The sequence below is a fragment of the Nonomuraea sp. NPDC049646 genome, from assembly GCF_044465525.1.
Classification (GTDB): Bacteria; Actinomycetota; Actinomycetes; order Streptosporangiales; family Streptosporangiaceae; genus Nonomuraea.
Map to the genome: position 1 here is coordinate 165954 of NZ_JBITLU010000002.1, position 222546 is coordinate 388499.

The window sequence follows — 222546 nt, forward strand, 5'->3', positions numbered from 1 at the left end:
CCTGCCCCTGCTCGTCCTGCGGTGCGTGGCCTGCCCGTCCGGACGGGCCACCGTCGGTGACGGCCGGTTCCGCGTCAACGCCAACGGCAAGCTGCTCGACGTCTGGCTCCTGGTCAACTGCGTGGCCTGCGACCGGACCGGCAAGCTCACCGTCCACCACCGGGTTCCGGTCCGCTCGCTGGACGCGGGCCTGCTGGCCGGGTACTCGGGCGACTCGCCGTCCCTCGTGGCGCGGGCCCTGCTCGACCCGGCGACCGCCCGCCGGAACCGGTACGCCCTCGACTGGGACGGGTGCTGGGAGCTCGACGCGCCGCCCGTCCCCGAGAGTCCGTGGCCCGTCCGGATCAGGGTCGCCTTCGACGACCCCGTCCCGCTGCGTCCCGAACGGCTGATCGGCCTCGGGCTGGGCGTCGGCCGGGCCGAGGTCGCCCGCCGCATCAAGATCGACATCCCACCGAATCGGAGGACGAGACAGGACTTCTCCTTTCTGCTGATGTAGGCCGGGACTGCCGGCCCGGCGATGTAGGCCGGGACTGCCGGCCCGGCGATGTAGGCCGGGGCTGCCGGCCCGGCGGGCGGTCGTCCGCCCGCCGGGAGCGCGACAGCAGGCGCCCGGCGAGGGCCGCGGCGAGGCCGGCCAGCCCGGCGGCCGCGAAGCCACCTCCTGGCAGCGCGGCGTCGATCGCCAGCCCGGCGATCGGCGCTCCGAGCGCGAACCCCGCGCTCGCCGCCGACGCCTGCAGGCCCGTGGCCTCGCCCCTCACGCCAGGAGGCGCCAGCCGGCTCACCGCGTCGGCCACCGTGGACAGTGTCGGCGCGGTGAGCAGTCCCGCGCCGACGACGGCCAGGCACAACCAGCGCCAGTCGTGGGCCACCCCGGCGGGGACCGTCAGCAGCCCGAGCAGCCCGAGCAGCAGCCACGTCGGCATCGCCCGCCGCAGCGTGCCGTGGACCAGGCCGCCGGCGACGGACGTCACGCCGAACACGGCCACGACCACGGCGGCCCAGGACACCTGGCCCGCCTCCTTGAGCGTGGCCACGATCGCCAGGTCGATGCCGCTGAGCAGCGCCGTGGCGCCGAACCCCATCACCAGCATGGCGACCATGCGGCGGTCCAGCCATTCGCGGCGCGGCGGACGTACGGGCGAGCCGGTCTCCACCTCGCCCGCGGCCCGCAGCGGCGGATCGAGCAGGGCGACGCCGATCCCGCCGGCCGCGATCACCGCCCCGAGCCCCCACGCCACGGCCTGGGGGGACAGCTCCGCCGCGCAGAGGATCACCACCGCCGGCCCCACCATGTACGCCAGCTCGCCCTGCACCGACTCCAGCGCGAACGCGGCCCGCCGCTGCCCCGGCGTCGTCATCGCGGCGATGGCCTGCCGCGTCACCGCCTGGACCGGCACCATCAGCAGCCCCGCCGCGAAGGAGGCGACCACCAGCACCGCGTACGGCAGGACGGGCATGCTCGCCCAGAACACCGCCTGCGCCGCGACGGTGATCGTGAGCACGGCGCGCAGCCCCCGCCGGTCCGTCATGCGGCCCAGCAGCGGCCCACCCAGCGCAACCCCGGCGGTCAGGGCGGCCGCGACGCCGCCCGCCGCCACGTAGCCCAGGTCCAGGCCCAGCACGACGTACATGGTCAGCGCGGTCACGTCGGCGGTGATCGCGGCACGGGCCGGCAGCGAGACGCCCAGCAGCGCCGCCATCCCCCGCACGGCGAGAACCTGTCGGTATCCGGTCACACCGGCGACGCTAGGTCGTCCCGGAAGGCCATAGGAAGACGTTGTTTCGTTGGACCCGGCATAATGGATGCTTATGGCCAGGGACCTGGAGACGGCGTTGCTGCGGTCGTTCGTCACGGCTGTGCGCGCGGGCAGCATCAGCCGCGCCGCGACCGCGCTCGGGCACACCCAGCCCGCGCTCAGCCAGCAGTTGCGCAAGCTGGAGAGCGCGGTCGGCCGCCCGCTGCTCCACCGGTCGCCGTCCGGGGTGTCGCTGACGCGGGCGGGGGAGGAGCTGCTGCCCTACGCCGAGCGCATCCTGTCGCTGTCCGCCCAGGCGCTCACCGCGGCCGGGCGCGCGCTCACCGGCCGCTGCGGCGTCGGGCTGCTGGAGGACCTGGCCGCGGCGCAGCTCCCGCAGGCCCTCGCCGACCTGGCCCGGCTGCACCCCGGCGCGACGCTGGAAGTTCTGAGCCTCTCCGGCGTCACGATCCGGGAGGCCTACCACGCGGGCCGCGTGCAGCTCGTCCTCGACGAGGCGGCCGACCTTCCCGCGGCGCCGCGCTGGACCGTGCGGCGTCCGCTGGTGTGGGCGGTAGGCCACGGCGTCGATCAGGCCGCCGATCCGCTGCCGGTGGTGCTGTTCACCGGGACGTGCGCGTGGCGCACGTCGGTGGTGGAGACGCTCGACCGCACCGGCCGGCGGTGGCGGCCGGTGTTCGAGAGCAACAGCCTGGCCGGCGTGCTGGCGGCGCTGCGGGCCGGGCTCGGGGTCGCCGCGCTCATGCCCGGCAACCTCGAACCGGACATGGCCCGCCACGACCCGGACGCCCTGCCCGCCCTGCCCGACGTCGAGCTCGGCCTGGCCCGGCACCCGCAGACCGAGGGCGACGCGCTGATCGACGCCGTGGAGACCGCGCTGCGCCGCATGGTCTGAGCGCCGGGCGTGGAGACCGCGCGGCGGCGCGTGGCCTGAGCGCCGGGCGTGGAGACCGCGCGGCGGCGCGTGATCTCGGCGGCGCCGGGCTCAGAGCACGAGGGCGATCTTGCCGTTCAGCCGGCCGCGCCGGAAGTGCTCGTGGGCCGCCCGTACGTCCCGCAGGCCGTACTGGGCCTCGACCCGGGCCCTGACCTGGCCCGCGTCGACGGCCTTGGCCAGCTCGGCGAGGCCGGGGCCGTCCTCGCGCACCTGGTTGACGGTGGTGCGGACCGATCGATGAGCCAGGTCGGGCACCGGCCCGGCCTGGGTGGCGACGGAGGCGTAGCGGCCTCCGTCGGCCACGGCCTCGACGGCGAAGGCCCCGAAGGTGTCGAAGACGGCGTCGTAGGCCCCCGCCGGAAGGTCGGCCGGGTCGGTCGTGACCCGTTCGGCCCCCAGCTCCGTGGCCGCCTCGACCTGCGCCGGCCTGGAGACCAGCGCGTCCACCCGGGCGCCGCGCGCCCGCGCGAGCTGGACGGCCAGCCCGCCCACCGCGCCGGCCGCGCCCGCCACCAGCAGCCGCTCGCCCGCCCGGACGTTCAGCCAGTCGAGCGTCTGCAGGGCGGTGAGCCCCGGCAACGGCAGCGTCGCCGCCTCGACCAGGCTGACCGCCGACGGCGCGACGGCCAGCGAACCGGCCGGCATGGCCACGAGGTCGGCCCACGTCCCCCGGCCCGTGCCGAGCTGGTGGGACATGCCGAAGACCCGCTCGCCCACGGGCAGCGCATCGTCCCGGCTGTCCACGACGATGCCCGCAAGCTCCCATCCCAGGGTCGCCGGCAGGGGTGGGCTGCCCGCTCCGATGGCCCCTTCGCGGGTCTTGTCGTCAACCGGGTTCAGGGCGGAGGCGACGACCCTGACCAGCACCTCGCCGTCCAGGGCCCGGGGCGGCGGCGCCTCGGCGACCGTCAGGACGTCCGGGCCGCCGAAGCGGGTGATCCGCACAGCACGCATGTTCAACTCCTCGATATCTGTGGAAAAGCAAAAGGTCACCGGTCGAGCAGCCCCAGGGCCGGGAGCGCTGCGGCCAGCCGCGGATCGGCCTCGGCGGCCTCCTCCAGGGCGGTCCTCAGCGTCGCCTCGTAGGTGACGTTCGCCTCGGCGTAGCGGGCCCGGCCCGCGTCGGTGATGACGGTGTAGACCCCGCGCTTGTCGTCCGGGCACAGGTCCCGGTACGTGAGGTCCGCCGTGTTCAGCCGGGTCACCAGCCGGGTCACGGAGCTCTGGTTGAGCCCGATCTTGTCGGCCAGCTCCTGCATGCGCAGCTCCCCGGCGTCCGAGGTGGCGAGATGGCCGAGCGCCCGGTACTCCGACAGGCCGATGCCGTGCCGCCGCTGGAGAGCGGTGGCCAGGGCGTTCTCCACGCGGGCGTGCAGCAGCAGGACGTCGTTCCAGGAGCTGGACACCGCCGAGGGCGCGGGGGCCGGGTGCGGAGTGGATGCCGTCGGAGCCATGGAAGCCTCCTCCTTCTCTGAGGACCCGGTTTCTCGGACGCGGGATTGACAAAAGCATACATGCACATGCAAGCTTCTCTCTGTCGCACCAACCGCTTGCACGTACATGCAAATAAAGAAGGGTCCTGAGATGGCCTGGATCTACCTGCTCATCGCCGCCGTCTTCGAAGTCGTCTTCGCCCTGGCCACCAACGCCACCGAAGGCTTCACCCAGCTGTGGCCGTCCCTGCTGACCGCCGCCGCCGCGGCCGGCGGGATCTTCTTCCTGAGCCTGGCGCTGAAGACCCTGGACGTCGGCGTCGGCTACACCGTCTGGACGGGCATCGGCTCGGTCGGCACCGTGCTGCTCGGGTCGGTGATCTTCGGGGAGGAGCTGACCGTCTGGAAGGGGCTGGCCTTCGTGCTGATCATCGGCGGTGTGCTGGGGCTCAAGCTCGCCGACCGCCTGTCCGCCGCCAAGCCCGCAGCCACTGAGCCCGCCACCACCAAGCCCGCCGCAGTCTGACCATCCGCCCACCACTGCCCAAGGAACGTCATCATGGCCTGGATCTACCTCTCCATCGCGATCGTCTTCGAGATCGGCTTCGCGCTCGGCACCAACGCCACCCAGGGCTTCACCCGGCTGTGGCCCTCCGTCTTCACCCTGCTGTCGGCCGCCGGCGGCATCTTCACCCTGAGCCTGGCGCTGAAGACCCTGGACGTCGGCGTCGGCTACACCATCTGGACCGGCATCGGCTCGATCGGCACGGTCGTCCTCGGCGCGCTGATCTACAAGGAGAAGATCACCCCGGCCAAGCTCGCCTCGTTCGCCGCGATCATCGGCGGCGTGGTGCTCCTCAAGATCGCCGCAGGCGTCTGACCGGCGGCGCGGGCGGCCCGGGTGCCGCCGGCGGGACGGGCGGCCCCTGGCCGCGCAGCCGGTCCATCTGCCGCCACTCGGGCCGCAGTCCCGTCAGGCTCGTGGTGAGGGCGTAGACCGCGCCGCCGGCGAGCAGCACCGGCGTCAGCCCCGCGACCGCCACCAGCGCCCCGGCCGCCAGCCCGCCGAGCGGGATGCCGGCCCAGGCGAGGGAGTCCTTCAGCGCGTTGACCCGGCCCAGCAGGCTCCGGGGCACCCGCTCGTAGGAGATCGCCCCGAGGATCGGGTTGAGGAACCCGCCGGCGAACCCGCCCGCCGCGAACACCGCCACGATCGCCCACAACGGCGGATCCGCCGCCAGGACGAGGAACCGGGTCGGCCCGGCGAGCAGGAACGCCACGAAGAAGACGGGCCTGCGCCGCATCCGGTGCGCCACGGCGGCCGCGACCAGGCTGCCGCCGACCGCCGTCAACCCCATGACGCTGCTGTTCAGGCCGACCACGGCGGCGCCGTGACCGGACTCCCTGGCCCACACGAACACCAGCACCTGGCCGAAGGCCGCGTCGAGCAGGTTCGTGACGCCGACCATGACGACCACGGACAGCAGCAGCGGCTCGCCGCGCAGGAACGCGAAGCCCTGGCCGAACCGCCGCCAGTACCCCTCCTTCGCCTCCTGTCCCTCCTCCGCCGGGGCGCGGCGCCCCATGCCGCGCGGCAGCGCCCATGTCACGATCACCGAGCCGAGCGCGAAGCAGGTGACGCTGATGCCGAGGCTGGCCAATGGCCCGAGCAGCGCCACCACCGCCCCGCCCGCCGCGGGCCCCACCGTCTGGGCCAGCCGCTCGGTCACGCCCATCAGCCCGGTGGCGCGCTCCAGCGGCACCCGTCCGCGCTCGGCCGCCTCGGGAATCATGATCTCCTTGGCCAGGTCGCCCGGACCGCGGGCCGCGCCGACCACCGCGACGAGGGCGATCAGCGCGCCCAGCGGCAGCAGGTCCAGGGCGTGCAGGAGGACGACCGTCCCGGCCGCCGCGGCGCTCACCACGTCCCCGATCCAGGAGATCCGGCGCGGCCCGGCCCGGTCGGCCAGCGGCCCGGCCAGCGCCTTGACCAGCACGTACGGGGCCATCTCGGCGAACGCCACCATCCCGGTCCGCGCCGGGCTCCCGGTCGTCGTCAGGACGAACCAGGGCAACGCGATGGCCGACACCCGCGTCGCGGTCAGCGACACCGTCATGGCCGCGAGCAGCCCGGCCATCGGTCGTAACGACTCGCGCGACGTCATGACGTGATCTCGGGCTCTTCGGGCGTTTCGGGTGGCTCGGGCAGGAGCTGGGTGATCAGCGAGACCCGTGCGGCCCCTTCGGGCGCGGGCCGGCCGGGCAGGTCGTGGCGGTAGCGGTCGACGACCTCCGCCAGCTCCTGGCGCAGCCGAAGCCCCTCCTCCGGGGTGATCCGCAGTGTGACGGAGCTGAGGTCGAGCACCCGCCGCCACTCCGCGGGCATGGTCGGCAGCTCGTTCAGCGTCCGCTGGGTGCGCAGGCCGTACAGGGCGGCGATGGACTGCATGTAGGCCAGCACCGCCTCGGGCTCCCGCTCCGACAGCTCGTCGTCGGTGAGCCGGGTGACGTGGTGGACCGAGCGCCACCAGCGTTCGCGGGCGTTGCCGCGCTCGGTGTCCTCCGCGACGAATCCGGCGTCGCCGAGCCTGCGCAGGTGGTAGCTGGCGGTGCCCGAGTTCACCCCCAGGCGTTCGGCCAGGCGGGTGGCGGTGGACGGGCCGTGCTTGCGCAGCAGGTCGACGAGTTGCACCCGTACCGGGTGGGCCAGCGCCCGCAGGCCCTTGGCGTCGAGGACGACCACGCTCTCGGAGGGTTCGGTCATACCTCGCAGCCTAGATTGCAAACAGTTCTTCGCAAAGACTTCTTCGCGAAGAACTGTTTGCAATCAGGAATCACGGGAGGGTGCCCACTCCGATCCGGCAGGCGGGTCGGCGATCCGGCGCCTGATCGCCCGGGACGCCTCCCGCCCGTCCGCGATCAGACTTGCCACTCCGCGCACGACACCACGTCGAACCCCCGGCTGGGGAAGACGGCGTCCACGAAGAAGTCGTGCAGCGCCGGGTCGCCGTCGCCGCAGCCGTCGCCGAGCACCGTCACCTGGTAGCCGCGGTCGGCCGCGTCGTAGCAGGTCGCGGCCACCATCGCGCTGGTGGCGACCCCCGCGACCGCCACGGTGGTGACGCCCCGCGCGCGGAGCACGAGGTCGAGATCGGTGCCGGCGAACGCGCTGGCGCGGCGCTTCAGCACGACGACGTCCTCGTCGGCGACCGGCAGGGCGAGCTCGGTTCCGGCTGAGCCCTCGTGGAAGGCGTCGCCGGCCTCGAAGAACGACTTCATCAGCGCGCTGCCGGGCGGCACGTCGGCCCCGTTGGGCCGGAAGGCGAAGTGCACGAACACCACCAGGACGCCGGCCGCCCGCGCCCGGGGCAGCAGTTCGGTGAGCGGCGGCACGACCTTCTGGGCGAACGGGTAACCGCCCGTGATGCCCCGCTGGAGGTCGCCGATGATGAGTGCAGTGGTCACGACATGCTCCGTCCAGTGTTTCCGGCGGGCACGACGGCCCGCGCCCCCTCCGGCCAAACTGGGATCACAGTAGGCAAGAGTTGAGATATCAGCAACCCGAGCGCGCGCGGCGACCGTCGTCCCGGCGCGGTGGCCTCCGCATGCCGTTGTTCCTCCTGGCCCACGTGGCTCACGTCTCCATCGCCTTGCCCGACACCGTGGGCGGCATCCTCGCTCGGCGTGGCGGGGATGCCGCTCGTCGCCGTTCCCGGGCCCGGCGAGCCGGCCTCGGCGCGCGGGGGTCAGTTGCCCCAGACCTGGACGGGGCGCAGGTAGGCGGTGTCGTACACCTGGTCGGCGCCGCCGGGCCCGCCGCTGGTGTTCGGCCCGTACGGGTCGTTGACGACCCACCTGCCGTCATCGGTGTAGCCCTTGATGAGGACGATGTGCCCGGCGGAGGTCATCTGGCCGGACACGGCGACGAGGTTGCCGATGTCGATCTGGTGCCGGACGAAGTCCGGGTTCCAGCCGCTCTGCTGGGTCCAGCCGGTGTGCCGGTTCATGTATCCGAACATGTCCGCCCAGACCGCACCGTACTGCGGGTCGTAGATCGCGCCGTGCGCGCCCTTCCACGCGCCGTTGCCGGAGTAGTCGGGCGCGGTCCAGGAGAACGTCGAGCCGTTGTAGTCGTACTGGTCGGTCACGTAGAGGCCGTAGGGCGAGTAGTGGCGGCCGCCGTAGTTCACCCACAGGCCCCACTCGCCGAGCTGGTACCCGGCCAGCGTCATGACGGCGGTGGTCGGGCCGCACGAGCCGCGCCCGTCGAACTCGTCCCGCGTGTCGTAGATCTGGTTGATGTGCACGGCGCGGTTCGTCCGGCCGCCGGCCAGCGAGCGGGACGCGCCGTCCAGGCTCGCCGCCGCGAGCGGCTGCGCCGCGCCGCGCGCCACCGCGTCCGCCCCGACGGCACGCTCCCCGAGCCGGGCCGAGGCCAGCCGCACCCGGTCGCCGTCGAACCCGTCGATCCCGAACTCCGACGTCACCCCGCTGACCACCCGTACGGGCGCGCCGCCCGACACCCGGGCCACGAAGGTGCCCGACTCCTCGCGCGTACGGGCGGCCGTCGCCGCCGGGTCGGCCGCGGCCTGCGTCTGGGACGTGCACGGCTGGGCGGCGTAGGCGATCCGGTCGCCGTCCGCGCTCCACACCGCCTCGCGGTAGGCCGTCCCGGAGCTCGCTCCGTAGGTGGCCACGGTCCGGCCGTCGAGGTCGGCGAGCCCGAGTTCGGAACGTCCCGAGCACAGGTACGGCCCGGACCGCCGGATGAAGCTGACGAGCTGACGGTCCCCGTTCACCAGGCGGAAGTCGGCGTACACCTGGCCGTGGGCGGCATCGCCGGCGATGAGCAGCGTCACCGAGCCGTCGGCCAGCGCGACGCGCAGCAGGCCAGCCGCGTACCGCCGGTCGTCGCGGGCGTCGGGGTAGGCGGCCACGAAGGCCGCGCTCGCGTCCCGCGACAGGCCCACGACCTCGACGCGGGCGCCGGGGATCGCGGCGATCCGGCGTCCGGGCGCCTCGGGGGAGCCCGCGTACAGGTCGGCGCCGGCCTGCCCGGCGACCGTGTAGGCGAGGCGGGTGCCGGCCGGGGAGAAGGCGGCGGAGACTACCTTGCCGCGGACGAGGGTACGGGCACGGCCGGTGCCGGTGTCGTAGGTCATCAGGCGGCTGCCGCGGGAGCCGTCGTGGTCGGGGATGACGGCGACGTGTCCGGGGCCTGCGGCGGTCACGACGCCGTCCGACTTCTCCGGTTGCGTGAGGTGGATGCGCGGCCGGCCGCCGATCAGCACGTCGAACCCGTCACCGGTCCGTAAGGTGCTGACACTCTGATCGGTGGCGTCGGCGGCGTGCGCTGTGGCGGCGCCGGTCAGCGCCGTCACCGCGGTCAGCGCGGTGACGGCGGCCGCCAGGAGTGATTTCCGGCATTTCCTGAACTTGAGTGACATGACCGTCCTTCGGTAGATCGCGGAATTCGCTCCCAAAGCGTGAACCGCGGCCCCGGCGAAGGCACGTCGTCAAAATGTCTGACCGTGATCAGTGGTCGTGGGTGGTTTGGGGGACATGGCCGGTGTGGCGGAAACACCTGGCATGCGCGGACGGCGTCCGGGGCTCATCCTGCGATCGTGAGGGGCAGGCCGGACAGCAGGCGGTCGCGCAGGACGTCGCCGCGGACGCCGATCTCGGGCAGGTCGTCGGGGCCGGGGTCGCCGCTGATCAGCAGTTCGGGCACGAGGAGGCGGCTGAGCGGGACGTCGGGCGACGGGTCGGCCAGGGCGCCGACGGCGTCGTCGTCGGACAGGTCGAGCCAGGCCGGCGTGAGGACCCGGCCGTGCAGGGTGCCGGTGACCAGGTCGGGGCAGAACTCCCGCCAGAAGATCGAGACGGTGGTGCGCAGGTCGCCATGGATCATCACCAGCTTGTCGGTCATGTCGCCGACGAACGTCTCGGCCGTCACGTGGCCGCGCACGACCAGCTTGGCGTCACCGGCCAGGTAGACGTTGCGCGCCCGCAGGTCGCCCAGGACGATCAGCGCGGCGCAGCCGTCGTCCACGTCGGTGACGTTGCCGTCGACGGTCAGGTCGCCGTCCACGATGTAGCCGGTCGCGGCGTCGGGGGCGTCCTCGTGCCACGGCGTGCGGTCGTGCTCGTCGAGGGGGAGTTCGCCGGTCACCGTGGCGGGGCCGGGCACGAGGATGTACTCCTCCTCGTACAGGTTCTCGTACGTCTCCTTCGGCAGGCCGCGCCGCTCGAACAGGTCAACCGCATCGTCCCAGGCGAGGTAAGTCGATCGCATGCGCGTGACCCTGGCAATCGGGCCGGGCGGCATCCGCCCGGCACGGGCCTTTCGCTGGCCGGGATCAGGCGTCACTGTGAGGAGGTGTACGTCACCGTGCAGTTGCCCATCGTGGACCTGCGGCCGCTGCTGCCGGCCGACCCCCGGCGGCGCGAGCCGCCGCGCTGGCCGCGGCCCGACCGCGCCTTCCCGAGCCGGTCTCCGGAGCACCACCGCTCCGACCACGTGCGCGGCGTGGGCGCCGTACGGCCGCGGCTGCGCGGCGGGGTGGCCCCCTGGATCTCCGAGTCCTACTACGTCGACGTCGGCAACCTCGTCCGGCTCACCCGGCAGCGGCACGAGGAGGGGTTCCACCGCTCGGTGACGGTGACGCCGGTGCTGCGCAACTTCTACGCCGACCGGGTCGTGAACCGGCTGGAGGTGGGCTTCCGGCGCCGCCTGCTCGACCCGAACCGGATCTGGGACGGCGCGGAGAACGTCGTGCGGCTGGCCATGTCGGCGACCACCTGGCTGCGCGGCGAACGCGCGGCCCACTCGCCGTTGGTGGCCTTCGGACCACGGTTCGCGCGGCACCTGCTGGAATGCACGTCCGCGGTGGCCGACCCGGAGGACTGGTGGGTGCGCGCGGGCGCGCCGTCCGTCGTCGTGGAGGACTACCACTGGCGCTACAAGGCCGTCCATCACGCGTGGGTGCGCGAGGCCGGGCTGCGGGTGTCGATGTGGAAGGTGATCCCCGCCCACGATCAGGACAGGCCGGACGAGGAGCTGCGGCGGATGCGCGTGCTGCTGTCCCGGCTGCACGCCGAGTACGCGGCCGTCGAGCAGGTGCTGGCGCTGTGCGAGGACGGCCGGCTGGACGTGCGACGGCCGGAGGTCGAGCGGTACCTGATGCGCGCGCTCGACCTGCTGCTGCGCCCCTCGCGGTACGGGTTCGCCGCCGCCGAGATGCTGGCGCAGATGCTCGCCCGCACCCAGGAAATCTACGCCGACACCGTGCAGACCCTCGACCACCTGGCCGGCTCGTCGGGGAACGCGGTCATCGCCGCCCGGGTCGAACAGCTCCGCGTCCTGATGGCCGCCGCCGGGTCCGAACGGCCCTTCCACTACTCGCCGGAGGTCAACGTGACCACGTTCAACCGCAGCACCTTCACCAACAGCGCGATCAGCACCGGCAGCGGGGACGCCACGGTGCACAACGCCTCCGGCGACGGCGCGGCCGAGCTGCGGGCGCTGGTGGAGGAGCTGCTCGACGCCGTCCACGTGCTCCGCGACGAGCTGCCCGAGGAGCGGGCGGCGGCGGCCGAGGACGCGGCCGACGGCGTGCGGCGCGAGCTGGACAGGACGCCGGACCAGCGCAGCGAGGGCGGCCTCAAGGCCCGGCTGAAGACGATCTTCGAGATCGCCTCGGACGCGGGCGCGGCGGGCAGCGCCCTGGCCGGCGTGGTCACCGCCATCCAGGTCATCCTCGGCGTGACATGAGACGACCGGGGCGTCCGCGGCGTGGCGTGCGGCGGCCTCCGGGGGACGTAACCCCCGGAGGGTGACGCTTCGCCCGGAACGACGCGCGATCCGGGCAGGCTGTGACGCCTGAAGAGGACCTACACACAGTCGAGGCCGTGACTCCCAGGTGGCCTACGGCCCCGGGGCGGCCTGCCCTCGAGTCTAGTGACCGAAGCCGGGACCGGCCAGGCCGCGTCCGACACCGCGCACGCGGGGCTCGTACGATGTCCGGGTGCGGTCAGTTGCGCCGGTTCGCGGTCATGTGCCCGGATGGGAGATCACTGTCCCGTCGCGGCCCGTCGGTTTGCCCGGGGTCGTCATGGCCGGGTTCAGCGACCGGGCCAACGAGTTCCGCGACCTCGCCCTCGTCCCGCACCCGTCGGTCACCCTGCTCTTCGACCTCGGCGACGAGCCGTTCGTCATCGAGGACGGCCACGGCTCCCGGCAGCTCGGACGCGTCGTCGCCGGGCTCGCGCCCCGGCAGGTGCGGGGGAGCGGCCTGGCCCGCCGGATGGAGTGCCTGCAGATCCGGTTGTCGCCGATGGCGGCGCACGCCGTCCTGGGCGCGTCCGCCGAGCTGAGCGGCACGGTGGTCGCGCTCGACGACCTCTGGGGGCGCGAGGCCGAACGCGTCCAGGAGCGGCTGCGGGCCGCCCGGACGTGGGAGGACCGGTTCGCGATCGCGCGCGACGCGCTGGCCAGGCGGTCCGACCAGGGCCGGGTCGCCGATCCGGAGGTCGCCTTCTCGTGGCGGCGGATGGCGGCCACCGGCGGGCGGGTGCCCGTCGAGCGGCTCGCCGCCGAGGCGGGCTGGAGCCGCAAGCGCCTGTGGGCCCGGTTCCGGGCACAGGTCGGCCTCACGCCGAAGCGGGTCGCCCGGCTCATCCGCTTCGACCAGGCGGCCCACCGGCTGGCCGCCGGTGAGCGGGCCGCCCTGGTGGCCGTCGAGAGCGGTTACGCCGACCAGTCGCACCTGCACAGGGACGTCATGACCTTCGCGGGGGTGACGCCGGCCGCGGTCGCGCTCTCGCCGTTCCTCGCGGTGGACGACGTCGCCTGGCCGTCCGGGCCTCCCCGCGACCTCGCCTGACGGCTCACCCCCGGCCCCCGGCCGACCAGGCGGAGCGCGGCGCCCGCCGGGCCGAGGACGTGACGGCCGGGGCCCTCGACCGGTTCCGCTCGCTGTCGCTGTGGCGGGGGCGTTCGTGCTCTTCCTCTACGGCAGGCGCGGGTGAGGCGTCGGCTCCTCGTGGACGACTTTGGTGATCTCGTGGGCGGCTTTGGTGATCTCGTGCACCGCGACCGGCCGCCCGTGGCTCGGGACCACCGTCTCGAACGCGAACCGCAGGCCGAGCTTGTCCATCACCCGGCGGGACCGCTGGTTGTCCACGTGCCGGATGCTGACGATCCGGTCGAGGCCGCACTCGGCGAACCCGAACCGCAGCAGCCGTCCGGCCGCCTCGGTGGCGTAGCCGTGGCCCCAATGCTCGCGTCCGAGCCGCCAGCCGATCTCCACGGCGGGCAGGATCTCGGGGAGGAACGCGGGCACCGCCAGGGCGACCCAGCCGGCCGTCAGCCCGGTCTCGCGCACCACGACGGAGAGCAGCCCGTGCCCGCTCTCCTGCCAGTCCCGCCGGGCGCGCGCGACCCACGCCGCCGTGCGTTCCCGGTCCGGCGGCAGGACGGAACCGTCGCCGATGTACCGCATGACCTCGGGATCGGCGTTCATGGCGGTGAAGGGGTCGAGGTCGTCGTCGTCCGGTTGACGCAGCAGCAGCCGGTCGGTCGTCATGGGGATCACCAGGTGATGATGCCAGAACCAGGCGCGGACGGTCCCGCGGCGCAGAGCCCCCCACGTCACGACCGCCGCGTACACGCCCAGGACGGCGAGCCCCGCCGCCGGGGTCAGCCGCAGCAGCCAGCCGGCGACGGCGTCGGGCAGCAGCGTGGACGCCGTCAGGCCGTACGGCAACGCGACCAGCACGAGCGCGACGAGACGATCCGGGCGACCGGCTGAGCCACGCCCGCGAGAGCCTACGGCTCCTCGGCGTCGGCGAGGGTCTTGTGGACGACGCCGATGGAGACGTCGGCGACCGTGAAAACCGCTGTCCGATCACCGAAGCCCGGTGATAGACATCCGGCGTGGAAATGCATCTTGAGTTCCCTGACCTGCTCCGACTGATCGATGAGCGGTCGGCCGCCTTCCGCGCCACGGTCGCCGCCGCGCCCGGTCTCGACGCACAGGTGCCGACCTGTCCCGGGTGGGCGCTGTTCGATCTGGTGGAGCACCTGGGCGGGGGAGACCGTTTCTGGGCCGCCATCGTCGGCGCGGGGCCTGCCGAGGCTCCCCCGGCCGAGGCCGTCGCCGCGCGCGCCGCGCTGGAAGCGCCGCGGGAGCGCGAGGCACTGTTGGCCTGGCTGGAGGAGTCGACGCGACTGCTGCTGAACGCCCTGCGGGAGGCGGGCCCGGACGCCGGCTGCTGGGCCTGGTGGAGTGCCCTGCAGACGCCGCGGACCTCCGGCGGAGTCGCCCGGCACCGGGTCCAGGAGAGCGCGGTGCACACCTACGACGCCCAGCTCGCCGCGGGCGCGCCGCAGCCGCTGCCGGCCGAGGTCGCCCTCGACGGTGTCGAGGAGTTCCTGTTCACCTGCGTCGCGACGCCCAGCGCCTGGCCGCACAAGCCCACGGCCTTCGACTTCCACACCGCCGAGGGCCGCTCCTGGCGCCTCACGGTCGACGGCGACGGCGCACGCTCCACCCGCGTCCCCGCCCCCGGCGAGGCCCCGGACGCAGCCGGCGTCTCCGTCCACGGCACGGCCGGCGAGTTGGTCCTCTACCTGTACGACCGCATCCAGGCCGCCTCCTTGCGCGTCGACGGAGACGCAGGGCTGCTCGACCTGCTGCGCGCCTGGGAACCGGAGGAGTAGGCCCGCCGCTCGGGTCCCTGCCACCAGGGCAGGGAGACGGGATCGCCCCGTCCCCCTCTCATATGCCTGCCCTTCTGGACGAGTCCTGCGGTGGGCCGCGGGGTTCAGCTGGGCTCGGGTTCCACCGGGAGCCAGAGTTCGGCGTCGGCTTCGGTCTTGTCCGGTGACAGGTGGGTGCGCAGGATCTCGGGGCCGGTGCGGGTGCGGTACGGGTTCGACGGGAACCACTCGGTGAACACGTCCCGCCACAGCTCCTGGATGGCCTGTGGCACCGGCCCGGAGGTGGTGAAGACCGCCCACGTACCGGCGGGGACGGCCAACGTGGTCGTGCCCTCCGGAGCGGCCGCGGAGGTGATCACGCCATGGTGGTAGCCGAGTTCGGTGCCCTCGGCGCGGCTGGGGTCCATGTCGTCGCAGACCGCGACGACGCCGTGCGGCTCCTGGTCCGACAGCTTCTCCAGGCGCTCCAGAGTTCGCGCGTCGATCCCACGGACGAAGTCCATGATCGCCTGGTTAGGGCCGGTGTGCACCAGCGGTACCCGGGTCCTGAAGCCGACGACGGTGAAGGCCGCCCTGTCCACGACGCGGTACCGCATACTGCTCCTCCCCTCGATGACGAGGCGGAAGGCCATCCGGGACTGCGAGTTGAGCGCGGCGCCGGTATGCCGGGCCTCGCCCGGTCCGATGCCGTGCATGGCACGGAACGCCCGCGCGAACGCCTCACCGGAGCTGTAGCCGTAGCGCACCGCGATCTCCAGCAGCGTTTCACGCCCCGCGAGTACTTCGGCGCCCGCGAGGGTGAGCCGGCGGCGCCGGACGTACTCCGACAGCGGCATGCCGGCCAGCGCGGAGAACATCCGGCGCAGGTGGTGTTCGGAGGTGGCCGCGATGCGTGCCAGCTCCGCCACGTCGAGGGCCTGGTCGAGGTGGCGCTCGATGTGCTCCATGGCCTGGTTCAGCCGGTCCAGCATGCCTGGCCTCCGTCCTCATCCCTCTTCACGGCCGTCTCGCCGACGATAGTCGTGAAGCAGGTCTACCCGGCGCTGCTGTCGGCGCCGTCCCCGTCCCACCCGGGGGTGTCCCGTCCCAGGCCCCGGCGGATCGCGATCTCCACGGGCGAGTACGCGCCGTCCGCCCGCTCCAGTTCGTACGGCGCGGCCGGCATCAGCGGCGGCTGGGCCATGAAGCGCGGCCGCACCCCGTGGTGCGGTTGCGCGGCGTGCACCAGGAACGGATGGCACAGGAAGACGTCGCCGGGGGATCCGGTGGCGAGGGCCAGTGGCCGGTGGTCGGACGCCGCCACGAGATCGGGCGCGAGGGCCAGCCCGCTCGCCCCCTCCTCTCCGTACTTCTCCAGCACCTTCGGCACGTCGAGGTGTGAGCCGACCCGGATCCGCGTCGGGGCGTCCTCCTCGCCGACCTCGCTGAACAGGAACAGCATCAACAGCGCCCGGCCCTGGGAGCGCAGATTGGTGAAGTACCAGCTCTCGCCCTCCGGAAGGTAGCTCCCCTCGATGTGCCAGCCCGCGTCGTCCGGCTCGTCCGCGTGGGGGAAGCGCAGCGGGAACGTGCCCAGCGAGTAGCGCGGCTCCCAGCGGCCCGCGCCGACGAGCAGGTCGTAGGCGTGGTGCAGGAACGGGGAGTTGGGCGCGGCGGCGAACGGGCCCTGCGCCATGCCGCCCACCCAGTGCACGGGCTGCGTCCAGGTCGACGGGTCGTCCGGGTCGCAGCCCGTCTCCCGCCACAGCAGCCGCGCGCAGTCCGCGGCCACCCGCGGCGCGACGGCTCCCGCCAGCTTCACGAAGCCGTCGCGGAGGAAACGGGATACCAAGGTCGTGTCGTCCATGTCCCCATCCTGCGATGACAGCGGCCCCGGTCGCCCGACATTTTCCGTACCGCCTTTGTCGGGTGTGGGGCTCGGGGTCGGCTGGAGGTCGAGGCGCCCGCGACGTCCAGGCGAGAGCGCCACCCCGGCGGTTCTTCAGGAGGTGCGGGGGCGGCGCACGGCGAGGGCGACGAGCGGGCCGATGGCGAGCAGGAGCGCGAGGGCGGCGTAACCGTAGGTGAGCGAGGCCAGGGTGGCGACGCCGGCCACGAGCAGCGGGCCGCCGGCGTCGCCCAGCTCCCGGCCGAGTTCGGCGGCGCCCATGGTCTGGCCCATGCGTTCGGCCGGGGTGCGGGCGGCGAGGGCGGCGAAGCCGAGCGGGGTGATGAGCCCCGTCCCGGCCCCGATCAGCACGGCGGCCGACAGGATGCCGGCCAGGCCGGGCAGCATGGCGCAGGCCAGCCCGGCCGCGGTGACCAGCAGCCCGCCCAGCAGGCCGGTACGGGTCGACAGACGCTCTTCGTCGAGGGCCCGCCCGGCCCTGGGCTGGACCACCGCCGCGCACGCCGCCAGGACGGACACCGCCGCGCCGGTCGCGACCGTGCCCAGCTCGGCGGCCCGTCCGGACACGGGCAGGAAGCCCACGCCGACCGACAGCGCCGCGGTGGCCCCGGCCAGCGCGGCCGTCGGCGCGAGGAAGGCCGGATCGGCCAGGCGCCGCGCCAGGTCGAGCACCGTCTGGCGGACCTTGGGCAGCGGCGGCACCGCGGGCACGGCCAGCGCGGCCCACACGGCGACCGCCGCGCCCAGCACGGTCAGGACGGCGAACAGCAGCCGCAGGCCGCCGGCCCACACCAGCACGCCGCCCAGCAGCGGGCCCAGGGTGTAGCCGATCGACTTCCAGAAGCCGTAGCCGCCGAAGGCCCGGCCGAGCTTGGCGGAAGGGTTGAGCCTGGCCACCAGCGCCGAGGCCGACGGTGAGAACGCCGAGGCCGCCGCCCCCTGGCCCAGGCGGGCGGCCCACAACCAGCCGGGGCTGTCGGCGACGACGTACAGGCCGGAGGCGACCGCGAACGCCACCAGCCCGCCCACCAGCACCGGACGGGCGCCTACGCGGTCGGCGAGGCTGCCGAACAGCGGCTTGAGCAGCACTTCGGCGCCGTCGTACAGGGCCAGCAGGCCGCCGAGGACGAGCAGCGAGGTGACCGCGTCCGCGGAGAACCCGCCGAGGTTGGCGGCGATGCCGTGCGCGCCGAACGCGGTGGTGAACCCGGCCGCGTACAACGGCCACATCCGCCGGCCCGCCGTGGCGGGCGCCGCAGCGGCGGGCCCGGAAGGTGGCACCGGAGGCGGTCCGGAAGGGGGCCCGGAGGGCGGCGTGGGGGGCGTCACGTCGGTGGGCGGTCGAGTTTGGTGGCCACGGCGTCGAGGACCCACTCCAGGCCGGTCGCGAAGGACTCCTCCGCGGTCACCTCCGTGCCGTCGTGCACGAACTTGGCCAGCGTGGGGTAGCGGCCCGTGGCCAGCATCCGGCTCACGTGCGGGCCGTAGGCGCGCTGCCAGTCGAGCTTGGACAGGCCCGTGGCGCGCTCGGCCCGCAGCTGCGCGATCTCGCGCCTGATCGCGCCGGTCATGTACGCGCCGACGGTCCGCACGGCGTGCATGACGGTGTCGAGGTCGGCGAGGCCGTCGAGGGCGGCCAGCGTGCGTTCGGTCACGGCGAGGGCGTTCGGGCCCAGGCTCGGACGGCCGCCGAGCAGATCGGCCAGCCATTCGTGACGGAGGGCGGCCTGCCTGGTGCGGACCGCGTGGCCGCGCAGCGCCTCCCGCCAGTCGCCGGGCCGCCCGTCGGGCAGGATCTCGGCGTGGACCTCGTCCACCATGAGGTCGAACAGCTCCTCCTTGGTGGAGATGTAGCCGTACAGCCGCATCGGGCCGACGTCGAGCCGGGCGGCGACCTTGCGCAACGACACCGCCTCCAGCCCGCCCTCGTCGGCCAGCGCGACGGCGGCGGCGACGATCCGCTGCCGGTCGAGCGGCGCGGGGCGGGTCGGCGGCTCCGGACGGTCCCAGACGGTCATGGATACATCGTACTGTTGCGATACAGCGTCTTGTCGCAATACAGTGTATCGACATGAGACATCGTATCGCCGTAGTGGGAGGCGGTCCCGCGGGCCTCACCTTCGCCCGCGTCCTGCACCGCCGCGGCCACCCCGTCACCGTCTTCGAACGCGATGCCGGGCCCGGCGCCCGTCCTCCGGGCGGCACGATCGACCTGCACGAAGGGATGGGCCAGCGCGCGCTGGACATGGCGGGGCTGCTGGCGGAGTTCCGGGCGCTGTCGCGTCCCGAGGGGCAGGCCATGCGCATCCTGGCCCCGGACGGGACCGTGCTGCGCGACTGGCGGCCCCGCCCGGACGACCGGGCCAATCCGGAGATCGACCGCGGGCAGCTCCGCGACCTGCTGCTCGGCCCCCTGGACGTCCGGTGGGGGCACGGCGTGGCGGAGGTGAGGCCCGGAACGCGGGACGGCGCGCTGCTCCGCTTCGCCGACGGGCTGCAGGAGGCGTTCGACCTCGTGGTCGGCGCGGACGGGGCCTGGTCCCGGGTCCGCCCGGCGCTCTCCGCCGCGACGCCGCAGTACACCGGCGTCACCGCGGTCGAGACCTCGCTCGACGACGTCGACACCCGCCACCCCGACCTCGCCCGGCTGATCGGCGACGGTTCGATGGCCGTCTACGGCGTGAACCGCGCCCTGGTCGCCCAGCGCAACAGCGGCGGCCACGTCAAGGTGTACGCCCAGTTCCGCGCGCCGCTGGACCGGCGCGCGGACACCGAAGGGGACACGGGCCCGGACGGCGTCGAGGCCGTGCGGGGCCGCCTGCTGGCGCTGTTCGAGGGGTGGGCCGACCCCCTGCTCGACCTCCTGCGCCGCGGCACCGCCTTCGCCGACCGCCCCCTTTACGTCCTGCCCGTCTCCCACACCTGGGACCACGTCCCCGGGGTGACGCTCCTGGGGGACGCCGCCCACCTGATGCCGCCCTTGGGAGTGGGCGCGAACCTGGCGATGCTGGAGGGCGCCGAGCTCGCCGAGTCCCTGGCCGCCGATCCCGGCGATCCGGACGGGGTCGTCCGCGCCTTCGAGGAGCGGATGTGGGAACGGGCCGGCAGGTGGGCGAAGATGACGGCGGACGGCCTGGAACGTCTCGTCGGCCCGGATCCCGCCACGGCCCTGGCCCTCTTCGACGAGGTCCAGCCGTCCTGACGGGTGGCTAGCCGACCGGCTCTCCCGCGCCGGTCCGCGGAAGCCGGTCGTACGGAACGGCGTGCCGGGTCCGGCCGCGGACGCCGGTAGTGGTCGTCGCGGTGAACAGCGAGTTGAGCAGCGCCTCCTCCACCGCGTCCATGACCGCGGTGAACACCGGGTTCAGGCCGGCGTCGGGCAGGCGCGGGAGCTGCGGCGACGCGGTGCTGAAGGCAATGGCGTAGTCTCCGCTCCCATTGGAGTAGGACGCCCCGACGCGGCCCATCGCGAAGATCGCCCGGCGGGCCAGGCGGGCGAGCTGACGCGCGTCGAGCGGCGCGTCGGTGGCCACCACGATCATGCAGGAGTTCCCCATGGGCTCCTCACCGTCGGCCCCCGGGACCAGCTCCTCGACCGGCATCGGGACGCCGCCCACGGTCAGCACGCCGCCGAAGTTCGCCTGGACGAGCGCCCCGACCGTCACCGCGGTTCCCTCGGCCACCGGCCGCCGGGACGAGGTGCCGATGCCCGCCTTGTAGCCCAGCGCCGTCGTCCCGGTGCCCGCTCCCACGCACCCTTCGGCGGGCAGCCCGCCGGACGCGCCCTCCAGCGCGTCGAGCACGTGCCGTTCGGTGATCGGGCGGCGCCGGATGTCGGACAGGAAGCCGTCGTTGGTCTCGCCCACGACCGGGTTGAAGGAGATCCCGTCGGGGCTGCGGTCCATCAGGTAGGTGAGCAGCGCGTCCGCCGCCCGGAACGCCGACAGCGTGGCGGTCAGCACGACGGGCGACTCCAGCACGCCGAGTTCGTCGATCTGGGTGGAGCCGACCAGCTTCCCGTAGCCGTTGCCGGCGTACACGGCCGCGGGCAGCGCCCGCCCTTCGGCGGCGAGCTGGCGGGGGACGATGGCGGTGACCCCGGTGTGCAGGTCGGCGCCGTCGTCGAGGGTGGTGTGGCCGACCAGGACGCCTTCGACGTCGGTGATCGCGTTCAACGGCCCGGTCGGCAGTGCGCCGACGACGACGCCCAGTTCGCGCGCCCGCGCGCGTCCCCTCGTGGCTGCGGTGAGGTGATTGTCCATAATGTTCCTATTGTCGGGGCTCTGCTCCGCCGACGCGTGCCCCAGTCAACCGATACGCTCGGAGCCCTTCGCGGGAGCCCCGCCCGGAGGGCCACCCGCCCGCACGGCACCGGAAGGGGGCGCGACAGGCAGATGACGGCCGGCCGGTGCACGCACGACCTCGAATTCCACGACGACGTCGTGATCAAGCGGTACGCCTCCTGGGAGCGGGGAGAACCGCGCCGGGAATGGCAGGCGCTCACCCTGCTCGCCGAACACGCTCCCGGCCTCGGACCTGTCCCCGTACGGGCCGCGCTCGACGGCCGTCCGCCGGTGATCGTGATGAGCCGGCTGCCCGGCCGCGTGCTGCGCGGTGAGCAGGCCACCGGCGAGCAGATCCAGGCGGTGGCCGCCGCCGTCAACCGGCTGCACCGGCTTCCGCGCCGGGTGGTGGAAACGTTCGGCCCCGCCCCCTGGGGGCCCGCGGCGGCCGTGGCCAAGGCTCGGTTCTTGGCCGGCAGGCGGCCCGAGCTCGGCGACGACCCCGTGGTGCGGGAGGCGTACCGCGCCGGCGTCGCCTGGCTGGACTCCGCCGCGCCCGACGGGCTCGCCGCCGATCCCCGTCCGCCCGTTCTCGGCATGGCCGACGGCAACCGCGCGAACTACTTGTGGGACGAGCACGACCGCCGCGTCCGGCTCGTCGACTGGGAGGACTCCGGCCGCAACGACCGCGCCTTCGAGCTGGGCGAGCTGTGCGAGCACATCTCCCGCCTGGACGGCGATCTGGACGCGCGGCGACTGCTGGCCCTGGTCGACCTCACCCCGGAGGAGGCCCGGCGCGTGCGGGACTTCCGTCTCCTGATCGCGCTGGGCTGGTTCCTCCAGCTCGGCCCCGGCGGCCCGGCGGCGCCGCACAACCCGCCGGGGGCGCTGGCGGTCCAGGCCGCGCGGGTGCTGCGGCTGCTCGGGCAGCACTCGCCCGGGTGATGCCCGTCAGAGCAGGGTGCCGCCCGAGGCGTCCAGCCAGTGGCCGGTCACCCAGCGGCTGTCGTCGCCGGCCAGGAAGGCCACCGCGCCGGCCACGTCCGCGGGGGTGCCCACGCGGCCCATCGGTGACAACGACGACAACCAGGTCAGCGCCTCCCCGACGAGCCTGCCCTCGTGCATGTCGGTGTCGATGACGCCGGGCGCCACGGTGTTGACGGTGATCCCGCGCGGCCCGAGCTGCTTGGCCAGCGTCGAGGTGAGCACGTCGAGCGCGCTCTTGGACATGGCGTAGCTGATCGCCGTCGGCATCGCCGAGCCGCGGGTCAGCATCGTGGAGATGTTGACGATCCGGCCGCCGTCGCGCAGCCGGGGGAGTGCGAGCTGGGTGACGAAGAACGGGGCGGTGGCGTTGACCGCGAAGAGCCGTTCGAACTGCTGCCTGGTGACGTGCTCGATGCCGGGCTCGTCGTTCAGGATGCCGGCGTTGTTGACCAGGATGTCCAGCCCGTCGGCGCGGGCGTCGAAGGCGGCCCACAGGCGTTCGGCGTCACCGGGCGCGCCCAGCTCGGCCCGCAGGGCGAACGCCTGCCCGCCCGCCGCCTCGACCGCGGCGACGGTCTCCGCGGCGGCCCGGTCGTTGCCGCCGTAGTGGACGGCGACGCGCGCGCCGTCCGCGGCCAGGCGCTGGGCGATGGCCCGGCCGATCCCTCTGCTCGCGCCGGTGACGAGCGCGGTCTTGCCATGGAGGTTGCTCATGATGTGTTCCTGTCGATCGGGGATGAGTCACCCGAAAGCCGCGGGCGGGCGGGCGTGCCGCTCGACGCCCGCAGGGCGATCAAGGGGACTGGAGGAAGTCCAGGGTGGCCAGCTCGTTCACCGTCGTCTGGAGCTGGTCGATGCGGGCGCGGCCGATCCGGACGAGCTCCTCGCCCGCGGCGACCCACTGGCCGAGGTCGCGGGAGAGGGGCGGGATGCCGGAGAGGATGTCGGCGCTCTCCTTGAGGGTGATGCCGACCCGCTGCGCGGCGAGGGCGAGCTTGATCCGGCAGACCGCGTCGACGGTGAAGCGGCGGGCGTTGCCGCTGTTGCGGTGGCCGGTGATCACGCCGTAGCGCTCGTAGAAGCGGACGGCGTTGGGGGTCACCCCGGCGGCCCTGGCCACCTGCCCGACCGTGAGCGAGTCCTGGATCGTCTCGGAGCCGGGACGGCCGGTGACGGTCATGGCGCGCCCACCGTCCTCTCAGCCGACCCCCGCCGGCCTGGCATCGCCGAGGGCCGGGCCGGTGAGCGCAATCGTACGACGAGGGCCAGCGCCATCACGACCAGGGCCGCCGCCTGGGTCAGCCGCAGGGCGTCGGTGACGGTGACCGCCTGGGCCGCCCTGTCCGCCGCGTCGAGGGCGGCCAGGGCCGCGAGCGACGCGCCGCCGGTCATCGCGGCGGTCAGCGCCGTGAACAGCGCGCCCACCGCCGCGGTGCCCATGCCGTTGGCGACCGTGCTCACCAGCGACAACAGCGCGGAACCCGAGGCCAGGTCGGGGCCATGGAGATTGCGGCTGGAACCGGACATCGTCGGCATCATGATCGCGCCGGTGCCCGCTCCCTGGAGCAGCGCGAACAGCCCGAGCACCGGGTAGGGGGTGTCCGGCGCGAGGACGATCACCTGGACCGCGCCGGCCGCGATCACGAGTCCGAGCCCGGCGCCGACGACCCGCCGGGGGCCGAGCCGTTCCAGCAGCCGGGCCGCGACCTGGAGGCTGAGGCCCATGCCGACCGCGCCGGGGACCATCAGCGCCGCCGTGACCGAGGCGCTGTCGAGCCGCACCGTCTGGACGTAGGTGGGCATCAGCAAGGCCGAGCCGAAGTAGGGGGCGGCGTACAGGGCGAGCACCGCGGCGCCCCGGCCGAACGTCGGATCGCCGAGCAGCCGGATCCGCAGCAGCGGCTCCGGACGCCTCAGCGCCCGGACGCAGAAGGCCGCGACCAGCGCCGCGCCGGCGGCCACCGCTGCGATCCGCGTCCAGGCCGGGCTGTCCTGGGCGCTGATGCCGTACGCCACGGCGACGATGCCGGGCACCAGCGACACCGCCCCCGCCAGGTCCAGCCGGACCCGCGGGCCGCGCGCCGGGTCGGCCGGCAGCCAGGCCGGCGCGCCCGCGGCGGTCAGCAGCGCCAGCGGCACGGTGATGTAGAACAGCGCGCGCCAGGAGCCGGAGTCCAGGAGCGCCGCGCCGAGCAGCGGGCCCAGGATCGGCCCGACCAGCATCGGCACCCCGGTGACCGCCGTCATCCGGCTGCGGCGTTCGGGCGCGACCGCGCCGAACCCGATCGCCATCCCCAGCGGCGCGAGCAGGCCGCCGCTGAGGCCCTGCGCCGCCCGCGCGGCGATCAGCCCGTCCAGGCCGCCGGCCGCGCCGGCGGCGGCGGAGGCGACCGCGAAGCCGGCCAGCGCCGCCAGGTACACGCGCCGGGCGCCCCAGCGCGCGGCGAGCCCGGCGGCCAGCGGCATCGTCGCCACCATCCCGAGCGCGTACGCGGTGACGACCCATTGCACGGAGCTCAGCGACGCGCCGAACGCCGCCATCAGCGAAGGCAGCGCCACCACGACGATCGTGGCGTCCAGCACCGCGAGCAGCCCGCCGGCCATCAGGACGACCGCGGCGCGCAGCTCCGGCCCGGTCAGCCTGCTCACCGCCGGCCGGCCAGATCCGTCACGCGGACGGAACGCAGGGCCCGCGCCCACGTGCGCAGCTCGCCCATCGTCGTGTGCAGCGCCTGCGTCGTGCCCGGCGGGGGGACGAAGCGGCCGTCGGCGTCCAGGTGCTCCCACGCCATCGGGATCAGCACCGATTCGCGGACCGTGGCGGCCCGCAGTTCGGGGAAGACCATGCGCAACTGCGCCACGGCCCTGATCCCGCCGGACGCGCCGTACCCGACGAACGCGACCGGCTTGTACGCCCACTCGGTGAAGTGCCAGTCGATCGCGTTCTTCACGGCGGCGGGGAAACTGTGGTTGTACTCCGGGACGAGGAACACGAACCCGTCGGCCCCGGCGAGCGCGTCGCCGATCGGGGACGCGGCCCCTCCGCCGGGCTGCAGCTCGTCCATCGGCAGCGAGACCGCGGCCAGGTCGATCATGTCGAGGTCGAGCCAGTCGATCGTGCTCAGCTCGCGCTCCAGCCAGGCGGCGAGCGGGTCGGCCATTCTGGGCCTGCGCACGCTTCCGATCACCACGGCGATCCGGAGGCGGCTGTCGGCGTTGATTTCCGTCATGGCACCGACGCTAGGAGTTCGCCTATGGGCGAACTCAAGCCGCCGGATCCGGGGCCGCGCCGGGCGTCTGACGGGCGCTGACCGGCGACCGGGACGCCGCCGAGGACCTCGTCCAGTCGGCCCTGGCGAAGACGGCCGCGGTCGGGGCCGCCCTCCACCCGGCCGCGGGCTCCTGGGCTGTGTTTCGTGCTCACCGACCCGAACCGCGGCACCCTGGGCTTCGCCACGACCGGCAAAAAGTACGCCGCACTGACCGCACGCGCCCGGGTCAGCGTGAGCAGCCGCCGCCGGGAGTGACCGAGGTCCGGACGCCCCCGCCCGCCTCGGTCGCCTCGACGTGGAAGCAGGCCCGGAACAGGCCGCCGCCGAAGGACTCGCGCACGGTGGTGATGGTCTCGATCTCGACCGTGATGGACGGCCGCCGGCTCGTGACGTGCGACACGCGCATCTCGTACTCGTTGCCGAGCTCACGAACCTGCTGGTCCGTCGGCCATCGGCGGGTGAGCAGGGTTCGCAGGTCGTCCGCGAAGCCGTCGGCCAGCCGCCGGGTCTCCTTCTCGGCCTGCGCCGTCGTCTCCTCGTGCTGCCACCGGTAGATCAGGGGCCACCCGAAGGACACCAGGACCCCGCCGCCCGCCACGACCATGCCGCAGACGATGACGACCAGGACGACTCGTCTCAAGAGGACGGCACCTCACCTCCCTGGCGTGTCCGCGCGGCGGGCGTGCCGGTTCCGGCCGGGACGCCCGCGGGCCCGTTCGTTCAGTGTGCGTCGCCGGGGGCCTCGGCGCGCATCAGCAGGTGGCCGCGGCGGAACCGTTCGTCCTCCAGCGGCTCGCGCAGCATCCGGCCCACCTCGGCGAACCCCTCCTTGCGGGCCAGGCCGGCCAGTTCGTCGATCGGCCACCGGTAGGCCGGCGTGACCTTGTGGTCGAACTCCGTGACCGGCCCGCCCTCGGACTCGAAGAAGCCGACCAGGAAGTGGCCGCCGGGGGCCAGCACGCGGCGGAACTCGGCCAGGTACGACGGCAGTTCCGCAGGCGGCACGTGGATCATGGAATACCAGGAGATCAGGCCGCCCAGCTCGCCGTCGGCCACGTCGAGGGCGTCCATCGAGCCGAGCTCGAAACGCAGGCCGGGATAGTCCCTGCGGGCGATGTCGAGCAGCGCGGGGGACAGGTCGACGCCGAACGCGTCGAGGCCGAGGTCACGCAGGTGGGCCGTCATGTACCCGGGGCCGCATCCGGCCTCGACCACGGGCCGGGGCCCGTCGGCCCGTACGAGTTCGGCGAACGCCGCGATCAGCGCGCGGTCCAGCGGCAGGCGGTCGAGCGAGTCGCGGGCGAGGTCGGCGTACAGGTCGGCGACGGCGTCGTAGGCGCGCGCGGTCGCCGTGAGGTAGGAGGAGTCGGCCATGGCGGACGACTGTAGCCCATCGGGCGGGGCGCCGCCGCGCGTTCCGGCGTATGCTGTGAACAAAAATCCAAACTGTTCATACGGATACAGTAGGCCGGCGCGGCCACGGAAGGGATCCCCCATGCTGAACGACCTGCCGCACCTGTCGGCCGGCGAAGGGCCGCCCCTGATCGTCCTGATCCACACCCCGCGGGCGGCCAACCCGACGGGCATGACGCGCTGGTCCACGATGCGGCTGGTACGGCCGTTCACCCGGGACTTCACCGTCCACGTCGTCAACCGCCCGCCGGGGTTGCCGCCCACCACGACGATGGCCGACCTCGCCGCGATCTTCGCCCAGGCGATCAGGGCCACGTTCGACGGCCCGGTCAACGTGCTGGCCCTGTCCACCGGCGGCTCCATCGCCCTGCAACTGGCCGCCGACCACCCCGGCCTGGTCGACCGGCTCGTCCTGGCGGGCACGGCCTGCACCCTCGGCCCGGCCGGCCGGCGGGCCCAGCGCGGCTACGTCGAACGGGCCCGCCGGGGCAGGCGGCCGAGCCCCGCGCTGGCCGAGATCGTCACCGCGTCGGCCTTCGGCCGCGTCCTGCTCAGGGCCCTGCTGTGGCTGTCGGACGGCGGGCGCGCCGACCACGCCGACGCCGTCACCGTGCTCAACGCCGAGGACGGCTTCGACCTGCGCGGCCGGCTGCACGAGATAAAGGCGGCCACCCTGCTGATCCAGGGCGGTGACGACCTGGTCTACCCGCTGGACCTGGCCCGGCAGACGGTCGAGGGCATCCCCGACGCGCAGCTCGTCGTCTACCCCGGCCGCAGCCACAGCGGCACCTTCACCGACCGGAGATTCGCCCCCGACGCCCTCGCCTTCCTGACGGACGGCTGAGGGCACGCCCCTCAGCGGCCGCCCGGCCGCACCGGCGCCCGCAGCAGGGCGACGACGCCGAGCACCACGTGCAGGACCCCGGCCACCGCCGCGGCCACGTGCAACCCGGCGACGAACGCCGTCCCGGCCTGCGCGGCCGCCGCCGGCACGAGGTCGGGCAGCTGGAGGGTCTCGTCCAGGGTGGGGGCCAGGTCCGGCCCCCGGAGCCGGAAGACCAGGGCGGCGAGCGAGCCGAGCAGCGCGATCCCGAGGGCGTTGCCGATCTCGTTGCTGGTCTCGGCCAGCGCCCCCGCCGCCCCGGCCCGTTCCGGCGGGACGGCCCCGACCGCGGTGTCGGCGACGACGCTGAACGAGATGCCGTACCCGACGCCCGCCACGACCGTGGACGCGACGTACCAGCCGGCACCGCCCGTGACGGCCGTCGGGAGCAGGAGCAGCAGCCCCGCCGCGACGGAGAAGTGGCAGACGGCGAGCGCCGCCCGCCGGCCGACGCGGTCCGCCACGAAGGGCGTGACGACGCAGGTGACGGTGAGCACCACCGCGCCGGGCAGCGCGAGCAGCGCCGCGTCCAGCACCGGCAGGCCGAGGACGGACTGGAGGTAGACGCCCGACAGGTACGCCGTCGCCGACCACGCCGCCAGCGGCAGCAGCCCGGTGACGATCGCCACGGCGAACACCCGGTCGCGGAACAGCGAGAAGTCGATCAGCGGCTGCGCGAGCCCGCGCTGCCTGCGGACGAACCACGCCAGCAGCCCCGCCCCGGCCGCGCCCGCGACGACCGGGACGGCCGACAGCCCCTCGGCGGCGGCGTGCTTGAGCGCGTAGATCGCGAGCAGCAGCCCGGCCGCGGACGTCACGACGCTGGGCACGTCCACGCGCCCGGCGCGGGTCGCCCGCACCTCCCGCAGCAGGATCGGCGCGAAGACCAGGAACAGGGCGAGGACCGGCAGGTTGACCAGGAACACCGACCCCCACCAGAACCGTTCCAGCAGCACGCCGCCCACGATCGGCCCGGCGGCGAACCCGGCCGCGAACGCCGCGGCGAACACGCCGATGGCCTGCGCCCGGCGCCGCGGGTCGGCGAACAGCTCGCTCAGCACGGCCAGCGCCGACGGCAGCAGGGTCGCGCCCGCCACGCCCATCAGCGCGCGGGCCGCGATCAGCAGCTCGGCGCTGGGCGCGAACGCCGCCGCCGTGGAGCCGGCGCCGAAGACGGCGGCGCCGGTCATGAGCAGCCGCAGCCGCCCGTACCGGTCGCCGAGGTTGCCGAACGCGATCAGCAGGGAGCCGACGGCGAAGCCGTAGACGTCGAGGATCCACAGGGCCTGGCCCGCGGTGGGCGTGAGGGCCTGGCTGATCCTGGGCATCGCCAGGAACAGGATCGAGCCGTCCATGGAGACCAGCAGGACGGGCCCGAGGATCACCAGGAGGCCGAGCCAGGCCCGCAGGCCCGGGGGAGTGCGCGTGTGCTGTCGATGCATGGCGCCGACACTCGGGCAGGACGCGCCCGGCAACCATCCCCCTGGCGTGGGTGCACCCAGCAGGTGTACCCACGCGGCCCGCCGGTCGGCCTAGGCTCGGTGGCGTGGAGAGTCTCGGAGCGTTTCTCAAGAGCCGTCGCGATCGGGTCACGCCCGCCGCGATCGGGCTGCGCACGTACGGGACGGCCCGCCGGGTCCCGGGGCTGCGGCGCGAGGAGCTGGCGCAGCTCGCGGGGGTGAGCTCCGGGTACTACACGCGTCTGGAGCAGGGGCAGGCGGATACCGCCTCGGAGCAGGTGCTCGACGCTCTGGCGCGGGTGCTGCGGCTCGACCGGATCGAGACCGTCCACCTGCACAATCTCGCCCGGCAACCGGCCCGTTCCCGGCTGTCCCGGCCGCCCGTGGAGGAGCCGCATCCGCGGGTGCTCGCGCTGCTGGAGTCGCTGAAGGACACGACGCCGGCGGTCGTGCTCGGCCGGCGTGGGGACGTGCTCGCGTGGAACCGTACGGGGCATGCGCTGATGGGGGAGCATCTGCCGTTCGAGGCGCCGTGGGATCCGGCGGACCGCCCGTCCGTCCCGAGGACGTTCTTCCTGGATCCGCTCTTCCGCGACCTGCACCGCAACTGGGACGAGCTGGCCCGCATCCACGTGGCCTACCTGCGGCTCACCGCGGGCCGCTTCCCCTCCGACGCCCGCCTGGCGGAGCTGATCGGGGAGCTGACGATGCACAGCGCGGAGTTCGCGGCGTTGTGGGCGGTGGGCGAGGTCGCCGACTGCACGGTGGGCACGATGCGCCTGCGGCATCCCACGGTCGGCGCGGTCAGCGTCGACTACCAGGTCTGGCTCCAGCCCGACAGCCCCGACCACCGGGTCGAGATCTACACCCCGTCCGACCCGTCCTCCGCCGACGCCCTTCGCATCCTGACCCACCAGACCGGCCGGACGTCCTGAGACGTCCGGCCCTCGGGGGCCCGCCGGTCGCAGAGCTGTGGGGCCTTGGCAGCTGCTGCGGCGCGCGTCGCGCCCGGCGGGCACCCCGGCGGGTACCCGGGTTACGCGGGGGTCAGACGGTGCCGTTGAAGCGGCTGTAGTACGCGCCCACCTCGTTGCGGTGGACGTCGTCGTTGTACGTGGCGTCCTCGTCGAACTTCGGCGAGTCCTTGATCTCCTGCTTGGTCCGCGCGAGGTGGACCTTGCGCTCCTGCGGGTCGATCCGCGTGACGGTGCCGGCCGGCAGGACGACCTTCTTGCCGAAGATCCACGGACCGGTGTCGACCACCAGGTAGCTGTCGCCGACGGTGTGGCTCGCCTCGTCCACCGAGCCGATCGAGCCGTCGGTGGCCTCGACGTCGAAGCCGACCACGTCGAGAGTCTTGTCGCCGTAGACGTCGGAACCGTAGCTCCACATGTCCTGAGACAAGGGGTTTCCTCCTGATGATCTAGAGAACGTTGCCCCCCCACTCTTCCCGGGTCAGCCGCGCCAAACATCGGGCCGCGGTCACTTTGCCGCGCGGGCGGCGTACGCGGCGAGGCCGTCGGCCATGCCCTGCATGAAACGGGTCAGATACCACCGCCACAAACCACCCGACAGCGGCATCTTCGGCTCGAAGGCGGCCGACCAGGTGATGTCGGTGCCGCCGCCGTCGGCCGGCGCGAGCTCGACCGTCCCGCGGTAGGAGCGGAACGGGCCGCCCAGGTTGTCGTAGACGAACCGCCGGTCGGGGACGAGCTCGACGATGCGCTCGCGCGAGACGTTGCGCCCGGTGCGGAAGACCCTGGTGTCGCCCGCCTGCTGCCGGGCCGCCGGATCGCCGCCCTCGACGTCGGCGGAGTCGATCGGCGACCACGACGGCCAGGTGGCGGCGTGCGCGAGCGCCGCGAAGACGGCCTCGGGGGCGGCCTGCGAGCGGGCGGTCACGGCGAAGGTGTACGGCATGAGCCCCAACGTAGGCACCGGCCCCGCCCGCGGGCCATGCGCACGATTGCCGCTGATCGGTCAGTTCTTGCGGTACGCCGACGGCCGCACGCCGGTCTGCCGCAGGAAGGCCGACGACAACGAGCCCGCCCCGGCGAACCCGCACCGCGCGGCGATCTGCTCGACGCTGAGCGAGGTGGACGACAGCAGCCGCCGCGCCTCCTCGATGCGCAGCCCGGTGAGGAACCGGTGGGGCGTCTGCCCGGTGCCCTCCCGGAACACCCGGACGAAGTGGTACACGCTCAGATGCACCTCGGCCGCGATGGCGGCCAGCGTCAGCGGCTCGGCCAGGCGCTCGGTCATGATGGCGACACCCGCCCGGACGGCCGCGTGCTCGGGGCCGGGCAGGCGCTCGGCCCCGCCCTGGGTCAGCAGGTGCGTCACGAGGAAGGCGGCGGCGGACTCGGCGTACAGGTCGCCGGCCGCCGCGCGGCCCGGCAGCGCGCGCAGGAGCTGCTCGACGACCGGGTCGCCGGCCGCCAGGGCCGCGGCCGTCGCCTCGAAGTCGGGCTCGCGACCGCCCAGCGCGCCGGCGGCCCGCCGGACGGCCGCCGCCGGCACGTGCACCTGGACGGTGCTCAGCCCCGCCCCCGCCCGGTAGCTGATCGACCCGGCGCGGCCCGGGACCATGAGCTCCAGGTGGCCCGGGACCCAGCGCCGCCGGACCGGCCTGCCGCCCGCGTGCATCCGCAGGTCGGCGTGCCCCGCCACGCAGAGCACGAGATGCAGGTCGGACACGGCGGGCAGGGCGAGGTGCTCGGCCTCGGGCGCGTGCCGGAAGCCCTGCACCAGCAGCGACCGCCAGCCGGCGTCGTCCCAGCTGTTGTACGTGTGCCGCACGTACGCCGAGGTGTCGAGGCCGGCGTAGGGCGCCAGGTCGAAGTCGGGCGAGTCGAACATCGTCCCGAGCCTAACCGGGTCACTGCGGCGGGGCCTCGGCGAGCGAGAGGCTGTTGCCGTCCGGGTCGAGGACGTCCACGTGACGCACGCCGTTGCCGTACGTCTCCACGGGCCCGTGCTCGATGCCGTGCCCGGCCAGCCTGGCCAGGATGTCGTCGAGGCCGGACACGCCGAACGTGATCATGGTGCCGCCGATGCGGGCGGCCCGCATGTGCCGGTCGTCGATGACGACCCACGCGTTCTCGCCGACCTGCCACAGGTGCTCCTCGCCGACGACCTCGTCCGCCGGGCGGCCGAAGAACACCTCGTACCACTTCTGCGCCGCCGCCCGGTCGCGTACGCACACCACGCTGTACAGATCCACGCGGACCACTCCTTCCTGTCGTTCCCTGATGAGGACTGCGCCGGTGGGGCGAACTCATCGGCTGACAGCGGGATGTGTGCGGTTTGTGAGCGGGGGGCCGGAGGGTGGGGGCGTTGGTGTCACCCGATGGAGGAGGAACCGGTTCATGTACCCCTGTGATGTCCCGTCCCGGCGGGCGGTGCGGCCACGGCGGCGGCCACGATGGCGGCCACGGTGGCTGTCGCGGTGGCTGCGCGCGCTCACGGCGGCCGTGCCAGCCGTGGGCCTGGCCGTGGTCGCGGTGCACCCGGCCGCCGCCACGGCCCGGCAGGCCCCGGACGGGACGCCCGCCCTGCTGCGGCGCCTGGCGCGGGAGGTGGTGGCGGCCGGGGCGCCCGGCGTGCTCGTCCGGGTCGACGACGGCCGCGGCCGGCCCGTCGAGATCGCCGAGCAGGCCGCCTGGACCAGACGCGACCACGTGCTCAAGACGGGCGACGAGTTCCGCATGGGGTCCAACACCAAGACCATGGTCGCCGTGCTGGTGCTGCAACTCGTCGCCGAGGGCAGGCTCGCCCTGACCGACCCGGTGGACAAGTGGCTGCCCGGCCAGGTGCCCGGCGGCGGCGCGATCACGCTGCGCATGCTGCTGAACCACACCAGCGGCCTGTACGACTACACCGACGACCCCGCCATCCGGCCCTCCCTGCTCGGCAAGGACCGGCGGCGGTGGACCCCGGCGAAACTGCTGGCCCTGGGGGTGAGGCACGCTCCGCTGTTCGCGCCCGGCGCCAGGTGGTCCTACAGCAACACCGGCTACGCCGCCGTCGGCGCGGTCCTGGAGCGGGTCACAGGGACGAGCCTGACCGCCCTGGTCAGGGACCGGATCGCCCGGCCGCTCGGCCTCGGCCACACCTACTACGCCACCGGGCCCTCCTGGCGCGGCTCGTACGCCCGCGGCTACGAGCCGGACGCCGCCCACCAGCCGCCCGCGGTGCCGGCCGCGTTCCGGCGGCTCGCCGGGCCGCGCCACGACGGGCATGTGGACGTCTCCGGCCACGACCCGGGCTGGGGCGGCCCGGCCGGGGCGGTGGTGTCCAGCACCCGCGACTGGGCCCGCTTCCACGCCGCGCTCATGTCCGGCAGGCTGCTGCCCGCCGCCCAGCTCGCCGAGCTGCGCACCACCGTCCCGATGGACCCGCGGCGACCGGACGGGCCGGGCTACGGGCTGGGCATCCAGACCGCCGCCCATCCGTGCGGCACGTTCTGGGGCCACGACGGCGGCATGCCGGGCTACCTGACCACCAACCTCACCGACCGGACCGGCGGCCGCACGGCCACCGTCCTCATCGCGGCGGAGTACTGGGCCGAGTTCGAGGCCGACCCGAAGCTCGCCAAGGCCGTCCAGGCACTGCAAACGGCGGTGACCTGCACGATGTTCAGCAAGCCCGTGCCGGTCACCGGCTGAGCGGCGCTGGTTGGGCGGCGCTAGTTGGGCGGCGCGGTTATGGTCGCCGTCACCAGGTTCTCGGCCTCTGCTCGTGACATCGCCGCGCCGCCCGCATGGGCGGCGGCGAACCCCGCGGCGCCCAGGGCGGCCTCGGCCCGCCGGGGGAGCCGGCGCAGGTCGGCGTCGCCGGGGCCGGTCCAGCCGCCCAGCACGGTGGCGGCCCCGAGCAGCCGCCCGGCCCGTTCCGGCCGGTCCCGGCCGAGCTCGATCGCGGCGGCCACCACCGCGGTCGCGGCCGCGACCGGCGTGTGCCAGGTCAGCGTCAGGCGCACCGCCGGATGGTCGAGCCGGCGGGCCGCCTGGCAAGGGAACCCTTCGGCGAGGTCCGCCCGCGCCAGTACGCCCAGCAGCAGCGCGGTCAGCGGCGGCGTGGTCGAGCGGTCGGGAGGGGCGCAGGCCAGCCCGGCCAAGGCGTGCTCGCGGGCCGCCGCCGCCCGCCCGGCGGCCAGCTCCAGCCGGGCCAGGCCCAGGCGCGCCTGGGTGCTCGACTCGGCCGACCCGCTCCGCCCGGCCCGATCGAGCAGGCCGGTCAGGTCCCGGCGGCCGCCGTCCACGTCGCCGGACTCGGCCCGGTGCAGCGCGGCGGCCACCTCGTTCTCCATGGTGTGCTCGGGCATGCCGAGCTCGCGGAAGCATCGGGTGGCGCGCTCGGCCAGGACGGGCGCGGCGGCCCCTTCGCCCGACCGGACCAGCGCCGAGCCGAGGGCGCTCAGCGTCATGCCCTGGCCCCACCGCTCGCCGAGCCGCTCGAAGCCGGCCAGCGCGCGGGCCAGGGTGTCCTTGGCCTCGGCGAGGTGGCCGGCGTTCATGGCCAGCACGCCGCCGACCAGCAGCGCCAGCGACCGGCTCCACGGATCCGTCCCCTCGGCCGGTACGGCGTGGTCGCCCTTCGCGGCAATCCCGACCGCCAACCGGGCCATCTCGGCGATGGGATGCGTGCCTGGGACGAGCTGTGCCAGAGCCGTCCTGATCCGGTCGAACGCGGCGTCGGTCTCCTCCGGCCCGGCGGCCTCGACGGTGGCGATCGCGTGGGCGGCGGCGACCAGCGCGCGGGATCGCGGGTCGGCCGGGCCGTCGGCCCGGAGCACGCGTCCGAGCAGGTCCAGCGACTCCGGCGGGAAGTCCCGCAGGAACCAGTACCAGCTCAGCGCGACGCCGAACCGGACGGCCCGCCCGGCGTCACCGGACTCGACCGTCCAGCGGATCGCGGCCGACAGGTCGTCCCGTTCCGCCGACAGGCGGGCCAGCGGGCGGAGCTGGTCCGACGTACGCAGGTGGGGGTCGGCGGCCTCGGCCAGCCGCAGGAAGAACCGGGCGTGCCGGTCGCGCGTCGCGGCGACCTCGGCGCGTTCGGCCAGCCGCGCGAGGCCGTACTCGCGGATGGTCTCCAGCAGGCGGTAGCGGGGTTCGGCCGGGTCGGCGGAGTCCACCAGGTGCAGCAACGACTTGTCGACCAACGCCGCCAGCAACTCCGGCACATCATCCGAACCGCCGACGTCCACCACGCTGTCCGAGCCGGCGATCATCGCCACGGCGTCCGCGCCGCCGATGGCCGCTGCGGTGTCCTCGGTGAAGCTGCCGCGCACGACCGACAGGCGTTCCAGCAGGGAGCGTTCGCGGGGGTCGAGCAGGTCCCAGCTCCAGGCGACGGCGGCGGCCAGGGTGCGGTGGCGCGGCAGCGCCGTCCGGTTGCCGGCGGTGAGCAGGCGGAACCGGTCGTCCAGCCGGGCCGCGACCGCCTCGACCGGCAGGGCGCGCAGCCGGGCGGCGGCCAGCTCGATGGCCAGCGGCAGGCCGTCGAGGCGGCGGCAGATCTCGACGGTCGCCGCCAGCGCGCCGCCCTCCAGGACGAAGCCGGGCCGTACGGCGGCGGCCCGGTCGTGGAACAGCCGGACCGCCGCGACGGACCGGGCCGCCTCCGGCGTCGCGCCCGGTTCCGGCAGGTCCAGCGGAGGCACCGGGTGCAGGGTCTCGCCGTCGATGCGCAGAGGTTCGCGGCTGGTGGCCAGCACGCGCAGCCGCGGGCAGCGGCCGAGCAGCGTCCCGCACAGCGTGGCGGCGGCCTCGATCACGTGCTCGCAGTTGTCCAGCACGAGGACCAGGTCGTCGTCCGCGAGGAGCTCGACCAGGCCGTCCGGCTCGGCCCGCGCGGGTGCGCCTTCCTTGCGCGTCCGGAGCAGGTCGAGCAGCACCCGCGGGACGTCGTCGGGCCCGACCGCGGCCAGCGGCACGAACCACACCCCGCCGGACGGCGTGAGCCGCCGGCCGACCGCCCCGGCCAGCCGGGTCTTGCCCGCCCCGCCGGGGCCGACCAGGGTGACCAGCCTGGCCCGGCCGAGCAGGCCGGTCACCCGGCGCACGTCCTCGTCGCGGCCCACGAAGCTGGTGAGCGGGACGTCGAGATTGCCGCGCGCCCGATTCAACGGCAACGCTCCGGACCACCCCGCCAACACCCCGGACTGCCCCGAGGCCCCGGAGGCCCCTGGCTGCCCCGATGACCCGGAGGGTTCGGAGGGCCCGGACTGCGCCGACGGTCTCGACGGTCGGCGGGGGCCGGGAAGGTCGCCGCGCAGGACCGCCAGGTGGGCTTGCTGGAGGTGCGGTCCCGGGTCGCTGCCGAAGTCGTCGGCGAGCCGGTCGCGGATGCGCTGGTAGGCGGCCAGCGCCTCGGCCCCGCGGCCGTCGCGGGCGAGCGCCCGGATGAGCTGGGCGTGCAGGCGCTCGCGCAGCGGGTGGGCGGCGGCCAGCGATTCCAGCTCGGCGACCAGGCCGAGATCCGCGCCCGATCTCAGGCCGACGACTCCCGCCAAGTCGTCGCCCAACGTCAGGCCGTCGCCCAACGTCAGGCCGTCGCCCAACGTCAGGTCCTCGCCCAGTGTCAGGCCAGCGACCCGCGTCAGGTCGGCGGCCAGGGTCAGGTCGGTCTCGACGCGGTCTTCCAGGGCGGCCAGACGGGCGCGTTCGAGCCGGTCGGCCTCGGCGGCGGCGAACGGCGCCGCCCGCACATCCGCCAGGGCCGGTCCGCGCCACAGCCCCAGGGCCTCCCGCAGGACGGCGGACGCCTCGGCGGGCCGGTCCCGAGCGACCGCCCGCCCCTGCCTGACCAGCCGCTCGAACCGCACGGCGTCCACGGCGTCCGGCTCGACGGCCAGCCGGTACCCGGCGGGGCCGGACGTGAGCAGCCCGGGATGCCCGAGGACGCGCCGGAGCCGGGACACCAGCGACTGCAGCGCGTGCACGGGGGCCTGCGGCGGCGCGTCGTCCCACAACGCCTCGGCCAGGGTCTCGGGCCGGACGGCCCGCCCGGCGTCCAGGGCGAGCCTGGCCAGCAGCGCCCGCAGCCGCGCGCCGCCGACCTGGGCCGGGCCGCCCGCGGTGGCAAGCGTGAGCGGCCCGAGGACGCCCACGCGCAGCTGTCCGCCGTCGCCGTCCGGCCTGGTCGAGTCCGCCATGGCCAGGAGTCTGGCACGCGGCGGCGGGTGGTGCCGCCCTTGACGAAGCGGACCGCAGTCCGATACGTTGCCGGACGTATTCGGACCACAGTCCATTTGGAGATCGAGATGCTCAAGAAAGTGATCACGGCCGGCTCGCTGGCTCTGATGGTGCTCGGCGCCCCTGGCGCGTACGCCGACTCGGGCCCCGGCAAGGTCGTCCACCACTCGCACAAGGAGGCCGGGTCCCCCTGCGAGGGGCTGAAGGGCTGCACGTTCGTACAGCTGAAGGGCGACCCGAAGACCGGCCCCTCGGAGGCCATGTTCACCCTCAAGGCCGGCACGCCCTTCTCCCCGCACTGGCACACCAGCCCCGAGCACGTCGTCGGCGTCTCCGGCGTGATGCTGTGGAACGTCAAGGGCCACAAGACCTACCGGATCGGCGCGGGCGACTACCTGTACTACCCGTCGAAGGCCGAGCACTGGGGCAAGTGCGCAGCGGGCGCCGACTGCGTCTACTACGTGTACGACTCCAAGCCCTACGACTTCCACCCCGCCGGCCGCTGAGCGGGCGTCGCCCCTCGGGCGCGGAAGGTGCGCCGGTAGGCGTCCGGCGGCACGCCGACCGTGCGGTTGAAGTGCCGGCGCAGCGTGGCCGCGGTGCCCATGCCGGTGGCCTCGGCGATGGCGTCCACGCCGTCGTCGGTGGTCTCCAGGAGCTCCTGGGCGCGGCGGATGCGCTGGGTCAGCAGCCACTGCAACGGGGTGGTGCCGGTCATGGACCTGAAGTGGCGGCCGAGGTGGCGCGAGCTCATGTTGGCCCGGCGGGCCAGGTCCTCCACCGTCAGAGGCTGGTCCAGGTGCCGGCCCGCCCAGGCGAGCAGGTCGCTGAGCGGATGCCCGTGCGGCTCGGGGACGGGGGTGGCCACGAACTGGGCCTGGCCGCCGGGCCGGTGCGGCGCCACGACCAGGCGGCGCGCGATCGCGTTGGCGACCGCCGAGCCGTGGTCGCGGCGGACCAGGTGCAGGCACAGGTCCAGGGCGGCGGCCTTGCCCGCGGCGGTGAGCACGCTGCCCTCGTCCACGTAGAGCACGTCGGGGTCGACCTGGATCCGGGGATGGCGGGCGGCCAGCGTGTCGGTGTGGGCCCAGTGGGTGGTGGCCCGCCGCCCGTCCAGCAGGCCGGCCGCGGCCAGGACGAACGCGCCCGTGCACAGCGAGGCGACCCGCGCGCCCGCCTCGTGCGCCGCGCGCACGGCCGCGACCAGGTCGGCCGGCGGCTCGACGTCCACCTCGGCCCAGCCGGGGACGATCACCGTGTCGGCCCGGACGATCCGGTCGAGCCCGGCGTCGGGTTCGAGCAGGAACCGCCCGTCGGCCCGTACGGGGCCGGCTCCGCAGATGACCGGCTCGTACCAGTGGTCGACGGGGGCGGGCGGGGGCGAGCTGAACAGCTCGTAGGCCAGGGCCAGCTCGAAGTGCAGGATCCCGTCGGCGACGGCTACCGCGACTGTGGTCACGTCCGGAATTGTACGCATCATGTCGTTCCGGACGCTCGTGCGGCGAGGCGATGGGCCGCCAGGATGTCCGCATGACGCATGCAGAGCTGACGAAGAACAAGGTGGCGGTCTACGGCGCTTACGGGCACACGGGCCGTTTCGTGGTGGCGGAGCTGGTGCGGCGCGGGCTGGTGCCCGTCCTGGCGGGCCGCGACGGCGAGGCGCTGAAGGCGCTGGCCGAGGAGTACCCCGGGCTGGAGGTCAGGCAGGCGTCGGTGGACGATCCGGCGGCGCTCGACCGCGCCCTGGACGGCGTGGCCGCGGTGATCAACTGCGCCGGGCCCTTCGCCGCCACGGCCGCCCCCGTGATCGAGGCGGCCCTGCGCGCCGGCGTCCCGTACGTGGACGTCGCGGCCGAGATCGAGGCCAACGTGGACACCTTCGAGCTGTTCGCCGAGCGCGCCCGGGAGGCGGGGGCGGTGATCGTCCCGGCGATGGCCTTCTTCGGCGGGCTCGGCGACCTGCTGGTCACGGCGGCGATGGACGACTGGACCGGCGCCGACCAGGCGCACGTGGCCTACGGGCTGGACAGCTGGCACCCCACGACCGGCACCCGGGCGGCGGGCAAGGTCTCCAGGGAGCGGCGTGACGGCCGGCGCGTCCGCCACGCCGGAGGCCGGCTGGAGTACCGCGACGACCGCGCGCCGGCCGAGAAGTGGTCCTTCCCCGAGCCGACCGGGACGCGCGACGTCATCGCGGAGTTCTCGATGGCCGACATCGTGACCGTCCCGAGCCACCTGGACATCCCCGAGGTGCGCAACTACATGACGGTCGAGGCGGCCACGGACGTGGTGAACCCCGACACCCCGGCCCCGGTCGCGGCCGACGAGCACGGACGGTCGGCGCAGCCGTTCGTCGTGGACGTGGTCGTGCGCTCGGGCGACCGGGAACGCCGGGCGGTGGCCCGCGGCCGGGACATCTACGCCGTCAGCGCGCCGCTCGCGGTGGAGGCCGTCGAGCGCATCCTCACCGGCCGGACCAGGGCCGCCGGGGTGGCCTCGGCGGGGCGCATCTTCGACGCGCCCGGCTTCCTGCGGGCGCTGTCGCCCCACATCGTGGTCGAGCTCGGCACCGCGGCCCAGCACTGAGGCGCGGGCGCTCACCCAGGACGTCCTGGGCGGCCCCGAGGTGAGCCGGCGCGGCCGATGCCCGGCCCGACCGAGGTGCTGGTCAAGGTGGGCGTCGACCCGACCGACCGGATCCGCTGAGCCACGGGCCTGATCCCGGGACGCCCGCCGTTCGTGCTCGGGCGCGGTGGCGGCGGCCGGCCTGGGGACGAGGTGCCGCAGGCCCCGGGCCTGGGCTGCCAGGTGGCGTGCGCGCCGTTGCCGTGGGTACCTGAAACGGTGACCGCAAGATCGTCGTGACGGTGTGAGCGGGGTTCAGCCCGGCAGCACCGACAGTTCGCAGGCGTAGGAGTCGGCCGGCGCGTTCAGCGCCCACACGACCATCGCGGCCAGCGATTCCGGCCGGATGCACGCCTGCGGGTCGTACGGGCGGCCGAAGGCGGCCCTGACCTCGCCCAGCAGGTCGGTCGCCGTGGCCGCGGGGTAGACCGTGGTGACCCGGACCCCGTGGACGGCCTCCTCCTCGCGCAGCGAGTCGGCCAGTTCGCGCAGCGCCGCCTTGCTGGCCACGAACGCCGACCAGCGCGGGACGCCGGTCAGCCCGGGGGAGGCGTTCACGAAGATCACATGGCCCTTGGCGTTCCGCAACCCGGGCAGCGCGAGCCGGACGAGCTCGGCGGCGGAGGCCACGTTCACCGCCATCGTCCGCCGCCACGTGTCGGGGCCGGCCTCGGCGACGGCCTCCACGGGCGAGATGCCGGCGCAGTGCACCACCGCGCGGATCTCCGTCAGCTCGGCGGTCAGCTCCTCCATGGCGGGGGCCAGCGACGCGGGATCGGCCAGGTCGGCCTCGACGCCGCGGACGTCCAGCCGCCCGACGTCGCGTCCGACGGCGATCACCCGGTGCCCGGCCTGGCCGAGCGCGGCGGCCAGCGCCCTTCCGATTCCTCCGGTGGCCCCGGTCAGCAGCACGTTCCCCATGGCGGCCGATCATCCCGGCCGGACGAGCAGGACGCAACGGCCTTTGCGTCCGTCCGCGCACATCCATCGGGAACGGTTCGATTTCACCTCTGGTGCACCAAGCGTATTCAGCGTACGTTACTCAGCACTCAGTATTCAGAGTGTGACATGTTACAGATCCAAGAGGTCACCGTGAAGATCCACACAATCGCCGCCGGGCTGCTGGCCACCGGACTTCTCGCCGCCGGATGCGCCACCGGTGGAACCGGCGCGGCCAAGGGGCCCGCTCCCTCGATCGCCGCGTCCACCCCCGCGGAGTTGTCCGGCGAGGTCAAGGTGTGGTCGTTCGACGTGGGTGCGACCGCCCTGAAGCGTCTGGCGCCCGAGTTCACCAAGCTGCACCCCAAGGTGAAGATCGACGTGACGGACGTCGGCTACGACAACATCTACGAGAAGGTCACGGTCGGCATGCAGTCGGGCACCGGCCTGCCCGACGTCGTGCACCTTGAGGACGAGCGGGTCCCCGGCTACGCCAAGAACTTCCCCAACGGGCTGGCCGACCTCGGCCCGGTCGCCGGCAAGCTGAAGGCCGACTTCGACCCGGCCAAGTGGCAGACGGCCTCCGGCGAGGGCGGCAAGCTGTTCGCGCTGCCGTGGGACTCCGCGCCCGTCGGCCTGTTCTACCGGCGCGACTACTTCGAGCAGGCCGGGATCAAGGCCGAGGACATCCAGACCTGGGACGACCTGATCAAGGCCGGCGAGACGCTGAAGGCCAAGACCGGCAAGAAGCTCATGGTCTCCGACCTGGGCAACAGCGAGCCGTTGTTCACCACCTTGTTGCAGCAGCAGAAGCAGGGCAGGTTCGTGGACGGCAAGGTGGCGGTCAACACCCCGGCCGCCGTCAAGGCGCTGACCCTGATCAAGACGATGAACGACAAGGGCCTGCTCCAGAACGAGCAGGGCTGGGACGGCCGGGTCACCGCGACCAAGGAGGGCAAGGCGGCCGTCGCGCCCACCGCCGTCTGGTGGACGGGCACGCTGGTGTCGGAGATGCCGGAGCTCAAGGGCAAGTTCGGCGTGATCCCGCTGCCCGCGTTCGAGCCGGGCGGGGTGCGCACCTCGGCCAACGGCGGGTCCATGCTGGCGGTCACCGGCCAGACGAAGAACCAGCAGGCGGCGTGGGCGTTCGTCGAGTTCGTCACGGCGAACAAGGACAGCCAGCTGTCGATGATGAAGCAGGAGTCGCTCTTCCCGGCCTACCTGCCCGCGCTGGCCGACCCGTACTTCTCCGAGCCGGTCGAGTACTTCGACGGGCAGCCGGTCAACAAGATCTTCGCCGACCAGGTGCGCGCCATCCCGGCCGTGGAGTCCACCGACGACGACGCCGAGGCCAGCGAGCTGCTGAAGAAGCTGCTGCAGCGTGCGGTGGTGGGCGGCAAGGACCCCAAGGCCGTGCTGGACGAGGCGGCCGAGCAGATCGCGTCCGCCACCAAGCGGGAGATCGGATGACCGTTCGGCGCCGCCTGGTCCCCTGGATCTTCGCTGGGCCCGCCGCCGCGCTGCTGGCGCTCTTCTTCGCCTACCCGCTGGGGGCCAGCCTCTGGCAGAGCCTCCAGCGGACCGAGGACGGCCTGACCGAATGGGCCGGCCTGGAGAACTACCAGCGCCTCCTGCACGACGACAGGTTCCTGCAGTCCCTGGTCAACGTGGGGCTGATCCTGGTCGTGCAGGTCCCGATCATGATCGGGCTGGCGCTGGCGCTGGCGTACGTGCTCAACCAGTCGTGGCTGCGGTTCCGCGCCACGCTCCGGATCGCGTACTTCCTGCCCGCCGTGACGACGCTGGTCGCCTACGCGGTGGTCTTCCGGGTGCTGCTGCGCACCGACGGCGGCATGGTCAACCAGCTCCTCGGCGCCGAGATCGCCTGGCTGGACGACCCGGCCTGGGCGCGGGTGGCGCTGATCGCGTCCATCACCTGGCGGTGGACGGGCTACAACATGATCATCCTGCTGGCGGGCCTCCAGGCGATCGGCAAGGAGCAGTACGAGGCCGCCTCGATCGACGGGGCCGGGCCGCTGCGCTCCTTCGTCAGCGTGATCGTGCCGCAGCTCAAGCCGGTGATCCTGTTCTGCTCGATCACCTCCACGATCGGCACCCTCCAGCTCTTCGACGAGAACAAGCTGCTCACCGACGGCGGCCCCGACGACGCCACCACCTCGCCGATCCTGCTGCTCTACCAGGTCGGCTTCAAGCAGTTCGACTTCGGTTACGCCGCGGCGATGGCCTGGGTGGTGGTGCTGCTCATCGGGGTGCTCTCCTACGCCCAGTTCAAGTGGTTCGGGAAGGAGAAGTCATGAAACGCCTGCTGCTCTGGCTGCTCATGGCGGCCGGCGCGGTGGTCAGCGTCGCGCCGTTCTACTGGATGTTCGTCGCCTCCACGCACGACACGTCCGAGCTGTTCCGCAGCCCGCCCCCGTTCCTGCCCGGCGACGACCTGCTGGACAACCTGAGGTCGCTGGAGGAGACGATCGGCTTCTCCCGCGTGGTGCTCAACAGCCTCGGCACGGCCCTCGTCTACACCGCGCTGTCCGTGCTGGTCAGCGCCATGGGCGGGTACGGCCTGGCCAAGTACCGCTTCCGCGGGCGCGGCCTGCTGCTCGCGGTGATCCTGGCGACGATGATGATCCCGTTCCAGGTGCTGCTGGTGCCGCTGTTCCAGATGATGGCCAGCATCGGCTGGGTCGACTCCTACGAGTCGATCGTCATCCCGTTCCTGGCCAACTCGTTCGGCATCTTCCTCATGCGCCAGGCCTTCCTCGACTTCCCCGACCAGCTCATCGAGAGCGGACGCCTGGACGGGGCCGGAGACCTGCGGATCTTCTACCGGATCGTGCTGCCCGTGGTCCGGCCGCAGCTCGGCGCGCTGGTCATCTTCACGTTCATGAGCCAGTGGAACTCCTTCATCTGGCCCCTGCTCATGCTCACCAGCGAGGAGAAGTACGTGCTGCCGGTCGCGCTCAGCCACCTCACCGGGCTGACCCGCGTCGACTACTCGGGCCTGATGCTGGGCGCGCTGCTGGCCACGCTGCCGCTGATGCTCATCTTCTTCGTCTTCCAGAAGCAGTTCGTCTCCGGGCTGCTCGGCGGAGCGGTGAAGGGGTGAGTCCGCGGTCCGCCGGAGCGCCTCGACTCCGGCGGGCCCGTCCGCCTCGAACGACCTCGTATGACGTAACTCACCCTCCTCGACGTCACATCCCGGCCGCCGAACCCGTCTTGAAGGCGAAGGCGAAACGAGGAGGGTCCGATGCGCTCATCGGTGCGGAAACGTCAGTCGTCGGGGCTCGGTCATTGGTCGTTCATGTTCGCCGAGGTGGCGATCTGGTCCTTCGCCGTCCTGGTGGTGACCGGGCTGTTCCTCATGGTGTTCTTCGACCCGGACATGTCCCCGGTGCTCTACCAGGGCGTGTACACGCCGCTGAGCGGCATCCCGGTCAGCAGGGCGTTCGACTCGGCCATGCGGCTGAGCCTGGAGGTGCGCGGCGGGCTCTTCGTCCGGCAGGTGCACCACTGGTCGGCGCTGGTGTTCGTGGCGGCGGTCGCGCTGCAGTTGCTGCGCATGTTCGTGACCGGCGCGTTCCGGCGGCCGCGCGTGCCGCAGTGGCTGATCTGGGTGACGCTGCTGCCGCTCGGCATGGCCGCGGGGGAGACCGGCAACATCCTGCCCGACGACATGCTCTCCGGCGGCAGCCTGTGGCTGATCCAGTCGGTGCTGCTGTCGATCCCGGTCGTGGGGTCGTACGGCGCGCAGCTGCTCTTCGGCGCCGGGTTCCCCGGCGACAGCGTCATCCCTGCCATGTACTGGACGCACGTGCTGGTGATCCCGGCGGCCATGGTCGCGCTGCTCGCCGCCCGTGAATGGCTGGTGCGGCGGCACGGGCACTCGCGGTTCGCCGCGCCGCTTCCGGCGCGGGCGGGCGCGCGCCCGCTGATGGCGGGCACCACGATCGGGGTCCTGGTCATCCTGGGCCTGGCCTTCCAGATCGCCCCCATCTGGCTGTACGGCCCGGCCGGGCCCGGCCAGATCTCGGCCGGCTCGGTGCCCGACTGGTACATGGGCTTCCTCGACGGCGCGCTGCGGATCATGCCGGGCTGGGAGCTGACGATCGGCGGGTACACGCTCAGCCTCGCGGTCCTGGTGCCCACGCTGGTGGTTCCCGGGCTGTTCTGCACCGTGCTGGCCGGCTACCCGCTCGGCGAGCGCCTCGTCCTGCGGCGTTCCGGCCGGCGCGACGCGCTCGGCCGGCCCAAGAGCAGGAGCCGCCTGGCCGCCGAGGCGACCGGCCCGGCCGTGCTGGACCGGCCGCGCGAGGCGCCCGTGCGGACCGCCGTCGCCGCCGCCGGGGTGGCCTTCTACGGGCTGCTGTGGGCCGCCGCGGCCAACGACCAGCTCGCCCACCAGTTCCACCTCTCGGTGGAGGACGTGACGATCTTCTTCAGGTACGCCGTCCTCCTCGGCCCGATCGTCGCCTTCTGGCTGACCCACCGGCTCTGCCTCGGCCTGCGCCTCCAGGACCGGCACGACCTGGAGCACGGGCCGGAGAGCGGCGTGATCGTCCGGAGCGCGCAGGGCGGCTTCCACGAACGCCCGATGCCCGTGGCGCCCGAACGGCAGCACGCGGTCACCGGGCCGCGCGACTGACCGCTTGACCTTGACACTGTGACAAGGTCTTCACTGGTCGCCGAGGAGGTGGTCACGATGACCAGGCAGGAACAGGACCCGGACCCGACCGGCGCCGCCGGAGGGCTGGCGGCCGGCGACCCGTCCGTACGGCTGCGGGCGGCCCTGGCGGTGGGCACGACGCCAGACCCGCGCCTCGTCGGCGCGCTCGTCGAGCGGTGCGCGGTCGAGCCGGAGTTCCACGTGCGGGACATGCTCACCTGGGCGCTCACCCGCCACCCGGCGGAGCTGACGGTCCCCAGGCTGCTCGGCGAGCTGCGTTCGGAACGCGCGCAGGCACGCAGCCAGGCGCTGCACACGCTGTCCAAGATCGGCGACCGGCGGGCGTGGCCGGCGATCACCCGTGAGCTGCTGACCGACGCCGACGACGAGGTGGCCCGGAGCGCCTGGCGGACCGCGGTGCTGCTGGCACCCGACGACGAGAGGCCCGGCCTCGCCGAAGTATTGTCGACACAGCTCGGACGCGGCCCGCGGGAGACCCGGCTGAGCCTCAGCCGGGCGCTGGTCGCGCTCGGCGAGGTGATCGAGCCGGTGCTGCGGGCCGCGATGACCGACCCGGATCCCGGCGTGCGCGTGCACGCCGGGGCCACGGAACGGCTGCTGCGCGACCCGGAGGCCGGATTCGAGTTCGCGATCGAGGAGGCGAAGCGCGTCGTGGCCCTCGGCGCCGGCGGCCAGGGAGGATGATGGGCTGTGCTGATCGGCGACGTCGCGCGACGGTCCGGGGTGAGCGCCCGCATGCTGCGCCACTACGACGCGCTCGGGCTGGTGCGCCCGACCGGCCGCAGCCACGCCGGCTATCGGGAGTACTCCGCCGAGGACATCCGGCGGATCTTCCACATCGAGAGCCTGCGGTCGCTGGGCCTGTCGCTGCGTGACGTCGGCCGGGCGCTCGACGATCCCGGCTTCACGCCGTCCGGGCTCGTCGAGGACCTCATCAGGCGCACCAGGGAACGCATCGCGGCCGAGACGGAGCTGCTCACGCGACTGCGCCGGATCGACGCCGCCGACCCCGCCGGCTGGGACGACGTGCTCCAGGTCGTCTCCCTCCTGCAGGCGCTCGGGTCGAAGAACGCCGCCCGGCGCCAGAGCGCGGCCCTGTCCTCCGTCGCCGAGGTCCCGGTGGAGGCGCTGGTCGAGGCGGCACTGAGCGAGAGCGACCCGAACGTCGCCGGAGCCCTGCGATGGGCTCTGGCGCAGTCGGGCGAGGGCGCCGCCGTGCTGCTGGCGCAGGGCCTGCACGCACCGGCGGCCGAGGTGCGCAAGCGCGCGGTCCAGTCGATCGCCGAGCTCCCGGACGCCGAGGCGACCGCCCTCCTCCGGGACGCCCTGACCGGCCCCGACGCCGTGGTCCGCCGCTACGCGGCCCTGGCGCTCGGGGCCCGCGGAGTGGACGACGCCGTCCCCACGCTCATCGACATGGTCGTCGAGGGCACGAACGACGTCGACGCGGCCGACGCCCTGAGCACGCTGGCGGGCCGCCCCGGCGCGGCGGACCCGATCGCCGCCGGGCTCGTGGACCGCCTCGCCCGGCCCGGCGCCGAGCCGTCCGCGCGCCGGCGGCTGACGCAGGCGCTCGCCGACATCCCGGGAGCCGCCGCGTCACGCGCCCTCGCCGACCTGGCGCAGGACGACGACCGCGCCGTCGCGCTCACCGCGACCTACATCCTGGGGCTGCGCGACACGCGATGACCGCTCGCCCCCGAGCCCGGGACGCCCGGGACGCCCGGGGAGCGCGTCACCCGGCCGGCGTCCGGCGCTGCGCCGCCGCGGCGGCCTGGCCGACCCCCTGCCTGATGCGGCTCTCCACCCGCGCGACCGCGCCCGCGCCGGCCGCCATGCTGGCCCCGGTGACCTGGGCCTGGCCGGTGACGAAGATGCCGTTGTTCAGGATGGTCGTCTGGCGGTCGCGCAGGTCGCTCACGTCGACGTTGTGCTCCTCCAGGAAGTCGGCGACGGCGTCCATGATGCGCTGCTCGGCGGCCTTGACGTACATCTCCTTGTCGAGCTGCTGGAAGTAGCGGTGGTAGAGGTGGTCGGTGGCGTGCTCGCGGGGGTTGTAGGCGGCGCCGTAGTTGAAGGTGTGGCCGCGGATGGCCTTGATGCTCGCCTTCTGCTGCCGCCTGCGCCTTCCCGGCTCCGAGAGCGCGGCCAGGGTGTTGGGCAGCGCCAGCACCAGCCCCGCGGCGGTGCGCCGCAGCGCCGACAGCGCGATGCGGGCCATCCGCTCCGAGGGCGCGCAGTTGACCAGGCGGTCGACCTCGCGGTAGGACTCCCGCAGCGGCGGCAGCAGCGAGTAGCCGGCCTCGGTGAACATCATGCCCTTCTCGGCGAGCAGCACGAACCGCAGGAAGATCGAGATCACCACCTCGCCCTCCCAGCCGGTCACGCTCACCGTGAGGTAGGGGCGGGCCCGCGTGCGCGGGTTGTCGCGCAGCTGGTGGATGAACCTCTCGCTCACCGTCGGGACGGGCGGCAGGAGGGCGTCGGGCAGCACGGCGGCCTGGAGCTCGGGGTCGGTCTCGTAGCGCAGGTCGAGGCCGTTGACGAAGAGCTTGTCACCGACGGTGAGACCGGGCAGGCCGAGGGCGGCGATCTCGGCGGCCACCCGGTCGTAGAGCTCGCCGACGGCGAAGGGCACGACCGTCTCGCCGGGCCGGGCCTTGGCGACGTTCATGGTGAACGACCAGTTGTTGATCCGGCTGCCGTAGCCGACGAAGGGGGAGTAGTCGGCGAACACCGTGACGTTCCCGGCGCCGCGGTCGGCGATGTCCACCAGATGGTCGCGCAGCGCGGGCGAGCTGGGCAGCGGCGCCTCGGCCGGGTCGAAGGAGTCGCGGGTCAGCCGGGTCAGGATGACCGTCTCGTAGGCGTCGTAGAGCTCGGCGAAGACGACGAGCCAGGCCAGGAAGATCGGGAGCAGGACGAGCGAGCTGGACAGCAGGGCCAGGGTGGCCACGGCGAGCACGGCCAGCACGGCGTCGCGCACATGCTGGCGTCTTCGGGCCATCAGGCCGTACTTGAGCATCGTGGCCAGGTCGACGCCGGGGGACTGGGCGACGGCGCGGAAGCGGTCATGAAGAATCGAGCGAATGGTGGAATTACGCACTTTTGCGTCGAGCATCATTGCTATGCAGAGATATCGCGTGACTTCCGTCGCGGCCGGGCGATCGCCCTGGAAATGGCGGCCACAATTAGCGCAGACCAGCGAATCGGGCAGGTTGGGGCTGTCGCAGTGACCGCAGTTCATCAGCTCAGTCCTCTGTTTGGGGCTTCGTGGAGCCTGGCGTCACCCCGACTTTAACCAGCGCGCGTCCGGCGTCGCCACGCGAAAAGAATTCGCCCGGCGGACATTATTCGCTAAATGCAATGAAAAACTGCGCAGCATCTTCCTGGCGACGGCCGCGCGGTTCCGGCGACCTGCTGGGCTGCTCGGCCGGCGCCGTCGAGAGCCAGGCGCACCGCGCGCCGGCCCGCTGACCTCAGATCTCCCTGAGGAAGACGATCGCGTCCGCCTGGTGGACGGTGGCCGGGTCGAGGGCCAGGTACGTGTGGTCCGCCGGGACGCGGGCCGCCGGCCCGTCGTCGAGCGCCCCGGCCAGGCGGCGGGGGTCGACGACGGCGCGGGCGCCGGACACGTCCGACAACATCCCTTCGAGGGTGCCGGGGGCCGGGACGTCGGCGCCGCGGGAGCCGAAGGCCGAGGCGGCGAAGGCGTACCGGTCGCCGAGGCACGCGGCGAGCACGGCCCCCGCGCTCCACCACCGCAGCTCCTCGCCCGCGAACCACCACCGGCTCTCGTCGCGCTGCAGGTGGCGGTTGTGGGCGAAGACGAGGGTGGGGCCCCGGCGGTCCTCGCGCCGGACGATCGCGTCGAGGTTGCCGGCCATCATCGCGTCGCGCAGGCTCATCAGCGTGCCGAGCCGGCGCGGCGAGGGGTCGGCCATGCCGGCGTGGTAGCGCAGCAGCCCGACGGCGGCGCGGGCGTGCAGGCCGGCGCGCCACCGGTCGTCGCCGGACGTGACGGCCGCCAGGTGCGGGGCGTGCGCGGTGAGCAGCACGCCGAGGTCGTCGGCGATCAGGCGCAGCTCCACGGCCTCCGGCGCGCGGCCGATCGAGCGGGCCGGGTCCGTGAGGGCGGCCGGGTCGGTCCAGCGCTCGTCGGGGCCGAGCAGCGCGTCGAGCCGTTCGCGGGTCAGGGGCAGGTCGAGGTGGGGGGCCAGGTAGTCGTACAGGGCGGTCAGGGCGGGGCGCGGGGCGGCCGGGCCGGTGATCTCCACCGGGGCGTCGAAGCCGTCGAAGCGCAGCCGGTCGCCCGGCGCGGACCGCTCGTTGCGGGCCCGCATCCAGCGCAGCAGCTCGCGGTTGGCGGGCGAGGCGCCGAACCCGTGGCTGAAGCCGCGGCTCATCGCCTCGTCGAGGGTGACGTCGCCGCCGGTGACGTACGCGTCGGCGGTCAGGCCGGCCAGGCAGTCGCTCTCGACGGCGATCGACCGGTAGCCCTCGTGCTCGACGAGGTGACGGAAGAGCTCGTTGCGCAGCTCCAGGAAGGCTTCGACGCCGTGCGTGGGCTCGCCCAGGCCGAGCACGCGCACGCCGGGGGGCAGCAGCGCGGCGAGGGCGCCGCCGGTGAACGCCTGGACGGCGTCCCGGATCGAGGTCGTCATGCCTTCAACCGTATCGTTGAACTTCTGGTGTAAGCTTTCGGCCGATTCCCCGGCGGGCAGGAGGGCGTGCCTTCAACATGCGGCCCATCGATCTGGCGCGCGCGCACGGCCTGTCCACGCAGGCGGTGCGCAACTACGAGGAGGCGGAGATCCTGCCGCCGTCCGAGCGTTCCGCGCACGGCTACCGCGTCTACACCCCGCGCCACGCGGCGGCGCTGCGGACGTTCCTGGCGCTGGTCCCGGCCCACGGGCACGCGACCGCGACCGCGATCATGCGGGCCGTGAACGGCGGCGGCGTCGCGGCGGCGCTGCGCCTGATCGACGACGGTCACGCCCAGCTCGCCGAGGACCGCGGCACGCTGGAGGCCGTCGAACGCGCGCTGCGCGACCTGGCGCCGCCGCGTGAGGCGGAGCCGGGCGTGACGTTCATCGGCCCGCTGGCCCGCCGGCTGCGCATCAAGCCGGCGACGTTGCGCAAGTGGGAGCGGGCCGGGCTGACCGTGCCCCGGCGCGACCCGCGTACCGGCTACCGGGTCTACACCGCCGCCGACGTGCGCGACGTGCTGCTGGCCCACCAGCTCCGGCGCGGCGGCTACGGGCTGGAGCAGATCCGGCAGGTGCTGGACCAGGTGCGCGCGGCCGGCGGCATGGAACCCCTGCAGGCGACGCTGCGCGACTGGCACGACCGGCTCACGGTCAGGGGCCTGGCCATGCTCGCCGCCGCCGGCGCGCTGGACGCCTACCTGCGCGGGGGGAACTTTGCGACGGGAGAGGGCATCTAACACGCCGTGGAAGCGTCGAACGCCGGAGAACCGCAGCGCATAGGGCAGTACTGGCTGGCCGGACGGCTCGGGTCCGGGGGCCAGGGGGTGGTGTACGACGCCTACGACCCCGAGGGCCGCCGAGTCGCGCTCAAGGTCCTGCACATGGCCGACAGCCCGGGGAGCCGCGAGCGGTTCGCCAAGGAGGCGGCCGCGGCCGGGCGGGTGGCGTCGTTCTGCACGGCGCGGGTGCTCGACTGCGACCTGTCGGGCAGCAGGCCGTACATCGTCAGCGAGTACGTGCCGGGCCCCAGCCTGCGCCGGGCGGTCGAGCAGGGGCGCCGGTTCGCCGGGGACGACCTGCACCGGCTGGCCACGGCCATCGCCACCGCCCTGACCGCCGTGCACGACGCGGGCGTGATCCACCGGGATCTGAAGCCGGACAACGTGCTGCTCGGCACCGACGGCCCGCGCGTGATCGACTTCGGTGTCGCGCGTACCGTGGACATGTCGCTGACCAGGACCGGCGAGGTGGCCGGCACGCCCACGTACATGGCCCCCGAGGTGTTCACCGGGCAGCGGGCGGGCGCGCCCGCCGACGTGTTCGCCTGGGGCGCGATCATCGTGTTCGCCGCCACGGGCCAGGACCCGTTCCGCGCCGACAACCTCGGCGGGGTCATGCACCGGGTGTTGTCGGCCCAGCCCGACCTGAGCGGGCTGCCGCCCCGGCTGGCCTCGCTGGTGTCGGCCGCGCTGGAGAAGGACCCGGCGGCCCGTCCCACCGCCCGCGACCTGCTGCTCGCGCTGGTCAGCGGCAACAGCGCCGACACCCGCGGGCTGCTGACGGCGGGCAGCCGCGCCGCCAGGGGCGTGCACGTGCCCGAGCAGGCCGACCCGGCCCTCGGCACGATCGCCGAGGACGCCTACGGCGCGCTCGCGCCCGAGGAGCGCGAGCTGGCCGCCGAGGTGTTCCTGCGCCTGGTGACGGTCACCGAGGACGGGCACGAGGCCGTGCGCTGGGCGTCGAAGGAGGACCTGCTCGCCGGACGCTCCGAGCGGGAGACACGCGCGATCGAGCACATCCTCCAGGTGTTCTCCTACCTGGTGACGCAGAAGGACGAGGCGGTGGCGCTGTCTCGTCCCGCGCTGCTGCGCGCCTGGCCGCGGCTGCGCGTCTGGGTGGACGGCGACCGCGACGGGCTCGCCGTGCTCGGCCAGCTCAGCGACGCCGCCCGCCAGTGGGCCGGCAACGGCCGCAAGGACGGCGACCTGCTCCAGGGCAGCCGCCTCGATCAGGCGCTGACCTGGGCCGCCACCGGCCGCCGGCACATCACGCTGACCCCGCTCGAACGCGACTTCCTGGCCGCGGGCACCGGCCTGGCCAGACGGCGGGTGCGCCGCCGGCGGCTGACCACGGCCGCGCTGGCCGGGCTGCTGGTGGTGGCGCTGGCGGCGGGCGGCCTCGCCGTGCTGCGCGGCAGGCAGGTGACCGAGCAGAGCCTCCTGGCGGGCCGGCAGCGCGACCAGGCGGTCGGGCGGCAGGCCGCCGCCGAGGCCGACCGGCTGCGGACGAGCGACCCGGTCACGGCGATGCTGCTCAGCGTGGCGGGCTGGCGGCTGGCCCCCGCCCCCGGCACCCGGCGCAGCCTGACGACCTCGCTGACGATGCCGGAGAGCGCCGTCTTCCGCGACCCCGGCGCCAAGGGCGTCTCGGCGTCGGCGTCGGCGGCCGGCGGGCGCGTGCGGGCCATCGCCGGCGAGGACGGCGTGCGGGTCTACGACGTGCCCTCCGGCCGGCAGACCGCGTTCTGGCGGTGGCCGCGCGGCCTGGAAGCGCTGCCCACGGCGGCGGCGCTCAGCCCGAGCGGGCGCACGCTGGTCGTGGTCAGCAGGGACACGGCCTACGCCTGGGACGCCAGGACGGGCGCCAAGCTGCGCGAGCACCGCATCGGCGAGGGCGGCGTGAGCGTCGCCTTCGACGGCAACGAGAACCTGGCCGCGGTGATGCGCGACAGCTCCCTGGAGCTCCTGTGGGACACCAGGACCGGCGCCGCCTACACCCCGAAGCTGGAGGCGGGCCTCGCTCCGGCGATCGCGCCCTCCGGCGCCTACATCGCGGGCGTCGGGCCCAACCAGGGCGGGCTCAAGGTGATCCGCCTGCCCGATCTCACCGTGGACACCCGCCTGCCGAAGGCGTGCGGGCCGGTGGTGGCGTTCACGCCGGACAGCAGGCGGCTGCTGTGCGCCAACGGCGACATCGCGGCCTTCGACCTGGCCACCGCCAGGAAGGTGCCCGACACCGACCGGCCGTTCTGGCAGGAGTCGGCCCTGGACGACACGCTGGCCGGACGGCTGCGGCTCAGCCCCGACGGCCGCCGCCTGCTGGCCGTCGAGGGCCGTACCCTGCACCTGCTCGACGCGGACGACGGCGACGAGCTGGCCCTCTACCGGGCCGAGGGCGAGCCCGAGGACGTCTGGCTGGAGGCCGACGGACACACCGTCCGGTACGTGCTCGACAACTCGACCGTCACCGCCGACCTGACCTCCCGCCTGCCCTCCACCCGGCTGCCGCAGGGCTACCAGCTGGACGCCTTCAGCCAGGACGGCCGCCTGGCCGCCGCCACCAAGGACTCGGGGCCGGTCCGCGTGTGGGACGGCGCCCGGCTCGGCGTCCCCATGGCCGGCAGCGCGGGCGTCACCGGACAGCTGTTCGACCCGGCGGGCGCCCGGCTGTCCGCCGAGGGCCCGGACTCCTCGGCCGGCCTTTGGGACGTCGCCACCGGCCGCCGGTTGTGGCGCCACGCCGTGCCGCGCACGCAGTTCGTGCTGTCGAAGGCGTTCACCCCCGACGGCCGCCGCCTGGTGCTGTCGCTCAAGGAGCTGAGCCAGCGGGACGCCCGCAACGAGCTGGTCGTCCTCGACGCCGGCACCGGTCGGACGCTCGCCCGGCACCCCCTGGCCACGGCCACCGAGACCATCGTGTCCACCCGCGACGGCACGGCGGTGGTGACCGCCACCGGCAAGGTCTACGACCTGCGCACCGGCAAGGCCGTCGGCCCCGGCTTCAACCGGTCGGGCCTGGCGATCGCGCTCAGCCCCACCGCGCAGGTGCTCGCCCTCGGCTCGGCGACGGTCGAGCTGTGGGACGTCGCCACCGGCCGCGAACTGCCGCCCGCGCTGCGCGTGGCCGCCCGGGCGCAGGTCGAGACCGTGCTGTTCAGCCACGACGGCTCGCTGCTCGCGCTGATCGGCAGGTCCATCGGGGAGACGTTCGACGACGTGTACACCGTCCAGGTGTGGGACGTCGGCTCGCGGGAGCGGATCGGCTCCTTCCCCATCGGCATCCTCGACCGGCTGGCCTTCAGCGCCGACGACCAGACCCTGTACGTCTCGGGCAACACCTCGGGGACGACCATCCGGATCCCGGTGGGCGCCGAGTCCGTGGCCCGGCTGGTGTGCGAGCGCGCGGGCCGCACGATGAGCCCGCAGGAGTGGCGGCGGTACCTGAAGGACGTGCCCTACCGGGACGTCTGCCCGGACGCGCGGCGCGGACGGTCGTGACGCGCGCCGGCCGTCAGAGCGCGGGCAGGATCCGCTCGCCGGCCGGCACGCCGCCGCGCAGTCCGTCCGGGGCGGTGACCCGGGGCGGCACGCGCAGCGTCAGCATGGCGACGTCGTCGTCGTTGTCCTCGGGCCGGACGCGCTCCAGCAGCATGTCGCCGAGCGCGTTCAGCGGGCGGTGGGTGTGGGAGGCGGCGTACCGGCTCAGGCGGGCCAGCCCCTCGTCCAGGGAATGCCCCGGGGACTCGATCAGCCCGTCGGTGTAGAGCACGAGCGTGGACTCCGGCGGCAGCTCCACGACGGCGTCCGAGCGCTCCCCGCGGATGCCGGTGCCCAGCAGCAGCCCCTGGCCCTCCTCCAGGAAGCGGGTACGGCCGTCGCGCTCCACCAGCAGCGGCGGCGGATGGCCCGCGTTGCTCCAGCACAGCAGCCAGCGGCCGTCGTCGGTGTGCTCCAGCCGGGCCAGGACGACGGTGGCCATGGTGGCCTGGGCCATGCGCACCACCGCGCGGTCGAGCCGGTCGAGGATGGCGCTGGGCTGGTCCTGCTCGGCGCCGGCGTAGGCGCGCAGCATGTTGCAGACCTGGGCCATCCCGGCGGCGGCCTCCAGGTCGTGGCCGACCACGTCGCCGATCACCAGGGCGGTGGCGCCGTCGGGCATGGTGAAGGCGTCGTACCAGTCGCCGCCGACCTGCGAGGCGCGGGGGGCGGGCACGTAGAGGGCGCTCATCTCCAGGCCGGGCACCGAGGGCAGGCGCGGCAGCAGGTGACGCTGCATGGTCTCGGCGACCCGGCGCTGCCGCTCGTACAGGCGGGCGTTGTCCAGGGCGAGGCCGGCGCGCCGGGCGATGTCCTCCACCAGCAGCAGGTCGGCGGTGGTGAACGCGCCGGGCCGCTCGGCGCGGCCGAGCGTCAGCGCCCCGACCACGTCGCGCACGCCGCGGATGGGCGCGATGCCCGCCGAGTGCATGCCGGTCCTGCGGAACAGCTCCTGCTGGAAGACGGCGATGCCGGAGTCGGGGGCGCCCTGGTAGGTCTGCGGCCCGGCCAGCGTCGCGGTGACCCCGCGCAACGCCCGCGACAGCGGCATCGGCGACTCCTCGGGGACCGCGGGCATCGGCCCCTCCAGGTCCTCGTGGTGCACCAGGACGCCGTCCTCGTGGTGGACGACGGCGGCGCGGGTGACGCCGCCGTGCTCGGTGAGCAGGTCCACCACCACCCAGTCGGCGAGCAGCGGCACCACCAGGCGGACGAGCTGGCGCAGCGTCTCGTCCACGTCGAGGCTGGCGGTGAGCGTCGTGGTGGTCTCCGCCAGCAGGGCCAGCCGGTCGAGCTCGGACATGGACGTCTCGTGCTCCGGCTCCGGGATCTGCGCGCCGGGCTCCTCGGCGTCGTGGAAGAGCACCAGCGCCCCGGTCCTGCCGTCGGCCAGCAGGCAGGGCGTGACCAGCCAGGAGGCCGGCAGCAGGGAGCCGTCGCCGCGCGCCAGCCATTCCCGCTCGCCCTGGGAGGTGCCGCCGGTGATGAGCGGGCGTCGCATCGCGCACCGGCTGCGCGGCAGCGTCTCGCCGCGCGGGCCGCGGTGGAGCAGGTCGTGGGCGTCGCCGCCGAGCAGTTCGGCGGCGGGACGGCGGAGCAGCGCCTCGGTGCGCGGGGCGACCTCGACGATCCGGCCCCGGTCGTCCACGACGTACCCGCCCGCGTGGGTCAGGTCGCGCAGCCCGCGGGGACGTCCGTCCTGCGGGCGGTGCGGCCCGGCGTCGTGGTCGGGCACGTTCATGGCGTCGGCTCCTCTCGTCCTCACCTCCTACCCGCCGGCCCGTCCGTCACCAGGAAGCCTGCGGTCCTGACAGTATGGCCGAGCTTATGAGGATGTATTCAGTCGCCGAGGATCCGGGTGCGGTCGCCGGCCCCGTCGGAGAGGAACGCCGCCAGAGCTCCTCCCTCCTCGCCGACGGCGGCGCGCTCGGCCGGGGAGAGGCCGCGCAGCGGCGTGACGAGGACGGTGTCGTCCTCGACGGTCCAGGTGGCCGAGACGCGGCCGTCCACCAGGACGGTCCGGGCGCCGGCGACCGACAGGCCGCGGTGTTCGCGGTCGATGATCCGGCCGCGGTCGTCGTAGCCGAGGATCGCGTTGTCGAACGCCGGCAGGAAGCGCACGGGAGCGGGCGTGCCGGGGTCCGGGCGCGGCGCGCCGGGCAGGTCCAGCAGCTCGCGGCCGCGCTCGTCCCGGAAGGCGACCAGTTCGTCGCGTGCCGCCGCCACGGCCTTGGGCAGGCCCGCCAGGCCGGACCAGGCCCGCAGGTCGGCCGTGGCGGCGGGGCCGTACGCCGCCAGGTAACGCCGTACGAGGGCCTGCCCCACGGGGTCGGAGCCGTCGGCGGACGGCGGGTCCACCTCCCGCCCCAGCCAGGACGACAGCGGCAGGTTGCGCACGCCCGCCCGCGTCCGCCACAGCCCGCGCGGCGGGAGCTGCGCCATCGGGACCAGCGCGGCGACCAGCATCTCGCCCAGCGCCCGCGGCCCCGGCCCGGGCCAGCGACCGGCCACCGCCCGCGCGAGCTGCGACATCGAGCGCGGCTCGCCGTCGGCCAGCACCGCCCGTCCGGCCGCCGCGAGCTCGTCGAGGTCCACCCCGGCCAGCTCGCGGCGGTAGACGCCGAGCACCCGCTGGCGCAGCATCGCGTCGTGCCGGGACCGCCAGGCCAGGACGTCGGCGGCGGTGACCAGGTGGACGGTTCGCCGCATCAGGTGGGTCCGCACCACGTCCCGGCCGGTCAGCAGGGCCGACAGCGCGGCCGGGTCGAAGGCGCGCAGCCGTGACCAGAGCCCGGTGAAGGGCTCCTGCGGCTCCTGCGCCTGCAGGCCGCACAGGTGCGCGACGGCGTCGAGGACCGGCAGGCCGGCGCGGTCGAGCAGCAACTGGCGGGCGAGCGTGGCCCGGTTGAGCGCCCTGGTGCTCAGAACGGTCATCTTCTCTTCCGGTGTTCGGGACGCGCCGTGACGGTCATCTCGTCTTTCCGGGTTCAGGACGCGCCGTGCTCGACGATCCAGGTCACCCCGAAGCGGTCGCGCACCATGCCGTGCAGCGGCACCCACTGCGCGGGCCCGAGCGGCCGGACGACGGTCGCGCCCGCGCCCAGCCCCTCCCAGTACTCCGTGGCCTCCTCGGCCGTGCCCGCCCCGAGCGAGACGAAGAACGCGTTCTCGCCCTGGTCCCAGGGCAGGTGGGCGGGCACGTCGTAGGCCATCACGCGGAAGCCGCCGGGCGCGGCCACCTGGCCCCACATCACCCGGTCGGCGTCGGCGGGGTCCTGGACGTTCCCGGCGTCCGCGTAGGTCACGGTGGTGACGTCCCCGCCGAACACCGAGCGGTAGAACGCGAGGGCAGCGGCGGCCTCGCCCCGGAAGTTCAGATGGATGACGACATTGGCAGACATGGCAGGCTCCTCGCCGGTTCGGTTCATGGTCACCGGGAGCCGTGCGGCTCCCGGTTGCGGTGCCCATGCTGGCGGAGGAAGCGGTCAGGTTGTGGCCTCTTCTTGCGGCACCATGGGAGACATGCAGAAGACCTCGGCACGCCTGCTGGCCCTGCTGTCGCTGCTCCAGATGCGCCGCGACTGGCCGGGGGCGCTGCTCGCCGAGCGGCTGGAGGTCAGCCCGCGCACCGTGCGCCGCGACGTCGACCGGCTGCGCGACCTCGGCTACCCCATCGCGGCGATCAAGGGCCCCGACGGGGGCTACCGGCTCGACGCGGGCAGCGAGCTGCCGCCGTTGCTGTTCGACGACGAGCAGGCCGTCGCCCTGGCGATCGCGCTCCAGATCGCCGCCACCGCCGGGGCGGGCATCGAGGAGGCCGCGGCGCGGGCGCTCACCACCGTCCGCCAGGTCATGCCCGCACGGCTGCGCCACCGGATCGACACCCTCCAGGTGACCGCCGTCGAGCGGGCGGGCGCACGGCCCGAGCCGCAGGTCGCCGGAGGGGTGCTCGTCGCGCTCAGCGCCGCCGTCCATGCCCGTGAGGTGTTGCGCTTCGACTACCCGGCGGAGGCGGACGGCGGCGGCGGCCTCCCGCCGCCCCGGCGGGTCGAGCCCCACCACCTCGTCACCTGGGGCGGGCGCTGGTATCTGGTCGCGTGGGACCTCGACCGCGCGGACTGGCGCACCTTCCGCGCCGACCGCGTCCGGCCGCGCACGCCCACCGGGCCGCGCTTCACCCCGCGCGAGCTGCCCGGCGGCGGGGTGGCCGCCTTCGTCACCGCGCGCTTCCGCGGCTCGGACGAAGCGGGCGACTGGCCCTGCCGCGGCGAGGTGATCCTCGCGCTGCCCGCGACGGTCGTGTCCCGTTACGTCCGGGACGGGCTCGTCGAGGAGGCGGGGCCGGACCGCTGCCGGGTCGTCATGGGGTCGTGGTCGTGGCTGGGGCTGGCGGCCGCGCTCGGCAGGTTCGACGCCGACATCGAGGTCGTCGGCCCCGCCGAGCTCAAGGACGCCTTCGCCCGGCTGGCCCGCCGCTACACCGCCGCCGCCTCCTGACGGGGCTCACTTCTCCGGGAGGCGGGCGACGTCGGAGACCGGGCCGAGATGGGCGAGCTTGTCCGGGTTGACCACCGAGTGGATCGACTGGATCACGCCGTCGGCGACGTCCAGCTCGACCACGCCCGCCACGCGTCCCCCGGCGTCGTACATGACCGCGCCGGGACGGCCGTTGACCCAGGCCGTCCGTACCGTGACGCCGAGCGCGCGGACCCGGCGCAGCCCCGCGACCAGCATCTTGACCACGCGGGGCGCCCCGGCCGCCGGTCTGGCCATCGCCTGGGCCTTGCCGCCGCCGTCCCCGTGCAGGACCACGTCGGGCGCGAGCATGCCGAGCAGCGCGTCCAGGTCGCCGCCGGAGGCCGCGTCGAAGAACCTGCGGGCCAGCTCCTCGCCCGCCGCCCGCCGCGCCTGGGTCGGCGCGTGGGCCGGCGCGCTGTCCCGGGACGGCCGGCCTGCGGCGATGCGCTGCCTGGCGCGGGTGAGGATCTGCCGGCAGTTCACCTCGGTCCTGCCGGTGATCCGGGCGACGTCCTGGTAGCCGTACCCGAAGACCTCGCGCAGCATCAGCACCGCCCGTTCCACCGGCGACAGGGACTCCAGCAGCACGAGGAACGCCATCGACAACGAGTCGGCCAGCTCGGCGTGCTCGGCCGGCCCCGGCTCGCCGGGCTGCGCCACGACCGGCTCGGGCAGCCATTCGCCCACGTACGTCTCCCGTCGCACCCGCGCCGAGCGCAGGTGGTCGATGCCCAGCCGCGTCACGGCGGTCGTCAGGTACGCCTTCGGCTCGCTGATCACGGTGCCCGCGTTGCGCGCCCTGGTCAGGCCGAGGAACGCGTCCTGCACGATGTCCTCGGCGTCGCCCACGGAACCGGTCATCCCGTAGGCGATGGAGAACAGCAGCGGCCGGTAACCGGTCACGTCCGCCTGCGGCAGGGGATCGGTCTCGTCGGCTGCTGTGCCGCGGCTCATCTGCTCGGCCTTCCCGTCCGGCGGTGCTTGCGTACGACGCCCAGCAGGGTAGCCGGACGGGCGGGTCGGGTGGCGCACGGAGGTCACCACGCGATCGGGCCGAGGCGGTCGACGAAGACGCCGGTGGGGCCGTCGGGGCCGAGGGTCGCGAGCCGGACGATCGAGTCCGTGCCCTCGGTGACCGTCAGCAGGCCGGTGTGGCGGTTCATGTCGGTGGCGGCGAACTTGTGGTTGGCGGTCTCGCCGGGGGTGGCGACGTTGAACTTGATGTGCGGGAGCGCGTGGGCGTACCGAACGGTGATCATGTTCAGGGCCGCCTTGGAGGAGCTGTAGGCGAGCTCGTGCATCTTCGAGACGGGCTGGTCGGGGTCGGTGATGACGGCGAAGGAGCCGCCGCCGCTGGACACCATCACCACCCGCGGGTGCTCGGCGGCCTGGAGCAGCGGCAGGAAGGCGTGGGTGACCCTGACCGGGCCGTAGACGTTGGTGTCGTAGACCGCGTGGATCTCCCCGGCGGTGGCGTCCGCGGGCGGGACGGCGTTCCCCGGCGCGCCGGCGTTGTTGACCAGCACGTCCAGGTGGTCGGTGTGCTCGCGGACGAGCCGCGCGGCCTTGTCCACCGACGCGTCGGAGGTCACGTCCAGGGGGATCATGATCACGTCGATGCCGTCCTCGGCCAGCCGGGCGGCGGCCGCCTGACCGCGGGCCTCGTCGCGGGAGCCGAGGAAGATCGTCCAGCCGAGCGCGCCGAGACGGCGGGCGGCTTCGAGGCCGAGCCCCTTGTTGGCTCCGGTGATCAGCGCGGTGGTGCGTTCCGTGTTCGTCATGCGCTCTGAGACGGAACCCCCTACGCGTCTGTGACACTTTGTGAGCGACGTCACAACGGGCCGGTCCATCCGCCTGGTGGGCGGCGGTCGCGCTTGGGCGAAGGCGTCACCGGCCTGGAAGCGGAGTCAGGTCCAGGATCATGTCGAACGACTGTGCGCCGTCACTCCCGGTGAAGGAGCCGACCAGCCGGAAGCCGTGCTTGTCGTAGTAGCGAAGGGCGCGTGGGTTGTCGGCGAGAACGCCGCCGAACAGGATGACTCTCGTCTTGCCGAACTGCCGGGCGACGTCCGCGACGAGCGGGAAGATCTGCGTTCCCACCCCTCTCCCTTGGTGGTCGTCGGACAGGGTCAGCCCGAAGCGGCAGTCCGTCGCCGCCAGGGGGATGCCGGCCTTCTGGTAGCGGGCGATGTCCGCCGGGTGGAGGTCGAGGCTGAATTCGACGAGTCCGACGATCCTGCCGGACAGCACGTCCTCAAGCACCAGCCTGAGCTTGTCGTAGCGCGCGATCGCGTCACACAGCTTCCTGGCGGCCTTGAGGTCGTGCCCGTCGAAGGTGCTCAGTCGCCTCGTTGCGGCCGACAGCCCGTCCAGGAAGGCTGCAAGACCCTCCGCGTCGGCGTGCGTGAGCGGTCGGAAGACGACGTCCGAACCGTCCTTCAGGTTCAGGCGACGCGTCAGGACGAGCGGGTCTTCGGCGACCGCAGCGAGAGTGAGCACTTCGGCAATCCTTCCCCGCAGACTGTGGCGGCCCGAGCCTACTGGGGGTGGACGTGCCAGAAGATCGCCCGCTCAGCCCAGGACGGCACGTCGACCCCTCGAAGATCGTCCCCCCGCCCGGAGCGCGCAGACCGGGCCGAGGAGGCGGAGGGCGCGAGGGGCGTCGGAGCTGGTCAGGCGGCCAGGCCGAGGGCGTGGGCCACGTCGGAGGTGGCCGCGGAGGTCTCGGTGGCGGTGTAGCCGCCGCGCAGCGAGGCGTCCTGGTCCTTCAGGCCGTTGCCGCTGAGGGTGATCACGATGCGCTGACCCGGCGGCAGGTTGCCCCTGGCGTGCTGGTCGAGCAGGCCGGCGATCCCGGCGGCCGACGCGGGCTCGGCGAAGACGCCGTCGCGCCGGGCGACCAGCTCGTACGCCTCGAAGATCTGCGCGTCGGTCACCGCGGCGATCAGCCCGCCGGACCGGTCGCGGGCGTCGAGGGCGCCGTCCCAGGTGGCCGGGCTGCCGATGCGGATCGCGCTCGCCGCGGTCTCGGGCTCGGCGACGGGCGCGCCGTGGACGAGCGGCGCCGCCCCGGCCGCCTGGAAGCCCCACATGCGCGGCGACCGCGTGGACAGGCCCTCCTGCTGGTAGACGCGGTAGCCGCCCCAGGTGGCGGTGATGTTGCCGCCGTTGCCGACCGGCAGGCAGTGGATGTCGGGCGCGTCGCCGAGCGCGTCGACGATCTCGTACGCGACCGTGCGCTGCCCGGCCAGCCGCAGCTCGTTGCCGACGGAGTTGACCAGCGCGATCGGGTGGTGGTCGGCGAGCTCGCGGGCCACGCGCAGGCAGTCGTCGAACGTGCCGTCGATCTCGACGACGCGTGCCCCGTAACGGACCGCCTGGCCCAGCTTGGCGAGCGCGACCCGGCCCCTCGGCACGAGCACGGCGGCCGTCAGCCCGGCGCGCGCGGCGTAGGCGGCGGCCGAGGCGCTGGTGTTGCCGGTGGAGGCGCACACGGCCAGCTCGGCCCCGGCCTCGGCGGCCCTGCTGATCGCCACGGTCATCCCGCGGTCCTTGAACGATCCCGTCGGGTTGGCGCCCTCGACCTTCAGCCAGACCTCGCAGCCGGTCAGCGCCGACAGGTGCGCCGAGCGCAGCAGCGGCGTGTTGCCCTCGTTGAGCGAGACGGAGGGGGTGCCGGGGGTGACCGGCAGCCAGCGCCGGTAGCCGCTGTCGATCAGTCCGTTCCAGGTACTCATACCGGCGACCGTAACATTCGTTTCGCCAATCACGCCAACAGGGGAGTGATGTAACATTCGTCAGCATGGATGAGGATCCGGTCGCGAGCCGGCTCGGCGCGGTCTACCCCGATCTGCCGCCCGGTGAGCGGGCCGTCGTTCGGGTGCTGCTCGACGACTACCCCTTCGCCGCGCTCGGCTCGCTGCGCGCGCTCGCCGAGCGGGCCGGGGTCAGCCCGCCGACCGCCTCCCGCCTGTTCGACCGGCTCGGGTACGCGGGGTTCGCCGGGTTCCAGGCCGCCGTGCGCGACGGGGCCCGCGACCGGTCGCGCCTGCGCGAGTTCGTCGCCAGGTCCCCCGGCGCGCAGCGGGCCGCCGAAGACCTGCGCGCCGGGCTGGACAGCACCCTCGACGCCGTCACCGAGCCCCTGCTCGACGCCGTCGGCGACCTGCTGGCGGGCGCCGCGTCGGTGTGGGCGCTCGGCGGGCCGATCAGCGAGCTGGCCGCCGAATACCTGATCAGGCAGCTCGCCGGGCTGCGTCCGGGGGCGCACCGGGTGCCCGACTCGGCGTCCGCGCGCGCCCGTACGCTGCTCGACCTCGGCGCTTCGGCGGCCGTGGTGGCCTACGACTTCCGGCGCTATTCCCCCGCCACGGCCCGCTTCGCCGAGGCCGCGTGCGCGCGCGGCGCGCGGCTCGCGCTGGTCACCGACGCCTGGGAGTCGCCGCTCGCGGCGCGGGCGGAGGTGCTGATCAGGCTGCCGCGCGAGGCCGCCGGGCCGATCGCGCCGCTGGCGCACCAGATCGCCGTCACCGAGCTGCTGCTGGTCGCCGCGGCCGCCCGCCTCGACCCCGCCGGACGCCTGGCCGACCTCGACGCCCTCACCGAGACGTTGTAGCCGCCTGGAGAGGCGGTGCCCTGCCGCAAAACTTCCAGTTGCTAGAAATTTCCAGCGAGAGTAGCTTTGCTCACATGCAGGAGTCGCGGCGGGAGCGGAAGAAGCGGGAGACCCGGCAGCACATCGTCTCGGCGGCCCTCGCCCTGTTCGAGGAGCAGGGCTACGAGCAGACCACAGTGACGCAGATCGCCGCGGCGGCCGACGTCGATCCCAAGACGTTCTTCAACTACTTCCGCACCAAGGACGAAGTGCTCTTCGTCGACATGGAACGGGACTTCGACGTGCTGGTCGGAGCCATCGCGGACCGCCACCCGGAGGAGGGCCCCGGCGAGGTGCTGGCCAGGGCGGTCGAGCGGTACGCCGCCCACCGCCGGCCCAAGATCCCCGCCAAGGAGGCCGCGGAGCTGTCCGGCGTCACCCGGCTGGCCCTGACCACGCCGGCGCTCCAGGCCAAGGGGCTCTACCTGATGCTCGACCTCCAGCAGCGCGTCGCGGCCGAGCTGCTGAAGGCGTTCCCCGGCCTCGACCCGATCACCGCGGCCGCGATGGTCGGGGCCCTGATGGGCGCCATCCAGCAGGCGGGGCTGGCCAGCGTCCAGCTCGGCCGGTCCCAGGAGGAGCTGTGGGAGGCCGCGCGGCACGGCGTCGAGATCGCCATGCGCGGCCTGCGCTCGGTGCCGCCGCCCGTCCCGAACCTTTGACGCATCACCGCAGACAGGAGCGACGATCATGGGGGACAGCGTCCGGCGGCTCGCCCGCGACATGCGGCGCGCCGTACGGGAAGGCCCGGAGGCGATCGCGCGGCGGCGACGGGCCCGCCTGGCCGAGCTGGTGGCCCACGCCCGCGCGCACTCGCCCTTCTACCGCGAGCTCTACCGCGACCTGCCGGACGGGGCCGACGACCCGGAGCTGCTCCCGGTCACCGACAAGAAGACGCTGATGGCCCGCTTCGACGACTGGGGCACCGACCGTGAGGTGACCCGCGAGCGGGTCGAGGCGTTCGTGGCCGATCCCGATCTCGTGGGCCACCGGTTCCTCGGCCGCTACCTCGTCACCACGACCACCGGCACCAGCGGGCAACGCGGCCTGTTCGTGCAGGACGACCGGTGCCTGGCCGTGCACACCGCCACCGGGTTGCGCACCGGAGCCGGGCTGTCGGCCCGCGACGTCCTGCGCACCCTGGCCCGCGCCGGCCGCACCGCCATCGTGACGGCGCCCCGGGGCCACTTCGCCACCCTCGCCGGGCCGGCGCGGGCCGCCCTGGAACGGCCGTGGCTCCGCCGGTTGATGCGGGTCATCCCGACCGACCAGCCGATGGAGAAGATGGTCGACGAGCTCAACCGGTTCGATCCGGCCAGCGTCGCCGGTTTCGTCGGGCTGCTCACGTTGCTGGCGGGAGAGCAGGAGGCCGGCCGGTTGCGCATCCGCCCGGCGCTCGTCATCCCCGGCGGCGAGACGCTGAGCCCGCAGACCAGGGAACGCCTGGCCGCCGCGTTCGGGGCGAAGGTCCGCGCCGCCTACGCGTGCGGCGAGTGCGGCTTCCTCACCGCCGGCTGCCGGGAGGGCTGGTACCACGTCAACAGCGACTGGGTCGTCCTGGAGCCGGTGGACGCCGATCATCGGCCGGTGCCCCCGGGGCGGCTCTCGCACACCGTCCTGATCAGCAATCTCGCCAACCGGGTGCAGCCGATCCTGCGCTACGACCTTGGTGACAGCGTCCTGGTCCGCCCCGACCCGTGCCCGTGCGGCAACCCGCTCCCGGCCGTCCAGGTCCAGGGGCGCGCGGCCGACCTGCTCACCTTTCCCGCCGAGCGCGGCGAACGCGTCGAGATCTCGCCCATGTCCTTCAGCACCGCGCTTGCCGTTCCCGGCATGGAGCAGTTCCAGCTCGTCCAGACCGCGCCCACCGTCCTGCGGGTACGCCTGCGGGCCGCGGGCGGCGCCGACGCGGACCGCGTCTGGGAGGCCGCCCGCGACCGGACCCTCCACCTGCTGACCGAGCACAAAGCCGGTCACGTGACGATCGAGCGCGCCGAGGAGCCGCCGGAGCAGTCGGCCGGCGGCAAGTACCGCAAGATCATTGCGCTGCCGCACCCCTGACGAGCTCCGGCCTCCGCCCGTCTTCGCCCTTCGAGCCGCAGCGGCGGGTCGATCTTGGTGCAATTGCACCGCCGGCGGCCCCGACTTCATGTTCCTGCACGAAGCACTCGCAGGTGACGTGATGGAGGGTTGCTGGAACGTTGATCTACCTCCGGAGGCCTGTGAATGAGACTTGCCGAAGGCACGTCCACCTTGGCGCCCGCGCACATACGTAAAACGGCTGCCGTCACCGTCGGCCTGCTCATGGGCGTCTGGGTGATCGACTACGTCGATCGGGTGATGATGGCCGTCGCGTTGCCGTTCATCGGCGAGGAGTTCGCGCTCACCAAGACCGAGCAAGGCTGGCTGATCACCGCCTTCTCCCTGGTCTACCTGCTGTGCCAGGTGCCGGGTGGCATCCTCGCCGACAAGTTCGGCGCCCGCCGCCAGCTCATGGTCTCCCTGCTGCTCTGGTCGGTCTTCACCGCCCTCACCGGCGTCGCCTGGGGTCTGGCGTCCCTCCTCGTCATCCGTGCTCTCTTCGGCGTCGGTCAGGGCCTCTTTCCCGGCGCGTCCTTCAAGGCCGTCGCGGAACGCACCACCCCTGCCGTCCGCGCCACCGCCGCCGGGGCCATGCTCGCCTCCAACCAGCTCGGCGCCGGCGTCGCCCCGCTCATCGTCGCGCCGCTCATCCTCGCCCTCGGCTGGCGCCACACCTTCTGGGTCACCGCCGCCGCCGGCGTCGTCATCGGCGTCCTGCTCTGGAAGCTGCTGCCCAAGGCGCTGCCCGCCCACCTCAACGGCTCCGACGTCGTTCAGGAGAAGGGGACCAGCCTCGGCACTGTCATGCGCTCGCCGTCGGTCTGGAAGTTCGCCGCCCTCTTCTGCACCACCAACATGCTCGGCTACGGCCTGATCACCTGGGTGCCCAGCTACCTGCTGGAGGAGCGCGGCATCTCCCTCATCAACACCGGTGTCATGTCCGCCATCCCCGGCCTGGTCTCGTGCGCGACCGCCTTCCTCGGCGGCTGGCTGTTCGACCGCTTCTTCCACGACAGGGCCCGGCTCTACGTCATTCCCCTGCTCCTGGTCACCGCCGTGCTCCTGGTGCTCATGCTGATGGCCGACTCCGCCGTCGGGTTCACCGTCTACCAGACCCTCGCCATGGGCGTGGCGGGCCTTTCCACGATGGGCATCCTCGGCATGCCCGTGCGCGCCCTGCCGCCCGCCTTCATCGGATCCGGCATGGGCGTCGTCAACGTCGGCGGCCAGATCGCCGGCGTCCTCGCGCCCGTCCTCATGGGCTTCCTGGTCGACAAGTTCTCCTACACCGCGGCCTTCGGCCTGCTCATCGCCACAACCGTCCTCGGCGCGCTGATCGCGTTGATCGTGCCCCAGCGCCCTGAGCAGTTCAGCCTCGGAACGAAGGAGCTCGCGTGACGACATACGATCTGGTCCTCACCCGCGGCCGGGTCATCGACCCCGAGACCGGCCTGGACGCCGTACGCGACGTCGGCGTCAACGGCGGGGTCATCCAGGCCGTCTCCGACCAGCCGCTCGACGGCGTCACCACCGTCGACGCGACCGGCCTGGTCGTCAGTCCCGGCTTCATCGACCTGCACAGCCACAGCACGGACGTCGCCGGCCACCGCCTCCAGGCGCTCGACGGCGTCACCACCGTCCTGGAACTCGAAGCCGGCGCCTACCCGGTCGCCGCCGCCTACCGCAGGGCCGAGACCGAGGGCAGGCCCCTCAACTACGGCTTCGCCACCTCCTGGGCCGTGGCCCGCATGTCCGTCCTCCTCGGCCTTGACACCAGCGGCGACCTGAGCGACGACTTCCTCGCCAACATCGGCCGCGAGGAATGGCAGCGCGCCGCTCCGCGACATGTCGTCGACCGGATCGTCGGCATGCTGGAGCGCGACCTCGGCGACGGCGCGCTCGGCATCGGCATCCTCGTCGGCTACGCGCCCCGGGTCGATCCCTCGGAATACCTCGCCGTCGCCGCCCTCGCCGCCCGCGCCGGGCTGCCCACCTACACCCACGCCCGCGAACTTGTCGAGATGGATCCCACCACCCCCGTCGACGGCGCCGAGGAGGTCGTCCGCGCCGCCGCCGAGACCGGCGCGCACATGCACTACTGCCACGTCAACAGCACCTCCATCCGCCATGTCGACCGCGTGCTCGGCCTGGTGGAGAAGGTTCGCGCCGAAGGCTCGCGCGTCACCACCGAGGCTTATCCCTACGGCGCGGGCATGACGGGCGTCGGCGCGGCCTTCCTCGCCCCTGAGCTCCTTCACCGGCGCGGGCTGACCCCGCACTCCATCGGCCTGCTCGGCGCCGAGGGCCGCATCCCCGACGCCGACACCCTGCGTCGAATCCGCGAGAGCGAACCCGGCTCGGCGGCTTTCGTCCACCTGCTCGACGAGGATGACCCCGCCCAGTTCGACTACATCCAGCGGGCCCTCGCCTTCACCGACGCCGCCGTCGCCACCGACGCCGTCCCCCTCCTGTGGCGCTCGGGGGCGCCCGACCCGTTGTCCTGGCCGCTCGGGCGCGACGCCGTCACCCACCCCCGTACGGCCGGCACCTACGGCCGCACGCTGCGCAGGCTCGTCCGGGAGAACGGTGTCCTGTCGCTGCCCGAGGCCGTGCGCCGGTGCACGCTCGTCCCCGCCGACGTGGTGGGCTCGGGCGTCCCGGCGATGCGGCGCAAGGGCCGCGTCCAGGTGGGCTGCGACGCCGACCTGACCGTTTTCGCCCCCGAGACCGTCAGCGACCGTGCCACCTACACCGAGACGGTCAGGCATTCCTCCGGGTTCGTGCACGTCCTTGTGGGCGGCCGGTTCGTGGTCCGCGACGAGCAGCTACTGCCGACCGCGCTGCCCGGGCGCGCTGTCAGGGCCTGACGCCCTGGTCGGGGCGGGCCGCCCTGGCGGCCTGCTCGATCCTCGCGCAGTAGGCTGCGCGGGCTTCCTCGTCGATCTGCCCCTCGTGCTCGACGCGCAACCCGGTCCGGCCGTCGAGTCCTTCGCGCAGGATGTCGGCGTGCCCGGCATGCCGGGAGGACTCGACGAGGACGTGGACCATGATGGCGAACAGGTTCGTGTGCCAGGCCGGCGTCGACTCCGGCCACCACGGCACGCGGCCGGGGGCGTCGAGGGGCAGCTCGTTGATCGTCGCGTCCGAGTGTTCCCAGGCGCGCCGGTAGAACCCGATGATCTGTTCGCGGGTCTCGTCCTCGGTCGCCCACAGATCGCTGCCGTCGGAGTCCTGCCACCGGGGCAGGGGTTCTGGGAACGGGCGGTCGAAGACCTCGCCGAAGTACCTGGCCTCGGCGGTGGCCAGGTGTTTGACCAGGCCGAGGAGGTTGGTCCCGGTCGCTGTCAGCGGTCGGCGGGCGTCGTACTCGGACAAGCCGTCGAGCTTCCAGAGCAGCGCCTTGCGGTCCCGCCGCAGCCTCTCGTGCAGGTTGTCTTTCGCGAATCCATCGATCATGGGTCACGATCCTGTCAAACCGCGCGGACCTCCTTGGCATCGCCGGGCTTGCCGCGGTGGTCGGGTCAGAGAGTCGCGGTCACGGGACGGCGTCCGCCGAGGTGGGCGGGAACGGAGGTGAGCGCCGCCACCACGAGCGCGGTTGCCGGCACGAGGACGATCAGCTGCCAGGACGGGGGAAGCGAGACCTTGTCGCCGTCGCCGCCGGTGATCGCGTTGATCGCGGCGAACAGCAGGAACCCGCCCGGGAAGACCCCCAGGACGGCGCCCAGGAGCGCGGGCAGGACCTGCGCCGTGGCCAGGGCGGCGGTCACCGCCCGGGGGGTCGCGCCGAGGGCGCGGGCCAGCGCCGACGCATGCCGGTTGTCGACCACCGTCGCCCAGGTGATGACGACGGCGTTCACCGCCGCCAGGCAGAGCAGGACGACCGTCCAGACGAGCAGCACGTGCCGCAGCACCGCCACCTGCGCTTCGGTGTATGCGCCGGCGGCTGGCTGGTCGCCGAGGAAGGCGTTGAGCACCAGCAGGACGTACAGGCCGCTGACCGTGACCGCGACGCTTGCCACGCCGAGCACGACCCGTCGCGGCCGGCGGGCGGCGACCCGCAGAGCGAGCAGCAGCGGAACGGGCAGCCACGTCGAGAGACCGATCAGCCACCCGGTACGGCGGGGCGGGCGTGCCGCGTCGGCCAGCGCACCGACGGTGCTGGAGCGGGCCGCGCGCCAGGCCGGCACGGCGGTCGCCACGACCGCGACGCCGAGTGCCACGGCGGTCACCAGAGCGATCGTGGACCAGGTCAACGACGCGACCCCCGCGCTGCCGACGAGACCGGCGCCGGACTCGGTGAGCAGCGGAGCGGTCAGCGCTCCGATCGTCAGCCCGGCCGTGGCCGCGACGACGGCCACCAGGAGGTACTCCGCGAGGAGCACCGCAGCGACCAGGCCCGGCGTGCCGCCGACCGCCTTGAGCAACCCGATACGCCGGGTCTGATCGGCCATCCGCCCGTGGACCAGCACCGAAAGGCTGGCCACCGCGAGCAGGCCGAGCAGCCAGGCGCCGATCAGCAGCAGGATCTGCGAGTCCCGGGCCAGGTCGGTGGCGTCGGCGAGAATGCTCTCCCAGGTCTGCATGGTCATGGCGCCGCCGGCCCGGTCGACGAACGCCTGCGCTTCGTCCGGGTCGGCCAGCTTCAGGTTCATCACGTAGGACAGGGAGCCCCGGTCCGGGGCGAGGCTCCGCGCATCCGCCCGGGTGAGCCAGACCAGCCCGGGATTGTGCAGCAACCCCGCCGGCAGGTCCCGGTCGTCGGGGACGGCGCCGTTGACGCAGCCGGCCGAGACGATGCAGGACGCTCCGGGATAGGGCGGCATGGCGGCGGTGACCGCGACGCCGACGACCCTGAACGACCTACCACCCAGGGTGACCGGGTCGCTGACGCCCACACCGAGCGAGTCGGCGAAGGCGGCTTCGAGCACCACGCCGCCGTCGCTGACCCAACTGCCCCGGGTCACCTCGGGCTGATCGACCGCCGCGGCGGCGGCGTCGCGCCCCATGGCCTGGACGTCCGACGTCCGGCCGGACGCCTTGAGCGTCCCCGCGATGACGGGGTACGGTCCGCTGTGCTCGGTGACGCCGGAGGCGGCGGCCAGTTCGCCGAGCTCCGCGAGGTCGCCGGCCTGGCCGGCGGCGGCGACCACCACGTCAGGTCCGTCGGTCGCCGACCGGGTGCTCCGGTACGGGTCGGCGGCCGCGTCGCGCAGGACGAGCCCGAGCGTCAGCGTCGTGGTGGCGGCCAGGACGGCGAGCAGCAGCAGCGCGGCCTCGGTGCGGCGACGCCGGAGGTCTCGCAGGGCCAGGCGGACCACGAGGACGATGTGGCTCATGGCGGTCAGTCCTCCGCCCCGGTGAGCGCGCCGAGCTGCCCGGTGGCGCCGCCGGTCGACCTGGTCTCGTCCACGAGCGCGCCGTCGCGCATCGAGAACGTCCGGTCCGCGGTGGCCGCGATCCGCGCGTCGTGGGTGACGATGACCAGCGTCTGCCCGGACTCGCGCAGGTCGTGGAAGAGCTGGAGGACGTCCGAGGTGGCGGCGCTGTCCAGGTTTCCGGTCGGTTCGTCGGCGAGGACGACCAACGGCTCGTTGCTCAGCGCCCGGGCGACCGCGACCCGCTGCCGCTGGCCGCCGGAGAGCGCGGAGGGCAGGAACCGCGCCCGGCCGGCGAGCCCGAGCTGATCCAGTAGCTCCTCCGCGCGCCGCCGTGCGAGCCGCGGCGAGCGTCCGGCCAGCAGCGCCGCCAGCTCGACGTTCTCCACGGCGGTGAGCTCCTCCATCAGGTGGAAGGACTGGAAGACGTAGCTGACGTCGGTCCGGCGCATCCTGGCCAGGGCCTTCTCGCTGATGTTGTCGATGCGCCGGTCGTTCAGCCGCACCTCGCCGGCCGAGGGCCGATCCAGCCCGCCGAGCAGGTGCAGCAGTGTGGACTTTCCGCAGCCGCTCGGTCCCGTGATCGCCACCGTCTCTCCTGCGCCTACGTCGAGGTCGACGCCGTTGACGGCGCGTACCAGTCCGTCCCCTTTGCCGTGCTCCTTCCGCAGCCCGCGGGCGCTCAGTACGGGCGTGCCGACAGCAATGCTCACGATCCACTCCTTCGATAGATCCAGCGGATCTGGCCAGGCCGCTGCGGCGAGGGCGTCAAAGAAGCGCCAGCGCCCTGACCACACCCGGGTCGCGCCCGGTGGCCAGGTCGAGCGCGGTCATGGGGGCGTAGTGGTCGACCGGCACACCGATCGTGTCGATGGTTTCGCGGGCGGGGCCGAGGTGCCTGACCTTGGGCAGCAGCAGCAGGCTGCCGTCATTGAGCAGGTAGCTTCCGGCGGGGCCGGAGACGGCACCCGCGGTGCGGGTCCCGATGAGGGTGCCCAGTCTGTTGTCCTTGACGGCCGCGCTGAAGTCCTCGCAGGCCGAGGCGCATCCCCGGTCGGTGAGAACGAGCAGGCGCGAGCCGAGCAGCGTGACGGTGTCGTCGGTCCGGTTGGGCAGGCAGTCGCCCTTGAGCGGGCAGAAGTAGCTGGTGACCTTGCCGTGTGCGAACGCGCCGAGCAGCCGCGTCACCTCGCGGGGCGACCCGCCGCCGTTGCCGCGCAGGTCGAGCACCACCGCCTTCGGTCTGCCCTTCAGCGCGGCGATGACCTGGTCGGCGGCGCCTTCGAAGAATCCGGGCAGCCGGACGTGGACGGCGCCGCCGGGAAGCGTCCTCGATGTCACCGCCGGAGGCTGCCTCGTGATGGGCCCCTCCTTGAGCTCGACGGTGCGGGTCCGTCCCGTCGTGGGGCGCTTGAGCGTGAGCTTCACCGGATTGGTGGCGAAGGCCGCGACGATGCTCTGGTTCACGGTGTTCCCGACGAACGCGGGCACGCCGTTGGCCTTGACGATGATGTCTCCGGGCTTGATGCCGGTCCTGGCGGCGGGGCTGCCGGGCAGGACGCTGGTGATGAACAACGGCGGCTTGGCCGCCGGGTCGAGTTGCCGGCCCTGCCGGGCTGATATGCCCACGATGCCCGTTCCGGTGGGCCCGCCTTCCGGCTCGGGAGCCGGCCTGACCGCGCGGGCGTGGTTGTCGTGCAGTCCGGCGACCATCGCGGTGATCGCGGCGCGCAGCGCGGAGACGTCACCGGCGCCGAGGACTCCGGCGAAGGCGGCCCAGTCGACGTCTCGGTTGCCGGTCAGCTCGGGCAGGCGGAGGTCGGCCCGATCGGCGTCGCGGCGCATCAGGTCCTGGGTGTAGGCGGCGAAGGCGCTCTTCAGCAATGCCTTCGGATCCATGGCCGGACCGCTGTAGTAGTTGTCCAGCACGCAGAAGTACGCCTGCCGGAGCGTGTTCACCGAGGTCGGCGGCGCCGATTCCGGAGGTGGCGCGGTGGCGGCGGTGCAGCGCTCGTCCGAGGTGGTGGCGGGCGAGGACGCGGGTGCGGACATGGAGCAGGCCGCGGCCAGGACGGCCGTGCAGAGGGCTCTGATCATGGCCGCCAGCGTGACCTCGAGCGGGTTACACGGCAGTGAACGGATCCGTTAACGCCATTGAAACCCCGGTTCGAGTAGGAATGTCGGGTGCGGATTCTGGTGGCCGAAGACGAACGCGACCTGGCCGATCTCGTGGCGGTGGGGTTGCGCCGCCATGCCATGGCCGTCGACGTGGTGTACGACGGGGCCGCCGCGGTGGAGCGGCTGGCGGTGCACGACTACGACGTTCTCGTCCTGGACCGGGACCTGCCTGAGATCCACGGCGACCTCGTGTGCGGTGAGCTGGTGGCGCGCGGGAGCCGCACCCGGATCCTGATGCTGACGGCGGCGGCGTCGGTGCCGGAGCGAGTCGCGGGTCTCGGCATGGGGGCCGATGACTACCTGCCCAAACCTTTCGACTACACCGAGCTGGTCGCACGCGTGCAGGCGCTGGGGCGGCGCAGCCAGTCGCAGGTCCCACCGGTGCTGACGCGGCACGGGATCGTGCTCGACAGGCACCGGCTGCAGGCCTCGCGGGACGGGCGGCACCTGCACCTGTCACTCAAGGAGTTCGCCGTCCTGGAGGTGCTGATGAGGGCGGACGGCGCGGTCGTGAGCTCCGAACGGGTGCTCGAAGAGGCCTGGGACGAGAACGCCGATCCGTTCACCACGGTGGTGCGGGTCCTGGTCAGCCGCCTGCGGGCCAAGCTGGGGGACCCGCCGTGCATCCGGACCGTCCCCGGCGCGGGATACCTGCTGTGACGACGATCCGGGTCCGGCTCACGCTGATCTACTCCGGACTGTTCCTGCTCACCTCGGTTGTGCTGCTGGTCACGGTCAACCTCCTGCTGCGCCGGACGCTGGACGCGCGGATCGGCCGGCTGTCCGGCGCAGCGGCGGCGCCGCCGCGGGGCGTGCCGAACGAACGGCTGCCGCAACTGCCGGAACTGGTGAACAACGTGATCGGCTACCAGTGGCAGGTGACCGCGCTGACGGTCGGGGCCCTGACACTGGTCTCGTTGGCCGTCGGGTGGTTGCTCGCCGGACGGATCCTGCGGCCCGTCCACCGGATCACCGCCACCGCGCAGCGGCTGTCCCTGTCGACCCTGCACGAACGGATCGCGCTCGCCGGGCCGAAGGACGAGCTGAAGGAACTGGCCGACACCTTCGACGCGATGCTCGACCGGCTCGAACGCTCCGTCGAGGGGCAGCGGCGGTTCATCGCGAACGCCTCCCACGAGTTGCGGACTCCGCTGGCCGTCCAGCGGGCGGCGATCGAGATCGGGCTCCCCGAGGACGTCGGCGAGATCCGCGGCACGCTCCTGCGCCACAACCGTCGCGCGGAGCACCTCATCGACGCCCTGCTGGTCCTGGCCCAGGCGGAACACGGCCTGGACGACAGGAGTCCGGTGGCCATGGACCAGGTGGTCCGGCGCGTCCTGGCGGAGAGAGACGCGGACGGCGTGCGGGTGACGGGGCTGGCGGAGCCGTTCGTCGTCGATGGGGACGCTGTCCTGCTGAACCGGCTCGTCACCAACCTTCTCGACAACGCGGTCCGCTACAACCATCCCGGCGGGATCGTTGAGGTAACGCTCTCCCGCGGAGTTCTGACGGTTCGAAACACCGGCCCGCGCGTGCCCCGGGAACGCCTCGGCGATCTCTTCACGCCCTTCCGGCGGCTCCACACGACCTCTGGGCAGGGCGCCGGGCTCGGGTTGTCGATCGTCGCAGCGATCGCGAAGGCCCACGGGGCCGAGGTGCGGGCGAGCCCCAACCCGGATGGTGGGCTGGAGCTCGTCGTGGTCTTCGCCCGATCGGAAGACGCATCCCCCGCAGGAGGGACAGCGGAGTGATGCATGTGACAGAGAGTTAATCTTCTGTCACATCGGCGGCCGACGGATCACCTCCGCCCGGGCTCGGCGCCGCCGCCGCGCAGTGGACTCGGCTGACGCCTTTCAGGAAGCGGATCCGTGTCCAACGTGGTGTTCCCCTGCGGCCTTTCATGCATGACGGTCATGGTCGCAGTCGAGCGTTTCCTCGACTCCCTCGTTGCGGCCACCACCCGCGCTGGCTAAGCCGAGCCCCTTCTCCGCGCTGACCTCGTTCACCGCCCGAGCCCAGCACCAGGACCTGCCGTAGGAGCGGCACGGCGCCGTACACCGTGAGGTCCGCTGGACGCCGCCGTGCTGCCCGTCCCCGCGGGGCCATGCGGTGCGCGGGCCGTACGAACTGGTCACGGTCCTATGGGGGAGCGCGCGGGAACGCGGAGCTGGGGCTGCGCCCGGCACGGTGACGGACGTGTCGGCATGGTGGCGGATACGGACGAATTGTCGGTGCGGAAAGGCATGCTGACGAGCGGTGGAGACGGCAGGGGCGACACGCCGGAGAGGTTGCATGTCCGTCCGGTGGGCCGGAGGCGGCGTGGCCGGGTCTGTACCCAGTGGCGGGCGTCCCGCCGTTCCCGCGGGCAGGGCGCTGACCTGCGGTGGCGAGGTCTTGCCGCTTACGGATGTCGCCGCCACGGTGACGCCGTCCCGATCTTCCATGCGCGTGGTCAATTTCTGGATTTGAATTTCCAGAAATTAGAAAATGCTAGGGTGTCGCCGTGACTGCGGAGGTCGGCGTGGTGACGCCTTGCAAGCATTGTGGAGCTCCCGTCGAGCAGCGGCCGGGGCGCGGGCGGCCGAAGTCGTACTGTCCGGAGAAGGGATGCCAGGCGGCGGCCAAGCGGGAGCGCGAGCTGCGGCGGGCCACCCCCGGCCTGGAAGGCGCGCTGGCCAGGGCCGAGCAGTTGTACGACCGGATGGAGACCGGGCTTCTCGCGGCCATCGAGCCGCTGGCCAAGGCCCTGTCCGACGAGCTGAGCCCGGCCGGGGTCGAGGCCAAGCTGAGCGCTGTCCAGGCTGAGGCGCACACGCGCGTGGCGATCGCCCGCACCGAACGTGAGCAGGCCTTCGAGCAGGTACGCCTGGCCCGCGAGGCCACCGAGCACGCGCGTCGGCAGACCGCCGAGATGCGAGCCCGGCTGGAGGAGGCCGAGAACGAGCGCGAGACGGCGTTGCAGGACGCCGAACGCGCCCGCGAGCAGGCCCTGGCCGCGTTGCGCGAGGCGGCCAGCACCGAACGGCAGGCGTTGCAGACCGCCGAGAAGGCGATCCGGCGGGCCGAGCAGGCCGAACGGCGGGTGAAGGAGGCCTCGCGTCAGGCGGAGCTGACCGAGCAGACCCGGGATCAGGTCGTCCAGGAGCTGGCCGAGCAGGCGGAGGCGGCCGACGAACGGGCCGAGGAGGCGCGGGCGCAGGCCGTACAGGCCGGGCTGGAGGCGGACCGGGCGCGGGAGGAGAGAGATCGCGCCCGGGAGGAGGCGGCGGCGGCCGGGCGCGCGCGCGAGCTGGCCGAGCGGGCGGTGATCGCGGCCACGGCCAGGGAAGAGGCGGCCGCGCAGGAGCGGGAACGCGCCGTTGAGCGTGCCGAACGTGCCGAACGCGCGGCCGCCGAGGCTGAGCGGGACCGGGCGGTCGCGCAGCGGGAGGCCGCCCAGGCCGCGACCGAGGTGGGTGACCTGGCCCGGAAGCTGGCGGCGGCCGAGGATGACGCCGCCGCGGCGCTGGCCAAGGAGCGCAGACAGCACGCCCGGGAGAAGGCGCGGGCGACGGCGGCGGTCAAGGAACGCGACCAACTGCTGGGGGAGTTGCGGCTGGAGCGCATGCGGCTGGCGGACGTCCGCGCCGAACTGGACGCGGCACGCGCCGAGGCCGCCCTCCTACGGGAACGAGCAGTCGCCGCCGAACTCACCCAACGAGCCCCCGCCCCCGAACCACAGACGACACCGGCCGACTGACCGGCGAACAACACTGAGCGACCCGGTGGGCAGTACTGACCGCAGACCACCCGAACCGGCACCCAGCTCGCCGAACGCGGCGCCAAGTTGCACACCATCATGAAGGTCCTTGGCCACTCCTCGGTCTCCATGGCACTGGTCTGTGTCCAGGTCGGCGACCGCGAAGTGCTGCGTGACTACAAGTCCGTCCTCGAACCCGGCGCCATCGTCGCCGGCCCCGCCGCCGACGAGCTGAAGTCCGGGACACTGCCCGCCGAGGCCGTTGACTGGCTGAAGAGCAACTTCCTCAAGACCGAACTCGAGCTCGGACACTGCCTGCGCCTGCCTGCCGAAGGCCCCTGCGGGTGCGACCTCCGCGGCTGGACCCGCGAAGTCGAACGGCACACCGCCGTCGCCCGCCGGCTCACCGGCCTGCTCACCGGCCTCGGCGAGACCACCGATCCGGGTGATGACAACTCTTCAGGAAGGTCGTCGTGCATGTCGACGGACTGAGCGAGCCGCGTACATCCGTCGATCGCCCCCAGCCTGGCAGGCGGGCGCCGAAGTGATGGCGATCGGTCGGCACGAGAGGATGTCTTCGACCCCTTTTGCCGTGAGGGCTCCTGACTCGCCAGTGATCTCCTTGTATGGTCACGACATGACCTCGCAGGCGCGCCGCGGTCAGCTCAGCGATCTCCTCGCCGTGGTGGGCAGCGAAGGCGATCAGGTCGCCACGGTATGCGCGCCGGGCGTGCGCGGAGGCGCCGGCGTTGGCCAGGTCGGTGAGGAAGTGGGGCGCCGTTGAGAACCGCGCCACCAGCCCCGAACGAGCGAGAATATGCAGGTCAATGGCTTACAGGTGAGAGCTGCGGCGGCCCTGGCGAGTCGACGCTTCTCCGGAGGACACCCCGCCCGGCCTGAGAAGATGCTGCCGCTTGGGGTTGGTGGCGCGGTTCTTGACGGCACCCCAGGATGCATGACCGGAGACGGCGGGCCAGCGGTGGCGTCCCTGACTCCTGGACGAACAGCGCGACGGAAATGGTGCGGGCGGACGAAGCCCACCGCTCTCGCTGTCGGCAGGATGAACGGATGGCTGACCTCAACCATCTGCAGAGCCTGCTCGACAGCAAGGTGAAATCCCTCCATGTCCCCGGTGCCGCCGTCGGCGTGCTTTTCGATGGCGCGGCCCACGTCCTCACCACCGGCGTCACCAGCGTCGACGCGCCGGCCCCCGTGACGGGCGACACGCTGTTCCAGATCGGGTCGACCACCAAGACGATCACGGCGACAGCGATCATGCACCTCGTCGAGCGCGGTCGGCTCGACCTGGACGGGCGCGTGCGCCAGTATCTGCCCGGCTTCCAGCTCGCCGACGAGCGGGCCGCCGACGAGCTGACCATCCGGCACCTGCTCACCCACACCGGCGGATTCCTCGGCGATATCGACGACGGCGAGAGCTGGGACACCGGCGCGCTGGCCGCCTCGATCGGCACCTACGACCAGCTGCCCCAGCTCTTCCCGCCCGACGCGCTCGCCTCCTACAACAACGCCGGGTTCAGGCTGCTCGGCAGGGTCATCGAGGTCGTGTGCGGCGAGCCGTACGAGAGCGCGGTCAGTCGGATCGTGCTCGAACCCCTGGGCATGAGCTCCAGCTTCTTCTTCCCCTGGGAGGCCGCGACGCGGTCGCACGCCGTCGGGCACACCGTAGGAGAGGACGGCCCGCAGGTCGCGCACACGTGGGGGCTGTTCCGCGAAGGCATGCCCGAGGGCGGGCTGGTGTCGTCGGTGCGCGACCAGCTCCGCTACGCCGCCTTCCACCTGGGTGCGAGCGGCGAGGAGCCGGTCGGAGCCGCCACCAGGGAGCTGATGCAGGCGGAGCACGTCCGGGTCGGCGTGCCGTGGACCGGCATCGGGCTGCCGTGGCTGCTGGATGAGCAGGCGGGCGTGCGACTGGTCACGCACGGCGGCAACATCGGCAACCTGCAGCTGTCCACGTTCGTGCTGGTGCCCGAGCGCGGCTTCGCCGTCACCACGCTCACCAACTCCGCGCCCGGCAAGGTGCTGGGCAAGCTGGTGACCGACTGGTGCCTGGAGCATCTGCTCGACGCCAAGCCGCAGGCCGTACGGCTGGCGCTGCGCGAACCCGCGCCGGAGTACGCGGGCAGCTACGACGCGGGGCAGTGGACCTTCGAGGTCGACGAGGGTCTGACGGCGCGATTCGTGCTGCGACCCGAGCTGGTGGCCGCGGGTGTGGAGGGCATGCCCGACATGCCGCTCGCGCTGGTCGAGGGCTGTGACGACGTGACGATCGCCGCCGATCCGCAGCGTGCCGTCGGCCGCTTCCTGCGAGACGACGCGGGTGAGGTCGCGTTCCTGCACCTGGGCGGTAGGGCGGCCAGGCGGATCCGCTGAATCGGCCTGCCGTCAACGAAGCTGCTACCGGGCACATCCGATCGCATCGAGCCTGGTCAGCAGCTCCCCGCTGCGGAGCGGATGACCCGGCGGAACGGGGGCCCTATCCGGTATCGCCGCGCCCACCACCTGACCTGGCCCAGGACTCCCGAAGCTAGGGGGCCGACCGGACAGAACCTGGCTTTTGTCTGGTCAGCCGCCTAAGCGACCCGTTTCCGCCGTATTCCGGTGTCACCCCTTAAGGGGTCCCAGCCACGGCGTGAATTGATCTATGACTGGCGATATGTGAGTGTCGGAAATAGAAGGTTTGACGACACTCTCTGATTGGGCCCTGCGGGCCCTCTCGGAAGCCGGACATCGAGCGACGAACCGTGACGTCAGGCGACCGGTTTCGCGCCGAAATTGACGACAGGGTTTCCCGACAGGTGGATCGAGCTCCACCCCGTCCCGAGGAGAGCCCGGTGCAGATCGTCTAGTCCCGCGTCTCCACCACGGCCCAGTCCCTGCTGCGGCAGCGCCACATCCTCACCGAGGCCGGCCTCCTCGTGCGCACCGAAGGCGTCGCCGAGGGATTCCGGCCCGCCGACGGCGTCCTGCTCTTCGAGGACCCCGCCACCACCTCGAAGATCCCCGCCTTGGAGCGGCCCGCGTTCGGCAGGATCGCCGCCAAGGCGCACCCCGGCGACATCCTGACCGTCTCGGAGCTGTTCCGGCTCTGCCGCGGCCTGCTCGACATCCACGCCGTCCGCAACTGGTGCCAAGCCCGCGGCGTCGCCCTGCGCGTCCTGTCCGGGCCGCTGTCGAACGCCGAGATCGGCCGGGAGCTCAGGCTGTCGGAGGCGACGGTGAAGGCGCACGTCAGCCGGGTGCTGAGCAAGCTGGCCCTGGCCAACCGGGTGCAGGCGGCCATCTTGGTGCACGACGCCGACCTGGGCTGACGACCGCCCGCGCACCCCGCCGCCGGGCGGCCCCCGTACCGGCCGGGGAAAGCAACGCCAGGAGAGCCGGCGCCGGGGGAGCCAGCGCCCGAGAGGCCAGCGCCCGAGAAGTCAGCGCCCGAGGTGTCAGCGCAGGGGCCGGAAGAAGGTCCTGACGTCCTCGACGAGCAGGTCAGGGGCCTCCATGGCGGCGAAGTGGCCGCCACGGTCGAACTCCGACCAGTGCACGACGTTGTGCTCGCGCTCGGCGATCCGGCGCACCCCGGCGTCCCCGGGGAAGACGGCGACGCCGTGCGGCAGCCCGGAGTACTCGGCCGCCGCGCCCCACCCCTTCTGCCCCTCCTTGTAGAGGCGGGCGGAGGAGGCGGCGGTCCCGGTAAACCAGTACACGCTGACGTCGGTGAGCAGCTGGTCGAGGTCCACCGCGTCCTCGGGCAGCTCGCGGGCGGGGTCGGTCCACTCCTTGAACTTCTCCACGATCCACGCCAGTTGCCCGGCGGGGGAGTCGTGCAGCCCGAACGCGAGGGTCTGCGGCCGGGTCGCCTGGATGATCGCGTAACCGGCCCGGTCCTGGTCCTGGTACTGGCCGAGGCGGGCGAGCTCGGCGGGGGTGAGCTCCCGCAGCTCGGCCGGGTCGCCGCTGGGGAACCCGAGCGCGCCGTTGACGTGCACGCCGACGACGTTCCGCGGCGCGGCGCGGCCGAGCATCGGCGAGATCACCGAGCCGCTGTCGCCGCCCTGCGCGCCGTAGCGGTGGTAGCCGAGGCGGTCCATCAGCTCGGCCCAGGCCCGCGCGACCCGCTCCAGGTCCCAGCCGGGCTCGGTGGTGGGGCCGGAGAAGCCGAAGCCGGGGATCGAGGGGGCGACGACGTGGAAGGCGTCGGCCGGGTCGCCGCCGTGCGCGGCCGGGTCGGTGAGCGGGCCGATGACGTCCATGAACTCGGCGACCGAGCCGGGCCAGCCGTGCGTGACGATCAGCGGCAGCGCTCCGGGCTCGGGCGAGCGGACGTGCAGGAAGTGCACGTTCTGCCCGTCGATGAGGGTGGTGAACTGCTCGAAGGCGTTCAGCCGCCGCTCGGCGGCCCGCCAGTCGAACGAGGTGCGCCAGTACTCGGCCAGCTTCTTCGCATGGCTCACCGGGACGCCGTAGGACCAGCCGACGCCGGGCAGCTCGTCCGGCCAGCGGGTCGCCGCCAGCCGGGCGCGCAGGTCGTCCAGCGCGGCCTGCGGGATGTCGATGCGGAACGGGTGGATGCGCGGGTCGTCGTTCATGTCCATGACGGTAGGCGAGGGTTAGGACAGATTCGGTCCTAGGATGGACGGCATGCTGGAGACGTCGGCGCGATTGCTGCGCCTGTTGTCGCTGTTGCAGACCCCCAGGGAGTGGTCGGGCGCAGAGCTGGCCGAACGGCTCGGCGTCTCGCCCCGCACGGTCCGCCGCGACGTCGACCGGCTGCGCGAGCTGGGCTACGTCGTGGACGCCACGCCGGGCACGGCCGGATACCGGCTCGGAGCCGGGGCGGGGCTCCCGCCGCTGCTGCTCGACGACGAGGAGGCGGTCGCGGTCGCCATCGGGCTCGGCACCGCGGCGGTCTCCGGCGTGACCGGCATCCAGGAGACCTCCGTCCGGGCGCTGGCCAAGCTCGAACAGGTGCTGCCGGCCCGGCTCCGGCACCGCGTCGGCGACCTGCGTTCGGTCACGGTCCCGCTGGCGGGGGCGGCGGAGGCGGTGGACCCGGCCGCGCTCACGGCGATCGCCGCGGCGGTCCGCCGGCGGGAGAGCCTGCGGTTCGACTACCGCTCCCACGACGGCGTCGGGGATCGCCGTACGGCGGAGCCGTACCGGCTGGTCAACTCGGGGCGCCGCTGGTACCTGGTGGCCTGGGACACCGGCCGGGCGGACTGGCGCACGTTCCGCGTCGACCGGCTGCGGCTGCACACCCCGAACGGCCCGCGCTTCACGCCCCGGGAGCCGCCCGCGGCCGACCTCGTGCGTTACGTCTCCGAGCGGATCTCCGTCGATCCCTACCGCTACCGGGGGCGGTTCACGGTGCGGGCTCCGGCGGACGTCGTCGCCGCCCGGATGCCGCCGACCATGGCGGTGGTCGAGCCGGCCGGCGACGGCTCCTGCGTCCTGTCCGCCGGGTCGCACTCGCTGGACGAGCTGGCGATGTGGGTCGCGCAGCTCGGCGTGCCGTTCGAGGTGCACGAGCCGCCCGAGCTCGTCCGGCACGTCCGCGCCCTCGCCGCCCGTCTCCTCGAAGCCACCCCCGACGCCGATCCGGCCTGACCGCGGCTACGGCTGCCCGTCGGGCTGCGCGAGCCAGGCCACGCACCGGCGCGTCAGTTCCGGGTCGCGGGCCGCGTCCAGGTGGCCCAGGCCCGGGTGCACGGTCACCCTGATCCGGCCGGCGTGCCGCGGGTAGACGTGCTCGACCGTCTCGCGGAACCGCAAGGCGCCCTGGGGCGGCACGTGGCTGTCGTCGGCGCCGCACTCGAAGGCGATGGCCGGTCCGTGGGCGTACGCGCCGATGTTGGTGAGCGGGTTCAGCCGGTCGAACCACCACTGGGCATGGCGGCCCGCGTGCCCCTGCGGCAGGAGGCGGGCCGGGTCGTCCAGCGCGCACATGCCCGGACGCGTCCAGTCGGCGGTGGCCGCGACGGCCGCCGCCCTGCGTACCCGGTGGTCCAGCCCGGCCAGCGCCACCGCGCAGTCGCCGCCCATCGACACCCCGCCCGCGACCGCGCCGGGTCCCGCGCCGAGCTCCGCGGCCGCCCAGTCCAGGACCCGTACGCACTCCACCGTCGTACGGCCCAGCAGCGGCCACATCTGCTGGCGGAAGTCGCCGAGGACGCGCTCGGTCAGCCGCGCGGCGCCCTCGTCACCGCGCCGGCCGTGCCGCCAGGGGTCGAGGCTGACGGCGATCATGCCCCGTCCGGCCAGCTCGCGCATGGCGGGCAGGCAGGCCCGCGTGCTGCCGCCCAGGTGCGGGAGCCACAACGCCATGGTGGCTCCGGCGGAGCCGGCGGCCGGCTCGATCCATGCCACGGGAACGTCGTCCACCCACGCGTGACGGACGTCCTCGCTCTCCTGCTCTGTGGTCATCGCGATCTCCTCGGCTCGGAAGTGCCAGATTCCCTTTCCGGCGCGACGTAGTCGGGGCCGGGGTGGCGCGGCCGGCGTCGCCGTGCCACACTCACTGTTATAGAACTCTTGTCAGAGTTATAGAACGAGGTGAGCAGGATGCGAGAAACGACGGCACTGCGGGAGCCCGTCCCGGCGGCCGGGCCGATGGGCGTGCCGGGAGCCCGCGGCCGGTTCGGCGAGTACGGCGGCCGGTACGCGCCGGAGTCCCTGGTGGAGGCGTGCCGCGAGGTGGACGAGGCGTTCCGGCAGGCGTGGGCGGACCCGGGCTTCCGCGGCGAGCTGGCCGAACTGCTCGCGCTGCACGCCGGGCGGCCGACCCCGCTGACCCCGGCCCGCCGGCTGTCGCAGGAGCTGGGCGTGCGGCTCCTCCTCAAACGCGAGGATCTCACCCACACCGGCTCCCACAAGATCAACAACGTGCTGGGCCAGGCGCTGCTCGCCAGGCGGATGGGACGGCGCAGGCTGATCGCCGAGACGGGCGCGGGCCAGCACGGCGTGGCCACCGCGACCGCCGCCGCGCTGCTCGGGCTGGAGGCCACCGTCTTCATGGGCGAGCGCGACATCGAGCGGCAGGGCCTGAACGTCTTCCGCATGCGCATGCTGGGCGCCGAGGTGGTCCCGGTCACCACGGGCAGCCGTACGCTCAAGGACGCCACCAGCGAGGCCATGCGGCACTGGGTCGGCGTCACCGGCGACACCCACTACTGCGTCGGCTCGGTCGTCGGGCCGGACCCCTACCCGTGGATGGTCAGGGAGCTCCAGCGGGTCATCGGCGACGAGGCGCGCGCCCAGTTCGCGGCCGCCCAGCCGACCGGCGTGCCGGACCACGTCGTCGCGTGCGTCGGCGGCGGCTCCAACGCGGCCGGCACGTTCGCCGGATTCGCCGGCACCACGGCGCGCTTCGTCGGCGTCGAGGCGAAGGGCGGCGCGGGGGCGACCCGCGGCCGGCTCGGCGTCCTGCACGGCTGCCGCTCGCTGTTCCTCCAGGACGACGACGGCCAGATCGTCGAGGCCCACTCCGTCGCCGCCGGGCTCGACTACCCCGGCGTCGGCCCCGAGCACGCCCACCTGCGCGAACTGGGCCGGGCCCGGTACGTCACCGTGACCGACGAGGAGGCCGTCGCCGCGGCGCTGCGGCTGGCGCGCACCGAGGGCATCGTCCCGGCGCTGGAATCGGCGCACGCCCTGGCCTGGGTGATCCGCGCGGCCGGCGGCGAGCTGCCCGCCGGATCGACCGTTCTGATGACGCTGTCCGGCCGGGGCGACAAGGACGTCTCCACCCTGAAGGAGCTGCTGTGACCGACATCCTGACCACCGGCGCGGTCGAGCGCCACCTGCGGGCCCGCCGGGACACCGGCCGCGCCCTGCTCATGCCATACGTCACCGGCGGCATCACGCCCGGCTGGACGCGCTACCTGCGGGCGTTCGCCGCGGCCGGCGCGGACGCCGTCGAGGTCGGCCTGCCCTTCTCCGACCCCACGCTGGACGGCGTCACCGTCCAGCAGGCGAGCCAGGCGGCGCTGGCCCGGGGGGCGAGCACCCGCCGCATCCTCGCCGACCTGGCCGACGTGCGGGACGTGGGCGTGCCGCTGGTCGTCAGCACCTACTACAACCTCGTGCTGCACGACGGGCCCGAGGCGTTCTGCGCGGCGCTCCGGCGGGCCGGCGTCGACGGCCTGATCGTGCCCGACCTGCCGGTGCACGAGGCGGACGAGCTGGCCGACGTGGCCGCCGCCGCCGGGATCGACCTGACCCTGCTGGCCTCACCGGCGACGCCGGAGCCGAGGCTGGCCGAGATCGCCCGCCGCAGCCGCGGATTCGTCTACGCGGTGTCGCTGATGGGCACCACCGGCGAGCGGGACACCCTGGCCGCCTCGGCGGCGGAGCTCACCGCGCGGCTCAGACGCGCCACCGACCGGCCGATCTTGCTAGGATTTGGCATTTCCACGCCTGACCAGGCGCGGGAGGCCGGCCGGCACGCCGACGGAGTGGTGGTCGGCGCCGCGGTCATGCGGCGGGTGCTCGACGGCGCCGGGCCGGACGACCTGCGGGCCTTCGTCGCGACCCTGCGAAAGGCCCTCGACCAGGAGTGACGCACCACGATGACCCCCGACGCCGGGCACGAGGCGAGATACCGCGCCATCGCCGCCGACCTCGCCGCGAAGATCCGGTCGGGCCATTACGCGCCCGGCGAGGCGCTTCCTCCGCAACGGGAGCTGAGCGCCTCCTACGGGGTCACCCTCATGACGCTGCGCCAGGCGTTGCGTGAGCTCAGCGACGAGCACCTGATCGTCCAGCGGCCCGGCAAGGGCACGTACGTGGCCCCGCCCCACCTGGCCTACCAGCTCGGCTCGCTCCGCAGCCTCGCCGACGACCTGCGGGAACAGGGACATGACGTGCGGACCGTGGTGGCCGGGCGGGCGATGCGGCGGGCTCCCGACCGGATCGCCGCGGAGCTGCGGCTGCGGCCCGGCGACACGGCCCTGCGGCTGGAGCGGGTGCGGGAGTTCGCCGGGCGGCCGGCCGTCCATCAGGTGTCCTGGGTGCGCAGGCCGGTGGCCGACCAGATCCGCGATCGCGACTTCACCGCCGTCTCGCTCTACGCGGCGCTCGCCGACGCGGGGGTGGCGGTCGCCCGCGCCTCGGAGGTGGTCGGGCCCGGCCTGCTCGACGCCGCCGCCGCGCGCCGCCTGCACGAGCCCGAGGGCAGCGCCGTGCTGGTCAGCACCCGGATCACCTACACGCCCGACGGCGTTCCCGTCGTGTCCGACCACGCCACCATCCTGGGCACGATGATGGAGATCCGTACCGAACGGGCCTCCACCGGCCTGTCGCTCGCCTGGCGGGCCACCAGCTAGCGCCTCACTGCAGGGCGGCGACGGCCTTGTCGACGTTCTCGTGGAAGGACAGCAGGCGGGTCAGCCCCATGATCTTGAACGGGTGCTCGATGTCCGGGCTGAGCCCGGCCAGCGCCAGGCCGGCGCCCGCGTCCTGGGCCCGCTGATGGGCGCTGACCAGCACGGAGATGCCGGTGGAGTCGCAGAACCGCAGCCCCGACATCTCGATCACCAGGGCGTCGCCCGGCGCGAGGCCGAGCTCGTCCAGAGCCTCGTGCAGGCGGGGGGAGGTGTGGTGGTCGAGGTCGCCGGCCACCGTGAGGATGCGGACGCGTCCCGAGTGGGGCTGGGTGGTGATGGTCAGACCGTGGTCGTGCTGCACTGGGGCTCCTCAGAAGAGACGCCCGTCGAACGGGCGGGGACGGACAGGGCGAGCACCGCGGTGTCGTCCGACACGCCGTCGCCGAGGGTCGTGATCAGTTTGTGCACCGAGGCCAGCAGGCCGTCGGCGCTGGTGGGGGCGGCGGCGGCCAGGTAGGCGGCCAGGCCCTCCTCGTCGAGCCTGGTCCCGGTGCCGGTGCGCGCCTCGGTCAGGCCGTCGGTGTAGAGCAGCAGGGCGTCGCCGGGCCCCAGGCGGGTGCTCACCTGGGCGAAGTACGGGTCGCGCAGGATGCCGATGAGCTGCCCGCCCTCGGGATGGACGGCCTCGACCGCGCCCGCGGCGCGCACCACCAGCGACGGCGGATGCCCGCCGCCCGCCAGGGTGACCTCGAAGCCGCCGTCCACGGGGTCGAGCACGCCGAAGACCGCCGTGCAGTACGGCGGCGGCATGACCTGGCCGGCGTGCTCCTGCTGGAGGACCGCGTCCAGGTTGGCCAGCACCGCGCACGGGTCGGGGTCGTAGACGGCGGCGGCGCGCAGGGTGTAGCGGACGAGCGAGGTCAGCACGGCCGCGTCGGCGCCCTTGCCGCAGACGTCCCCGAGGAAGAACGCCCAGCGGTTGCCGTCGAGCGGGAACAGGTCGTAGAAGTCGCCGCCCACCTCGTCCACCGAGACGGGGTGGTAGGCGGCGGCCGCGCGCAGGCCCGGCACCTCGGGCAGGGTGTGCGGGACGAGCGTCTGCTGCAGCGTGCGCGCCAGGCGCTCGGCGTCGGCGCGCAGCCCGCGCTCGGTGGCCAGGGTGCGTGAGGCGGCCAGGCGCAGCTCCAGCTCGTCCATGACCAGGGCGGCCAGGTCCCGCAGGGCGCTGACGTCCTCGTCCGCGGCCTGGCGGGGACGGACGTCCATGACGTTGACGCTGCCCACGCAGCGGCCGTCGGGGACGGTGATCGGGGCCGCCGCGAAGAAGCGCACGCCGCTCCCGCCGGGCGGATCGGCGGCCGTCGCCGGGTCGGCCGCGACGTCCGGGATCACGCACACCTCGCCCCGCGCGAGCACGGCGGCGTACAGGCTGTCCTCGCAGCCGCCGGGGAACGGGCCGGCCGGCGTGCCGTGGGCGGCCACCCGGCGCACCCCCTCGTCGCCGGCGAACGTCACGGTCGCCATGGGGGCGTGGAACATGCGCGCCGCCAGCGAGGCCACCCGGTCCAGCGTGGCCTGACCCGGCACGGCGGGGAGTTCGTGCCGCTGCAGGGCCGCCACGAGGCGTGTGTCATCGGCGGTGCTGACGTCCGGCTCCTTCCGCTCGCTCCGCCGGCACAGGCGCCGAGCAGGGGCGGAGGCCCGACCCCCGGAGTGATTTGCCCTATTCTACCTACGGTCGAGGTGATACCTGACCTGCTGGTCCACAGCCGCGGCGGCATCACCGGCGCGACGCGGGGTAGGCGCGCCCGCAGCGAACGAGGGGGGAGCCGGATGACACACGACGACCACGGTGAGCGGCGGCCGGCGGCGGCGGCCGGTGCCGGGATCTTCACCGTGGACGACGAGGTCGGCCGCGACCTGGCCGAAGTCGACTGGGAGGCGACCCCGCTCGGCCGTCCGGAACACTGGCCGCAGAGCCTCCAGACGGCGGTCAGCATCCTGCTGTCGTCCAGGTTCTCCATGTGGATGGCCTGGGGGCCGGAGCTGACGTTCTTCTGCAACGCCGCCTACCGCCGCGACACGCTGGGCCAGAAGTACCCGTGGGCGCTCGGCCGGCCGGCCCGCGAGGTGTGGGCGGAGATCTGGGACGACATCAGCCCGCGCATCGACGCGGTCCTGTCCACCGGGAAGGCGACCTGGGACGAGGCGCTGCTGCTGTTCCTGGAGCGGGCCGGCTACCCGGAGGAGACGTACCACACCTTCTCCTACAGCCCGCTGCGCGACGACCACGGCTCGGTGATCGGCATGCTCTGCGTGGTCAGCGAGGAGACCGAGCGGGTCATCGGCGAACGCCGCATGGCCACCCTGCGCGATCTCGGCTCCGACCCCAGCGTGGTCCGCACCGAGCAGGAGATGCTCACCTTCGCCTGCCGCCAGCTCGGCGGCAACCTCCAGGACCTGCCCTTCACCCTGACCTACCTGTTCGACGGCGACGGCCGGGCGCGGCTGGCCGGCTCGACCGGGCTGCCCGCCGGACATCCGGCCGCCCCTGCCGTCCTGTCGCCCGACGATCCGGACGCGTTGTGGCCGGTCCAGGCCCCGGCCCGCGGCGAGCCGGGGCTCGTGGCGCTCGACGCGGCCCCGTACGCCGGGCTGCCGCCGGGGGACTGGCCGGAGCCGCCCACGCACGCGCTGGTGATGCCGCTGCTGCAGCAGGGAGGCAGGCCGTACGGGTTCCTGGTGGCCGCGCTCAACCGCTACCGCGCCCTGGACGACGGATACCGCGGCTTCGTCGAGCTGGCCGCGGGGCACGTGGCCACCGGCATCTCCTCGGCCCGCAGCTACCAGGCCCAGCAGCGGCGGGCCGAGGAGCTGGCCGAGCTCGACCGGGCCAAGACCGTCTTCTTCTCCAACATCAGCCACGAGTTCCGCACGCCGCTCACCCTGATCATGGGCCCGGTGCAGGAGCTGCGGAACACGCTGGCCGGCGCGGCCCCCGAGGTGCGCCAGGACCTGGAGGTCGTCCACCGCAACGCCCTGCGCCTGGGCAGGCTCGTCAACACGCTGCTCGACTTCTCCCGCATCGAGGCCGGGCGCATGCAGGCCCGCTACGAGCCGGTCGACCTGGCGGCGGTGACCGCCGACCTGGCCAGCGTCTTCCGCTCGGCGGTCGACAAGGCCGGCCTGTCCTTCGAGGTGGACTGCCCGCCGCTGGACGAACCGGTCTACATCGACCGGAGCATGTGGGAGAAGGTCGTGCTCAACCTGCTGAGCAACGCGCTGAAGTTCACCTTCGACGGCTCGATCGCCGTCCAGGTGGGCGTGCGGGACGGGCAGGCCGTGGTGACCGTCTCCGACACGGGCATCGGCGTCCCGGCCGAGGAGCTGCCGCGTCTGTTCGAACGGTTCCACCGCATCGAGAGCGCCCGCTCGCGCTCCAACGAGGGCAGCGGCATCGGGCTGGCGCTCGTCCAGGAGCTCGTCGGGCTGCACGGCGGCACGATCACGGCCGAGAGCGCCGAGGACAAGGGCACGACGTTCACCATCCGGCTGCCCTTCGGCGCCGGCCACCTTCCGGCCGGGAGCCTGGTGCCGGCCCGCCCGGCGGAGCCGGTCTCCTCCGGCGCCGAGCCGTTCGTGCAGGAGGCGCTGCGCTGGCTGCCCGAGGACGACGTCACCAGCGCGGGGACGTCCTCGGACGTCTCGGCGGACGGCGGCGGCTCGCCGGGCCCGAGCGGCGGCCCGCCGGCCCGGGTGCTGATCGCCGACGACAACCGGGACATGCGCGAGTACCTCGTCCGGCTGCTCAAGGGCGCCGGCTACCACGTCACCGCCGTCGGCGACGGTCTCCAGGCGCTCGACGCCGTGCACGCCGACGAGCCCGACCTCGTGGTCAGCGACGTGATGATGCCGCGCCTGGACGGCCTGGCCCTGGTCGCGGCGCTGCGGGCCGATCCGCGTACCGCCGGGGTGCCGGTGCTGCTGCTGTCGGCGCGCGCGGGGCAGGAGGCCTCGATCGAGGGCCTGGCGGCGGGCGCCGACGACTACCTGGTCAAGCCGTTCTCCGCGGCCGAGCTGCTGGCGCGGGCGCGGGCCAACGTGGAGCTGGCGCGGCTGCGCAACCATCACACCCGCTGGCGCAACGCCATGATCGACTCCTTGCAGGAGGCGTTCTTCGTCACCGACGAGGACGGCGCGGTGATCGAGATCAACTCGGCGTTCACCGACATCCTCGGCTACGGCCCCGACGGCCTGCCCTACCGGCCCCGGCACCCCTGGTGGCCGGACGAGGAGCGCGACCCGCAGGCCCACGGCCTGGTCGCCGAGGCGTTCGGCCGGCTCGTCGGCGTGGGCAGGGGCAGCGCGGTCCTCCCCGTCACCCACCGCGACGGGCACCAGGTGTGGGTCGCGGTCACGTTCAACTCGGTCACCGACCCCGCCACCGGGCGGCGCCGCGTCGTGGGCACCCTGCGGGACGTGACCGCCGAGCACTACCTCGTGCAGCGCGAGAGCGCGCTCGCCGCGCTGGGCCTGCGCGTCTCGCAGGCCGGCAGCCTGAACGACGCCCTGGCCGGCGGGCTGGACGCGCTCCAGGAGGTCTGGCACGCCCGGCAGGTCGTGGCCGTCGTCTGGGACGAGGACGGCTCCCGCGGCCCGGTCACCGCCCCGTCCGGCGCGTCCGGCCTCGCCTGGCAGGACCTGCCGGAACAGGTGCGGGACAGGCTCACGGGGCTGCGCGAGCAGCCGCCGCTGCGGGCCGTCGCCTCCGAGGCGCACGGTGCCGGCATCACGCTGGAGCACCCCAAGGGCCTGCTCGCCGTCTGGATCGACCTGGGCCAGAACCGGCCGTTCACCCACGAGGACCAGACCCTGCTGGCGCTGCTGGCCGGCCACCTGGGCCAGGCACTGCACCGGGTGCACCAGCTCGACCAGCAGCGCGAGGCGGCCGTGGCGCTCCAGCGCGCCATCCTCGGCCCGTCCCGGCTGCCCAGCGGCTTCGCCGTGCGCTACGAGCCGGCCACCAGCCCGCTGGAGGTCGGCGGCGACTGGTACGACATCGTGCCGCTGTCCGGCGAGCGCATCGGGATCGTCGTCGGCGACTGCGTGGGGCGCGGGCTGGAGGCCGCGGCGGTCATGGGACAGCTGCGCAGCGCCTGCCGGGCCCTGCTGCTCCAGGACGCCGGGCCCGCCCAGGTGTTCACCGCGCTCGACCGGTTCGCCGCCCTCATCCCGGGCGCCAAGTGCACCACCGTCTTCTGCGGCGTCCTGGACACCGCCACCGGCGACCTGGTCTACGCCAGCGCCGGTCATCCCCCCGGCATCCTGGCCCACGCCGACGGCAGCACCGAGCTGCTGGAGGGCGGCCGCTCGACCCCGCTGGCCGTACGGTCGGCCCGTGGGCGCACCGAGGCCCGGCACACCATGCCGCCCCGGTCCACCCTGCTGCTCTACACCGACGGGCTGGTCGAGCGGCGGCGGCGTCCGCTGACCGCGGGCATCAGCGAGGCCAGCACCGCCGTCCAGGTCGGGCGGTCCACCCCGATCGAGGAGCTGGCCAGCGACGTCATGTCGTCCCTCACCCCGGACGGCGGCTTCAACGACGACGTCGCGCTGCTGCTCTACCGCCAGCCCGCGCCGCTGGAGGTGGACTTCCCGGCCGAGTCGAGCCAGCTCGCCCCCGTGCGCTCGGCGCTGCGGGAGTGGCTGGCCCGCTGCCAGCTCACCCCTTCGCTGGTGCAGAACGTGCTCGTGGCGGCGGGGGAGGCGTGCGCCAACGCGATCGAGCACGGCCACCGCAACGCCCCCGGCCGGACGATCCGCCTGCGGGCCGTCGCCACCCCCGGCGACCTGCGGCTCACCGTCGCCGACACCGGCCGATGGAAGCAGCCGGAGCCGGAGGCGAACCCGCACCGGGGCCGGGGAGTGGCGCTCATGCGCGCCCTGATGAACGAGGTCACCATCGAACCCGGCGCGGCCGGTACCACCGTCGACATGCATGCGAGGATCAGCTCATGACCACCCCTCTGACCCTTGCGGCCTCGACGCGGCCGGACGGCACCCAGGTCGTGGCCGCTGCCGGCGAGATCGACATGAGCAACGCCGGGGCTCTGGAGGAGGCGCTGGCCCGCACCGGCGACGGCATGGTGCTCGTCGACCTGAGCGAGGTGGAGTACCTGGACAGCGCGGGCCTGACCGTGCTGTTCACGTACGCCTCGCGGATCCGGCTCGTCGCCAACCCGGTGCTCGAACCCGTCCTGACGATCGCCGGCTTCGCCGACGTCGCCGCCATCCAGGAGATCACGTACGTCGACCCGTCCCAGGACGGCCACAACGCCTGAAACAGCACGGGCCGGGCCGCTGTTCGACCCCGGCGAGCGCAAGAGCCGGCTGCGCTTCCTGATCTCGGTGCTCGGGCGCGACGGTCACCGCGCGGTGTTGTCGTGGCGCGAGCTCGACCCGGAGTTCGGCAACATGCCCGCGATGCCGGCCGTCGGCATGGACTGCCGGGCCCTCGACGGGCAGGGGCCGCACCTGGTGCTGCCGGGCGACCGCTGCGGCGGCCGGCACGTCAGCGGCGTCACCGGCATCCGGGTCGGCGTGGACGACCGCCTGTGGGATCGGGGCGTTCAGGCCGGGTAGGCGTGCGTCTCGGTGGCCTTGACGGAGGCCCAGATCCGCTGGCCGGGGGTCAGGTCGAGGTCGGCGACGGCGGCCGGGGTGATGTCGGCGAAGGCCGTCAGGGGGCCGTCGAGGTGCACGCGGACGTTGTCGCCGTGCCGTTCGATGCCCTCGATCCCGGCCTGCCACAGGTTGCGCGGGCTGCCGTCGGGACGGCTGCGGTACAACGCCACGGCGGCGGGCGGGAAGGCCACGAACGCCGGCCCGTCGAGCTCTTCCGACGTGTGCAGCAGCACCTCGCCGACCTTGACCCGGACGCCCTCGGCCACGCCGCGATAGAGGTTGAGCCCGACCAGGCGGGCCACGTAGTCGGTGCGCGGATGGCGGGCGACCTCGGCCGGCGGGCCCTCCTGCACGACCGTGCCGTGCTCGATGACGATCAGCCGGTCGGCCAGCACCATCGCGTCGAGCGGGTCGTGGGTGACCAGCACGGTCGCGCCCGCGAAGTCGGCCAGGTGGCGGCGGAGCTGGGAGCGGATCTCCAGCCGGGTGTGGGCGTCGAGCGCGGCCAGCGGCTCGTCCAGCAGCAGCAGCTCGGGCCGTACGGCCAGCGCGCGGGCGAGGGCGACCCGCTGCGCCTGCCCGCCGGACAGCCGCCGCGGGCGGGCGGCGGCGTGGGCGGCCAGGCCCACCCGCTCCAGCAGGGCGGCGGCCGTCCGGCGGGCCTCGGCCTTGGGCACGCCCTGGCAGCGCGGCCCGAAGGCGACGTTGTCGAGCGCCGACAGGTGCGGGAAGAGCAGGTAGTCCTGGAAGACCATGCCGATCGGGCGGCCCTCGGCGGGCAGCGTGTGCAGCGGCGCGCCGCGCAGGCTGATCCGCCCGCCGGTCATCGGGGTGAGCCCGGCCAGGGCGCGCAGGGCGGTGGTCTTGCCGGCGCCGTTGGGGCCGAGCAGCGCCACCACCTCGCCGGCGGCGACCCGCAGCGAGACGTCGAGGGTGAAGGCCGGCCGGGTGACCACCAGGCGGGCGTCGAGGGTCACGGCGCGCTCACCCACCGGTCGCGCAGGCTGGCCAGGATGACCACCGAGACGGCCAGCAGCACCAGGCTGAGCACGATCGCCGCCTCCGGCTCGGTCTCCAGCGCCAGATAGACCGCCAGCGGCATCGTGCGGGTGGTGCCGGGGAAGTTGCCGGCGAACGTGATCGTCGCCCCGAACTCGCCCAGCGCCCGCGCCCAGCACAACACGGCCCCGGCCACCACGCCCGGCATCACCATGGGCAGCGTCACCCGGCGGAACACCGTCCAGCGGGAGGCGCCGAGCGTCGCGGCGGCCTCCTCGAAGCGCTGGTCGGCGCCGCGCAGCGCGCCCTCGACGCTGATCACCAGGAAGGGCATCGCGACGAACGCCTCGGCCACGATCACGCCGGCCGTGGTGAACGGCAGCGTGATGCCGAAGGCGGACTCCAGCCACTGCCCGGCCAGGCCGCGCCGCCCCAGCACCAGCAGCAGCGCCACGCCGCCGACCACCGGCGGCAGCACCAGCGGCACGGTGACCAGCGCGCGCACCAGCCGCCGCCCCGGGAACGACACCCGCGCCAGCAACCAGGCCAGCGGCACGCCGAGCAGCAGGCAGAAGGCCGTGGCGACGGTGGCGCAGAGCAGCGACAACCGCAGCGCCTCCAGCACCTGCGGCGCGGCCAGCCGCTGGAGCAGCGTGGACCAGGGGGCCCGGATCAGCAGCCCGGCCAGCGGCAGCACCAGGAACGCCAGCCCCGCCAGCGCGGGCACGACCAGCATCCACGGCGCCCGCCCCGAGATCTCACGGCCTTCGGGCCCCGCGGCCGGACGCCCGGCGGGCCGGTCCGCCGGGCCCGGAAGCCGGGTGCGAGCGGTCACGGGGCCTCGAAACCGGCCTTGGCCAGGACGTCCTTGCCCTGCTGGGACAGCACCAGGTCGACGAACTGCTTGGCCAGGTCGCCGGCCGGGGCCTTGGTCAGGGCCGCGATCGGGTAGTCGTTGATCGCCTGGGCGGCCTCGGGGAAGTCGATGCCGGTCACCTTGCCGCCGGAGGCGATCACGTCGGTCCGGTAGACCAGGGCGGCGTCCACCTCGCCCAGTCGCACCTTGGTGAGGGTGGCCTTGACGTCCTGCTCCAGGGTCACCGGCTTGACCTTGAGGCCGGCCGCGCCGAGCGCCTTGACCGCGGCGGCCCCGCACGGCACCTGCTCGGCGCAGAGCGCCACCTTCACGGCGGGGTCGGCCAGGTCCTTCAGCTCGTCGACCTCGGCCGGGTTGGCGGCGGGCACGGCGATCTGCAGCCTGTTGCGGACGAACGTGGCCGGGGCGGCCGCGAGGGCGGCGTCGGTGACCGTCTTCATGGTGGCCGGGCTGGCGGCGGCGAACACGTCGGCCGGGGCGCCCTGGACGATCTGCTGGGCCAGGGTGGCGCTGGAGCCGAAGTTGAACCTCACCGTCGTCCCCGGACGGGCGCTCTCGAAGCTCTTGCCGAGCTCGGTGAACGTGCCGGTCAGCGAGGCCGCCGCGAACACCGTCACCTCCCCGGCGCCCCCACCGGCGGACGCGGCGGGAGCGGAGGAGGCGGACGTGGCCGGCGCGCCCGAGCCGCAACCGGTCAGGCCGGCCAGCGCGAACGCGACGGGCAGGGCGATCGTCGAAAGACGCCTGAACACCAAGGGGGGCTCCTCACACCTGACTGGCCACGCGCTCGTGGCCGGGGATCTCCACGACGACGTTGGTGGACTTGATCACGGCGACCGCCACCACCCCCACCTGGAGGCCCAGCTCGTCGGCCGCCTGCCGGCTCATCAGCGACACCACGCGGAACGGCCCGGCGGCGATCTCCACCTGGGCCATCACCGCGTCGCGGATCACCTCGGTCACGATGCCGCGGAAGCGGTTGCGCGCCGAGGAGCGGCCGCCCTCGCCGTCGGACTCGATCTGCGAACGGGCGAAGGCCGCCAGATCGGTGCCGTCGACCCGCCGGTGGCCGTGCTCGTCGCGCTCGGCCGCCAGCCGGCCCGCGTCGACCCACCGCCGGACGGTGTCGGAGCTGACCCCGAGCAGCGCCGCCGCCTCGCTGATCCGGAACGTCGTCACAAGCCCACACCCTACCTTCCGCATATTCCACCCTGAAGCCCGGTCTGGCCACGCAACAGCGACACGATCGCCGGGCATGCTGTCGCATTCACGAGAGCATCCCGGCGACCGCGCCCGGTCACGGCCGCCGGACCATCTTCCCGCCCCCGGTCAGCGCGGCGTGACGCTCGCCGGCGACCTGTGGACGACGGCCGCCACGGCGAGCGCCACGACCACCAGCAGGGCGCTGACCCACGGCGCCGCCTGGTAGCCGAGCCCGGCGGCGATGGCCGCGCCGCCGAGCGCCGGGCCCGCCGTGGCCCCCACGTTGAGCGCCGCCGTGGCGAAGGAGCCGCCGAGCGAAGGAGCCGCGGCGGCCGCGTAGAGGACGCGGGCGATCAGGGTCGAGCCGACCGCGAAGGACAGCGCGCCCTGGACGAAGACCAGCACGAACGCCACGACCGGGACGCCCGCCGCGGTCGCGAGCAGCGCCCATCCGGCCGGCAGCGCGAGCCCGCCCGCGACCAGGACCAGCGCCGGACGCGCGTCCGACAGCCGGCCCGCGGCGGTCACCCCGGCGAACGACCCCAGCCCGAACAGCGCGAGCAGCACCGGCACCCACCCCTCGGAGACCCCGCTCACCTCGGTGACCAGCGGCGACAGGTAGGTGAAGGTGCAGAAGGTGGCGGCGTTGACCAGCGCGCCCAGCGCCAGCGCGACCAGCAGACGCGGCTCGCGCAACGCCCGCAGCTCGTGCCGGGCGCGCGGACGGGCACTGTCCTGCCCGCCGGCCGGCACCGACCGCACGATTGCCAGGACGGCCGGCAGCGACACCAGCGCCACCGCCCAGAACGCCGACCGCCAGCCGAACGCCTGGCCGAGCACGGCGCCCGCAGGCACCCCGGCGACGCACGCCAGCGTGATCCCGCCGAGCAGCACGGACGTGGCGCGTCCCTTGGCGCCGGGGGCGGCCATGCCGGCGGCCGTCGCCAGGCCCACGGCGAGGAACCCGGCGTTGGCCAGCGCCCCGAGGACGCGGGTGGCCAGCAGCACGGCGAAGTCGGTGGTGAGCGCGCCGGCCACGTGCACGACCACGAACGCGACGAGGAAGAAGAGCAGCGCCTGCCGGCGTGGCCGGCGCAGGCTGAGCAGCGCCATGAGCGGCGCCCCGACGACCATGCCCGCGGCGAACGCGGACGTCAGCGCGCCGGCGGCCGGGACGGACACGCCCAGGTCGGCGGCGATGGCCGGGCCCAGCCCGGACAGCATGAACTCCGACGTTCCCTGGGCGAACACGGCCAGCCCGAGAACGTAGATGGCGAAAGGCACGAGCGGTACTCCAAGCACAGCACGAAGGAACGCGGCGCGCCGGCGGCACAGTGGGGCGCGGGCGCTACCGCGAGTGGGGAAGACCCGGGTTCGACGCCACGACGGTGGCGGAACAGCCGGGAGGAACCGGTCCGTACGAAGGTGATCGGATGCCGGAAGGGCGCGCGGTCTCAGGGACGGCGCGGCCGCAGGACATCACGAGAAGCCACCGACGATCGGTGGCTAGCGTCTTGACGCCTCGGGACCGGACATGCGCCACACCCTAGCCGGAGATCACGCAGGCCGTCCACCTGGTTCCCGCGCGGCCGGTCACGCGGTCTCGGCGCTGAGCGCCTGGGCGACGGGCCGGCGGGCCGCCAGCCGGGCGGGCAGGGCGACGGACGCCGCGGTCGCCAGCAGCGTGGCCAGCGCGGCGCCGGCCAGCCACGCGAGTGGGGCCTGCACCGCGTTCCCGGCCGCGAAGAGCGAGAGCAGGCCGAGGCCCAGGGGGACGCCGGCGACGGCGCCGGGCAGGCTGGGCAGCAGCTGGGCGCTGGACAGACCCGCGGCGACCTGCCCGGGGGTGGCGCCGAGCGTGCGGGCGACGGCCATGGTGGCCCGCGCCTCCATGGCGGTGGTCCAGGTGAGCGTGACGGTGTTCACGACGGCCAGGACGATCAGCAGGACGGTGACGGCGAGCATCAGCCGGCGGTCCTGCTCGCCGCGCATGTTGGGCAGCACGGAGGAGCCGTCCAGGCCGTAGCCCCGCTCCGGCTGGACGTGGAGGGTCAGCAGGGCGACCATCGCGATCACCGTGGTGGCGGTGGAGCACGCCTGGAGCACCGCCCGGCCGGGCCGGCGGGCGGTCAGCCGCAGGCCGAGCAGGAGCGGCGTGGGCAGCAGCGCCGACAGGGCGGTGATCCGGGGCCGGTGACGGGGCGGGCGCGCGGTCGCGGACAGCGCCGTGACGGTGGCCGTCCGCATGGCGCGCAGTGTGGGACGCAGCGTGGACAGCACCGCGACCGCCAGGGCGAGGACGGTCGCGGTGACCACGACGGAGCCGCCGAGCTGGGCCGCGTCGCCGATCCGGCTGGCGGTGGGGCCGGCCAGGGCGGGCGCGGCCAGGCGGGCGATCGTCAGCCCCAGCGCGTCGCCGGCCAGCGCGAGCGCCAGGTACTCGGTGAGCAGGACGGTGGCGATCAGCCCGGGGGTGGCGCCGACGGCCTTGAGCAGCCCGGCCCGGCGCGTCTGGGCGGCGGCCCGTCCGGCGGCCAGCGCCGCGACCCCGGTGACGGCCAGGAAGCTGAGCAGCCAGCTCCCGACCACCAGGATCGGCCGGCTGTCCCTGAGGATGACGGTGTCCTGCTCGGCCGTGAACTGCCAGGAGTGGAAGTCGACCCGCAGGCCCGGGTCGCGGTGCGCGTCGCCGAACGCCTCGGTGGCGGCGGGGTCGGCCAGCTTGAGGTCGATGGCCGTGGTGACCGGCAGGCGCCGGGAGGAGGCCAGTGTCCGGGCGTCCGAGCTGGTCAGCCAGGCCAGGCCGGCGTAGTCGCTGGGGCCGCCGCCCGGCCCGATCTGCGCCGCCCAGGGGTAGATGGAGGTGGCCGCGGTGACGGCGATCCCGACGACGGGGTACGGCCGTCCGGCGATGGTGACGCGGTCGCCGACCACGACGCCCAGGGCGGTGGCGAAGCCGCGTTCGAGGACGGCGCCGCCGGGCCGCACCCACCGGCCCGAGGTGACCAGCGGCCGGTTGACCGGGCCGGGACGCTCGGCGAAGCCGTGCACCACCACCTGGGACGACGTCGAGCCGCGCGCGGTGAGGCCGGCGTAGACGATGCGGTAGGGGCCGTGGTGGGCGACCACGCCGGGGTCGTCGGCCAGCGAGGCCAGGGCGGAGGTCGCCGCGCGGCCCGAGCCGCCGGACAGAGCCACCACGTCCGGCCCGGCGGTGGCCGCGCGGGTCTGCTCGTACAGGGAGCGGCTCGCGTCGCCCAGGGACAGGCCGAGGGCCATCGTCGCGGTGGCCACGGTCACCGCGAGCAGCAGCATCGCGGCCTGGACGCGGTGCCGCCGCACGTCGGCCAGCACCAGCCGGGTGACGAGCACGACGGTGCCCATGACGTTCAGTCCTCCAGCCCGATCAGACCGCCCAGCCCCCGCGGGCGGGCGGCGGCCAGGTGGGTGTCGTCGACGAACATGCCGTCGCGCATCGAGACCAGCCGGTCGGCGGTGGCCGCCACCCGCTCGTCGTGCGTGACGATCACGAGGGTCTGCCCGGCGGACCGCAGCTCGCCGAAGATCCTCAGCACGTCGAGGGTGGCGGCGCTGTCGAGGTTGCCGGTGGGCTCGTCGGCCAGCACCACCAGCGGCTCGTTGACCAGCGCGCGGGCCACGGCGACGCGCTGGCGCTGGCCGCCGGACAGTTGCGAGGGCAGGTGCCGGGCGCGGGCGGCGAGCCCGACCCGGTCCAGCAGCGCGTCGGCGCGCCGCCTGGCCTGGCGGCGCGAGCGGCCGGCCAGCAGCGCGGGCAGCTCGACGTTCTCTGCCGCCGACAGCTCCTCCACCAGGTGGAACGCCTGGAAGACGAACCCGACCGAGCGGCGTCGCAGGCGGGCCAGGGCGCGCTCGCTCAGCGTGTCGACGCGCCGGCCGGCCAGCCACACCTCGCCGCCGGTGGGCCGTTCCAGGCCGCCCAGCAGGTGCAGCAGGGTGGACTTCCCGCAGCCGCTCGGGCCGGTCACCGCCAGCGTCTGCCCTTGGGGGACGTCCAGGTCGACCTCGTCCACGGCGCGGACCCGGCTCTGCCCCTGGCCGTGCGTCTTCACCAGGCCGCGGGCCCGTAACACGTTCATGCGCCCTCGTCTTCGTCTTGGGCTCCGGACCAGGTGCGCTCGCAGGCGTCCAGCCAGCGCAGGTCGGCCCGCAACCGCAGCACGACCCCCTCCAGCAGCAGGCCGGCGGGTGATCCGGGCGGTTCGTCCAGCACCGCCTGCTGGACCTCGCGCAGGCGGCGCAGCAGCTCGCGGCGCTGCGCCGCGACCAGCTCGACCGGGTCGGCCAGCCTCGCCGCCGCGGCGGCGGCGAGCTTGAGATGGAACTCGGCCAGGTCCGGTTTCGGCCAGCCGACCTCGGCGAGCCAGGCGGCCACCCGGCGCTGGCCGTCGGGGGTCAGCGCGTAGACCTTGCGGTCGGGACGCTCGGGGAGGCCGCCGGCCCGTTCGCATTCGACGAGCCCCGCCTTCTCCAGCCTGGCCAGGGTCACGTAGATCTGGCCGGGGTTCATCGACTCGCCCAGCGGGCCGAGGCAGTGACGCAGGCGGGCGCGCAGGTCGTAGCCGTGCGACGGCTCCTTGGCGAGCATCGCCAGCACCGCGTCCTGCACGGCCCCACCCCCCTAACGGTTAGCCAATAGATAGCGGTTAGCCGTAGGGGGTGTCAAAACTACCGGGACGGCCTGGACCTGATCATCCAGAGGCCCGGGCGGCATGTAGGTGGCCAGGAACCAGGAGTGGCGCAGCATGTCCTTGGAGACGAAGACGGCCGCCAGGACGCCCTGCGGCACCAGCGGGATCGCGCCGAGGCCGAAGCACCACCAGGTGATCATGCGCTGCGTCGTGGACAGCCGGTCGAAGCGGGAGGCCACGGCGGGCCGCTGCCTGCGGCCGGTGCGCATGAGGTCCAGCAGCTCGGGGCCCTGCGCGCGCAGGCGGCGTTCGGCGAGCAGGCCGAGGCCCCACACGCACAGCGCCCCCGTCAGTACGCCGACGGCGACCCCGGCCCGGGCCCGGCTCATCGCGTTCCTGCGCGGGCTGGGCGACCAGGTCAGCCGCATCGACCACTACGAGCCCGAGCTCAACAGGATGGGCCCGCGGAACCCGCGCGACACCACCACCCCGCGCGCGATCGCCGGCGACTACCAGAACATCCTGCTCGGCGACGTGCTGGCCCCCAGTCAAGCGTGCGCTGCTCGAAGGCTGGCTCCTGCGCACGACCACCGGCGCGGCGCGCGTCAGGGCCGGCCTGCCGAAGGGCTGGAAGGTGGCGCACAAGACCGGGACCGGCAACTACGGCAGGGCCAACGACATCGCCGCGGTGTGGCCGCCCGGCGCGGCGCCGCTGGTGGTGGCCGTCATGACCGACCGCCCCGGCCACGGCACGCCGCCCAGGGAGGCGCTGATCGCCGAGGCCGCCCGGGTGATCGTCGCCTCGCTCACCTGACCAGCCCGAACCGGGTGGTGACGGCCCGCAGCCCCTCGATCACGTCGGCGGCCGAGGGCGCGGCCCGCGGGTCGTTGAGCCACTGGGCCATCACTCCCAGCAGCAGCGCGAGCTGCACCGAGCCGACGGCGCGCACCTCGCCGTCGCCGATCTCCTCCTCCGGCACCCCGGTGAGCTGCGCGGCCATGCCCCGCCGACCTTCGCGCTGACCGGCCACGAGCTGCTCGCGCAGCTCCGGCGAGTGCTCGGCCTGGACCAGCGCCTCCAGGTTGGCCAGCCACAACGTGCGGTTCTCGTTGATCGAGCCGATCAGCTGCTCCCAGAGCGCCTCGAAGTTCTCGGCGGGTGACCTGCCGGGGTCGTCGAGGGCGGCCAGCGCCGCGCCGACCTTCTCTCCCCATTCGCCCATGGCCTCGACCAGTGCCGCGTTGAGCAGCGCCTCGCGCGAGCCGAAGTGGTAGCCGATGGCGGCCATGCTCACGCCCGAGGCCGTGGCGATGTCGCGGACGGTGGTGCGCCCCCAGCCCTTCTCCTCCAGGCAGCGCCGCGCCCCGGCCAGCAGGTCTTCGCGATTTCCCATGACCGGAAGCCTAGCACGTACGCATTAGACGATCGTCTTGCGCGTTTGCCCAAATCTGCGTACGGTGTGGAGCATTCACCGACGAAAGAGGACGTTCCCATGCGAATCCTGATCTCCGGCGGCAGCGTCGCCGGCCCCGCGCTCGCCTACTGGCTGCACCGTCACGGCCACCAGGTCACCGTCGTCGAGCGCGCCCCGGCCCCGCGCGGCGGCGGCGCGGCCATCGACTTCCGCGGCTCGGCCCTGGACGTGCTGAAGCGTATGGGCCTGCTGGCCGAGATGCGCCGGCACGCGACCACGATGACCTCCATGACGCTGGTCGACGAGGCCGGCGACGCGCTGGCCGTGCTGCCCGCCACCGCGATCTCCGGCGAGCTGGAGGTGCTCAAGTCCGACGTCACGAAGGTCCTGTACGAGGCCACCCGCGACACCGTCGAGTACCTGTTCGACGACACCGTCACCGCGCTCGACCAGGACGCGGCGGAGGTGCGGGCGCGGTTCGAGAAGGCGCCGCCGCGCACGTTCGACCTGGTGGTCGGCGCCGACGGGATGCACTCCAAGGTGCGCGCGCTCGCCTTCGGCCCCGAGTCGCGGTACGTGCGCGGCCTCGGCATCTACGGCGCGCTGTTCACCACCGCCAACATCCTCGACCTGCGGGACGCGGGCCTGATGCACAACACGCCCGGCCGCAGCGCCCTGGCCTTCACCGCGCACGGCAACACCGAGCTGCGGGTCGGCCTGTCGTTCGCCGCCGACGACCTGGTCTACGACCGGCGCGACCGCGCCCAGCAGGAACGCCTGGTGGCCGAGCACTACGCGGGAGCGGGCTGGGAGGTGCCCCGGCTGCTGGCGGCCATGCGGGAGGCCGAGGAGTTCTTCTTCGACTCCTCCGGCCAGGTCGTGATGGACACCTGGACGAACGGCCGGGTCACGCTGCTGGGCGACGCGGCCTACTGCGCGGCGCCGACCTCCGGCCGCGGCACCTCACAGGCCCTGATCGGCGCGTACGTGCTGGCCGGGGAGCTGGCCGAGGCCCCCGGCCACGCCACGGGCCTGGCCGCCTACGAGCAGCGGATGCGCGACTACGTCGAGCGCAACCAGCGGCACGGCCGGGCCGCGGCCCGCTGGTTCTTCGGCGCGCCGGACGAGCCCATGCCGGACGAGGCCGACGACGCGGTCCCGCTCAAGCAGTACGCGCTCTGAGGTCGTGGCCGACGACCCCGGCGGCTCAGAGCCAGCCCGCGTCGCGGGAGATGCGGATGGCGTCGATGCGGTTGCGCCCGCCGACCTTGCTGATCGCGTTCGACAGGTAGTTGCGCACGGTGGCCTGCGACAACGAGAGCTGGGTGGCGATCTGCGCGGTGCGGATGCCGGACGCGGCGGCGCGCAGCACCTCGGTCTCCCGGGCGGTGAGCGGGCTGCTGCCGGTCTCCAGGGCGGCGGCGACCAGTTCGGGGTCGATCACCCGTTCGCCGCGGGCGATGCGCCGGATGCCGTCGGTCAGGGTCTGGGCAGGGGCGTCCTTGACGATGAACCCCCGCGCGTGCGCCTTCAGCGCGCGCAGCAGGTTTCCCGGCTGGCTGAGCCCGGTGAGCACGAGCGTGCGGCAGTCCGGCAGCCGCTGCGAAAGCTGCTCGGCGGCCGACAGACCGTCCAGGCCGGGCATGTCGATGTCGAGCACCGCGACGTCCGGGCGTACCCGGAGGGCGGCGGACAGCACCTCGTCGCCGCGCTCGATCTCGGCCACCACCTCCATGTCGTCCTCCAGCGAGAGCAGGGCGACCAGGGCCGAGCGGATCATGTGCATGTCCTCGGCGATCAGTACGCGGATCACGGGCCTTCCTCGGGAACCTCGACCGACAGCCGGAACCGGCCGTCGTGGACGGCGGTGGACGACGAGCCGGACGCCGCGCGGGCGCGTTCGGACACCCCGGCGAGCCCCGACCCCGGACTCCCGACGCCGCGCACGCCGTCGTTGACGATCTCCAACCGTACCCTGCCGCCGTCGCGGGCCACGGTGATGGCGCAGGTCGTGGCCTCGCTGTGCCGCAGCAGGTTGGTGGCGCCCTCGCGGATGGCCCACGCCAGGGCGTCGTGGGCCGGGCCGGACAGCGGCGGCAGCGCGGCCACGTCGAGCCGGGTGCCGACCCCGGCCGCGCCGAGCAGGGCCGCCGCGCCGTCGATCTCGGTGCGCAGCGAGACGGCCAGCTCGTCGCGGGTGATCGCGCGTACGTCCCTGAGGGCGTCGCGGGCGACTCCGGTCAGGCTCTCGATCTCGGCACGGGCCGCGCCGGCGTCCTTGGCGAGCAGCCGCAGGGCCAGGTCGCCCTTGAGGGAGATGGCCGACAGGCTCTGGCCGAGCAGGTCGTGCAGGTCGCGCGAGACCCGGACGCGTTCCTCGCCGACCGCGGCCGCGGCCAGCTCGGCCCGGGTGGCCTCCAGCTCCTCCAGCAGCAGCACCAGGCGGGCCCCGGCGACCAGCGCCCCGCCGAACACGACCAGGCCGAGCATGGGGTAGACGGCCAGCAGGAGGGCGTGCGGCACCGTGTCGCCGTCGCGCAGCATCTGCGCCACCTCCAGCGCGGCCGGGTGCAGGATCTGCGCGACGGCGGCCACCGCCCGCACGGGGCCGCGCAGCAGCATGACGATCGAGGCCAGGGCCAAGACGGTCACGCCCTCCCATTGCGTGGCGAGCCACCACAGGGGCAGGTTCGCCAGCAGCAGGAGCGCCGCCAGGGTCCAGGGCCAGCCCGCCGGGCGCGCGCCGCGGGAGGCGGCCAGGCTGTGGCGGAGCTGGAGCGCGAGGGCCGCCAGGACGCCCGCGCCCGCCAGGACGGGGTTCCCGGGCGGCCCCTCCATGCCCATGCCGATGTAGACCGGCACCTGCGCCGCCAGCGGGACGTGCAGCGCGACGAACGGCCGGCGCGGATGCCGCAGCACCCAGGCCGGCGGGATCTGCGCGGTCATGCCGGCACCTCGATCGTCTCGGTCACGTCGTCGGCGCGGACCTCCAGCAGCACCCGGCCGTCCGCGACGGTGACGGCGATCGTGCAGGCGCGCACGCCGTCGGCGCGCAGCAGGCGGGTGACGACGGCGCGCAGGGCCGCGCGCGGCCCGGCCGGGATCGTCTCGGGGACGCCCTGCCTGGGCAGTTCCAGGCGGGCCGGCACGCCCGCCGCCGACAGCAGCGTGGCGGCCGTCTCCAGCTCGGCCCGCAGCGACGGCTGCCGGTAGCCGCGCACCCGCCGTCTGGCCTCGGCCAGCGTGCGGCGCGAGTCGTCGGCCAGCCGCGCGAGCTCCGCCGCCAGCTCGGGGGAGGGGCCGGGAGCGCCGCCGGCGGCCGAGGGGGCGGGGGTGCCGCCGGGGGGCAGGGCCGCGGCCGCGCGTTCGCCGCGGGCGGCGATCGACTCCAGCGCGCCGCCGAGCGTGCGGCGCAGGTCGTCGTCGATGCGCCGCCGCTCCTGCGCGACCGCCTGCTGGGCCAGCGCCTCCCTGGCCGCCTGCAGCCGGGTCAGCGCCGCGGCGAGCCAGACGAGCAGCAGCAACGCCCCGCCGCCGCACAGCACCGAGAACGCCGGCCACGACGCCACCTGCCACGGCAGGCCCAGCAGCAACGCCACCGGCGCGGCCGCCGCCACCAGGGCCACGCAGACCAGGTACGACCACGGCGCCGGCAGCACCAGCGCGGCCGACACCACGAGCCCCGCGTACGCCCGTGGCCACATGTTCCCGGCCAGGGGCGTCACGCCGAGCACGACGACGGCCATGACCGCGAACGTCCAGCGGCCGGACGGCGGACGGCGGGCGTGCGCGGCGTACCAGACGTGGCGCAGGTGCAGGGGGAGGTAGGCCGCGGTCGCGGCCAGGCTCCACAGACCGGTGCGGCTGTCGTTGCCCTCGTAACCGAACGACAGCGTCACCTGCAGCAGCGGCAGCAGGGCGCTGCACACGACGGCGACGACCGGCGCCAGCCTGACGACCCGCCCGGACCGCCAGAACTCCGCCCTGCCGGCCGCTCCGTCCGCCACTCCGTCCGCCACCGTGCCCACCACCGCGCCCGCCCGTCGATGTTCCCCGGCTGACCAGGGTAGGCCGCCCGGCCGGACGGCGGCGCGGCCCGGCCGCCGGGGCCGGACCAGGGTGAGCGGCAGGGCCATGAGGGGTCGTCGCCGCCTTCCTCGGGGGATGTCGAGGGACCCAGCCTGCACCCCGGCGGACGGCGGCGAACAGATGCAGATGTCACCGATAGGCCCGTGAGATTCGCGGCGGGTTCGTCCGGGTTGAGTCCGTCTTGCGAATGGGTCCAGCCGGTCTTGCGGATGGAGTCAGCCGGTCTTGCGGATGGGTTCAGCCGGTCTTGCGGATGGCCAGGCCGTGGTCGCCGCCGGCGGCGATGAACGCGAGCCCCGGCCCCCGCGCGCTCGACCTCGGCGGCATCGGCACCGGGACGCCGGTGCCCGTCTGGCCCGAGGTGTACTGCCCCCAGCCGTACGCCTCGCCGCCGGGCCGGGAGAACGGCGCTCAGGCGGACGGCTCCTCGGCCGGGAACAGGATCGGGCTGATCAGGTGGCGGGTGCGCTCGGGCGTGGGCGGGTTGGCGATTCTGGGCAGGAGCGCGGCGCGCAGGTCGGCGATCAGCGCGGCGCGCTCGTCCGGGCTGAGCCAGATGGCGTGCTGCCGGTAGCCGACCAGGTCGGCGGCCGGGTCGGCCTGGTCGCGGTCGAGGTAGGCGCCGAACTCGGCGAGCAGGGCCGCCATGGCCACGGCGAACGCGCGGCGGTGGTCCTCCCGCGAGGCCGCGGCGGCGGTGTCGGCGTCGATGGCCGCCCGCGCCGGGCGCAGCCGGTAACGCCGCTCGACTGCCCCGCGTACGCGCTGCTCGCCCTCGACGTCGAGCAGGCCGCCCTCGGCCAGCAGGCCGACGTGCCGGTAGACGGTGGCCTTGGAGACGTCGGGCAGCAGGTCGCACAGGTCGGAGGTGGTGAGCGTGCGGCCGCCCGCCATGGCGTGCACGATGCGCAGCCGTACGGGATGCAGAAGCAGGTCCACCGTGTCCATGGACGTACGATCTCACACCTGCTACCTTTCTCAAACCTGAGAAAGGAAGGGTCATGACTCATCACGCCCTGGACGCCCCTCCGCTGGGCCGCCTGCACGACGTCGGCGGTCGCCGGATCATGCTGCACCGCTCGGGCGCCGGCGGCCCGCCCGTGGTGTTCCTGCCCGGCGCCGGAGCCGTCGGCCTGGACTATCTCAACGTGCACGACCGCGCCGCCGAGCTGACGACCAGCGTGCTCTACGACCGCGCGGGCACCGGCTGGAGCGAGCCGGTCGAGCTGCCCCGCACCGCGGCCGAGGTGACCGACGAGCTGCGCGAGGCGCTGGCGGCGGCGGGGGTGCGCGGCCCGTACGTGCTGGCCGGTCACTCCCTGGGCGGCGCGTACGCCCGCCACTACGCCCGCCGTTTCCCCGGCGACGTCGCGGCGCTGCTGCTGCTCGACCCCTTCCACGAGGACATGGCCGCCCGCGCGCCCCGGCAGGCGCGCGAGATGCTCGACCGGATGCGCGATCAGGCGCTCCCCGAGCCGACGCCGGAGCAGCTCGACGCCGCCCGCCCGGCCGTCGAGCAGCTGCTGGCCGCCTGGCCGGACGGCGTGCGCGAGGCCCTGGTCGACCACCACCTCACCGCCTGGCGCACCGGCTGGCTGGAGGGCCGCAACCTCTACGACGAGGTCTCGGCGGAGTTCGGGGCCGCGCCGCCGGCGCCCGACGTGCCGGTGATCGTGCTGTCGGCCATGGGCGCGGACGCCACCCAGTCCCAGCTGTGGCCGGAGGACGTGCTGCGCGAGATCAACGCCGGCAAGCTCGCCCTGCACGCCGAGCTGGCCGCCTCCTTCCCGCGCGGCGAGCACCGGGTGCTGGACGACGCCGGGCACGGCTGGCTGCACGAGGAACGGCGCGACGCCGTGCTCCAGGCGCTGGCCGACCTGCTGCGGGCCCTGTGAGACCCGGCGGCCCGGCGGCGGCTCAGGGACGCAGCGCCTTGAGCGCCAGGTCGACCAGCGCGTCGGCGTACTGAGGGGTGAGCGGGCCGGAGCGCAGGAGCCAGCGCTGGTAGAGGGGGGCGTAGAGCAGTTCGAGCGCGAGGTCGAGGTCGGCGTCGGGGGCGAGCTGGCCGGCCTGCTGGGCGCTGCGCAGGCGGGCCTTCTTGGCCTCGTCGACCGGGCCGGCCAGCTTCTCGCGGTATTGGGCGGCCAGCTCGGGGTCGGCGACGATCTCCAGGTTGAGCGCCCGGATCGGCGCCTCGAAGGCGGGGTCGGCGAACTCCGCCACGGTGGCCCGCATGACGGTCTTCAGGTCGGCCTCGATGTCGCCCGTGTCGGGCAGCGTCACGCCCTGGTCGCCCTCGCTCAGCGCGAGGAAGGAGTCGAAGACCACGGCCCCCTTGGACCGCCACCACCGGTAGATCGTCTGCTTGCCGACGCCGGCCCGCGCGGCGATCGCCTCGACGGAGACCTTGGCGTAACCCACCTCGGACACCAGTTCCCTGGCGGCCTGGAGGATCGCCTGCCGGGAGCGCTCGCTGCGGCGCGCGGGATCGGGCTGCTTCACGCCGCCCATCATAGCCCCTAAACGAGACGAGACGGTCCGTCTTGACAAGTTCCCGGTACCTGCTGGAACACTGATGGGCATGCGGCGAGACGGACCGTCTCGTCTTGAGGATTGAAGGAGGCGAGAGCGCATGCGCGTATGGTTCGTCACGGGTGCGTCCCGGGGGCTGGGCCGGGCGTTCACCGAAGCGGCCCTGGACAGGGGCGACCGGGTCGTGGCCGCCGCCCGCGACGTCGGCCCGCTGGCCGAGCCGGCGGCCCGGCACCCGGGCTCGCTCGTCCGGCTGCCGCTCGACGTCTCCGACCGCGCCGCGGTGCGGGAGGGCGTGGAGAAGGCGGTGGCCGCGTTCGGCAGGCTCGACGTCGTGGTCAACAACGCCGGCGGCATGCTCTTCGGCATGCTGGAGGAGGCCACGGAGGAGCAGATCAGGGCGCACTTCGACGTCAACCTGTTCGGCGCGATCTGGGTCACCCAGGCGGTGACGCCGTACCTGCGGGCCCAGGGGTCCGGGCACATCCTCCAGGTCACCTCGATGGGCGCGGGCGGCGGCATGGCCTCGGTCGGCCTGTACGCGGCGGGCAAGTCGGCGCTCGACTCGATCACCCAGGCGCTGGCCATGGAGCTCGCGCCGTTCGGCGTCAAGGTCACCAACCTGCAGATGGGCGGCTACGACACCGGCCTGTTCACGCTGGGCACCACGGCCACCGAGCCCGACCCCGTCTACGACGGGCTGCGGGCCGAGCTGGCCGCCATGTGGGGCGAGGACGCCGGCCCGCCGCCGAGCAACGCCGCGCCCGTCGTCATGGAGCTGGTGGACCTGCCCGAGCCGCCGCGCCGGCTGATCGTCGGCAGCCGCTCGTACGACCTCGTCCAGCAGATGGACGAGGCCCGCACCGCGGAGTACCGCGCCTGGGAGCACCTCAGCCGCAAGGCCGACGGCTGACCTCGGATGCCGGCCCCAGGGGGCGGACGGACGGGGATGGGCCGGGCGTTGTCCTGGTTCCGGCACAATTGCGGTGTGCGAGTCGGATTGCTTGGGCCCTTCGAGGTCCGTAACGCCCAAGGGGCCGTGGTCGAGGTTCCCGGTGTCCGGCTGCGCGCGCTGCTCGCCGCTCTCGCCCTGGAGCCCGGCCGGATCGTCACGCGCGCGCGGCTGATCGACTGGATCTGGGGGGAGCGGCCGCCCGCCGACGAGGTCAACGCCCTGCAGGCGCTGGTGTCCAGGCTGCGCAGGGTGCTGCCGGACGGCGTGATCGAGGCCGATTCCGGCGGCTACCGGCTGGCCGTGCCGCGCGAGGCGGTGGACGTGGCCCGCTTCGAGCACCTGATCGCCCAGGCCCGCGCCGCCGCGCCCGCCGCCCGCGCCGACCTGCTGCGCAGTGCCCTGGAGCTGTGGCGCGGCGCCCCCATGGCCGACATCGCGATGCGGGACAGCGACACCTTCGACGCCGTGGTCACCCGGCTCGGCGACCTCCACGTCGATGCGCTCGGCGAGCGCATCGACGCCGACCTGCGGCTCGGCCGGGGCGCGGAGCTGGTCACCGAGCTGACCGGGCTGGTGGCCGCGTACCCGCTGCGCGAGGGGTTCGTGGCGGCGCTGATGCGGGCGCTGGCCGAGGCGGGCCGCGGGAACGAGGCGCTGACCCTCTACCAGCGCACCCGCGAGCGGCTGGCCGACGAGCTGGGCGCCGACCCGTCGGCCGAGCTGTCGGAGCTGCACACCGCGCTGCTGCGCGGCGAGGTGGGGGAGCGGACCGACAACCGCAGGACCAACCTGCGCGCCGAGCTGACGAGCTTCGTCGGCCGGCACGACGACGTCTCCGCGGTCGCCGACCTGGCCACCAGGTACCGCCTGGTCACCCTGACGGGGGCGGGCGGCTCCGGCAAGACCCGGCTGGCCACCGAGACCGCCCGGACGATGCTGCCCGAGCTGCCCGACGGCGCCTGGCTGGTCGAGCTGGCCGCGGTCCGGGCCGGCGGCGAGCTGGCGCAGGCCGCCCTGACCACGATCGGCCTGCGCGACCAGGGCATGCTGGGCGGCGGGCGCGGCGGCGACCCCATGGACCGGCTCATCACCGCCATCCGCGACCGCTCGATCCTGCTCATCCTGGACAACTGCGAGCACGTCATCGAGGCCGCCGCGGCGTTCGCGGACCGGCTGCTGGGCGAGTGCCGCGGCCTGCGCGTCCTGGCCACGAGCCGCGAGCCGCTCGGCATCACCGGCGAGGTGCTGTGGCAGGTCGAGCCGCTCACGCTGCCCGCCGAGGGCTCCTCGCCGGCCGAGAGCGGGTCCTCGCCCGCGGTGCGGCTGCTGCGCGACCGCGCGGACCTGGTGCGCAAGGACATCGGCTCCGACGCCCCCACCCTCGCGGCCATGGCGCGGATCTGCCGGGCGCTGGACGGCAACCCGCTGGCGATCGAGCTGGCCGCGGCCCGGTTGCGCACGATGTCGGTCGACCAGCTCGCCCGCCGTCTCGACGACCGCTTCCGCCTGCTGACCAGCGGCAGCCGTACGGCGCTCGCCCGGCACCGGACGCTGCGCGCGGTCGTCGACTGGAGCTGGGACCTGCTGAGCGAGGCCGAGCGCGGCGTGCTGCGCCGGTTGTCGGTGTTCTCCGGCGGGGCGAGCCTGGAGGCGGCCGAACGCGTGTGCGGCGACGAGACGTCCGACGGTGAGCTGGTCTTCGACGTGCTGACCGCGCTGACCGAGAAGTCGCTGCTGCTGGCCGACGACGAGGGCGCCCCGCGCTACCGCATGCTCAACACCATCAGGGAGTACGCGGCCCAGCGGCTGGCCGAGGCCGGGGAGTCCGAGGCGGCGCGGCGGGCGCACCTGGCCCACTTCACCGAGCTGGCCGAGACCGCCGACCCGCACCTGCGCCGGGCCGAGCAGCTGGAGTGGCTGGCCGTGCTCGACGCCGAGCACGACAACATCATCACGGCCCTGCGCGGGGCGATCGCCGAGGGATGGGCGTACGAGGCGATGCGGCTGGCCGGGGCGGCCGGCTACTACTGGTTCCTCAGCGGCCACCGGGCCGAGGGCGCCGAGCTGAGCATCGCCGCGTCCGGGCTGGAGGGCGAGGTGCCCGACGAGGTGCGGGCGATGGCGTACCTCATGGTGACGATGTTCGTGACGTCCGGCGTGGGCGGCGACCAGTTCCAGGCGCGGGAGTGGATCCAGGAGGCCCACCGGCTGGCCCTGCGCAGCGGGTCCCGCAAGCCGCTGCTCGGGTTCGCCGCGCTGCTGGAGCGCACGCTGCAGGGCCCGGCGGCGTTCCTGCCCGCGTTCGAGCCGCTGATCGCCGACGCCGACCCCTGGGTGCGGGCGCAGGGCAGGCTGACCCGCGGCCGGTTCCGGCTCACGCTCGGCGCCGACGAGACCGACGTCGACCTCGACGCCGAGACCGCGCTCGCCGAGTTCCGCGCGCTGGGCGACCGCATGGGCATCTCCCTGGCGCTGACCTTCCTGGCGGATCGGCTCGCCATGCGCGGCGAGTTCGCCCGTGCCTGCGAGTACTACGCGGAGGGCGCCGTGGCGCTGACCGAGGTGGGCGCGACCGAGGACGTCGTGGGCGTGTGGGCCCGGCAGGCCCAGCTCCACTGGCTGCTCGGCGACGAGCGGGCCAGCGCCGCGGCCATGGCCGAGGCGCAGCGGCACGCCGACGGGATCGTCTGGCCGGACTCCCTGGCCGAGCTGGCGCTCGGGCAGGCGAAGCTGGCGCGCTGGCGCGGCGAGGCGGACCGGACGCGCGAGCACCTGGCCACTGTTCAGGCGGTGCTGGCCAACGACGAGATCGTAGGCTCGGTCCGCTCCACGATCATGGACCTGTACGGCTACCTCGCCGACGACGTCGAGCAGTCCCGGGCCTACCGGCGCAGGGCGTTCGACGCGGCCGTGGAGAACATGTTCCCGCCGACCATCGCCGAGGCCCTGGTCGGGATCGCCGACGTCGCGCTGCGCGAGGGCCAGGACGAGCAGGCCGTACGGCTGATCGCGGCCAGCGAGGCGGTGCGCGGCACGCCGGACCGCTCGCTGCCGGACGCCGCCCGCATCGCCGACCAGGCGCGCGAGCGCCTCGGCGAGGCCGCGTTCGCCGCGGCGGACCTCGACGGCCGCCGCCGCGACTTCCGCGAGCTGGCCGAGCTCACCCTCGCCCGCTGAACGCCGGCGCGCCCGCGAACCGGGCGACGCCACCCTCATCCCACCGACCGGCACGAGCCCTGCCGGTTTGACGCGTGTACTTGCACCTGTAAGACCGAACTAGCAGGTGCAATACAGACGCTCTCCAAGGACGACATGCCGACCAGCGAAGAGTTGCTCCGCCTGCTCGGCGCGGTCGGGCATCCCCTCAGGTTGCAGATCCTCGCCGAGCTCTCCGGCGGCCGGATTCACGTCAGCGAGCTGGCCCGCCGGATCAAGGTGTCGCGTGCGCTGCTCTACATGCATCGCCGTCGTGGCGGGCGGCCGCCAGGTCTTCGCCCAGGGGTACGGCGTCGCCGACGTGGAGACCGGCCGTCCCGTGGACGCCGAGCGGACCGTCTTCGCCCTCGCCTCGGTGGCCAAGCTGATCACCGCCACCGCGGTGATGCAGCTCGTCGAACGGGGCCAGATCGACCTGAACGCCGACGTCAACCGGTACCTGACGACGTTCAAGATCGACGACGCCTACCCGGGCCGGCCGGTCACCATGGCGAACCTGCTGACCCACACCGCCGGGTTCGCCGGCGGGGACTTCGGCACCGGCGCGGCCACCGCCCGCGACGTGCACCCGCTCGGCGACCACCTGGCCGGCCACCAGCCGCCCCGGATCCGGCCGCCCGGCGTCCGGGCCGTCCACTCCAACTACGGGATGGGCCTGGCCGGCTACCTGGTCGAGGTGCGCTCGGGCATGCCCTTCCACCAGTACGTGCAGGAGAACATCTTCCGCCCGCCCGGCATGACGCGCTCCACCATGGCCCAGACCGAGCCCGGCCCGATCGCCCAGGCGCTGGCCCCCGGCTACCGCCTCCAGGACGGCCGCCAGGTCCGGGCCGAAGGCGCGAAGTACGGGCACATGCCGCCGCACGGAGCCGGCTTCCGCTCCACCGCCACCGACATGGCCGCGTTCATGCTGGCCCAGCTGACCGGCGGCGGGGCGATCCTCAGGCCGGACAGCGTCCGGCTCATGCAGAGCCGCCACTTCGGCGACGCCGAGGGCACGGCCGGCATGGGCTACGGCTTCCAGGAGTTCACCAGGAACGGCCGGCGCCTGCTGGTGCACCAGGGCAACATCCCCGGCTACTTCGCGATCATGGCGCTGATCCCCGACCGGCGCATCGGCGTCTACGCCTCCTACAACGGCCTCGGCAAGGGCGGCCCCGACGCCGCCTGGTCGCTGGTCAACGCCTTCGCCGACCGGTTCGCCCCGGCCCCCGTCCCCGCGGACGGCCCGCCGGGGGCGCTGCCCGACGTCGCCCGCTACACCGGCACCTACCCAAACGCGCAGGTGCCGGGTCGCCCTGGGCGGGGATGTCCGGCGCCGCGCTGTTCGCCGATGACTTGCTGATCGGCGTGGTGGTGGCCGACCACCAGGGGTACGGCGGGGCCAGGCTGCTCGCCACGCGGGCCGAGGCCCTGTTCGACGAGCCTGGGTTCCTCGACGCGATCGCGATGCCGGCGGGCTGGCAGGGATGCTGCCGGGGGAGTGTGGCACCGGCAGCAACGAGGTTGCGGGTCAGGCGGCTGGGAGAGGTGCAGCGGGGAAGGGCACACCGGTGAGTCGTTGGCTGATTCTCAGCAGGCGGGCGCGGGCGTCGGGGTCGTATGCCTGGTGGTGAGCGCGGGCGGGGCGGGAGCGGTTGAAGTAGGTGCCGGTGACGTTGTTCAGGGCGGGGTCGGTGATCAGGCGGGCGGTGTGGGTGACGCCTTCGTCCAGGGTGCTCTGCACGGCGAACAGGTGGGTGACGATCTTTGTGGGCATGTAGGAGGCGGGGTGCAGGGCGTTGACGGTGACGCCGTGGTCGCCCAGGAGTTCGGCGTGGTCGAGGGTGAGCATGATCTGGGCGAGCTTGGCCTGGCAGTAGGCCTGGACCCCGTCCCAGTGGTGTTCCAGCAGCACGTCGTCGAAGTCCAGGGACGCTTGTCCGGCGGAGGCGACGTTGACGATCCGCGCCGGGCCGGCGCCGGCAGCAGTTGAGCGGGCGGCGGTGCGGACCAGGAGCGGGGTGAGCAGGCAGCTGAGCATGTAGGTGGCCAGGTAGTCGACCTGGAAGGTCAGCTCCAGGCCGTCGGCGCTGCGTTGGGGGGCGGTCTCCACGCCGATGCCGGCGTTGTTGACCAGCACGTCCAGGCGGTCGCGGCTTGTCAGCCGGTCGGCCAGGGCCTGGATCTGGTCCAGGTGGGCGAAGTCGGCATGCTCGAAGGTGAGCCGGTCGTTGCCGGTCTGGTCGCGTAGGTCGGTCAGCAGTTGCCGGCCCTTGGCCGGGTTGCGGCCGTGCAGGATCAGCGTGGCGCCCTGGGCGGCCAGGCGGTGGGCCACAGCGCGGCCCAGGCCGTCGGTTGCGCCGGTGATCAGGATGGTCCGGTCGTACAGTGGGCGGCTGGTGGGAGGAGTCACGGGAGTTGGCCTCGGCGTTCGGTCTGGTGCTGGTCGGGTCAGACGATGGGGTGGCCGCTGACGGTGGTGACGGGGACGTCCTCGCGCAGGTCCCAGTGTTCGGCGATCAGGCCGTCGGCGATGCGGAAGATGTCCACCACCGCGATGCCGGAGTGGCCGGGCTGGGCGGTGAACAGGCTGTGGGCGAACACCAGATCGCCGTCGACGGCCATGCGGTGGATCTCGAAGCGGGCGTCGGGGAGCTGGGCGCGCATCCCGTCGATGAACTCGGTCAGCGCCTGGCGGCCGTCGGGCAGGTTGGGGTTGTGCTGGATCAGGTCGGCGGCAAGGAACCGGTCGGCCAGCTGGGTGCGGCCCTGGTTCCAGATCTGCTCGAAGTAGTCGCGCACGAGCTGGGCGGCGGGCTGGGACGCCGGCTGAATTGGAGCCTGGGACATGGAATTCTCCTGTGAGATTGAGGCGACGAACAAATGGGAGGGTGGGATAAGAGCAGGTCAGTGGTGAGCCGGAGCGGACGCGGAGACCGGGGTTGCCGGGCGGGCCGGGCGCGGACGGGTGGAGGCGGCGTGGGTGGCGGCGGCCGCGGCCAGCGGCAGTAGCGCCAGAACCGGGAGCCAGTGGCCGCCGAGGGCGGGCAGCAGATTGGCGCCCAGCAGGCTGCCCAGGCTCATGCCCAGGTACAGCGCCGAGGCGTTGAGAGCCAGCAGGACCCCACGCTGGTCGGGCAGCAGCTCCACCAGCCGGGCCTGTTGCGGGGCCATGAACAAGGTGTTGAAGATGGCCCAGAAGGCGAACACCGCGACCCCGGCCGCCGGTACGGCCGGTGCACCGGCCAGGGCCAGGAAGGCCAGGGTCAGCCCGGCCAGCGCGACAGCGATGGTGCGGCCGCCGCCCAGGCGGGCGTAGATCCGGGAACCGGCGGCGTTGCCGACCATGCCCAGCGTGCCGAACACCAGCAGCGTCAGCGACACCAGCCCAGGGCCCGCACCGAACCGGACGCCCAGGTAGGCGCCGGCGACGCCGTACACAGCGAATTGGGCGGTCAGCACCAGCAGTGTGGTGGCGATCATCGGTGTGGCGCCCCGGGTTCCCAGCGCGGCGGCGAAGGCGCGGGCGGTGGGGGCCGGGCCCGGTGCCACCGGTGGCAGCAGCACCGCCAGCAGTGCGCCCGCCACCAGGGTCAGGGCGACCACGGCGGCCATGGTGGCGCGCCAGCCGATCGCGGCGCCCGCGGTCGAGGCCAGCGGCACCCCCAGGACGGTGGCGGCGGTCATCCCACCGAACACCACCGCCAGCGCGCGGGGCCGCTGCTCGGCGGGAACGATCATCGAGCCGGTGGCCGAGGCGGCCGGTCCGAAGATCGCCGCGCCCAGCCCGGTGGCCACTCGCGCCGCGGCCAGAGCGGTGAAGTCGGGCGCCATCGCGGCGGCGGCACCTCCTAGCGTCATCAGCGTCAGGCCCACCAGCAGCACGGTGCGGCGGTCCAGGCGGCCCAGCGCGATCGCGGCGATGGGCGCGGCCAGGGCGAACACCAGCGCGAAAACGGTGACCAGAGTGCCGACGCTGGGGGCGGGCACCGTCAGGTCGGCAGCGATCGGGCTGCTGAGGCCGACGACCGCCAGGGAGGCGGTCCCCAGCGCGAAGTAGCCCAATGCCAGCGTCAGCAGTGCGGGGGTGGAGGAGCGGGGGCGCATATCCCCTTCTTTCAATACGGGTCGTTGCGTATTAGATTCAAATACGGAACGGTGCGTATGTCAAGTAGAGTGCAGGGCATGACCGGACGACCCCGTGACCCCGCTGTCGACGACGCGATCCGCCAGGCCGCGCTCGCCCTGATCACCGAGCAGGGCTACCGAGGGATGAGCATGGAAGCCATCGCCGCCCGCAGCGGGGTGTCCAAACAGGCGGTCTACCGTCGTTACCCGGGCAAGGGTGAGGTGATCTTGGACGTGCTGGCGGTCTACGCCCGTACCCGACTGCCCACCCCCGACACCGGCGATCTGCGCGAGGACCTGCTGGCCCTGCTGGAGGCCACCTTCGCCGGACAGCGAGGGGTGGCCGGCGCACTCAACCAGGCCCTGGCAGCCGAGGTGTTGCAGGATCCCGCCTTCGCCCAGCGCGTGAGCAGCGAGCTGATCGCGGCTCGCCGTCAGGCGGTCCGCCAGATCCTCACTCGTGCACGCGAACGCGGGCAGCTCACCCACCCTGATGACGATCTGCTCATCGATCTGGTCTTCGGGCCGATGTGGTACGCGCTACTGTTCCACCCCGGCAAGCTCACCGACGCCTACGCCGCCGCCCTCACCGATGCCGTGATCGCTGTGAGCGTCCACGCCGGGTGACACGACCCTGCCCACCCGAGGGGTCCCCGGCAGTGGCCGCCGTGCAGTTGGTGCTCGACGACGGTATCCCTCCTGCAGGCCGAACGATCAGCTGGCTTCGGGCTCGGTGAGTGTGCTCCGCGAATGCGCCTGCACGTCAGCCGCTCCCGGCCCCGCCGCCCCTTCCACGCGCGCACCGCGCTCATCGATCGGCATCCAGGTCAACGGCGGCAGCATGACCGTCCACGAGGCCCCACCGAACTGATCACCACAGAGCCACGCCGCTGGGCCGGGCTGGACGGTGTAGCAGCGTGGACAGATGACCACCGTGGTGCTGCCCGGGACCTTCCAGCGATACCGGCACAGACGCGCGTCGGCAGCGGGTGACGGTGTCGTCCGGCATCAGTTCGCCCACCGCGAGTGGGCTGGCCGCGGTCACAGGAGGGACTGGTCCATGCCGGCGGCGTCTGATCCCCGTCGGCCACGCGGCCGTCGACGGTGGTGAACCGCACCGAGAATCGGGAGATCTGGGCAGGTCTTGCGTCGGCTGCCATGATCAGGCCCCATGGACATTGACGGCTTCTGGGTCGCGGGCGGCCGTCGTGAAAAGCAGCCCTGATCAGTGCGACTTCCAGGGGCCCCGCTGAGCTCTCTATGCGCTCACTGTAGCGGTGCAGCGGCCCTGCCAGGCCGGCCTCCGCGCGTCGTCCAAACCTCTGCCTCTGATCGTCTTGCGCATCCGCAGGACGACCGCGGCCGCCGCCAGATATCGTCCAGAGGGCGTCGCATGGCACCTTTTGGATGGGGAATGAGGCTGGCGGGCTCGCTTGAGCATGCCCGCCGCAGCCCCTCACCTGCGGTGTCTTCCGGCACCTGGGGCGAACACGACGGCGGCTCGCTGACGCCTGCACACGTCACGCGCCGTGCCGCCTGGCATGCCCGGTGACGGTGGTGTGGTGGGGCTCTGGACGTGCAGGGATGTACGGCATACGGTCGTCCACCATGAGCGACTCATCGCAACCGAATGAGCACTCAGGGTCGATCGTGAAGCGGTCGTCCAGTTGCCGGTAGTGCACCCAGGCCACCGGCACGGGGCTGTGCAGGTCGCCGTCCCATGCCTGCTCACGCACGCGGCCGGAGCGTATCTGCATCTCATAGCGGTAGAAGGGGGTCCACCTCGTTCAGCGCGGTGGCCAGGCTGCGTTGGCGCGCGATGGCGGCGTTCAGCAGGTCCTCGGCCGGGACACCCGCGGGCACCTCGCGACCGCCCTGCCGCGCCTCGGCCATCAGCCGCGCCAGGCGCTGGCCGCCGTCACCGAAAAAGTAAGTCCAGCGGTTGAGTACTCGTGCAGGCCGCCGCCGAGCCCTTGGTGCCGGGTACAGGACGGCTCCGGTCGGATGAGGAGCGGTAGCCGGCGTAGGACCTCGCGAGGGACCTCGCGAGGCAGCGAAGTCAGGACCGTGACGAGAGTGGCCGGGTTCTCGGGGGCCGGGGGAGCAGGACGGTCAGCGCCGCGCCGACGAGGAAACCGAGGCCGCCGATCACCGCGTGGACGTGCAGGCCGGACACCAGGCCGCCGTGGGCGATGAACGTACCGGCCAGGGCCACGCCGATCGCGCTGCCCGTCTGGCGGGCGGCGTTCAGCACGGCGGACGCCGCCCCGCTGAGCGCCGCCGGCGCGGCCTCCATGACCGCCGAGGTGGCGGCGGGCATCGTCAGGCCGGTCCCGAACCCGGCCAGCATCAGCGGCGCGACCAGCGCCCAGTAGCCGGTCCCCGTCCCGGCCACCAGCCAGCCCAGCAGCCCGGCCCCGCCGATGACCAGCCCGTACGCCATCGGCACCCACGCCCCTGAGCGTGCCGCGAGCCGCCCTCCGAGCGGCGAGGAGAACATCGGCATCATCGCCATCGGCAGCATGGCCAGCCCCGTCGGCAGCGCGCCGAGCCCGTGAATCCGCTGGAAGTACAGCGGCACGGCGAACAGCAGCCCGTAGAACCCCAGGTTGAGCAGCACTCCGACGACCACGGGGCCGGAGAAGCGGCGCTCGCGGAGCAGTGCCGGCGGCACCATGGGAGCCCGTGAGCGGCGCTCCAGCAGCACGAAGGCGAGCAACGCCAGCGCGGACACCCCCAGACCGCCCAGCACCGGAAGCGAGACCCAGCCGTGCTCACCGGACTCGATCAACGCCCAGGTCAGCCCGCCGAGGCCGAGCGCCCCCATCGTCCGCGCCCCGACGTCCAGCCCGGCACGCCGATCGGCCGCCGCAGGCGCGGAGACGTACCGTCTGGTCAGAACCAGCCCGAGCACGCCGAACGGCACGTTCACGAAGAACACCGAACGCCACCCCGCCACCGACACCAGGAACCCGCCGAGAACCGGCCCCGCCCCGGCGGCCACCCCGGCGACCATGCCCCACGCGCCGAACGCGCGCGCCCGTGCACCGCTGTCGGGATAGGCGTGCCGCAACAACGAGAGCGACGCCGGGACCATCAGCGCCGCACCCACGCCCTGCGCCAGCCGGAAGGCGACCAGCACGCCCGCCGACGGCGCGAACCCGCACCCGGCCGACGCGACCGTGAACGTCCCGAGACCGGCCAGGAACACCCGTCTCCCGCCGAGCCGGTCGCCGAGCCCGCCGCCCGTCAGCAGCAGACCGGCGAACGTGAGTGTGTAGCCGTCCACGATCCACTGCAGAACCGGCAGTCCGGCACGCAGGTCGTCGCCGATCGGCGGGATCGCCACGGTGACCACCGTGACGTCCAGGACGACCAGGAAGTAGCCCAGGCAGAGGGCCAGCAGGGGCGCCGTACCCGGCGAACGGTGAAGTGCGGTGACAGCCATGCCACCTAGCCTGGTACGGGATCACTACGGCGTTCGCCGAAGCGTCCCCGTCCTAGGCTGGGTGCATGTGGAAGACTGCGACGGAAGCGGACATCGCCGAGGTCGCGGCGGCCATCGGCGACCCCTCACGGGCGAAGGTGCTGCGCGCGCTCGCGGACGGCGGCGTCCTGCCCGCCGGCGCGCTGGCCGCCGAGGCCGGCGTGAGCCCGTCCACGATCAGCGGCCACCTGGCCAGGCTCCGCGAGGCGAAACTCCTCACCGTCGAGCACGACGGCCGCCACCGCTACTACCGTCTGGCCAGCACCGACGTGGCCCGGGTGCTGGAGGAGCTGGCCAGGATCGCCCGCCCGCTGCCGGTCCGGTCCCTGAACGACAGCGTGCGCGCGCAGGCGCTGCTGCGGGCCCGGCTGTGCTACGACCACCTGGCCGGACGGCTCGGCGTGGTACTGCTCGCCGCGCTGGTGGAGGGCGGGGTCCTGACCAGCGCCGCGGGCAGCTACCGGATCACCTCGGCGGGGGCCGGCGTGCTGGCCAGGTTCGGCATCGAGGTCGAGGGGTTCTCCCGGCGGCGGCCCGCGATCCGCTACTGCGTCGACTGGGGCGAGGGCCGTCACCACCTGGCGGGCGCGCTGGGCGCCGCCCTGGCCCAGCGGCTGTTCGCGCTGGAGTGGTTGCGCAGGGGACGCGCCCGACGGGTGGTGCATCTCACGGACAAGGGCCGCATCGGTCTCCATGACACCTTCGGCGTCTCCCTCGACTGGGACCGAACACCCGCCTCGGCAAACGGTGAAGTCAACGGGCGAAGGCAGCACTTGCCCGACGCGGTGCTGCCGAAAGCTCACGAACCGGAGTGACGGGCTGTGGCGGCTTGACCGGCTGCGACCTGCTCGAAGAGGGGGTCGGGATCACGCTCTGTGACGTGGCCGTCAGAGGCGGGAGAGCGCCGAGGCGACGCACCCGGCAGCTGAGGGCGCGAAGGCGTGCCCGCGCCACTCGACAGAGGCAGCGAGGTGGCCACGGCGATCACCACAGGAAGCAGGCGGTGTGACAGCCGCCGTGGCACGCAGCGAAGGGACATGTCTCCCCAGGGGGGCAACAGAACAGGGGGCAACGCATCGACGAGACAGCGGACGGGCAACGGCGAGTCGCCAGAGCTTGCGCTTTGTGCGATGCCGGAGGGAGGCCTGCATGCGCCGGCAAAGCCGCATCTCCGGAGTGCTGGAGCTTACGACGATGGGCAACGCCGACGGCGTGGCGCCGGCCTTGCGGGCATGGCGGACAATGCTGGTCCTCGAGGAAGATGCCTTGTTGGGTCACCAGCCGGCGGCGAAGAAGTCGATGCTGGTGTCCTTCCAAGTCAGCGCGTACAACAGAACGGCGTCGACGGCCATGATCAGTAGCGCCGTCAACACCGCCGGGCCCACGTCGGGCGGCGCGGAGGCCAGCAGCTCTTGCTGTGGGATCGAGGCCCGCCACAGGCCGATCATCGTGACCATCCCGCCTGCCAGGGCAACGGCGAACACGATGATCGCATAGGCGCGGGCCCACAACCTGCCCTTGAGCAACCCTCTGACCAGCGCCACCGCCATGGCGGCGATCGCCAACGGCGGTAGTACTGATCCGCCGGCGTTCACCACCAGGTCCAGCGTGGCGATGACTCCCACCAGAGCGGCCGAACCCAGGAGGACGGCCGCCAGGACAACGCCACCCGGCGCCCGCCCCCGGGCCTGTGCGGCGGCACGGGCCTCAGCCCTGCTGATGCCCCGCCCCCGCAGGTAGGCATCGGCCTCCGGGCCGTAGGGCAGTCTGGCCACCACGACGGCCGCGGCGGCGTTGACCAGGACGGACAGCCAGACCGGCGCCGGGACCGAGGAGAGCCCCATCACACCGATCGCCAAGATGACCAGGAACGCCGCCAGCAGCCAGGCGGCGATGGCCAGCACCGGCCTGGCCTGACGCACGCCCCAATGCACGGCCACTGCCGCGGCGAGCATCGGCAGCGCCAACAGCAGCACCACGGGCCGTGTGCCGTCCCAGTCGTCGGCCGCCAGCACTCTCAGATCGATCAGGTGATCCACGATCGACAGCTCCGCGAGCAGGCCGCCAGCCAGCAGGTAGGCCAGGAAGGCGCACGCGTGCACGGTTTCGGGTACCACGCACCGCCTGTCCTTGGCCACCGGAGCGGTAGCCATCATGCCGGGCATTCCTGCTTGACGCTCCACGCGGCGGATCTGCCCCAGCCGATCTTCACCGGATGACGCTGTCCGTTGTCGTCGCCGAACCAGATGCGAGTCACGCCTGCCCGCCTGGCGACGACGCGCCACGACCAGACGGGGCCCTCGTCGAGAGTGACGACGTCAGAGCCTCGCGGTGGCCGCGCGTTGCCGTACTCGAAGTGGAAGTTGATCTGGCCGGTGGCGAGGTTGCCTTTGGGCACGTAGAAGGAGTAGGTGCACGTCTCGTTGTGGAAGTAGGGCTGGTAACCCACCTCCAGGCAGCGGTGCGAGCCGTTGGCGTAGGTCCAGTTCACAGACGTGCCGTTGTCGTCGACGCCGACGTTGTACTGGGCGTCCTTGCCGCCCGCACAACCCTGGGCGGCGTTGCCGAAGTCGAGCACCATCACCTTCGGCGGCAGGAAGGATACTCGCGGCCAGGCGGCCTGGGCGGGTGCAGCGGCGATGGACGTCAGGAGCAGCACGGGGACGGTGAGCACCAGGGGACGCGGCAAGGTGATCATGGATTTCTCCAGCGGTGGTGTCCGGAACGTGTGTCAGTGATGGCGGAGGATGCACGGTCTTGTCGCCTTGCCGCGCTCGTGCGAGGCATCGCCGCGGCGGCGGAACAGGGGCGAGACGAAATGTGCGACGGTCGGACGAGAGGTCCTGCGCGGACTGGACGCAAGACAGTTCAGGAAGTGATGGCGGCGGCCAGCTCGAAGGTGAGGCCGAGCGGTTGGCCGGTTTCGATGAGGGTTTTGAGGTTGGCCAATCCCATCGGCCATGCCCGTGCGGTGAGGCCGGCCGTCACGCTCGCGGGATCGAGCTGGTCGTGAACCACTCGCAGGTGCGTCAGACGAGCCAGTTCGGTGAAGGTGTAGGTGACGCGGGAGGCCGGCTCGGCGCGTGCGGCCGGATCCCACAGCTCCTGCCAGGTGCGCACCAGCCGATGGGGCGCCCTCGCCTCCAGCACGATGCCGTCAACCATGACGGGGCCGTCGCCGATACGGCTGGGCAGGCGCGAGCCGACCCTCCAGTCCGAGTCGATGGTGGCGCCGAAGTTGACGTGCGGACTGAGGCCGGAATCGGTGAAGGTGTTCCACACCTGCCGAGGTGTGGCGCGGATGTAGCTGTCGAAGGTGTAGGTCACGGGAACTCCGCAGACAAGAAGGCGGGCAGGGAGGCGGGGCAGGGGGCGTCCAGGTGGGATGTCAGGGCGCGGCGGTCAGCGGCCGGCCGGTCTCCACCACGGTCTTCAGAGCGCTCAAGATCCACATCCACCCCTCGCCCGCCACGGCGCAGGCCGTGCGGGGCGCGTCATCCAGCCGGTCGTGGACGAGGGTGAGCAGGCAGGATCCGCCTTCTCGCTCCTGGATCGACCAGCTGACGCGACTGGCCTTCTCCTGCGCGACGTCCGCGTTCCACAGAGCGCGCCAGCTGGTCACCAGCGTCTGCGGGGGATCCCACTTCTCGATGAGGCCATCGCTCAAGGACTCGCCGTCAGGGCCCAGGACGCGAAACGGTGTTCCCGGTTCTCCCGTCGTCCGCACCTGACCGAGATGGTGCCTGCTCACCTCCGGAAGGGTGATGGCCTGCCACAGGTCAGCGGCGCTCGACCTGACGAAGATCTGGTACGTCTGTGGCGCTGGACGGTCATCAGGCATGGGGTCAGACATTCGGTTTCCCTTTCTGGCATCGCCGCCGTCATGCGAGGTCGGCCGGCCGTTCCCCGCATGCTGGTCCGGACGCTTCCTGCTGCCGATACGTTCCGCCCTTGACCGGTGCCGAACCTGGCCCGGTCGCCGGAACGATCCGGTTCCCCGCAGGCACGGCGCCGTCCCTTCGGTGCGGTTGGGCTTCATGGATGCCAGTGTGGGGAAGAAGATCACACCCGGACAGTCGGGAAATAGCGGGACACCAGCGGTGGTGTCATCGGGGGACACGCAGTTCGATCAAGGTCCCCTCCCCCGGAGTGGAGTCGATCACGCTCGTGCCGCCGATGTCGGCGATCCTGGCCTCGATCGACTCCCGCAGCCCCATCCCCGCGCCACGCGACTCGAAGCCGTTGCCCTGGTCCAGCACGCTGACCACGACGTCGCTGTGGCGCGCCTGCCCATGCACGACAGCCTGATCGGTGCCGGCATGCTTGCGGACGTTCGTCAGCGCCTCCCGCACGGCTCCGGTCACCGCCTCGACCGTCGCGATCGGCAGGACCACGCCGGCGGACTTCAGGCCGGCGGCGTGCAACTGCACGCTCAGCCCCGCCTGGTTGGCGTGTTCGACCACCTCTTCCAACGCGGTGACGAGGTTGTTGCCGGCGCTGTCGTGCTCGCCCCGCACGTAGCCGCGCAGCCACCTGGCCTCTGCGGCCACGTGTCGCTTGACCTGCTCATCGTTCACCCAGCCGTCGCGGACCAGGGCTTCCAAGGTCTGCAGGACCCGGTCGTGCAGGATGCGGCCGTTCCTGGCGCGTTCCTGTTCGGCGGCCAGCCTGGCCACCTGTCCTCGTGCCTCGTCCAGTTCGGCGGCGTTCCTGCGCAGCAGCGAGGTGACGAACCAGGCGATGCCCGCGTTGACCCAGAAACCGATCGTGTGCGGCAGCGCGCCCAGCCAGGAGAAGCCGCTGGCGGCCTGCATGTACAGATAGGCGGCGGCCAGCGGCGCTGTGGCGGCAAGGGCGCCGGGCAGCGTGCGCACGCACACACCGATGCCGATGGACACCAGCAACATGTACGGCAGCAGGAAATCCGGTCCCGACCCCCGCAGCGCGGCGGCGGCGACCACCGTCATCCCCACCCCGACCCCGGCGGTCAGCACGGCGTCGGCCGCGACGAGCCGCCCGGCCGGAGGCCGGCGGCGCAGCCGGCACGCCATGACCACCACGGCGCTGGTCAGCCCGAGCACCGCCAGTGCGGCGCCGAAGCCGGGAATGTGCCTCCGCCATCCGCTGTCACCCACGTAGTTGAGTGCGACCACCTCGGCCAAGGCTCCGACGCGGAAGAGGATCACCGTCCAGGCCAGTACGGCCTCGGTACGGGCGCCGGCCTCACCGGCCACTCATGCCCCGCTCGGCGATCCGGTCCAGGGCGGCGGCGATCAGCTGGGCCTTGTTGCCCACCTGGAGCTTGCGCCGGATGCGCTCGATGTGGGTGTCGACCGTGGACTTCTTGATGCCCATCCGGCGGGCGATCTGGTCGTAGGTGAAGCCTTGCGCGATATGGGTGAGCACCTCTTCCTCGCGCGGCGCCAGCGGCACGGCGGGGGCGGGCTTGGTCAGCGCCGACATCCGCGCGTGCAGGATGTCGGCCAGCTCGGCCGACAGGTAGAAGCCGCGGGCCGCCACGACCCGGATGGCGCTGGACAGGAGCTCGGCCGGCTCGCTCTTGGTGACGTAACCCCGTGCCCCGGCTCGTACGGCGGCCACCAGATCGGCGGGCCGGGCCGAGGCGGAGATCACCAGGATGTTGTACAGCTGCGACAGTTCGGCGATGGCGGGCACGCACGGCTCGTCACCCGCCAGGTAGAGGTCGAGCACCAGCACGTCGAGTTCCGGCTGGGTGCCGATGGATGCCAGGTCGCGCCCGCTGAGCACGACCGCGAAATCCTCCGACTGCGCCAGGACGTGCTCAAGCCCATGTCGGATGAGATCGTGATCGTCGATGACACCGATCGTGATCATGTCCCGCTCCTGCATATGTCACCCTGATCCAGGAGATGATCTCACGGCAAGTCCTCACTTGGAGGGACAAGAGGGGACAAGAAGCGAGGGGGACGAGCGCGGCCCCACCAGGTCGGGTCGCTGCCCGTCACCTGGGCGCGACGTCCACAGCTGACAGAACGCCAGGCCCTGCTCATCGCAGCTGCGGGCACGTGGCAGCACGGCCGGAACGGGACCGTACAGGGCCACAAGATCGGCCAGCGGCGCATCGACGAAGCCGAGCATCGCCATGATCGCCACCTGATCGGCGTTCAGATGCCGATGGGAGATGGGAGCGTGATGGGCGATCTCGTTGCGCAGCACGCGCAGAAACTCCAGCTTGCGGTGCAGCGCGTGGCGGCCACCCCGATTCCGGGAAAGGCCTGGTAGAGCCTTGTGCGCCACAGGCGCTGGTCGTAGTGGTTGCCGCGCCCGATCAAGCTCACCCAGAACCCGAACGGCAACTCGGAGACCACTTCGGAAGAGGTGGGCGTCAAGCCTTGCCGGCCCAGTGCCACGCCCGTCAGCCCGGTCTCCTCTCGCAGTTCACGCAGCGCCGCCTCCTGATGGCTCTCCCCGTCCTGGACACCGCCGCCCGGGGTGGCCGCTGCGACGACCAACCCCTGTGGTACGGCGGTGTCGTCATCCGCAACACCGCTTTCGGCCCGCCCTCGCCCCGGCAGTGCGGAGGCAACGGCCAGTGGTACTACCACTGCACCGGCGGGTTCGGCGTCACCCTCGGCACGACCCGCTACCTGTTGACCGCCGGGCATTGCGCCGGCGACCAGGACTTCTTCACCGACAGCACCGGCGAGAACAACGAGGGAGGCCGGATCGGCCCGGTGCGGCGGGAACATGTCGGGCACGACCTGCTCCTGGTCGAGGCGGCGACGGCGGGACGGATCTGGGACGGCACGCCGGGCGTGAGCGACTTCACCAAGCCCGTCAAAGGCTGGCTGTGGGCGGCCCCGGGACAGTTCGTGTGCTTCTCCGGCACCACCTCGGGCGCCCGCTGCGGGCACTACGTCGACGCGTACTACAGCTGGATCTGCGACCCGGACGGCGACATCTACGGCAACTACGAGTGCTACGAGGACCTGATCTCAGCCGCGGGGCCGGGTTCTCAGCACGGCGACAGCGGCGGCCCGGTCTTCAGCCTGACCGGCGACGGGAGCCAGGTCATGGCCCTCGGCACGGTGACCGGCAACATAGACCTCGGCCTGGGACTGCGCGAACTGATGTTCCAGGACTTCGGCACCGCGACCCGGGACTGGCCCGGCCTGGACGTCATCACCGGCTGACCCGCCCGCCGCCTCCCCGGACCGTTCTTGAGACGATTGGACTGAAGCTGCCGGGATCCCGTCTGATCACCGAGATCAGACGGCATCTTGTCGTTACATGTTCTGTCGCAGCGAAGACTGAGCACGGTCATCGAAGGTTGAGCACCACTACGGTGTCTCATCGAAGATTGAGTGACTACCGGGCTTGAGTTCCAGGAGAGAGGGTGGGAGAACCGACGGGTGCGTGCAGTGATCTCGTACTCGGCGCCTTCGACCTGGAGTTCTCCGATGGTGAGCGGCGGCCGAGGATCCGGTGAGGCCGCTGCTGACCACAGCGGGATCAGGTGCTGGCGCTACTTCACCGGCACCGGGCCGAGCGGGCGATCGCCGTCTTCGGCAACCGCCTTCTCGACCCGCTCGCCGGGACCTCGGGCCGCCCCGACGTCTCCCAGGTCGCCGGTGACGCGGCGGGTCCACCGCGTCCGACAACGCCTACGCCGACGGCCGCGCCGTGCCGGTCGTGGGCATGGTCCGGTCGCTTTCCTCGCGCAGTTGATCCCGCAGCTGGTCCGCGCGGATCCACCCTGGCGGTCCTCGACCGATGGTTTCCGCCCAGCAAGACCTGTTCGGCCTGCGGGCGGCAAACCCACGCCTCACCCTGGCCGACCGGGTGTTCACCTGCGGGTGCGGACTGACCTTGAACCGGGACATCAACGCGGCCCAGAACATCGCCGGCCACGCAGTCGCCGTCCCCGCGCCCGTCGCGGAGACCGTCGCCCCCGACAGGGGGAGACGCAAAACGCCCGCGGAGCTCCGGTAAGTCCGCCCGCCTCACGAGGTGGACGGCACGAAGTGGCTGGTGCGGCCGATGATGTCGTCGCCGGAGCATGGGCTGCTTGGCCGGTGCCGCCAGCCCCACCGCACGCTGTGACGGTGAGGAGGACCGCCAGCGCGGTCCTGGAGACTGACTGATCATCGCGGGTGGCATCTTCGGGGGTTCGGGGGTTGGCAGGGACCGGCCCCGACCCGGAAGACGGGCCGAGGCGCCGGTTCGGTGCAGGAAGGTCAGCGGCGGCGCGGGAGGCTAACTGCGGGCCGGCGGCATACGCCTGGTCACCAGGCGTATGCCTGGGGGGCTTCTCCTCCCGGCCCCGGCCAGATGTCGTCGAGCTCACGGAGCGTCTCCTGCGACAGGACGATCTCCAGGGCGCGCGGGCTGTCCTTGAGCTGCTCGACGGTCCGCGGGCCGATGATGGCGGCGGTCAGGACGGGGTTGTGCAGCAGCCAGGCCAGGGCGACGTCGGCGGGTTGCTCGCCGAGGTCGGAGCAGAGGACCTCGTAGCGTTCGAGCTGGGGGCGGTGCTGCTCGATCTGCTGCCGGATCTGGTCGCCGGCGCGGCGGCCCTCGCTCACCTTGCGCAGGACGCCGCCGAGCAGCCCGCCGGCGAGCGGGCTCCAGGGGATGAGGCCGATGCCGTAGTAGCGCAGCGCCGGGATGACTTCCAGTTCGACGGTGCGGGCGGTGAGGTTGTACAGGCTCTGCTCCGAGACCAGGCCGAGCAGGTTGCGGGAGGTGGCGGCGTTCTGGGCGGTGGCAATGTCCCAGCCGGCGAAGTTGCTGCTGCCGATGTAGGTGACCTTGCCCTCGCGCATGAGCTGGTCCATCGCCTGCCAGATCTCCTCCCACGGCGTGGCACGGTCGACGTGGTGCATCTGGTAAAGGTCGATGTGGTCGGTCTGCAGGCGGCGCAGGCTCGCCTCGCAGGCGCGGCGGATGTGGTAGGCCGACAGGTATTTGTCGTTCCGTCCGAGCCCCATCGGCTGGTAGACCTTGGTCGCCAGGACGATCCGGTCCCGGCGGCCGCCCTGGGAGAGCCAGCGGCCGATGATCTCCTCGGAGAGGCCGTACCCCTGGTCCATGTCCGGCCTCTGGGGGCCGCCGTAGACGTCGGCGGTGTCGAAGAAGTTGATGCCCGCCTCCACCGCGGCGTCCATGATCTGGAAGGCGGTGGGTTCGTCGGTCGCGTCGCCGAAGTTCATCGTGCCCAGGGCGAGCCGGCTGACGCGCAGCCCGCTGCGGCCCAGGTGCTCGTAGTCCATGTCGATCCTCTTCAGGGTGCTTGGCGGGTGGCGGCCGGCGTCGCGGTGTAGTCGGCGTCGGTGACGTGCTCCAGCCAGGCGGTGTCGTCGCCTTCCCACAGGGCCAGGTGGGTCATGAAGTGGCCGGGGGCGGCACCGTGCCAGTGCTCCTCGCCCGGCGGGGTCCAGACGACGTCGCCCGGATGGGCCTCGATCAGCCGGCCGCCGCGGGACTGGATCAGCGCGACGCCTTCGACGATGAACAGCGTCTGACCGAGGCCGTGGGAGTGCCAGGCGGTTCGGGCGCCGGGCGCGAACCTGACCATGTTCGCGCGGGATCGGGACGGGTCCTCGCCGCGGTGGATGACGTCGAACCAGACGTCCCCGGTGAACCATTCGGCTGGTCCCTTGGTGGTCGGTGGCTGCTTCAGCAGTTCCATGGCCGTTCCTTCTCGTGGTCGGTGATCTCATGCGAAGGGATGGGGGCCGTCAGGGGCGCAGCAGGGTCTTGACGGCGCGGCGTTCGTCCATCGCGCGGTAGCCCTCGGCGGCGTCCTCCAGCGGGAGGTCGAGGTCGAAGACCTTGCCCGGGTCGATCGTCCGGTTCCAGATCAGGTCGATGAGCTCGGGCAGGAAGCGGCGTACCGGGGCCGGGCCGCCGTGCAGGTGGACGCCGGAGAAGAACAGCTCCTCGCCCGGCAGTTCGACGTCGTGGGCGACCCCGACGTAGCCGACGTGCCCGCCGGGCCGGGTGGCGCGGATGGCCTGCATCATCGACTCCTGGGTGCCGACGGCCTCGATGACCGAGTGCGCGCCGAGCCCGGCGGTCAGCTCCTTGAGCCGGGTGACGCCCTGGTCTCCGCGTTCGGTGACGATGTCGGTGGCGCCGAACTCCAGGGCGAGCTTCTGCCGGTCGGCGTGGCGGCTGAAGGCGACGACGCGTTCGGCGCCGAGCCGCCGGGCGGCCAGGACGCCGAGCAGGCCGACCGCGCCGTCGCCCACGACGGCGACGGTCTTGCCGGGCCCGGCCTCGGCGGCCACGGCGCCGAACCAGCCGGTGCCCAGCACGTCGGAGGCGGTCAGCAGGCTCGGGACGAGGTCGGCGTCGGGCATGGCGGGGGTGGCGACCAGGGTGCCGTCGGCCAGCGGGATGCGGGCGTACTGGGCCTGGGTGCCGATCGCGCCGATCGGTTCGGCGTGCACGCAGCGGGACTGGTAGCCGGCCCGGCAGATCTCGCAGGTGTTGTCGGAGGCGAAGAACGACCCGACGACGAAGTCACCTGGCTTGATCGTCTCGACCTGGTCGCCGACCTGCTCGACCACGCCGACGTACTCGTGTCCCATCGGCGCCGGCGCGTCGGACCTGTCCACTCCCCGGTAGGGCCACAGGTCCGAGCCGCACACGCATGTGGCGGTGATGCGGATGACCGCGTCGGTGGGCGCGACGATCCGCGGGTCGGGACGGTCCTCGACGCGCACGTCGCGCGGTCCGTGCAGAACTGCTCCACGCATGAGTGGTGTCTCCTTCGATGTTGGGTGACGGCGGCGGATCAGCGGACTCCGTCGAGCGTCGAAGGCCCGAGGCCCAAGGTGCCTCGCCGGCCGGTGGCCAGATGTCGCGGCCGAACCGGCGCCGGCAGCGTCCCGCACGGTTCCCCAGCAGAGGAGGCATTTCCCCCGATAGGTGAGGCATGAACAGGCGAGAGGAACTCTTTCCCGGCATTTAGCCCGGCGTCCGCACGACGTGCTCATCGCGTCGGCGCGGCGGCGAGCTCGGGTTCGGCGGCCGGGGACGGCCGCGCCGTCCGGGCGGGATGCCGGGGGCTGAGAGCGGCGCAGGCCGCCAGCGCGAGCGCGATCGAGACGACGGTGACGATCCCGAGCGGCAGCATGCCGTCCGCCCCGGCCAGGCCGACGAAGGGGGCGGCGACACCGCCGAAGGCGAAGCGGGCCATGCCAAGGAGCGAGGAGGCGGTGCCCGCCATGTGCGGGTATCCGGCCAGGGCCAGCGTGGTGGCGGGCGGGGTGGTGGCGGCCACGCCGCTGACCATGATCAGCAGCGAGACGATCACCACGGCCAGCGGCAGCGTCCACAGCCCGGCGGCCAGCAGGCCGAGCGCGCCGAGCGCGCACATGGCCAGGCCCACGGCCAGGGTGCCGCGCACGCTCCACCGCTCGCTGCTACGCCCGGCCAGGTAACCGAAGACCATGAACCCGGCCGAGTTCAGCCCGAAGGCGAGCGCGTACTGCTGCGGCGACAGGCCGTAGACGCCCTGCAGGACGTAGGTGGCCCCGGCCAGGTAGGCGAACAGGGCGGCGTTGACGAACCCCTGCAGCAGCACCGCGCCGGTGAAGACGCGGTCGGCCAGCAGGGTGCGGAAGTCGTGGCCGGTTCGGGCGAACCCACCCGTCGTACGGCCCGTCCGGGGCAGCGTCTCGCGGTAGCCGAAGGCGATGAGCGCCAGGATGAGCGCGCCGATCACCGCCAGGAGCGTGAACAGTCCGCGCCAGTCGGTGAACCGGGCCAGCTGGCCGCCCACCAGCGGTCCCACGATGGCGGCCAGGCCGCCGAGCACGGTCATGCGGCCGTAGTAGCGGATGAGCTTCCTGCCGGAGTAGAGGTCACGTCCCGCCGCCTGCGCGATCACGATTCCGGCGCCGCCGGCGAGCCCCTGGACCAGCCGCGCGATGATGAGCGTCTCGATGCTCGGGCTGAGGGCGCACAGCAACGAGGTCGCGACGTAGGCGGCCAAGCCGACGTACAGAGGCCGGGCGCGGCCGAACCGGTCCGACAGCGGCCCTGCGACGAGCTGCCCCAACGCCAGCCCGATGAGGCAAGCGGTGACGGTCAGTTGCGCCATCGACGTCGCCGCGTTCAGCTCGTCCGTCAACGCGGGCAGAACCGGCAGGTACAGATCCATCGAGATGGGACCGAACACGGTCAACAGGAGCAACAGCGTGGGCAACAGCCGGGAGGCCGGCTGCGACGTGGATGGAGATTGATTGAGCACTACTCCAGTCAAAGGGCCCCGGCGGCAGGGCGGGAGTCTCTGTCAAGGGGTGTACCGACAGGGCATCCCAGACCTTCCAGACCGCCTCTACGCTGGGATTATGGATAACCGCCGCGAAGTCCGCGAGTTTCTCACCTCGCGCCGGGCCAAGGTCACGCCCGAGCAGGCCGGCATCCCGGGCGGCGCCAACCGGCGGGTGCCCGGCTTGCGCCGCACCGAGGTCGCCATTCTCGCCGGGGTGAGCGTCGAGTATTACGCCAAGCTCGAACGCGGCCAGATCGCCGGCGCGTCCGCGTCCGTCCTGGAGGCGATCGCCCGGGCGCTGCACCTGGACGACACCGAGCGCGCCCACCTGTTCGACCTGGCCCGCGCCGCCGACGGCATCCCCGCCTCCGGCCGCCCGCGCCGCCGCGCCACCCGCCAGAGCGCCTCCCGCCCCAGCCTGCACTGGGCGCTGGAGGCCATCACCGACGGCGTCGCGTTCGTCCGCAACCCCCGCCAGGACCTGCTGGCGGCCAACGCCCTCGGCCGCCGCTTCTACGCGCCCGTCATCGGCGACGGCGGACGCACTCCCAACCTGGCCCGCTTCCAGTTCCTCGACCCGTCCTCCCGCGACTTCTACCCCGACTGGGACCTGTTCGCCGAGATGTGCGTGGCGATCATGCGGGCGGAAGCCGGCCGCGACCCGCACGACCGCGCCCTGCAGGACCTGGTCGGCGAGCTCTCCACTCGCAGCGACACGTTCCGCACGCTCTGGGCCGCACACGACGTCCGCACCCACGGAACGGGCACGAAGCGGTTCAACCATCCCGAGGTGGGCGAACTCCTCCTCGCCTACGAAGAACTCGCCATCACCGCCGAACCCGGACTCGTGCTCATCATCTACACCGCCGAACCCGGCTCACCCTCCGCCGAACGCCTGCGCCTGCTCGCATCCCTGGCCGCCCAGCAGCCGACGAACGCCGGCGACGACGTCGCCGGCGCCCATCCGGGATCGCACTGAACCCCCGCCCGCCTGACGATCTCCTCGATGTTCCACCGTGCTCATTGCCCTGACGTTCGGCCGCCCTCCTCCTTGGGCGGTTCATCGAATGGGGCCGGGGTGGCAGGCCGGCCAGGGGCGAGCCGGCGGGCGGCCCGCCCCTGGTCGGCGGGTCAGCGTTCGGTGAGGCGGATGAAGGTGACGGAGTTGGCGGGGAAGTCGTAGGTGAAGGCGTTGGAGAAGCCGTTCAGGTGGCGTTCAACCGGTTTGATCCTGGTCGGTTCGGTGAGGGAGTTGGCGTCGCCCGGAGCGCCGGTCATCGAGGTCACCGTGGCGGACGGGCGAAGGCGGGGACCCTTCAGGGTGACGGTGCTGCGCACGCCGGTCGCCTGAGCGTTGACGACCTTGAGCGTGACGTTGTCACCGTCTCGCGAGACGACTTGGTAGAGCGGCTCCACGACGGCATTGTCGGCGAACTCGTTGATCTTCTGGCCGTCGAGCCAGGTGGTGATCCTGCGTCCGTTCACCTGGATCTTGATCTGGTAGTCGCGCCCGGTCTCGATGGTGGTCGGGGAGGAGGCGATCTCCGACCTGCCGCCGCCGATGCCCTTCTCGACGGCGGACCGAGTGTTGTTCCAGCCGCCGAGGTTCCACCAGTAATAGGTGTCGCCCACGCCGAACATGACCAGGAATCCCTCGGCGCCGCCGGTCTTGCGGGCCTTGACCTCCATCGTGTAGTTCGACCAGTCAGGTGAGCCGGCGGTGGATCGGGCGTCGGTGACGTCGGCGGTCTGGACGTAGGCGCCGTCCTGCACGGCCCATGCTCCCTGGCCTGGAGTCCACTTCTCGCCCTCGCCGCTGAAGTCGTCCGAGAACAGTGTCGTGCCGTCGGCGGCGGTGACCTTGACGTCGTCGTAGCGGACCTGGGTGCTCCACGAGCCGAGCCCGATGCCGCCCGTGATGTCGGCCGGGGACTTGGTCGCGCTCTCGAACGTGCTGGGCTGGATCCGGTCGCCGAGGTTCGTGGAGAACAACTTCTGCACGTAGTAGTTCGCCGATCCGAAGACCTGGTCGTTGTCGTACCAGATGAGGTCGGGGAACCAGTTCACGTAGTCCACGTTGGCCAGCAGCGGCGCGTACGACGCCAGCTCCACCACGTCGGAGTTGCGCTCCAACCCGGTCATGTACGACGCCTCCGCCAGGGCGTTGCCGAACGTGTTGCCCTGCGAGGCGTACTCGCCGGCGAACACCTTCGGCCCGTTGCGGTCGTAGGAGTCGTAGCGGTGGCTGTTGGTCAGGAACCAGCCGGGGCTGCTGTAGTAGTGCTCGTCGACCAGGTCGGCCTTCTGGTCGCGGGCGAATTGCCACATTTTGTCGAACCAGGCGCCCTGTGGGGCTTGCCCCGAGTTACTGATGATCTTAATGGTGGGGTGCTTGGCCCTGACCGCGTCGGCGAACTTGGGATAGTTCGTGAAGAACTCGGAGTAGATCTCCTCGTTCCCGAGGCCGATGTAGTCCAGGCCGAACGGCTTCGGGTGCCCGAGCGCGGCCCGCTTGGCGCCCCACTCGGAGGTGACCGGGCCGTTGGCGAACTCGATCAGGTCGAGCGTGTCCTGGACCCACCGGGCCAGCTTGGCCTCGTCGGTCAGCGGCTGGTTCACGTTGCAGCCGTTGACGCCCACCGACAGCACGGGCAGCGGCTCGGCGCCGATGTCCTCGGCGAACTGGAAGTACTCGTAGTAGCCGATGCCGTACGACTGGTTGTAGCCCCAGAAGTTGAAGTTCGTCGGCCGCTCCTCGACCGGGCCGATCGTCTCCTTCCACTGGTAGATCCGCCGCCGGTCCTGCTTGTCGGAGTAGGGGTCGTAGGTGCCGACGTTGGTCACGCAGCCGCCGGGGAAGCGCAGGAAGCCCGGCTTCAACGCCGCGATGGCCTTGGCCAGGTCGGCTCGCATGCCGTGCCCCTTGAAGGTGTCATGCGGGAACAGCGAGACCATGTCCAGATCGGTGCGCCCGCTCGGCGCCTGGACGACCAGGCGACCGGCGTCGGTCGTCGCCGTCGCGGTGAACCACGCTTCGTACTTGGCCCAGCCGCCCGCCTTGACCCGCAGGGCCGCCGTGCCGAGGACCGCCGTGCCGTCCTCGACGGTCACCGTCAGCGTCCCCGCCTCGGTGCGCCTGGCCCAGAACGACAGGTCGTAGCGGGCGCCCCTCTTCAGGGGCAGGCCGCGGTTGAACCCGGCGTTGCTCACCCCGGCCGTGCCGTCTCCCGTGACGTCGAGACGCAGGTAGTTGCGGTTGTTGGAGTTCAGCGGCTGATCGCCGGTGACCGCGAGGGTGGCGCTCGCGCCGCGTTCCGTCTTGCTCCATGCGGTCAGGCCCGTGTAGGAGGCGTGGTCCTGGTCGTTGAACTCGAACGAGCGGTTCTGGACCAGTTCGGCGTACAGGCCCCCGTCGGCGGCGTGGTTGATGTCCTCGTAGAAGACCCCGTACAGGTTGGGACTGACCTCGGCGCCCTTGGCCTTGGTGTCCACGGTGAGCGCGCCGGACGTGTAGCCCTCGATCGTGAATCTCGTGATCGCCGGGCCGGTGACGAGAGCGCCGTCGCTGACGGAGACGTTCTTGCCGCTGGAGGAGAGCTTGACCTTGCCGCCACCGGCGTCCTTGAGCTGGAAGACCGAGGGGGTCGCGCCCAGCCGCACCTTGTCGCCGGCCTCCAGGTATTTACCGGACGCGACGTCCTTGAGCGCCAGTCCGCCGTCGCGCGGCTCGGCGGTCATGACAAGGCCGGTCATCGGCGCCCTGTCCGAGGCCCGCACCACGCCCGACTTGCTGACGGACAGGTGGGGCGCGTCGACCGCCTTCAGCGTGAACTGCCCCTGCGGGCTCACCGGCCGTCCCTCGGCGGCCTTGACGGCGAAGTAGTCGAAGTCCGCGCGGATGGGCGTCCCGTTCTGGGCGGACAGGCCGTAGAGGCCGACCTGCTTGATGTCCATCTTCGCGGTGGACCTGCTTGCCTCGATCCACGCCGAGCCGTTCCAGTAGGAGGCGACGAACTCGTCGCCGGTCCTGGCCAGCCTGAGGATCTCGCCGGTGGATCCTGGACGGGTCTTGAAGCCGGCGGTGTAGCTCGCGCCGACCTCCGTCCCCGTCTCGATCACGGTGCCGCCGGAGAAGCTGACGTGGGCCAGCCCGGTTCGTACGTAGTTGTCCCAGTCCTGCCAGGCGACCAGGCCCGCGTTCTGGTAGTCCAGCGCGACGGGCGCGCTGAGCTTGGTGATCACCTCGAAGTCGCCGGCCGGAACGTCGACGAGGAAGACGTTCTTGGCGCTGTTGCTGCCCCCGTACGTGTCACCGGGGGAGGTGTCCAGATGGAGCGCGCCCCCTGACAGCGACCAGCGGGAGTCGTCGGGAGACAGGACGCTCCACTCCTGCCCCAGGCTGTCGCCGTCGAACTGGTCGACGGCTGCTCCTTGAGGGACGGGATCCGCTGAGGCGGACGCGGGCGGTGGTGCCGCGAGGAGGGTGGCGACGAGCGTGACCGATAACGCGATGCGTTTCATGGTGAAGGCTCCTCAGGGATGTTAGCGCTAACAAACTGGACCCGGGAATGGCTGTGTCGTGCGGCAGGAAGGGGAGCTTCCTGGTCGAGGGCCGTGCGGGAACCGGATGCATTCTTCGACGAAGGGCGTGGTCCCCGGGGCGTCGGCAACCAGAGGTGCGCGCACCAGCGTCGCGACGCCCACGTGGCGTACCGGCCGAGGTGCCTTCAGCGCCGGCTGTACAGCCGCCCGCGACGGGCGAAGGCGATCCAGATCCCGGAAGCGATCACCACCGCGACGGCGATGATTCCGATCGTGAACGGAGTGCCGTCCGCGTCCTCGCGGTCGGCCAAAGCCGCGGCGCCCGTCGCGCGCGGCGCGGGCGAAGTCGCCGCCACGGGGGTGGCGGCCAGGTCCGCCGCCTTGACCTTCGCCGTCGCGCGTGCCTTGGCCGGCTTGGTCGCGGTCACCGTGACCTTCCAGGTGCCGCTCGGCAGCGGCTCGGGGGAGGTGTAGAGGTTCTGGCCCTCGGAGGAGGACCGGAGCTGGACGGGGCCGAAGGAGCGGCCGTCGGAGGAGGTCGCCGTCAGTGTCGCCTCGACGACGTCGGTGACGGGATGCCCGTCCTCCTTCCAGGTGACCAGCACGTTGACGTTGTGGCCGCCGTCCCCGGTCACCTCCAGTTTGATCGGTCCGCGATGGGCGGATGCCGCGGGTGCGGCGAGCAGGAGGGCGAGCCCGGCCAGCAGGACGGTCACGGCGTATCGCAGTGCGTTGTTCACGGGGTGTGGTTCCCTTCGGGGTCGTCGCCGGACGATGCCGGCGCGAGCGCGTGCCGGCGTCCGATGAAGGCGGTCCCGGCCGGCCGGGATGAAGACCGCGTCGTGGAGCGGGAGGGGGTGAGTGCCCTCGCCTGGCGAGGGCACTCACCGTCTGTCGGCGACGTGCCGGAGCGGCGCTTTATGGCGGCGTCCGGAACGCCGGTCTCGCTCGCCGTCAGGCCGGCGTGCCGCCGTGCCGGACGATCAGGGCGTCGGCGTCCCGGAGGAGGACGGCCCGGACCTGCTCGTCCGAGACGCCCTTCTTGCCGCTGACGGCGTCCTTGAACTTCCGGATCTCCTTGATGATCTTGTCATCCTTCTTGCCCTTGTCCTCGGCGTCGCGCACGGTGGCGAGGTTCGTCTGCAACCGGTGCGCCTCCCTGTCCGTCAGCTTGCCGTCCTTCTCGAAACGGTCGATCAGGGCGGCGAGGTCCCGCGTCGAGGTCTCGACGGAGAACGTCACGGATTGCTCGGTCTGGTTGCCCGCGTTGCTGACCGCGGTGACCGTGACCGTGTGCGTGCCCAGGGCCAGCCCGTACAGCGGCTGGAGCGTCCCGGACTCGAACGGCTTGCCGTCGAGCGTGCCGCTCACCGACTTCACGCCGGAGACGGTGTCGACGACCTGCCAGGCGATCTGCAGGTCCTGGCTGTCGCCGTACTTCTCGCCGTTCGCCACGCCCGAGATCACCACGGCGGGCGCCTTGGTGTCGATCTGGAACGCGGCGGCCTTGACGTCCTCGGCGTTCCCGGCCTTGTCGGACGAGCGGTACTTGAGCTCGTGCTTGCCCTCGCCCGAGACGGTGACCAGCTCGGTGTACGGCGTCCAGTCGCCGCCGTCCACCGCATACTCGGTCTTCTCCACCCCGGCCGTGGCGTCGGTGGCGGTGAGCGTCACCGGCACGGCGGCGTCGTGCCACCCGCTGTCGTTCGGCGAGGCGAACTCCGCCTTGGTCATCGGCGCGGTCGCGTCCGCCTTGACCGTGAGGGTCTTGGCGTCCTCGACGTTGCCCGCCTTGTCCGCCGAGCGGTAGGCCAGAGCGTGCGACCCGTCACCGGAGACGACGACAGGAGCGGTGTAGGCGGCCCAGTCGCCGCCGTCGAGCTGGTACTCGGTCTTGGCGACCCCGCTGCCGTTCGCCTCGTCGGCGGCCGACAGCGTGACCGAGACAGGACCGGTGTACCAGCCGCTCTGCGGCGCGGCCGGGTCGGTGGCCGCGGTCGTCGTGGGCGCCGTCTTGTCGTCGGCGCCCCCGCCACTCTTGACCAGATGGAAGTGGTCGAACTTCGCCGTCGCCGACGCGGTCTGGCTGTTGCCGCCGAAGGCGAACACGCCCACCTTCGCCCCGCTCGCCACGGCGCCGTTCTTCACCGTGGCGCCGATCTCGGTCCAGTCCGTGCCGTTCGCGGAGTAGTACCCGTGGAAGGTGTCGCCCTCCTTCTTCAGCCGCAGCCACCACACGCCGGAGCCGTGCTGGTCGACCTGCGACTGCGGGTCCTGAACGGCTCCGCCGACCTCGCTGCGCAGCTCGATCCTCGTCGCCGTCGCGCTGTCGGCCACGTAGTCGACCTTGACGTAGTCGTCGTCACCGCCGTAGACCATCAGGCCGCCCTGGTGGTAAGCCTGATTGAACGCCGATCCGTCGAGCTTGGTCTCCAGCGTCCAGTCGCCCTCGGGCGCGTTCTGCAGGACGAAGTTCTTCGGGCCGCTGTTGTCGGACCCGTAGATGTCTCCCTTCGAGGTGTCGATCTCCAGCTTGCCGCCGGTCACCCGCATCCCGGTGGCGTCGGGACGGATGACCGCGTTCCAGCGGCAGGAGTCGAGCGCGCCGCCGTCGAACTCGTCGTCCGGCGCCGCGCCGGTGGCCGTGTCGTCCGGCGTGATCTGGAACCAGTCGAAGGACGCGTCCACCACCGGGTGGCCGCCGGTCCCGGACAGGGCGAGCAGGCCGATCCTCGGGTTGGTGATGCCGGCGAGCTTCTTCGTCTCCGGCATCGCGGTGAAGGTGACGCCGTCCGCCGAGTAGGAGGCGTTCAGGTTGGTGCCGTCGGTGACGAGGCGCACGTACACGGTGTCGGGGAAGGCGTCGCCGAGGTTGGCCGTGTTGCTCGCGTTCACCTCGTTCGGGGCTCCGTTCTCCTCCCGGATGTACTGGAAGATGCGGCCGGCGCGGTCGTTGGTGCCCCGGCCCTCCAGCACGATCTTCGCGTAGTTGTCGTCGTCGCCGTACAGGACCAGGCCGGCCTGCTCGTAGGCGTCGAGGGCCTTCAGCGTGACCTTGGCGGTGGCCGTCCACGCTCCCTGGGGCGCCGGCTGCACGACGATGTTCGTCGCGTCGCCGCCGGTGCCGTAGATGTCGGTGCTCGACGTCGGGATCACGAGGTTGCCGCCGGCGACCTTGAGGTCCTGGTTCTCGCGGATGACCGACCACCGTTGACGGTCGAGCTGGTCGCCGGTGAAGCCGTCCGAACGGCCGGTGAGGCAGACAGTGGTCGCCGAGTCCACCTTGATGGGGATCTGGGCGGTGGCGGAGGCGCCCTTGTCGTCGGTCGCGGTCACCACGGCCGTGTAGGAGCCCGGTGCGCTGTAGGTGTAGCTCGCCTCAGCCGTGGCAGGCTGAGGCGCGCCGTCCGCGCCGAAGTTCCACTTGTAGGTGATCGAGCCGCCTTCGGGGTCGGTGGCCGTCGCCTTGAAGTCGACCTTCAGCGGGGCGGTGCCCGTCGTCGGGGTCGCAGTCGCGGTCACGGTCGGACGCTGGTTGTCGGTCGCGCCCTTGCCGACGAAGTCGACCCAGTTGAAGTTGGCCAGGTAGGCGTCGTTGGCCGCGCTCGCCGGCTTGCGCACGACGAAGTAGAGCGGCCCGCTCTCGGACGGCGGACTGGTCAGGTCGAGCGTGACGTCGGTGAACGTCTGCCAGCCGCCGGTGGGCGTCACCTCGGCCGAGCCCACCAGGGTCCCGGTCTCGGGGTTGCCCGCCCGCACCTGTACGGTCCCGCCCGCGCCGCCCGAGGCGATCCGGAACCGGATCCCGGTGACGTTCGACAGGTTCACCGGGTCGAACGACCACCAGTCACCGTCCTGGACGAACCCGATGTTGAGGTTGCCGCCCTGCGGGTCGGTCGTGGTCTCCGTCTGGACGCCGGCGGCGTCGGTGCCCTTGCCGTCGGCCACCCGGCCGGTCTGCGCGAAGTGCTCGGCCTGCTTGCGCTTGGGCTCCAGGATGACCTGGCCGCGGCCGGTCAGCGGCTTGGCGTCGCCGGCGCCCTTGTCGGCGTAGCTGGCCTCGATCACGTAGAAGAGGTTGTCGGTCTCGCCGTGGCCACTCTGCGAGGTCTGCAGGGTGCCTTCACAGCCCTTGAGCTGGTCGAGCGGGTGGCCATGGCTGTCGTGGCCGAGAATCGCCTGGATCTGGACCTTGTCGCAGTCGATCGCGCCGTCCTCGGCGTCGGTGACGGTGACCTTGAACTTCACCTGGTCGCCGAACTCGAAGAAGGAGCCGTTCGGCGGCACGTCGACGGTCACGACGGGACGGGTGTTGCCCGCGGTGATCGTCACGCTCGCCGTGCCGGTCTTGCCGTCGGAGTTCGTGACGGTCAGGACGACGCCGTACTCGCCTGCCTTGTCGTAGGCGAAGGTGGGGTTGGGGTCGGTGGAGTCGGTGTCGCCGTCGCCGTCGAGGTCCCAGGCGTAGGTGATCGCCTTGTCGTCCGGGTCGCGGCTGCCCTCGCTGGAGAACTTCACGGTCAGCGGCAGCGGCCCGTCGGTCTTGTCCGCCGTGACGCGGGCGATCGGCGGGCGGTTGCCCTTGATGTACTCGATGCGGTAAATGCCGGAGTCGGCGTTGTCACCGCCGAAGCCGGAACCCCACTCGATCATGTACAGCGCGCCGTCGGGGCCGAACTTCATGTCCATCGGCTTCTTGAACTTCAGCGAGCCGAGGATGCGGTTCATCTCGACGAGCTTGGTGCCGTTCTCGTCGAGCTGGAACGACCACACGTTGTCGTTGTTCCACTCGCCGAAGACGGCCTTGCCGTCCCAGTAGGCCGGCCACTTCACGTCCGACTGCAGGTTCGGGTCGAAGCGGTAGACCGGGCCGCCCATCGGCGCGCCGCCGCTCAGCTCCGGGAAGTTCTGCGGGTCGGCCCCGTAGTGGTACCAGATCGTCGCCGGGATGACCGGGGGGAGGTTGGTCAGGCCGTCGTTGTTGGGCGAGTCGTTGACCGGCGCGGCGCAGTTGAACGGCGACCCCGACTTCTTGGTGGCGAAGTCGTAGTCGACGTACGGGGTGTTGTTTCCGACGCAGTACGGCCAGCCGTAGTTGCCCGGCTTGGAGACCAGGTTCCACTCGACCGTGTTCTCCGGGCCCCGCGTGGCGCTCGCCGTGTTGGCGTCGGGGCCGTACTCGCCGAGCATGATGCCGCCCGTCTTCGGGTCGAGCCCCATGCGGAACGGGTTGCGGAAGCCCATGCCGTAGATCTCCGGCTTGGTCTTCGCGCTACCCGGCTGGAACAGGTTGCCGGACGGAACGGTGTAGGTGCCGTCAGCCTCGGGGTGGATGCGCAGCAGCTTGCCGCTCAGGCTGTTGGTGTTGGCCGAGGTGCGCTGGGAGTCCCAGTTGGCGCGGCCGGACTGCTCGTCGAGCGGCGCGTAGCCGTCGGAGGCGAACGGGTTGGTGTTGTCGCCGGTGGCCAGCCACAGGTTGCCGGTCTTGGGGTCCATCACCATGCCGCCGCCGTGGTGGCAGCACTCGGCCCGCTGCACCGGGACGTCGAGGAGCTTCTTCTCGCTCGTCAGGTCCAGGCTGTCACCGTTGACGGTGAACCTGCTCAGCCGGTCGACGTTCTCGCCGCTGGGGGAGTAGTAGAGGTACGCCCAGTGGTTGGTGTCGAAGCCGGGGTCGAGCGCCAGGCCGAGCAGGCCGCTCTCGTTGGCGGTGAAGACGTTCAGCTTCCCGGCGGTGACCGTGCCGCCCGTGGGCTTGATGATCTTCACTTCGCCGAGCCGGTCGATGTAGAAGGCCCGGCCGTCCTTGGCGACGTCCACCATCATCGGGTTGGAGGTGCTGTCGTCGAGCGTGACCTTCTCGAAGCTGGAGCTCTGCGAGGCCGAGCAGTCGGCCTTGATCGCGCCGGCGGCGGTCTGGATGCCGCCGAGAAGCAGCTTCAGGAAGTTCGGCTCGGTGTAGTTCTCCTTGAGGTGGCCGAGCCCCGTGTACCACGAACGGCCGCCGTCGAAGTCCTGGCACCACGTGTTCGGGTGGTCGGCGCCCATCGTGCCGCCGGTGTAGGACTTCTCCTCCAGCGAGGTCAGCACATGGACCGTGTTGCGCGGGTTGGCCTGGTAGTCGTACCACTCGTCGGTACGCGTCCAGGTGGTCGGCAGGTCCTTGGTCGACGGGTGGGCCGGGTCCTCGACCTTGACCGTGGCCTGCTGGATCGCCGGGTGCTGCTTGAAGTACGCCCCGACGAGCTTGCCGTACCAGGCCCAGTTGTACCCGCTGTCGGCGGCGGCGTGGACGCCCACGAACCCGCCGCCCTTCTGGATGTAGCGCTGGAAGGCGTCCTTCTGCTCCTGCGTGCCCAGCGGGTCGCCGGTCGTGGACATGAAGACCACGGCCTGGTACTGCGCCAGGTTCTCATCGGTGAACTGGGCGCCGTCCTCGGTCGTGTCGACCGCGAAGTTGTTGTCCTGGCCGAGCTTCTGCACCGCGGCGATGCCCTCGGGGATCGCGTCGTGCCGGAAGCCGGTCGTCTTCGAGAAGACCAGCACCTTGAAGTCAGGCGCCGCGGCGGCTTCCGTGGCGGCCGACGACGCGGTGACCGTGGCGCTCGCCGGTGCGGCTGAGAAGGTGATGAAGGGAGCGACGAGAGCAAGAGCCGTCGCCGCCGCGATGCGACGTCGCGGACGACGTCGGTCCTGTGGCGGGGCCGCGTGGAGCAGCCTGGCCCACGTTCGATGACGTGGTGACATGGAAACCCTTCCTGACCGGGGGGACGTCAGGCAAGGCGCGCGCCGCCGCGCTTGTTGCCACTTGGTTTTCGAGCGGGTGTTGCGGGGTGCTGGAGGGTGCCGTCTCCAGGTCTGTGGGGTGCTGTCAGTGGACTGCCGGCCGCGGTGGCGAGTCCATGATCGTGGTCGGGTCGTCGATGATCTGGGTGACCACCATGCTCGCGGCGCCCCGGGAGGCTGCGCCGAAGCCGAGCGTGGAGGCGACGAATCGGCACTGGGCGGCGGGAGCGGCCACCACGAGCCGTTGCAGCTGATATTGCGCGTGCGGCAGCAGCCACTCGGCCAGGGAGGCGAAGTAGCCGCCGATGACGATCACCCGCGGGTTGAACAGGTTGGCCAGGATCGAGCCACCGAGCCCGAGCCATTCGCCGACCTGCGCCACCGCCTTCGTCATCCGTACATCGCCCGAGGCCAGGCCGCGCGCGATGTCGGCCACTCGTTCGCCGGGGTCGGGCATCGGCATGCCGGGCAGCCCGTAGGCGTGCTCCGGCATCGCCGCGCGGACGAGCGCGGCCAGGCCGACCTTGGTCTCCCAGCAGCCGATGCGGCCGCAGCCGCACTGGTCGCCGTTGGGGTCGAGCCGCAGATGGCCGACCTCGCCGGAGAACCCGTCCGCGCCGCGCAGGAGCCGGCCCCCGGAGATGATGCCGCCGCCTACCCCGACCTCGCCGGTGAGATAGACCAGGTCGGACGTGCCTGCGGCGACACCCGAGATGTACTCGCCCAGCGCGGCGAGGTTGGCGTCGTTGTCCACCAGCACCGGTACGCTCAGCGGGCCGAGCACGGAGGTCAGCCGCTCGGCCAGCGGCAAATCATGCCAGTAGAGGTTCGGCGCGAACGTCACGACGCCGCGTGCCACGTCGACGAGCCCGGGGACGGCCACCGCTATGCCGGCGGGCGTCGCTCCGGCCCGGCACATCGCCTCCACGGCCTCCTTGGCCACGAGCCCGAGCCGGCGGACCGCCCGATCCGGGCCGCTGCCCATCGCGTCGAAGACGACCCGGCGCTCGACCAGGACCCGGCCGCTGAGGTCGGTGCCGTGGACGGCGATGTAGTCGACGTTGATCTCCATGCCCAGGGCGCCGACGTGTGCGCCGTGCAGCGCCACCGCCCGTCGGGGACGCCCGATCGCGCCCACGTGCTCGACGCCGACCTCCCGTACGAGCCGCCGTTCGAGGAGCTCGGCCATGAGGTTGGAGACGGTGGCGCGGTGCAGCCCGGTCGCCTCGGCGATGTCGGCACGGGACAGGGAGGTGTGGTCGCGCAGCTCACGCAGCACCGAGGAGAGGTTCGCCCTGCGCAGCGCGGCGGAGCCGGCCGAGGAAGCGCCCACGTTGGAGGTGCGGGTGAGGTGCCCGTTGGTCACTCGTGTCACCCGCCCTTTGTTTGTATCGGCGATCAATTAATGAGGGTTGTAACACGGAGGTATCCGGCCACGCACCCCCGCGCCGCGTAACGAGTTGGCATCGGTCGTCTTCGCGCAGTTCAGCAGGTCTTCGCCAGGTCGTTACCGGACTGTTATGCGAGGTGCAACCGCTTTCCCTCTTGTGCTCTTCATCCGTTGCCCCTTTTAATTCGGCCAGCCATACGTACTAATTGAGTCCTAAGGAGACGCGTGCACCACGGCAGGGCTGACGCCCCAGCGACCGACTCGACGAGTCGGGGCCTGCCCGCGGGAGTTCCCGCGGACCAGACCACCGTGCGACGTTCCAACCTCGCTCTGGTGCTGCGTCACATCAGCGGGCACGGCCCGTGCTCCCGGTCCGCCGTCGCTGTCGAGACCGGGTTGAACAAGACCACCGTCACCAGCTTGGTGAGCGAGCTGCAGGCACGCGGGCTGGTCAAGGAGACAGGCCCGCAGCACGCGGGTTCCGTCGGCCGACCGAGTGTCGCGCTCGTCCTGGACGGCTCGCGGGTCGGCGCCCTGGGCGTGGAAGTCAACGTCGACTACATCGCCGCGATCGCCACCGACCTGGCAGGCAGGGTCCTCATCGACCGGCGGATCAGCTTCGACGCGATGGGATCCGGCCCGGAACGCTCGCTGGACGAGCTGGCCCGCGTGATCGAGAAGACCCTGGCCGACCTCGAACCGCTCGGAGTCACGCCGGCCGGGATCACCGTGGCCGTCCCCGGCCTGGTCGACACAACCGACGGCACCGTCGTCGTCGCCCCGAACCTCGGCTGGCGCGGCGTGAAGGTGGCGGAGCGACTGTCCCACGCCGACATTCCGGGTGACATCCCCATCGGGGTCGACAACGACGCCAACCTCGCGGCCCTGGCCGAGTACACCTTCGGCGCCGCGGCGGGCACCTCCGACCTGGTCTACCTGACCGGCGAGGTCGGCGTCGGCGGCGGCGTCATCTCCGGAGGCCGGTTGCTGGGTGGAGCGGACGGATTCGCCGGGGAGGTCGGTCACGTCGTGGTCGACCCGTCCGGCGAGGCGTGCCGCTGCGGCCTCACCGGCTGCTGGGAGACCAAGGTCGGGCTGGCCGCGCTCGTGCGCATGGCCACCCCCGACCGCGCGTACGGCATGCGCTCCCAGATCGTCCGCGACCCGGAGGAGCGGCTGGCCGAGATCGAGCAGCGGCGCGCCGAAGGAGACCCGAGGGTCGACGCGGCCGTCGCCGAGGTGGGCACGTGGCTCGGCATCGGGGCGGCCATGTTGGTCAACCTCTTCAACCCCCGGACGATCGTGCTGGGCGGCTACTTCGCCAGGCTCGCCGACCTGCTCATCCCCGCGGCCGAGCGAGAGCTGGCCCGCCTCGGGATGAGCGGCGCCGCCGGCCGCTGCCGGTTCGTCGCCTCCGACCTCGGCTTCGGCGCCGCCTCGCGAGGAGCGGCCGGCGTCGTCGTCGAACGAGCACTGTCCGACCCCGCGAACATCGAGATCCGACATCCCCAGCCATCGGCATGACCGAACACCTCCGATCCCCCCACTAGACCTCCCGTCCGCCCGATCGCTCCGCCCGCCTCGGCACGTCCCGCCCACATAGGTGCCGCGGCCATGGCGCATGCCGTCAGGCGGACGGGAACCCGCCACCTCTCCCCCCAGAACGTCCCGCCCCGCCTGACCGGCAGTCCGGTGCCGTATCGGCATCGTTCACGCCGACCTCGATGCCGTCGGCGGTGCCAACCGGCGCCGTCAGGCGGGCGGGACCCGACCGCACCATGAATCCAGGGAGGCACCTGTGCCGCGGTCAACATCCGACTCGGCGTCTCTGCTCCACATGCGGGGAATCGTCAAACAGTTCCCCGGTGTCCGCGCCCTGAACGGGGTCGACCTCGACGTACGCGCCGGGGAAGTGCACTGCCTGCTCGGCCAGAACGGCGCAGGGAAGTCCACGCTCATCAAGATCCTGGCCGGGGCGCACCAGCCCGACGAGGGCACCATCACCTTCGCCGGCGAGGAAGCCCGCCTGTCCGGCCCCACCGCCGCGATCCGTCTCGGCATCTCCACGATGTACCAGGAGCTCGACCTGGTGGACGGGCTGAGCGTCACGGAGAACGTCTTCCTCGGCCATGAGCCGGCGAGCTTCGGCTTCTCCCGCAGGTCGGAGGCCGACCGGGCCACGGCCGAGCTGCTCAGGCGGCTGGGGCACGGGGAGATCCGCCCGCGTACCGAGGTGGGCCGGTTGTCCCCGGCGCACAAGCAGATCGTCAGCATGGCGAGGGCGCTGTCGCACTCGACCCGGCTCATCATCATGGACGAGCCGTCGGCCGCCCTGGCCCACGACGAGGTGGACAATCTCTTCCGGGTGATCCGCGACCTCACCTCCCAGGGCGTGGCGGTGATCTACATCTCCCACCGGCTGGAGGAGATCCGCGAGATCGGCGACCGGGTCACCGTGCTGAAGGACGGGCGTACGGTCGCCGTCGGGCTGCCGGCCAAGGAGACGCCCACCTCGCAGATCGTCTCCCTGATGACCGGCCGCAACGTCGAGTACGTCTTCCCGCCCCGCTCCTCGGCCCCGCCCGGCGAGGAGATCTTGCGCGTGGAGAACCTGACGCTGCCCGGCCGCTTCGAGAACGTGTCGTTCACCGTACGGGCGGGGGAGATCGTCGGGCTGGCCGGGCTGGTCGGCTCGGGCCGTAGCGAGATCATCGAGACGATCTACGGCGCGCGCAAGGGCAGCGGCCGGGTCGTCCTCGACGGGCGCACGGTGCGGCCGGGCAGCACCACCCGGGCGGTGCGGATGGGCATGGGCCTGGCCCCCGAGGAGCGCAAGGCGCAGGCGCTGCTGCTGGACCACTCGGTCGCGCAGAACATCACGCTGGCGAGCATGAGCCGCTACACCAAGCCGCGGTGGCTGGGCTGGCTCGACCGCCGCAGCGAGCTCGCCGAGGCCACGAGGCTGTCGCAGGCGCTGGACATCCGCCCGCCCGATCCGCTCCGGGCGATCAGGACGTTGTCGGGGGGCAACCAGCAGAAGGCGGTGCTGGGCCGCTGGCTGGCCGAGGACCGCAAGCTGCTGCTGCTGGACGAGCCCACGCGCGGTGTGGACGTCGGCGCCCGCGCCGAGCTGTACGCGCTGGTCCGCAAGCTGGCCGACGACGGCATCGGCGTGCTGCTGGTCTCCAGCGAGGTGCCCGAGGTGCTGGGCCTGGCCGACCGGGTGCTGGTCGTCCGCGAGGGCCGGATCGTCCATGAGGCGCCGGCCGAGGACCTGGACGAGCACCGCGTGCTCGACCTGGTGATGGTCTCCACAGGGTCGGCGTCCGGGGCCGACGAAGCGAATCCCCTAGAAGGAGCGTTCCATGACTGACGTTGATCAGAGCGCGCCGGCCGGCCCGCGCCTGAAAGCCGTGGGGGCGCGCGGCCGCCTCGGCCGGCTCGGCGAGATCCGCCATCTGGGTCTGGTCGCGGCGCTGGTGCTGCTGGCGATCGTGGGCGTGGTGACCAGACCGGAGAACTTCGCCACCTCCTCCAACCTGGTGAGCATCCTGGCGCTGGCCTCGACCATCGGCGTGATCACGGTCGGCTCGACGTTCGTGATCATCGGTGGTGGCATCGACCTGTCGGTCGGGGCGTTGATGGCATTGGCGTCGGTGTGGGCGACGACGCTGGCGACGCAGGCGTACGGGCCGGTCGTGATGATCGTGTGCGCGGTGCTGGTCGGCACCGGCGCCGGATTGCTGAACGGATTCCTCATCGCCTACGGGCGGATGGTGCCGTTCATCGCGACGCTGGCCATGATGGTGGCCGCGCGCGGCTTGGCCCAGCGCATGTCCAACCAGCGCACCCAGCTGGTCCAGCCGGACAACTCGCTGATCGTCGACCTGTCGACCACGCGGGTGCTCGGGCTGCCGCTGCTGGTGTACATGTTCGCGCTGGTGGTGCTGGCCGGCTGGCTGGTGCTCAACCGCACGACGTTCGGCCGGCGCACGTACGCGGTGGGCGGCAACCCCGAGGCGGCCCGCCTGGCCGGCATCGACGTACGCAAGCACACGCTGATGTTGTACGCGCTGTCGGGCCTGTGCTGCGGGATCGCCGCCGTGCTGATCATGGCGCGGACCACCACCGGCTCCTCCACCCACGGCGACCTGTACGAGCTGGACGCGATCGCCGCGGTGATCATCGGCGGGACGCTGCTGAGCGGCGGCAAGGGCACGATCATCGGGTCGATCCTCGGTCTGCTGATCTTCACGGTGATCACCAACCTGTTCATCCTGAACGGCCTGAACACCGCCGACCAGCTCGTCGCCAAGGGCGCGATCATCGTCGCCGCCGTGCTCCTGCAGCGGCGAAGTCTCAAATCACCTCTATGACCCGCCGAAACCCTTCCGTCCCTGACCCGGGCCCCACCCATCGGAGAAATACATGAGCAAGAACGTCGGCCGTCGAGGGCTGTTCGCGAGCGGCGCCGTCCTCGGCGCGGGCGCCCTCCTCGCGGCCTGCACCAGTAACGAGCCCGCCGCCGTGTCGGCCTCCTCCGCCGCCCCGCAGGCGGCGGCGTCGGCCGGGACGGACAACGACAAGCCGGGCGAGCAGGTCGTCATCGGCTTCTCGGCCCCGGCCGCCGACCACGGCTGGATCGCGGCCATCAGCAAGAACGCGCAGGAGGCGGCCAAGCAGTACTCCGACGTCACGCTGAAGGCGGTCGAGCCGACCAACGACATCAACCAGCAGATCTCGGCGGTGGAGTCGCTGATCCAGGCCAAGGTCAACGCGCTGGTGATCCTGCCCAACGACGGCCAGCAGCTCAACCAGGTCGCCCGGCAGGCGATGGACGCGGGCATCCCGGTGATCAACGTGGACCGGGTCTTCCCCGACAAGCTGTCGTACCGGACCTGGATCGGCGGCGACAACTACGGCATGGGCGTGGCCGCCGGGCACTTCATCGGCAAGACGCTCAAGGACAAGGGGGTGTCGAACCCGGTGATCCTGGAGATCCAGGGCATCGCCACGCTGCCGCTGACCCAGGAGCGCAGCAAGGGCTTCGCCGACGCCCTGCAGATGTACGGGTTCAAGGTGACCGCCAAGCAGGACGCCAAGTTCACCGTCGAGTCGGGCACGCAGGTCGCCGGCAACCTGCTCCAGGCGCACAAGAAGATCGACGCGATCTGGAACCACGACGACGACCAGGGCATCGGCGTGCTGGCCGCGATCAAGGAGGCCGGCCGCGACGAGTTCATCATGGTCGGCGGCGCCGGCTCGGCCAACGCGATGCGCGACATCCAGGCCGATTCCGGCGTGCTGAAGGCCACCGTCACCTACCCCGCGACGATGGCCGCCTCCGCGATCAAGCTCGCCCGCCTGATCGCTCAGGGCAAGGGCATGAGCGACCTGATGGAGAACGAGGTGCCGCAGTCGATCACGCTCGCCTCGCAGACCGTGAGCAAGGACAACGTCGCCAAGTACCTCCCGTCGGGGTTCGAATCATGAGGCCGGTGGCCGGCGTCGGCATGGTCGGGTACGCCTTCATGGGCCGCACCCACTCCCAGGCCTGGCGCAACGTGGACGCGTTCTTCGACCTGCCGCTCCGGCCCGCCATGGTCGCGCTGGCCGGCAGGAACCCCGAGGCGACCGAGCAGGCTGCGGCGAAGCTGGGCTGGGCGCACGCGGAGACCGACTGGAAGCGCGTGCTCGACCGTGACGACGTGCAGATCGTCGACATCTGCACGCCCGGCGACAGCCACGCCGAGATCGCCATCGCGGCGCTGGCCGCGGGCAAGCACGTCATCTGCGAGAAGCCGCTGGCCAACAGCGTCGCCGAGGCCGAGGAGATGGCCGCCGCCGCCCGCGCCGCCGCCGGACGGGGCATACGGGCGATGGTGGCCTTCAACTACCGCCGCGTCCCGGCCGTCGCGCTCGCCAGACGGTTCGTGGCCGAGGGCAAGCTTGGACAGATCCGGCACGTACGAGCCCAGTACCTGCAGGACTGGATCGTCGACCCCGACTTCCCGCTGGTATGGCGGCTGCAGAAGGACAAGGCCGGATCGGGCGCGCTCGGCGACATCGGCGCCCACATCATCGACACCGCCCACTACGTCACCGGCGAGCGGCTGACCGGCGTCTCCGCCATGACCGAGACGTTCGTCAAGGAACGCCCGCTGGCCGCCGCGTCGTCCGGCCTGTCGGCCGGCGGCGGCACGGGCAAGGGGTCGGTCACCGTCGACGACGCCGCGCTGTTCAACGGGCGGCTCACCGGCGGCGGCCTGGCCTCCTTCGAGGCCACCCGCTTCGCGACCGGCCGCAAGAACGCGCTGCGCATCGAGATCAACGGATCCCTGGGCAGCCTGGCCTTCGACTTCGAGTCGATGAACGAGCTGTGGTTCCACGACCACACCCTCGACGACGCCGAAGCCGGGTTCCGGCGGGTGCTGGTCACCGAGCCCGGCCACCCGTACGCGGGCGCCTGGTGGCCGCCCGGACACGGCCTGGGCTACGAGCACGCCTTCACCCACGAGGTGAAGGACTTCATCGAGGCGATCGCCGCCGGCACCGACCCCGAGCCGTCGTTCGACGACGGGCTGCAGGTGCAGCGGGTGCTGGCGGCCGTCGAGCAGAGCGCGGCTGACGACAGCCGCTTCACCCCTGTGGAGGTTTCATGACCCGGCCCATCACGCTGTTCACCGGGCAGTGGGCGGACCTGCCGTTCGAGGAAGTCTGCCGCCTGGCCTCGGAATGGGGCTACGACGGCCTGGAGATCGCCTGCTGGGGCGACCACTTCGAGGTCGACAAGGCCCTCGCCGACGACTCCTACGTCGAGCGCAGGAAGGAGACCCTGGCCAAGCACAACCTGCGGGTGTGGACGATCTCCAACCACCTCGTCGGCCAGGCCGTCTGCGACAACCCGATCGACGAACGGCACAAGGGCATCCTGCCCGCTCGCATCTGGGGCGACGGCGAGCCAGAAGGCGTACGGCGGCGCGCCGCCGAGGAGATGAAGGACACCGCCCGCGCGGCGGCCAAGCTGGGCGTCAAGACCGTGGTCGGGTTCACCGGCTCGTCGATCTGGCACACCGTGGCCATGTTCCCGCCGGTGCCCCCGTCGATGATCGAGGCCGGGTACCAGGACTTCGCCGACCGGTGGAACCCGATCCTCGACGTCTACGACGAGGTGGGCGTGCGCTTCGCCCACGAGGTGCATCCGAGTGAGATCGCCTACGACTACCACACCACCGTCCGCACGCTGGAGGCCATCGGGCACCGGCCCGCGTTCGGGCTGAACTGGGACCCCTCCCACATGGTGTGGCAGGAGCTGGACCCGGCGGGCTTCATCCTCGACTTCGCCGACCGGATCTACCACGTCGACTGCAAGGACGCCAAGGTGCGCACCGGCAACGGCCGCCGCGGCCGGCTGTCGTCGCACCTGCCCTGGGCCGACCTGCGCCGCGGCTGGGACTTCGTCTCCACCGGCCGGGGCGACGTGCCCTGGGAGGACTGCTTCCGGGCCCTGAACGCGATCGGCTACGACGGCCCGATCTCCGTCGAGTGGGAGGACGCGGGCATGGACCGCCTGGTCGGCGCGCCCGACGCGCTGGCGCTGATCCGCGACCTCAACGCCATCACCCCGCCCACGGCAGCCTTCGACGCCGCGTTCTCGGCCGAGTAGCGCGCCTCGCCGGGACGGCGGCACCGCCGTCCCGGCTGACCGATCGCGAGAAGAACAGCGAGAGGAAAGCAATGAGAACGGGATTATGGCTGATCGGGGCACGAGGATCGGTCGCGGTCACCAGCATGATCGGCGCACTGGCGATCCGGGCCGGCCTGGCCGCGCCGACCGGATGCGTCCTGGAGACGCCGGAACTGCGCCATGACGCCCTGCCCGGCATCGGGGACCTGGTCTTCGGCGGCCACGACATCTCCTCCACACCCCTGGACAAGAAGGCGGCCGCGCTGGCCGAGGCGGGAGTCGTCCCGGACGGGCTGGCGAGCGCGGTGCAGGACGCGCTGCTCGGCATCGAGCAGGACGTGCGGCCGCTGCCGGTCGCCGCGACGCAGGGCGAGACCGCCCGCGCCATCGCCGCCGACCTCGACCGGTTCCGCGCCGGGCACGACCTGGACCAGGTCGTCGTGATCAACGTCTCCACCACGGAACCGGCGCCGTCACCGCACCTCGCGCACGCCGACCTCGACGCCCTGCGTTCCGCGCTGGACGGTCCGGACCCGGTTCTCCCGCCCAGTGCCCTGGCCGCCTACGCCGCGCTGTCCGCCGGCTGCCCGTACGTCGACTTCACGCCCTCCACCGGCGCCCGCCTGCCCGCCCTCGACGCCCTGGCCCGCGAGAAGGGGCTCCCGTACGGCGGCCACGACGGCAAGACCGGCGAGACCCTGGTCAAGTCGGTGCTCGCCCCGATGTTCGCCCAGCGCAACCTGAAGGTGCGCACCTGGTCCGGGATCAACCTGCTGGGCGGCGGTGACGGCGCGAACCTGGCGGATCCGGCCGCCAACGCGGCAAAGGCCGCCAGCAAGCAGCGCGTGCTCCCCGAGACGCTCGGTTACGTCCCGCAGGGTGACACCCGGATCGACTTCGTCGAGGACCTCGACGACTTCAAGACCGCCTGGGACCTGATCTCCTTCGAGGGCTTCCTCGGCACCCGCATGCGAATGGAGTTCACCTGGCACGGCTGCGACTCCGCCCTGGCCGCGCCGCTCATCCTGGACCTGGCACGGCTGACCGCCGCCGCCCACCGGGCCGGGCGCACGGGCCCGCTCACGGAACTCGCCTTCTTCTTCAAGGACCCCCTCGGAGAGGTGCCTCACGGGCTGGCCGAGCAGTGGCAGTCGTTGCGGGCCGCCGTCGAAGCGTACGCGAGCGCCCCGCGATGACGGCGCCGCGAGACCTGCTGGACCTGGTCCGGGCTCCTGCCGCGCTGTCGGTCCCCGGCGACGTGATCGCCGGGGCGGCCGCCGGTGGGGTGCTCGGCCGCCGCACCGTCGGCCTGGCCTGCGCCTCGGTCTGCCTGTACTGGGCGGGAATGGCGGCCAACGACTGGGCCGACCGGCGTCTCGACGCCGTCGAACGCCCGGAACGTCCCATCCCCTCAGGGCGGGTGCCCGCCGGAGCGGCTCTCGGCGTCGCGGTGGGCCTCACCGCTGCCGGGCTCGCCGTGGCCGGGCTCGCGGGCGGCCGGCGGGCCCTGGCGGTCGCCGTGCCCTTGGCCGCCGCCGTCTGGGGGTACGACGTCGCCGCCAAGGGCACCCGTGCCGGTCCCCTGACCATGGCGCTCTGCCGTGTCCTCGACGTCCTCCTCGGCGCCGCCCCCGCCCTTTCCACCAGGCATGTCGCGGACGCGTTGCCTGCCGCGGTCACGGTCGGCGCGCACACGTACCTGCTGACCGCGCTCTCGCGGGCGGAGGTGTCGGGCACCGGTCCGCGCCTGCCCGCGCTCACCCTCTCAGGAACCGTCGCGCTCGCCGCCGTCACCGCCCGCGGCGGCGCGAGCCCCGATCGGGCGGCCGTCACCGTCCGCACCGGCGTGAGCCTCACGCAGCCGGCCCTCGCCGCCTGGTACGCCGCGCAGTTCGGGCTCTCCCAGGCCCGCGCGGTCGCCGACCCCCGCGCGGGCCGGGTGCGCGACGCGGTCAGCGCGGGCATCGTCAGCCTGCCCGCCCTCCAGGCGGCACTCACCGCGCGCGCCGGCGCGGCCCGCGTCGCGCTCGCCCTCTGGGCGGCGGTCCCGCTGGCCCGGCGCCTGGTCAGAAGGATCTCCGCGACATGACGCGATTCGGCTACGGCACCAACGGCTTCGCCAACCACCGCCTGACCGACGCCCTCGACGTCATCGCCGGCCTCGGCTACGAGGGTGTGGCCCTGACGCTCGACCACTGCCACCTCGACCCGTACGCCGACGGCCTGGCACGGCGCGTGGCGCGGGTCGCCGACCGGCTGCGCGACCTCGGCCTGGCGGTGGTCGTCGAGACCGGCGCGCGTTACCTGCTCGACCCGCGCCGCAAGCACGCCCCGACCCTGCTGGACGACGACCGCGACCGCCGGGTGGACTTCCTGAGCCGCGCCGTCGCCGTCGGCGCGGATCTCGGGGCTGAGGCGGTGTCGTTCTGGTCTGGCGTACGCCCGGCCGGCGTCGACCGGGCCACCGCCTGGGATCGGCTGGTCGACGGCTGCGGGCGGGTTCTCGACGCCGCGCGGCGGGCCGGCGTGCCGCTGGGGTTCGAGCCCGAGCCGGGCATGCTCGTCGAGACGATCGCCGGCTGGCGGACGCTGCACCAGGCGCTCGGCTCCCCGGACGGCTTCGGCATCACCCTGGACATCGGGCACTGCCGCTGCAACGAGCCCCAGCCGGTGCCCGACTGCGTCGCCGCCCTCGCCGGGCACCTGGTCAACGTACAGATCGACGACATGCGGCGCGGCGTGCACGAACACCTGGAGCTCGGCGAAGGGGAGATCGACTTCCCGCCAGTGCTGCGGGCGCTCGCCGACGCGGGCTACCGGGGCCTGGTCGCGGTCGAGCTGCCCCGGCACAGCCACGCCGCGCCCGTCGTGGCCGCGCGTTCGATCGAGTTCCTGCGCGACGCCGAGCGGGCCTCCAACGTAGGAAGGACGGCATGACAGGTCCGGAGCGGCTGCGCGCCGCGCTTCGGGAGACGCTGCGGGAGACCTCTCGGGCGGAATGGGTGGACGCCGCGCTCGCCGAGGCGGGCGAGCGGCCCGAGACGATCAGCCGGTCCTTCGCCCAGGCCGGACGGCGGGCCGGGCGCACCCCGCTGCCCGGCGTGCCCGGCTGGACGGCGGACGAGGCCACCCGCGCGCTGCTGCTGGCCGCGCTGCCGCCGGACCGGGCCGAGGCCGGGATCGCCGACCTCTACCACCACGGCGACGCCGACGAGAAGCGGGCCGCGCTCAAGGCCCTGCCGATGCTCGCCGTCGGCGTAGCGGGCCTGCCGCTCCTGCACGACGCCATCCGCACGAACGACGCCCGCCTGCTGGCCGCCGCGCTCGGCCCCTATGCCCGTCACCTCGACCAGGCCGCCTGGCGGCAGGCGATGCTCAAGTGCGTCTTCATGGGCGTGCCGCTGATCGCCGTGGACGGGCTGGAGGAGCGGGCCGACCGTGAGCTGGCGGAGATGCTGGCCGCGTTCGCCGACGAGCGCGCGGCCGCGGGACGCCCGATGCCCGCCGACGCCGCCGCCCTGCTCGACCGCCTGACCCACGAGGAGTCCTGATGCGCATCTTCGACCCGCACATCCACATGACGTCCCGCACCACCGACGACTACGCGCGGATGGCCGCCGCCGGCGTCCGGGCCGTCGTGGAGCCCGCCTTCTGGCTGGGCCAGCCGCGCACCGGCCCCGGCTCCTTCACCGACTACTTCGACTCGCTGATCGGCTGGGAGCCGTACCGGGCGGCGCAGTTCGGCGTCGTCCACCACGCGACGATCGCGCTGAACCCCAAGGAGGCCAACGACCCGCGCTGCCGTCCCGTTCTCGACCTGCTGCCGCGTTACCTGGACAAGGACCGGGTCGTCGCGGTCGGTGAGATCGGCTACGACTCGATGACCCCGGAGGAGGACGACGCCTTCGAGCGGCAGCTCGGCCTCGCCGTCGAGCACGACCTGCCGGCGCTCGTGCACACCCCGCACCGCGACAAGGCCGCCGGCACGCGGCGCACGCTGGAGGTCGTCGCCGCCTCCGGCATCGCGCCCGAGCGGGTCGCCGTGGACCACCTCAATGAGGTCACCGTCGAGATGGTCCGCGAGGCCGGATGCTGGACGGGCTTCTCCATCTACCCCGAGACGAAGATGTCGCCGCCCCGCATGGTGGAGATCCTGCGGCGGTACGGCCCCGACCGGATGCTGGTCAACTCCGCCGCCGACTGGGGCGTCTCCGACCCGCTGCTCACGCTGGAGACCGGGAGGGCCATGCTGGCGGCCGGGTTCACCGACGACGACGTCGACCGGGTGTTGTGGCGCAACCCCGTCGAGTTCTACGGCCAGTCGGGACGGCTCGACCTGACCGGCTCCGCCTCGGGCGGGGAAACCTTCGAAGGCAGCTCCATCAAGCGCGGCGGCAGCTGATGCGGCTGCGCCACGCGGGAGGAACCCCGCTGCACCTGTCCTACTGCACCAACGTGCACGCCGCCGAGGACCTCGACGGCATCCTTGCCCAGCTCGACGTCTACGCGGTCCCGATCCGCGCCCGCCTCGGCACGGACGTCCTCGGGCTCGGGCTCTGGCTGGCCGCGCCCGTCGCCGCCGCCCTGGCCGCCGACCCCGCCCTGCGGGCCCGCCTGCGCCGCGAGCTGTCCGTACGGGGGTTGGAGGTGGTCACGCTCAACGGCTTCCCCTACCGCTCCTTCCAGGACCCGGTCGTCAAGCACGCCGTCTACCGTCCCGACTGGACCACCCGGGACCGCCTGACGTACACGCTGGACCTGGCGCTCGTCCTCGCCGACCTGCTTCCCGACGACGCGGCCCGTGGGTCGGTCTCGACGCTGCCGCTCGCCTGGCGCGACCCGTGGGACACCGCGACCGCCGACCGCGCCGCCCGCCGTCTCGACCGGCTCGCCGCCGGACTGGCCGCCGTCGAGTCCGCCACCGGGCGGCCGGTACGGGTCGGCTTCGAGCCCGAACCCGGCTGCGTCGTGGAGACGACCGCCCAGGCGGTGGCCCGGCTCGCCGACGTCGACCGCGACCGGCTCGGCGTCTGCCTGGACCTGGCCCACCTGGCCTGCGCGTGGGAGGATCCGGCCGACGCGCTGAAAGAGCTGGGCCGCGCCGGCCTGCCGGTCGTCAAGGTCCAGCTCTCCGCCGCCCTGGAGTCCGCCGAGCCCGACGTCCTGCGCGAGTACGCCGAGCCGCGCTTCCTGCACCAGACGCGCAACCCGGCGGGGGAGTCCGCCGACGACCTCGACGAGGCGTTCGAACGGTCGCTGCCCGGACCGTGGCGGGTCCACTACCACGTCCCCCTCCACGTCACGCCGGCCGCGCCGCTGGCCACGACCGTCCCCGTGCTGCGCGCGGCGCTCGCGGAGCTCCTCGGCGGGCCGCGGCCGCTCTGCGACCACTTCGACGTGGAGACCTACACCTGGGGGGTGCTGCCGCCCGCGCTGCGTCCGCGGAACCCTGAGCAGCTCGCCGCCGGTATCGCCGGGGAGCTGGACTTCGCCCGTGCCGAGCTGCACAAGCTGGGAGTGACCTCATGACATCGCTGCTGGTCCTGGACGTGGTGGGGCTGACCCCTCGGCTGCTGGCGCACATGCCGCGGCTGCGGGCCGTCGCCGAGGGCGGCTTCCAGGCCGAACTCGGCACCGTCCTGCCCGCCGTCACCTGCTCGGTCCAGTCCACGTTCCTCACCGGCCTGCCACCCTCCGGCCATGGCGTCGTCGGCAACGGCTGGTACTTCCGCGACCTCGGCGAGGTCCTGCTGTGGCGGCAGCACAACGCGCTCGTCGGCGGGGAGAAGGTGTGGCAGGCCGTCCGCCGCGAGCGGCCCGGCCTCACGGTGGCGAACGTGTGCTGGTGGTACGCGATGGGCGCCGACGTCGACTGGACGGTCACCCCCCGGCCGATCTACCACGCCGACGGGCGCAAGGAGGCCGACTGCTACACCCACCCGCCGGAGCTGCACGACGAGCTCACCGCGGAGCTGGGCACGTTCCCCCTGTTCACCTACTGGGGCCCCGGGGCGGGCCTTGCCTCCTCGGCCTGGATCTGCCGCGCCACCCAGCACGTCATGACCGCGCACGACCCCGACCTGACCCTGGCCTACATCCCGCATCTCGACTACGACCTGCAACGGTACGGCCCGTCCGACCCGCGCGCCGCCGCGGCGGCCGCCGAGCTCGACACAGTGCTGACGCCGTTGCTGGACACCGCCGCGGTGGCGGGCCGGACGGTCGTCGTGCTGTCGGAGTACGGCATCACCGACGTCTCCCGCCCGGTCGACGTCAACCGGACGCTCCGCGCGGAGGGGTTCCTGCACGTCCACACCCAGGCCGGCATGGAGTACCTGGACCCGTGGACGTCGCGCGCGTTCGCCGTCGCCGACCACCAGGTGGCGCACGTCTACGTGGCCGACCCCGCCGACGTGCCGGCCGTCGCCGAGCTCTGCGCCGCCCTTCCCGGCGTCGCCGAGGTGCTCGACGACGCGGGGAAGAAGGCGTACGGCCTGGACCACCCCCGCTCCGGCGACATGGTCCTGCTCGCCGAGCCCGAGGCGTGGTTCACCTACTACTACTGGCTCGACGACGCCCGCGCACCCGACTTCGCCCGCCTCGTCGACATCCACCGCAAGCCCGGCTACGACCCGGCCGAGCTCTTCTTCGACCCGGCGAACCCCGGCGCCGCCAAGCGCAGGGCCGGGGTGGCGCTGCTGCGCAAGAAGCTCGGCCTGCGCTACCTCATGAACGTCGTCGGCCTCGACCAGGGCGCCCGCGCCGTACGCGGCTCGCACGGGCTGCTCCCCGCCGATGCCGCCGACGGGCCGGTGCTGCTCTGCTCGGACCCGTCCCTGGGCAAGGACCGGTTCGAGGCGACGGAGGTCAAGGACCTGCTGCTGCGCCTTTGCCGCCTGCCTTGAGCCGGGCCGGATTGTCGAGACACGCCTGCACGACCGAGTTGGCCGCGCCGAGCAGCGGCCCGTCCGAGCCCAGGCGCGAGACGATCACCGCGCCCTGGCCCACGCGGCCCGGATCCATGACCCGGCGGTCCAGCTCCCGCTCCAGGGCGGGCAGCAGCCACGGCAGCAGCGGGGAGTGCCCGCCGCCGAGGATCACCTTCTGCGGATCGAGGAGGTTCACGACGCCGGCGAGGGCGATGCCGAGTGCCTTGCCGGCCTCGCGCAGGGCACGCCGTACCTGCTGGTCGCCCTCGCGGGCGCGTTCCGCCAGAAAGGCGATGCGGCCGCCCGGACCCGGATGCAGGGCCGCGACCCGCGCCGGATCGACGCCGCTCGACCGCAGCAGGGCTTCCTCGCCCGCGTATCGCTCCAGGCAGCCTCGGCCGCCGCAGGCGCACGCCGGGCCTTCGGGGCGTACCGGAACATGGCCGAGTTCCCCCGTGAAGCCGTGCGTCCCGCGCAACAGGCGTCCGTCGATGACGATGGCCGCACCGATGCCGATCTCCGCGGAGACGTGCACGAAGTTGCGGAGGGAAGGGTCGTGCGCCCCGAGCCACAGTTCGGCGAGCGCGCCGTGGTTGGCCTCGTTGTCGACCGTCAGCGGGAGAGCGGGGAGCGCGGGGGCGAGGTCCACGCCTTCCCAGCCCAGGTTGGGGGCGCGTACCACGGACGACGACCCGCGCGCCACCAGGCCGGGCACCGCGACGGCGAGCCCCGCCGGTCGTAGCCCCTGGCCCTCCGCCTCCGCCGAGACCTTCCGGACGAGCCTCGCGAGGTCGCGCAGCACGGGCCCCGGCTCGCGCCCCCGGTTGGCGGCCTCGTACGTGACCCGCGCCCGCACCCGCCCGCTGAGGTCCACCGCGCACACGGCGAGGCGATCGACCCCGATCTCCGCCCCGAGACCCGCCGGTCCCTGGTCGTTGAGCTGCAGCGCGCTGCCGGGACGTCCTACGGTTCCCGGGCGCGACGGTCCCAGCTCCACGAGCAGCCCGTCGCGGATCAGCTCGTCGACGAGCGTCGACACGGCGGCCCGCGTCAAGCCGATGTGGGCCGCGACGGAAGCGCGGGACAGCGGGCCGAGCCGGGCCACGGCGTGCGCGACGAGCGAGAGGTTGCGCCGGCGCATCTCCTGCTGGGTGATGGACGGTGGCTCTGACACCTGGACTCCTCTAGACCGGTCGTCGTGTCTCTCCGGCTCCGTGCCACCGGGGGTGGCGGAGGCGGCTCGTGTGGAGAGACCCGGACTCCGCGGTGCGAAGTGAGAACCGCCAGGTGTCAGGCTACGGCGCGGGCGGCCTCATCCACGCCGCAGCAGTCCTTCCGCCCCGGACATGACCTCGCTGATGCGGTGCGACGCCTCGTCGTCGCGCTGGACCGGCTCGTACAGGGCGCCCTCGGCGGTGGCCCAGCCGAGCGCCACCGCCGCCGGGTCGGCGCCGAGCAGCAGCCCGGCGGCCTGCGCGGCGGCTCCCAGGGCGACCAGTTCCCTGGCCTCCGGCACCTGGACGGGACGGCCGCTGAGCCTGCGGACGGTCTCGCGCCAGGCCGTGCCCCTGGCGCCGCCGCCGATGAGCAGGATGGGGGCGTCCGGCGAGGCGTCCTCGTCGAGGACCCGGTCCAGGGCGGCGAGCAGGGCGAAGACGGCGCCGTCGTACGCGGCCTGGAGCACCTGCCCGGGTGTCGTGTCGTGGCGCAGCCCGTACAGCAGCCCGGAGGCCAGGGGCAGGTCGGGCGTGCGCTCGCCGTCGAGGAAGGGAAGCAGGACGGCCGAGCCGCCCTGCTCGACCGCCTCGCGGTCGCGGCCGAGGAGGCCGGCGATCTTGTCCACGGCCAGCGTGCAGTTGAGCGTGCAGGCGAGCGGCAGCCACGCGTCGCGGGCGTCGGCGAACCCCGAGACGATCCCCGTCGGGTCGGCGGGTCTGCGGGCAGTGACGGCGTAGACCGTGCCGGAGGTCCCGAGGCTGAGCACCGGCCGCCCCGGACGCAGCCCGAGCCCGAGTGCCGCCGCCATGTTGTCGCCGGTGCCCGCCGCGACCAGCGTGCCGGGCGCCAAGGGCAGGCCGGGCAGGTTCCGTACGGTCCCGGCCGCCGCGCCCTGCGGCAGGAGCCGCGGCAACAGCTCGGGGGAGAGCCCGACGTGCTCCAGGATCGCCTCGTCGTACGTCCCGGAGGCGGCCGCCCACCAGCCGGTGCCCGAGGCGTCGCCGCGGTCGGTCGTGCCCTGCCCGGTGAGCCGTTCGGTCAGGTAGTCGTGGGGGAGGCGGACGGCCGCGGTCGCGCGGACCGCCTCCGGCTCGTTCTCGCGCAGCCAGGCCCACTTCGTGACCGTGAACGACGGCGCGGGAACGCTGCCGGTCCTCTCCGCCCACGCCTGGGGGCCGCCCAGCTCGCCGATGAGCCGGTCGCGCTGGGGGGAGGAGCGGACGTCGTTCCACAGCAGCGCGGGACGTACCGGGCGGCCGGAGCGGTCCAGCGTGACGAGCCCGTGCTGCTGGCCGGCGATGGAGACGGCGGCGGCCCGCGAGGCGTACGGTCCGCACTGGGCGAGCGCCTCCCGCAGCGCCGCCCACCACTGCTCGGGGTCGCTCTCCTTGCCGTCGCCCGTGGGCCCGCCGCTCATGGTGTGCGGGGCCTGTCCCCGCGCGACCACGGCGCCGGTAGCGGCATCGACGACCAGCGCCTTCGTCGATTGCGTGGAGCTGTCCACGCCGATGACCAGGGGGCCTTCCTGCACGGGTACGGCTGCCGCCATCTGTTCGCCCTCGCGTCCTTCGTCTTGAACCCGGGATGCGGATGAAGGGTTCCCCGGGACGTCTCAATGTACTAATTTGTCAATCGGCATGACAAATGGCAGGGAGGCAGCATGAGTTACACCCCCACCCCGGAGGACCGGTTCAGCTTCGGCCTGTGGACGGTCGGCTGGGAGGGAAGGGACCCCTTCGGTGAGGCCACCCGGCAGGCCCTCGATCCCGCCGAGACCGTGCGACGGCTCGCCGGTCTCGGCGTCTACGGCGTGACGTTCCACGACGACGACCTCATCCCGTTCGGCTCCTCCGACGCCGAGCGCGAAGAGCACATCAAGCGGTTCCGCAAGGCCCTGGACGAGACCGGTCTCGTCGTCCCCATGGCCACGACGAACCTCTTCACCCAGCCCGTCTTCAAGGACGGCGCCTTCACGGCCAACGACCGGGACGTGCGCCGCTACGCGCTGCGCAAGACCATCCGCAACATCGATCTCGCCGCCGAGCTCGGCGCGAAGACGTACGTCGCCTGGGGAGGCCGCGAAGGCGCGGAGAGCGGCGCCGCCAAGGACGTCCGCACCGCGCTGGAGCGGATGAAGGAGGCCTTCGACGTGCTCGGCGCGCACGTCGTCGAGCAGGGCTACGACATGCGCTTCGCCATCGAGCCGAAGCCGAACGAGCCGCGCGGCGACATGATCCTGCCGACCATCGGACACGTCCTGGCCTTCATCGAGCAGCTGGAACGGCCCGACATGTACGGCGTCAACCCCGAGGTCGGCCACGAGCAGATGGCGGGGCTGAACTTCCCGCACGGCATCGCGCAGGCGTTGTGGGCGGGCAAGCTCTTCCACATCGACCTCAACGGCCAGAACGGCATCAAGTACGACCAGGACCTGCGCTTCGGGGCCGGTGACCTGAGGGCCGCCTTCTGGCTGGTGGACCTGCTGGAGACCGGCGGCTACGACGGCCCCCGCCACTTCGACTTCAAGCCGCCGCGGACCGAGGACATCGACGGCGTCTGGGCCTCGGCCGCCGGCTGCATGCGCAACTACCTGATCCTCAAGGAGCGGGCCGCGGCCTTCCGCGCCGACCCGGAGGTACAGGAGGCCCTGCGTGCCTCACGCCTGGACGAACTCGCGCTGCCGACACTGGGCGAGGGCGAGACCGTGGCCGACTTCCTCGCGGACCGCACCGCCTACGAGGACTTCGACGTGAAGGCCGCCGCGGAGCGCGGGATGGCGTTCGAACGCCTGGACCAGCTCGCCATGGACCACCTGTTGGCCGCGCGGGGCTGAGACGCTCGACCTCGGTTCGGCCGTCTCGAAGGCGGGATGGCCGAACCCGCTGCCTGGACTGCCGCAGGGCAGCCACCTGACCGCCGCCGTCAGCCGGCGCGGTCGAGGACGTTCGCGCGCGCCTCGGCGTACCGCTCGCGGATCGCCGGCACGGCGCGTGGTGCAGCCGGGCGATGGCCTCGGCTGCTTTGACCATGGCCGGCGGGACGCCCCTGCTGTCGCCGGAGCGCCCGGCGACGCCGGGCACCTGCACGCGTGCGCGCAGCACGCCACGCCCGCCGGTCACCACGGTGGCCCGGCCAGGGTAGCCGATCACCACGCCATCCACAGGGGGCGGCGCGCTGTCCCGTCTCAGGTCGTGATCGGCGATCCGGTCCCCGGTCGACGAAGACGTCGCGCGGGGCCTCGTTGAGGTAGAAGAAGCGGGTGGTGTTCGCGGGGCGGCCAGGGTGCCCGGTCCCCGCTCCGCCCCCTCGCCCTCCTGCACCGGGCCTGCGGCGGTGGCGCGACCCGACCGCGTGGTCCAGCACGTCAGGGGATCTGGGTCTCGATGTGGGCGAGTTGGGCGGCGAGGGTCTCTTCGAATGCGGCGCGACGGTCTGCTCCGAGGGGGCGGATGTCGCGGGCGAAGTGGGCCAGGGCGGGGAAGCGTTCGGGGTCGGCGCCGAGCACCGCGACGCGGAACTGCTCCATGGCCTGTTCGTACTCCTTGGGGGTGATGGTGCTGATACCCGCCTCGGAGGCGATCAGCGCGGAGAGGAGGATCACGATGCGGTGGTATCGCACCGGGATCTCCTCGTCGGGCAGGCCGGACGTGCGCAGGGCCTGCAGCAGTTCCTCCATGACCAATCGGGATCCGGCGCCGCCGGACCCATAGCGTCCCCACACCGTGGCGAGTTGGAGTTGCTCGCCGAAGGCCTCGCGCAGGCGCAGGGCCAGGGCGGTGATGCGCTGCTTCCAGTCGCCCTCGGGGCGGTAGCCGTCCATGGCGGCCAGCAGGACCCGGTCGGCGACCGCGCGCAGCAGTTCGGTCTTGTTGCGGAAATGCCGGTAGAGGCTGGAGGAGTCAGTCCCGAGCACCGCTGCGAGCTTGCGCACGCTGAACGACTCGGCGTCACCCGTGCGCAGCAGTTCCGCCGCCGTGTCCAGGATCTCCTCGGTCGACCATCGCCGTCGGCCAGTCATCTCGCCCCTCTCGTCCGAACTCAGCCTAACTTATGCACTTGGCGATGCACGCACCGCGTGCATAATGGGGGCAACGCATTGTCCAGCCACAACGGCACACCCGGCATCCGGCCGGGAGGGGGAGAAGGACACATGAGTGAGACCACCATTGCGACACGGCCGCCGGAGCCGGACTTCTCGGCAATCACGACCGAGGAACTGCGCGCCTACCGCGACGCAGAGAACCGCTGGCGGGCGTCCGGCACGGCTCGGGCAATCCTCGGGGAACCGGATCCCGGCGCCGCGATCGTCTGGCAGCAGGTGGCACTGCCCGGCCGCGACCTCCCGGTCCGGGTGTACCGGCCGGCGTCGACGGGAGACGGCGAAGCCGGCACCACAACCGACCTGCCACTCGTGGTCCATGTGCACGGAGGCGGCTTCGTGGGCACGGCGGCGCAGTGCGACTGGACCAACAGCCACCTCGCCGCGGGACTGCCCGCCCTCGTCGTCTCGGTCGAGCACCGCCTGCTCGCCCCCGGCAGCCCGCTCGCGAACGCCGCCGACGACGGCTGGGACGTGCTCCAGCACGTGCTGCGGCACGCCGCGCAGTGGGGCGTCGCCCCTGCGCGCGCGGCCGTCTTCGGTGAGAGCTGCGGCGCGCTGATCAGCGCGCTGGCGGCCATCCGGGCCAGGGAGGCCGGCCTGGAACTCAAGGCGCAGGTGCTGGTCAACCCCGTGGTCGACGTGACCGAGACGATGTTCGACCATCCCTCGACAACCGAGTACGCATACAGCCCGACCCGGGCCCTGCCGCAACTGCGGCTCATCCAGCGGCTCGCCGTCCCGCCGGGAGCCGACGCCGGCCCGGTCTCGCCGCTGTACGCGGACGACCTGAGCGGGCTCGCCCCGGCGCTCGTGGTGGTGCCCACCCGGGACGCGGTCGCCGACCACGGCCGCCGCTACGCCGAGCAACTGCGCGAGGCGGGGACCCCCGTGCGGCTCACCGAATACCCGGGAGCAAAGCACGCGTTCCTCACCCTGCCCGGCGTGGAACCACAGGCCGAAACCGCCCGGGCGGAGATCCTCGCGTTCCTCCGCGCGGCCCTGGCGAAGTGACGGAGGGACAATGCTCGTCACTCTTGGACCTGACGGCCCGGCGGTCTCCCGACTCGGCCTCGGCTGCATGAGCATGACCGGAACCTACGGCCCCGCCGACCCGCACGAGGCCTCAGCCACCCTGCTGGAGGCCCTCGATTCGGGCGTCACCATGTTCGACACCGGCGACTTCTACGGCGACGGAGCGAACGAGGAACTCCTCGGCCAGACCCTCGCACCGCACCGCGACCGCGTCGTGCTGGCCACCAAGACCGGAGTCCGCCGCACCGCCGAGGGCCTGGTCCCCGCCGGCTCACCAGGCGATCTGCGGCGGGCCTGCGAAGCGTCATTGCGCCGGCTGCGCACCGATCACATCGACCTGTACTACCTCGCCCGCATCGACCCCGCCGTCCCCGTCGAGGAGTCCGTCGGTACCCTGGCCGACCTGGTCGCCCAGGGCAAGGTGGGCCACATCGGCCTGTCCGAGGTGTCGGCCACCACGCTCCGCCGCGCCCACGCCATCCATCCGATCAGCGCCGTCCAGACCGAGTACTCACTGTGGGAACGCCATGTCGAACACGACATCCTGCCCACGATCCGCAGTCTGGGCGCCACCCTGATCGCCTACAGCCCTCTCGGCCGCGGCCTGCTCACCGGGGCCGTCCGCGCCACCACGCGCTACGAACCCGGCGACTTCCGCGCCACCGCCCCCCGCTACAACGGCGACGACCTCACGGCCAACCTGGCCATCGTCGACGCCATCGCCCACCTCGCCGCTGCCAAGAGCGTCACCCCCGCCCAGATCGCCCTCGCCTGGCTCCTCACCCGCGGCAGCGACGTCATCCCCATCCCGGGCAGCTCCCGCCGCCCTCACCTGCGCGACAACCTGGCCGCGCTCGACCTGCACCTGACCGCCGCCGACCTCGCCGCCATCGACGTCGCCGTCCCCGACACCGGGGCCCAGGGCGCCCGATACAGCGACCACGGCATCGCCCTGATCGACCAGTGAAGAGAGAAGCACCGACGAACCCAGCCATGCACGATCAGCGCTCAGAACGATGTCGCAGGCCTTGCGCTCACTGTCCTCGCGACGATCGCCACGTACGTCGACCGCGACGCCACCCAGCCGCTGGCCGATCACATCTTCCATCGGCCCCCTGAGGGACAGGAGAAGCCATGTTTGACGACCTTGACCTTTCATCGTTGGCCCGTCGCCCCGGAGTGAAGTGGAGCCGGGCCGAGCCGGGTGTGCTGCCGGCATGGATCGCGGAGATGGACTTCCCGCCGGCCCCCGCCGTGCAGGAGGCCCTCATGCGGTGTGTGCAGGAGGACCTGGGATACCCCTCGTGGGACGGGCGCCCCGAGCAGGTCCCCCTGCGGGCCGCCTTCGCCGAGCGCATGCGCGAACGCCACGGCTGGGTGCTCGACCCCGGCCACGTCCGGGAGTTCACCGACATCAACCAGGGGCTCCAGGCCGTCCTGCGCGTCGCCACGCGCCCCGGCGACGGCGTCGCCCTGCACACTCCGGCGTATCCGCCCTTCCTGGAAACGGTGACGGGCATGGAGCGGCGCCTGCACCCCATCCCGTACGTCCTTCAGGACGAAGGCTGGGTCTTCGACGCCGAGCGGCTCGACCGGGAGTTCACCGATGGCGGCTGCCGGGTGCTGCTGCTGGTGAACCCGCACAACCCGACCGGGCGCGTGCTGCGCCGCCAGGAGCTGGAGACGGTCGCCGAACTGGCCCGGCGCCACGACCTGCTGGTCATATCCGACGAGATCCATGCCGACCTCGTGCACAGCCCGCACCGGCACATCCCCTTTGCCTCCCTGTCGTCCGAGGCGGCCGCCCGGACAGTGACTCTGACCTCCGCGACCAAGGCGTTCAACGTGCCGGGGGTACGCTGCGCCGTCGCGCACATCGGCGCGGCCGACGTGCGAGCAGCCCTTTCGCGCCCGACCCATCTGTACGGCGAGCCCAACACCTTCGGCGTGGCCGCCACCTTGGCAGCTTGGCGGGACGGTGACTCCTGGCTGTCACAGCTGCGGCCGGTCCTGGACCGGAACGCCGCGCTGGTGCATGAGGGGCTGCCGCGCGGCATCGGATACCGCGTCCCGGAGGCCGGCTTTCTCGCCTGGCTGGACTGCCGCGCCCTCGATCTCCCCACCGACCCGCACACATTCTTTCTGGACAAGGCCCGTGTCCTGCTGAATGACGGCCGGACCTTCGGTCCCGGCGGCGAGGGCTTCGTCAGGCTCAACTTCGGCACGTCACTGGACCTCCTGCGGGACATCCTGGGCCGTATGCGCGAGGCCGTGTGCTGACCGCACCCTCCGGGCGAGCCGACCGCGGACGCCCACGCGAGTCGTCATCGGTCTCGCGGGCGGGGCGATCCGCTGCCCGCCGTGCGCGAGCGCCGCTCCGTCACCGTGACCTGCCCCTCGCACCCGGTGGACTCTCTCCTTGAACAGCTGGGCGGAGCGCTCCCTGTCACGGACGAGGGCGTCTTCAACATCTTCTCCGCACTGACCGGGACGCTCACCGCCCACTACACCTACCCCGCCACGCTCACCTCGTGGGCCACCGGCCATGACATTGCCCCGACGCCGCCGACCGGTATGTGCGCGATCATCCCCACCGGTAAACGCAAGGGCCAGAACCCATCCGTCGCCAGGATTCACCGGGCGCTGGCCGAGCACGCCAAGCGGGAGGCGTGGGCCGAGACGGCGCGCTTCACGGGGGACGCCGCGGTCCGGCGCCGCGCCCGGTCCGGTGACTCCTGCCGGAACGCCCCCGCCCCTTCCCTCTTGTAGCGGTTGGCGGAACCGCCGGCCAACACACAGCGCCCCAGCCCGCCTGAGGCGGACCGGGCGTTGTCGTGTGCGGAGTCAGGTGCGGGTGTGGTTCAGCCGCAGTGCACGTTGTTGAGCTTGACGCTCGTCCATGACGGCGAGATCCCCTCGACATCGAGGCAGTGGCCGGGTGCTGAGATGCACACCGACCCGGCGTAGTACTTGTAGTTTCCGGCGTCCCTGGACTTCCTGCTGTCGTCGCCCCGGGAGATCACGACGCCCTTCCATCTGGTGTTGGCGTAGGGGCCGTCGCCGTAGGAAATGCAGGCCATCGTCCCGGCCCATCTGATGGGCCACGTGGCCTTCACTTCCCGCATGCTCGCCATGTGCGCCGCCCCGTGCGGTGCCTTCCTCGGCAGCTGGCTGGCCACCTCGTATGACCTGTACACTCCGCTCTACGTCGCCGCCGGCCTGCTGCTCCCCATGACCGTCGTCACCGCGTCCAGGTGACGGGCTCCTGGCGCGTTCCCGACGACCGGTCGTAGTCATGCCGCCGCGTCGTCGATGCCGAGGGTGACCGCCAGGTCGTGCAGGCACTGTTCGAAGACGGGCTCCATGTCGGTGTAGGCGAAGTCCAGTTGGTGCAGGACTTCCATGCACAGCAGGCCGTACAGCCTGATCCAGCACGACAGGAAGACGTGTGCGGCCTCGGGCGGCAGTCGTCCGTCGATGCTGTCCGCGTAGGCGGTCAGCTGCTCGCGCAGGGAGGCGGGCAGGTCGGCCAGGTCGGGCACCGGGAACGGCCGGGTCCGCCACAGCTCGACCGTCAGGTCGAGCAGGACCTGCTCGAAACGCAGGGCGGCCTGGTGACGCACCGAGCCGGCGTCGCGGTTCGGCGCGGCGATGGGGCTGGCGAAGATCCAGCCGAACTCGGCGGGATGGGCGACGGCCCAGGCGCGCATGGCCCGGCAGACGGCCAGCAGGCGGTCGCCGGTCGGCGCGCCGGCGCGGGCGTCACGGGCCTGCGCCATGGCGGCGGCCAGTTCGCGGAAGAAGTCCGCGGTGACCGCGCCGACCAGCTCGTCGTGTCCGGCGTAGTAGTGGTAGAGAGCCGGGCCGCTCATGCCGACCTGCCGGGCGACCGCGTTGATGGTCACCGCGGCCGATCCCTGTTCGACCAGCAGCCTGCGCGCGGCCGCGTGGATCTCCTCCAGGGTGGCCTGGCGCAACCGTTCCCGCCTGCTGGTGTGTGCGGACATCATCACCTCTCGTGTCGCTCCGTGGCCGCCGTTGACATCTTAGGGCATCTATGTTTCCTTAATGGCTCTAAATAACTTAGAGCCCGTAAGGAGCAGATATGTGGTGGATCCTTCTGGCGGTGATGGTGCTGATCACGGCCGTGTGGTGGCGGATGTCCAGATCCGCTCACGTCCGGCGAAGCAAGGACTCCTGACATGGCCCGCCTGATACGCGACCGCTTGTCCGGCAAGTACGCCATGGAGGCGACCGTCACCGTCGCCGAGCAGGTCAACCCGGCCATGCGCCGGATCCGGCTGGAAACCGACCAGCCTGTCGCCTTCCCCTACACGCCTGGCCAGCACGTCAGAATCCAGCTGCAGGACCCGCTGTCGGTGTCGGGCATCCTGCGCCCGGCCGAGACGCTGCGCACGTACACGATCTGGGACCTCGCCCCCGGCAGGAAGGCGATCGAACTGCGCGTCCACCTGTACGCGGGCGACGGCATCGGACTGCAGTGGGCACAGGCGGCACGGCCCGGGAACCGCGTGACCTTCTGGTGGCCGCAAAGCGACTTCTTCACCCGCGAGGCCGACTACCACGTGTTCATCGGAGAGGAGACCGCCGGCGCCGCCTTCGGACCGATGATCAGAGCGCTGGGAACGTCGGCCCGGATGTACGGCGTCCTGGAGAGCGAGACCCCCGAGCACGACCTGGCCATGCCCGGGACGCCGCCGCTGCGCCGCGTCCACCGCCGCGGCGTCCCCGCCGCCGCCTCCCCGGTGCTGCTCGCCGCTGTGGCCGAACTCGACCTGCCGGGCAACGCCGGAGCCGCCTACGTGGCCGGCGAGGCCAGAACCTGCCAGCTGGTGCGCGACTTCCTCGTACGCGAACGCAACTGGCCACGAGCCTCGATCAAGACCAAGCCGTTCTGGGCCCCGGGCAAGCGCGGCCTGCACTGACCGTCAAGGAGACCCGAACATGAAAGTGACCATCGTAGGAGGCGGCATCGGCGGGCTCGCCACGGCCGTCGCCTTCCATCGGCGCGGCTGGCAGGTGGAAGTCCTCGAACGCGCTGCCGAGTTCACCGAGGTGGGCGCGGGACTGACCATCCAGCCCAACGGCCTGCGCGCGCTGGACGCCATCGGCCTGGGCGACCGCCTGCGCGCCGGCGGCCCGGCCGACCCGCTCGCGGGCATCCGCAGCAGGCGCGGCGACTGGCTGATCCGCAACGACGTCGACAGCCTCAAGCGCCGCTTCGGCCCGTGGGTGACCGTGCACCGGGCCGCCCTGGTCGACCTGCTGAGATCAGCCGTGCCGCCGGAGGCGCTGCGGCCCGGCGTCGACGTCCGGCACGTGCGGCCCGACGGCACGGTCCGCCACGACGGCGGCGCCTGCACCGCCGATCTCGTGGTGGGCGCCGACGGCGTGCACAGCCTGACCCGGCGCTCCCTCTGGCCCGATCTCCCCGGGCCGCGCTACGTCGGCTACACCACCTGGCGTCTCATCGCTCCGCCTCAGCCCATCGAGACAAGCGTGGAGACGTGGGGCAGGGGCGAACGGTTCGGGCAGGTGCCGATGCCCGACGGCCGCGTCTACTGCTACGTGATGGCCAACGCCCCGGCCGGCTCCCACGTCGGCCTGAACGAGCTGCGCGAACGCTTCGCCCGCTGGCACCGGCCCATCCCCGAGCTCCTCGACTCCACGCATGAGGAGGCGGTGCTGCAACACGACACCCACGAGCTCCCGATGCTGCCGACGTACGTCTCGGGGAACGTGGCCGTTCTCGGGGACGCGGCCCACGCCATGACGCCCAATCTGGGGCAGGGCGCCTGCCAGGCGCTGGAGGACGCGGTCACGCTCGCGCACGCGGTGGACACCCTCGGCGTACGCGAAGGGCTGGCGGCCTACGACCGCATCCGCAGGCCGCGTACCCAGCTGATCGTCCGCCGTTCCCGCCAGGCCGGCGCCGCCGCGCACTGGACCTCCACCCCGATGACCACCCTGCGGGACGCGGTCCTTCCGCTCCTCCCGAACGTGCTCTTCGCCCGCTCGCTCACCCCCGCCTACACCTGGACGATCTGATGCCCCTCCCACGAATCCTGATCATCGCCGTCGCAGCGATCACGACGGTCGGCGCCGTGCTCGCCGACCTGGCCATTCCCGGCCTCGCGGCACAGCACGCCTTCAACCCGGCCTGGCCGCCCCACGCCAAGTTCCATGACGCCCAATACATGGTGATGACCGTGCTTCTCGGCCTCACCGGCCTGGCCCTCGCGCTACGGCCGGCCCGGAACACGCTGCTGCACGCCGCCGCCGTCCTGGCCATCCCGTGGCTCGGCATGATCGGTGCGCTCCTGTTCCCCGGCACCGCCACCTACGACCCGGAGTTCGCCGACCGCACTGTCTTCGTCCTCGGTCTGCACGGGCAGGTCTTCATGGCGATCGTCCTGCTCGTGGCCCTGCTGGTCGCGACAGCGGCGACACTGCGCATGCCCGTGGTCTCCGCCGCCCGGCCATGAGGGCCGGCACAGCCCTGCCTGGTTAGGGGCTCCCAACAGATCCGGCGTCCCGACGATCACCAAGCAATGGCTAGATCACCCGCTGGAGAGCCGCCCTGGCGGCGGCAGGATGTGAGCCGATCTCCTCCGAGAAGATCAGCCGGCATGGCCGAATCCGAACGCGAGTACATCCGGGAGAAGTCTCCCGAGGGCCAGGCTTCAGCCCGCGAGCGCGGCCGCCATGGCGGCCGACCGAGGGTGTTCGACGACGACATGGTCGCTTATGCGCGCAGCCTGCGTGAGCGCGGGGTCCCGGTGCCGGAGATCGCGTCCGAGCTGGTCATCTCCACGGGCAAGAACAAGGGACGTCACCCGTCGTTGGCCAGTGTCTACCGGGTGCTGGCCAACGACGGGCCCGGCGCCTGACTGCGCGGCCTCGTGCCTCAGCTGCCTGGAGAGGCCGCTGTCTTCGGCCGAGGCGTCCCGGCTCGGCGCAGCACGACCCAGTTGCCCAGCCGGCTTCGGCCTGGACCGCGCTCCAGGCGCTACCCGATACGGTGATAGCGGTGGGCGTGTCCAGGAACAGCGGCCCGTCGGCGCCCAACTGGCTGGCCCAGATCAGCACGCCGTCGGCGGTCAGCACCCGGGTGATCTCGGCCGGAACAGCAGCGCGTCGACCAGGGCCACGGTGCCCGAGCCGAGCTCCAGCAGGTCCCGGACGGCAGCGGACCGCCGCGCGGGCCAGGGTGTCGGTTTCTCCAGCCGGCCGGTGGCGTGCTCGGTGTCCCAGCCCGGCCGGTGGCGTGCTCGGTGTCCCAGGCGGGCGACAACAGCTCGAACAGGCCGGCGACGAGGGAAGCCAGGTGGGGCGTCCACGCCGCCGGGTCGCCTGCGCTCTGGCGGGCCAGCCGGCGCAGCTCGGCGCCCGCGCCCAGGCGGTAGCCGCCGGCCACCCCGGGCGTGGCGTACACCGGGTAGCCGGGCGAGCGCAGGCGCTCGACGTCGTTGCGGATGGTCCTGGTCGAGACGCCGAGCGGGCGGACAGCTCGGGTCCCGACCAGTCGCGGCGCGCCTGGAGGAGGAACAGCAGCCTGAGCAGGCGGGCCGAGGTTTCCAGCATGCGCACCAGCATGTCGGCTAATGCGGAAGGGATCCTTCCGTACTGACGACGATCTTGCCCAGGAAGTGGCCGTCCTGGCTGCGCCGGTGAGCGTCGGCGGCCCGCTCCAGCGGGAACACCTCGGCGACCGGGATGCGCACGCCCGCGCCCGCGGCCGCGCGCAGCGCCCGCGCCCGGGCGGCGGGGGAGGTGTCGCGGCCGGTCGAGAAGCGCACGGCCAGGCGGTTCGCCCCCGTCATGTCCGCGATCGTGACCACCTTGGCCGGGTCGCCGGTGCGCTTGACCGACAGGTCCAGCACGTCCCTGCCCGAGGCGTCCAGCACCCGGTCCACGGTGTGCGGCAGGCGCTCCTCCAGGCCCTCGCCGTAGACGACCGGCCGCACGCCGAGGCCGCGCAGGAACGCGTGGTGGCGCTCGCTCGCGGTGCCGACCACCTCGGCGCCCGCGGCGCGGGCGAGCTGCGCGGCGGCCAGCCCGACGCCGCCCGCGACCGCGTGGATCAGCAGCGTGTGGCCCCTCTCGACGCCGAGTTCGCGCAGCGTGCGGGTGGCTGTCTCGACGGCCACCGGCAGCGCGGCGGCCTCCTCGTACGTGAGATCGTCCGGCTTGGCCACCAGGCCGTCCGCCTCGGCGATCGCGTACGCGGCCAGCGTGCCCGTTCCCTGGCCGTACACCGCGTCGCCCGGCCGCCAGGCGGTCACCCCCGGGCCGAGCGCGTCGACGGTGCCCGCCAGGTCCAGCCCGGTCCCCTGGGGACCGTCGATCGTGGCGCCGGGGAAGCCGGTGCGGAGCTTCCAGTCGATGGCGTTCACACCGCCCGCCCTGACCCGGACCCGCACCTGGCCGGCACCCGGCTGCGGGAGCGGGACCTCCTCCAGCTCCAGCACCTCGGGGCCACCGAGCCGGTGGTGGCGCACGGCCTCGGCGGTGACGAGCAGGACGGCCTTGCCGACGACCTCGCGCGCCTCCAGCGCGGCGTGCGACTCGGCCGCCCGCTCCAGCGGCAGTGCCAGGCCCACGGGGGTCGTCAGCCTGCCCGCCGCCAGCTCCTTCATGGTCAGCCCGGCCAGCCGCCCGAATTCGTCTGGGGCGAACTGCACCTGCTCCATCCCGACCAGGCGCACCCCGCGCCGCTCCGCCTCCGCCGGGTCGACAGGGGCGCCGGAACCGCTCCTCACCCCGTACGCGAAGAACCGCCCGCCGCGTTCCAGCAGCTCGAACGCGGCCCGGCCGATCTCGCCCCCGACCCCGTCGAACACCACGTCGAAGGGCCCCGAGACCTCCTCGTAGCCGACCGCCTCCGCCGCACCCGCCTCCAGGGCCGCCGCCCGCTTGGCCGGGCCGCGCGCCGCCGCCGTCACCCGGGCGCCGCCGGCGCGGGCGAGCTGGACGATCGGCAGGCCCAGCGCCCCACCGGCCCCGATGACCAGCACCCGCGCCCCCGGCTCCAGCCCGGCCGCCGCTACCAGGCTCAGTGCGGCGGGACCCACCTGGATCAGCGCCGCCGCCCGCCACAGCGGCACCCCCTCGGGCACCACCACGACGGTCTCTACCCCGGCCACGGCCAGTTCGGCGTACCCGCCGCCCCCCGGGAGCAGCGCGGCGACCCGCCGCCCCTCCCACGCGGGATCCACGCCGGCACCGGCCGCGAGCACCCGCCCGGCCACTCCGGTGCCCGGCACGAACGGCGGCCGGGCGGGGAACCAGTCCTTCCCCCACCCGGCACGCAACTGCGCGTCGATGGACATGACGTCCACCGCCGACACGCCGATCAGCACCTGCCCGGCCTCCGGGACGGGGTCGGGCGCCTGCGCGGCCACGAGCACCTCGGGACCGCCGAATTCCGTCACCTCAACAACGTTCATGACGCCGAGTCTGATACCTCAAGTGCGACTGAGGTCAACCGAAGAGCTGTGACCGGTTTGAAGGTGTCGTTGTTGGAACGGAACTTCACCGCTCGCAGCAGCTTGGGCAGGCCGCGCCGATAGTGGTGGGAGTAGGAGCCACGCAGCTCGGTCCGCACCCGGGTGTCGCGAGGCGTCTACGGTGGGATCATGGGCGATGACGAGCCGAGGTTCGGCTACGGCCAAGGACAGCGGCCGCTGTGGAGCGAGCGCGATCGCGATGCCGAGCAAACCCGGGACGCACTGCGTGCTGCCGGGCTGATGGAGTTCAGCGACAGCCGGGCCGGGTTCGTGGGGGAGGGCTAGGGCACAAGGCGCCCCTTCCTGGTGGCTTTCGCTGGGCCAGGGGGCGGGACCGGAGAGCAGGTTGCCACGTATGCGGCTCGCATGAACGGGACGGCCGCCTGGCAGGCCAGGAAGGTCCCGACGACGTTGACCTCAAAGCAGCGCCGGAGCTGGGCCGCGCCGAGCTCGCCGACGTCGCCCCTGGCCTGGATCCCCGCACGGGTCACCAGAATGTCCAGGCGGCCGAATCGCTCGGCGACCTCACCCACCGCCCGGTGGGCGCCGGCTTCGTCGCTGACGTCGCAGGCCAACGCCGAGGCGGCCCGGCCTGTGCGGGATGTGATGCGTGCCGCGGCCCGCTCGCCGGCCTCCCGCCGCCGGCTGACGAGCGCGACCGTCGAGCCGGCCTCCGCGAGGGGCGAGCGCGATGGCGAGCGCGATGGCGTGCCCCAGGCCTGAGGGGCCGCCGGTGACGATGGCGACATGTCCGTCCAGGTCGGTGCGGTGGGCCGGAGTCCTCCCGGTGATCTCCCTTTCCGAGCCGCGATCTACCGGGTGGGCCGGTGCGGGTCCTGGCCGAGGTAGGCGGCTCCGTTGACCCAGTTCTGGACGAGCCATCGCGCTCCCTCGGTGAGGTCTCCCTCCCGGATCGCGGCGAGGATACGGCGGTGTTCGTCGATGCTGCGCCGAGCCCGGTCGGGGCCGCCGAAATAGAGTACGTCGTAGCGCTTGAGCAGGGGCTTCGTCTGGGCGATGATCCGGATGAGGGGGGCGTTGGCGCAGGCCGAGAGCAACAGGTCGTGCCAGCGGTCGTCGAGCGCAGCCAACTCCTCTCCCCGCTCCAGGACGGCCTGCATCTCCTTGAGCTGCTCCTCCAGCCGGTCGACGAGTCCGAGCAGGTCCTGCGGCGCGGTCCACCGCAGGGCGAGGGCCTCCAACTCGCCTACCAGCGGATACAGCTTGCGGGCCTCGTCGATGTCCAGGGGCGGCACGCGGAAGCCACGCCGCGGCTGGGCGACCAGCAGGCCGCGGTCGGTGAGCTCCACGAGCGCCTCCCGCAGCGGCGTGCGGCTGACCCCCAGCTCGGCCGCCAGGTGGACCTCGTTGACGCGCCCCTCGGCGGGCAGGCGACCGTCCAGAATGCGTGCGGTGACCTGCTCCGATATGTCGCGCCGCAGCGGAGCCGTGTCGCTGTGGTTCATTCGCTCCCTCATTTGCATACAACGTCTCATTACTGTATTCAGTTTACATGTTTTGCATGCAAGATGTTGAACGGGCTCGGGCCGACACGCCGGGCTGTACTCACGTGACCCACCTGGACAACGCGGGCACCTCGCTGCCTCCCGCGATCGTGACCGACACGGTGATCGCCCACCTGCGCGCCGAGGCGCTGCGCGGCGGCTACCGGGCGGCCGCTGATGCGGCGCCCCGGCTCGCCGCGGTCCGATCCTCCGTCGCTGCTCTGCTCAACGCAGCCGCCGAAGACATCGCACTGACCGACAACGCGACTCGAGCGTGGCAGGCGGTGTTCTACGCCTTGCCGTTCGGCCCCGGCGACCGCATCCTGACCTGCCGCGCCGAATACGCCAGCAACGTCATCGCCTTCCTCCAGGTGGCCGAGCGCACCGGGGCACGCGTCGAGGTGGTCGACGACGATGAAAGCGGCCAGATGGACGTGGAGGACTTGCGGCGCCGCATGGACGGGCGGGTACGCCTCATCGCGATCACCCACGTCCCCACTCAGGGCGGTCTCGTCAACCCCGCCGAGGAGGTGGGGCGGCTGGCCGAGGCGGCCGGCGTCCCGTTCCTGCTGGACGCCTGCCAGTCGGCCGGCCAGCTCGACCTGGACGTCGAGCGGCTGCACTGCGACGCCCTCAGCGCCCCGGGCCGCAAATACCTGCGGGGCCCCCGTGGCACGGGCTTCCTGTACGTGCGGCCCCGGCTGCGCGAGCAGATCCGGCCGGCCGTACTGGATCTACACTCCGCCACCTGGACCGGCCCAGACAGCTACGAGATCGACAAAACCGCGCGGATGTTCGAGACGTGGGAGCGCAACGTCGCCGCCACGCTCGGCCTGGGCGCCGCTGTCGATTACGCCCTGTCCCTGGGGCTGGGCAACATCGAGGAGCGGGTGCGCGACCTGGCGCGGCGGCTCCGGCAGGACCTGCGGCAGGTGCCCGGCGTACGGGTCCACGACCAAGGCGTACGGCAGTGCGGCATCGTTACCTTCACCGTCGCGGGGATGCCCTCGGCCGACGTTCACCACAGGCTCGCCGAGTTGGACGTCAACACGTCGGTCTCGCTGCGAGAGTACGCTCGGTACGACATGGGCGCGCGGGGCCTGCCCGACCTGGTCCGCGCCTCGGTGCACTACTACAACACCGACGAAGAGCTGCGCCGACTTGTCGAAACCGTCGACGGACTTCGACGCCTAGCTAGCCGGTGGCGGTGATGTGGCTTTGACAGCGGCCAGGGTGCGTGAGGCGGCAGCAGGGGTGCGGCGTACGCATGTTCGACCAGGTTCAGCGGATTTCCTGGCGTTCTGCCGTTTCGCCCAGACGATGGAGCAGGTGCGCCCAGCCGTCGCTGGTCTCCTCACTTCGACAAGGCGCTCAAAGGAAGGCGCTGACCTGCGTGGCGAACTCCTCTGGCGTGACGATGTGGATTCCGAGCGATTCGGCCTTGGAGCGCTTTGAGCCAGCTTTCTCGCCTGCCACCAACAGTGATGTCTTGGTCGACACACTTGAGGAGGCTCTGCCCCCCGCGCGTTCTATGAGAGCGTTGACCTCGTTGCGCGACAACGCCTCCAGCGGCCCCGACATCGCCCCGGTGACTACCACCGACATCCCAGTCAATGGCAGCCCCTCCCCCGACGCGGCGGACGCCGACGAGGTAGCTGCCAGGGAAGCCAAGCCCGCTTCCGGGATGCCGGGTTCGGTCATGGTGACGCTCGCAGCGACGAGCTTGTCGATCAGCCCGGCCAACTCGGCGAGTTCGGCGACCACGATCGGCGCCTTCTCCGGCCCGATGCCGTCGACCTCCTGCATGGCGGCGGCGTCGGCGGCGCGGATGGCAGCCATGGAGCCGAAGTGGCGGGCGATGCGGCGGCTCATGGAGCGGCCGGTGCCGCGGACGCCGAGGGCGCAGAAGACCCGGTTGAGCGGCTGGGTCTTGGCGCGGTCGAGGGCGGCCAGGAGGTTGTCGGTGCTGGTCTCGCCCATGCGTTCGAGGCCGAGGAGTTGTGCGCGGGTGACGTAGAAGAGGTCGGCGAAGTCGGTGATGAGGCCGGTGTCGAGCATCTGCTTGATGCGGTTTTCTGCCAGGCCCTCGATGTCGAGCTGGTCGCGGCCGGCCGCGTAGCTTATCGAGGCGATGGCCCGGCAGCCGCGCCCGCGCACGCAACGCCAGCGTTCTTGCGAGGTGTCGATGGCGTCGCCGCAGGAGGGACAGACCTGCGGGATCGGGATGGGCCGCTCGTCGCCGGTACGCAGGTGCACCACCGGCGCCTCGACGCGCGGGATGACGTCGCCCGCCTTGTAGACCGTGACGGAGTCGCCGAGCATGAGACCGCGGCGGCCGATGTCGGCGACGTTGTGGAGGGTTGCGTAGGTGACAATCGAGCCGTCGAGCTCGACCGGCTCCAGGACGGCGCGCGGTGCGATGACGCCGGTGCGGCCAGTGTTCCATTCGACGCTGATGAGCTTGGTGATCTTCTCGGTGGCGGGCAGCTTGTAGGCGACCGCCCAGCGCGGCGCGCGTGAGCTGAACCCGGCGTCGACCTGGTCAGCGGCCTGGTCGCACTTGATGACGATGCCATCGATGCCGAACTCGAGGCCGGGGCGGGCGGCAGCGATCTCCTCGACCCTGGTCTGCGCCTCGGCGATGGTAGTGACGACGCGGCCCGCGACCGGAGTGTCGGCGGTGGTGCGCACGCCCTGCGCGGCGACCCAGGCCATGACCTCGCTGTGCGGCCACGCGCGGAGCCCGGCGGCGAGCTCGGAGTCGTCGTCGGGGTAGGGCAGCGCGCCGTACCCGAAGAAGGTCTGCTCGCAGACGTAGGGACGCTCGCGGGTGCGCAGCGAGCCGGCGGCAGCGCTGCGCGGGTTGGCAAAGGTGGTGCCGTCGTGGGCCTGGCGTTTGGCGCACGCCGCCTCGAACTGGGCGGTGGTCATCATGACCTCGCCGCGCAGTTCGATCGTCACCAGGTCGGCGAGCCGGTCGGGCAGGCCGAGGACGGTGCCGATGGCGTGGCTGACGTCTTCGCCACTGACGCCGTCGCCCCTGGTGACGAGCTGGACGAGACGGCCGCGGCGGTAGCGGGCCGAGATGGCGAGCCCGTCGAGCTTGGGTTCGACGGTCCACGCGGTGACCGGGCGGCCGAGACGCCGCTCCAGCGAGGCGGCCCAGTCGAGGAGCTGGCCGGCGCCGAAGACGTTGTCGAGGCTGAGCATCGGGACCAGATGCGGCACGTCGCCAACGACAGCACCGCCCGCGACCTTGCCCGTCGGCGATTGCGACAGCACCTGGTCGGCGTGGTCGCGCTCGTAGGCTTCGATCCCGCGCACCAGGCGGTCGTAGGCGTCGTCGTCGAGCGCGGAGGTGCCATCGGCGTAGTAGGCCGCGGAAGCGTCGAGGGCGAGCTGGACCGCCTCGGCGTAGGCGGTCTCGTCGGCGATCACGGTGATGGGAGGAGCGTCCGTCATGGAAGCCATCATGCCTGGTTACGCCGACAATTCGGCGACTGAGCGGGGTCCGTAAAGATTGTCAAAGAAGCCCTTCTCCAATCGCCCTACCCTGGCATCAGCTCCGGCAGCCGCCTCAGCAGATTGACGAAGGCGGAGATCAACCTCTTAGTTCAGGGAAGGCAAGGCGTCCTCCAGCGTCTCGGCCAAGACGTCGCTGCTGGTGGCGGGGGAGAAGGCCGGCTCCAAGCGGGCCAAGGCCGAGAACCTGGGGGTGCGGATCATGACATCGGAGGAGTTCGCCGAACTCGTCGGCTCCTTCCTTAGCTCCATGAACCGAAGCAGGTGCCGTGGAGCCGAGCCGCCACGGCACCTGCTTCGGCCGGCAGCGGTGATGGCGAGTTCGGCGTCGCTGGGCGGTCGGCGCGACCGTCGTTGGTGCAGCTCCCCGGCTTCGGCGGCCGGTTCTGGGGCTACCAGGCGGTCGACCGGCGCACCGACACCTTCGCCGAGCCCGGCGCGATGTACGGCAACCACCTGGGACCTGACCTGCACGATGCGGCCTGGGCCTGCTGTGAAGGAACCGCAGGCCGGAACGAATTTCGTTGATCCCCCGTCAGCCGGCCCTTCGGGCCTGACCCTCCACTGCTGCGCGGAACGCCGCACCGAACTGGTCTGGCGCTTCCAGCCATGGATGGTGTCCCGCGTCGGGGACGATGACGACCTCGCAGTCGAGGCGTGTTCCGAGACGTCGCAGGGCATCAGCGGGGCGGCTGTCGCCGGCCCCGCCGATGATCACCGCGCCGGGCGGCAGGTGCTCGCGCAGTTCGTCCACGTGCGATTCGAGCGGGTCGGCCTTCTTCGCTGCGTTGAGCTGGGCGTTCATCGCGTAGTTGACGGGCCGCAGCGTGCGGGCCGATGACAGCGCCCAATCCCATGCCCGGGTCCGGTCGGCGTGGTCGGTCGACCACGACAGGGTGAGGTACTCGATCTCCTCGGCGTCCGTGCGCGCTTCGATCGCGTCGAGTTCGTCGAGCCTGGTCTGCTGCTCGCCAGTGCGTCGTGCTCGCTGTGCTGCTCGGTCGGCGTCCCGCCAAGGATCCAGGAAGGGCCCGGCGATCTGGATCAGTCCGGCCACGCGCTCGGGATGGGCCAGCAGGAAGTAGCCGGCCAAATTGGTTCCGTACGAGTGACCCACCAGAACGACCCGGTCGTGTCCCCACGCATCGAGCAACGACGCCAGGTCGTCAACGTGGCGAGCGATCGTGTGCTCTCCCTCCCAGCGCGATCCGCCGACGCCGCGCTGGTCGTAGCGGTGGACCAGGCACAGGTCGTCGATGATGCCGGCGACCGGGGCGAGATAGTCGGGGACTCCCGGACCGCCGTGCAACATGACCACGGGAAATCTCTGAGGGATCGCCGAGCCCGTGGTCCACGTGCGTAGCCGCGTACCGTCAGCCAACTCGATCATGGGCGTGAGTGTAAGGCAGCAGGGGCCGGTGGACCCCGTCCGGGGGCGCCGCCACCATGAACTTCCAGGCGGCATCCCGTATGGGACAATAGGGCAGGTCAGGCTGCTTCATCCTTCCCCCTCGAACAGAACGTTGGAGAGGGACGGCTATGGAGATCAAGCCGAAGGCGGTCGCCATCCCCAAGGACACCGACCACCTGGAGCAGGGCAAGTACGGCCCCATCTACCCGCGGACCCCGGCGTGTTACGGGTTCACCATCATCGCCGACATCAAGCCCGGCCGGGCGGAGGCGATCCGTGACCACGGCCACGTGCTGGCCAGGGCGCTGGAGGACGACCCGCACCTGCTCGCGCCGCTGAAACTGCACTATCTGCGCTGGGTGCTCTTCGACGACGACACCCGCTTCATGTACCAGGGGATCTTCGACACCGACTTCGACAAGTACACCGAGGACGCCGTCGCGCTGTTCAGCAAGGTGGGGGTGAGCACGGTCTTCGAGAACCTCGTGGGGTTCCCCGAGGACTGGAAGAGCAACCCCGAGGCGTTCGTCAGGTACGTGCGCGAGCACCAGTGCCCGAGCTTCATCGAGTACGGCGAGTACCCCTACGTCAGCGCCGACGAGATCAAGAAGGCCCTGCGGATCAAGAGCGCCCTGTCGGAGATGCTCGACCAGCTGCAGTGACATCGACCAGCGCCTTGCGGAGTTCGACATGACCCAGTCCATGACCGCGCGAACCTACAACCAGAACCATGTGCCGCGACCGTACACCTCCGGCCGGCGCCGGTTGAGCATCTACGTCGCGTGGAGCTATCCGGCCGAGGCCGGCGCGGACGTGACCCGCCTGGACGACCGGTTCTCCACGATGACCGAAGTCCGGCGCGTGCAGTGGCCGGCGTACGAGGACCCGCAGTGGTCGGATCCGCTGCGCTTCCAGCAGGGCATCGCGGGCGGGCTGGAGCTGTTCTTCTGGGGCTGGCTGCCCTTCCAGCAGTTCGTCGAGGAGAGGACCGGATTCCAGGTCCCCGTGTACCAGCGCGTCGACCAGGCGGGCTTCCACACCCCGCTGGACGAGCGGGTGCTGGCCGACACCGACACCCTGTTCGTCTGGGGGCTGGACCACATGATCACCGGGCAGGACGCCACGCCCGCGGAGATCGAGGCGCTGCGTGACTGGCTCACCCGTGAAGGGACCTGCCTGGCGCTGGGGCCGCATCACGACGTCGGCGCGTCGGACGACATGACGGTCCGCGACCTGGAATATCACCATCACGGCGACGCGCTGGTGCCCCGCAGGCAACGCTTCGGCAGGTACACCCGGTCGCTGATCGAAGGGCTGGGGATACCGGTCGAGAACCGTTACGGCCTGCGTCCCGCCGTGACGGACGTGGGCAAGAGCGCCCCGCTGTCGATCGCCGGGGACCTGGACACCAAGGGGTGGCTGAGAGGGGTCTCCAGCTTCAACTTCCACATGCACCTGCCCCACTACGCCGTGACCACCGACGACCCGGACGTCATCCATGTGCTGGGCAGGCAGCCGATCGACATGTCCAGGCCGCCGCACCCGTTCACCGAGGCGGGCAACACCGAGTTCAACATGTTCCTGTGGATGCCGCCCGCCGGCGACCGGGCGGGGGACGTCATCTTCGCCGACACCACGATCTTCAGTTCGCTGTTCGGGGTCGACGAGAGCCTGCGCACGTTCTGGAACAACCTCCTCTCGGCGAAGTAGGACGACGGGAAGGCGGATTCCGGTGAGCGAGCGCAGCCACGCCCAGGTCGAGCTCGACCTCGGCGACATCCAGCGCGGGGTTCTCAGCCCCAGGCCGACGCCGTACGCGGCGACCTACATCCTGTTCCGCATCGACGACCGCGATCAGGGGCGGGAGCTGATGCGGCGCGTGAGCGCCGTGGTGACCTCGGCCGCCGACGTGGTCAGCCCGCTGGGCGAGACCTGGGTCAGCGTCGCGCTCACCTACCACGGCCTCAGGGCGCTCGGCCTTCGGCAGGAGTGGCTGGACACCTTCGCCTGGGAGTTCCGGCAGGGCATGGCGGCACGGGCCGGCGCGCTGGGCGACGTCGGCGAGAGCAGCCCCGAGAACTGGGAGTCCCCGCTCGGCACGTCTGACGTCCACGTGGTCCTGGTGGCGCTCGCACCCGACAGCGCACGGCTGGAGGCCGCCGTCGACCGCGCCCGGACCGCCTACGACGCGCTTCCCGGTGTGACGGCGATCTGGCGGCAGAACTGCCACGCGCTGCCCACCGAGACCGAACCCTTCGGCTACCGCGACGGCATCAGCCATCCCGCCATCGAGGGCAGCGGCACGGCCGGGTCCAACACGCTGGAGACGCCGCTCAAGGCCGGCGAGTTCGTGCTCGGCCACCCCGACGAGCTCGGCGGCGTCCAGACCACTCAGCCCGAGGTGCTGGGACGCAACGGCAGCTACGTGGCCTTCCGCAAGCTCCACCAGCGCGTCGGCGCCTTCCGGCGCTTCCTCAGGGACAACGCCACCGGCCCCGAGGACGAGGAACTGCTGGCGGCGAAGATCATGGGCCGCTGGCGCAGCGGCGCGCCCCTGGCCCTCAGCCCGGCGCACGACGATCCCCGCCTCGACGCCGACCCGTACCGCAACAGCTTCCTCTACCAGCAGGACGACCCGGCGGGACTCATCACCCCCCGCGGCAGCCACATCCGCCGCGGCAACCCCCGGGACGCGGAGGTGGCCGGGGTGCCCAGGCTGCACCGGATGATCAGGCGAGGCACCGTGTACGGCCCGCCGCTGCCCGATGGCGCGCTGGAGGACGACGGCGCCGACCGGGGGTTGATGTTCGCCTTCGTCGGGGCCCATCTCGGGCGGCAGTTCGAGTTCGTCCAGTCCGAATGGATGAACGACGGCGTCTTCTTCGGCGCGGGGGACGAGAAGGACCCCGTCGTCGGCTCCGCCGACGGCTCCGGTGATTTCACCATCCCCCGGCGTCCCGTACGGCGGCGCCTGTGCTCGCTGCCGCGCTTCGTCGTCACGCGCGGTGGCGAATACTGCTTCATGCCCGGATTGACCGCGCTGCGCTGGCTCGGCGACCTCTCAGACTGACCAAGCCGACGCCAGGAGCCGACATGAACGCGCTGCACCTGCTGTTCAACGCCATCACGATCGCCTTCATCGCGGCCACCATGTTCGCCGCCGGCCTCGGGACGACGCTGCCGGCCCTGCGCGCCGTCCTGACGAACGTCGTGCTGCTCGTGCTCGTGCTCCTGGCCAACCTGGTGGTCGTCCCGCTCCTCGGCTGGGGCGTGGCCGCGCTGTTCGGCCTGCCCGCGGCGGCCTCCGTCGCGCTGCTGCTGATCGCGTCCTCACCCGGCGGGCCGTTCGGCGCGAAACTGGGCATGGTGCAGAACGGCGACGTGGTCGCGGGCGCGGCCATGCAGGTGCTGCTGGCCGCCGTCGGCAGCATCACCTTCGGGCCGACCGCGAACGTCCTGCTCAAGGCGGCGGCTGTGGGCGGCGGAGTCGCGCTCGACGTCCCGGCGCTGATGCTGACCGTGGCGGTGCTCCAGCTCGTGCCGTTCGCCGTCGGGCTGGTCGTCCGCCACTACGCGCCGTCCACAGCGCTGTCCTGGCATCCGGTGGCCGCCGGGACGTCGAACGTGACCTTCCTCATCGTGCTGGTGGGCATGCTCGCCGGCAACTGGCGCGATGTCGTCGCGCTGATCGGCTCACTGAGCCTGCTGGCCGGCTTCGTCTTCTCCGCCGTCGCCTTCGCGCTGGGCGCGGCCCTCGCCACCGGAGCCCCGGCACGCCGCACCACCATGGGCTCGGTCGCGGCGGTGCGCAACGCGGGACCGGCACTCGCCGCCGTGGGGCTCGCCTTCGGCGACGAGCCGGCCATCCTCGGAGCGCTGGCCGCCGTACTGCTGAGCGGCCTGGCCGCCGCCGTACCCATCGCGGCGGTCCTGAGCCGTGGCCGCGCGGCACATCTGCGTGAAGACGGGTAGCCGGCACGCCCGGGGACCGCTTGCTCCGTCATCGGAGCGTCAGAACCGGTAGCGGAGGATGCGCGCCCCTTGCCGCGACAGCGCCGTGCTGCGGGCGGTGAGACGGGTGAGCGCGCGGAGGGGCTGCGGGAACAGGGCTGTCTCCGGTGCGCGGGTGAGGATCTGCTCCTCGATCAGTTCGAGGCCGGCGCCCCAGGACTCCGGCTCGTGTGGGTCGTCGAAGCCCTGGGCGGCCTTGATGCCGAGCGCCTTGATGGTCGGGTGGTACTTCATGGCCCAGGCGGCGAAGCGGGTGTAGCCGTTGAGCGCGAGCTCGCCCGAAGGGAAGTGGCCGGCCAGCGCGCGGGTCATCGTCTGGAAGGAGTCGCCGGGCATGAAGGGGAGCAGCCCCTCGGCGACGATCATCGCCGGCCGGTCACCGGGGATGGCCGTGAGCCAGTCGGAGCGGGTGAGGTCGGCTCCGACCAGGTGGGAACGGCCGGGCAGGCATTCGGCCCGCAGGCGCACCACTTCCGGGAAGTCGATGTCGTACCAGTCGACGCCGGGCGGCGGATCACAGCGAGACATCCTGGTGTCCAGGCCGCAGCCCAGGTCGAGGACCACGCATCCAGGATGGGCGGCGACGTAGGCGCGGACGACGCCGTCGAGCTTCTTGGCGCGCAGCGCCGTGGTGAGGACGAGGCTGGGCTTGACCTTCAGCCTGCCGAAGTCGTAGTCGATGGTGTCGGCCAGGTCGGCGGAGCGCGTGTCGCCGAGGATGGGGGTGGGCTGCCGGGCGTCCAGGGCTCTGGCGTGGAGAGTGAGCAGCAGCGTTTCCTGGATCAGCCCTAGCTTGGGTTGCCGGCGGTGCATGGGGGTTCCTTAACGGCGTAGCGGATGACGGGCCGCGAGGTTCTGCAGCCAGGTCAGGGAGTCGTGGGCGGCCTTGATGCGTTCGGTGCGGTGTCCGTCGCCGCCGGCGAGGTCGACGCCTTCGTCGGCGATCTCGCCGAAGGCGCTCAGGCTTTCGAGCTTGCGCTGGATGACCTTCTGCCAGGCGTCGTCTTCGATGCGGTAGTAGGAGACGCGATCGCCGGGCCTTCTCACCTTCTTGACCAGGCCGATGGCCGTGAGGAAGCGCATGTTCGAGGTGAGCGAGGCCCGGCTGGCCTGGATGACGTCCGCGATCTGCCCGGCGGACTGCTCGGCCGGATCGCAGATCATGAGCCAGCCGAGGATGCGTCCGGTGATGGGCGGCAGCCCCCACTCCTCGACGCAGAACGTCGCCACCCGTTCCACCCAGCGCAGCAGCCGGTCCTGCTGGTCCTCAGCGCTCATCGTCGCTTCCTCCGTCGTTGATCGTGTGCCGGTTCACTGTGTCATGGCGGCCACCGACTCGTAGGTGGGTGTCGGGGTGATGTCGGCGAGCCGGGTCCTGCGCAGGTGGAGGTCGAACCAGTCGATCGCGAGCGCCGTCGCCTCCTCCAGGCCCGGGCCGGTGTAGAGGCCGAGCACGTCGTAGGGCAGCACCGCGAGCCGCTTGGGCTCGCCCGCCCTGGCGAAGGCGCTCTGCGCCTCCTCAAGCATGTGGTACGGGTCCCAGCCGCCGTTGGCGATCATCAGCAGCGGCGTCGGCGCGAGCCGGTGGATGAGGTTCTCCGGGGCGAAGGTGAGCAGGTGCTCGGCCGAGTCGAGGGTCTTCTCGTTGCGGTAGGTGGGAAACAGGCGGGTCGACATGTCCGGGGTGTCCTTCACGCTGTCGCCCTCCAGCGTCAGGTGCGGCACGCGGGCGCTCTGCCCGCCCTCGTAGCGCCGCTGCCAGTCCTGCTGCAGTCGGTCGCGCAGCGCGTGGACACCGGCGCGGCCCAGGAGGCGTTCCATGTACCGCCATCCGTTCCACACGCTGGGGCTCTGCACGACGACGCACTTGATGCGCCGATCGAGCACGGCGGCCTGGGCCGCCACCGAGCCGCCGATGCTCACCCCCCACACCCCGATCCGCTCCGGCTGCACCTCGGTACGGGTCTGCAGGTAGGACACGGCGCTGCGGAAGTCCTCCACCTGCCGTTCCGGGTGGTCCAGGCCGCGCGGCTCGCCTTCGCTGGAGCCGACGGTGCGGTAGTCGATGGCCAGCACCGCGAAGCCGGCCTTGACGAAGTAGGGCGCGAAGAACGCCAGCGCCTCCTTGACCATCACGCCGCTGTGCCCGAGCACCAGCCCGGGGACCGGGTCGCCCGTCTCGGGCAGGTAGAGATCGCCCGCGCAGCGGGTGCCGAGGCTGTTGAAGGTCACGTGTTCCATGGCTTGCTCCATGCTTGTTGCTAGTTATTTCAAACATGACTGAAATAGCTAGCAATGTCAATCCGGAAGGCCGTAGAGGGAGAAGGCGGCGCACCGCCTCCTCGCCCCCTGCCGTGGCGGGCGGTCAGGGCGGGCAGTCGGGGGGCAGCCGGAAGACGCCGAACTCCAGGCGCAGCGAGTCGTCGGCGGGCAGGGCGATCGCCCGCGCCGACAGGTCGGACATCCAGCAGGCGGGCAGGAGGAAGTACCGCTGGTTGGAGTTGATCAGCAGGCGCAGGCCGGTGTAGCGGTAGCGGTACATCGCGCCGGGGTCGGGCAGGGCGGTCTCGGTGATGCCCGGCCCCTCCAGGTTCAGGCGCCGGGCCGCGTAGACCACCGTGCTCGGCAGCCTGCGCATGTCGGCCAGCGTCCGGTCGGCCTCCCGCGCGCCGCGTGACTGCGCGAAGAGAGTGATCCCCCACAGCAGCAGGAACAGCAGCAGCGCCGTGCAGAGCGTGCGCCGGACGAGCTGGTCGGTGGCGGAGGGCGTGGGACGCCGGTCGAGCCGCTGCCGCAGGGAGGCGCCGTAGACGAGCAGGAAGACGCCCAGGCCCAGGCAGAGCGGCATGGCGTAGGGCGGCAGCGGCCGCCATCCGGCCAGGCTCGCGATGCCCAGCGCGGCCCCCGCCACCCCCAGGACGGCCATGACCCGGACCGCCCACCTGGCGAAGGAACGATGCCGCTCGGCGGACCGGGTCAGCCACGCGTGCGCCGGAGGCGCGACCAGGGCCGTCACCAGCACGAGGATCAGCGGCTCGGCCGCCAGCGTGACGCTGCGCAGCGCGTAGTCCTGCAGGGACAGGCCCAGCATGCTCTGGTCCACGCCGAGGCGGGCGTACATGGTGTTGGTACGGACCGCCCCGAAGTACACCATGATGGCGGCGATGAAGGTGGTCGGCGTCACGACGTGGGCGAGGATCCGCCACAGGCGGGACACGTCCTGGCCGGCGCCGCCGCCGTCGTCAGCGTCGGCCGCGTCGTCCGGGGGGTCGGCGGCGGGCGGTGGGGCGGTCACGACGGGGCCGGCGCCGGGCCGGTGTCCTCCGGCGGCGGCCCGGTCCCGCCGCCGGTGTCCGGTGGCTCGCCGGGCTCGGTGCCGGGCGCTCCGGGGGACGGCTCGCCCGGCGAAGTCCCGGCGGGCTCCGACGGCTGCGACGGCTCCGGCGAAGGCTCGGACGTGGGCCCCGACGTGGACTGGGACGGAGGCTGCGAGGAGCCGGGCGAGGCGGTGAGCGTCGCGCACTCCGGGAGGGTCTGCGTGCCGGACACCACCGCGCACGCGTTCCTGAGGTAGCCGTCCGGGACCTGGCCGCCCTCCCGCTCGATGCGGGCGATGACCTGCCGAACCCTGTCGCCCTCGCCCAGCGCGGCGGCGCTGACCAGTTCCGCCTGGTCGAGCATGCCGAGCACCGGCCGCCGCATCTGTTCGGGAACGGCCCCGCGGAGACCGTTGGCGGCGTCGGCCCGTTTGATCGCCTCGTTCCATTGCCCGCTGTTCGCCTTGATCACCGCGCCGCAGGCGTCGGCCACCGCCTTCTCGCTGTCGGAGCTGCGGGGGTCGGCGGCCACCGTGTCGATCTTCTGCGCCGCCGGTCCGGCGAAGTCGCGGTCCTGGAGGATCTTCTGGCAGTCCAGTCCGACCTGCATGGTGGGGTCGGGCAGGTCGCCGGCGTCGTCGGGGACGATCTTGGCGTCCGGCGTGATGACCGGCCGGGCCTGCTTGGGCGCGCTGGGCCCGGCGCCGCCCGCTCCCGAGCCGTCCGGGCCGCTGCCGTCGCCGCAACCGCCGGTCAGCGTCACGGCGGCGAGCACCGTCACCACCGCTCGCCAGGACATTCCCACCGTTCCCCCGAATGCGTCGCGACCTGCCGGAAACAGGTCATACCGCTGCCAGGCGGACGCCACTCTCGGACGACCCGAAGCTGGGGAATCCTTTGTCCGGGATCGAGGGGAAGGCGGCCGGGCCGGAACGACCGGCCCGGCCGGGGTACGTCAGGCGGGCGGCACCGCGCCGTTCTTGGAGACGGGCACGGCGAGCTGCGAGGCGCCGCTGAGCCGCAGCTCCTCGGCGGGCAGGTTCGCCAGCACCGGGTTCAGGTGCTTCAGCGTCAGCGGCACGATGGGTGTCGCCGGGCTGGAGACGTCGAACTTCTCCAGGTCGATCCAGCGGACGAGGGCGAACACGTCCGCCGGTATCTGGTCGCCGCTCTTCTGCACCGGGACGCAGAGCTGACGGGCGGCGCCCACCTGCACGGTCCTGGGCGGGATCTGGTTGACCAGGACGGGGTTGAGCTGCGTGAGGTTCAGCGCCTTGTTCATCGACGGGTTCGGCGTGTGCGCGTAGCACAGCAGGTCGATGTGCGAGACGACGTTCAGCACCTCCGGCGGCGGGACGACGCCGTTCTTGCTGACCGGCACGCACAGCTGCTGGGGCGAGGTGAGCGTGACGCTGAGGCCGGGCAGCCCCTGCAGGACGGGGTTGAGGTGGCGCAGCGACAGCGGCAGGTTGATCTGCGGGCCGCTCACCCGGTAGCAGGACAGGTCGACGAACCTGACGAAGTCGAGCGCGGGCGACGGCGGGATGACGTTGTTCTTGGCCACCGGCACGCAGACCTGCTCACGCGGGCCGAGCGTGACCTGCACGGGCGGCTGGTTGGCCAGCACCGGGTTGATGTGCCGCAGCGACAGCGCGACGGCCGGCGGCTGGTACGTCGTGGTCTTGAAGCAGTCGAGGTCGAGGCTCGACACGAGCTCCTTGGCCGTCGGCAGCGCCAGGGCCCCGGCCGGGGTCGCGACGAGGAAGGCGGCGGCGAACACGGCCAGACCAGCGGATAAGAGACGTCTTACCGCGGTCGTGGCGTGACGATGGGGGGCGGGTCTTCCGTTCATCCATCCTCCTGGGGGGCGATCGTGCCTCGACTGTGCGCCCGCGCGACCTGCCCGACAAGGTGGGTGGCCGCTGTTTGACAGGGGATTGTCAGCGGGGTCCGGGCGTTCACGCGATCTTCGGGTGGGGGCTCCGCGGGCGTCCCGTCCAGGGCGGGCGCGCGTCACCCGGCCGCGGTGAAGTGACGCGCATGTATCGCAAAGCTCTCCCCGCCCTCCTGGCGGTCGCGTCGCTGCTGGTCCGGCCGGGGCGGTGAGCGCCGGAGGGACGGGCCGAGGCTCACGACAGGGTGACGGTCCCCACCAGCACGCGGTGGTCGGAGCACAGGCTGCCCGGGTTGCCGGCGCACGTGGTCGCGGGGGCGAGCGAGTCGGCCGCGTAGGCGCCGCTGATCCGGTCGGCCCTGGCGAAGATCATGTCGAGCTTCGTGCCCGAGCCGCAGGGGCCCTTGCCGTCCGGCGTGCTGACGGTCAGCTCGCCGTAGCCGGGGCAGTTGCCGGCGTCGGCGTCGTCGAGCTCGTGGTAGCGGCCGGTGTTGCCGCCGTTGTTGGCGGTGTTCACGGTGGGGGAGTAGTAGCCGTTCAGGCGGGCGGCGTCGGGCGGCAGGTTGAAGTCGCCCGCGACGACCACCGTGCCACCGGCCGCGTGGTACGCCTCCAGCCTGGTCAGCACGGCGTCGAGCTGGGCGGCGCGGTAGGCGTCCACGTAGGTGGTGTGCGTGACGCAGAACCGCAGGGCGGGGCGGGACTGCAAGGGGGCGCAGATCATCTTGCGCTGCTCGGTCTTGCCGTCGTCGGGCAGGGTGATCCGCTCGGCGGCCCCCAGGGGCTGCTTGCTGAACAGGGCGTTGCCGTACTCGCCGCCGCCGCACGGGCCGCCCGCCATGGCGGGGTAGGTGGCGACGAACCGGGCGAAGTTGCCGCCGTCAGCGGGCCAGCCGGCCTCCCGCAGGCCGGTGACCAGCGCCTGGTACTGGCTCGCGCACAGCTCGTTGAACGAGACGAGGGTCGCGCCCCGCGCCACGATCGAGCTCACGGCGGCCCCAACCATGCCGTTGCCGGTCGAGCCGTGGTTGAGCGTGTTGCCGGCCGCGTTCCAGTGCCAGACGGTGACGGGCGTGGCCGCACGGGCCGGGCCGGGCACGGCCGAGACGGCCAGCATCGACGAGACGATCACAGCGGCCAGGCGCCTGGGAAACCTCACGGGCTCGCTCCCCGAAGTCGATGATCAGTGACGTACAGCGGACCAGAGCCGGGTCCGCCGCGTCAACGCCCCGCCGTCAGGCGCGCTCGGACCAGCCGGACTCCAGGAGGTCGAAGACGGCGTCGAGGGCGGCCCGCGGGTCGGGCTCGGCGCCGGCCAGCTCGGGGATCTCCAGCACGTAGCGGGCCAGCGCGCGCACGGTCATGTCGGCGGGGTCGCGCCCGGTCTCGGCCGCGATCGCCTCGGCCAGCGGGCCCTCGGCCGCGATCCAGAGGCGGCGCGAGTACTCCCGCAGGGCGGGCGTGCCCACGATCAGGTCGCGTTTGCGCCGCTGCTCGGGCGGCAGGTCGCCGGCGAACGGCCCCCGCTCGGCCAGGCACTTCCGCAGGGCCGCCAGCACGCTCTGCCCGGCGGGCCGCTCGCGGACGGCGGCGGCCAGCCAGACGTGCCGCTCGTCGCCGTCGTCGAAGATCAGCGCGTCTTTGCCGTCGGGCACGTGCGCGAACAGGGTGGCGATGGAGACGTCGGCCTCGTCGGCGACCCGGGCGACGGTGACGCCGTCGTAGCCGTGCTCGGCGAACAGCCGCACCGCGGCCTCGGCCAAAGCCTTGCGGGTCTGCGCCTTCTTGCGTTCGCGGCGTCCTGTCGTCATGCTCTCATCCTAGCAAAAACTAGAATGATTCTGAATTCATAGCGACTATAGAAAAGAGCCCCCGTGTCCTCTCCCTCCGCGCCCTGGGACGTCCGGCGCCTGCCGTCCGCACCGGGCAGGCACTTCCTGGTCACCGGCGGCAACGCCGGCATCGGCTACTTCGTGGCCGAGCAGCTCGCCGGCACCGGCGCCACCGTGATCCTGGGCAGCCGCGACCCCGCCAGGGCGGAGGCCGCCGCGCTGTCCGTCCGCGGCCGGGTGCCGGGCGCGCGCGTCCGGCACGTGCCGCTCGACCTGGCCGACCTCGCCTCGATCGGGGCCGCCGTCGCGGCGCTGCGGCTGCCGAGCCTGGACGCCGTCGTGTGCAACGCCGGCGTGCTGCTCGACCACCCGCCGCGGCGCGAGACGAAGGACGGCCACGAGCTGATGTTCGCCACCAACCATCTGGGCCACTTCGCGCTGGTCGCGCACCTGGCGCCGCTGCTGGCCGCCGCCCCCGCCGCCCGCGTCGTGACCACCGGCAGCCTCACCGCCAGGTCCGAGACCCTGGACCTGGACGACCTGCAGAGCCGCGGCGACCTCCGGCCCAAGCGGGTGTACGCGCGCTCGAAGCTGGCGCAGATGCTCTTCGGCTTCGAGCTGGACCGCCGCCTGCGCGCCGCGGGCGCCACCACGGCGAGCGTGGTCACCCATCCCGGCGGCGCGCTCGACTCCCTGACGCCCTCGCGGCCGGTCCGGCCGCGCACCGCCGGCGAGCGGCTGCGCGGCCTGCCCGCCGGGCTGCTGCTGCAGGGCAAGGAGGCCGCGGCGTGGCCGGCGGTGCGGGCCGTGCTGGATCCCTCGGTACGCGGCGGCGAGCTGTGGGGGCCCAGGGTGCTGGGGATGCGCGGCCTGCCGGCCCGCGAACCGGTGCGCGGGCACATGGCCGACCCCGAGCTCGCGGCCCGCCTGTGGGCCGCCAGCGCCGCCCTGACCGGCCTGGACCCCTTCGCAGCCGGCGGCACGCCCGCCGGCTGACCGGCGGGCCGTCGGCGCTGTGGTGCTACGCTTCGACGATCGTGCCCGGGTGAGGGCTCAACGACGGCTCAACACAGGCTCAACGCCCCGGTCGCCATGCTCAGGGCAGTCCCACCCGTCCAAGGGGAAGGGCGTCCGGAGGAGATGCGATGACGGGCATCATGGACAAGGCCGGGCCGGCTCTGGCCGGCGAGCTGGAGAGCCTGTGCGGCCGGTGGTCCGAGCGCACGGGGATCGCCGTGGAGGTCTGGGCGCTGCCCGCCGGTCCCGTGGCGGCGGCGTGGCGGCGGGCCGTGCTGGCGGTCGCCGAAGAGGCGCTGGGCAACGTCGAGGCCCACAGCGGCGCGAGCACCGCCTCGCTCGCCGTGACCGCCGGGCCCCAGGGCCTGCGCCTGACGATCAGCGACAACGGCCGCGGCTTCGCCTCCGCGGCCCCGGGCGGCGGCGTCGGCCGGATGCGCGCGGCGTTCGCCGGGCTCGGCGGGCGCCTGTCGGTGCGCGGCGTGCCCGGCGAGGGCACCACCGTCAGCGCCGCCGTCCCGGCCTAGGCGCGCTCGCCGGGCTGGACGAACTCGGGCTGGTCGAGGACGCGCAGCCAGCTCCCGTCGGGCTGGCGCCGCACGACCTGGGCGCGGGCGCCCGAGCCGTCCTTGGGCGGGGTCGAGGTGAGGGCGAGGTCGCCGCTGACCAGCGTCGGCAGCGGCTGCTCCGGCTCGAAGCGCGGGCGGCCGGCCAGCACCTTCTCCCACAGCTCCTGGATGGCGGCCCGTCCGACGGTCCGGCTGCCGGGCGGGTAGGCGAGCACGGCGTCCTCCTCGTAGAGCGCGGCGACGCCGGCCGCGTCGCCGGCGTTGGACCGCTCGACGAACAGGCGGGTGATGTCCTCGGGCCGCATGGCCTTCTCGTATGTGGTCATGGTGCCAGCCTGCCGTCCTCCACTCCAGAAGTCCAACAGATGATTGTAATGGGATGTACAATCTGAGGTTATGGAACTGAGGCAGCTGGAGTACTTCGTCGCGGTGGCCGAGGAGCGCAGTTTCACCCGCGCGGCCGAGCGGATGCACATCAGCCAGTCGGGCGTCAGCGCCCAGATCCGGCAGCTCGAACGCGAGCTCGGCGCCGAGCTGTTCGACCGGTCGGCGCGGGTGGCCACGCTCACCGTCGCGGGCAAGGCGGCGCTCGAACACGCCCGCGCCGCGCTGGCCGCCGCCGGTGCGGTGGGTCAGGCGGTGGGCGAGGTGACCGACCTCATCCGCGGCACGCTGACGGTCGGCATGGTGCTCGGCTGCACGATCACGCCCCTGTTCGACGCGCTGGCCGCCTTCCGCCGGGCGCATCCAGGCGTGGAGCTGACCATGCTGGAGGACAACTCCGACAAGCTGGTCGAGGGGGTCCGTGGCGGCGCGCTCGACCTGGCGCTCATCGGCGCCGCGAACGCCGTCCCCGAGGGCCTGGAGTCGTTGACGATCGTCAGCGAGCGGCTGGTCGCGGCCGTCCCGCCGGAGCATCCGCTGGCCGGTCGGGGGCGGCTCACGCTGCGCGACCTGGGCGAGCACGCGATCGTGTGCATGCCGCGCGGCACGGGGCTGCGGGCGGTGTTCGACGAGGCGTGCGCGGCCCAGGGGGTGCGGCCGGCGATCGCGTTGCAGGCCGGCGCCGCCGACGCCATCGCGGGCCTGGCCGTCCGCGGCCTCGGGGTGGCGATACTCAGCGAGTCGATGGCCGCGCCGCACCGCGACCGGCTCACCGCGCTGCTCATCGACGACGTGCGGGCGCCCGCGCTGCTCGCGCTGGTCTGGCGGGAGGGCGGCGGCCCGGCGGTGCGGGCGCTGGTGCCGCACGCCCGCCGCGCGTTCGCCGGCGGCCCGGACGGCCTCGACGCCCCCGACGCCCCCGACGGCCGTCAGGTTTCCCTTGACACGGCGGGCCGTCAAGGACAGGCTGACAGCATGACGACACACAGCAGGAGCGCCCACGAGGCGGCGCCCGTCGGTCGGCCGGTGACGAGATGCTCGTTCTGCGGCAAGTCGCAGGAGGAGGTCAGGAAGGTCGTCGCGGGCCCCGGCGTCTACATCTGCGACGCCTGCGTCGACCTGAGCCACCAGATCGTCCAGGACGAGCTCCGCAAGGAGAGCCAGGAGGGCGAGGCCGCGCCGGACGGCACGTCGCACCCCCACTCGGGCCCCGACCCGGCCGACAGGTACGTCACCGGCATGTCCGACGACGACGTGCTGGCCGCCCTGCCCCGCCAGGCGCTCACCCTCGAACAGGCCGAGCGCGACCTGCGCGCCTGGGTGGGCATCCTGCGCGACCGCAACGTGACGTGGGCCAGGATCGGCGAGGCCCTGGGCATCACCCGCCAGGCGGCGTGGGACCGGTTCGCCGCCGACGTCGAATCCCGATGACGGCCCTAAAACTGCAATCCACTTCACTTTTGCAGTAGAGTCCTGTCATGACCGAAGGGCTTCGCGAGCGCAAGAAGCGCAAGACCCGCCGGCACCTCTCCGACGTGGCGATCGGGCTGTTCGTCGACCGCGGCTTCGACCAGGTCACGATCGCCGAGATCGCCGCGGCGGCGGAGGTGTCGGTGAACACGCTCTACAACTACTTCACCGCCAAGGAAGATCTCGTGCTGCCGCCCGAGGAGGCCTCGCCGCAGCGGCTGGCCGACATCGTGCGCGAGCGCGCGCCGGGCGTGTCGGCGGCGCGGGCGGTGCTCGCCCGCCTGCGTGAGGAGGTGCGCGGGCGCGAGCGCAGCCTGGGGCTGACGGACGGGTTCGGCCAGGTGCTGGAGATGATGCTGGCCGCTCCCACGTTGCGGGCGCGCCTGGAGGAGCTGGGCCGGCAGATGACCGACGCGCTCGCCGTCACGCTGGCCGAGGAGACGGGGGCCGGGCCGGGCGATCCGCTGCCGCGGGCCGTCGCCTGGCAGATCGGCTGCCTGCACTCGCTGGTGTACGCCGAGGTCGGCAGGCGGGTGGCCGTCGGTGAGCGGCCCGACGCCATCGCCGAGGCCGTGCTGGAGCTGCTGGACGTGACCGAGGCCCTGTTCGGCGAGCCCTTGCTGACCTATGCCGTACGGGAGGGCTGAGCGTTGTTCCGGGTGACCATCCGCGGGAAGTTCGACGGGATCGACGAGGAGGGGCGGGCCGCGGTGCTGGCGGCGCACGACACGGCCTACACCGAGACGGGCACGTTCACCCACGACGGCACCGTGTCGGCGTTCACCTTCCGCTGCCAGGTGCCCGCCGGGCCGGACGACGGGGAGCACGAGGCCACCGGCCGGGCGGTCGCGGCACTGGAGGCGTACGGGGTGCCGTACCGGGTGCTGCAGGTCGCGGTGACCGACATGCGGGACATCAGGATCCGCCGGAAGGGCGGTCGCTGATTTCCCGTATCTGGGATATCGTCCCGGATATGGGACAGGATTTGGACGAGCGGCTGGCCGGGCGGCTCGCCGAGCTGCGGGTCGAGCGCGACTGGTCGCTCGACGAGCTGGCGCGGCGGGCCGGGATCAGCCGTTCGACGCTGTCCCGGCTGGAGCGCGGCGAGATCAGCCCCACCGCCGCCCTGCTCAACAAGCTCTGCGCGGTCTACGGGCGCACGATGTCGCGCCTGCTGGCCGAGGTGGAGCCGGAGCCGGCGCAGGTGGTGCGGGCGGCGTCCCAGGCGGTGTGGCGGGACGAGAGCTCGGGCTTCGAGCGTCGTTCGGTCTCGCCGCCGCATCCGGGGCTGCGCGGCGAGGTCGTCGAGGGGCGGCTGCGGCCGGGCGCGGACATCGCCTACGACGAGCCACCGGTCGCCGGGCTCGAACAGCACGTCTGGGTGCTGGAGGGCGTCGTGGAGATCACCGCCGAGGGCCGCGTCCACCGGCTGGAGGCGGGCGACTGCCTGCGGTTCCGCCTGTGGGGGCGGTCGCGCTTCCGCTGCCCGGGGGCCGCGCCGGTCCGTTACGCCCTGCTCGTCGTCCTGCCCTGAACGCAGCCCGCACCAAGCCCCCTCCCGCAGAAGGAGCCCTCTCGTGCACACCGTCACCCGCATGTCCGCGCAGGAGTTCGCCGGCAGCGTCGAGGAGCTGGCCGTGCTGCTGGCCGACGCCGTCGACGGCGGCGCCTCGGTCGGCTTCCTCAAGCCGTTCGGCCCGGAAGTGGCGGCGGCCTGGTGGCGGGAGCAGGAGGCGGCGGTGGCCGAGGGCGGCATGGCGGTGTGGGGCTGCCGCGACGCCGACGGCTTCCTGGCCGGCACGGTCAGCCTGGTGCCGGCCCGCAAGCCCAACTCGCGGCACCGGGCCGAGCTGGTCAAGCTCCTGGTGCACCGCCGGGCGCGCGGGCGCGGGCTGTCCCGCCTCCTGCTGGCCGCCGCCGAGGAGGGCGCCGTCGCGGCCGGGGCCGGCCTGCTGGTGCTCGACACCGAGACCGGCAGCGCCGCCGAGCACGTCTACCTCACCGGCGGCTGGACCCGCTACGGCGTCGTGCCCGGCTACGCCGGCGCCCCCGACGGCACCCCGCTCGACTGCAGCTTCTTCTACAAGCACCTCACGGCCGGCGCGTGAGGCGTCGCGGCTCGTGCATGAAGCGGGGCGGGCCGGTCGGCGGGGGAGGCGTCGCGGCGCCACTGTCGCGGCTCGCGCGTGAGGCGGCCGGGGCCCCGGCGGTCGGGCGGTGGCGGGGCCCCGCCTAGAATGGGCTTCGGATCTTCATCGGGGGGTTGACGTGCCGTCCTGGGCAGAGCAGGCGATCTTCTGGCACGTCTACCCGCTGGGCTTCCTGGGCGCCGAGCGCGCCGCCGTGCCGGGGGTCACCCACCGGCTCGCGGGCCTGACGCCGTGGCTCGACCACGCCGCCGCGCTGGGCGCCGACGGGCTGCAGCTCGGCCCGATCTTCGCCGCCGAGACCCACGGCTACGACACCCTCGACCACTTCCGCGTCGATCCGCGCCTGGGCGACGACGGCGACTTCGACGCGCTGGTGTCGGCCGCGCACGAGCGCGGGCTGCGGGTGGTCCTCGACGGCGTCTTCAACCACGTGGGCCGCGGCTTCCCGCGCTTCCAGCAGGCCCTGCGCGAGGGGCCGGGCTCGGCGGCCGCGCGCTGGTTCCGGCTGCGCTGGCCGGACGGCGGCGGCGCTCCGGCGCACGACGACTTCGAGGGGCACCAGTCGCTCGTCGCGCTCGACCACGCCGAGCCGGCCGTCGCCGAGCACGTCGCGGCGGTGATGGCCCACTGGCTCGACCGCGGCGCCGACGGCTGGCGGCTGGACGCCGCCTACGCCGTGCCGCCGGAGTTCTGGGCGCGGGTGCTGCCCCGGGTGCGCCGCGGGCGGCCCGAGGCGTACGTGGTGGGGGAGGTCATCCACGGCGACTACGCCGCGTTCGTGGCCGAGACCGGCGTGGACGCGGTCACCCAGTACGAGCTGTGGAAGGCGATCTGGAGCTCGCTCAACGACCGCAACGCCTTCGAGCTGGCCTGGGCGCTCAAGCGCCACACCGCCTTCGCCGAGTCGTTCGTGCCGCTGACGTTCGTCGGCAACCACGACGTCACCCGCCTGGCCAGCCGCCTGGCCGACGAGCGCCACCTGCCGCACGCCCTGGCCGTGCTGATGACGGTCGCCGGCACGCCCTCGCTGTACGCCGGCGACGAGTACGCCCTGCGCGGCGTCAAGGAGGAGCGCGAGGGCGGCGACGACGCCGTGCGCCCGGCGTTCCCCGCCTCCCCGCTGGAGATGCCGCCGTCCGGCCTGCCTGTCCTCGACCTGCACAAGCGGCTCGTCGCGCTGCGCCGCCGGCACCGGTGGCTGTCGCACGCCCACACCACCGACCTGGTCCTGTCCAACCAGCTCTACGCCTACGAGAGCCGCTCCGGCGGCCACGCGCTGGCCGTCGCGCTGAGCACCTCCGACGAGCCGTCGCAGGTCAGGCTGCCCTTCTCCGGCAGCCTGGCGGCCGGCGACGGCGTCCTGGACGGCTCGCTGCTGACCCTGCCCCCGCACGGCTGGGCCGTCGTCGAGCCCTGAACAGGGCGACCTACCTGTAATCACTACGAACAGTAGCGTTCCAGCAACGTTCCGCTACAACGTCGTCGGGGCATCACTATCGCGACAAAGCCGACGCGCTCGCCGACCGGGCGAGGCAGCCCGCCGGAGCGGGCCCGTCGTGCGTCCCCCCGCGAGAGGAATGCCTTCTCATGCCCATGACCCGGCTCCCCCCTGTCCTGTGCGCCGCCGCGCTGGCGGCCGCCACCCTGACCGCCCCCGCCCAGGCCGCCGGCACGGACGCCGCCGCCTGCGTCCGGCACCTGGCCAAGAACCACACCTACAAGGACGGCTCGCGCACCTACACCACCGACGGCGCCGGACGGCCCGCCCAGGCCCTGGCCCCCCAACTGGCCAGGAAGGCGGCCGCGCGCAGCGGGTGCGAGGCCACCGTCGGCAACTGGGGCGGCAGCGGCGACTGGCAGGGCGGCCATCTCATCGCCTCCTCCTTCTCCGGCGCCAGCATGCGCTACAACCTGGTCCCCATGCGCGGCAGGCAGATCAACCAGGGCCTGATGCTCCGCGTCGAGAACGGCGCCCGCGCCTGCCTGGAGGCCAAGGGCGGCGCGGTGGCCGACTACCGCGTCGAGGTGCACTACCCCGACGGCACGACGGTGATCCCCGACCGCATCCACGTCTCCATGGCGGCGACGATCTCCGGGGTGTCCCGGCGGGTCACGGTCACCTTCCCGAACGCCACCCTGTCGGCCCGCGACCTGGACTCCTGGCACACGAAGATCACCAACGCGTTCCGGACGGCGCACTGCATGAGCGCCTCTGACAAGGCGTAGCCACCGCTGTTGTGGGAACCCTGCATGCGGGATCGACCCGTTCTGGTGTGGGATCGTCCTCATGATGAACGCAGGAAGACGGCGGCGGTTCCCCACCGGTGACCTGGCCAGGATCGCGGTGTTCGCCGCGCTGATCGCGGTGCTGGGCGCGCCGGGCGCGGTCAACGTGTTCGGCAACGCGGTGCCGATCACTCTCCAGACGCTCGGCGTCATGCTGGCCGGGGCCATCCTCGGCAGCCGGCGGGGGGCGCTGGCGGTGGTCGTGCTGCTGGTGCTGGTCGCGGCCGGGCTGCCGCTGCTGGCGGGCGGGCGGGGCGGGCTCGGCGTGTTCACCGCCGCCTCCGCCGGGTTCCTGATCGGCTGGGTCCCCGGGGCCGCGGTCACCGGGCTGCTGGTGGAGCGGGCCGGCCGGACGCCGAGCCTGCTGCGGCTGCTGGTGGCGTGCGCGGTGGGCGGCATCGGGGTGGTCTACCTGGTCGGCGTGCCGGTGCAGGCGCTGGTCACCGGGCTGCCGCTGGCCAAGGCGCTGTCCCTCAGCGCCGTGTTCCTGCCGGGCGACGCGCTCAAGGCGGTGGTGGCCGCGCTGGTGGCCAGGGGCACGCAGCGCGCCTATCCCGACGCCGTTCCGGCCGTCCACCGCGAGCGGGTGGGCTGATGCCGGTCGCCGGGCACGTCCTGCGGCACGCCGCCGACAGCCCGTCCCGGGTCGCGCTGCGCGGCCCGGCCGGTTCGCTGACCTACGGCGAGCTGGCCGGACGCGTCCAGGGCGGCGCGCGGCGGCTGCGCGGGCGCGGCGAGCTGGCCGCCATCGCCCTTCATGACCCGGTCGAGCTGCTGGTCGCGGTGCTGGCGGCCGATCTGGCGGGGGTGACGCCGCTGGTGGGCGATCCGGCCTGGAGCCCGCAGCGGTGGGCGCGGGTGGCCGGCGCGGCGGGCGCCGACCTGCGGGTGGACGAGCCGCTGACGTCCGCGCCGGGCGCGCCCCTCGTGCCCGAGCCCCGTCCCGGCGACCGGGCGTGGGCGTGCTTCACCTCCGGCAGCACGGGCCGGCCGCGCGCGGTCGCGCGCACCCGCGCGTCCTGGACGCGCTCCTTCCCACACCTGACCGAGCTGACCGGCATCGGGCCGGACGACGTCGTCCTGGTGCCCGGCCCGCTGGTCTCCTCCCTGTACGCCTTCGCCGCCGTGCACACGCTGGCCGTCGGCGCGACCGCGGTGGTGCCGGGCGGGCGGCCCTCGGCGGCGTCGCTGCGCGCGGCGACCGCGATCCACCTGGTGCCCCACCGGCTGCCCGAGGTGCTGGAGCAGGCTCCCGGCCTGCGTACGGCCGTCGTCGGCGGCGCGGCGCTGAGCGGGCAGGCCCGGGAGCTGGCCGGGCGGGCCGGGGTGCGGGTGATGTCCTACTACGGCGCGACCGAGCTGTCGTTCGTGGCCTTCGACCCCGACGGCGGCGGGCTGCGCGCCTTTCCGGAGGTCGAGATCGAGGTCAGGGCAGAGCCGGGGCGCGCGCTGGGCGAGGTGTGGGCGCGCTCGCCGTGGCTGGCCGACGGCTATCTGGGCGGCGCGAGGGGTCCGCTGCGCCGCGACGGCGCGGGCTGGATGACGGTCGGCGACCTGGCCGAGCCGTACCGGGCCGGGCAGGTGCTGCGGGTGCGCGGGCGCGGCGACGGCGCGATCCAGACCGGCGGCGCGACCGTCGTGCCCGAGGACGTCGAGGCGGTGCTGCGGAACGTGCCGGGTGTGGGGGACATCGTGGTGATCGGGTCGCCGCACCCGTCGCTCGGCTCGGTGGTGACCGCGGTGGTGGAGGGCGCCTCGCCGCCGCCGCGCGCGCTGCTGGAGGCCGTCGCGCGCAGCGGGCTGGACGTGGCGCAGCGGCCCCGCCGCTGGTACGCCGTCCCGGCCCTGCCGCGCACCGGGTCGGGCAAGCCGGCGCGCGGCCTGGTGGCCGACCGGCTGGCCGGCGGCGACCCCGAGCTGCGGAGGCTGGTCTGACGTGGGCGGACGACCCGTCGTCGTGGCGGCCCGCCGTACGCCGATCGGCACGGCCGGGCACGCCTTCAAGGACGTGACCGTCGACCGGCTGGCCGCCCCGGTGATCGAGGCGGTGGCCGCCGAGGCCGGCCGGCCGGTGGACGACGTGGTGCTCGGCAACTGCATGGGCCCCGGCGGGAACGTGGCCCGGGTCTCGGCGCTGGCCGCCGGGCTCGGCCACGGCGTGCCCGGCCTGACCGTCGACCGGCAGTGCGGCAGCGGGCTGGCGGCGATCCTGGTGGCCGGGCAGGCGGTGGCCGCGGGTGAGATGGACCTGGTGATCGCCGGGGGAGCCGAGAGCGCCTCGACCGCGCCGCTGCGCACGCCGCGGGGCTCCGACCGTCCCTACGACCGGGCGCCCTTCGCCCCCGAGGGCCACCCCGACCCCGACATGGGCCCGGCCGCCGAGGCCCTGGCCGGCGCGTACGGCATCGGCCGCGACCGCCAGGACGACTACGCCCGCCTCAGCCACGCCAAGGCGCTGGCCGCCCGCGCGGCGGGCGCCTTCGACGAGGAGATCGTGCCGGTCGGCGGCCGGCACGAGGACCAGCGTCCCCGGGCGCTGCGGGCGGCGTCGCTGGCCCGGTTGCCCGCGGCGTTCGTGCCGGGCGGTACAGTGACCGCCGGTAATTCCTCCCCGGTCAGCGACGGCGCGGCCGCCGTGGCGCTGGCGCCCGAGCGGGCCGGCCTGCCGGGGTTGCGGCTGTTGGCCGGGGCCGTCGTCGGGTGCGATCCGGCGCTGCCCGGGTGGGGGCCGGTGCCCGCGGTCCGCCGGGTGCTGGCACGTGCGGGGGTGGACATGGGACGGGTGGCCGCGGTGGAGATCGTGGAGGCGTTCGCGGCGCAGGTGCTGGCCGTCACCGACGCGCTCGGCCTCGACCCGCTGGACGCCGACCGCGATCGGGTGTGCGCGGGCGGCGGCGCGCTGGCGCTCGGCCATCCGTGGGGCGCGACCGGCGCGGTGGTGGTGACCAGGCTGTTCTCCAGGCTGGTGCGGGCCGGGGCGCCCGCGGGCACGCTGGGGCTGGCGGCCGCCGCGGTGGGCGGCGGGCTGGGCGTGGCCGCGCTGTTCGAGGTGGTCGCGTGATCGAGTTCGCCGACGTGCACGTCCGGCTGGGCGGCCGCGACGTGCTGCGCGGCGTCACCGCGAGCCTGGCCGAGCGCCGGGTGGGCGTGGTGGGCGCGAACGGCTCGGGCAAGAGCACGCTGGCCCGGCTGATCAACGGCCTGGCGGTGCCCACCTCGGGCGAGGTCACCGTGCTCGGCCTGGACACCCGCCGTCAGGCCGCGCGGATCAGGCGGCGGGTGGGGTTCCTGTTCACCGACCCCGACGCGCAGATCGTCATGCCGACCGTGGCCGAGGACGTCGCCTTCTCCCTGCGCCGCAAGGGCCTGCCGCGCGAGGAGGTCGAGCGCCGGGTGCACGACGTGCTGGCCCGGCACGGCCTGGACGGGCACGCCGACCATCCCGCCCACCACCTGTCCGGCGGCCAGAAGCAGTTGCTGGCCCTGTGCGCGGTCATGGTGCTCGAACCCGACATCCTGGTCATGGACGAGCCCACGACGCTGCTCGACCTGCGCCATTCGCGGCAGGTGGCCGCGTTGCTGCGGGAGATGCCGCAGCAGGTGGTGGCGGTGACGCACGACCTGCCGCTGCTGGCCGGGTTCGACCGGGTGCTGGTCCTGGACGAGGGCCGGGTGGTCGCCGACGGCACGCCGGCCGAGGCGATCGGCCACTACACCGAGCTGATGGCGTGAACGGGCTCACCGGGGCGTACGTGCCGGGCGGCTCGTGGCTGCACCGGCTGCCGCCCGGGGTCAAGCTGGCGGGGCTGGCGGTGTCGTGCACGGTGCTGGTGCTGTTGCGGGCGCCGGTGGCGCTGGCGGGGGCGGCGGTCGTGGCGGCGGCGCTGTACGCGTCGGCGCGGGTGGGGGGACGGGCGGCGTGGGCGCAGGTCCGGCCGGTGCGCTGGTTCGCGGTGGCGCTGTTCGTGCTCCAACTGGTGTTCGCGGACCTGGACGCGGCGGTGTCCTCGACGTTGCGGGTGGTGCTGGCCGTGGCGCTGGCGGGGCTGGTGACGCTCACCACGCGGACGGCGGACATGCTGGCGGCGCTGGAACGCGTCCTGTCGCCGGTCAGGTTCGTGGGGCTGGACCCGTTCCGGCTGTCGTTGCTGCTCTCGCTCACCGTGCGCAGCGTGCCGGTGGTGGCGTCGCTGGCGGTGCGGATCAGGGAGGCGCAGCGGGCGCGGGGGGTCGAGCGCAGCGTGCGGGCCTTCGCGGTGCCGCTGGTGGTGGGCGCTCTGCGGCACGCGGACGCGCTGGGCGAGGCGCTGTCGGCCCGCGGCCTCGACGATTGACCCCCACTTCATCACAAAGCGGACATAAGGCAGTTACAACTTACACCTCCACTTTTGGGCAAATATAGCCTTCTTGCGTAAATAAACGACAAAACGGACGTCGATCGTTCGTTGCGCAAGGAGTCCTTCCCCCGTGCTGCCCACAAGAGCGCTGCTCGCCGCCTGCCTGCTGGCCCCCCTTCCCGTCGTCCTGCAGGGGACGGCGCACGCGGCCGCGTACTGCTCGATTCCCGACACGCCCGCCCTCACCGCCCAGGAGTCGGGGCCGCGTGAGGGCTATCTGGCCGGATCGGGCAGCGACGCCTTCGTGGACTGGGTCTACCCCAGCCCGCGCCCGGCGGCCAAGGAGCCGACGGCGGCCCAGCGCCGCGACTACGCCGGCTTCCCCAACCTCACCGCGATCGACGTGGTCAGGCCCGACGGCACGCCCGGCCAGAAGCTGATCGCCACCTGGTCCACCAACGTGGACGCGGTCATGGCCCAGACCAGCGGCATGGCGGTCTCCGACGACGGCGGCCTGACCTTCGGCCCGGCGCGCGGCACGCCGCTGCGCGAGGCGCCGGTGCAGTTGCACGACGGCCGCCTGTTCGGCACCGCCTACTACCTGTCGAAGGTCGACGCCCGCACCAACGAGCTGGACGTGCACACCTCCACCGACCTCGGCCAGACCTGGGACACCGCCAAGGCCACCTTCACCAGCCCGGACGAGCTGGTCGGCGGCGGCGTCGCGCACGGCGTGCCGATCCAGCTCGCCGACGGGACCGTCCTGGTGACCGTCTACGCCCGCTACACCGCCACCGGCGGCAAGAACCAGGCCGAGCTGTACGCCAGCGCCGACGGTGGCCGGACCTTCGCCCGCCGCGGCGTCATCGCCCGCCCGGCCGGCGAGGCGACGTACAACGAGACGGCCGTCGAGCAGACCGCCGACGGCAGCCTGCTGGCGGTCATGCGCAAGGACGGCGGCACCTACTCCACGCTGGCCTGGAGCCGTTCGACCGACGAGGGCCGCACCTGGTCGGCGGTGCGCGACCTGCAGCTGTCCGGCCAGAGCTGCACGGTGCGCGGCGTGGCCCCGCGCCTGCTGCTCATGCCCAACGGCGTGCTGGTGCTCAGCGCGGGCCGCCCGGACGACTGGCTGGCGATCTCCCCCGACGGCCGCGGCGACTCCTGGACGCAGCAGCGCGTGACCTACCACAACCGCGACGGCGTCTATGACACGCACGGCTCGTCCGGCTACACGGCGCTGGCCGCCGTCGGCGCCAACCGGCTGGTCCAGCTCTTCGACAACTGCAAGCTGCCCGGCGTCAAGGCCGACGGCACGCTGAACGAGACCGCCTGCCCGGCGAGCGGCAGGTTCGAGAACGGCGGCTGGTACGCCGTCAAGCGCCGCCACCTGGACGTCCTGGCCCCCGGCGCGGGCCGCATCGACCTGGCCGCCAAGCAGCGCGCCGGCGAGCTGACCGTCGAGACGAACATGACCTGGGCCGACGCCCGGCGGCCGCGGGTGCGCCCCGACGGCGCCTTCGACGGCAGCACCGCGTACTGGTCCAGCGCCGTCTCCCAGGGCCCCGGCGAGTACGTCCTGCACCTGGACCGCGAGCAGACCTTCAACAGGATCGGCCTCAGCCTGCGCCCGGGACACCCGGCCTCGGCCAGCGTCTACGTCTCCAAGGACGGCGCCGACTGGGGACGGCCGGTGGCCACGGTCACCGGGCGCACCGACTACGCGCTGCGCCACCAGCCGGTGAACGCCACCGGCCGGCACGTCAAGATCGTCGTGGAGGCCACGCCGGGCTGCGACGCCGAGATCGGCCCGAGCTGCGCGATGCTCAACGAGGTCGAGCTGTACTCCACGACCGACACCTTCGACAACGACCCGATCTGGCTGCGCCCGCGCGGCTACCAGAGCCTGTCGGCGGCGTGGGTGTCGCCTTACGAGGTGGGCGCCGACCGCGCGCTGACCCTGTCGGACAAGTCCACCACCTTGATGGCCAAGGCGGCCCGCACCACGACCGCGAGCGCGCGCAAGACCCTGGAGTTCCGCTACAAGCCGGTCAGCGTGACCAACTCCTTCCTGTTCACGGTGACCAGCGGCACGACGCCGGCCTACCACCTGAGCATCAGCAGGGCCGGCGCGGTCAGCCGCTACGACGCCGCCGCCAAGAAGTGGACGACCCTGGCCCCCGCCGGGACGGTCGGCGACGGCTGGACCAGGCTCCGCCTGGAGGCCACCACCTCGGCCGCCACCCTGTACGCCGATGACCGGCAGATCGCCACGCTGCCCCGCACGTCCGCCGTGACCTCGATGGACGGCTACGCCTTCAGCAGCGCGGGCACCGCCCCGACCGGCGACGAGGCGCTGTTCGACGACGTGCGGTTCGAGGACCGCTGACCTCGCGCGGCGGCGCGGGAGCGTGCCCGCGCCGCCACCTTGGCCTGCCTTGCGCCGCCTCGACGGGCCGTGCCTATGATCGCGCCATGCCTCCCCTGACGCTTCCCCGCCAGCACGCCCGCACGGCTCGCTTCACCTACGGCGTCCCGCGGAACTTCACGATCTCCCCGGACGGCGCGCGGGTGATCTTCCTGCGGTCGTCCTCGGGCGAGGACCCGGTGCACCGGCTGTGGTCGTTCACCGTGGCGACGGGGGAGGAGCGCCTGCTGGCCGAGCCGGGCGCGCCCGTGCCCGGCGCGCGGCTGTCGGAGGCCGAGCGCGCCCGCCGGGAGCGCACCCGCGAGCACGCCTCCGGCATCGTCGCCTACGCCACCGACGCGGCCGTCACCAGGGCCGTCTACGCGGCCGACGGCGCGCTGCACACCGTCGACCTGCTGACCGGCGAGGTGACCGCGCTCGGCCTGACCGGCTCCGACCCGCGGCTGGACCCCACCGGCGAGCACGTCGCGTTCGTCTCCGGCGGCGCGCTGCACGTCGGGGAGCGGCCGCTGCTGGTTCCCGACGGCACCGACGTGACGTGGGGGCTGCCCGAGCACGTGGCGGGCGAGTCGATGGGCCGTCACCGCGGCTACTGGTGGGCGCCCGACGGCACCCGCCTGCTGGCCGCCCGGGTGGACAACGCCGCGGTGCAGAAGTGGTGCCTGGCCGAGCCGGCCGAGCCCGGCCGGCCGCCGCGGACGATGGCCTACCCGCCGGCCGGCACGGCCAACGCCGACGTGTCGTTGTGGCTGGTCACGCTGGAGGGCCGGCGCACCCGGGTGGTGTGGGACCGCGCGGCCTTCGAGTACGTGGCGGCGGTGTCGTGGACCGGCCAGGGCCTGCTGGTGCTGGTGCAGAGCCGTGACCAGCGCACCACCCGCGTCCTGGAGGTCGATCCGGCCACCGGGGCGACCACGACGGTCCGCGAGGACGCCGACGACGCCTGGCTGGAGCTGGTGCCCGGCGTGCCGTCGCGCACGGCCGCCGGCGAGCTGGTCTGGACGGTCGACCGCGACGACACCCGCCGCCTGATGGTGGGCCAGGACGTGGTGACCCCGCCCGGCCTGCAGGTGCTGGCGGTGCTGGCCGTCGACGGCGACACCGTGCTCCTCCACTGCTGCGAGGAGCCCACCGAACGGCACCTGTGCACCTGGTCCAGGGCCGAGGGCCTGGTCAGGGTGACCGCCGAGCCCGGCGTGCACACCGGCACGCGGGCGGGCGGTGCGACGGTCGTGGTGCGCCGCTCCCTGGAGGAGCACGGGGTGCGGGTGAGCGTGGGCGGCCGGACGATCGCCTCCCACGGCGCGGTCCCGGTGCTGCGGCCGCGGGTGGAGCTGGCCTCGCTGGGCAAGCGCGACCTGCGCACGGCGATCCTGTTCCCGTCCGGGCACGTGCCGGGGTCGGGGCGGTTGCCGGTGTTGCTGTCGCCGTACGCCGGGCCGATGGCGGCGCGGGTGCTGCGCGGCCTGGACGGCTTCGCGATCGAGCAGTGGTTCGCCGACCAGGGCTTCGCCGTGCTGGTGACCGACGGCCGGGGCACGCCGGGACGGGGGCCGGCCTGGGAGCGCGCGGTCCGGTTCGACAAGCTGAGCGCCGCGCTGGAGGACCAGGCCGACGCGCTGCAGGCCGCCGCCGCCCGCCATCCCGACCTGGACCTGGGCCGGGTGGCGATCCGCGGCTGGTCCTACGGCGGTTACCTGTCGGCGGCGGCGGTGCTGCGTCATCCCGACGTCTTCCACGTGGCCGTCGCGGGCGCCCCGGTGACCGATCCGCGCCTGTACGACACCCATTGGCAGGAGCGCTACCTGGGCCACCCCGACGAGCACCCCGAGGCCTACGACCGCTGCTCGCTGCTGGCCGACGCGCCCGGCCTGACCCGTCCGCTGATGCTGGTGCACGGCCTGGCCGACGACAACGTCTTCGCCGCCCACACGCTGCGCCTGTCGGCGGCGCTGCTGGCCGCGGGCCGTCCGCACACGGTGCTGCCGCTGAGCGGCGTGACGCACATGGCCCCCCAGGAGGACGTGGCCGAGAACCTGCTGCTGCTGGAGCTGGACTTCATCCGCCACCACCTGTCCCAGGTTTGACTTATATAAGCTCCGCCTGAAACACTGAGGTCGTGCACGCGTTCGACGTCCTCGGGGATCCGGTCCGCCGCCGGATCCTGGAGCTGCTGGCCGGCGGCGAGCAGAGCTCCGGCGAGGTCACCGCAGTCATCCAGCGAGAGTTCGGCGTCTCCCAGCCGGCGGTCTCCCAGCACCTGAAGGTGCTGCGCGACAACGGGTTCGCCAGCGTGCGGGCCGAGGGCACGCGACGGCTGTACGCCGTGGAGCCCGCGCCGCTGCGGGAGGTCGACCTCTGGCTCGACCGTTTCCGCGGCTTCTGGGACCAGCGCCTCGACGCGCTGGCCACCGAGCTGGCGCGGGGCAGAAGAAAGAAGCACGATGGACAGCCTTGACGAGATATCCCGGATCAGGCGCGAGCTGAAGGACGGCGAGCGCAAGTCCGTGACCCTGACCCGCCACTACGACGCGGAGGTGGCGGATGTCTGGGACGCCTGCACCGACCGTGAGCGCATAGCCCGCTGGTTCATGCCGGTCTCCGGCGACCTGCGGCTGGGGGGCACGTACCAGCTGGAGGGCAACGCGGGCGGGGAGATCCTGGCCTGCGAGCCGCCCTCCTACCTGCGGGTGAGCTGGCTGTTCGGGCCAGATCCCGGCTTCTCCGAGGTCGAGGTGCGCCTGTCGGCCGAGGGCGGGGGCACCATGTTCGAGCTGTGCCACACCGCCGAGGTGCCGCCGGAGATGTGGGGCCGGTTCGGGCCCGGGGCGGTCGGCGTGGGCTGGGACCTCGCGCTCCTGGGCCTGGGGCTGCATCTCTCGGGGCTGCCGATGCCCGACAAGACCGGTTTCGAGCTGACCGCCGACGGCCGCCGCTACATCACGGCCAGCAGCCGGGCCTGGGGCTCGGCCTTCGAGGAGGCCGGGGCGCCGCCCGAGGCCGCCGCCGCCGCGGTCGCCGCCACCACCGCCTTCTACCTGCCGACGGAGGACCAGTCATGAGCCAGAAGACCACCACGTTCCTGATGTTCCAGAACCGCGACGCCGAGGAGGCGATGAACTTCTACGTGTCGCTGTTCGAGGACTCCAAGGTGGTGGCCGTCTCCCACTACGGCCCGCAGGGGCCGGGGCCCGAGGGCACCGTCATGCACGCCACCTTCACCCTGGCCGGCCAGGAGTACATGTGCATCGACAGCAGTGAGCGGCACGCCTTCGGCTTCACCCCCTCGATGTCGATCTGGGTCGCGTGCGACACCGAGGAGGAGATCGACCGGCTCTACGCGGCGCTGGCGGAGGGCGGCCAGCCGCTGATGCCGATCGGCTCGTACGGCTTCAGCACCAGGTTCGGCTGGGTCAACGACCGGTTCGGCGTCTCCTGGCAGCTCAACCTGGCCTGAGGGCCGCGTGGACGGAGGTCGGACCGGCCTCCGTCCACGATGAGCGGAATTCCGCCGTCGTCCGCGACCCCGCCCGGTTGCCGGCCGGGCTGCGCGACCGGGTCGCGACCGTGACCGCCGGCCTGGCCGACCCGCGGGCCCTCGCCCCGGCGATCGAGGGCGGGGACGCCGTGCTGATCGCGCTCGGCCCGCGCGGGCGCGGCCCGACCACGGTGCACACCACCGCCATGCGCTCGATCCTCCAGGCGATGGCGGATGTCTCGGCCCGGCGGGTGCTGCTGGTCAGCGCCGCGGGCATGGTCGCCGACGCCGGCGACGGCCCGCTGACCCGGTACGTGCTCAAGCCCCTCGTCCTGCGGCCGCTGCTGAAGAACTCCTACGCCGACCTGGCCGAGTCCGAGCGCCTGCTGCGCGCCTCGGGGCTGGACTGGACGATCGTGCGCCCCTCCCGCCTGCTCGACGGCGGGCCCACCGGCCGCTACCGCACGGCCGTGGACCTCAACCTGCGCGGCGGCCGTTCCACCACCCGCGCCGACCTGGCCGCCTGCATGCTGGAGCTGGCCGGCGACCCGGCCTCGGCGGGGCACGTCGTCTCGGTGGCGACCTAGGGTCAGGCCGCGATCGAGGAGAGGAAGCCGTCGAGCAACGCGATCTGGACGTCCTCGGGGAAGCGGCCGGGGTCGAACAGCGCCTGGACGACGAGCCCGTGGGTGAACGCCACCGCGCCGGCCGCCAGCCGTTCGAGGTCGGCGTCCTCGGGCAGTTCGCCGAGGTCGCGGGCCGCCTCCAGGTGGGTGCGCAGCGCCGCGCGCAGCCGGGCGTAGCGGGCGGCCTGCCCGGCGCCGAGGTCGTCGTCGGCCAGGGCCAGGTCCCATGAGCTGACCCAGATGCGGTTGCGGGCGACGTCGGCCGGGCCCAGCGGCAGGATGTCGAGCAGCGCGGCTCTGAGCGCCGCCAGGCCGGCGGCCGGGGGCTCGCGGCGGGGACGGGCGGCCGTGCGCCGCTCCAGCAGGTCGAGCGCGTGCCCGACCAGGGCCCGCTTGGTGGGGAAGTAGTGCATGAGCAGGCCGGTCGACACGCCCATGGCGGCGGCGACGGCGCGCAGCGTCAGCCCGCCGAACCCCTTGCCGGCCAGCACCTGCCAGACCGCCTGCGAGACGTCCTCGCGGCGGGCTTCACGGTCTCCTGCGGCGGGTGGCATGCTGCTACCTTACATACCGAACGCTCGTTACGTACCTGGGGACGGTGTCCGTGTTCGCTCTTCCGCTCGGCGACGAGGCCGAGCTCCGCCCGCTGGAGCCCTGGCGGGCCCAGGAGTTCCTGGACCACATCGACCGGGCCCGCGCGTCGGTGGACCCGTGGATCCCGTGGGCCTCGCGCAGCACCGACCTGGCCTCGGCGACGGCCGTCCTGCAGCGCTACGCCGACGACCAGGCCGCCGACGGCGCCCGCATCTACGGGATCTGGCTGGCCGGCACGCTGGTCGGCGGGGTGATGTTCACCCGGTTCGAGGCGGTCTCGGGGGTGTGCGAGATCGGCTGCTGGCTGGAGCCGGCCGGTGAGGGCCGGGGGCTGGTGACCCGGGCGTGCCGGCTGCTGATCGACTGGGCCTTCGCCGAGCGCGGCATGGCGCGCGTGGAGTGGTGGGTCTCGCCGGGCAACACGCGCAGCGTCGAGGTCGCGCGCCGGCTCGGCATGACCCGCGACGGCGTGCTGCGCGAGCGGTTCCCGCACCGGGGCGAACGGCACGACAGCGAGGTCTGGTCGCTGCTGGCCGGCGACGCGCCCGCCTGCGGCGTCAAGGCCGAGCTCGACCGGTTGATGGCGGCCTTCCTGGACGCCTTCACCAACACCGGCGGGCGCCGGCCGGACGTCGGCGCCGTCCGGGAGCTGTTCGTCCCGCAGGCGGTGATCGTCAACAACACCGGGCCCGAGCCCGTGGTGCACGACCTGGACGGTTTCGTCGAGCCCCGGCAGCGCATGCTCACCGACGGGACGCTGACGGAGTTCTCCGAGTGGGAGGTGGCCGAGCGCACCGAGATCTTCGGCTCGGTCGCCCAGCGGTTCAGCGACTACCGCAAGTCCGGCGTCCGGGACGGTGTGCGGTTCGCGGGCGCGGGCCGCAAGACCACCCAGTTCGTCCGGACGCCCGCCGGGTGGCGGATGAGCTCGATGGCCTGGGACGACGAGTAGCGGGCGGGTCAGGCGGCCACCTTGTCCAGGAAGGCGCGCACGTTGGCGTGCGTGCGGGCGACCTTCTCGGCCGGCGTCAGCGACTCGTCCACGACGCCGGCGCCCGCGGCCTCCTTCTTGCCGCGCAGGTAGAGGGGGCAGGCCAGGTCGGCGCACAGGTACTGCCCGACGGTGTTGCCCTGGCGGCCGGGCTCGCCGGTGCGGCGGGCGGTCATCAGGGCGACGCCGCCGCTGGTGTGCGTGGTCAGGCAGAAGGAGCACATGCTGCGCGAGGTGAACGAGCGCGCGGCGCCGGAGGTGACCCGCAGGGCGACGCCGACCAGGGAGCCGTCGGTCTCGGCCACCAGGTAGGCGCGCTCGGGGGCGCCGGGATCCCGCCAGCCGAGGAAGTCGAGGTCGTCCCAGGGCAGGTCGGCCAGATCGCGGGGCAGGCCGGCGCGTTTGGCCTCGCCCTTGGAGCAGTTGATGAACGACGTGCGGATGTCGCTTTCTGTCAGGGGTCTCATGAGTGTGGAGGCTAGCTTTTCTTAACGGTAGTATGCAAATACTTAAAGGCTGTAAGAAGGGGTGCTGCCGTGGCCCGCGCCGGAGTGACCGTCGACCGCCTGACCAGGGCGGCCGCGGACCTGGCCGACGAGGTCGGCTTCCAGAACGTGACCGTCTCCGCGCTCGCCCGCGGCTTCGGCGTCAAGCCCGCGGCCCTGTACGCGCACGTCAAGGACATCCGGGAGCTGCGGGTCAGGGTCGCCGAGCTGGCCCTGGGCGAGATGGCCGACCGGGTCGCCGCCGCGCTGGCCGGCCGGTCGGGCAAGGAGGCGCTGGTGCCCTTCGCCGCGGCCTACCGCGGCTACGCCAAGGAGCACCCCGGCCGGTACGCCGCCACCCAGCTGGAGCTGGACTCCGAGTCGCTGGACGTCAGCGCGGGCCGCCGGCACGCCGAGCTGACGCGGGCCGTCCTGCGCGGCTACGACCTGTCCGAGCCCGACCAGACCGACGCGCTGCGCATGCTGAGCAGCATGCTGCACGGTTACGTGACCCTGGAGATGGCCGGCGGATTCCGCCGCCACCCCCGCGAGGTGGACGCCTCCTGGTCCAGGGCCATCGACGCCCTGGACGCCGTCCTCAGGAACTGGCCGCCGGCCTGAGCGCGGGCTCAGACCGCGGCCCAGAGCTGGGCCTTGTTGGTCAGCCCCGGCGAGCAGGGGAAGATCTTGACGAAGGTGTCCAGGGTGTCCAGGCAGCTTCCCGGCGCCAGGGACGAGCGGATCTGGTTGAACCCCGCCCCCTTGACGAACGGCACCCCGCCCAGCGTGAACCAGCGGACGGCGGGGTCGGCGTCGCCGCAGGCCCGTTCCACCACCTGCGCGCCGAAGCCGGCCGACTCTGCCGCCACGCAGAACCGGGTCAGGGGGTTGCGCAGCATGAACGAGTCGCTCGCCAGCGGGACGATCTCCCACCGCTGCTCGTTGACGTCGTGGCAGGTGAAGCGCTGCAAGCGGGCGCCGGGGACGAAGATGTCGTCCTCGGTCCGGATGTCGAGGCATTTGCCCTGCTCGGCCTCCTTGACGTGGACGGGGGTGGCGGCGTGCGCGGCGGCGGGGACGAGGCCGAGGGCCAGCGTCACGCCCAGGGCGGACACGATCCGGCGCAGGTGTCGCATGCGGGTCTCCTTGTGGTCGGCGGGGTGTCTGTCTTCAGGGGCGTTCCATGGCGTTCCATCGCGGTGTCCCGCTGGCCGTGGCGTCGCCGGTGCCGCACAGTGGCCGGATGAGCGATGCGACGAAGGGCCAGGCCCTGTCCGGCGGCGTGGGCGGGGCGGCCGCGCTGGAGCCGCTGCTGCGTGAGGTGCTGGCCGCCCTGGCCGAGGGCGCGCGGCGGCGTGGCGGCCCGCTGCTCGCCGGCACGCCCCAGGAGCTGGCCGCCGAGGTGGCGCGGGCGTTCGCGGCGGAGGGCGGGCGGCTGGGGGCGCTGACCGAGCTGCTGGCCTACGGGAGCGCCGATCCGGCCGATCCGTTCTGCGCGGCGCACCTGCACTGTCCGCCGCTGGCGGTGGCGGTGGCGGCCGATCTGGCGGTCTCGGCGCTCAACCCGTCGCTGGACTCCTGGGACCAGGCGCCGGCCGCGACCGCGCTGGAGACGTCGCTGCTGGCCGAGCTGGCCGGGCTGGTGGGGTTCGGGCCGGCCGCGGCCGGCGTGCTGACCTCGGGCGGCACCGAGTCCAACCTGATGGGACTGATGCTGGCCAGGGACCTGGCGGTGGGCCGGTCGGCGGGCGTCCGGGCCGAGCTGTCGGGGCTGCCGGGCGGGGGGCCGCGGCTGCGGATCTTCGCCTCCGAGGCCGCGCACTTCTCCACCCGGCGGGCCGCGGCGCTGCTGGGGCTGGGTGAGGACGCGGTCGTCGCCGTCCCGGTCGACCGGGAGCTGCGGATGGAGGCCGCAGCGCTGGCCGGGGCGCTGCGGGCGAGCGCCGGGCGTGGCGAGCTGCCGGTGGCGGTGGTGGCCACGGCGGGCACCACGGACACCGGGGCGATCGACCCGTTGCGCGCGTGCGCGTCGCTGGCCGCCGAGCACGGCGCCTGGCTGCACGTCGATGCCGCCTACGGCGGCGGCGCGCTGCTGTCGGACCGGCTGGCCCCGCTCCTGGACGGTCTGGCGCTGGCCGACTCGGTGTCGCTGGACTGGCACAAGCTCGGCTGGCAGCCGGCCGCGGCCGGGGTGTTCCTGGTGCGCCGGGCCGAGACGTACGCCTCGCTGGCCCGGCGGGCGGCCTACCTCAACCCGGCCGACGACGAGGAGGCCGGTTACCCGAGCCTGCTGGGGTTGTCGCTGCGCACCACGCGGCGGGCCGACGCGTTCAAGATCGCGGTGACGCTGCGCACGCTGGGCCGGGCGGGGCTGGGCCGTCTGGTGGACGCCTGTCACGACGTGGCCCGGCACGGCGCGGCGGCGGTGCGCGCCCACCGGCGGCTGGAGCTGCATGCCGATCCGGTGCTGACCGCGTTCCTGTTCCGGTACGTGCCCGACGATCCGGCGCGCTCGGACGAGGTGAACGCGGGGCTGCGGCGCAGGCTGCTGCGCCAGGGCAGGGCGGTGGTGGGCCGGACCGAGCTGCCGGGGACGGGGCCGGGCCGGGTCCGGCTCAAGCTCACCCTGCTCAACCCGCACGCCACGCCCGGCGACCTCGACCGGCTGCTGTCCATGGTCGCCGCGGCGGGCGAGGCCGAGGAGCGCGGCCTCTGAGCCCTTCCCCGCGCCTTCCCGGGTCAGGCGAGAAGGGTGGACGGGTCGCGTTCCGGCGGCCCGGCCGGCCACCAGTGGCCGTCGTGCTGGGTGAAGGGGTACCAGCGGCCGTCGCGGCCGTAGCGGACCTGGCGGGGGCCGAGGGTCCAGCGGTTGCGCCAGGTCTCCAGGCGGGGCGGCGGGTCGCCGTCCCAGCCGGACTCCAACAGCGCCTGGGCTCTGGCCAGCTCCTGGCGGGCCGGGGTCCAGGGGGTCTCCAGCGCGTCGAGCCCGGGGGCGCCGCCGTACCGCCAGGCCTGGACGGCGGCGTCCAGGCCGAGGTCGAGGTCGTGCTCGGCGGCCAGGCGGACGCGGTCCTGGTACTCGGTCAGCGGTTCCAGGCGGCCGTGCAGCAGGATCTGGCGGGCGCGGGCGGCGGCGGAGGCGGCCAGCACGGCCAGGGCGGCCACGTCCACGCCGGGGGCGGGGTCGAGCGTGAGGGGGGTGAAGGCGGTCTCCCGCGGGGGCGGTTCGGGCAGCGGCGGCTCGCCGAGCGCGAACGCCTGCGCGGCGGGCACCCCGCCGCGGGCGTCCTGCTCGGTGGTTCCGCCGTCGGGCGCGCGGGCGGGGGCCGGGACGGGCACGTCGCGGTTCTGCAGGGCCTCGATCAGCTCCTGCTCGCCGCGTCCGCGCAGCAGCAGCAGGACGAACGGGTCGCCGTCCAGCAGCCAGGACGCCTGATAGCACAGGGCGGCGGCGTGCTTGCAGGGGTGTCCCCAGTCGGGGCAGGAGCATTCGGGCTCCAGGTCGCCGACGGTGGGCAGCAGCGGCACCGCGGCGTCCTCGGCGGCCTCGACCAGGTCGTGCGGGACGTCGCGGTCGAGCAGGGCGGCGATGTGCCCGGCCTTGGCGGCGACCTGGTCGAGGAAGCGTCCCCAGGCGGCGTCGGTGAGCTGTTCGACGCGGACGACGGTGTCGTACTCGTGCTCGGTGACGGCGGCGAGCCGGCCGGGGCTGACGGTGATCGGGCCGACCTGGCCGGTCTTGGCGTAGGCGCGGCCCTTGCGCAGCAGGGTCTGGTCGAGCGAGGTGTCCTCCAGGGCCTTGATCCACGCCTGGCCCCACCAGGTGGTGGCGAAGCGGGCGCCGGCGCGTTGCGGGGGGAAGGCGGCGAATCCGCGTACGGCGGTCATCTGAGCTCCACGAGTGCGGCGAGTTCGGCGTCGGTCAGCTCGGTGAAGGCGGCCTCGCCGGAGGCCAGGACGGCGTCGGCGAGCGAGCGCTTGGCGGCGAGCATGGCGGCGATGCGGTCCTCGATCGTGCCTTCGGCGATGAGACGGTGCACCTGGACGGGCCTGGTCTGGCCGATGCGGTAGGCGCGGTCGGTGGCCTGGTCCTCCACGGCGGGGTTCCACCAGCGGTCGTAGTGGATGACGTGGTCGGCGCGGGTGAGGTTCAGGCCGGTGCCGGCGGCCTTGAGGGAGAGCAGGAAGACGGGGACGTGGCCGTCCTGGAAGTGGGCGACCATCTCCTCGCGGCGGGCGACCGGGGTGCCGCCGTGCAGGAGCCGGGTGGCGACGCCGCGGCCGGACAGGTGGCGTTCCAGGAGCCTGGCCATGGCGACGTACTGGGTGAACACCAGCACGGCGCCGTCCTCGGCGACGATCGTGTCGACGAGCTCGTCGAGCAGTTCCAGCTTGCCCGACCGGCCGGTCAGGCGGGGGGACGATTCGTGCAGGTAGTGGGCGGGGTGGTTGCAGATCTGTTTGAGCCCGGTCAGCAGTTTGACGATCAGGCCGCGCCGGGCCATGCCCTTGGCGTTCTCGATCTGGGTCATGCTCTCGCGGACGACGGCCTCGTACAGCGCGGCCTGTTCGGTGGTGAGGGGGACGGGCCGGTCGGTCTCGGTCTTGGGCGGCAGTTCGGGGGCGATGCCGGGGTCGCTCTTGCGGCGGCGCAGCAGGAACGGCCCGACGAGCCGAGCCAGCCGGGCGGCGGTGTCGGTGTCGCCGGACTCGACCGGTTTGGCCCAGCGGGCCCTGAAGCGGGTCAGCGGGCCGAGCAGTCCGGGGGTGGTCCAGTCGAGGATGGCCCACAGTTCGGACAGGTTGTTCTCCACGGGGGTGCCGGTGAGGGCGACGCGGGCGCCGGCGGGGATCTCGCGCAGCGCCTTGGCCGTGCCGGAGGCGGGGTTCTTGACGTGCTGGGCCTCGTCGGCGACCAGCAGCCCCCAGGGGTGGGCGCCCAGGGTGGCCGCGTCCAGGCGCATGGTGCCGTACGTGGTGAGCACGAACCCGTCGTCGGCCAGGGTGCGGGCGGCGCCGTGGTAGCGGCGGACCGGGACGCCGGGCGCGAACCTGGTGATCTCGCGTTCCCAGTTGCCCAGCAGCGAGGCGGGGCAGACCACGAGGGTCGGGCCGGTGCCGGCGCGGTGCAGGTGGAGCGCGATCAGGGTGATGGTCTTGCCCAGGCCCATGTCGTCGGCCAGGCAGCCGCCGAGGCCGAGCGAGGTCATCCTGGCCAGCCAGCGCAGCCCTTGGAGCTGGTAGTCGCGCAGGGTGGCGGCCAGGCCGGGCGGCGGCGGCACGGGTTCGGGGTCGGTGAGCCGGTCGCGCAGGTCGGCGAGCCAGGCGGTGGGTTCGACGGCGATCTGTTCGGGTTCGTCCCCGCCGTCGATCTCGACCGTGCCGGTCAGGGCCGCGCCGAGCGCCTGCAGGCCGGTCAGCGGCTTGAGGTCGCGCTGGCGGGCCTTGCGGGCCAGCGCGGGGTCGATGAGCACCCACTGGTCGCGCAGCCGTACGACGGGCCGGTGGGACTCGGCCAGCAGGTCCATCTCGGCGGCGGTCAGCGGGGAGCCGCCGAGCGCCAGCCGCCAGTTGAAGCTGGTCAGGTGGTGGCCGCCGAGGAAGGAGGGCAGGTCGGAGGGCGCGCTGTCGCGTTCGCCGACGACGGCCTGGGCGCTCAGGCCGCGGACCAGGGAGCGCGGCCAGTGGACCTCGACGCCGGCGGCGGCCAGCCGGTCGGCCGCGCCGGTCAGCAGGTCCGCCACGTCGCCGTCGGTGAGGGCGAGCTCGTCGGGCACGGCGTGCTCCAGCAGCCGTTCCAGGCGGGGCCAGGAGCGGGCGGCGCGGCGCAGGGCGAGGGTGACCTCGATCCTGGCGCGGAGGCCGAACCCGGGGTCGCGGCCCTGCCACAGGTCGGCGGCGTCCACGACGAGCGAGGGGTCGGCCAGGCCGTGCACCTGGACGACGGCCCGGAACTCGGCCTGGGCCAGGTCGTCGGCCTCCAGCCGGAGCGAGAGCCGTACGCCGGAGTCGAGCCCCGCCGAGACCTCCTCGGCCCAGGGGCGCAGGTGGGGCACCTTGACCGGCTTGACGGCGGCGAAGGCGGTGGCGCCGGTGGCGCGGACGGCTCCGGGCGAGCGCGGCATGGCGTCGGCCACGGCGTCGAGGAAGGCGCGGACGAGCGGCTCGGCGTCGGGCAGCAGCAGCTCGCCCACGGGGATGGCGCGGGCGGCGGCGGGCATGGCCGCGGCCAGCTCGCGCACGCGGCGGGCGTCGGCGGCGTCGAGGGGGCCGGCGCGCCAGGAGTCGTGGCCGTCGGGCGAGACGGCGGGCAGGATGCGGCCGCGGGTGACGAGCTGGAGGGCGACCAGCGCGACGGCGCCCCAGAAGCGGGTGGCCGGGTGGGCGGCGGCGTCGGCGCGGGCCCTGGCCAGCACGGCGACGGCGTCGGCGACGGGGATCTCGGTGACGGCGCGCTCGCGTGCGCGGGGGCGGCCGTCGTCGCCTGGTTCGATCACCGTGGCCGTGGCCTCGCCCTGGTCGTCAAGGAAGACCAGGTGGCCGGACCTGGGGGGATCGCCGGGGCGGAAGATCGCTGGGTGTTGCGCCAGATCCGGGAGAGCACTCATAGGCCGTACAGTGTACGGTACATCGGGGGTGTGGTTTACCACAGAGCACCTCGGCCGTCCGCCTCATTACCGCCATAACGGATCATTCGTAGCCTGGGGGACATGACGGATTGGTTGATTGCGTTGATGGAGAACCTCGGCGCCTTCGGGGCCGGGCTGGCGATCATGCTGGAGAACCTGTTCCCGCCGCTGCCCAGCGAGGTGATCCTGCCCCTGTCCGGCTTCACCGCCAGCCAGGGCGAACTGGACCTGCTCGACGTGCTGGTGTGCACGACGCTCGGCTCGGTGGTCGGGGCGCTGGCCCTGTACGGGGTGGGCGCGCTGCTCGGCCGCGACCGCACGCTGGCCATCGCCGCCAAGCTGCCGCTGGTCAAGGTGACCGACATCGAGAAGACCGAGGCGTGGTTCCTGCGGCACGGCCGCAAGACCGTGTTCTTCGGCCGGATGATCCCCATCTTCCGCAGCCTGATCTCCGTGCCGGCGGGCGTGGAGCGCATGCCGCTGGTGACGTTCACCCTGCTCACGACGGCCGGCAGCGCCATCTGGAACACCATCTTCGTGCTTGCGGGATACTTTCTCGGCGAGAACTGGTCGCTGGTCGAGGCGTACGTGGGGATCGGCACCTACGTGGTGATCGGCCTGGTGGTGCTGGCGATCGCGGTCTTCGTCGCGGTACGGCTGACGGAACGGCGTAAGGGAAGGCATGCGAACCGCCGCTGAAGGGCTCAAGGTGCTGGGCGCAGTCGTCCTGGGCGGGTTGACCGCCCTCGCCGGCGCGCTGTTCCTGCTGCTCACGCTGCCCTTCCCGGGGCGGCCGCGGGTGCGGGCGCTGGCGGCGGGGCTGGCCGCCTTCGAGGCGCGCCGGCTGCGCCTGGACACCGCCGCGCTCGACGCGCTGTCCGGCTGGGACACCCGGCCGGCGCGCTACCTGGCCGCCAGGATCCCGGCCGGGGTGCTGGGCGGGCTGGTGGTGGCGCTGCTGGTCCTCGGCGCGCGCACCGCGGTCCTGCTGCTGGGGGCCTGGGTCCGCGGCGAGCCGTACGACGGGATGACGCCGACCCCGCCGCTGGTGCTGTACTTCCTGGTGGGCGGCTGCGTGCTGCTGTTCATCGCCGTGTCGGGGCTGGTGGGGGTGCACGCGCTGGAGCGCCGGCTGGCCGGGCGGCTGCTGGGGCCCGACCGTACCGAGGCGCTGGAGCGCCGGATCGCCGAGCTGGCCGAGAGCCGGGCCGGGATCGTGGCCGCGGTCGACTCCGAGCGCCGCCGGATCGAGCGTGACCTGCACGACGGGCTGCAGCAGCGCCTGGTGGCGCTGTCGATGCTCATCGGGCGGTCCCGGCGGGGGCGTCCTGAGCTGCTGGAGCAGGCGCACGAGCAGGCCCAGCAGGCGCTGGCCGAGCTGCGCGAGGTGGCCTGGCGGGTCTACCCGAGCGGGCTGGACTCCCTCGGGCTGGGCGAGGCGCTGGCCGGGGTGGCCGAACGCGCGGGCGTG

211 protein-coding genes and 3 pseudogenes (2 of these 214 running past the window's edge) are annotated in these 222546 nt (G+C 73.0%); 108 read left to right on the forward strand and 106 right to left on the reverse strand.

Annotated features, from left to right (window positions below; genetic code table 11):
• Positions 1 to 499, forward strand: partial view of a DUF1062 domain-containing protein gene (locus tag ACIBQ8_RS05555; RefSeq protein WP_397191237.1) — the 3' portion only. The gene continues 29 nt to the left of window position 1, outside the view; only the last 499 of its 528 coding nucleotides appear in the window; the start codon falls outside the window, past its left edge; the stop codon is at positions 497 to 499.
• Here the strand turns inward: ACIBQ8_RS05555 and ACIBQ8_RS05560 are convergent.
• Positions 438 to 1742 (reverse strand): MFS transporter, encoded by a 1305-nt coding sequence (locus tag ACIBQ8_RS05560; protein ID WP_397191238.1) that lies wholly within the window; start codon positions 1740 to 1742, stop codon positions 438 to 440. The two genes, ACIBQ8_RS05555 and ACIBQ8_RS05560, sit on opposite strands and share 62 nt — an antisense overlap.
• A 73-nt stretch (positions 1743 to 1815) precedes the next feature.
• Here ACIBQ8_RS05560 and ACIBQ8_RS05565 point away from each other — a divergent pair, with 73 nt between their 5' ends.
• Positions 1816 to 2658 (forward strand): LysR family transcriptional regulator, encoded by an 843-nt coding sequence (locus ACIBQ8_RS05565; RefSeq protein WP_397191239.1) that lies wholly within the window; start codon positions 1816 to 1818, stop codon positions 2656 to 2658.
• A 90-nt stretch (positions 2659 to 2748) separates the two neighbouring features.
• Here the strand turns inward: ACIBQ8_RS05565 and ACIBQ8_RS05570 are convergent, their stop codons facing one another.
• Positions 2749 to 3654, reverse strand: coding sequence for an NADP-dependent oxidoreductase (locus tag ACIBQ8_RS05570; RefSeq protein ID WP_397191240.1), 906 nt, complete (start codon positions 3652 to 3654; stop codon positions 2749 to 2751).
• 35 nt (positions 3655 to 3689) lie between these two features.
• A complete protein-coding gene (locus ACIBQ8_RS05575; RefSeq protein ID WP_397177693.1) occupies positions 3690 to 4154 on the reverse strand; it encodes a MarR family winged helix-turn-helix transcriptional regulator in 465 nt (154 codons plus the stop codon).
• Between the two features lie 130 nt (positions 4155 to 4284).
• Between ACIBQ8_RS05575 and ACIBQ8_RS05580 the strand changes: the two genes are divergently transcribed.
• Positions 4285 to 4659 (forward strand): DMT family transporter, encoded by a 375-nt coding sequence (locus ACIBQ8_RS05580; protein WP_397177695.1) that lies wholly within the window; start codon positions 4285 to 4287, stop codon positions 4657 to 4659.
• 33 nt (positions 4660 to 4692) lie between these two features.
• Positions 4693 to 5013 carry a multidrug efflux SMR transporter gene (locus tag ACIBQ8_RS05585; protein WP_357979246.1) on the forward strand — a complete coding sequence of 107 codons (321 nt, stop codon included), beginning with the start codon at positions 4693 to 4695 and terminating at the stop codon, positions 5011 to 5013.
• On the opposite strand, the gene ACIBQ8_RS05590 is transcribed toward ACIBQ8_RS05585, so the two are convergent.
• The 5 genes from ACIBQ8_RS05590 to ACIBQ8_RS05610 all read right to left on the reverse strand — a co-directional run bounded on the left by ACIBQ8_RS05590 (position 4991) and on the right by ACIBQ8_RS05610 (position 10428).
• Positions 4991 to 6298, reverse strand: coding sequence for an MFS transporter (locus ACIBQ8_RS05590; RefSeq protein WP_397191241.1), 1308 nt, complete (start codon positions 6296 to 6298; stop codon positions 4991 to 4993). The genes ACIBQ8_RS05585 and ACIBQ8_RS05590 overlap by 23 nt on opposite strands.
• The gene (locus ACIBQ8_RS05595) at positions 6295 to 6897 is read right to left on the reverse strand and encodes an ArsR/SmtB family transcription factor (protein ID WP_397177699.1); all 603 of its coding nucleotides are present in this window, start codon (positions 6895 to 6897) and stop codon (positions 6295 to 6297) included. Before ACIBQ8_RS05595 ends, ACIBQ8_RS05590 begins: the two co-directional genes overlap by 4 nt.
• Before the next feature lie 155 nt (positions 6898 to 7052).
• On the reverse strand, positions 7053 to 7598 hold the full coding sequence (locus ACIBQ8_RS05600; RefSeq protein WP_397177701.1) for a cysteine hydrolase family protein: 546 nt from the start codon (positions 7596 to 7598) through the stop codon (positions 7053 to 7055).
• Between the two features lie 281 nt (positions 7599 to 7879).
• Positions 7880 to 9580 carry a C39 family peptidase gene (locus ACIBQ8_RS05605; protein ID WP_397191242.1) on the reverse strand — a complete coding sequence of 567 codons (1701 nt, stop codon included), beginning with the start codon at positions 9578 to 9580 and terminating at the stop codon, positions 7880 to 7882.
• A 164-nt stretch (positions 9581 to 9744) separates the two neighbouring features.
• The gene (locus ACIBQ8_RS05610; RefSeq protein WP_397177704.1) at positions 9745 to 10428 is read right to left on the reverse strand and encodes a hypothetical protein; all 684 of its coding nucleotides are present in this window, start codon (positions 10426 to 10428) and stop codon (positions 9745 to 9747) included.
• A gap of 84 nt (positions 10429 to 10512) precedes the next feature.
• Between ACIBQ8_RS05610 and ACIBQ8_RS05615 the strand changes: the two genes are divergently transcribed.
• Positions 10513 to 11907 carry a hypothetical protein gene (locus ACIBQ8_RS05615; protein WP_397191243.1) on the forward strand — a complete coding sequence of 465 codons (1395 nt, stop codon included), beginning with the start codon at positions 10513 to 10515 and terminating at the stop codon, positions 11905 to 11907.
• A 340-nt stretch (positions 11908 to 12247) separates the two neighbouring features.
• The gene (locus ACIBQ8_RS05620; RefSeq protein WP_397191244.1) at positions 12248 to 13018 is read left to right on the forward strand and encodes a helix-turn-helix domain-containing protein; all 771 of its coding nucleotides are present in this window, start codon (positions 12248 to 12250) and stop codon (positions 13016 to 13018) included.
• 126 nt (positions 13019 to 13144) lie between these two features.
• On the opposite strand, the gene ACIBQ8_RS05625 is transcribed toward ACIBQ8_RS05620, so the two are convergent.
• A complete protein-coding gene (locus tag ACIBQ8_RS05625; RefSeq protein WP_397191245.1) occupies positions 13145 to 13912 on the reverse strand; it encodes a GNAT family N-acetyltransferase in 768 nt (255 codons plus the stop codon).
• A 164-nt stretch (positions 13913 to 14076) separates the two neighbouring features.
• Between ACIBQ8_RS05625 and ACIBQ8_RS05630 the strand changes: the two genes are divergently transcribed.
• Complete coding sequence (locus ACIBQ8_RS05630) at positions 14077 to 14856, forward strand: maleylpyruvate isomerase family mycothiol-dependent enzyme (RefSeq protein WP_397191627.1); 780 nt, start codon at positions 14077 to 14079, stop codon at positions 14854 to 14856.
• A 104-nt stretch (positions 14857 to 14960) separates the two neighbouring features.
• Here ACIBQ8_RS05630 and ACIBQ8_RS05635 read toward each other — a convergent pair whose 3' ends face one another.
• The 4 genes from ACIBQ8_RS05635 to ACIBQ8_RS05650 form a co-directional block, all read right to left on the reverse strand.
• Positions 14961 to 15827 (reverse strand): GyrI-like domain-containing protein, encoded by an 867-nt coding sequence (locus tag ACIBQ8_RS05635; RefSeq protein WP_397191246.1) that lies wholly within the window; start codon positions 15825 to 15827, stop codon positions 14961 to 14963.
• Positions 15828 to 15889: 62 nt separating this feature from the next.
• Positions 15890 to 16702, reverse strand: a complete 813-nt coding sequence (locus ACIBQ8_RS05640; RefSeq protein WP_397177713.1) for a phytanoyl-CoA dioxygenase family protein — start codon at positions 16700 to 16702, stop codon at positions 15890 to 15892.
• Between the two features lie 135 nt (positions 16703 to 16837).
• Positions 16838 to 17974, reverse strand: a complete 1137-nt coding sequence (locus tag ACIBQ8_RS05645; RefSeq protein WP_397177714.1) for an MFS transporter — start codon at positions 17972 to 17974, stop codon at positions 16838 to 16840.
• A 95-nt stretch (positions 17975 to 18069) separates the two neighbouring features.
• A complete protein-coding gene (locus tag ACIBQ8_RS05650; protein ID WP_397191247.1) occupies positions 18070 to 18762 on the reverse strand; it encodes a TetR/AcrR family transcriptional regulator in 693 nt (230 codons plus the stop codon).
• A 53-nt stretch (positions 18763 to 18815) separates the two neighbouring features.
• Here ACIBQ8_RS05650 and ACIBQ8_RS05655 point away from each other — a divergent pair, with 53 nt between their 5' ends.
• Positions 18816 to 19946: an FAD-dependent oxidoreductase gene (locus ACIBQ8_RS05655; RefSeq protein WP_397191248.1), complete on the forward strand. Its 1131-nt coding sequence runs from the start codon at positions 18816 to 18818 to the stop codon at positions 19944 to 19946.
• A 7-nt stretch (positions 19947 to 19953) separates the two neighbouring features.
• On the opposite strand, the gene ACIBQ8_RS05660 is transcribed toward ACIBQ8_RS05655, so the two are convergent.
• Positions 19954 to 21006 (reverse strand): P1 family peptidase, encoded by a 1053-nt coding sequence (locus tag ACIBQ8_RS05660; RefSeq protein WP_397191249.1) that lies wholly within the window; start codon positions 21004 to 21006, stop codon positions 19954 to 19956.
• Positions 21007 to 21138: 132 nt separating this feature from the next.
• Between ACIBQ8_RS05660 and ACIBQ8_RS05665 the strand changes: the two genes are divergently transcribed.
• Positions 21139 to 21972, forward strand: coding sequence for a phosphotransferase family protein (locus ACIBQ8_RS05665; protein WP_397191250.1), 834 nt, complete (start codon positions 21139 to 21141; stop codon positions 21970 to 21972).
• 6 nt (positions 21973 to 21978) lie between these two features.
• On the opposite strand, the gene ACIBQ8_RS05670 is transcribed toward ACIBQ8_RS05665, so the two are convergent.
• The 6 genes from ACIBQ8_RS05670 to ACIBQ8_RS05695 form a co-directional block, all read right to left on the reverse strand.
• Positions 21979 to 22728, reverse strand: a complete 750-nt coding sequence (locus ACIBQ8_RS05670; protein WP_397191251.1) for an SDR family oxidoreductase — start codon at positions 22726 to 22728, stop codon at positions 21979 to 21981.
• A gap of 79 nt (positions 22729 to 22807) precedes the next feature.
• Positions 22808 to 23194 (reverse strand): MerR family transcriptional regulator, encoded by a 387-nt coding sequence (locus ACIBQ8_RS05675; protein ID WP_397177722.1) that lies wholly within the window; start codon positions 23192 to 23194, stop codon positions 22808 to 22810.
• A complete protein-coding gene (locus ACIBQ8_RS05680) occupies positions 23191 to 24663 on the reverse strand; it encodes a DHA2 family efflux MFS transporter permease subunit (RefSeq protein WP_397191252.1) in 1473 nt (490 codons plus the stop codon). The genes ACIBQ8_RS05675 and ACIBQ8_RS05680 overlap by 4 nt, the downstream gene beginning before the upstream one ends.
• Positions 24660 to 25244: an NADPH-dependent FMN reductase gene (locus tag ACIBQ8_RS05685; RefSeq protein WP_397191254.1), complete on the reverse strand. Its 585-nt coding sequence runs from the start codon at positions 25242 to 25244 to the stop codon at positions 24660 to 24662. Before ACIBQ8_RS05685 ends, ACIBQ8_RS05680 begins: the two co-directional genes overlap by 4 nt.
• A gap of 268 nt (positions 25245 to 25512) precedes the next feature.
• The gene (locus ACIBQ8_RS05690; protein ID WP_397191255.1) at positions 25513 to 25926 is read right to left on the reverse strand and encodes a hypothetical protein; all 414 of its coding nucleotides are present in this window, start codon (positions 25924 to 25926) and stop codon (positions 25513 to 25515) included.
• A gap of 80 nt (positions 25927 to 26006) precedes the next feature.
• Positions 26007 to 26660, reverse strand: coding sequence for a class I SAM-dependent DNA methyltransferase (locus ACIBQ8_RS05695; RefSeq protein ID WP_397191256.1), 654 nt, complete (start codon positions 26658 to 26660; stop codon positions 26007 to 26009).
• Positions 26661 to 26781: 121 nt separating this feature from the next.
• Between ACIBQ8_RS05695 and ACIBQ8_RS05700 the strand changes: the two genes are divergently transcribed.
• Positions 26782 to 27543: an alpha/beta fold hydrolase gene (locus tag ACIBQ8_RS05700; protein WP_397191257.1), complete on the forward strand. Its 762-nt coding sequence runs from the start codon at positions 26782 to 26784 to the stop codon at positions 27541 to 27543.
• An 11-nt stretch (positions 27544 to 27554) separates the two neighbouring features.
• On the opposite strand, the gene ACIBQ8_RS05705 is transcribed toward ACIBQ8_RS05700, so the two are convergent.
• Positions 27555 to 29024 carry an MFS transporter gene (locus ACIBQ8_RS05705; RefSeq protein ID WP_397191258.1) on the reverse strand — a complete coding sequence of 490 codons (1470 nt, stop codon included), beginning with the start codon at positions 29022 to 29024 and terminating at the stop codon, positions 27555 to 27557.
• Positions 29025 to 29128: 104 nt separating this feature from the next.
• On the opposite strand from ACIBQ8_RS05705, the gene ACIBQ8_RS05710 reads away from it, so the two are divergent.
• Positions 29129 to 29977 (forward strand): helix-turn-helix transcriptional regulator, encoded by an 849-nt coding sequence (locus ACIBQ8_RS05710; RefSeq protein WP_397191259.1) that lies wholly within the window; start codon positions 29129 to 29131, stop codon positions 29975 to 29977.
• Between the two features lie 112 nt (positions 29978 to 30089).
• On the opposite strand, the gene ACIBQ8_RS05715 is transcribed toward ACIBQ8_RS05710, so the two are convergent.
• From ACIBQ8_RS05715 to ACIBQ8_RS05730, 4 genes are all read right to left on the reverse strand, one after another.
• On the reverse strand, positions 30090 to 30446 hold the full coding sequence (locus tag ACIBQ8_RS05715; RefSeq protein WP_352324772.1) for a PRC-barrel domain containing protein: 357 nt from the start codon (positions 30444 to 30446) through the stop codon (positions 30090 to 30092).
• A gap of 78 nt (positions 30447 to 30524) precedes the next feature.
• Complete coding sequence (locus ACIBQ8_RS05720; protein ID WP_397177733.1) at positions 30525 to 30962, reverse strand: SRPBCC family protein; 438 nt, start codon at positions 30960 to 30962, stop codon at positions 30525 to 30527.
• 60 nt (positions 30963 to 31022) lie between these two features.
• Complete coding sequence (locus tag ACIBQ8_RS05725) at positions 31023 to 31901, reverse strand: helix-turn-helix domain-containing protein (RefSeq protein WP_397177734.1); 879 nt, start codon at positions 31899 to 31901, stop codon at positions 31023 to 31025.
• A gap of 19 nt (positions 31902 to 31920) precedes the next feature.
• Complete coding sequence (locus tag ACIBQ8_RS05730) at positions 31921 to 32265, reverse strand: VOC family protein (protein ID WP_397177735.1); 345 nt, start codon at positions 32263 to 32265, stop codon at positions 31921 to 31923.
• 145 nt (positions 32266 to 32410) lie between these two features.
• Here ACIBQ8_RS05730 and ACIBQ8_RS05735 point away from each other — a divergent pair, with 145 nt between their 5' ends.
• Entirely contained in the window at positions 32411 to 33709 is a 1299-nt protein-coding gene (locus tag ACIBQ8_RS05735) for a serine hydrolase domain-containing protein (protein ID WP_397191260.1), read from the forward strand.
• A gap of 20 nt (positions 33710 to 33729) precedes the next feature.
• Here ACIBQ8_RS05735 and ACIBQ8_RS05740 read toward each other — a convergent pair whose 3' ends face one another.
• Positions 33730 to 37203 carry an AfsR/SARP family transcriptional regulator gene (locus ACIBQ8_RS05740; RefSeq protein WP_397191261.1) on the reverse strand — a complete coding sequence of 1158 codons (3474 nt, stop codon included), beginning with the start codon at positions 37201 to 37203 and terminating at the stop codon, positions 33730 to 33732.
• Positions 37204 to 37311: 108 nt separating this feature from the next.
• Between ACIBQ8_RS05740 and ACIBQ8_RS05745 the strand changes: the two genes are divergently transcribed.
• Positions 37312 to 37749: a cupin domain-containing protein gene (locus ACIBQ8_RS05745; RefSeq protein ID WP_397177738.1), complete on the forward strand. Its 438-nt coding sequence runs from the start codon at positions 37312 to 37314 to the stop codon at positions 37747 to 37749.
• On the opposite strand, the gene ACIBQ8_RS05750 is transcribed toward ACIBQ8_RS05745, so the two are convergent.
• Positions 37722 to 38702, reverse strand: coding sequence for a helix-turn-helix domain-containing protein (locus tag ACIBQ8_RS05750; protein ID WP_397177739.1), 981 nt, complete (start codon positions 38700 to 38702; stop codon positions 37722 to 37724). The two genes, ACIBQ8_RS05745 and ACIBQ8_RS05750, sit on opposite strands and share 28 nt — an antisense overlap.
• Before the next feature lie 71 nt (positions 38703 to 38773).
• Here ACIBQ8_RS05750 and ACIBQ8_RS05755 point away from each other — a divergent pair, with 71 nt between their 5' ends.
• On the forward strand, positions 38774 to 39829 hold the full coding sequence (locus ACIBQ8_RS05755) for a saccharopine dehydrogenase family protein (RefSeq protein WP_397191262.1): 1056 nt from the start codon (positions 38774 to 38776) through the stop codon (positions 39827 to 39829).
• A 294-nt stretch (positions 39830 to 40123) separates the two neighbouring features.
• Here the strand turns inward: ACIBQ8_RS05755 and ACIBQ8_RS05760 are convergent, their stop codons facing one another.
• Positions 40124 to 40789 carry an SDR family NAD(P)-dependent oxidoreductase gene (locus ACIBQ8_RS05760; RefSeq protein WP_397191263.1) on the reverse strand — a complete coding sequence of 222 codons (666 nt, stop codon included), beginning with the start codon at positions 40787 to 40789 and terminating at the stop codon, positions 40124 to 40126.
• A 171-nt stretch (positions 40790 to 40960) separates the two neighbouring features.
• On the opposite strand from ACIBQ8_RS05760, the gene ACIBQ8_RS05765 reads away from it, so the two are divergent.
• The 6 genes from ACIBQ8_RS05765 to ACIBQ8_RS05790 all read left to right on the forward strand — a co-directional run bounded on the left by ACIBQ8_RS05765 (position 40961) and on the right by ACIBQ8_RS05790 (position 47198).
• The gene (locus ACIBQ8_RS05765) at positions 40961 to 42277 is read left to right on the forward strand and encodes an ABC transporter substrate-binding protein (protein ID WP_397177742.1); all 1317 of its coding nucleotides are present in this window, start codon (positions 40961 to 40963) and stop codon (positions 42275 to 42277) included.
• Positions 42274 to 43125 carry a sugar ABC transporter permease gene (locus ACIBQ8_RS05770; protein WP_352356638.1) on the forward strand — a complete coding sequence of 284 codons (852 nt, stop codon included), beginning with the start codon at positions 42274 to 42276 and terminating at the stop codon, positions 43123 to 43125. Before ACIBQ8_RS05765 ends, ACIBQ8_RS05770 begins: the two co-directional genes overlap by 4 nt.
• On the forward strand, positions 43122 to 43931 hold the full coding sequence (locus tag ACIBQ8_RS05775) for a carbohydrate ABC transporter permease (RefSeq protein ID WP_352356636.1): 810 nt from the start codon (positions 43122 to 43124) through the stop codon (positions 43929 to 43931). The genes ACIBQ8_RS05770 and ACIBQ8_RS05775 overlap by 4 nt, the downstream gene beginning before the upstream one ends.
• A gap of 141 nt (positions 43932 to 44072) precedes the next feature.
• A complete protein-coding gene (locus tag ACIBQ8_RS05780) occupies positions 44073 to 45467 on the forward strand; it encodes a cytochrome bc complex cytochrome b subunit (protein ID WP_397191264.1) in 1395 nt (464 codons plus the stop codon).
• 57 nt (positions 45468 to 45524) lie between these two features.
• Positions 45525 to 46193 carry a HEAT repeat domain-containing protein gene (locus ACIBQ8_RS05785; protein WP_397191628.1) on the forward strand — a complete coding sequence of 223 codons (669 nt, stop codon included), beginning with the start codon at positions 45525 to 45527 and terminating at the stop codon, positions 46191 to 46193.
• Positions 46194 to 46199: 6 nt separating this feature from the next.
• On the forward strand, positions 46200 to 47198 hold the full coding sequence (locus tag ACIBQ8_RS05790; protein WP_397177744.1) for a HEAT repeat domain-containing protein: 999 nt from the start codon (positions 46200 to 46202) through the stop codon (positions 47196 to 47198).
• 46 nt (positions 47199 to 47244) lie between these two features.
• On the opposite strand, the gene ACIBQ8_RS05795 is transcribed toward ACIBQ8_RS05790, so the two are convergent.
• Both ACIBQ8_RS05795 and ACIBQ8_RS05800 read right to left on the reverse strand, forming a co-directional pair.
• Positions 47245 to 48615: a hypothetical protein gene (locus ACIBQ8_RS05795; RefSeq protein ID WP_397177745.1), complete on the reverse strand. Its 1371-nt coding sequence runs from the start codon at positions 48613 to 48615 to the stop codon at positions 47245 to 47247.
• A gap of 373 nt (positions 48616 to 48988) precedes the next feature.
• Complete coding sequence (locus ACIBQ8_RS05800) at positions 48989 to 50173, reverse strand: erythromycin esterase family protein (protein ID WP_397177746.1); 1185 nt, start codon at positions 50171 to 50173, stop codon at positions 48989 to 48991.
• A 77-nt stretch (positions 50174 to 50250) separates the two neighbouring features.
• On the opposite strand from ACIBQ8_RS05800, the gene ACIBQ8_RS05805 reads away from it, so the two are divergent.
• On the forward strand, positions 50251 to 50955 hold the full coding sequence (locus ACIBQ8_RS05805; RefSeq protein ID WP_397191265.1) for a MerR family transcriptional regulator: 705 nt from the start codon (positions 50251 to 50253) through the stop codon (positions 50953 to 50955).
• Positions 50956 to 50961: 6 nt separating this feature from the next.
• On the forward strand, positions 50962 to 54495 hold the full coding sequence (locus tag ACIBQ8_RS05810; RefSeq protein ID WP_397191266.1) for a WD40 repeat domain-containing serine/threonine protein kinase: 3534 nt from the start codon (positions 50962 to 50964) through the stop codon (positions 54493 to 54495).
• Between the two features lie 13 nt (positions 54496 to 54508).
• Here the strand turns inward: ACIBQ8_RS05810 and ACIBQ8_RS05815 are convergent, their stop codons facing one another.
• From ACIBQ8_RS05815 to ACIBQ8_RS05825, 3 genes are all read right to left on the reverse strand, one after another.
• Positions 54509 to 56275 carry a SpoIIE family protein phosphatase gene (locus tag ACIBQ8_RS05815; RefSeq protein WP_397191267.1) on the reverse strand — a complete coding sequence of 589 codons (1767 nt, stop codon included), beginning with the start codon at positions 56273 to 56275 and terminating at the stop codon, positions 54509 to 54511.
• A 98-nt stretch (positions 56276 to 56373) separates the two neighbouring features.
• On the reverse strand, positions 56374 to 57468 hold the full coding sequence (locus ACIBQ8_RS05820; protein WP_397191268.1) for a winged helix DNA-binding domain-containing protein: 1095 nt from the start codon (positions 57466 to 57468) through the stop codon (positions 56374 to 56376).
• Between the two features lie 53 nt (positions 57469 to 57521).
• A complete protein-coding gene (locus ACIBQ8_RS05825) occupies positions 57522 to 57935 on the reverse strand; it encodes a VOC family protein (RefSeq protein WP_397177751.1) in 414 nt (137 codons plus the stop codon).
• Positions 57936 to 58056: 121 nt separating this feature from the next.
• Here ACIBQ8_RS05825 and ACIBQ8_RS05830 point away from each other — a divergent pair, with 121 nt between their 5' ends.
• A complete protein-coding gene (locus ACIBQ8_RS05830) occupies positions 58057 to 59031 on the forward strand; it encodes a helix-turn-helix transcriptional regulator (RefSeq protein WP_397177752.1) in 975 nt (324 codons plus the stop codon).
• A gap of 6 nt (positions 59032 to 59037) precedes the next feature.
• On the opposite strand, the gene sigJ is transcribed toward ACIBQ8_RS05830, so the two are convergent.
• The 4 genes from sigJ to thrC form a co-directional block, all read right to left on the reverse strand.
• Positions 59038 to 60006 carry an RNA polymerase sigma factor SigJ gene (sigJ, locus tag ACIBQ8_RS05835; protein ID WP_397177753.1) on the reverse strand — a complete coding sequence of 323 codons (969 nt, stop codon included), beginning with the start codon at positions 60004 to 60006 and terminating at the stop codon, positions 59038 to 59040.
• A gap of 83 nt (positions 60007 to 60089) precedes the next feature.
• Complete coding sequence (locus tag ACIBQ8_RS05840) at positions 60090 to 60833, reverse strand: SDR family oxidoreductase (RefSeq protein ID WP_397177754.1); 744 nt, start codon at positions 60831 to 60833, stop codon at positions 60090 to 60092.
• A gap of 106 nt (positions 60834 to 60939) precedes the next feature.
• Complete coding sequence (locus ACIBQ8_RS05845) at positions 60940 to 61551, reverse strand: GNAT family N-acetyltransferase (protein WP_397191269.1); 612 nt, start codon at positions 61549 to 61551, stop codon at positions 60940 to 60942.
• A gap of 173 nt (positions 61552 to 61724) precedes the next feature.
• Positions 61725 to 62789: a threonine synthase gene (gene thrC, locus ACIBQ8_RS05850; protein ID WP_397191270.1), complete on the reverse strand. Its 1065-nt coding sequence runs from the start codon at positions 62787 to 62789 to the stop codon at positions 61725 to 61727.
• Between the two features lie 65 nt (positions 62790 to 62854).
• Between thrC and ACIBQ8_RS05855 the strand changes: the two genes are divergently transcribed.
• The 5 genes from ACIBQ8_RS05855 (at position 62855) to ACIBQ8_RS05875 (ending at position 68655) form a co-directional block, all read left to right on the forward strand.
• Positions 62855 to 63667: a MurR/RpiR family transcriptional regulator gene (locus ACIBQ8_RS05855; RefSeq protein WP_397191271.1), complete on the forward strand. Its 813-nt coding sequence runs from the start codon at positions 62855 to 62857 to the stop codon at positions 63665 to 63667.
• A 74-nt stretch (positions 63668 to 63741) separates the two neighbouring features.
• Complete coding sequence (locus tag ACIBQ8_RS05860; RefSeq protein WP_397177758.1) at positions 63742 to 64368, forward strand: TetR/AcrR family transcriptional regulator; 627 nt, start codon at positions 63742 to 63744, stop codon at positions 64366 to 64368.
• A 28-nt stretch (positions 64369 to 64396) separates the two neighbouring features.
• Positions 64397 to 65767 carry a hypothetical protein gene (locus tag ACIBQ8_RS05865; protein ID WP_397177759.1) on the forward strand — a complete coding sequence of 457 codons (1371 nt, stop codon included), beginning with the start codon at positions 64397 to 64399 and terminating at the stop codon, positions 65765 to 65767.
• A 165-nt stretch (positions 65768 to 65932) separates the two neighbouring features.
• On the forward strand, positions 65933 to 67186 hold the full coding sequence (locus tag ACIBQ8_RS05870) for an MFS transporter (protein ID WP_397177760.1): 1254 nt from the start codon (positions 65933 to 65935) through the stop codon (positions 67184 to 67186).
• A complete protein-coding gene (locus ACIBQ8_RS05875; RefSeq protein WP_397177761.1) occupies positions 67183 to 68655 on the forward strand; it encodes an amidohydrolase family protein in 1473 nt (490 codons plus the stop codon). Before ACIBQ8_RS05870 ends, ACIBQ8_RS05875 begins: the two co-directional genes overlap by 4 nt.
• Here the strand turns inward: ACIBQ8_RS05875 and ACIBQ8_RS05880 are convergent.
• The 4 genes from ACIBQ8_RS05880 to ACIBQ8_RS05895 form a co-directional block, all read right to left on the reverse strand.
• On the reverse strand, positions 68645 to 69244 hold the full coding sequence (locus ACIBQ8_RS05880) for a DinB family protein (protein WP_397191272.1): 600 nt from the start codon (positions 69242 to 69244) through the stop codon (positions 68645 to 68647). The two genes, ACIBQ8_RS05875 and ACIBQ8_RS05880, sit on opposite strands and share 11 nt — an antisense overlap.
• A gap of 65 nt (positions 69245 to 69309) precedes the next feature.
• A complete protein-coding gene (locus ACIBQ8_RS05885; protein WP_397191273.1) occupies positions 69310 to 71127 on the reverse strand; it encodes an FtsX-like permease family protein in 1818 nt (605 codons plus the stop codon).
• 5 nt (positions 71128 to 71132) lie between these two features.
• Complete coding sequence (locus ACIBQ8_RS05890; protein ID WP_397191274.1) at positions 71133 to 71879, reverse strand: ABC transporter ATP-binding protein; 747 nt, start codon at positions 71877 to 71879, stop codon at positions 71133 to 71135.
• Between the two features lie 55 nt (positions 71880 to 71934).
• Positions 71935 to 73263, reverse strand: coding sequence for a S41 family peptidase (locus ACIBQ8_RS05895; protein WP_397191275.1), 1329 nt, complete (start codon positions 73261 to 73263; stop codon positions 71935 to 71937).
• An 87-nt stretch (positions 73264 to 73350) separates the two neighbouring features.
• Between ACIBQ8_RS05895 and ACIBQ8_RS05900 the strand changes: the two genes are divergently transcribed.
• The 7 genes and pseudogenes from ACIBQ8_RS05900 to ACIBQ8_RS05930 all read left to right on the forward strand — a co-directional run.
• Positions 73351 to 74004 carry a response regulator transcription factor gene (locus tag ACIBQ8_RS05900; RefSeq protein ID WP_397191276.1) on the forward strand — a complete coding sequence of 218 codons (654 nt, stop codon included), beginning with the start codon at positions 73351 to 73353 and terminating at the stop codon, positions 74002 to 74004.
• On the forward strand, positions 74001 to 75095 hold the full coding sequence (locus ACIBQ8_RS05905) for an ATP-binding protein (protein ID WP_397191277.1): 1095 nt from the start codon (positions 74001 to 74003) through the stop codon (positions 75093 to 75095). Before ACIBQ8_RS05900 ends, ACIBQ8_RS05905 begins: the two co-directional genes overlap by 4 nt.
• A 752-nt stretch (positions 75096 to 75847) precedes the next feature.
• Positions 75848 to 77083 carry a hypothetical protein gene (locus tag ACIBQ8_RS05910; RefSeq protein WP_397191278.1) on the forward strand — a complete coding sequence of 412 codons (1236 nt, stop codon included), beginning with the start codon at positions 75848 to 75850 and terminating at the stop codon, positions 77081 to 77083.
• A 99-nt stretch (positions 77084 to 77182) separates the two neighbouring features.
• A complete protein-coding gene (locus ACIBQ8_RS05915; RefSeq protein WP_397191279.1) occupies positions 77183 to 77575 on the forward strand; it encodes a hypothetical protein in 393 nt (130 codons plus the stop codon).
• 145 nt (positions 77576 to 77720) lie between these two features.
• On the forward strand, positions 77721 to 77867 hold the full coding sequence (locus tag ACIBQ8_RS05920; RefSeq protein WP_397177769.1) for a hypothetical protein: 147 nt from the start codon (positions 77721 to 77723) through the stop codon (positions 77865 to 77867).
• A 284-nt stretch (positions 77868 to 78151) separates the two neighbouring features.
• Positions 78152 to 79474 (forward strand): serine hydrolase domain-containing protein, encoded by a 1323-nt coding sequence (locus ACIBQ8_RS05925; RefSeq protein ID WP_397177770.1) that lies wholly within the window; start codon positions 78152 to 78154, stop codon positions 79472 to 79474.
• A 491-nt stretch (positions 79475 to 79965) separates the two neighbouring features.
• Positions 79966 to 80412: pseudogene (locus ACIBQ8_RS05930) on the forward strand (LuxR C-terminal-related transcriptional regulator); the annotation flags it as partial.
• A 126-nt stretch (positions 80413 to 80538) separates the two neighbouring features.
• On the opposite strand, the gene ACIBQ8_RS05935 reads toward ACIBQ8_RS05930, so the two are convergent.
• Positions 80539 to 81684: an epoxide hydrolase family protein gene (locus ACIBQ8_RS05935; RefSeq protein WP_397177771.1), complete on the reverse strand. Its 1146-nt coding sequence runs from the start codon at positions 81682 to 81684 to the stop codon at positions 80539 to 80541.
• Between the two features lie 52 nt (positions 81685 to 81736).
• On the opposite strand from ACIBQ8_RS05935, the gene ACIBQ8_RS05940 reads away from it, so the two are divergent.
• The gene (locus tag ACIBQ8_RS05940) at positions 81737 to 82702 is read left to right on the forward strand and encodes a helix-turn-helix transcriptional regulator (protein ID WP_397177772.1); all 966 of its coding nucleotides are present in this window, start codon (positions 81737 to 81739) and stop codon (positions 82700 to 82702) included.
• 6 nt (positions 82703 to 82708) lie between these two features.
• On the opposite strand, the gene ACIBQ8_RS05945 is transcribed toward ACIBQ8_RS05940, so the two are convergent.
• Entirely contained in the window at positions 82709 to 83518 is an 810-nt protein-coding gene (locus tag ACIBQ8_RS05945) for a prolyl oligopeptidase family serine peptidase (RefSeq protein WP_397191280.1), read from the reverse strand.
• A 138-nt stretch (positions 83519 to 83656) separates the two neighbouring features.
• On the opposite strand from ACIBQ8_RS05945, the gene trpB reads away from it, so the two are divergent.
• Genes trpB through ACIBQ8_RS05960 form a run of 3 tightly spaced genes read left to right on the forward strand, consistent with a single transcriptional unit; the run spans position 83657 to position 86418 of the window.
• A complete protein-coding gene (gene trpB / locus ACIBQ8_RS05950; RefSeq protein ID WP_397191281.1) occupies positions 83657 to 84859 on the forward strand; it encodes a tryptophan synthase subunit beta in 1203 nt (400 codons plus the stop codon).
• Positions 84856 to 85653, forward strand: coding sequence for a tryptophan synthase subunit alpha (trpA, locus tag ACIBQ8_RS05955; RefSeq protein ID WP_397177775.1), 798 nt, complete (start codon positions 84856 to 84858; stop codon positions 85651 to 85653). Before trpB ends, trpA begins: the two co-directional genes overlap by 4 nt.
• Before the next feature lie 9 nt (positions 85654 to 85662).
• A complete protein-coding gene (locus ACIBQ8_RS05960; RefSeq protein WP_397177776.1) occupies positions 85663 to 86418 on the forward strand; it encodes a GntR family transcriptional regulator in 756 nt (251 codons plus the stop codon).
• Positions 86419 to 86422: 4 nt separating this feature from the next.
• On the opposite strand, the gene ACIBQ8_RS05965 is transcribed toward ACIBQ8_RS05960, so the two are convergent.
• Positions 86423 to 86779 (reverse strand): STAS domain-containing protein, encoded by a 357-nt coding sequence (locus tag ACIBQ8_RS05965; protein ID WP_397191282.1) that lies wholly within the window; start codon positions 86777 to 86779, stop codon positions 86423 to 86425.
• Positions 86758 to 88038, reverse strand: coding sequence for a PP2C family protein-serine/threonine phosphatase (locus ACIBQ8_RS05970; protein WP_397177778.1), 1281 nt, complete (start codon positions 88036 to 88038; stop codon positions 86758 to 86760). The genes ACIBQ8_RS05965 and ACIBQ8_RS05970 overlap by 22 nt, the downstream gene beginning before the upstream one ends.
• A gap of 213 nt (positions 88039 to 88251) precedes the next feature.
• On the opposite strand from ACIBQ8_RS05970, the gene ACIBQ8_RS05975 reads away from it, so the two are divergent.
• The 3 genes from ACIBQ8_RS05975 to ACIBQ8_RS05985 all read left to right on the forward strand — a co-directional run bounded on the left by ACIBQ8_RS05975 (position 88252) and on the right by ACIBQ8_RS05985 (position 93060).
• Positions 88252 to 92436 carry a SpoIIE family protein phosphatase gene (locus ACIBQ8_RS05975; RefSeq protein ID WP_397191283.1) on the forward strand — a complete coding sequence of 1395 codons (4185 nt, stop codon included), beginning with the start codon at positions 88252 to 88254 and terminating at the stop codon, positions 92434 to 92436.
• Positions 92433 to 92759: an STAS domain-containing protein gene (locus tag ACIBQ8_RS05980; protein WP_397177780.1), complete on the forward strand. Its 327-nt coding sequence runs from the start codon at positions 92433 to 92435 to the stop codon at positions 92757 to 92759. The genes ACIBQ8_RS05975 and ACIBQ8_RS05980 overlap by 4 nt, the downstream gene beginning before the upstream one ends.
• Before the next feature lie 67 nt (positions 92760 to 92826).
• Positions 92827 to 93060 (forward strand): hypothetical protein, encoded by a 234-nt coding sequence (locus ACIBQ8_RS05985; RefSeq protein ID WP_397191284.1) that lies wholly within the window; start codon positions 92827 to 92829, stop codon positions 93058 to 93060.
• Here ACIBQ8_RS05985 and ACIBQ8_RS05990 read toward each other — a convergent pair.
• The 9 genes from ACIBQ8_RS05990 to ACIBQ8_RS06030 all read right to left on the reverse strand — a co-directional run bounded on the left by ACIBQ8_RS05990 (position 93048) and on the right by ACIBQ8_RS06030 (position 101279).
• Positions 93048 to 94094 (reverse strand): ABC transporter ATP-binding protein, encoded by a 1047-nt coding sequence (locus tag ACIBQ8_RS05990; protein WP_397177782.1) that lies wholly within the window; start codon positions 94092 to 94094, stop codon positions 93048 to 93050. The two genes, ACIBQ8_RS05985 and ACIBQ8_RS05990, sit on opposite strands and share 13 nt — an antisense overlap.
• Positions 94076 to 94837: an ABC transporter permease gene (locus ACIBQ8_RS05995; protein ID WP_397191629.1), complete on the reverse strand. Its 762-nt coding sequence runs from the start codon at positions 94835 to 94837 to the stop codon at positions 94076 to 94078. The genes ACIBQ8_RS05990 and ACIBQ8_RS05995 overlap by 19 nt, the downstream gene beginning before the upstream one ends.
• 95 nt (positions 94838 to 94932) lie before the next feature.
• Positions 94933 to 95733, reverse strand: coding sequence for a molybdate ABC transporter substrate-binding protein (gene modA / locus ACIBQ8_RS06000; RefSeq protein WP_397191285.1), 801 nt, complete (start codon positions 95731 to 95733; stop codon positions 94933 to 94935).
• Between the two features lie 10 nt (positions 95734 to 95743).
• The gene (locus ACIBQ8_RS06005; RefSeq protein WP_397191286.1) at positions 95744 to 96157 is read right to left on the reverse strand and encodes a molybdopterin-binding protein; all 414 of its coding nucleotides are present in this window, start codon (positions 96155 to 96157) and stop codon (positions 95744 to 95746) included.
• Positions 96158 to 96307: 150 nt separating this feature from the next.
• Positions 96308 to 97465: a Cmx/CmrA family chloramphenicol efflux MFS transporter gene (locus ACIBQ8_RS06010; protein WP_397191287.1), complete on the reverse strand. Its 1158-nt coding sequence runs from the start codon at positions 97463 to 97465 to the stop codon at positions 96308 to 96310.
• 309 nt (positions 97466 to 97774) lie between these two features.
• Positions 97775 to 99565: an FtsX-like permease family protein gene (locus ACIBQ8_RS06015; RefSeq protein WP_397191288.1), complete on the reverse strand. Its 1791-nt coding sequence runs from the start codon at positions 99563 to 99565 to the stop codon at positions 97775 to 97777.
• A 5-nt stretch (positions 99566 to 99570) separates the two neighbouring features.
• Positions 99571 to 100299 carry an ABC transporter ATP-binding protein gene (locus tag ACIBQ8_RS06020; protein ID WP_397177786.1) on the reverse strand — a complete coding sequence of 243 codons (729 nt, stop codon included), beginning with the start codon at positions 100297 to 100299 and terminating at the stop codon, positions 99571 to 99573.
• On the reverse strand, positions 100296 to 100829 hold the full coding sequence (locus ACIBQ8_RS06025) for a PadR family transcriptional regulator (protein ID WP_397177787.1): 534 nt from the start codon (positions 100827 to 100829) through the stop codon (positions 100296 to 100298). Before ACIBQ8_RS06025 ends, ACIBQ8_RS06020 begins: the two co-directional genes overlap by 4 nt.
• A 12-nt stretch (positions 100830 to 100841) precedes the next feature.
• Positions 100842 to 101279: a hypothetical protein gene (locus tag ACIBQ8_RS06030; protein WP_397191638.1), complete on the reverse strand. Its 438-nt coding sequence runs from the start codon at positions 101277 to 101279 to the stop codon at positions 100842 to 100844.
• Between ACIBQ8_RS06030 and ACIBQ8_RS06035 the strand changes: the two are divergent.
• Positions 101230 to 101665: pseudogene (locus ACIBQ8_RS06035) on the forward strand (serine hydrolase); the annotation flags it as partial. The gene ACIBQ8_RS06030 and the pseudogene ACIBQ8_RS06035 sit on opposite strands and share 50 nt — an antisense overlap.
• Here ACIBQ8_RS06035 and ACIBQ8_RS06040 read toward each other — a convergent pair.
• Positions 101658 to 102245 carry a TetR/AcrR family transcriptional regulator gene (locus tag ACIBQ8_RS06040; RefSeq protein ID WP_397177788.1) on the reverse strand — a complete coding sequence of 196 codons (588 nt, stop codon included), beginning with the start codon at positions 102243 to 102245 and terminating at the stop codon, positions 101658 to 101660. The pseudogene ACIBQ8_RS06035 and the gene ACIBQ8_RS06040 sit on opposite strands and share 8 nt — an antisense overlap.
• A gap of 99 nt (positions 102246 to 102344) precedes the next feature.
• Between ACIBQ8_RS06040 and ACIBQ8_RS06045 the strand changes: the two genes are divergently transcribed.
• On the forward strand, positions 102345 to 103448 hold the full coding sequence (locus ACIBQ8_RS06045) for an FAD-dependent monooxygenase (RefSeq protein WP_397191289.1): 1104 nt from the start codon (positions 102345 to 102347) through the stop codon (positions 103446 to 103448).
• Positions 103449 to 103473: 25 nt separating this feature from the next.
• On the opposite strand, the gene ACIBQ8_RS06050 is transcribed toward ACIBQ8_RS06045, so the two are convergent.
• The 4 genes from ACIBQ8_RS06050 to ACIBQ8_RS06065 all read right to left on the reverse strand — a co-directional run bounded on the left by ACIBQ8_RS06050 (position 103474) and on the right by ACIBQ8_RS06065 (position 107303).
• Positions 103474 to 104079 carry a DNA-binding response regulator gene (locus ACIBQ8_RS06050; RefSeq protein WP_397177790.1) on the reverse strand — a complete coding sequence of 202 codons (606 nt, stop codon included), beginning with the start codon at positions 104077 to 104079 and terminating at the stop codon, positions 103474 to 103476.
• Positions 104076 to 105212: a sensor histidine kinase gene (locus tag ACIBQ8_RS06055; RefSeq protein ID WP_397191290.1), complete on the reverse strand. Its 1137-nt coding sequence runs from the start codon at positions 105210 to 105212 to the stop codon at positions 104076 to 104078. Before ACIBQ8_RS06055 ends, ACIBQ8_RS06050 begins: the two co-directional genes overlap by 4 nt.
• On the reverse strand, positions 105209 to 106285 hold the full coding sequence (locus tag ACIBQ8_RS06060) for a hypothetical protein (protein WP_397191291.1): 1077 nt from the start codon (positions 106283 to 106285) through the stop codon (positions 105209 to 105211). The genes ACIBQ8_RS06055 and ACIBQ8_RS06060 overlap by 4 nt, the downstream gene beginning before the upstream one ends.
• A 481-nt stretch (positions 106286 to 106766) precedes the next feature.
• The gene (locus tag ACIBQ8_RS06065; protein ID WP_397177793.1) at positions 106767 to 107303 is read right to left on the reverse strand and encodes a helix-turn-helix domain-containing protein; all 537 of its coding nucleotides are present in this window, start codon (positions 107301 to 107303) and stop codon (positions 106767 to 106769) included.
• Between the two features lie 53 nt (positions 107304 to 107356).
• Here ACIBQ8_RS06065 and ACIBQ8_RS06070 point away from each other — a divergent pair, with 53 nt between their 5' ends.
• Complete coding sequence (locus ACIBQ8_RS06070; RefSeq protein WP_397177794.1) at positions 107357 to 108250, forward strand: alpha/beta fold hydrolase; 894 nt, start codon at positions 107357 to 107359, stop codon at positions 108248 to 108250.
• 22 nt (positions 108251 to 108272) lie between these two features.
• Here ACIBQ8_RS06070 and ACIBQ8_RS06075 read toward each other — a convergent pair whose 3' ends face one another.
• Positions 108273 to 108866, reverse strand: coding sequence for a TetR/AcrR family transcriptional regulator (locus tag ACIBQ8_RS06075; protein WP_397191630.1), 594 nt, complete (start codon positions 108864 to 108866; stop codon positions 108273 to 108275).
• Between the two features lie 121 nt (positions 108867 to 108987).
• Between ACIBQ8_RS06075 and ACIBQ8_RS06080 the strand changes: the two genes are divergently transcribed.
• The 3 genes from ACIBQ8_RS06080 to ACIBQ8_RS06090 all read left to right on the forward strand — a co-directional run bounded on the left by ACIBQ8_RS06080 (position 108988) and on the right by ACIBQ8_RS06090 (position 114403).
• Complete coding sequence (locus ACIBQ8_RS06080; RefSeq protein ID WP_397177795.1) at positions 108988 to 109800, forward strand: SDR family NAD(P)-dependent oxidoreductase; 813 nt, start codon at positions 108988 to 108990, stop codon at positions 109798 to 109800.
• Between the two features lie 126 nt (positions 109801 to 109926).
• Positions 109927 to 113019, forward strand: coding sequence for a BTAD domain-containing putative transcriptional regulator (locus ACIBQ8_RS06085; protein WP_397191292.1), 3093 nt, complete (start codon positions 109927 to 109929; stop codon positions 113017 to 113019).
• 265 nt (positions 113020 to 113284) lie between these two features.
• The gene (locus tag ACIBQ8_RS06090) at positions 113285 to 114403 is read left to right on the forward strand and encodes a serine hydrolase domain-containing protein (RefSeq protein WP_397191293.1); all 1119 of its coding nucleotides are present in this window, start codon (positions 113285 to 113287) and stop codon (positions 114401 to 114403) included.
• Positions 114404 to 114571: 168 nt separating this feature from the next.
• Here ACIBQ8_RS06090 and ACIBQ8_RS06095 read toward each other — a convergent pair whose 3' ends face one another.
• Genes ACIBQ8_RS06095 through ACIBQ8_RS06105 form a run of 3 tightly spaced genes read right to left on the reverse strand, consistent with a single transcriptional unit; the run spans position 114572 to position 117147 of the window.
• Entirely contained in the window at positions 114572 to 115453 is an 882-nt protein-coding gene (locus tag ACIBQ8_RS06095) for an SDR family NAD(P)-dependent oxidoreductase (protein ID WP_397191294.1), read from the reverse strand.
• A 38-nt stretch (positions 115454 to 115491) separates the two neighbouring features.
• Positions 115492 to 115890, reverse strand: coding sequence for a nuclear transport factor 2 family protein (locus ACIBQ8_RS06100; RefSeq protein WP_397191295.1), 399 nt, complete (start codon positions 115888 to 115890; stop codon positions 115492 to 115494).
• 57 nt (positions 115891 to 115947) lie between these two features.
• The gene (locus tag ACIBQ8_RS06105; protein ID WP_397191296.1) at positions 115948 to 117147 is read right to left on the reverse strand and encodes an MFS transporter; all 1200 of its coding nucleotides are present in this window, start codon (positions 117145 to 117147) and stop codon (positions 115948 to 115950) included.
• Positions 117148 to 117225: 78 nt separating this feature from the next.
• Here ACIBQ8_RS06105 and ACIBQ8_RS06110 point away from each other — a divergent pair, with 78 nt between their 5' ends.
• Positions 117226 to 117795, forward strand: a complete 570-nt coding sequence (locus tag ACIBQ8_RS06110; RefSeq protein WP_397177802.1) for a TetR/AcrR family transcriptional regulator — start codon at positions 117226 to 117228, stop codon at positions 117793 to 117795.
• An 893-nt stretch (positions 117796 to 118688) separates the two neighbouring features.
• Here ACIBQ8_RS06110 and ACIBQ8_RS06115 read toward each other — a convergent pair.
• Both ACIBQ8_RS06115 and ACIBQ8_RS06120 read right to left on the reverse strand, forming a co-directional pair.
• Positions 118689 to 118904 (reverse strand): hypothetical protein, encoded by a 216-nt coding sequence (locus tag ACIBQ8_RS06115; protein WP_397177803.1) that lies wholly within the window; start codon positions 118902 to 118904, stop codon positions 118689 to 118691.
• 323 nt (positions 118905 to 119227) lie between these two features.
• Entirely contained in the window at positions 119228 to 120616 is a 1389-nt protein-coding gene (locus tag ACIBQ8_RS06120; protein ID WP_397191297.1) for an MFS transporter, read from the reverse strand.
• Positions 120617 to 120681: 65 nt separating this feature from the next.
• Here ACIBQ8_RS06120 and ACIBQ8_RS06125 point away from each other — a divergent pair, with 65 nt between their 5' ends.
• Entirely contained in the window at positions 120682 to 121470 is a 789-nt protein-coding gene (locus ACIBQ8_RS06125) for an ArsR/SmtB family transcription factor (protein ID WP_397191298.1), read from the forward strand.
• A gap of 459 nt (positions 121471 to 121929) precedes the next feature.
• Here the strand turns inward: ACIBQ8_RS06125 and ACIBQ8_RS06130 are convergent, their stop codons facing one another.
• From ACIBQ8_RS06130 to ACIBQ8_RS06165, 8 genes are all read right to left on the reverse strand, one after another.
• Positions 121930 to 122772: a hypothetical protein gene (locus ACIBQ8_RS06130; protein WP_397191299.1), complete on the reverse strand. Its 843-nt coding sequence runs from the start codon at positions 122770 to 122772 to the stop codon at positions 121930 to 121932.
• Between the two features lie 35 nt (positions 122773 to 122807).
• Complete coding sequence (locus ACIBQ8_RS06135) at positions 122808 to 123353, reverse strand: hypothetical protein (RefSeq protein WP_397191300.1); 546 nt, start codon at positions 123351 to 123353, stop codon at positions 122808 to 122810.
• A 170-nt stretch (positions 123354 to 123523) separates the two neighbouring features.
• Entirely contained in the window at positions 123524 to 123982 is a 459-nt protein-coding gene (locus ACIBQ8_RS06140; protein WP_397191301.1) for an SRPBCC domain-containing protein, read from the reverse strand.
• A gap of 61 nt (positions 123983 to 124043) precedes the next feature.
• On the reverse strand, positions 124044 to 124694 hold the full coding sequence (locus ACIBQ8_RS06145) for an SRPBCC domain-containing protein (RefSeq protein ID WP_397191302.1): 651 nt from the start codon (positions 124692 to 124694) through the stop codon (positions 124044 to 124046).
• A gap of 67 nt (positions 124695 to 124761) precedes the next feature.
• Positions 124762 to 125889: a sensor histidine kinase gene (locus ACIBQ8_RS06150; RefSeq protein WP_397191303.1), complete on the reverse strand. Its 1128-nt coding sequence runs from the start codon at positions 125887 to 125889 to the stop codon at positions 124762 to 124764.
• The gene (locus ACIBQ8_RS06155) at positions 125879 to 126511 is read right to left on the reverse strand and encodes a LuxR C-terminal-related transcriptional regulator (RefSeq protein WP_397177811.1); all 633 of its coding nucleotides are present in this window, start codon (positions 126509 to 126511) and stop codon (positions 125879 to 125881) included. The genes ACIBQ8_RS06150 and ACIBQ8_RS06155 overlap by 11 nt, the downstream gene beginning before the upstream one ends.
• A 54-nt stretch (positions 126512 to 126565) precedes the next feature.
• A complete protein-coding gene (locus ACIBQ8_RS06160) occupies positions 126566 to 126853 on the reverse strand; it encodes a hypothetical protein (RefSeq protein WP_397191304.1) in 288 nt (95 codons plus the stop codon).
• Entirely contained in the window at positions 126802 to 127149 is a 348-nt protein-coding gene (locus ACIBQ8_RS06165; RefSeq protein ID WP_397191305.1) for an NUDIX domain-containing protein, read from the reverse strand. The genes ACIBQ8_RS06160 and ACIBQ8_RS06165 overlap by 52 nt, the downstream gene beginning before the upstream one ends.
• On the opposite strand from ACIBQ8_RS06165, the gene ACIBQ8_RS06170 reads away from it, so the two are divergent.
• Positions 127096 to 127830 carry a trypsin-like serine protease gene (locus ACIBQ8_RS06170; protein WP_397191306.1) on the forward strand — a complete coding sequence of 245 codons (735 nt, stop codon included), beginning with the start codon at positions 127096 to 127098 and terminating at the stop codon, positions 127828 to 127830. The genes ACIBQ8_RS06165 and ACIBQ8_RS06170 overlap by 54 nt on opposite strands.
• A 580-nt stretch (positions 127831 to 128410) precedes the next feature.
• Complete coding sequence (locus ACIBQ8_RS06175) at positions 128411 to 128629, forward strand: zinc ribbon domain-containing protein (RefSeq protein ID WP_397191307.1); 219 nt, start codon at positions 128411 to 128413, stop codon at positions 128627 to 128629.
• Between the two features lie 293 nt (positions 128630 to 128922).
• Here the strand turns inward: ACIBQ8_RS06175 and ACIBQ8_RS06180 are convergent, their stop codons facing one another.
• The 4 genes from ACIBQ8_RS06180 to ACIBQ8_RS06195 form a co-directional block, all read right to left on the reverse strand.
• Positions 128923 to 129909: an aldo/keto reductase gene (locus tag ACIBQ8_RS06180; RefSeq protein ID WP_397177814.1), complete on the reverse strand. Its 987-nt coding sequence runs from the start codon at positions 129907 to 129909 to the stop codon at positions 128923 to 128925.
• A gap of 11 nt (positions 129910 to 129920) precedes the next feature.
• A complete protein-coding gene (locus tag ACIBQ8_RS06185) occupies positions 129921 to 130328 on the reverse strand; it encodes a cupin domain-containing protein (RefSeq protein WP_397177815.1) in 408 nt (135 codons plus the stop codon).
• A 49-nt stretch (positions 130329 to 130377) separates the two neighbouring features.
• Complete coding sequence (locus tag ACIBQ8_RS06190; RefSeq protein WP_397191308.1) at positions 130378 to 131400, reverse strand: zinc-dependent alcohol dehydrogenase family protein; 1023 nt, start codon at positions 131398 to 131400, stop codon at positions 130378 to 130380.
• 236 nt (positions 131401 to 131636) lie between these two features.
• Positions 131637 to 132899 carry a multidrug effflux MFS transporter gene (locus ACIBQ8_RS06195; protein ID WP_397191309.1) on the reverse strand — a complete coding sequence of 421 codons (1263 nt, stop codon included), beginning with the start codon at positions 132897 to 132899 and terminating at the stop codon, positions 131637 to 131639.
• Positions 132900 to 132999: 100 nt separating this feature from the next.
• On the opposite strand from ACIBQ8_RS06195, the gene ACIBQ8_RS06200 reads away from it, so the two are divergent.
• On the forward strand, positions 133000 to 133902 hold the full coding sequence (locus ACIBQ8_RS06200; RefSeq protein ID WP_397177818.1) for a helix-turn-helix transcriptional regulator: 903 nt from the start codon (positions 133000 to 133002) through the stop codon (positions 133900 to 133902).
• Positions 133903 to 134054: 152 nt separating this feature from the next.
• Here ACIBQ8_RS06200 and ACIBQ8_RS06205 read toward each other — a convergent pair whose 3' ends face one another.
• The 4 genes from ACIBQ8_RS06205 to ACIBQ8_RS06220 all read right to left on the reverse strand — a co-directional run bounded on the left by ACIBQ8_RS06205 (position 134055) and on the right by ACIBQ8_RS06220 (position 145617).
• The gene (locus ACIBQ8_RS06205; protein WP_397191310.1) at positions 134055 to 137444 is read right to left on the reverse strand and encodes an alpha-L-arabinofuranosidase C-terminal domain-containing protein; all 3390 of its coding nucleotides are present in this window, start codon (positions 137442 to 137444) and stop codon (positions 134055 to 134057) included.
• Positions 137445 to 137650: 206 nt separating this feature from the next.
• Positions 137651 to 138205: a hypothetical protein gene (locus tag ACIBQ8_RS06210; RefSeq protein ID WP_397191311.1), complete on the reverse strand. Its 555-nt coding sequence runs from the start codon at positions 138203 to 138205 to the stop codon at positions 137651 to 137653.
• Between the two features lie 214 nt (positions 138206 to 138419).
• Positions 138420 to 144011: a ThuA domain-containing protein gene (locus tag ACIBQ8_RS06215; protein ID WP_397191312.1), complete on the reverse strand. Its 5592-nt coding sequence runs from the start codon at positions 144009 to 144011 to the stop codon at positions 138420 to 138422.
• Positions 144012 to 144336: 325 nt separating this feature from the next.
• Positions 144337 to 145617, reverse strand: a complete 1281-nt coding sequence (locus ACIBQ8_RS06220; RefSeq protein ID WP_397191313.1) for an ROK family protein — start codon at positions 145615 to 145617, stop codon at positions 144337 to 144339.
• 333 nt (positions 145618 to 145950) lie between these two features.
• Between ACIBQ8_RS06220 and ACIBQ8_RS06225 the strand changes: the two genes are divergently transcribed.
• The 13 genes from ACIBQ8_RS06225 (at position 145951) to ACIBQ8_RS06285 (ending at position 160233) form a co-directional block, all read left to right on the forward strand.
• The gene (locus ACIBQ8_RS06225) at positions 145951 to 147165 is read left to right on the forward strand and encodes an ROK family protein (protein WP_397191314.1); all 1215 of its coding nucleotides are present in this window, start codon (positions 145951 to 145953) and stop codon (positions 147163 to 147165) included.
• 313 nt (positions 147166 to 147478) lie between these two features.
• Positions 147479 to 149014, forward strand: coding sequence for a sugar ABC transporter ATP-binding protein (locus ACIBQ8_RS06230; RefSeq protein ID WP_352327220.1), 1536 nt, complete (start codon positions 147479 to 147481; stop codon positions 149012 to 149014).
• Positions 149007 to 150017, forward strand: coding sequence for an ABC transporter permease (locus tag ACIBQ8_RS06235; protein ID WP_397191315.1), 1011 nt, complete (start codon positions 149007 to 149009; stop codon positions 150015 to 150017). Before ACIBQ8_RS06230 ends, ACIBQ8_RS06235 begins: the two co-directional genes overlap by 8 nt.
• 52 nt (positions 150018 to 150069) lie before the next feature.
• Positions 150070 to 151134, forward strand: a complete 1065-nt coding sequence (locus tag ACIBQ8_RS06240; RefSeq protein WP_397177825.1) for a substrate-binding domain-containing protein — start codon at positions 150070 to 150072, stop codon at positions 151132 to 151134.
• Positions 151131 to 152303, forward strand: coding sequence for a Gfo/Idh/MocA family protein (locus tag ACIBQ8_RS06245; protein ID WP_397191316.1), 1173 nt, complete (start codon positions 151131 to 151133; stop codon positions 152301 to 152303). The genes ACIBQ8_RS06240 and ACIBQ8_RS06245 overlap by 4 nt, the downstream gene beginning before the upstream one ends.
• Positions 152300 to 153307, forward strand: a complete 1008-nt coding sequence (locus ACIBQ8_RS06250) for a sugar phosphate isomerase/epimerase family protein (protein ID WP_352327224.1) — start codon at positions 152300 to 152302, stop codon at positions 153305 to 153307. The genes ACIBQ8_RS06245 and ACIBQ8_RS06250 overlap by 4 nt, the downstream gene beginning before the upstream one ends.
• Before the next feature lie 71 nt (positions 153308 to 153378).
• Positions 153379 to 154524 carry an inositol-3-phosphate synthase gene (locus ACIBQ8_RS06255; RefSeq protein WP_397191317.1) on the forward strand — a complete coding sequence of 382 codons (1146 nt, stop codon included), beginning with the start codon at positions 153379 to 153381 and terminating at the stop codon, positions 154522 to 154524.
• Positions 154521 to 155417: an SCO3242 family prenyltransferase gene (locus ACIBQ8_RS06260; RefSeq protein ID WP_397191318.1), complete on the forward strand. Its 897-nt coding sequence runs from the start codon at positions 154521 to 154523 to the stop codon at positions 155415 to 155417. The genes ACIBQ8_RS06255 and ACIBQ8_RS06260 overlap by 4 nt, the downstream gene beginning before the upstream one ends.
• Positions 155414 to 156265, forward strand: coding sequence for a sugar phosphate isomerase/epimerase family protein (locus tag ACIBQ8_RS06265; protein WP_397191319.1), 852 nt, complete (start codon positions 155414 to 155416; stop codon positions 156263 to 156265). The genes ACIBQ8_RS06260 and ACIBQ8_RS06265 overlap by 4 nt, the downstream gene beginning before the upstream one ends.
• The gene (locus ACIBQ8_RS06270; protein WP_397191320.1) at positions 156262 to 156879 is read left to right on the forward strand and encodes an EboA domain-containing protein; all 618 of its coding nucleotides are present in this window, start codon (positions 156262 to 156264) and stop codon (positions 156877 to 156879) included. The genes ACIBQ8_RS06265 and ACIBQ8_RS06270 overlap by 4 nt, the downstream gene beginning before the upstream one ends.
• Positions 156879 to 157730 (forward strand): TatD family hydrolase, encoded by an 852-nt coding sequence (locus ACIBQ8_RS06275; protein WP_364419974.1) that lies wholly within the window; start codon positions 156879 to 156881, stop codon positions 157728 to 157730. The genes ACIBQ8_RS06270 and ACIBQ8_RS06275 overlap by 1 nt, the downstream gene beginning before the upstream one ends.
• The gene (eboE, locus tag ACIBQ8_RS06280; RefSeq protein WP_352328394.1) at positions 157730 to 158857 is read left to right on the forward strand and encodes a metabolite traffic protein EboE; all 1128 of its coding nucleotides are present in this window, start codon (positions 157730 to 157732) and stop codon (positions 158855 to 158857) included. The genes ACIBQ8_RS06275 and eboE overlap by 1 nt, the downstream gene beginning before the upstream one ends.
• On the forward strand, positions 158854 to 160233 hold the full coding sequence (locus ACIBQ8_RS06285; RefSeq protein WP_397191321.1) for a nucleotide pyrophosphatase/phosphodiesterase family protein: 1380 nt from the start codon (positions 158854 to 158856) through the stop codon (positions 160231 to 160233). Before eboE ends, ACIBQ8_RS06285 begins: the two co-directional genes overlap by 4 nt.
• On the opposite strand, the gene ACIBQ8_RS06290 is transcribed toward ACIBQ8_RS06285, so the two are convergent.
• Positions 160196 to 161431: an ROK family protein gene (locus ACIBQ8_RS06290; protein ID WP_397177833.1), complete on the reverse strand. Its 1236-nt coding sequence runs from the start codon at positions 161429 to 161431 to the stop codon at positions 160196 to 160198. The two genes, ACIBQ8_RS06285 and ACIBQ8_RS06290, sit on opposite strands and share 38 nt — an antisense overlap.
• 138 nt (positions 161432 to 161569) lie before the next feature.
• Positions 161570 to 163024, reverse strand: a complete 1455-nt coding sequence (gene xylB, locus ACIBQ8_RS06295; RefSeq protein WP_397191322.1) for a xylulokinase — start codon at positions 163022 to 163024, stop codon at positions 161570 to 161572.
• A 111-nt stretch (positions 163025 to 163135) separates the two neighbouring features.
• Here xylB and xylA point away from each other — a divergent pair, with 111 nt between their 5' ends.
• A complete protein-coding gene (xylA, locus tag ACIBQ8_RS06300) occupies positions 163136 to 164308 on the forward strand; it encodes a xylose isomerase (protein WP_352326383.1) in 1173 nt (390 codons plus the stop codon).
• A 531-nt stretch (positions 164309 to 164839) separates the two neighbouring features.
• Here xylA and ACIBQ8_RS06305 read toward each other — a convergent pair.
• Positions 164840 to 165493, reverse strand: coding sequence for a TetR/AcrR family transcriptional regulator (locus ACIBQ8_RS06305; RefSeq protein ID WP_397177836.1), 654 nt, complete (start codon positions 165491 to 165493; stop codon positions 164840 to 164842).
• A gap of 132 nt (positions 165494 to 165625) precedes the next feature.
• Between ACIBQ8_RS06305 and ACIBQ8_RS06310 the strand changes: the two genes are divergently transcribed.
• The 4 genes from ACIBQ8_RS06310 (at position 165626) to ACIBQ8_RS06325 (ending at position 169378) form a co-directional block, all read left to right on the forward strand.
• Entirely contained in the window at positions 165626 to 166588 is a 963-nt protein-coding gene (locus tag ACIBQ8_RS06310; protein ID WP_397191323.1) for an alpha/beta hydrolase, read from the forward strand.
• A 10-nt stretch (positions 166589 to 166598) separates the two neighbouring features.
• Complete coding sequence (locus tag ACIBQ8_RS06315) at positions 166599 to 167576, forward strand: aldo/keto reductase (RefSeq protein ID WP_397191324.1); 978 nt, start codon at positions 166599 to 166601, stop codon at positions 167574 to 167576.
• Positions 167577 to 167839: 263 nt separating this feature from the next.
• Positions 167840 to 168889: a MalY/PatB family protein gene (locus ACIBQ8_RS06320; protein WP_397191325.1), complete on the forward strand. Its 1050-nt coding sequence runs from the start codon at positions 167840 to 167842 to the stop codon at positions 168887 to 168889.
• 81 nt (positions 168890 to 168970) lie between these two features.
• Positions 168971 to 169378 carry a hypothetical protein gene (locus ACIBQ8_RS06325; RefSeq protein WP_397191326.1) on the forward strand — a complete coding sequence of 136 codons (408 nt, stop codon included), beginning with the start codon at positions 168971 to 168973 and terminating at the stop codon, positions 169376 to 169378.
• Between the two features lie 92 nt (positions 169379 to 169470).
• On the opposite strand, the gene ACIBQ8_RS06330 is transcribed toward ACIBQ8_RS06325, so the two are convergent.
• Entirely contained in the window at positions 169471 to 169689 is a 219-nt protein-coding gene (locus tag ACIBQ8_RS06330; protein WP_397191327.1) for a hypothetical protein, read from the reverse strand.
• 25 nt (positions 169690 to 169714) lie between these two features.
• Here ACIBQ8_RS06330 and ACIBQ8_RS06335 point away from each other — a divergent pair, with 25 nt between their 5' ends.
• Entirely contained in the window at positions 169715 to 169867 is a 153-nt protein-coding gene (locus ACIBQ8_RS06335) for a hypothetical protein (RefSeq protein ID WP_397191328.1), read from the forward strand.
• Between the two features lie 35 nt (positions 169868 to 169902).
• Here the strand turns inward: ACIBQ8_RS06335 and ACIBQ8_RS06340 are convergent, their stop codons facing one another.
• Positions 169903 to 170619 carry a TetR/AcrR family transcriptional regulator gene (locus ACIBQ8_RS06340; protein WP_397191329.1) on the reverse strand — a complete coding sequence of 239 codons (717 nt, stop codon included), beginning with the start codon at positions 170617 to 170619 and terminating at the stop codon, positions 169903 to 169905.
• 192 nt (positions 170620 to 170811) lie between these two features.
• Here ACIBQ8_RS06340 and ACIBQ8_RS06345 point away from each other — a divergent pair, with 192 nt between their 5' ends.
• The 4 genes from ACIBQ8_RS06345 to ACIBQ8_RS06360 all read left to right on the forward strand — a co-directional run bounded on the left by ACIBQ8_RS06345 (position 170812) and on the right by ACIBQ8_RS06360 (position 173520).
• Entirely contained in the window at positions 170812 to 171555 is a 744-nt protein-coding gene (locus tag ACIBQ8_RS06345) for a siderophore-interacting protein (protein WP_397191330.1), read from the forward strand.
• Between the two features lie 19 nt (positions 171556 to 171574).
• Positions 171575 to 172678, forward strand: a complete 1104-nt coding sequence (locus ACIBQ8_RS06350; protein ID WP_397191331.1) for an FAD-dependent monooxygenase — start codon at positions 171575 to 171577, stop codon at positions 172676 to 172678.
• Positions 172678 to 173115, forward strand: coding sequence for a DUF6640 family protein (locus ACIBQ8_RS06355; RefSeq protein ID WP_397191332.1), 438 nt, complete (start codon positions 172678 to 172680; stop codon positions 173113 to 173115). The genes ACIBQ8_RS06350 and ACIBQ8_RS06355 overlap by 1 nt, the downstream gene beginning before the upstream one ends.
• Before the next feature lie 144 nt (positions 173116 to 173259).
• Positions 173260 to 173520 carry a hypothetical protein gene (locus tag ACIBQ8_RS06360; RefSeq protein ID WP_397191333.1) on the forward strand — a complete coding sequence of 87 codons (261 nt, stop codon included), beginning with the start codon at positions 173260 to 173262 and terminating at the stop codon, positions 173518 to 173520.
• Positions 173521 to 174008: 488 nt separating this feature from the next.
• Here the strand turns inward: ACIBQ8_RS06360 and ACIBQ8_RS06365 are convergent.
• Positions 174009 to 174214 (reverse strand): annotated as a pseudogene (locus ACIBQ8_RS06365) (helix-turn-helix transcriptional regulator); the annotation flags it as partial.
• Between the two features lie 17 nt (positions 174215 to 174231).
• On the reverse strand, positions 174232 to 176079 hold the full coding sequence (locus ACIBQ8_RS06370; protein ID WP_397191334.1) for a zinc-binding dehydrogenase: 1848 nt from the start codon (positions 176077 to 176079) through the stop codon (positions 174232 to 174234).
• Positions 176080 to 176268: 189 nt separating this feature from the next.
• Here ACIBQ8_RS06370 and ACIBQ8_RS06375 point away from each other — a divergent pair, with 189 nt between their 5' ends.
• Positions 176269 to 176424, forward strand: coding sequence for a hypothetical protein (locus ACIBQ8_RS06375; protein WP_397191335.1), 156 nt, complete (start codon positions 176269 to 176271; stop codon positions 176422 to 176424).
• Here ACIBQ8_RS06375 and ACIBQ8_RS06380 read toward each other — a convergent pair.
• Positions 176421 to 176888, reverse strand: a complete 468-nt coding sequence (locus tag ACIBQ8_RS06380; RefSeq protein ID WP_397191336.1) for an SDR family NAD(P)-dependent oxidoreductase — start codon at positions 176886 to 176888, stop codon at positions 176421 to 176423. The genes ACIBQ8_RS06375 and ACIBQ8_RS06380 overlap by 4 nt on opposite strands.
• 63 nt (positions 176889 to 176951) lie before the next feature.
• Positions 176952 to 177605: a GntR family transcriptional regulator gene (locus tag ACIBQ8_RS06385; RefSeq protein ID WP_358287399.1), complete on the reverse strand. Its 654-nt coding sequence runs from the start codon at positions 177603 to 177605 to the stop codon at positions 176952 to 176954.
• Positions 177606 to 177709: 104 nt separating this feature from the next.
• Here ACIBQ8_RS06385 and ACIBQ8_RS06390 point away from each other — a divergent pair, with 104 nt between their 5' ends.
• Complete coding sequence (locus tag ACIBQ8_RS06390; protein WP_397191337.1) at positions 177710 to 178855, forward strand: aminotransferase class V-fold PLP-dependent enzyme; 1146 nt, start codon at positions 177710 to 177712, stop codon at positions 178853 to 178855.
• Between the two features lie 160 nt (positions 178856 to 179015).
• Here the strand turns inward: ACIBQ8_RS06390 and ligA are convergent, their stop codons facing one another.
• Entirely contained in the window at positions 179016 to 181082 is a 2067-nt protein-coding gene (ligA, locus tag ACIBQ8_RS06395; RefSeq protein WP_397191338.1) for an NAD-dependent DNA ligase LigA, read from the reverse strand.
• Between the two features lie 441 nt (positions 181083 to 181523).
• Here ligA and ACIBQ8_RS06400 point away from each other — a divergent pair, with 441 nt between their 5' ends.
• Positions 181524 to 181694: a hypothetical protein gene (locus ACIBQ8_RS06400; protein ID WP_397191339.1), complete on the forward strand. Its 171-nt coding sequence runs from the start codon at positions 181524 to 181526 to the stop codon at positions 181692 to 181694.
• A 7-nt stretch (positions 181695 to 181701) separates the two neighbouring features.
• On the opposite strand, the gene ACIBQ8_RS06405 is transcribed toward ACIBQ8_RS06400, so the two are convergent.
• Positions 181702 to 182556 (reverse strand): alpha/beta fold hydrolase, encoded by an 855-nt coding sequence (locus ACIBQ8_RS06405; protein WP_397191340.1) that lies wholly within the window; start codon positions 182554 to 182556, stop codon positions 181702 to 181704.
• A 149-nt stretch (positions 182557 to 182705) separates the two neighbouring features.
• Here ACIBQ8_RS06405 and ACIBQ8_RS06410 point away from each other — a divergent pair, with 149 nt between their 5' ends.
• From ACIBQ8_RS06410 to ACIBQ8_RS06425, 4 genes are read left to right on the forward strand one after another with little or no spacing between them, the layout of a single operon-like run.
• The gene (locus ACIBQ8_RS06410) at positions 182706 to 183239 is read left to right on the forward strand and encodes a hypothetical protein (RefSeq protein WP_397177853.1); all 534 of its coding nucleotides are present in this window, start codon (positions 182706 to 182708) and stop codon (positions 183237 to 183239) included.
• Positions 183240 to 183279: 40 nt separating this feature from the next.
• Positions 183280 to 184287 (forward strand): hypothetical protein, encoded by a 1008-nt coding sequence (locus ACIBQ8_RS06415; RefSeq protein WP_397177854.1) that lies wholly within the window; start codon positions 183280 to 183282, stop codon positions 184285 to 184287.
• Between the two features lie 22 nt (positions 184288 to 184309).
• On the forward strand, positions 184310 to 185647 hold the full coding sequence (locus ACIBQ8_RS06420) for a Dyp-type peroxidase (RefSeq protein ID WP_397191341.1): 1338 nt from the start codon (positions 184310 to 184312) through the stop codon (positions 185645 to 185647).
• Between the two features lie 23 nt (positions 185648 to 185670).
• Positions 185671 to 186549: a bile acid:sodium symporter gene (locus ACIBQ8_RS06425; RefSeq protein WP_397191342.1), complete on the forward strand. Its 879-nt coding sequence runs from the start codon at positions 185671 to 185673 to the stop codon at positions 186547 to 186549.
• Positions 186550 to 186588: 39 nt separating this feature from the next.
• On the opposite strand, the gene ACIBQ8_RS06430 is transcribed toward ACIBQ8_RS06425, so the two are convergent.
• From ACIBQ8_RS06430 to ACIBQ8_RS06465, 8 genes are all read right to left on the reverse strand, one after another.
• Positions 186589 to 187401, reverse strand: a complete 813-nt coding sequence (locus ACIBQ8_RS06430; protein WP_397191343.1) for a class I SAM-dependent methyltransferase — start codon at positions 187399 to 187401, stop codon at positions 186589 to 186591.
• Between the two features lie 9 nt (positions 187402 to 187410).
• Positions 187411 to 187866 carry a GbsR/MarR family transcriptional regulator gene (locus tag ACIBQ8_RS06435; RefSeq protein WP_397177858.1) on the reverse strand — a complete coding sequence of 152 codons (456 nt, stop codon included), beginning with the start codon at positions 187864 to 187866 and terminating at the stop codon, positions 187411 to 187413.
• A gap of 33 nt (positions 187867 to 187899) precedes the next feature.
• Entirely contained in the window at positions 187900 to 188829 is a 930-nt protein-coding gene (locus ACIBQ8_RS06440; protein ID WP_397191344.1) for an alpha/beta hydrolase, read from the reverse strand.
• Between the two features lie 124 nt (positions 188830 to 188953).
• Positions 188954 to 189883 (reverse strand): hypothetical protein, encoded by a 930-nt coding sequence (locus tag ACIBQ8_RS06445; RefSeq protein ID WP_397177860.1) that lies wholly within the window; start codon positions 189881 to 189883, stop codon positions 188954 to 188956.
• The gene (locus tag ACIBQ8_RS06450) at positions 189880 to 190704 is read right to left on the reverse strand and encodes a hypothetical protein (protein WP_397191345.1); all 825 of its coding nucleotides are present in this window, start codon (positions 190702 to 190704) and stop codon (positions 189880 to 189882) included. The genes ACIBQ8_RS06445 and ACIBQ8_RS06450 overlap by 4 nt, the downstream gene beginning before the upstream one ends.
• A gap of 156 nt (positions 190705 to 190860) precedes the next feature.
• A complete protein-coding gene (locus ACIBQ8_RS06455) occupies positions 190861 to 191757 on the reverse strand; it encodes a hypothetical protein (protein WP_397177862.1) in 897 nt (298 codons plus the stop codon).
• A 277-nt stretch (positions 191758 to 192034) separates the two neighbouring features.
• On the reverse strand, positions 192035 to 192958 hold the full coding sequence (locus tag ACIBQ8_RS06460; protein ID WP_397191346.1) for an endonuclease/exonuclease/phosphatase family protein: 924 nt from the start codon (positions 192956 to 192958) through the stop codon (positions 192035 to 192037).
• Positions 192959 to 193034: 76 nt separating this feature from the next.
• A complete protein-coding gene (locus ACIBQ8_RS06465) occupies positions 193035 to 193610 on the reverse strand; it encodes a TetR/AcrR family transcriptional regulator (protein WP_397191347.1) in 576 nt (191 codons plus the stop codon).
• Between the two features lie 63 nt (positions 193611 to 193673).
• Between ACIBQ8_RS06465 and ACIBQ8_RS06470 the strand changes: the two genes are divergently transcribed.
• Positions 193674 to 194627: an SDR family NAD(P)-dependent oxidoreductase gene (locus tag ACIBQ8_RS06470; RefSeq protein WP_397191348.1), complete on the forward strand. Its 954-nt coding sequence runs from the start codon at positions 193674 to 193676 to the stop codon at positions 194625 to 194627.
• Between the two features lie 149 nt (positions 194628 to 194776).
• Complete coding sequence (locus ACIBQ8_RS06475; protein ID WP_397177866.1) at positions 194777 to 195175, forward strand: sensor histidine kinase; 399 nt, start codon at positions 194777 to 194779, stop codon at positions 195173 to 195175.
• Here ACIBQ8_RS06475 and ACIBQ8_RS06480 read toward each other — a convergent pair.
• Positions 195172 to 195543, reverse strand: a complete 372-nt coding sequence (locus tag ACIBQ8_RS06480) for a YybH family protein (RefSeq protein ID WP_397177867.1) — start codon at positions 195541 to 195543, stop codon at positions 195172 to 195174. The two genes, ACIBQ8_RS06475 and ACIBQ8_RS06480, sit on opposite strands and share 4 nt — an antisense overlap.
• A 70-nt stretch (positions 195544 to 195613) precedes the next feature.
• Here ACIBQ8_RS06480 and ACIBQ8_RS06485 point away from each other — a divergent pair, with 70 nt between their 5' ends.
• The 18 genes from ACIBQ8_RS06485 (at position 195614) to ACIBQ8_RS06570 (ending at position 212337) form a co-directional block, all read left to right on the forward strand.
• Positions 195614 to 197032 carry a LysR substrate-binding domain-containing protein gene (locus ACIBQ8_RS06485; RefSeq protein WP_397191349.1) on the forward strand — a complete coding sequence of 473 codons (1419 nt, stop codon included), beginning with the start codon at positions 195614 to 195616 and terminating at the stop codon, positions 197030 to 197032.
• Between the two features lie 47 nt (positions 197033 to 197079).
• Positions 197080 to 197718 (forward strand): TetR/AcrR family transcriptional regulator, encoded by a 639-nt coding sequence (locus ACIBQ8_RS06490; RefSeq protein WP_397191350.1) that lies wholly within the window; start codon positions 197080 to 197082, stop codon positions 197716 to 197718.
• A 12-nt stretch (positions 197719 to 197730) separates the two neighbouring features.
• Complete coding sequence (locus tag ACIBQ8_RS06495; protein ID WP_397191351.1) at positions 197731 to 198015, forward strand: DUF6204 family protein; 285 nt, start codon at positions 197731 to 197733, stop codon at positions 198013 to 198015.
• A 29-nt stretch (positions 198016 to 198044) separates the two neighbouring features.
• Positions 198045 to 198605, forward strand: coding sequence for a helix-turn-helix domain-containing protein (locus ACIBQ8_RS06500; protein ID WP_397191352.1), 561 nt, complete (start codon positions 198045 to 198047; stop codon positions 198603 to 198605).
• A 43-nt stretch (positions 198606 to 198648) separates the two neighbouring features.
• Positions 198649 to 199179, forward strand: a complete 531-nt coding sequence (locus ACIBQ8_RS06505; protein WP_397191353.1) for a GNAT family N-acetyltransferase — start codon at positions 198649 to 198651, stop codon at positions 199177 to 199179.
• Positions 199180 to 199339: 160 nt separating this feature from the next.
• Complete coding sequence (locus ACIBQ8_RS06510) at positions 199340 to 200638, forward strand: alpha-amylase family protein (RefSeq protein ID WP_397191354.1); 1299 nt, start codon at positions 199340 to 199342, stop codon at positions 200636 to 200638.
• 176 nt (positions 200639 to 200814) lie between these two features.
• Positions 200815 to 201447, forward strand: coding sequence for a DNA/RNA non-specific endonuclease (locus ACIBQ8_RS06515; RefSeq protein ID WP_397191355.1), 633 nt, complete (start codon positions 200815 to 200817; stop codon positions 201445 to 201447).
• A 61-nt stretch (positions 201448 to 201508) separates the two neighbouring features.
• Positions 201509 to 202102 (forward strand): biotin transporter BioY, encoded by a 594-nt coding sequence (locus ACIBQ8_RS06520; protein ID WP_397177874.1) that lies wholly within the window; start codon positions 201509 to 201511, stop codon positions 202100 to 202102.
• Positions 202102 to 203442, forward strand: coding sequence for an AMP-binding protein (locus ACIBQ8_RS06525; RefSeq protein WP_397191356.1), 1341 nt, complete (start codon positions 202102 to 202104; stop codon positions 203440 to 203442). The genes ACIBQ8_RS06520 and ACIBQ8_RS06525 overlap by 1 nt, the downstream gene beginning before the upstream one ends.
• A 1-nt stretch (position 203443) precedes the next feature.
• Positions 203444 to 204568: a thiolase family protein gene (locus ACIBQ8_RS06530; protein WP_397191357.1), complete on the forward strand. Its 1125-nt coding sequence runs from the start codon at positions 203444 to 203446 to the stop codon at positions 204566 to 204568.
• On the forward strand, positions 204565 to 205239 hold the full coding sequence (locus ACIBQ8_RS06535) for an energy-coupling factor ABC transporter ATP-binding protein (RefSeq protein WP_397177877.1): 675 nt from the start codon (positions 204565 to 204567) through the stop codon (positions 205237 to 205239). The genes ACIBQ8_RS06530 and ACIBQ8_RS06535 overlap by 4 nt, the downstream gene beginning before the upstream one ends.
• Positions 205236 to 205841, forward strand: coding sequence for an energy-coupling factor transporter transmembrane component T family protein (locus ACIBQ8_RS06540; protein WP_397177878.1), 606 nt, complete (start codon positions 205236 to 205238; stop codon positions 205839 to 205841). The genes ACIBQ8_RS06535 and ACIBQ8_RS06540 overlap by 4 nt, the downstream gene beginning before the upstream one ends.
• Positions 205842 to 205974: 133 nt before the next feature.
• Positions 205975 to 208233, forward strand: coding sequence for an exo-alpha-sialidase (locus tag ACIBQ8_RS06545; protein ID WP_397191358.1), 2259 nt, complete (start codon positions 205975 to 205977; stop codon positions 208231 to 208233).
• A gap of 86 nt (positions 208234 to 208319) precedes the next feature.
• Positions 208320 to 210359: a prolyl oligopeptidase family serine peptidase gene (locus ACIBQ8_RS06550; RefSeq protein ID WP_397191359.1), complete on the forward strand. Its 2040-nt coding sequence runs from the start codon at positions 208320 to 208322 to the stop codon at positions 210357 to 210359.
• 32 nt (positions 210360 to 210391) lie between these two features.
• Positions 210392 to 210730 carry a metalloregulator ArsR/SmtB family transcription factor gene (locus tag ACIBQ8_RS06555; protein WP_352330870.1) on the forward strand — a complete coding sequence of 113 codons (339 nt, stop codon included), beginning with the start codon at positions 210392 to 210394 and terminating at the stop codon, positions 210728 to 210730.
• Entirely contained in the window at positions 210717 to 211334 is a 618-nt protein-coding gene (locus ACIBQ8_RS06560) for an SRPBCC family protein (protein WP_397177881.1), read from the forward strand. The genes ACIBQ8_RS06555 and ACIBQ8_RS06560 overlap by 14 nt, the downstream gene beginning before the upstream one ends.
• Complete coding sequence (locus tag ACIBQ8_RS06565) at positions 211331 to 211729, forward strand: VOC family protein (RefSeq protein ID WP_397177882.1); 399 nt, start codon at positions 211331 to 211333, stop codon at positions 211727 to 211729. The genes ACIBQ8_RS06560 and ACIBQ8_RS06565 overlap by 4 nt, the downstream gene beginning before the upstream one ends.
• Positions 211726 to 212337 (forward strand): NAD(P)-dependent oxidoreductase, encoded by a 612-nt coding sequence (locus ACIBQ8_RS06570; RefSeq protein WP_397191631.1) that lies wholly within the window; start codon positions 211726 to 211728, stop codon positions 212335 to 212337. The genes ACIBQ8_RS06565 and ACIBQ8_RS06570 overlap by 4 nt, the downstream gene beginning before the upstream one ends.
• Before the next feature lie 2 nt (positions 212338 to 212339).
• Here ACIBQ8_RS06570 and ACIBQ8_RS06575 read toward each other — a convergent pair whose 3' ends face one another.
• On the reverse strand, positions 212340 to 212930 hold the full coding sequence (locus ACIBQ8_RS06575; RefSeq protein WP_397177883.1) for a TetR/AcrR family transcriptional regulator: 591 nt from the start codon (positions 212928 to 212930) through the stop codon (positions 212340 to 212342).
• A gap of 50 nt (positions 212931 to 212980) precedes the next feature.
• Between ACIBQ8_RS06575 and ACIBQ8_RS06580 the strand changes: the two genes are divergently transcribed.
• Complete coding sequence (locus ACIBQ8_RS06580) at positions 212981 to 213922, forward strand: GNAT family N-acetyltransferase (protein WP_397191360.1); 942 nt, start codon at positions 212981 to 212983, stop codon at positions 213920 to 213922.
• 8 nt (positions 213923 to 213930) lie between these two features.
• Here ACIBQ8_RS06580 and ACIBQ8_RS06585 read toward each other — a convergent pair whose 3' ends face one another.
• Positions 213931 to 214428 (reverse strand): FBP domain-containing protein, encoded by a 498-nt coding sequence (locus ACIBQ8_RS06585; protein ID WP_397191361.1) that lies wholly within the window; start codon positions 214426 to 214428, stop codon positions 213931 to 213933.
• Positions 214429 to 214497: 69 nt separating this feature from the next.
• On the opposite strand from ACIBQ8_RS06585, the gene ACIBQ8_RS06590 reads away from it, so the two are divergent.
• Positions 214498 to 215067 (forward strand): TetR/AcrR family transcriptional regulator, encoded by a 570-nt coding sequence (locus ACIBQ8_RS06590; RefSeq protein WP_397177886.1) that lies wholly within the window; start codon positions 214498 to 214500, stop codon positions 215065 to 215067.
• A gap of 8 nt (positions 215068 to 215075) precedes the next feature.
• On the opposite strand, the gene ACIBQ8_RS06595 is transcribed toward ACIBQ8_RS06590, so the two are convergent.
• Complete coding sequence (locus ACIBQ8_RS06595; RefSeq protein ID WP_397177887.1) at positions 215076 to 215582, reverse strand: RICIN domain-containing protein; 507 nt, start codon at positions 215580 to 215582, stop codon at positions 215076 to 215078.
• A gap of 107 nt (positions 215583 to 215689) precedes the next feature.
• Between ACIBQ8_RS06595 and ACIBQ8_RS06600 the strand changes: the two genes are divergently transcribed.
• Complete coding sequence (locus ACIBQ8_RS06600; protein ID WP_397191362.1) at positions 215690 to 217162, forward strand: pyridoxal phosphate-dependent decarboxylase family protein; 1473 nt, start codon at positions 215690 to 215692, stop codon at positions 217160 to 217162.
• A 23-nt stretch (positions 217163 to 217185) separates the two neighbouring features.
• Here ACIBQ8_RS06600 and ACIBQ8_RS06605 read toward each other — a convergent pair whose 3' ends face one another.
• Both ACIBQ8_RS06605 and ACIBQ8_RS06610 read right to left on the reverse strand, forming a co-directional pair.
• Positions 217186 to 218334 carry an SWIM zinc finger family protein gene (locus tag ACIBQ8_RS06605; RefSeq protein WP_397191363.1) on the reverse strand — a complete coding sequence of 383 codons (1149 nt, stop codon included), beginning with the start codon at positions 218332 to 218334 and terminating at the stop codon, positions 217186 to 217188.
• Complete coding sequence (locus ACIBQ8_RS06610) at positions 218331 to 221054, reverse strand: DEAD/DEAH box helicase (RefSeq protein WP_397177890.1); 2724 nt, start codon at positions 221052 to 221054, stop codon at positions 218331 to 218333. Before ACIBQ8_RS06610 ends, ACIBQ8_RS06605 begins: the two co-directional genes overlap by 4 nt.
• A 102-nt stretch (positions 221055 to 221156) precedes the next feature.
• Here ACIBQ8_RS06610 and ACIBQ8_RS06615 point away from each other — a divergent pair, with 102 nt between their 5' ends.
• Complete coding sequence (locus ACIBQ8_RS06615) at positions 221157 to 221774, forward strand: DedA family protein (RefSeq protein WP_397191364.1); 618 nt, start codon at positions 221157 to 221159, stop codon at positions 221772 to 221774.
• Positions 221758 to 222546, forward strand: partial view of a sensor histidine kinase gene (locus ACIBQ8_RS06620; RefSeq protein ID WP_397177892.1) — the 5' portion only. Its footprint extends 312 nt past the window's final position; the window shows 789 of its 1101 coding nt (coding positions 1-789); the start codon lies at positions 221758 to 221760; the stop codon falls past the right edge of the window. Before ACIBQ8_RS06615 ends, ACIBQ8_RS06620 begins: the two co-directional genes overlap by 17 nt.

Bases quoted from the DNA above. Each gene is read 5' to 3' on its own strand.
- ACIBQ8_RS05915 (WP_397191279.1), top strand. From the start codon at position 77,183: ATGAAGGTCCTTGGCCACTCCTCGGTCTCCATGGCACTGGTCTGTGTC.
- ACIBQ8_RS05815 (WP_397191267.1), bottom strand. From the start codon at position 56,275: ATGAACGTGCCCGACCACGACGCCGGGCCGCACCGCCCGCAGGACGGA.
- ACIBQ8_RS05820 (WP_397191268.1), bottom strand. From the start codon at position 57,468: ATGACCGTTCTGAGCACCAGGGCGCTCAACCGGGCCACGCTCGCCCGC.
- ACIBQ8_RS05695 (WP_397191256.1), bottom strand. From the start codon at position 26,660: ATGGCCGACTCCTCCTACCTCACGGCGACCGCGCGCGCCTACGACGCC.
- ACIBQ8_RS06405 (WP_397191340.1), bottom strand. From the start codon at position 182,556: ATGATCGAGTTGGCTGACGGTACGCGGCTACGCACGTGGACCACGGGC.
- ACIBQ8_RS06100 (WP_397191295.1), bottom strand. From the start codon at position 115,890: ATGTCCCAGGCTCCAATTCAGCCGGCGTCCCAGCCCGCCGCCCAGCTC.
- ACIBQ8_RS05565 (WP_397191239.1), top strand. From the start codon at position 1,816: ATGGCCAGGGACCTGGAGACGGCGTTGCTGCGGTCGTTCGTCACGGCT.
- ACIBQ8_RS06235 (WP_397191315.1), top strand. From the start codon at position 149,007: ATGACTGACGTTGATCAGAGCGCGCCGGCCGGCCCGCGCCTGAAAGCC.
- ACIBQ8_RS06610 (WP_397177890.1), bottom strand. From the start codon at position 221,054: ATGAGTGCTCTCCCGGATCTGGCGCAACACCCAGCGATCTTCCGCCCC.
- xylA (WP_352326383.1), top strand. From the start codon at position 163,136: ATGAGTTACACCCCCACCCCGGAGGACCGGTTCAGCTTCGGCCTGTGG.
- ACIBQ8_RS06155 (WP_397177811.1), bottom strand. From the start codon at position 126,511: ATGATCACGATCGGTGTCATCGACGATCACGATCTCATCCGACATGGG.
- ACIBQ8_RS06040 (WP_397177788.1), bottom strand. From the start codon at position 102,245: ATGGGAAATCGCGAAGACCTGCTGGCCGGGGCGCGGCGCTGCCTGGAG.
- ACIBQ8_RS06145 (WP_397191302.1), bottom strand. From the start codon at position 124,694: ATGAAGCCCAACCGCACCGAAGGGACGGCGCCGTGCCTGCGGGGAACC.
- thrC (WP_397191270.1), bottom strand. From the start codon at position 62,789: ATGAGTACCTGGAACGGACTGATCGACAGCGGCTACCGGCGCTGGCTG.
- ACIBQ8_RS06015 (WP_397191288.1), bottom strand. From the start codon at position 99,565: ATGGGCACCGTCGTGCTCGTCACCCGGCTGGTGCTGGCCGACGTGCGG.
- ACIBQ8_RS06110 (WP_397177802.1), top strand. From the start codon at position 117,226: ATGACCGGACGACCCCGTGACCCCGCTGTCGACGACGCGATCCGCCAG.
- ACIBQ8_RS06595 (WP_397177887.1), bottom strand. From the start codon at position 215,582: ATGCGACACCTGCGCCGGATCGTGTCCGCCCTGGGCGTGACGCTGGCC.
- ACIBQ8_RS06385 (WP_358287399.1), bottom strand. From the start codon at position 177,605: ATGAACCACAGCGACACGGCTCCGCTGCGGCGCGACATATCGGAGCAG.
- ACIBQ8_RS06240 (WP_397177825.1), top strand. From the start codon at position 150,070: ATGAGCAAGAACGTCGGCCGTCGAGGGCTGTTCGCGAGCGGCGCCGTC.
- ACIBQ8_RS05770 (WP_352356638.1), top strand. From the start codon at position 42,274: ATGACCGTTCGGCGCCGCCTGGTCCCCTGGATCTTCGCTGGGCCCGCC.
- ACIBQ8_RS06480 (WP_397177867.1), bottom strand. From the start codon at position 195,543: ATGACCACATACGAGAAGGCCATGCGGCCCGAGGACATCACCCGCCTG.
- ACIBQ8_RS05595 (WP_397177699.1), bottom strand. From the start codon at position 6,897: ATGACCGAACCCTCCGAGAGCGTGGTCGTCCTCGACGCCAAGGGCCTG.
- ACIBQ8_RS06490 (WP_397191350.1), top strand. From the start codon at position 197,080: ATGACCGAAGGGCTTCGCGAGCGCAAGAAGCGCAAGACCCGCCGGCAC.
- ACIBQ8_RS06135 (WP_397191300.1), bottom strand. From the start codon at position 123,353: ATGATCACCTTGCCGCGTCCCCTGGTGCTCACCGTCCCCGTGCTGCTC.
- ACIBQ8_RS06065 (WP_397177793.1), bottom strand. From the start codon at position 107,303: ATGGACACGGTGGACCTGCTTCTGCATCCCGTACGGCTGCGCATCGTG.
- ACIBQ8_RS06315 (WP_397191324.1), top strand. From the start codon at position 166,599: ATGCTCGTCACTCTTGGACCTGACGGCCCGGCGGTCTCCCGACTCGGC.
- ACIBQ8_RS05880 (WP_397191272.1), bottom strand. From the start codon at position 69,244: ATGATCGATGGATTCGCGAAAGACAACCTGCACGAGAGGCTGCGGCGG.
- ACIBQ8_RS06375 (WP_397191335.1), top strand. From the start codon at position 176,269: ATGGGCGATGACGAGCCGAGGTTCGGCTACGGCCAAGGACAGCGGCCG.
- ACIBQ8_RS05975 (WP_397191283.1), top strand. From the start codon at position 88,252: ATGACACACGACGACCACGGTGAGCGGCGGCCGGCGGCGGCGGCCGGT.
- ACIBQ8_RS05745 (WP_397177738.1), top strand. From the start codon at position 37,312: ATGCTCAAGAAAGTGATCACGGCCGGCTCGCTGGCTCTGATGGTGCTC.
- ACIBQ8_RS05645 (WP_397177714.1), bottom strand. From the start codon at position 17,974: ATGTGGCCGTTGTACGCGGCCGGGTTCACCACCGCGTTCGGCGCGCAC.
- ACIBQ8_RS05675 (WP_397177722.1), bottom strand. From the start codon at position 23,194: ATGACCGTCACCGGCCGTCCCGGCTCCGAGACGATCCAGGACTCGCTC.
- sigJ (WP_397177753.1), bottom strand. From the start codon at position 60,006: ATGAGCCGCGGCACAGCAGCCGACGAGACCGATCCCCTGCCGCAGGCG.
- ACIBQ8_RS05620 (WP_397191244.1), top strand. From the start codon at position 12,248: ATGGCCGGGTTCAGCGACCGGGCCAACGAGTTCCGCGACCTCGCCCTC.
- ACIBQ8_RS06125 (WP_397191298.1), top strand. From the start codon at position 120,682: ATGTGGAAGACTGCGACGGAAGCGGACATCGCCGAGGTCGCGGCGGCC.
- ACIBQ8_RS05995 (WP_397191629.1), bottom strand. From the start codon at position 94,837: ATGCTGGTCGTGCCCGCGCTGGCGGGGCTGGCGTTCCTGGTGCTGCCG.
- ACIBQ8_RS06180 (WP_397177814.1), bottom strand. From the start codon at position 129,909: ATGGACTACGAGCACCTGGGCCGCAGCGGGCTGCGCGTCAGCCGGCTC.
- ACIBQ8_RS06565 (WP_397177882.1), top strand. From the start codon at position 211,331: ATGAGCCAGAAGACCACCACGTTCCTGATGTTCCAGAACCGCGACGCC.
- ACIBQ8_RS06415 (WP_397177854.1), top strand. From the start codon at position 183,280: ATGACCGCGCGAACCTACAACCAGAACCATGTGCCGCGACCGTACACC.
- ACIBQ8_RS05640 (WP_397177713.1), bottom strand. From the start codon at position 16,702: ATGGACGACACGACCTTGGTATCCCGTTTCCTCCGCGACGGCTTCGTG.
- ACIBQ8_RS06410 (WP_397177853.1), top strand. From the start codon at position 182,706: ATGGAGATCAAGCCGAAGGCGGTCGCCATCCCCAAGGACACCGACCAC.
- ACIBQ8_RS05605 (WP_397191242.1), bottom strand. From the start codon at position 9,580: ATGTCACTCAAGTTCAGGAAATGCCGGAAATCACTCCTGGCGGCCGCC.
- ACIBQ8_RS06230 (WP_352327220.1), top strand. From the start codon at position 147,479: ATGCGGGGAATCGTCAAACAGTTCCCCGGTGTCCGCGCCCTGAACGGG.
- ACIBQ8_RS05775 (WP_352356636.1), top strand. From the start codon at position 43,122: ATGAAACGCCTGCTGCTCTGGCTGCTCATGGCGGCCGGCGCGGTGGTC.
- ACIBQ8_RS06455 (WP_397177862.1), bottom strand. From the start codon at position 191,757: ATGAACGGAAGACCCGCCCCCCATCGTCACGCCACGACCGCGGTAAGA.
- ACIBQ8_RS06340 (WP_397191329.1), bottom strand. From the start codon at position 170,619: ATGATGTCCGCACACACCAGCAGGCGGGAACGGTTGCGCCAGGCCACC.
- ACIBQ8_RS05840 (WP_397177754.1), bottom strand. From the start codon at position 60,833: ATGACGAACACGGAACGCACCACCGCGCTGATCACCGGAGCCAACAAG.
- ACIBQ8_RS05925 (WP_397177770.1), top strand. From the start codon at position 78,152: ATGGCTGACCTCAACCATCTGCAGAGCCTGCTCGACAGCAAGGTGAAA.
- ACIBQ8_RS06360 (WP_397191333.1), top strand. From the start codon at position 173,260: ATGGCCGAATCCGAACGCGAGTACATCCGGGAGAAGTCTCCCGAGGGC.
- ACIBQ8_RS05725 (WP_397177734.1), bottom strand. From the start codon at position 31,901: ATGTTCGACTCGCCCGACTTCGACCTGGCGCCCTACGCCGGCCTCGAC.
- ACIBQ8_RS05685 (WP_397191254.1), bottom strand. From the start codon at position 25,244: ATGACGGAAATCAACGCCGACAGCCGCCTCCGGATCGCCGTGGTGATC.
- ACIBQ8_RS05590 (WP_397191241.1), bottom strand. From the start codon at position 6,298: ATGACGTCGCGCGAGTCGTTACGACCGATGGCCGGGCTGCTCGCGGCC.
- ACIBQ8_RS06425 (WP_397191342.1), top strand. From the start codon at position 185,671: ATGAACGCGCTGCACCTGCTGTTCAACGCCATCACGATCGCCTTCATC.
- ACIBQ8_RS05825 (WP_397177751.1), bottom strand. From the start codon at position 57,935: ATGTCTGCCAATGTCGTCATCCATCTGAACTTCCGGGGCGAGGCCGCC.
- ACIBQ8_RS05785 (WP_397191628.1), top strand. From the start codon at position 45,525: ATGACCAGGCAGGAACAGGACCCGGACCCGACCGGCGCCGCCGGAGGG.
- ACIBQ8_RS05960 (WP_397177776.1), top strand. From the start codon at position 85,663: ATGACCCCCGACGCCGGGCACGAGGCGAGATACCGCGCCATCGCCGCC.
- ACIBQ8_RS06500 (WP_397191352.1), top strand. From the start codon at position 198,045: ATGGGACAGGATTTGGACGAGCGGCTGGCCGGGCGGCTCGCCGAGCTG.
- ACIBQ8_RS06185 (WP_397177815.1), bottom strand. From the start codon at position 130,328: ATGGAACTGCTGAAGCAGCCACCGACCACCAAGGGACCAGCCGAATGG.
- ACIBQ8_RS06055 (WP_397191290.1), bottom strand. From the start codon at position 105,212: ATGACCGCGCAGATCCCGCCGGCCTGGGTGCTGCGGCATCCGCGCCGG.
- ACIBQ8_RS05735 (WP_397191260.1), top strand. From the start codon at position 32,411: ATGTACCCCTGTGATGTCCCGTCCCGGCGGGCGGTGCGGCCACGGCGG.
- ACIBQ8_RS05920 (WP_397177769.1), top strand. From the start codon at position 77,721: ATGACCTCGCAGGCGCGCCGCGGTCAGCTCAGCGATCTCCTCGCCGTG.
- eboE (WP_352328394.1), top strand. From the start codon at position 157,730: ATGCGGCTGCGCCACGCGGGAGGAACCCCGCTGCACCTGTCCTACTGC.
- ACIBQ8_RS05740 (WP_397191261.1), bottom strand. From the start codon at position 37,203: ATGGCGGACTCGACCAGGCCGGACGGCGACGGCGGACAGCTGCGCGTG.
- ACIBQ8_RS05720 (WP_397177733.1), bottom strand. From the start codon at position 30,962: ATGCCGTACACCTTCGCCGTGACCGCCCGCTCGCAGGCCGCCCCCGAG.
- ACIBQ8_RS05700 (WP_397191257.1), top strand. From the start codon at position 26,782: ATGCTGAACGACCTGCCGCACCTGTCGGCCGGCGAAGGGCCGCCCCTG.
- ACIBQ8_RS06245 (WP_397191316.1), top strand. From the start codon at position 151,131: ATGAGGCCGGTGGCCGGCGTCGGCATGGTCGGGTACGCCTTCATGGGC.
- ACIBQ8_RS05705 (WP_397191258.1), bottom strand. From the start codon at position 29,024: ATGCATCGACAGCACACGCGCACTCCCCCGGGCCTGCGGGCCTGGCTC.
- ACIBQ8_RS05980 (WP_397177780.1), top strand. From the start codon at position 92,433: ATGACCACCCCTCTGACCCTTGCGGCCTCGACGCGGCCGGACGGCACC.
- ACIBQ8_RS05865 (WP_397177759.1), top strand. From the start codon at position 64,397: ATGGGGGACAGCGTCCGGCGGCTCGCCCGCGACATGCGGCGCGCCGTA.
- ACIBQ8_RS06585 (WP_397191361.1), bottom strand. From the start codon at position 214,428: ATGAGACCCCTGACAGAAAGCGACATCCGCACGTCGTTCATCAACTGC.
- ACIBQ8_RS05665 (WP_397191250.1), top strand. From the start codon at position 21,139: ATGACGGCCGGCCGGTGCACGCACGACCTCGAATTCCACGACGACGTC.
- ACIBQ8_RS06430 (WP_397191343.1), bottom strand. From the start codon at position 187,401: ATGCACCGCCGGCAACCCAAGCTAGGGCTGATCCAGGAAACGCTGCTG.
- ACIBQ8_RS05945 (WP_397191280.1), bottom strand. From the start codon at position 83,518: ATGACCACAGAGCAGGAGAGCGAGGACGTCCGTCACGCGTGGGTGGAC.
- ACIBQ8_RS06560 (WP_397177881.1), top strand. From the start codon at position 210,717: ATGGACAGCCTTGACGAGATATCCCGGATCAGGCGCGAGCTGAAGGAC.
- ACIBQ8_RS05650 (WP_397191247.1), bottom strand. From the start codon at position 18,762: ATGACCGTCTGGGACCGTCCGGAGCCGCCGACCCGCCCCGCGCCGCTC.
- ACIBQ8_RS06465 (WP_397191347.1), bottom strand. From the start codon at position 193,610: ATGACGACAGGACGCCGCGAACGCAAGAAGGCGCAGACCCGCAAGGCT.
- ACIBQ8_RS05635 (WP_397191246.1), bottom strand. From the start codon at position 15,827: ATGCTGGACCGGCTGAACCAGGCCATGGAGCACATCGAGCGCCACCTC.
- ACIBQ8_RS06190 (WP_397191308.1), bottom strand. From the start codon at position 131,400: ATGCGTGGAGCAGTTCTGCACGGACCGCGCGACGTGCGCGTCGAGGAC.
- ACIBQ8_RS06045 (WP_397191289.1), top strand. From the start codon at position 102,345: ATGCGAATCCTGATCTCCGGCGGCAGCGTCGCCGGCCCCGCGCTCGCC.
- ACIBQ8_RS06265 (WP_397191319.1), top strand. From the start codon at position 155,414: ATGACGCGATTCGGCTACGGCACCAACGGCTTCGCCAACCACCGCCTG.
- ACIBQ8_RS06105 (WP_397191296.1), bottom strand. From the start codon at position 117,147: ATGCGCCCCCGCTCCTCCACCCCCGCACTGCTGACGCTGGCATTGGGC.
- ACIBQ8_RS05630 (WP_397191627.1), top strand. From the start codon at position 14,077: ATGCATCTTGAGTTCCCTGACCTGCTCCGACTGATCGATGAGCGGTCG.
- ACIBQ8_RS05660 (WP_397191249.1), bottom strand. From the start codon at position 21,006: ATGGACAATCACCTCACCGCAGCCACGAGGGGACGCGCGCGGGCGCGC.
- ACIBQ8_RS06075 (WP_397191630.1), bottom strand. From the start codon at position 108,866: ATGGGCGGCGTGAAGCAGCCCGATCCCGCGCGCCGCAGCGAGCGCTCC.
- ACIBQ8_RS06600 (WP_397191362.1), top strand. From the start codon at position 215,690: ATGAGCGATGCGACGAAGGGCCAGGCCCTGTCCGGCGGCGTGGGCGGG.
- ACIBQ8_RS05580 (WP_397177695.1), top strand. From the start codon at position 4,285: ATGGCCTGGATCTACCTGCTCATCGCCGCCGTCTTCGAAGTCGTCTTC.
- ACIBQ8_RS05585 (WP_357979246.1), top strand. From the start codon at position 4,693: ATGGCCTGGATCTACCTCTCCATCGCGATCGTCTTCGAGATCGGCTTC.
- ACIBQ8_RS06525 (WP_397191356.1), top strand. From the start codon at position 202,102: ATGCCGGTCGCCGGGCACGTCCTGCGGCACGCCGCCGACAGCCCGTCC.
- ACIBQ8_RS05885 (WP_397191273.1), bottom strand. From the start codon at position 71,127: ATGAGCCACATCGTCCTCGTGGTCCGCCTGGCCCTGCGAGACCTCCGG.
- ACIBQ8_RS06200 (WP_397177818.1), top strand. From the start codon at position 133,000: ATGGATAACCGCCGCGAAGTCCGCGAGTTTCTCACCTCGCGCCGGGCC.
- ACIBQ8_RS05670 (WP_397191251.1), bottom strand. From the start codon at position 22,728: ATGAGCAACCTCCATGGCAAGACCGCGCTCGTCACCGGCGCGAGCAGA.
- ACIBQ8_RS06485 (WP_397191349.1), top strand. From the start codon at position 195,614: ATGGAACTGAGGCAGCTGGAGTACTTCGTCGCGGTGGCCGAGGAGCGC.
- ACIBQ8_RS06550 (WP_397191359.1), top strand. From the start codon at position 208,320: ATGCCTCCCCTGACGCTTCCCCGCCAGCACGCCCGCACGGCTCGCTTC.
- ACIBQ8_RS05855 (WP_397191271.1), top strand. From the start codon at position 62,855: ATGGATGAGGATCCGGTCGCGAGCCGGCTCGGCGCGGTCTACCCCGAT.
- ACIBQ8_RS06080 (WP_397177795.1), top strand. From the start codon at position 108,988: ATGCGCGTATGGTTCGTCACGGGTGCGTCCCGGGGGCTGGGCCGGGCG.
- ACIBQ8_RS05780 (WP_397191264.1), top strand. From the start codon at position 44,073: ATGCGCTCATCGGTGCGGAAACGTCAGTCGTCGGGGCTCGGTCATTGG.
- ACIBQ8_RS06305 (WP_397177836.1), bottom strand. From the start codon at position 165,493: ATGACTGGCCGACGGCGATGGTCGACCGAGGAGATCCTGGACACGGCG.
- ACIBQ8_RS06260 (WP_397191318.1), top strand. From the start codon at position 154,521: ATGACGGCGCCGCGAGACCTGCTGGACCTGGTCCGGGCTCCTGCCGCG.
- ACIBQ8_RS05575 (WP_397177693.1), bottom strand. From the start codon at position 4,154: ATGGCTCCGACGGCATCCACTCCGCACCCGGCCCCCGCGCCCTCGGCG.
- ACIBQ8_RS05830 (WP_397177752.1), top strand. From the start codon at position 58,057: ATGCAGAAGACCTCGGCACGCCTGCTGGCCCTGCTGTCGCTGCTCCAG.
- ACIBQ8_RS05805 (WP_397191265.1), top strand. From the start codon at position 50,251: ATGCGGCCCATCGATCTGGCGCGCGCGCACGGCCTGTCCACGCAGGCG.
- ACIBQ8_RS05755 (WP_397191262.1), top strand. From the start codon at position 38,774: ATGACGCATGCAGAGCTGACGAAGAACAAGGTGGCGGTCTACGGCGCT.
- ACIBQ8_RS06020 (WP_397177786.1), bottom strand. From the start codon at position 100,299: ATGAACGTGTTACGGGCCCGCGGCCTGGTGAAGACGCACGGCCAGGGG.
- ACIBQ8_RS06030 (WP_397191638.1), bottom strand. From the start codon at position 101,279: ATGCGGCTGACCTGGTCGCCCAGCCCGCGCAGGAACGCGATGAGCCGG.
- ACIBQ8_RS05760 (WP_397191263.1), bottom strand. From the start codon at position 40,789: ATGGGGAACGTGCTGCTGACCGGGGCCACCGGAGGAATCGGAAGGGCG.
- ACIBQ8_RS06250 (WP_352327224.1), top strand. From the start codon at position 152,300: ATGACCCGGCCCATCACGCTGTTCACCGGGCAGTGGGCGGACCTGCCG.
- ACIBQ8_RS06515 (WP_397191355.1), top strand. From the start codon at position 200,815: ATGACCCGGCTCCCCCCTGTCCTGTGCGCCGCCGCGCTGGCGGCCGCC.
- ACIBQ8_RS05570 (WP_397191240.1), bottom strand. From the start codon at position 3,654: ATGCGTGCTGTGCGGATCACCCGCTTCGGCGGCCCGGACGTCCTGACG.
- ACIBQ8_RS06370 (WP_397191334.1), bottom strand. From the start codon at position 176,079: ATGAACGTTGTTGAGGTGACGGAATTCGGCGGTCCCGAGGTGCTCGTG.
- ACIBQ8_RS05940 (WP_397177772.1), top strand. From the start codon at position 81,737: ATGCTGGAGACGTCGGCGCGATTGCTGCGCCTGTTGTCGCTGTTGCAG.
- ACIBQ8_RS06355 (WP_397191332.1), top strand. From the start codon at position 172,678: ATGCCCCTCCCACGAATCCTGATCATCGCCGTCGCAGCGATCACGACG.
- ACIBQ8_RS06615 (WP_397191364.1), top strand. From the start codon at position 221,157: ATGACGGATTGGTTGATTGCGTTGATGGAGAACCTCGGCGCCTTCGGG.
- ACIBQ8_RS06070 (WP_397177794.1), top strand. From the start codon at position 107,357: ATGACTCATCACGCCCTGGACGCCCCTCCGCTGGGCCGCCTGCACGAC.
- ACIBQ8_RS05870 (WP_397177760.1), top strand. From the start codon at position 65,933: ATGAGACTTGCCGAAGGCACGTCCACCTTGGCGCCCGCGCACATACGT.
- ACIBQ8_RS06435 (WP_397177858.1), bottom strand. From the start codon at position 187,866: ATGAGCGCTGAGGACCAGCAGGACCGGCTGCTGCGCTGGGTGGAACGG.
- trpB (WP_397191281.1), top strand. From the start codon at position 83,657: ATGCGAGAAACGACGGCACTGCGGGAGCCCGTCCCGGCGGCCGGGCCG.
- ACIBQ8_RS06330 (WP_397191327.1), bottom strand. From the start codon at position 169,689: ATGGCCTGCATTTCCTACGGCGACGGCCCCTACGCCAACACCAGATGG.
- ACIBQ8_RS06275 (WP_364419974.1), top strand. From the start codon at position 156,879: ATGCGCATCTTCGACCCGCACATCCACATGACGTCCCGCACCACCGAC.
- ACIBQ8_RS06285 (WP_397191321.1), top strand. From the start codon at position 158,854: ATGACATCGCTGCTGGTCCTGGACGTGGTGGGGCTGACCCCTCGGCTG.
- ACIBQ8_RS06170 (WP_397191306.1), top strand. From the start codon at position 127,096: ATGGCTCTCCCCGTCCTGGACACCGCCGCCCGGGGTGGCCGCTGCGAC.
- ACIBQ8_RS06605 (WP_397191363.1), bottom strand. From the start codon at position 218,334: ATGACCGCCGTACGCGGATTCGCCGCCTTCCCCCCGCAACGCGCCGGC.
- ACIBQ8_RS06475 (WP_397177866.1), top strand. From the start codon at position 194,777: ATGACGGGCATCATGGACAAGGCCGGGCCGGCTCTGGCCGGCGAGCTG.
- xylB (WP_397191322.1), bottom strand. From the start codon at position 163,024: ATGGCGGCAGCCGTACCCGTGCAGGAAGGCCCCCTGGTCATCGGCGTG.
- ACIBQ8_RS06255 (WP_397191317.1), top strand. From the start codon at position 153,379: ATGAGAACGGGATTATGGCTGATCGGGGCACGAGGATCGGTCGCGGTC.
- ACIBQ8_RS06120 (WP_397191297.1), bottom strand. From the start codon at position 120,616: ATGGCTGTCACCGCACTTCACCGTTCGCCGGGTACGGCGCCCCTGCTG.
- ACIBQ8_RS05895 (WP_397191275.1), bottom strand. From the start codon at position 73,263: ATGATCAGAGCCCTCTGCACGGCCGTCCTGGCCGCGGCCTGCTCCATG.
- ACIBQ8_RS06450 (WP_397191345.1), bottom strand. From the start codon at position 190,704: ATGTCCTGGCGAGCGGTGGTGACGGTGCTCGCCGCCGTGACGCTGACC.
- ACIBQ8_RS05800 (WP_397177746.1), bottom strand. From the start codon at position 50,173: ATGACGACCTCGATCCGGGACGCCGTCCAGGCGTTCACCGGCGGCGCC.
- ACIBQ8_RS06575 (WP_397177883.1), bottom strand. From the start codon at position 212,930: ATGCCACCCGCCGCAGGAGACCGTGAAGCCCGCCGCGAGGACGTCTCG.
- ACIBQ8_RS05935 (WP_397177771.1), bottom strand. From the start codon at position 81,684: ATGAACGACGACCCGCGCATCCACCCGTTCCGCATCGACATCCCGCAG.
- ACIBQ8_RS06320 (WP_397191325.1), top strand. From the start codon at position 167,840: ATGGACTTCCCGCCGGCCCCCGCCGTGCAGGAGGCCCTCATGCGGTGT.
- ACIBQ8_RS05860 (WP_397177758.1), top strand. From the start codon at position 63,742: ATGCAGGAGTCGCGGCGGGAGCGGAAGAAGCGGGAGACCCGGCAGCAC.
- ACIBQ8_RS06270 (WP_397191320.1), top strand. From the start codon at position 156,262: ATGACAGGTCCGGAGCGGCTGCGCGCCGCGCTTCGGGAGACGCTGCGG.
- ACIBQ8_RS06380 (WP_397191336.1), bottom strand. From the start codon at position 176,888: ATGTCGCCATCGTCACCGGCGGCCCCTCAGGCCTGGGGCACGCCATCG.
- ACIBQ8_RS05610 (WP_397177704.1), bottom strand. From the start codon at position 10,428: ATGCGATCGACTTACCTCGCCTGGGACGATGCGGTTGACCTGTTCGAG.
- ACIBQ8_RS06520 (WP_397177874.1), top strand. From the start codon at position 201,509: ATGATGAACGCAGGAAGACGGCGGCGGTTCCCCACCGGTGACCTGGCC.
- ACIBQ8_RS06175 (WP_397191307.1), top strand. From the start codon at position 128,411: ATGGTTTCCGCCCAGCAAGACCTGTTCGGCCTGCGGGCGGCAAACCCA.
- ACIBQ8_RS06440 (WP_397191344.1), bottom strand. From the start codon at position 188,829: ATGGAACACGTGACCTTCAACAGCCTCGGCACCCGCTGCGCGGGCGAT.
- ACIBQ8_RS06310 (WP_397191323.1), top strand. From the start codon at position 165,626: ATGAGTGAGACCACCATTGCGACACGGCCGCCGGAGCCGGACTTCTCG.
- ACIBQ8_RS06345 (WP_397191330.1), top strand. From the start codon at position 170,812: ATGGCCCGCCTGATACGCGACCGCTTGTCCGGCAAGTACGCCATGGAG.
- ACIBQ8_RS05655 (WP_397191248.1), top strand. From the start codon at position 18,816: ATGAGACATCGTATCGCCGTAGTGGGAGGCGGTCCCGCGGGCCTCACC.
- ACIBQ8_RS06350 (WP_397191331.1), top strand. From the start codon at position 171,575: ATGAAAGTGACCATCGTAGGAGGCGGCATCGGCGGGCTCGCCACGGCC.
- ACIBQ8_RS06205 (WP_397191310.1), bottom strand. From the start codon at position 137,444: ATGAAACGCATCGCGTTATCGGTCACGCTCGTCGCCACCCTCCTCGCG.